Below are 230,686 nucleotides of genomic sequence, written 5' to 3'. Positions count from 1 at the left end.
CTGGTGTTTGGTATCCGGACAAAACACGTGTCGGCTGGTGGAAGATCGGCTATCCTGAATATTTCGGTAAAGTGATCAACGCCACGAACTTTATCCCCGTAACGATCCAAGTCGACGGACACAAAGTCGACCTGGCCGTAGATGACGTGAAAGAGTACCGTTTGGAACTGGATATGAAAGAGGGTGTTCTGAACCGTTCTTTCGTCTGGTCAAAAGACGACACAGAGATCGCCTTCACCTTTGCCCGCTTCGTGAGTGTAGCGACGAAAGAACTGGCGGTCATCCATATCGAAGCAAACGTTTTGAAAGGCAGTCCTGTCATCGAAATGACACCTCACCTGGACGGGGATGTCGAGAATGAAGACAGCAATTACGATGAACAGTTCTGGATCGAGCGTGACCGCGGGTTGACGCCGTATCCTTACTTAACGAGCAAAACAGTGGAAAACAATTTTGGTACCGACCGCTTTACTGTGACGACGATGATGAACAGCGACGTTTCTGGCCTTGCTAAAGCAGACAGCAGCGAATCCGACATGCTGGTCGCTGAAAACTATAAAGGCACCGTTTCAGAAGGCGAGACCGTCAGTTTGACTAAACTGGTCTCGGTCATCACCAGTCGTGACGTCGAAGAAGCCGATCAGGTCAAAGCGGCAGAAGCTATTTTAACTGAAGCAAATGAAGCTTCATTTGCTGAACTGAAAACGGCGCATGTGAGCGAATGGGAAAACCGCTGGAACAATGCCGACGTCGTGATCGAAGGCGACGAAGCCAGCCAGCAGGGTGTCCGCTTCAATATTTTCCAGCTCTTTTCAACCTATTACGGCGAAGATCCGCGTTTGAATGTCGGACCGAAAGGCTTCACTGGAGAGAAATACGGCGGTGCGACTTACTGGGATACCGAATCCTGCATCCTGCCGATGTATCTGTCGATCACTGACGAAGAAGTGTCCAAGCAGCTTTTAGTCTACCGTCATAACCAGCTGGAAGAAGCGCATGTCAATGCATCCAAGCAGGGACTGGAAGGCGCACTGTATCCAATGGTGACCTTCACCGGGATCGAGTGCCATAATGAATGGGAAATCACGTTTGAAGAGATCCACCGTAACGGCGCGATCGCTCATGCGATCTTCAACTACTCGACTTATTTCGGAGACGAATCCTATCTCTTGGACAAGGGGATCGAAGTCCTGACTGGTATTTCCCGCTTCTGGGCCGACCGCGTGCATTACTCAAAACGTAATGAAAAATACATGATCCACGGCGTAACGGGTCCGAACGAGTATGAAAACAACATCAACAACAACTGGTACACCAACACGATGGCCGCCTGGACCCTGCGCTATACTTTGGAATCTCTTGAAAAAGTATCTGACGAGAAAAAAGCGAGCTTAAATATTGGATCCGAAGAACTAGACAAATGGAAAGACATCGTAGAAAATATGTACTTCCCTAAAGATGACGAGTTGGATGTCTTCGTTCAGCACGACACTTTCCTGGACAAGGATCTGCGTCCAGTGACTGCTTTAAGACCAGAAGAACGTCCAATCAATCAGAACTGGTCATGGGACAAGATCCTGCGATCACCATTCATCAAACAGGCAGATGTCCTCCAAGGGCTTTACTTCCTGAATCACGAATATAGTCTTAGTGAGAAAGAACGCAACTTTGACTTCTATGAACCGATGACGGTGCACGAGTCCTCGCTTTCACCTTTAGTCCATTCGATCCTGGCTTCAGAACTAGGGAAAAAGGAGAAAGCGTTCGAAATGTACGAACGGACAGCACGTCTGGACCTGGACAACTACAACAACGATACGGAAGACGGTCTGCACATCACCTCGATGAGTGGCGGCTGGCTGTCCATCGTTCACGGCTTTGCCGGTATGCGCACGCTGACCGGTGAACTGTCTTTTGAACCATACTGTCCTGAAAAATGGGACGGTTATGAGTTCAAGCTGAAGTACCGCGGCCGACTCATCAAGGTCATCGTTGACAAAGAAAACGTCGAATTTGCACTGCAGGAAGGCGACGCTTTAGACTTCAACCTTTACGGGGAATCAGTGACGCTTACAGACAGCGTCAAGCAAGCCATCCGAAAATAAAAGAGGGCGAGATCATCCGCGGATGATCTCTTCCTTCTTGAATGGCTTTGGTTTGGTGTTCGCTGGGGAAAGGGTATGGGATCGAGTGAACAGTTTGTGGTCTGAAATGTCGCACTGGGGAGGTGCTGACTCGCTGAGTGAACAATTTTTGGGCCGAGATGTCGCACTGATGATATACCGGCCTAATGAGTGAACAGTTTGTGGTCTGAAATGTCGCACTCGCGGAGCACCGATCTGGTGAGTGAACAGTTTGTGGGCCAGAATGTCGTGCTCATGAAGCACCGCCCCAGTGAGTGGACAATTATCGAACACTGATGTCGTACTCGCAAAGCACTGACCCCGCGAGTGAACATCTTACCTACCCGAGCGCTTAACACCAACCAGAAAGCGCTAAAAATTTAAAACCCCTAAAAGCAGTGATAAAATAAGGAAGAGAGATGACCATCTCTCTTTTTTCATTATGAAGCGAGCACACATTCTAAGGAGGACATTATGATTAAAGGATTAATATTTGATTTAGACGGCGTAATCACGGATACAGCGGAGTATCACTACCTGGCTTGGAAAAGTCTGGCGGAAAAGCTGGATATCGCCATCGACAGAGAATTCAACGAACAGCTGAAAGGCATCAGTCGTATGGAATCGCTGGACCTCATCCTGAAGCACGGCAATAAAGAGAATGACTACACGGAAGAAGAAAAACTGGAACTGGCTACTCAGAAAAATGATGAGTACAAAGAATACATCAAGCAGATCACACCGAAGGATCTCCTTCCAGGTATCGATCAGCTCCTTAAAGACGCTAAAGCTAAAGGACTGGGCATGGCGCTGGCTTCTGCAAGTAAAAACGGCCCGGAGATCATGAAGCGTCTTGAGATCGAAGACCTGTTCGACGGTATCGTGGATCCGGCATCTCTACATGCGGGCAAGCCGGATCCTGAGATTTTCGTCAAGGGAGCAGAGATACTTGGTCTCGATACGTCTGAGTGTGTCGGACTGGAAGACGCGGAAGCAGGCGTTGAAGCGATCAATGCGGCTAATATGTTCTCTGTCGGTGTCGGCTCGGAAGCGGCGATGCACAAAGCGGACTATATCGTTAAAGACACGAAAGAACTGACTTTAGAAAAAATCCTGGAAGAAGCAGGGAAATAAATCAGTAACCAGCGAGAGGAGTATGCTATGAAGTGGTGGCAGAACGCGGTCATTTATCAGATCTATCCGCGAAGTTTCAAGGACAGCAATGGTGACGGAATTGGAGATATCCTAGGGATCATCAGCCGTCTGGATTATTTAGAAGAGCTCGGGATCGACGCCATTTGGCTGAGCCCAGTGTACGCGTCCCCGAATGACGATAACGGCTATGATATCAGCGATTACCAGGCCATTCATCCGGATTTCGGTACGATGGCCGATATGGACCGGCTGATCGAAGAAGCAAAAAGCCGCGATATTCGTATCGTTATGGATCTTGTCGTCAATCACACCAGTGACGAGCACCAGTGGTTCGTTGAAGCGAAGAAAAGTAAAGATAACGCGTACCGCGACTATTATGTCTGGCGCGACCCGGTAAAAGGCGGTCCGCCGAACGACTTGACGTCGACCTTCAGTGGTTCGGCCTGGGAATACGATGAAAAAACAAAACAGTACTATCTTCACCTGTTCAGTAAAAAACAGCCCGATTTGAACTGGGAAAATGAAGCGGTCCGCCAGGCCGTTTACGACATGATGAATTTCTGGCTGGATAAAGGTATCGGCGGTTTCCGTATGGACGTGATCGACCTGATCGGGAAGATCCCTGATGAAGGAGTAACCGGGAACGGGCCGAAACTGCATGAGTATCTCAAGGAAATGCATCAGGAAACGCTCAAAGGCAGAGACGTCATGACAGTCGGTGAAACCTGGGGGGCCACGCCTGAAACAGCGAAACTTTATTCTGATCCGGAGCGCGAAGAGCTGTCTATGGTTTTCCAGTTTGAGCACATGCAGCTGGATGAACAGCCGGGCGGTATGAAATGGGATCTCAAAGAACTGGATCTGACCGAACTGAAAAAAGTCCTGTCAAAATGGCAGGTCGAACTGAAAGACAGCGGCTGGAACAGTCTGTTCTGGAACAACCATGATCTGCCGCGTATCGTTTCCCGTTTCGGCAATGATACGACCTACCGAGTCGAAAGTGCCAAACTGTTCGCGATCCTGCTCCACCTGATGAAAGGCACCCCTTATATTTATCAAGGCGAAGAGATCGGGATGACGAACCGAAAGATCGAATCCATCGATGAAGTGGATGACATTGAAAGCATCAATATGTACACTGAGCGACTGGAAAAAGGCTACTCGAAAGACGAACTGATCCATGCGATCAATACAAAAGGTCGAGACAACGCAAGGACACCGATGCAGTGGAGCGGTGAAGACCAGGCCGGCTTTACGACAGGTACGCCCTGGCTGCCTGTCCAGTCCAACTATAAAGATATTAACGTCGAAGCGGCGCTCTCAAATAAGGATTCTATTTTTTATATGTATAAAAAACTGATCCAGCTGCGTAAGGATGATCCGCTTATCGTCTGGGGCGATTATGAACTGCTTTTACCTGGACATTCGTCCATCTTCGCTTATAAGCGCAGTTATCAAGGGCGAACATGGCTCGTGGCAGCGAACATGAGTGAACAGGAAGAAAGATTAGAACTCGATGAGGACGAAAAAACAGCCAAAGTGATCGCTTCCAATTACGAAAAAGAAGAAATCGACTTAGAAAGGGCTATACTTCAACCTTTTGAAGCGTTCGCTGTCGAATTGTCGAAATAGTTAAAATATAAACAAAATCAGAAGTCTAATCCTGATACCGGTAACATTGAAGAAACAATTGAAACCGTTATTAAAACCTATTATAGTTAGAATGTAATCACTTACACCATCTTTTCTAAACGAACGGGAATTTAGAAAGCCTTTTCCTGCTGTTTGAAAAGCTGAGGTAAGGAACGAGCAACAAATATAAAAAAATAGGAGGCAACAAAATGTTAAATAAGAAATTATTGTACAAAGGAATGCTACTGCTTTCAACTGCTGGATTACTTGCAGCATGTGGAACAGAAGACAACACAGATTCAGAAGATACTTCAGGCGATACAACTGAAGAAACGACTGAAGAAGTAACAACAGAAGAGGGAACGTCAGAAGAAACAGCTGAAGACGCTCCTGAAAAACCTGAATCGCTACTTATTTGGGTTAACGATGAAGAAGCGCAATTAAATGCTTACGATGAAATCACTGCGAACTTTACAGAAGAATACGGTATCGACGTAGAAATCACACCGTACAACATGCTTGAACAAACGGAAGGTATGAGCTTGGATGCACCAAGTGGACAAGGTCCAGACCTGTTCTTCCAGCCGCATGACCGTATGGGTGATATCTACCTGCAAGGTTTAGCTGCAGAATTAAACTTGACAGAAGATCAGCTGAGCCGTTTAGGTGAGTACAACGAAGAAGCTGTCAATGCATTCAGCTACGAAGGCGCACAGTACGGTATTCCAGCTGTTGTTGAAACTTACGGCCTGTTCATCAATACAGACCTAGTTTCTGAAGCACCTGAAACGATGGAAGACCTGACAGAAACGGCAGCTGAACTGACTGAAGGCGAACAATACGGCTTCATGATGAATGCCGCAGACTTGTACTTCACTTACCCGTTCATCACTGCTGACGGCGGCTACATCTTTGCACAGAACGAAGACGGTTCTTATGACACATCAGACATCGGCTTGAACACACCTGAAGCTGTTTCTGCTGTAGAAAGAATCCAAGGCTGGTACGAAGATGGACTTATGCCTCAAGGTACTGACCTTGAAGTAGCTAACAGCTTATTCCAGGACGGTCAACTCGGCATGATCATCAACGGCCCTTGGGCAATTCCAGACTATAAGGAATCTCTTGGAGACAGCTTGGTGGCTGCAGAACTGCCAACGCAGGACGGCGAACCATTGAACTCATTCTCAGGAAACAAAGGCTGGTTAGTCAACTACTACACTGAAAATGAATACTGGGCAACTGAGCTAGCCTTGTTCATGACAAATGCAGAAAGTTCAGAAACTTACTATGAAGTAGCCGGTGAACTGCCTGCACATACTGCTGTTGAAATCGAAGATGAATTGATGGCACCGATCTTTGCACAGACTCAAAATGCACATCCAATGCCAAACATTCCAGAAATGTCTCAAGTTTGGGAACCAATTAATGACGCATTAACATTCATCCAGCAAGGTGACGATGTACAGGAAGTATTAGACGAAGCTGTTTCAACGATCGAATCAGAAATTTCACTGATGGGTCAATAATAAGAATCACAGTTTGACGTCAAGCTAATTTGAAAAGGGAGATTGAGCAATAACAGACTCAATCTCCTTCTTCATCTTAGTTATTTATGTGTATAGAGCTGATTCAGTCAACTCTTTAGACATAAGTGACTGCTATAGGGAGAGTAGAAGGAGAGAGATTATGGCTAGTAACGAGAATCAAAATAAACCGTCTCAGACTCGGGTGAAGAATCTGGACCACAGCCCCAAAAAGGCGATGCTGTTGTCGATCATTCCGGGTATGGGTCAAATATATAATAAACGAAAACTGAAAGGGATCGCGTTGTTCATACTGTTTGCCGCATTCGCATTCGTGATGTTTGATTTTGTCGCATCCGGACTGCAGGGGCTCATCACTCTGGGAACAGAGGCACGTGTGGATGATTCACGTGTGTTCATGATCGAAGGGATCCTGGCACTGCTCTTCACTGTTTTCTATGCGGCACTCTACTGGGTCAATATTCAGGATGCAAAAAATGAAGCACAGAAAATCAGAGACGGCTGGACTCCCGGAGGGGTGATGGAAAACTTCCGCAATTCCTGGGATACCGCTTTTCCGTATGTCCTGATCGGTCCCGGATTTGCCCTCCTAGTGTTTGTCGTCATCCTGCCGCTTTTATTTATGGGTTTTTTAGCTTTTACCAACTATAACTTATACAATGCACCACCGCGCAGCCTGCTTCAGTGGGTCGGCTTTGAAAACTTTATTCGTCTTGTTACGTTATCAGAATGGCGTGATACCTTTCTCAGTGTTCTGACCTGGACGATTACCTGGACATTCGTTGCAACCACACTGCAGATCGCTCTGGCGATGTTCCTGGCTATCCTGACCAACGATAAGCGGATAAAATTCAAGAAACTGATCCGTACCGTACTGATCCTGCCGTGGGCTGTGCCCGGCTTTGTTACGATCATCATTTTCTCTGCCTTGTTCAATGACAACTTTGGTGCGATCAACACAGACATCATTCAGCCCTTATTCAATACGACGATACCCTGGATGACAGAAGTCATGTGGAGTCGGATCGCCATCATCATGATCCAGGTCTGGCTCGGGTTCCCGTATGTTTATGCGTTGTTCTCCGGAGTCCTTCAAGGAATATCCGATGACTGGTATGAAGCGGCAGAGATGGATGGTGCATCGCGCTGGCAGAAATTTACAAACATCACGTTCCCGCATCTGATGTTTGCGACAGGTCCGCTGCTCTTGACGCAGTATACCTTCAACTTCAATAACTTCAATATTATTTACCTGTTCAACGAAGGGGGACCAGCTGTCCGCGGACAGAATGCCGGCGGAACAGATATTCTGATCTCCTGGGTCTATAATTTGACCTTTACTAACTCGCAGTTTAGTATGGCTGCTGCCATTTCGCTGATCCTGGGTATTATCGTCGCGACCTTCGCATTCTTCCAGTTCAGACGCTCACGTTCATTCAAAGAGGAGGGTAACATGTAATGAAAAAACTTTTCACTAAAATGCGCGACAGACAATACAGCCGCAAAGAAAAAAGCCGCTTTGAAGTTGCTCTCATCTACTTCATCTTGGCGATCATGTTTGTCATCATCGCTTACCCGCTTTACTGGGCTTTTGCGATGTCGATGAATACGACAAGCAATCTTTACACAGCGTCGCTCTCTCCGGAGACCTGGTCGCTGGACAATTTCAGATGGCTGTTCACTAATCCGCGGAGTGATTATTTACTCTGGTACAGAAACACCTTATTCGTATCGACTGTCGTGACAGTCGTGACCACACTGACAGTCAGTTTTGTCGCTTATGCTTTTTCCCGTTACCGGTTCAAAGGACGCAAGAACGGTTTGTATGCCTTCCTGCTCCTGCAGATGTTCCCGGTACTGATGGCTATGGTGGCTTTGTACATCCTGCTTAATATCGTAGGACTGTTAGATAACTTATGGGGTCTGATCCTCATTTATATCGGCGGAGGGATCCCGATGAATGCCTTCCTTGTTAAAGGCTACTTTGATACCTTGCCGAAATCACTGGATGAATCAGCCAAGATGGACGGGGCCGGTCACTTCAGGATCTTTTTCCAGATCCTTCTGCCGCTGGCTAAACCGATTTTATCCGTGGTTGCCTTATTCAACTTCATGACACCGTTCATGGACTTTATCCTGCCGCGGATCGTTCTGAGAAGTCCAGAGAACTTTACCTTAGCGCTGGGTCTTTACAACTTCGTTAATGCGCAGTTCTCAAACAACTTCAGCCGTTTTGCCGCCGGTGCCGTACTGATCGCTGTACCGATCGCTACGGTCTACCTGATGCTGCAGAAATATCTTATTTCTGGACTGGCATCGGGTGCAACAAAAGGGTAACACTTATAACACAATTCCATACTCTCCTTACGTTTGTTTGTGGGGAGAGTTTCTTTTTGCCGAAAATGAGAGCGTTAACACTAAAACTATAGGGGAGAATCACATGAACAGAAAAACGAAACCTGCTTTATCCGCATTCTTTGCGGTCGTTCTGCTTTTCCAGACGTTAGCTAATGTCTTTCCATTTGTCACGCTGGTCCAGGCTGAAGAAAGCCGGACGGTCCGGATACATATGGAAACAGAATCCATCGCCAACGACTTGTCTCTGTGGCTGTGGGGAGATGTCGTTACCCCATCGGACGCTAACGGCAACACTTGGCCGAACGGCTCGCTGTTCTCTGAAGAACTGACCACTGATTTCGGCTACTATCAGGATGTAGAGATCATCGACGAGGCCCAGGAGATCGGTTTTGTGGCTGTTTACGGCGACGGGACCAAGTACATCGAAGCGGACCTGACTGCAGAGATCCATGCCCAGGTCGACGAGATCTGGGTCAGTTCAGACGGATCGATCTCGTATTTTGAACCCGTCGATTTTGAGACACCGACCCTTCGCGTGCATTACTTGAACGATTCGGTAAATTATGACGACCTCGGTGTCTGGTTCTGGGGCGATGCCCCCGATCTGCCGCAGGACTGGCCGACAGATGCGGTACCTTTCTCAGCCGATCAGGTCGGTAAGCATGGAGCTTATGTTGATATTCCCGTCAATGCAGATGCGGGAAGCCTGGGCTTTCTGATCGTTGACCGTACGCAGGACGATGTAAAACTGACGGGCGATCTGTCTTTTGACGCCTTCGACACACAGAATCAGGTCTTTGTCACCGATGAAAAACCTGACCAGGCTTTTACGAATCCTTTTTATCTCTCTGAAACAACAGAAGAAGAGACTCCTGAAGAATCAGAAGGCACAGCTGACATCACTTTAGAAGCTGCTGTCGACCGCTCATTCGATTACAACGAACACGGACTTCTTGATGTCACGATAACGAACAACTCAGATCTGGCTATCGACCGTATCGAGGCGGATGCCTCAGCGATCGGCGGTCCAAGCGACCTGGCTATCTCGCCTGAACTCAACCGAGTCACTTTGTCAGCTGACCATACCGTTCAGCCGGGGACCTATACGATCCCTGTCAGTGTCTGGGACGAGAACAACGGACGCTACAGCACACAAGCAGACGTGACGATCGAAGCCAGAAACAAGGCTGAAGGCGAGCGCGACTGGGATGAAGAGATCATTTACTTCATGCTGACAGACCGCTTTGCAGACGGCGACAAATCGAACAATGATCCGTACGGTCTGGATTACGCAAACGCAGATAATCCGCGCGGTGCATACCAGGGCGGGGACTTCAAAGGGGTCACCGAAAATCTGGACTATCTGGATGACTTAGGCGTATCAACGATCTGGGTGACACCGATCGTCGAAAACGTTGCACATGACGTCAATACGGATGTCCCAGAAGGCGCTTATTATGCCTACCACGGCTACTGGGCGCAGGATTTTGAAGAGTTGAATCCGCACCTGGGTACCCTTGACGAGTTTCATACCCTGATCGATGAAGCGGCAGCCCGCGACATCAGCATTATGGTCGACGTGGTGCTGAATCACGCAGGATACGGCATGCATCCATCCGACACTATGGAAAATGCTCCGGAAGGGTTCCCGACAGATGAAGACCGTCAAGTCTTTGACGGCATGCTGAGAGAGACTTCCGGCGGCGGGGATCTGAAAATGGAATTATCCGGTCTGCCTGATTTTGAAACAGAACGTCAGGAAGTCCGTGAGCAATTGGTTGAATGGCAGTCTTCCTGGATCGAAAAATCAACGACGGCACAGGGCAATGCTATTTCAGGCTACCGCGTTGATACCGTCAAGAACGTCGACGATACGACCTGGCAGTACTTTAAAAATGAATTAGTCGAAAAAGACCCGTCCTTCAAACTGATCGGGGAAGCATGGGGCGCGAACTACATCAGCGACCAAGGCTACCTTGAGACAGGCATGATGGACAGTCTGCTTGACTTTGGCTTCAAGAATGTGGCAGCTGCTTTCGCCGGAGGGAATCTGGAAACAGCCAACGATACGCTGATCAAGCGTAACGCCAGCCTTTCAAGCAATGCAACCCTGGGACAGTTTTTAGGCAGTCACGACGAAGACGGCTTCCTGTATTCTCAAGGCAACGATGAAGGGAAACTGAAACTAGCCGCATCCCTGCAGATGACAGCTAAAGGTCAGCCCGTCATTTACTACGGGGAAGAACTGGGTCAAAGCGGTGCCAACAACTGGCCGGAATATGACAACCGCTATAATCTTGACTGGGACCAAGTCGAAAACAACGGGGTTCTGGACCACTATCAGAAGCTGCTATCATTCAGAAACGATAACAGTGAACTGCTGGCACGCGGGGACCGTGAAACCTTCTTGGGCTCAAATGATGACGAATGGCTGATGGTGGAACGTTCACTTGAAGATGAATCTGTCTACATGGCCTTCAATGTCTCGGAAGAACCGCAGACCATCACAGTGGAAACGACTACAGCTGAAGCTCAGCTGACCGATCACTATTCACTTGAAACCATGCAGGCAATGGAAGAGGACGGGACTTACAGCCTGACCTTTACGATCCCAGCCCTTTCAGACGGCGGGACGGCGCTTTTGACTATCGAAAACGGCGAACTGGTCTCTGAAGAAGTCAGTGTACCGGGAGAAGATGGACAGACAGAAGAAAAGGAAGTGGCGGACGGCTTTTTTCGTCTCCATTTTGAAAGCCTTCCGTCAACTGATCCGGAAACTCTGGGTCTTTGGATTTGGGAAGATGTAGCGGCTCCTTCAGAAAACTGGCCGACAGGCGCCTTGTCATTCGGTGATGCTGTTGAAACAGACTACGGCTATTACCTGGACATCGAACTGGCAGAGAATCCTGAACTGATCGGCTTTTTGATAAATGATACAACAGGTGCCAATCTGACAGAGGAGATGAGCGTCCGTCTCCTGACTCCTAATATGAATGAAGCCTGGGTAGATGCGGACTATGCAATCTATCCCTACGAACCTCTGGCTGACGATGTTTTACGAGTCAATTACAGTCGTCAAAACGAAGATTATGACGGCTGGGCACTTTGGACATGGGAAGATGTCCTTGAACCAACGACTGACTGGCCAACTGGCGCGCATGATCTCGATACATTCGGCGACGACGGCGCTTATTTCGATGTGCCGCTTTCTGAAGATGCTGGTTCTGTCGGCTTCCTGTTCTTGAACAAAGAATCAGGTGAACAGTCCGGGAATTACATGTTTACAGAAGCAGCCGAACACACACAAGTCTTTATTAGAGAAGGTGACGAAACGATTTATACGAATCCGTACTATGCCAGCCAGGCGGGCATGGACAGAGCCGAACTGATTTCTGAAACAGAAACCCTCGTCTTCTTCCATACGGTCGAAGGGCTAACAGAAGAGACAATCAGAGAAAAACTGGCACTGACAGACGGCAATAATGAAGCAGTGACGATCGATGCGATCAGTATCGATGCAGAAAAAAATGCAGTCACTTTGACCGGTGATTTTTCAGTAGCGAACGCTCCTTATACCGTCAGCTTTGACGAGAAATCAGTCGACGCACTGATGGGCTGGCGACTGAAAGATGCCCTGTATGCCTATGACGGCGAGTTGGGACTTGATTTGAGAGAAGACGGAACAGCTACACTCAAAGTCTGGTCGCCAAGTGCGGATGACGTCCGTGTCGTCCTTTATGACAAAGACGATCAAGATACTGTCGTTAGTGACGATATCCGAATGACTGCAAAAGATTCCGGTGTCTGGGAAGTTGAACTTAATGCCGACACGACGGGGATCGACGATCTCACAGGCTATTACTACCACTTTGCGATCGAGCGCGACGGCGAGACCGTGCTGGCACTAGACCCTTATGCCCGTTCGATGGCCGCCTGGAACAGCAGTGATCCGGACAGCACGATCGGCAAAGCGGCGATTGTGAATCCGAGCCAACTTGGACCGGAACTGGATTACGCCAATATCAACGGTTATGAAAAACGCGAAGATGCGATCATTTATGAGATCAATGTCAGAGACTTTACGTCTGACCCCGAGATCGCTGATGAACTAAACAGTCAGTTCGGTACGTTCAGCGCCTTTGTGGAGAAACTGGACTACATCGAAAGTCTGGGCGTGACCCATGTCCAGCTGCTGCCAGTGATGAGCTACTTCTTCGCCAATGAATTTGAAAACGGCGAAAGACTGCTGGACTATGCCTCAACAGACACAAACTATAACTGGGGCTATGACCCGCAGAGCTACTTCTCCCTGACAGGGATGTATTCGGAAAATCCGGAAGATCCTGAAAAACGCATTGAAGAATTCAAGAATTTGATCGCTGAGATCCACGAGCGCGATATGGGTGTCATCCTAGACGTGGTTTACAACCATACGGCACGCACAAGTATTTTCGAGGATCTTGAACCGAATTACTACTACTTCATGGATGCAGACGGCACGTCACGCGAAAACTTTGGCGGCGGACGTCTGGGAACGACCCATGCGATGTCCCGCCGGATCCTCGTCGATTCGATCACATACTGGGTGGAGGAATTCAAAGTCGATGGCTTCCGCTTCGACATGATGGGCGACCATGACGCAGAAAGTATCCAGATGGCTTACGATGAAGCGAAAGCATTGAATCCGAACATCCTGATGATCGGTGAAGGCTGGCGCACGTTTGCCGGTGACGAAGGTTACGAAGATGTTATGCCGGCTGACCAGGATTGGATGCAGCACACGGACGGCGTCGCTTCCTTCTCAGACGACATGCGAAACGAACTGAAATCCGGCTTCGGCAGTGAAGGCGAACCGCGCTTCCTGACAGGTGGAGCCCGTTCAGTCCAGCGTATTTTTGATAACTTGACCGCAAATCCTGAGAACTTCACAGCTGATGATCCGGGCGACGTTGTTCCTTATATTGCCGCTCATGACAATCTGACGCTGCATGACGTGATCGCTCAGTCGATCCAGAAAGACCCGGCTCTGCATGAAGAAGAGATCCACGAACGTATCCGTTTAGGCAACCTGATGGTCCTGACGGCACAAGGTACACCGTTCATTCATGCCGGTCAGGAATACGGCCGCACCAAGCAGTTCCGTGATCCCGACTTCATTGAACCCGTGTCTAGCGATTTGGTCCCTTACAAGTCGACCTTCATGACTGATTCTGACGGCGAACCGTTCGAGTATCCGTACTTCATTCATGATTCCTACGACTCAACGGATATCATCAACCGCTTTGACTGGAATAAGGTGACGGATGAAGATACCTATCCGGTCCACACCCAGACGAAAGACTATACTGCCGGACTGATCGCACTGCGTCGCAGCACGGATGCCTTCAGTAAAGGAACGATGGAAGAGATCGCTGAAATGGTGACCTTAGTCGACGTACCTGAAGTGGCAGACAATGATCTGGTCATCGTCTACCGTGCCGAAGATTCAAACGGCGACAGCTACCTTGTCATGGTCAATGCAGATGATAAAGAACGTACACTGACCCTGGATACGGACTTGACTGACGGGTATATCCTGGTTGACGGCAAAGAAGCCGGCACACGTCCGGTCAGCGATCCGGAAGGTGTCGAAATTTCTGAAAACACGGTCACACTGGATGCTTTGACTGCTTCAGTCGTCTTGTTTACAGAAAGAGACCTGACTGAAGAACCTGAACATCCTAGTGATTCAGCACCTGGAAAACAGAGCGGTCACCCACGTGAATACGCGCCTGGCCAGCAAGACGGTCACCCGCGAGAATACGCACCGGGAAGACAGACCAAACCTGAGAAAGATGATCCGAGCAGCAAAGCGCCGGGTCAAAATAAGTAAATAAATTTCGATGACGAAAGCTCTGGCTGATGCCAGAGCTTTTTTCTATGATCAGGGCTTCTAAGAAGGATAATAGTCGTCCCTGGACGACTATTGACACTTTTATAGGGCAAAAAGTTAGTATAACTGGAACTCGTGGGGAAATTGTTGATGAGTTCCCGGTAGTGGAGCCGATAACCGTAACTCGGCAGGCGATAGTGATCTGAGTACCTGAAATAGAGGCGTATAGCCTGAACTGGAACGATAAACCTCAAGCGAGTTCCTGGTATAAGCGCTGATAACCGTAACTCGGCAGCCAATAGTGATCTGAGTACCTGAAATAGAGGCGTATAGCCTGAACTGGAACGATAAACCTCAAGCGAGTTCCTATTATAAACGCCGATAACCGGAACTTGCTTGGGGAATGGTCCATGAGTTCCGCAAATAAGCGTGGGGAGGCTCAGGAACAGCTGCCTTTCAAAGGCGTTCACTTACAGGACTGATAACGATAACAGGTATATTAATGTTGAATGAATCGCTTTCAGGCTATAATATAAGTTAAGGTATAATAAATGTTGGTTATCTGGAAAAGCTTAACCAGATAGAAGGATAATAGTGATCACATAGGGGAGAGAAAAAGAGAAATGAATGAAAAATGGTGGAAAGAAGCCGTCGCTTATCAGATCTACCCGCGCAGTTTTTATGATTCCAATGGGGATGGGATCGGTGATCTGCAGGGGATCATTCAAAAACTTGATTATTTACAAGACTTGGGAATTGACGTTATATGGATCAATCCGGTCTATCAGTCGCCTAATGATGATAACGGCTATGATATCAGTGATTTTTACGCGATCATGGATGAATTCGGCACCATGACAGACTTTGATGAGCTGCTTGAAGAGGTACATAAGCGCGGAATGAAAATCATCCTGGATCTGGTGATAAATCATACATCAGACGAACACGAATGGTTTATAGAGTCCCGTTCATCCAAAGATAACCCATACCGCGATTTTTATATCTGGCACCCGGGCAGGCCGGATGGTTCTCTGATCAACAACTGGGAATCGTTTTTTGGCGGATCTGTCTGGGAGTATGACGAACAGACGAAGGAATACTACATGCATATCTTTTCGAAAAAACAGCCTGATTTAAACTGGGAAAATCCTCAGGTACGAGAGCACCTGTATGAAATGGTCAACTGGTGGCTCGATAAAGGCATCGATGGCTTTCGCGTCGATGCGATCACACATATTAAAAAGAGAGAAGGCTTTCCTGATCTGCCAAACCCGCTCAATAAAATGTACGTCCCTTCAAATGCCGGACATGCCAATCAGCCTGGAATTGATACGTTTTTGTCCGAACTTGTTGAAAGGACAGTTAAAAACTATGATGTCTTGACAGTCGGAGAAGCCGGCGGTGCTGGATTTGAAGACGCGAGACACTGGGTAGGGGAAGAAGACGGTTATTTTAATATGATCTTTCAATTCGATCATCTTGGATTGTGGAAAGCTAAAGACGGCAAACTGGATATGGAAGCGTTGAAGAGAGCCATGACGAAATGGCAGAAAGGGCTTGAGGGGCAAGGCTGGAATGCGCTCTATATAGAGAATCACGATCAGCCCAGAAGTGTCTCGACCTGGGGCGATGATACGGATATGAGAAAAACGTCCGCAAAAGCCTTCGCAACCTTCTATTTCTTTATGCAGGGGACTCCCTTCATCTATCAGGGTCAGGAAATCGGCATGACGAATGTGCGTTTTGACTCTATTGAAAAGTACAATGATACCGGCCTGAAAAATATGTATGACTATGAAACGAAGAATGGAATGTCTCATGAGGAAATGATGACGTATATCTGGATAAATGGGCGGGACAATGCACGAACGCCGATGCAATGGTCTAATGAACCCAACGCCGGCTTTACGACCGGGACGCCATGGTTTAGTGTAAACCCCAATTATCCGGATATCAATGTCGAAGAAGCGGTAAATAATCCGGATTCGATAGTTAATTACTATAAAAAAATGATTGAACTGAGAAAAAGTACGCCGGCCCTTATTTATGGGGCATACGAACTGATCGCAGAAAACCACCCGCACGTTTTTGCGTATCTCAGACTATATAAGGATAAGCGTTATGCTGTGATCGTTAATCTGTTCAATGAACCCGCTGAAATCAGTCTGGATGATGATCTGATGATCGAAGAGCTCCTGTTGTCGAATTACTCTTCTATGGATCCATTGAATAATACTATGCAGCTGGAACCCTATGAAGCACGCCTGTATAGGCTGTCGAATCAATAAGCATCATAGAAACTGTCGAAGAAAAAGCGGAGTAACTGGTGTTGAGATAACAGAGAAAGCTCGGTTATCATCACCTCTGATAGAAGGATGATAACTGTAAAGAATAATCAGCAAGTTGAGAAAGGTTCCTGCCAAAGGCGGGAACCTTTTTGCGTTATATAAATATAAAATCCTTTTGTCATAGGCGATGTCCAGATGGTTAGAAGACTAAAGGTGAACGTCGATCAGCTATCAGTAAGTGATGGTCGTTCACCCATAGACCAAGTGAACCGTTCAGTCCAGAATTCGTCTATGTTTCATTTATACAACCTGATACCGTTAACAACGGAATAAGTATTGAACGTATCTCAGCCAGACTATAAGATAGGTGATGTTGCAGAAAAAATCACGGAGATCTAGACAAGTTAAACTGAACAGAAAAATAGTAACGTTTACATAGGAGAGTGAAGAATGAGATGAAGAAACAATGGTGGAAAAAAGCCGTGGCGTACCAGATATATCCGCGCAGTTTTTTTGATTCCAATGGCGATGGGGTCGGTGACCTTCGCGGGATCATAGAAAAGCTTGATTACATAAAGGACCTGGGCATCGATGTGATCTGGGTCAGCCCGATCTATCAGTCGCCCAATGATGATAACGGATACGACATCAGTGACTACCATGCGATCATGGATGAATTCGGTACCATGAGAGACTTTGACGAGCTGCTGGAAGAGACCCATAAGCGCGGCATGCGTATCATTATGGATCTCGTCATCAATCACACGTCGGATGAACACGACTGGTTCGTCGAAGCCCGGTCATCAAAAGACAGCCCATATAGAGACTATTATATCTGGCATCCGGGGACACCCGATGGTTCCGATATCAACAACTGGGAATCGATCTTCGGCGGTTCGGTCTGGGAGTATGACGAGCAGTCCAAAGAGTACTATATGCACGTCTTTTCAAAAAAACAGCCGGATCTGAACTGGGAAAATGCGGAAGTCCGCGAGAAATTGTATGAAATGGTGAACTGGTGGTTGGACAAAGGGATCGACGGCTTCCGTATCGATGCAATATCGCACATCAAGAAGAAAAACGGCTTTCCGAATATGCCGAATCCTTTGAATAAAAAATACGTGCCATCTTTTGATGGACACATGAACCAGTCCGGGATCGATCTGTTTTTATCAGAATTTGCTGAACGGACGCTGAAAAACTATGATGTCATGACGGTCGGTGAAGCGAATGGTGTAACGATAAAGGATGCAGACCGATGGGTAGGCGAAGAAAGCGGATACTTCAACATGATCTTCCAGTTCGAACATCTGGGGCTCTGGGGATCGAATGGTGACGGTCTGGATATCCATGAACTGAAAGAAGTGATGACCCGCTGGCAGCGCGGTCTGGACGGTCGCGGTTGGAATGCCTTGTTTATCGAAAACCACGATCTGGCCCGTTCTGTATCGACCTGGGGCAATGACAGCGACCTGAGAAAGACATCGGCCAAAGCACTGGCCACCTTCTACTTCTTCATGCAGGGCACGCCTTTTATTTATCAGGGACAGGAGATCGGCATGACGAATGTCCAGTTCGATTCGATCGAGGACTATGATGATGTCGGCATGAAAAACATGTATGCGATAGAAACGGAGAATGGACAAACGCATGACGAGATCATGGCCTACATCTGGAAAAACGGGCGCGATAATTCGCGGACACCGATGCAGTGGTCCAATGAACCAGAAGCCGGTTTCACGACAGGCACGCCGTGGTTTGGTATAAATCCAAATTATCCCGATATCAATGTCGAACAGGCGCTGAACGATCCGGATTCCATTTACTACTACTATAAAAAGATGATCCAGATGCGTCGAACCACACCCACGCTGATCTACGGGCACTATGAACTGATCGCCAAAGAACATGATCATGTCTATGCCTATTTGAGATCGTTTGACGGCGTGGAATATGCTGTCATCGTGAACCTTTTCAATCAGTCAACATCGCTTGACCTGACGGAAGAACTGGAACTTGGTGAGATGAAACTGAGTAATTATAAAGTGAGAGATGAATTAAATACGCGCATGGTATTACGTCCTTATGAAGCACGGGTATATAAAGTAGCCAAACAGAAAGTCTGGCACGATCCAAACTACTATACTCTGGACAACAAATAATTATAGAATAGAGGAGAAGCATCATGAAAAAGATTATGAATTTTGAATTCTGGCAGAAATTCGGCAAGGCCCTGATGGGTGTTATCGCCGTTATGCCGGCAGCGGGACTGATGATCAGTATCGGTGGGTCGATCCCGCTGATAGATCCGGATCTGCAAGCACTTGTCGCTGTAGGAAGTGTCATTGAAAATATCGGCTGGGCCATTATCGGGAACCTGCACATCCTCTTCGCTTTGGCGATCGGAGGAAGCTGGGCGAAAGACCGTGCCGGCGGGGCCTTTGCGGCCGGAATCAGTTTTATCCTGATCAACCGCATCACGGGAGCAATCTTCGGTGTCACCGGGGACATGCTGGCCGATGAATCAGCAGTTACACAGACCCTGTTCGGCACAGAGATCCCTGTAGACGGCTACTTTGTCAGTGTGCTGGAAGCCCCGGCTCTGAACATGGGTGTCTTCGTCGGGATCATTGCCGGTTTTATGGGAGCTATGGCGTTCAATAAGTACTACAACTTCAGAAAACTGCCGGATGCCTTGTCTTTCTTTAACGGCAAACGCTTCGTCCCTTTTGTTGTGATCCTCTGGTCACTGATTGCGGCCATTGTTCTGTCCTTTGTCTGGCCTGTGATCCAAGGCGGCATCAACAGTTTTGGTGTCTGGATCGCTGAGTCCCAAGACACTGCACCTGTGCTGGCGCCATTTTTATTCGGGACATTGGAAAGACTGCTCCTGCCGTTCGGTCTGCACCACATGCTGACCATTCCGATCAACTATACCCCGCTTGGCGGAACGTATGAAATTTTGAGTGGCGCGCAGGAAGGTGCGCTTGTATTTGGACAAGATCCGCTGTGGCTTGCGTGGGCTAGAGACTTAGTCAACCTGGATCAGATCGGCGACACCAGCACCTATCAGTATGCCATGGAGAACTTTATCCCGGCACGATTCAAAGTCGGCCAGATGATCGGCTCTTCAGGAACTTTGATGGGACTGGCATATGCCATGTACAAAAACGTGGATGCCGACAAGCGCAAGGCGTATAAATCCATGTACCTTTCAGCTGCATTGGCTGTCTTCCTGACGGGTGTCACAGAACCGCTGGAATTCATGTTCATGTTTGCCGCCATGCCGCTTTATGGTGTCTATGCCCTGGTTCAGGGACTGGCATTTGCCATGGCAGATATCGTACCGCTGCGTATCCACGCCTTTGGTAACATCGAACTGCTGACCCGAACCCCTCTGGCTCTTCGGGCCGGACTGGGCTGGGACCTGATCAACTTTATCTGGGTCACCCTGCTGTTCGCTGTGGTCATGTACTTCATCGCAGACTTTTTGATCAGGAAGTTCAAGTATGCGACGCCCGGCCGTAAAGGGAATTATGAAAACAACGGGCAAGGCGAAGCTTCGGGAGAAAAAGTAGATGCGTCTCAGCAGGTCTATGATGTCATTCACCTGCTCGGCGGGAAAGAAAACATCTCTGACGTCGATGCCTGCATGACTCGCCTGCGTGTCACAGTCAGAGATACCGCTAAAGTCGGTCCTGAAGCCAGCTGGAAGAAAGCCGGCGCAATGGGGCTGGTCCATAAAGATACCGGCGTTCAGGCCATTTACGGACCCAAAGCCGATGTGCTGAAATCTGATATCTTGGATGTTCTGGAGTCTAATGCAGTGATACCGGCATCGTCGATCGGTTTAGACGCGTCTTCAGAAAAACCGGCTCATACGGATAAAAAAGAAGCCAAGTCTAGTGTTGAAACCAGCACACAAACCATTTATTCTGTAGCTAACGGTCGCGTCCTTCCTATTACAGAGGTCAATGATCAGGTCTTTTCTCAGAAAATGATGGGTGACGGCTTTGCGGTCGTTCCTTCCGACAACGATGTCGTTTCACCGGTTTCAGGTACAGTGAGCAGCATCTTCCCGACAAAACATGCCATCGGACTGGAAACAGCTGAAGGCCTTGAAGTGCTGGTCCACATGGGGATCGACACGGTGGAACTTGAAGGGGCTGCCTTTGATGTGAAGGTCGAAGCAGACCAGACCGTTGAAGCCGGCCAGTCCCTGGCGACCATGTACCGCAGTAAAGTAGAAGAGGCAGATAAAGACACCTCTATTATGGTCGTCTTCACGAACCTTAAAGAAAATCAGTCGTTCGAACTGACTGCTGACAATGATGTGAAAGCCACAGACCGTATCGGTCGCGTGAACTAATTTAGTCAAGGAGAGTGTGAAATGAAGGTCCTGACTCTGAATACCCATGCATGGATGGAAGAGGATCCTTATGATAAAATCAAAAAAATCGTCGACAGAATTCAGGCGCAAGCCTATCGTTTCGTCGCGCTTCAGGAAATCAACCAGTCACTGGATGCAGAAGTGACAGCGGATCCCGGCTTCATCAAAGCGGGAGGCGATGACCCGAGTGTGCCTGTCAAAGCCGACAACTTTGCCCTGCTGATCGTTGAAGGATTGAGGGCGAGAGGTCTGGATTATTACTGGAGCTGGACGGCCAATCATATCGGGTATGACATATATGATGAAGGTGTCGCGATCCTCTCTCAGCTGCCATTTGAAGCAGAAAGCCTTCTTGTATCAGACTGCCAGGATTACGCGCATCATTATACGCGTCGTGTCCTGAAGGCTTCGGTCAAAGAAGTGCCTGACAAATGGACGGTCCTTTCCTGCCACTATTCCTGGTGGAAAGACGGGGAAGGCCGTGAATTGTTTAAGAACGAATGGACTAAAACGCTGAGCCTGCTTGAAGCCGATGAAGAAACCTCACTCTTAGTCATGGGTGACTTCAATAATGAAGCATCGATACGAGAAGAAGGTTATGAGTTGGTCAACGTGACGGCCCCATTCTTGTTGGACAGTTATACTGAAGCGATGGAAAAAAACGGAGACGCGACAGTGATCAGCGCCATCGACGGCTGGAATGATCATCCGGACGAAAAGCGGATCGATTACATCTTTACAGATAACAGAAAAAGGGTCGACCGCTACCGGGTGGTCTTTGATGGTCGGAACGGTCCAGTCGTCAGCGATCATTTCGGCATCGAAGCAGAAATTACTGAAAACAACTAAATAAAAGCTGAAACCTGCAGCGACTTAGCAAAGTCATCCTGCAGGTTTTTTTGCCGCAATAAAATGGTCTGGGGATAGTCCAAGTGATATACTAAATGTATGAAATCGTTCGATGAAAAATTTAGAAACAAAAACACTGGGCGGTAATGCCTGTGCCCTCACGACCGAGAAGATGACTGGAACTCAGCCCGGATCAGGAGGCTTGATCTTTCATTCTTAGTTATCGGGCGGATGTGCGCCGTCACGGAATGCCAACTCAGGAGAGTCTATCTATGGACTGGCCATGTATCATAAGAGAGAACATATGCTGCGTGCCGTTCTTGAAGGCATCAATATGAATTTATATACAGTCTTTAGAGCTCTTGAAGAAGTCATCGGCCGGCCCACCAAAATACATGCCACCGGCGGCTTCGTCAAATCAGACACTGGCTGATGTCTTTGACCAGGAGGTGCATTTTTCGGAAACAGTTGAAAACGTCTGTCTGGAGCTGCTGTTCTTGGCTGGTATGTTTAGGAGAGATCAAGGACTTATCTGAAGTGGAAAGATGGTCGATACCAGGACAATCACTGAACCGTATCCTGACAGTTTAGCTGCGTATCAGGACCTATTGCTCATTTAAGTAAGACTTAGCCGTCTGTTTGAAGTGGAATATGACAGTCTCACTTCCTTTCGGGAAAATACAAGTAAGTGAAAAGGAGAGAAGAAGGGAACCCTTCGACTAATATGCCGGATAAACAAACGTATGCCAACGGACAGAAAGTTTATGAACTGAACGGAGACACCCTGACGTATTACTTCATCGATGGTACAGTTAAATCCAAAGGAACCTATAATGATGAGCAGATGGAGGGGGAATGGGTCTTTTACCGCAAGACCGGGGAACTGTGGCAGGTCGGTCAGTTTAAAGGCGGTCAGAAACATGGACGCTGGATCCGTTACTCTAGAGACGGAGAAATCGAATACGATGAAGAATTCAGAGCAGGAAAACAAATCAAATAATAAAAAACGGAAAAGGAATGAGCTCAGACTCATTCTTTTTTTTGCATGTTTATTTAATTTTATACATTAAAAATACATATAAAGTATGAAAACGTTATTAATTATTCTTTTTTAACTTATATATTGCATATTTATATCGACGATGGTATGATTCTTTCTAAGTTGCTCAACGAAAGACAACAAAGGGGAGAATAAGAATGAAAAAAAGTGTATATGTCGTACTTACTTTATTGCTTGTTCTGACAGGTCTGTTTATACCGTCAGAAGAAGTTGCAGCAGAAGATGGCGCCGCTCTGAAACGTGTTCAGGACGAAGGCGTACTGGTCGTGGGGACCAGCGCGGACTTTCCACCGTTTGAATTTTATGCGGAGGTAGACGGGGAGCGTCAAGTCGTGGGGATGGACATGATGATCGCCCAGAAGATCGCAGACGATTTGGGTGTTGAACTGGAGATCCAGGATATCGGCTTTGACAGTCTTTTGCCTGCTCTGGAAGCACGAAATGTCGATATCGTCATTGCGGGGATGACGCCGACAGCAGAGCGCCGTAAGAGTGTCGACTTTTCAGAAATATACTTCAAGACATTTCAGAATATAATGGTGAGAGCTGAAGATGAGGAAGTTTATACTTCTCTGGAATCGCTCAAAGGATTGCCTATCGGTGTTCAGTCCGGCTCGCTTCAGGAAGGCTTGGCGGAACAGATAGAAGATGCTGAACTCATGAGCTTGACTAGCCTGAGCGATTTGCTGCTGGCTTTGAAAACAAATCGTATCGAGGCCATGGTCATGCAGGGGCCTAATGCGGAAGCACATGCCGGTAATGATGAGGATTTATTTACCTTTGTCGGCGAGTTTGAAATGGAAGACGACGATGCAGGGTCAGCTGTCGCTTTCAGACAAGGCGAGGATTCACTGGTCACTGCAGTCAATGAAAGCCTGGCTGAAATCGCAGAACAGAACCTGACAGACGACTACCTGGTAGTGGCCGGCGAATATATGGCTCAATCTGAGGATGCCGAAGAAGCAGATTCGAGTTTTCTTTCAGAATACTGGGGATATTTCTGGGATGGGACAAAAATCACGCTTTTGATTTCTTCAGCTGCGGTCTTTTTCGGACTTATATTAGGGATAGTTTTATCTCTGATGCGTTTATCTAAAAATGTCGTGCTGAAATCTTTAGCTGTTGCCTATATTGAATTCGTCCGTGGGACACCTTTGCTGATCCAAGTCATGTTCATCTACTTTGCCTCAGGATTATTTGTGAATCTGCCGGCACTGGCTGCAGGGATCATCGCTGTTTCACTCAACTCGGGAGCCTATATTGCTGAAATCATTCGTGGGGGATTGAATTCAGTGAATAAAGGACAGGAAGAAGCGGCGAGAAGTCTGGGGATGAGCAAAAACGATTCACTGCGTCATATCATTTTCCCTCAGGCCATCAAAAATATCTGGCCGGCTCTGGGAAATGAATTTATCACGATCATCAAAGAATCATCCATCGTTTCCGTCATTGGTGTAGGGGAACTGATCTTTCAGACACGTGTCGTCCGTTCGATCTCCTTCCAGGGGATCCTACCTCTCTTCATAACGATGATGGTCTACTTTGTCTTGACCTTTAGCCTGACTAAACTACTGAACTTCTATGAGGGGAGAATGAACCATGATTAAAGTGAATCACCTAAAGAAATCATTTGGAAAGAATGTTGTCCTGAAAGATATCAATGAGGAATTCAATCAGGGGGAAGTCGTCGTGGTCATCGGGCCATCGGGTTCGGGGAAATCAACGTTTCTGCGCTGCCTGAATCTGCTTGAAGAACCGACTGATGGGGAAGTCGTGTTTGAAGGAACGTCCTTGACTGGACTGAAGGAAAAGGAATTGAACGAGCTGCGTCAGAAGATGGGCATGGTTTTCCAGCAGTTCAATCTGTTTCCGCATAAAACGGCACAGGAGAACCTGACGATCGCTCCCGTCAAGTCAAAAGGGATCTCACAGGCTTCTGCTGAAAGGAAAGCAGTGGATCTGTTGAACCAGGTGGGACTGGGCGATAAAGTCGCAGCCTATCCAGCGAGTCTTTCCGGCGGTCAGCAGCAGCGTGTCGCAATCGCCCGTGCTTTGGCGATGGATCCGGATGTGATGCTGTTTGACGAACCGACTTCGGCTCTCGATCCGGAGATGGTTGGTGAAGTATTGAAGGTCATGAAGGATCTGGCCCAGTCGGGGATGACGATGGTCGTCGTGACTCATGAAATGGGCTTTGCAAGGGAAGTGGCAGACCGCGTCCTGTTCATGAATGACGGCTATATCGTGGAGCAGGGAACGCCTGAACACATTTTCACGCAGCCGACGCATGAACGTACCCAGGATTTCCTGGCAAAAGTATTATAATTCTGATGGAGCACAAGGTCTTTTATGGACTTTGTGCTTTTTTTGAATAAGGTAGTGCTTACTGGGAATAGGTATCTTAGATTGAGTAAGTTTGTCTGCTTATAGGGAACGAACAGGCCGAAGGTGAGCCTGTTCGGTCATTAGACGTTTCTTGACGCTATTGACCGGCCGAAGTTGGCCCCGGTTCTGCAGCTAGGAGATGCAGGACTGAACAAACATGTCGAAGACGCTCATCTTCGGTAAGTAGAGCTGGTTATTCTTTGTGTATCAGCTGAAGTGACCGAAAGTTCGGTCGATACAAAATAAATTGAACAGCGAACGAGCCGAAGAAGCCCAAGTTCGGTGTGTACAAAAGCGCGCCGCTTTTCTAGGGACCGAAGTCGAGTGATGTTCGGCTTCGTGATCACACAATATGAGGCGTACGCGCTGAATCGGTGGATCTTCGGCTTATCCCAGGCCCATTTCTTGATGAACGAGCCGAACCAGTTCCAAGACCCCAGCATGATCTTTATCTGTCCACTAGGAAAATAGTTTCTTAAGCATAAGAAAAGCACTTTTGCCTGAACCGATTCCGGTCCGAAACAAAAGCGCTTGTGTAGTCAGTTTGTTAAAACGTTATTCTTCGGGATCGAAGCCGATTCGCTTCTGTGCAGAGAAATAATGAGGAAGCGTCCATTTATAGTAGACAGAGGCAACTCGAAGCGCGATGAGAGCAACGAAGAGGACCGTTACGACGTAGGGCCCGCTGATCCAGCCAAGTCCAATAAACAGACCAGCAAAGGCGGCCCACAAAGCATAGATTTCTGAATAGAAGATCATGGGTTTGCGTCCGGCGAGCAAATCCCGCACCATTCCTCCGCCGGAACCGGTCAAAACAGCGGCAGTCACGACGGCAACTAATGGCGCATCGATCGAGACGGCATAATTGGCACCCTGAATAGCAAACGCAGCCAGTCCTACGGCATCGAAAAAGACGGCAGTGTGTGTGAAGTGTGATTTCCATTTATGCGGGAAGAAAAAGGCAAAGGTAATTGAAACAAAAGCGATGATAAATAAGTTTCTTTGTATCCATATCCCTTCGACAGAAGCTCCTAAGAGCAAGTTCCTTATCGTCCCGCCGCCAAAAGCTGTGGTGAACCCAAGGATATAGGCTCCCAGCAAGTCATAGTTTTCTTCTGAAGCAACCAGCGTCCCGCTTATCCCAAACGCGATGGCACCCAATATATCCAGTACAGCCCAATTCACTTGACCACTCCTTAATCCTTGATTATTTAAACTTATTCGCAGCAGCGCAGTTATTCATGAGTCAAAATAAATCATAACTTAAGTCACGCTCTAACTATTCTAGCCCTTTACGTTGAGAAAGTCTAATAGGAAGCAGTCGAAGGAGCGATAAAGAAATGCCGAGCTTTCAGTTATGAGGTCATGAAAGATAGTCCTTAAGACTGATTTATTCTATCTATGGTTGATGTATACTAATACTGTACAAAAAATACCTAGGATGCTGGTAACCAATAACTAGCCAACTGACGCGTATCACTACGCATGAAAGGATGCTGAATGATGAAACTTCACAAAAAACAGAACAAAACACCAATGAAAAAAATTAAATCATTAGCTATGTCTCTTTTTGATGCCAAAGTCGAAACGAAAAAGAAAGTGATGGTCGCAGGGATCATTCTATATATCCTGAGTCCTGTCGATATCATTCCAGACTTCATTCCAATGGTGGGGTATGCAGATGACATCATCCTGCCTATCCTACTGCTGGTCGCAGAAAGAATGCTTTCCGGAGACAGCGAGCCTGAACCGGTCACCGTCCGGAAAGAAGCTGAAAAAGTCGACTGATCATTAAAATGTGAAAAAGCCCCTTCTACTTAGTAAACTGGACCCCATGTCAAGGACAGTTTGATAAAAACCCCTTATAATTTATTATCGCTCCTTCTATGATAACGTCATAGGAGGAGCGATAATACGTTTAAGCCTGGATCAATACTTAGATTTTGGGTGGGGATTATCCAACAAAAAAATGAATAAGAAGGATTTTAATAGCCTAGAAACCCTTGGTTTCTCAATCTTTAGAGACATGCATACAGAACGCGTTTATCCAAACTGGATGTTACGTTATTTTGAAACATTGACTGAAAGCGAACAGAGGGTGTACTTCCACTCCTTTCGCCAGGTGACTGATCAAATGTATTCCGAAGATTATTTGATTGATCGGTTGAAATGGATTTTAAAATATCCAGCTATCGAAATGGAATACGACCTCTATGTTCATGCAAAACTGGATTTAGATTTTTATTATCCTGCTGTTTTCAAACCCGAAAAATGGACACAATTAGAGGAAAAATATTTTGATCGCTTTAATGAGGATATTCTATCGGTACTTGAATCTCAGGAAAATCAGGCGTTTTCACCAAATGACTCAGGGGATACACACCCGTTTTAAAATAATCATAATATTGATTAGGAGATAATTTCGCCAGTTTCCACTGATAGCGTTCTGTATTATGATAATCCATATAGTCATCAATAATGGGGTGAAGGTCTGAGAACGCCTCAACATCACCAAGATAAGCTATTTCGTCTTTCATGTGTCCAAAGAAGGATTCTTGGGGAGCGTTATCCCAACAGTTTCCTCTTCGTGACATAGATTGACGCAGTTCTTTATCCGCGAGTAATTTTTGAAATTTTATACTTGTATAGTGAATGCCCTGGTCGGAATGGATCAGGGTTTTCTGTTGTTTTGAAATGTCATGGTTGATCAAAAGGTCTTCAATCATCTCTAAAACAAAATCAATACTTAAGGATTCACTTAATTGATACGCTAAGACCTGGTTCGTGAATGCATCAATCACGGCAGATAAATAAGCTTTCCTTCCTCGCCCGTAAAAGAGATAGGTGATATCTGTTAAGAGGATCGTTCGTGGACCGTAGGCTCTAAATTCTCTGTTAACGAGATTAGGTTTTAACGCATGTTCCTGGCGTACTTTTGCCATGCGCTTATACGGATTCGGTTTTCTTATAGGGCAGAACAGTCCAAACTTTCTCATTAAGCGCTGGATTTTCTTCCGGTTCATGAGTATCTCCATGTGTAACAGTCGCATATGGATCCCTCTGGATCCTTTATCATAGCCGCGATGTGTATAGGCTTCAAGTATCAAATTAAAATCGTGCTGATCTTGTTCTTCTTTTTTCTTTCGACTCTCTTCAGATTTCAACCAGTTGTAATACCCCGAACGTGAAACTAAAGCAATCTCACATAGCCATGATATATTTAACAAATTATGATCTCGTTTTGTTAGGTCTTTAATGAGTTGGAATTTTTCTTGTGTGAAGCCCTCTTGGCCTTCCGATGGATAAAATTTGTTTTTTTTAGGGCATCTATCTGTTGTTTTTGAAGGGCGACTTTATGTTTCAAGTGTGCGATTTCTTCTTCTTGAGTTCTTTCTTTAGTACGGGGTCTTCCACTGGATTCACTACGTAAATCCATAAATCCTTCTGGGCGATGGCTCATATTTTTAATTCGTCTGGAAAAAGTCTTTATACGGTCTTTCCTTAACGCTATCACATCAAAGTCTGCGTCTCTAAAAATTTGCGTAGGTCCTTTTCCGAGAGCTTTTTCTTTAGCGAAATGGTCTTTGAATGCCTCTGAGTAAGTTACTGCTTTAGTTGATGCTTTCTCTACAAAAGGATTTTCTTCAAGTTCTCTTCGCTCTTCCTCTGTAAAATAATTTCTTCCCATGTCAACGCTCTCCTTTGAACTCATATAGTTGGGTTCATTATACAATAAAGAACCCTATAAAATAGAGAACGAATAAGGGTTTTTTATCCGTGTCTATTCTATAGGGTCCAGTTTATAGCTAGAAGGGGCTTTTTTGAATGAATGGCTCGTTATCTATAGGACTTGAGCTGATATTGAAGAAAACTCCTTAAGATCCACCTTAATCTTAAGAAGCAGCAGTCAAAACGGTACTGTCGACTTTATTTCATTCAGCTATTATATGTCCCGTACAGACAAGAAAAATAAATCACCTGAGGAAATGGGTCAGGGAAATCTTATCGGAGGCGTTAAAAATCCATTCCTTGAAGCGAGTGACTGGGGCTGGGAAATCGATCCGGTCGGTCTACGTATCTCCTTGAACGAATTATATGGACGTTACCAGAAACCGCTGATGATCGTTGAAAATGGTCTGGGTGCTTATGATAAAGTCGAAGAAGACGGATCCATTCAGGATGACTATCGTATTGATTATCTGAGTGAACACATTGCAGAAATGAAAGAGGCGGTCAAAGACGGCGTGGACGTTATCGGTTATACGAGCTGGGGCTGTATCGACCTGGTCAGTGCCTCGACCGGTGAATACGCCAAGCGTTACGGTTTCATCTACGTCGACAAGCACGATGACGGATCCGGAACGATGGAACGAAAGAAGAAAAAATCATTTGACTGGTATAAACAAGTCATTGAGTCAAATGGTGAAAATCTGAAATAAATAGTATGACCTTAGCACTGACAAAAAAGACTATATAGTCGGTTTTGTCAGTGCTTTTTCAGAAAGAGCATACGCGCTGCTTTGCGCGTATGACCCCCTTGTATCGAATCAGAGTCAGCAGTCTGAAACGTCAGAAGTGAGACCGAATAAGTCGTTTACTTCTGAAGATTCAGGCCGAACTTCAGGAGTCTGGAGAATATATAGTGAAACTCCTGAAGTTCAGATATTATCTTAAGGAGTTTCAGAAGGAACAGCCGTCACTTCTTAAAATAACGGTTAGGGATAAGAAAATCTGACACTTATCTTAAAAAAGACCAGAGTTTTAGTTGACTTAAACCCAACTTTAAGTGGTAAAGTTAACATATCAAATCAAAGGAGAGTGCGATACATGAAAACGGTAAAATTCGGCAATACAGGAATGGATGTCACCCCCATTTGTCTAGGTGCGATGAGTTTCGGGGATCCGGAAAACTGGATCCACGACTGGGTCTTGAAAGAAGAAGACAGCCGCAAGATCATCAAGCACGCTTTAGATTTAGGCATCAACTTTTTTGATACGGCTAATGTCTATTCCAAAGGAGAAAGTGAACGTATCTTAGGCAAGGCCCTAAATGACTTTGCTGAGCGTGAGGATATCGTTGTGGCGACCAAAGTCCACGGATCGATGCGGGACAAGCCTAATGGCGGCGGTCTCTCACGCAAGAACATCATGCATGAGATCGACCAGTCGCTCGAGCGTCTGGGAATGGATTACGTGGATCTCTACATCATTCACCGCTGGGATTACGACACACCGATCGAAGAAACGATGGAAGCTCTTCATGATGTGGTAAAATCAGGAAAAGCCCGATACATAGGGGCTTCAGCCATGTTTGCCTGGCAGTTCCAGAAAGCTCAGTATGTCGCTGAGAAGAATGGCTGGACGAAATTCGTGTCGATGCAGAACCACTATAACCTCTTGTACCGTGAAGAGGAACGCGAGATGAATCCGCTTTGTGAGGATCAGAAAGTTGCTCTGACGCCATACAGCCCGCTGGCATCTGGACGTCTGGCGCGTGACTGGTCAGTGGAAACGGAGCGGTCAAAAACAGATAAAATTCAGGAGATGAAATACGGCAGTACCGAAGAACAGGACAAGCGCATTGCGGATCGCGTTGGCGAATTAGCCGAGAAAAAAGGCGTGCCCCGTGCTCAAGTCGCTTTAGCCTGGCTTTTGCATCAGCCGCAGGTCGTTTCACCGGTCATCGGTGCGACCAAAGCAAAATATATCGATGATGCCGTCGCCGCTTTAGATATCTCATTGACTAAAGAGGAAATGGACTATCTGGAAGAACTGTATGTGCCGCATCATGTGGTGGGTGCTAAGCCTTATCCGAATAACTGAAATCAACTGTAAGAAAATCCGAGGAGGAAAAGAATAATGGAAACAATCAAACTGAACAATGGACTGGAAATGCCTTTACTTGGCTTTGGGGTCTTTCAAATCCCTGATGAAAACGAATGTGAACAGGCAGTACTTGATGCACTGGAAACAGGGTATCGTCTAATCGACACGGCGCGTTCATACACGAATGAAGAAGCGGTAGGCAGAGCGATCAGAAAGAGTGGCGTACCAAGAGAAGAGATTTTCCTGACAACCAAACTCTGGATCGAAGATGCCGGATACGAAAGTACCCTGGCTGCGGTCGACGAAGCCCTGGAACGCCTGCAGATCGATTATATCGATCTCTATCTCATTCATCAGCCATACGGCGACGTTTATGGCTCATGGAGAGCGATGGAAGAACTGAATAAAGAAGGCAAACTTAAAGCGATCGGCGTAAGCAATTTCCATTCAGACCGCTTAGTTGATCTGATCCTGCATAATGACGTGACACCGGCAGTCAATCAAATCGAAACCCACCCATTCTATCAGCGTAAAGAAGATCACGCTGTCATGGAAGAATACGGTGTCGTGCATGAATCATGGGCCCCTTTTGCAGAAGGAAAAGATGATATCTTCAATAATAAAACACTCGTCGAGATCGGTAAGAAGTACGATAAAACAGCAGCTCAGGTCATCCTGCGCTGGCTGACTCAGAATAATATCGTTGCGATACCAAAATCTGTACACAAAGACAGAATCGAACAGAACTTCAACAGTCAGGACTTTACCTTGTCTGAAGAGGACATGAACAGGATTTCTGAACTGAACGAAGGACAGTCTCTCTTCTTTGATCACCGTGATCCTGAAATGGTCAAGCGGTTATCAGGCGTATCGATCGCAGACCGTGAACAGCAGAAAAAATAGAACGTCTAGACGCTGCGCTTAAGTGATAGACTTAAAGCGAATGTTAAGGAGGAACGATATATGAATATATCCACGGTCGCTAAAGAAATGAGTTTAAGTCCGTCAACCATTCGCTATTATGAAAGCATCAACCTGCTTCCGCCTATCAAAAGGAACGAAGCGGGCATCCGGACCTTCAGCGAAGACGACCTGAAGTGGATCGATTTCATTGCCTGCATGAGAACTGCGGGACTGTCGCTGGATGTGCTGAAGCGCTATACGGACCTTGTTCGTGAAGGCGACGATACCCTTTTAGAACGCAAAGAGATCCTAATAGAAGAAAGAGAACAGCTTTTGAAGAAAAAAGAGGAAATGGAAAAAGTCCTCGACCGTCTGGATTACAAGATCGAAGACTACGAAGGCAAACTGCTGATTAAAGAGCAGAAGATGGTTTAAAAGATAAGTAATAGCAAGTGAAAGAACTCAGTTCATATGGATAATCTATCGGTTAGATGTGGAATCTAACAGGAAAAAGATTATTTGTGATCTGAGTTTTTTTATTTACAATGAATAAAAAATAAAAGAAAAGTTAAAATGGTTATTAAAAACCATTTACTTATTTTATTATATGGTTTATAATAACCATATAATAAAAATTGGAGGCGTTAATTTTGGATAAAACATATTTTGAAGAATTGAAGAACCAAACAGAATACGAAAAAGCTGCAGATTTCTTTTTAGATTTAGTAAGAGGGCAAATCAGAAAAGAAGAATATTTAGATATTGTTATTTCGGCTTCTACTTTGGCAATAGCTTTAAAAGAGCAGAATGATGTTTCCCCTGTTGAAGAAATTAATAAAGTATTAAAAGATGAAACGGTTTTACGAAGTTTGAAAGCAACATGGGAAAGATTTTCGAGAGAAATTAAAGAATATTCAGAGAAATATACTATCGATGATTTGAGAGGTGTCGTTCTGTTTACAGAACCACGTTTGTACTCTGAAATAAATGTAAGCCAAACACCTGAAGGCATCGTGAATCTGGCTATTAAATTGTTGGATATATCGAAAAGTGATAAAGTACTGGACCTGGGATCAGGAGGCTCTTCTTTCTTAATGCAAGCTACATTGGAAAGTAAGACTAAAAATAATTATGGCGTGGAATTAAATCAATCAAATATAGTTATCAGTAAGTTACGACAGTATGTTACCCAGCTTCCAATTGAGATCATATCAGGTAATATGATTAGTAAAGATTATAGTCACTTAGAAGCAAATAAAGTGTTTTCGGATTTTCCTTTCGGGATGAGATATAGACAATTAGAAGAATACATGAAACATAATAAGAAATTAAAAAGTTATTTTGAGGAATCAGGGCGAACTGTCTCTGGAGATTGGGTTTACGCTATGGCCGCTTACTTAAATACTAAGCAACCAGGACGAACTGTCTTTTTAATGAGTAATGGTGGAACATTTAATTCTGGGGACACAGAGTTTAGACGTCACTTGATTGAGCAAAAAGTTATAGAAGGAATCATCCAACTTCCTGCCAACTTGTTATCATCAACGGCAATTCCAATCACAATGGTCGTTTTGAGTGAGAACAATACAGACGTAAAAATGGTTGATGCCTCTGAAATTTATACATCAGAGCGTAGAAAGAATGTACTAAAAGAGAAAGATATTCAAATGATATTAGATGCGTATGATAAGAAAAGTGAAATTAGTAGAGCAGTAACACATGAAGAAATCAAAAATAAGGATTATATTCTATATAATCCTCACTATATTGGGTTAGAAGATATAGTCCATGGAATAGAGTTAGATGAAATCACTTCGAACATCAGTAGGGGCTCAATGATTAAATCAAGTGAATTGGATGAATTAATAAGCGATCAGGAAACTAATTATCGTTACTTGATGCTTCAGAATATTCAAGACGGTAGAATAGATTCAAATCTCCCCCCATTAGAGAGAATTGATGACAAGCATGAGAGATATTGTATCAATGATAAAAATCTGATTATTTCAAAAAATGCACCTTTTAAAATCGCTCTTGCTCATGTAGAAGAGGATGAAAAAATACTAGCTAACGGAAATCTTTATTTCCTAGAATTGGATGAAGAGAAAATAAATCCTACATTCGCTCTTGCCTATTTACAAAGTGAGAAAGGTCAATCTCAACTCAACCGATTATCTAAGGGATCAGTCATGAAAAATATCAGCATTAAAGATTTGAAAAAAGTACAAATACCTAACTTGGATAAGAAAAAACAAGATGAAATTGCTGCCGAGTACAATGAACTAAACGAACGATTAATTATGCTTGAGAAGCAAATAGAACTTGTTCGAGAAAAGAGAAAGAATCTTGTGGAGGAGGGAATATAATGGTTGTGACGAGTGATATCTTGCTCGATATTATTACAGAGGCCTCATATCGTTTCCAAAAAGAAATTAAGAAAGCTAATGATAATAATCGAATACAAGAGTATTTAACTGGTTTAGGTATGGAAGATTTAATGCCGGAAGTAGACCCAGAACCAATATATGATACATTTCCAGATGGTAAGATCTTAATAATCGGTGATTCCAAAATTGGTGAGAATATAATAAAGGGTTGCTTAAAAGACTTAGGCATAGATAAGGGGCGAGTAGAGTGTTATTTGGATTACTCGAAAGCAACCAATAAAGACTTTACATCTATTCAATACAACCCTAATTATCGTTTAGTTTTATTCGGACCGCTCCCTCATTCCATGAAGGGTAAGGGAACGAACTCCAGTCTTATCACACACATGGAAAATACAGACGGTTATCCAAAAACAATTCAGCTCAGAAGTAATGATAAGTTGAAAATTACTAAAACAAACATCAAAGAAGCAGTGACTGATGAGATATACAAAGGATATTTATATATTAGTTAAACGTTTGATTAACAATATTTTAATAATAGAATTGAATAAGACTGTGAACACACGTACAATAAGGATAACTATACTTATATTAAGTACACTAAAAATTTGAATAGATTGATGGAGGAGAAAATAATGGTAGAGCAAACAGGTAACATTGGTTTTGAGGAAACACTTTGGAAAGCGGCAGATAAGTTACGTGGCAGTATGGATGCATCAGATTACAAGTATGTTGTACTGGGACTACTATTCTTAAAATATATCTCAGATAAATTTGAGACCAAGCACGATGAACTAGTTGAGGAAGGTATGGGATTTGAAGAAGACCGAGATGAATACGCGGCAGAAAACATATTCTGGGTACCAAAAGAAGCACGTTGGTCGTATATTCGTGATAATGCCAAAGATGAGAAAATCGGACAGTATATTGATGATGCCCTCATTTTAATCGAAAAAGAGAACCCTTCTTTAAAAGGTGTCCTGGATAAACGTTATGCCCGTCCAGAATTGGATAAGCGACGTTTAGGTGAGCTGATCGATTTAATTTCTACAATCAAGCTACATAAAAACGGCGAACAGGATTTACTTGGACGTGTCTATGAATACTTCCTAGGCCAGTTTGCTTCAGCTGAGGGGAAGGGCGGCGGAGAGTTCTACACGCCGGCCAGCGTAGTTAAAACCCTTGTAGAAATGATTGAACCATACCGTGGCCGAGTATATGACCCATGCTGTGGATCGGGCGGCATGTTTGTTCAAAGTGAAAAATTTGTAGAAGATCATCAAGGACGCGTAGAGGATCTATCTGTTTACGGGCAAGAGTATAACCCTACAACTTGGAAGCTCTGCAAGATGAATATGGCTATCAGAGGTCTCGAAGCAAATTTAGGAGACCACTATGCAGACACCTTTCATAATGACTTACACAAAACATTGAAAAGTGATTTTATTTTAGCAAACCCGCCTTTTAATATCAGTGACTGGGGCGGAGAGCATTTAGTTGATGATGTACGCTGGAAGTTTGGAATTCCTCCAAAAGGGAATGCCAACTATGCATGGCTTCAACACATCCTTTATCACTTAGCGCCAAATGGAACAGCCGGCGTGGTCTTAGCTAATGGATCGTTAAGTTCGAATACTTCTAATGAAGGTGAAATCAGAAAGAACTTACTTGAAGCCGATATGGTGGATGCAATTGTTTCATTGCCTAGTCAGCTATTCTATTCTACACCCATTCCAGTTTCTCTATGGATACTAAGAAAAAACAAAAATGAAACTGGAGCTCAAAGAGAAAGAAATAAGGGAGTATTATTTATAGATGCTAGACAGGTTGGTAATCTTGTAGATCGTACTCATCGGGAATTGACAAGCGAAGATATTGAAAATATAGCAGGAACATACCATGATTGGCGTAGTAAAGAGGGTGAATATGTTGATGTCCAAGGATTCAATAAAGCAGCAACTCTTGAGGAAATTAGAAAACATGAATATGTATTGACTCCAGGACGTTACGTCGGCATTGAAGAAGTAGAAGATGACGGTATTCCGTTTGAAGTTAAAATGGATGATATGACTGCGGAATTAGCAGAACTATTTGCAAAATCACACCACCTAGAAGAAGAAATCAGAAAGAATCTAGGAGGAATAGGATATGACTTTTAATAATTGGGAAAAAGCACTATTGAAAGATGTAATGATATTTAATCCTAGAGAATCGATCAAAAAAGGAACGATGGCTAAAAAAATTGGAATGAGTAGACTAAACGAATTCAATAGAACAATTGATGGATATGAAGTAACTGAATTTAAAAGTGGTACAAAATTCAGAAATGGGGATACACTATTAGCAAGAATTACCCCTTGTTTAGAAAATGGAAAAACTGCACAAGTAAGTGTATTGGATGATGGGGAAGTAGGTTTCGGATCCACTGAATTTATTGTATTAAGAGAAAAAGAAGGATTAACTGATAAGGATTTCATATACTATTTAGCAATTTCTGATAACTTAAGACAAGTAGCAATAAAATCAATGACAGGAACGACTGGAAGACAAAGAGCACAAAAAGATGTTTTAGAAAACACTAGTATATCTTTACCATCACTTCAAGAACAAAAAGCCATAGCAAACGTTCTCTCCACTCTTGATGAAAAGATTGAAGTAAACAATCAAATCAATGAAACGCTAGAGAATATGGCACAAGCCTTATTTAAGCAATGGTTTGTTGACTTTGAATTTCCGAATGAAAATGGTGAACCTTATAAGTCTAGTGGTGGAGAGATGGTTGAAAGTGAAATAGGATTGATTCCAGAAACATGGGAAATAGGAAACCTATCGAAATTTGTTGATAACATAATTGGTGGCGACTGGGGAAAAAACACACCACAAAAAAATTATAAGGAAAAAGTCTATTGTATTCGTGGAGCGGATATTAATGAACTTAATAAGGGAAACAGCGGAAAAGTTCCTATTAGATTTATATTGGAAAAGAATTTAAACAAAAAAGAACTTCAAGATGGAAATTTAATAGTAGAAATTTCGGGAGGAAGTCCCACACAATCTACTGGAAGAATTGGCTATGTATCTAAGGAATTGTTAGATAGATTTGATGCTCCAGTAGTGTGTACAAATTTCTGTAGATCTATTAAATTAAGAAATGATATATATCAAGAGTTTTTTTATTATTTTTGGAAATTTTTATATGATCAAAAAATATTCTTTAACTTTGAAAATGGGACTACAGGGATAAAGAATTTAGACTTGAGTTCTTTATTAAATAATTATAATGTAGTTATTCCCGAATTACATTACATTAAAAAGTTCAGTTTTATTGCAAAGGAAATAAACAAAAATATAAAAGTGACTGGATTGCAGAATAAAAAGCTTCGTGAAATAAGAGACACCCTTCTCCCTAAACTCATGTCTGGAGAGATCCGTGTACCTTTAGATGAACTGGAAGAGAGTATGACTCAATAGAAAGGAGGTTATTTCATGAGTTTGTTCGAGCACTTTACAGAAGATTTTTTAGAAGAAGCAGCGATTGAGATTTTAGGTAACTTAGGTTATGAGTATCTGTCAGGCGTAGACATTTCTCCTGGCGGGAGCCAGGAGGAACGCCATGACTTTAAAGAGGTTTTGCTTTCTATTCGAGTCAAAGAAGCCTTGAGACGGATCAACCCTGAATTACCACAAGAAGCATTGGATGAGGCTTATAGACAGCTGATCACCTTTAACAGTCCACTGCTTGAAGAAAACAATCGCTATTTCCATCGTCTACTGACGGACGGGATGGAAGTCAGCTTCAAGAGTAATGGAGAAATACGGACAAAGCGAGCCTATATTGTTGACTTTGAACATATGTCAAACAATGAATTTTTAGCGGTCAATCAGTTTACAATCGTAGAAAAAGAAGAACGACGTCCGGATATAATTCTGTTTGTTAACGGACTACCGCTTGTGGTCATAGAACTGAAATCGGCCAGCGATGAGCAGGTAGGTATTGAAAATGCCTATAATCAAATACAAACATATAAACGGGAAATACCATCGCTCTTTTACTACAACGCGTTTAATATCATTTCAGACGGAACGAACGCTAAAGCTGGCACCATTACATCCAGTGAGGAATGGTTCATGAACTGGCGAACCATCGATGGTGAAACGATCGAACCACTATCTAATCCTCAATATGAAGTGTTGTTCAACGGCATGCTGCAAAAAGAACGTCTGTTGGATATCATTCGCCACTTTATCGTCTTTCAGGAATCCTCTGAGATTGAAAAAGACGACAACGGCAAACGGATTGGTGACAAGAAATCAGTCGTAAAGATCCTGGCTGCCTATCATCAATATTTTGCAGTGAAAAAGGCCTTAACGAAAACGAAAATCGCCACACAAGAAGAGGGGGACCGTCAAATCGGTGTCATCTGGCATACACAAGGATCTGGGAAAAGTTTTTCCATGGTCTTCTATACTGGCGGCCTTGTCAGACAGCTGAATAACCCGACGATTGTAGTCATTACCGATAGAAACGACTTGGATGACCAGCTGTTTGCGACTTTTTCTAAATCAAAAGATTTACTTAGACAAACACCTAAACAGGCACACGTTAGAAAACTGTCAAATGCAGAGAAGACAAGTTCGTCGTCAAATTCGACTGAAAAAAATGGATTGTATGATCTACTTAACGAACGTCAGTCGGGCGGGATCATATTCACGACAATTCAGAAATTCAAACCGGATAACGAAGATATGCCTGTTCTGACAGACCGTAAAAATGTCATCATCATAGCGGATGAAGCCCACCGAAGTCAGTATGGACTGGAAGCTAAAACGGATACTAAAACAGGTGAAGTGACGTATGGCTATGCCAAGTACTTAAGAGATGCTCTTCCTAATGCTTCTTTTATTGGCTTTACAGGTACACCGATCGATTTGGAAGACCGCTCGACAGTCGCAGTCTTTGGACACACCATCGATACCTACGATATGACACAAGCCGTAGAGGACGAAGCGACCGTTCGTATATATTACGAGAATCGTATCATTAAGTTAGAGAGTAACGAAGAAGAACTGAAAAAAATCGATGATGAATTCGAAGAGGTCATGGAAGGTCAGGAAGACACTGAACGGGATAAAAACAAAGCGAAATGGTCCCGCATGGAAGCCATTGTCGGCTCGCCTAACCGTGTGAAAAAAATGGCAGAGGATATCGTCCAGCACTTTGAAGCCAAAGAGCAGGCGATGGACGGGAAAGGTATGATCGTCTGTATGAGTCGAAAAATTTGTGTGGACTTATACGATGAAATCACTCGTATCCGACCTGGATGGCATGACGATGATGTCAACAAAGGCAAGATTAAAGTTGTGATGACCGGGAGTGCAGCCGACAGCGAGCGTCTTCAGAAACACGTCGGAGGCAAGCAGCGCCGAGATACGTTAGCTAAGCGCATGAAAGACAACTCAGACGAACTGAAGCTCGTTATCGTCAGAGACATGTGGCTGACAGGTTTTGACGTACCGTCGATGCATACGATGTATATCGATAAGCCGATGAAAGGTCATAATTTAATGCAGGCGATTGCGCGTGTTAACCGTGTCTTCAAGGAGAAATCCGGCGGGGTTGTTGTTGATTACATCGGTATACTTGAAAGTTTGAAACAGGCATTGAACCAGTACACGACAAGTGATCGTAAAAATACCGGGATCGATACTGAAGTAGCCATTAATATTATGGAAGAGAAACTGGAGATTGCTCAAGACATGATGCATGGCTATGATTATTCAAACTATATGGGTGATTCAAAGGTTGAACGCATGCGTGCCATAGCTGGTGGAATGAACTTTATCCTTGGAAAGCCTGAAGATGAGCAGAAAGAATTCAAACAGATAGCGTTAGAACTAGGCAAAGCTCATTCACTATGTGCAGCAACAGATGTCGGAAAAAATCGTGCGCTAGAAGTGAGTTACTTCAAAGCTGTCAGAGCAAGTTTAATCAAGATAAAAGAGACAGGAAAGTCACCATTATCCAAAAGAGAAATGGATGCTCGAATCAGACAGATGCTTGAGCGCTCGATTATTTCAGAAGAAGTTATTGACGTCTATGATGCATTGGGAATGAAACGACCAGAAATGTCAATTTTGTCTGAAGAATTCCTTGATGAAGTTAGAGAAATGAAAGAAAAGAATCTGGCTGTGGAAATGCTCAAGAAACTGCTTGAAGGAAATATTAAATCCATAGAAAAACGGAATGTCGTCAAGTCGGAGAAGTTTTCTGAACGGTTGACTAAAACACTAAATCGCTACCGCAATCAGGCGATAACCAATGCAGAGGTAATGGAAGAACTCATCAAGATGGCTCATGACATTAAGAAAATGCATGATGAGGAAAAAGACTTAGGATTAAGTGACGATGAAATAGCCTTTTATGATGCTTTAACTTCGGATGATATTGTCAAGAAGATGATGGAAGATGAAACACTCAAAAAGATTGCTCATGAACTGACTCAGGCCATACGCAAAAACATTACTATTGACTGGAGTGTCAGAAAGAGCGCACGGGCAAACATGCGCGTAACAATCAAACGACTACTCAAGAAATATGATTACCCACCAAAACAAGCAGAAAGTGCCATATTCATTGTCATGAAACAGGTAGAAAAAATGGCAAGTAATATGTACAAAGAAAAAGTCTGGATGGATAGAGTGGCAGAAGACGATCAAGTGGATTATTAATTTAGATTAGAGGGGTGCTGATGCATGTACCTCTCTATATACATACTATTTTCTGGAGGTGAATGGGTTGGCATTTCCTGAACACTTAAGATACTTAGAACTTCTTATAGAGGAAGGTATTGAAAAAGAAGGGGACGAGTTCCTAATAGGAGCTCTGAATTTAAGTGACGTTCAATATTTTGATGTACTCGATTTTGCGCGTGCTTTGATAAAGAAAGAAAAATTATTATATAAAGTTGAAGCAAATATGATTATCTCTGTGGCCTTAGTCTTTTTTGCCATTAATGATTATAGAGGTAAACAATTCTGGGAAGAATTCTCCAAAAGAATTGATGCAGATGAATTATATGTACAGAAAATCTGTAAAGAAGCAATAGAAAGCTTTTGTGAATCACGTCAATTGTACTTTCATATTGGGCATATGAATAAAGGTTACGTCACTACTATTTTAACTCATGCTATTATCACTGAATCTAGTGTTGATAAGTTTCTGGAATTTCTAGAGGATATCTATTTCAAAGATTTGGAAGAAACCTATGATGAAGAAGAGGTTCAGCAATTAGTCGAATACATGCATAAACTTTTCTCGAGATATATTGAGGATGAAGATATTCATATTGATTTTCAGGGATCTAAAATGACAATTGCCAGACAACAGCTTCCCAAATCTTTCAGGATTGCCTTTGTACGAGCTGCTGGTCTCGTGGCGCCAGTTATAGAGAAATATTTGTATTATATTAATGAATTAAATTATAGTCAGAAGATTGTATATAATTTTATGCCGAGATTCGACTATTATTTCATGAAATATGAAAAACTGCGTCCTAAAATCACCTTTAATACTGATCAAAAGCGAGAAGAGAAGAAAGAGTACATTAAACGGTTCAGCGTGGCGCACATGAGTCTGAACGATGGAAAACTTTGTCTTGAAGTCCCCAAGCAAATTATAGATAGTGATTATGTAAGCGATTCAATCTATCTCGAGGTATACTCGAATGAATCACTTCTTGCAAGAAAAGAACTGTCATTAATAAAGAATCGGTTGTTCTTCAAGACGGATTCCGAGAAAATCGAATTATCAAGCTTCCATGCTGATCTCAGATATGAAATAACAACTCGATCACGGAAGATATACGATTCACGTGATTTGTTAACCAGAGAATTCCTCATCTTTAATATAGAAGGAGTAGAGGTCAGTCCTAGCAGAATTCAAGACAAGGATTATAGAATTGTAACTAGAACAAATACTAAACTCGAAGTAGAAAATGGTGAAACGACATCTCGTCTAAACTCTGAATACAAAATCCATACAGTTTATTTAAAAAGTGATTCATTGTTAAAAATCGATCAGTGGATGATAAAGCCGAATGCGCAAGACTTTAAAACCGAAGTAAGCATACAAAATAAATACCCCAATATTCGCATGAAGTTAGAAGATGAATATTCTCTATACTCTCAGATACCAACAATAAGATTAGTCATACCACCTGAGAAAAAATTATCAGATTACGCTTTTTCAGTCAATGAAAATAACTATTCTTTAGAAAGTTGCTGTAAAGCATCTTATTCTAATATCTTGAATGGATCGAATGCGCTTATGGCTGTTGTCACTATATCAACTGAATTACTCAGAGAAGCAACACCCTACTCGATAATGATCAGAGAGAAAGGTAATTATAAACCGATTATTTCAGAGAAATTGGTTGTCATTCCAGGCATTGAATATGCTTTTGATCAAACCTATTATTATAAGAAAGAAGAAGCTCTTCTCAAAGAATTTAAGACAGGTAATCATTTGGAAATCAAGGAAAAGTTACCTATTAAAATTAAGCTCAAACATAACGCAATAGCCAGCTTAACTCTGGTGAATAATATTGGAGAGAAAATGAAGATAACTATTGATCTTCCATATTTAGAATGGGACTTAAGTGGCTACCATTCTAGCCATCACGTAACTGATATTTGGTATAACAAGGTCTCTGATCAGAATTTAAAGGTGTCTTACTACAAACCGATTACCCAACTGCGTTTACTGGATAGTAAGAGTCACTACAAGGTAAATGGTAGAGTCGATAATCAGACAACGTTATTTGATTTGCATGATTATACCTATGTAAAAAGAGATGAGCCATTGACTTTGGGCGTTATTGTAGAGGGTAAGAAAGAAAAGATAGCAACAATACATTATCATCCAAAAATAAAGAACTTTGCAGCAAGTTATTATCCACCTAAAAATGGAATAAGTGGATTATTCGTGGAAGGTTATTTTATTGGAGAAGGCGACTTAAAAGTAGTTCTGAAAAATAAGCAAACATCAAAAGTATTAAGAAAATACGAGCTGAGAGATGAATTAAGTGTAGTAGATCATGAGCTTGAACTAGACTATGGGTTATACACTATTGAAGTTTATTTGATTGAAGAAGATGATTTCTTTGGCCAAGGATCTACTGAGCAGCTTTTAGCTAAAAAAGAACTCCTTGTCGGGGACCCCTTGTTGGTAGTAACAAAGAATAAAGTTGCTAAAGTAAATAAATGCAAAACATATCATGGGAATTATACGCTAGATAATTTTCACCTTCAAAATTTCCGGTTTTCTAAAAGGGAAGGCTATTACGAGGCAGATGGATTTTATTATATTAAAGATTGGGATACAAAAGAATTGAGAAAGTGGTATTTTTCTAGGTACAATCCTTTCTTAATTAAGGTTGCTGAAGCGACTTCTTCAATGTTCGAACTGGAGATTGAGGACAAAGAGGGTGATGGATTATATTATGATATAAAATCCAAGCATGTTAACCCGAAACATCACGAAAAAGAAGAATATATAAGAGTTATTGATACCATTACAGTAGAAATCAGTGAGGTGTTATAAATGAGTTTAGATCCTATCGTAGCATCTAAAAATATCGTAGACAAGTATCTGAGATATATGGAAACAACTTTTTTTATAAATGACAAGGATTATATGGACCAATTTACTAAACAAATCAACAAACCTAAGCACTTTGCTAAAGGCCCTTATTTGGATTTTTCTGATTCCTTTGAATTTGGTACAAGTATTAGTTCGATGATAGACGAAGGTATATTAAGCAACGAGTTCAAAAAAATGTATGGCAACCAGAAAAATCAAGGCTTGCTCAGTAGAAAACTGTATAAACATCAAGAGCTTGCTATTAGAAAACTAAATGAAGATAAAAATATTGTTGTAACAACAGGAACAGGATCGGGTAAAACAGAAGCTTTTTTGCTTCCCATAATCAATCATTTAATGAGAGAAAAAGAGCAAGGTTCGTTAACGGATGGCGTGAGAGCATTAATCGTTTATCCAATGAATGCTTTGGCAAATGATCAGATGAAAAGAATGCGTGAAATGCTTAATGACTATCCGGATATTTCTTTTGGTGCGTACACAGGAGAAACAGAAAAAGAGGATACAGCAGCTTATCATAAATATCTATCATTAAATGATAATCAGAAGCCTTTAAGTAATGAACGCATATCCAGGAATCAGATGAAAGAACGTCCGCCACACATATTTATTACTAACTATGCAATGCTCGAGTATCTTCTGTTACGTCCAGATGATAATGTGTTTTTCCATGGAGAGAAATCAAAGTCATGGAAATATATAGTACTTGATGAGGCACATACCTATACTGGTGCTACCGGAATTGAAGTGTCTATGCTTATGAGAAGGTTGATTAATACTCTGCAGACCACTAAAGAAATTAGATTCATTTTGACCAGTGCGACACTGGGAGATGAAGGAGACAATGAAAATATTAAGCAGTTTGCTTCTGCACTTTGTGCCGGCCAGCTCTTTAACACTGATAGCATAGTCAGAGCTATACGATTCTCAGATTTTAAATCATCAGAAGGCTATAGATATCCTTCACATATCTATAAAGAATTATTGGAAGTAACTAATCATCCTGGTGGAATGAACACTCTCATCAATAATATCCAAAGTTACAATCCTAACTTTAATACGAAGTCAAAAGAAATGAATGAAATTATTTATGATTTTATTCTAAGTGATGCACTCTATTATGAAATGCGCAATATTCTAAATAAAGATCCAGTTACTATCAATAAAATCAGTGAGACATTGGGAATTAATGAATTAGATATTGTGTCTTTTGTCTCTCTTGCTAGGAAAGCTGGAAAAAACAATATATCACTATTAGATGCACGCTATCATATGTTTGTACGTTCGTTAGAAGGTGCATTCATTACAGTTGGAAAACATAAAGACTTGACGATAATACCTAGAGATAAGACTTTTATTAACGGTGAAGAGTTTGTAAGTTATAAAATTACAGTGTGTAAACATTGTGGGGAGATCTATATTCCAGGAACTATTGAGAACGATTATTTAAAACAAAGTAAATCTGAAGATATGGCTAAAGAATACTATCTAGTCGCAAACACTAACAAACTAGACGTGGATGAAAGTGATATTAATGAAGATCAATATTATACATTGTGCGGGCAATGTGGAAAAATCGAAAAGAAAAACTTGGTGAATAGTGTAGGCTGTAGCTGTCATGAAGAAAACTTAGTGGATGTTATCCAAGTAGAGACTAATAAAAATATGCTGCATAAATGCGTAGCCTGTAATACCAGTAGTACTCGCGGTCCGATCGTTAGGGGCTTTTACATTGGGCAGGAAGCTGCCGCTAGTGTCATAGGGTCAAGTTTATATGAAGAAATCCCATCAAAAATAGAAGAAATTAAAGATGAAGAAGAATTATTGGACAATGATTTTTTTGGATTTGAAAGTGTTGAAGAAACGAGAAAATCAACAGTTAATACTTTCGCTCAAAATAAACAACTTTTAGTCTTTTCAGATAGTCGTCAAGAGGCTGCCTACTTTGCCAGTTATTTTGATTTTACGTACAACAACATCCTCCGCCGACGTTTACTTGTCGAAGCGTTAACTGTATTAGGAGAAGCCGCTCCAGAGAGTGGTATCGAAATAATAAAACTTGTTAATAAACTGGCAGCTTTATTTGAGCATCAGAATGTTTTAGAACAGGATCAGGATTCATTGAAAGAAGCATGGAAAACAGTTTTATATGAGATTTCAAGCAGCGATAGAAATAGTTTAGAGAATTTAGGACTAGTATCTTTCCAATTTAAAGATATGAACCTACCGCAACTTGGAGAAGTCATAGGAGAAGATGCAGATACCTTATTAAGAGTTCTCGCAAATAGCTTCAAGCGAGACTGTAAGATTGAATTTCCGTACTCTAAAGAAATGCTGAAAGCAGATAAAGAATATTATCTGTACAATGGTCTCGAATCTACCATGTCTTTATCTGTTGATCCTAAGGATAGAAAACATTCTTGGAGAAAGTCTTGGATCTCGGCTAAATATATGAACTCTAGAATGGAGTTCTTATCTAAAGTTTTGGATACAGATGATAGAGAAAAAATTAATAACTATTTGGAAAAGATTTGGCAGTTGCTAGTGAATAAAGAAATAATAGCTGCAAAACGATCAAACGAGTATGTTATGAATGTTGAAAACTTAGTAGCTAAACCGTCCAATTCTTTTGATGTGAAGTGGTATACGTGTGATAAGTGCGGGAAGCTCACCGTCAACAATATCGATAACCATTGCTCAACATATAGATGCTATGGAAAACTTAGAGAATGTAATGTGGAAAAAATGTTTGAAACTAATCATTATCGTAAACAGTATCTAAACCTAGATATTTATCCTTTGAGAATTAAAGAACATACTGCTCAGTTAAGCTCTGAGAAAGCTAAACGTTATCAGGAAATGTTTATTAAGAATGAGATCAACGTTTTAAGCTGTTCAACTACTTTTGAAATGGGAGTTGATGTTGGAGACTTGGAAACGGTATTCATGAAAAATATGCCCCCGTCACCCTCTAATTATGCTCAGCGAGCAGGTCGAGCGGGTCGAAGAAAAGAATCAGCTGCTTATTCATTAACATTTTCAAGACTATCTTCTCACGATTTAAATTTTTATAGGAAACCAGAATTGATGATTAAAGGGAAAATCCGGCCTCCAAAATTTAAAGTAGAGAATGAAAAGATAGTTAAACGGCATATGAATGCAGCTGTTATTTCAGCCTACTGGAAAAAGTATCCTGAGCGATACAAAAATGTAGAACTGTTTTTCGATGAAGATAACTTCAGAGATTTAATCACCTTTATTAATCAGTTACCGTTGGATGTTGAAAGATATATTAGAGATTCTTTACCAGACTCTTTAAAAAACAAAACAGAAAACTGGTTAACACAACTACAGTCTTCAGAAGGAATATTATTCAGAGAATATAATGAATTTAAGAATGAAATAATAGAGATAGAAGATTTAAGACTAGCAGCGATTGAGAAAATGAAAGGTGAATTTAAAAGAAATTATGATGTGAATAACTTAACTCACTACGCTGACAAGTTAAAAAGCGAAAACATAACATCCTTTTTATCTAAAAAGAATATTATTCCTAAATATGGATTCCCAGTTGACACAGTTGAACTAGTGACTTCACTGGACTCAAATGCGATTAAAAATTATAGTAAATCCAATAATTTAAGATTGCAGAGGGATTTAATGATGGCTATATCAGAGTATGCTCCAGGTTCTGAAGTAATCGCGGATGGAAATTTGTATAAAAGTCAATATATAAAGAAACCCTCCGGACAGAACAAAGTCTGGGATTTATATGACTTTGGCATTTGCACTAATCCTATGTGCGGACATGTGAATATTAAAAAACATTATACAAGCACTTACGGTGATGAATTAGGAAACTGTGAAATTTGTGATACAGTTGTGTACAAAGAAAATACTTTTATTATCCCAGAATATGGATTTATAATCAGTCCTCAAGTAACCAAATCGACGATTAAAAAACCGGAGAAGACTTATAAGAGTGAAATATATTATGTGGGGGACAAACAAGAGATCACAGAAAATGACTCATCCTACTTTAAGTTTAATAATAACGATATTAAGATTAAATCAACTTCCAATGATGAGCTTGTAGTTATTAATAAATCGAATTTTTTTGTTTGCGATTCTTGCGGGTATGCAACAAAAAATGATGAAATGCACCATGAACACTTTTTCGATGAAAAGAAACCGCACAAAACCCCATTTGGAAGAGAATGTTCGAATACAAAGTTATATAGACGTACCTTGGGACATAAGTTTAAAACAGATGTAGCTAATATCTCCTTTGGGCAATTTATAGATTTTAAAGAGGCATTATCTATTCTATATGCATTACTGGAGGGTGTGAGCAAGCAGCTAGGAATTGAACGCAATGATATATCTGGAACGGTACACTACGATAAAATCAAAACTGGTGAATGGGATACTAGCTTTATTTTGTTTGATGTTGTTCCCGGCGGAGCAGGTCATGTTAGAAGGTTAGGCAAAGCGAATGAAGAACACTTTAGAGAAGTTCTGAATAAATCATTTGAGGTTGTTAATCAGTGTGATTGTGGTGAAGGTTCAAATGGTGAAGCAGCCTGTTATAGCTGTTTGTGTAATTACTATAATCAAAAGCATCATGATATACTAAAGAGAAAATATGCGATTGATTTCTTCAACGATATATTGGTTAATTCCTCTATTTCTATAGTTTAAACTTTATTTTCCATTCATCATCATTCCCGGTATACTATATGAAGAATAGAGCTAGTATGCATGAAGCATATCAGGAAGGTGCTGAAAGAACGAATAATAATGACCGATTAGTGCGGCTGCGGTACGCGCTGGATTTAAAGGATTCAGAAATGGTAGAGGTCTTCAATCTGGGGGAGGCGGATGTTTCTCTTGGGGATGTAAGATACCTGCTGTCCAAACAGGATGAGCGGGATGAGGAAGAGGACGATTTTACAGAAAATGTGTACCGAAAAGAATGTACCAATCGTTTGTTTGAATCCTTTCTCAACGGACTGATCGTCTACAAGAGAGGCCGTCAGACTTCAAAAACAGGTGAGCCTGTAAAAATGACGTATGCCTTGAAGTATGATAAGGATGTCAATAATATCTTGCTGAAGAAAGTGAAAGTGGCCATGAAACTTACGAATGAAGATATCCTCGATATTTTGGATGAGACCGGTGTTCATATCTCTAAAAGTGAATTAAGTGCTGTCTTGAGAAAAGAGGATCACCGCAATTATCAGGAATGCGGCGACCGGTATGCACGGAATTTTCTTAAGGGGCTTGCACTCTCATACAGAGGCTGATCTGGGGTAATTGAGCCAGTAGATTTCTGAAGGATAGTTAACAAATACAAGTAAACTCTAGTATCAGCTGGATCGCACTAAATGACTGCATCATTTAGCGTGATCCTTTTTTTGCAGTAGATGCGATAGAGGATAAACACCAAGACTTTGAAAGACGAAAGAAAAAAGTATGGTCAGAAAAGCGACTGATATCAAGAACGTATTCTGACCAACGCTCGTATTTTCTGTCCAGAGGAGAAGGACGATGGACATTGCCCCTTTTATACCTGACCAGGCAAGAAGGAAAAGTACCGAGAAAAAATGAAGAAACTTTTTCTTCCATTTAGGTACAAACATAAGCGTACTGCCTAAAACTAAAAAGCGTGCCAGAATAGAAAGTGTGAAAAAGATAAAAGCCGATAACCATAGTATGGGATTCCATATTTGAATATACGGGACAGATTGGATGCCAATAAAAAGAAACAGGACGGAAGTCAGTAAAGGATCGATTACGTTCCAGAAACCTCCCAAAGCTTTCCGGAAGTTATCTTCTTTCTTGTCATTTTTCGAAAAAGTAAATGATAAGAGTATGCCGGCTACCACGGTTGCCAGAACACCGGATGCATCTACCAGTTCTGCCAGTGCAAATCCGCCATAGGCAATCAGAATACTCAACATGACATGATATTCATGATGAGACGTAATGTGGATCGCCTGACTGAGTACCCAGCCAAAAACCAGGCCAACGCCTATCCCACCAAAAGATACATAGGTAAAATTTTCAAAAAACTGAAGAGGTGAAAATGACTGACCGGATTGGACCATTGAAAGAAGAATAGTGAAAATAACAATACTGGTCCCGTCATTTATCAATGATTCTCCTTCGACTATATTAGCAATCTCCTCGGCTCCTGAACTTTTTTTAAAATAGAGACGACCGAAACAGGGTCAGTAGGAACAAGGATCGCTGCAAGAAGAAGGGAAACATTCCATGCTAAAGGTTCAAAAAAAGAAGAAATCCAGTAAATGCCTGTTGCCAGCAGGAATAGTGTTGCAAGCATTCCTGCGGTGCTGAAAGTTAAAATCAGCCCAGCATTTTGCTTTAATGCATGTATGGAAAACTTGTAGGCCGAGACGAATAAAAGTCCTGGAATAAATATTTCATACAATAGGTCTCGTGAGACAGAAAAATGAGAGAATAGCGGCAGGAAAGAAAGCCCCATACCTACGAGGACTAACACTACCGGTACAGGAAAAAATTTTATTGACATCAATAGTATAAACAACCACACTGACGAGTAGTAGTACTAGAATCTGCTGAAGAACAACCATAATAAATACACCTTGCTTTCATAGGAATATATGTTCCTTTAATGTATAGAATAGCAAAGAAAACAGCAGAATCATAGAGAAGAGTCTTTTGCAGTCTTACGGATTTTCCCTGTACAGAACCATAAAGAGAAAAAAACTGTCCACCTTAATTTGATACTGCTCATTAAACAACGTTCTTGTCCGTTTCAAATCAGTTCAGTCAAAGTTTAAAAAGAAAAAGCGAAGGAACCAGTTTAAAGGTTCCTTCGCTTTTTAAACATTATTTATGGCTGGTATTTTTTGTGTTGAAAGCTTAAAAGGTGCCTGATCAGTCTTGATACACATGACTACGACGGTTAAGCCATGAATAGGTCAGACCTATAACGAGGCCTCCACCAACGAAATTTCCTAAGCCGGTAAGTAAAAAGTTCATCCCGACAGTATAAACATTCATACCGGTAACTGCTCCAGCTGCTGCAAAATAAGCAAGAGGGAATGAAGAAAAATTAGCGATAAGGTGCTCAAATCCTAAGAAGGCGAAAATGAAGATGATGAAGATCATGGCAATGACCTTACCGGCATCGTCTTTCATTCTAATCGTACTGAATACAGCTGTATTCACAATGATGTTTGCAAATATACCTTCAGTGAATATTTGTAAAGGGGTTTTAGCTAATTTACCTTCTATTGCCTTGAATAAGAAGTGATCAGCAGGCAAGTCCTGAAAAATAGAAGTTAGAGAAACCAGGTAACTTGATATGATCCCACCAATAAAATTAAACAGCAGACAGGTGAACAAAAGAATAAGTGCATTTTTAACTGTTAAGTATTTTCTGTGTACCGCCACAGTTGTATACATCATATTAGATGTACCCAGTTCTGCATTCATATAAATAATCATGACCAGAGACCAGCTGAACATAAATGAATATAAAAATTTTCCGGAACCCGGAATTGCTTTTTCAGCATATTGAGCTGTAATGACAGCGATAGCAGTGCCTAATGTTAAAAATAGTGTGGCAAGCATAGCACGGGCACCATACCCTAGTTTACTGACCTCAAACAACTGTTTTTTCTTTTCAATACTCTTTTCAATACTGTAAAAGAGACCTTGATAATTTGCATCCATGAACATTCCATCCTTTTTGTTAGGTTTTACACAATATTTACATCATACACCTTTCAGTTCATTTTGAAAATGAAAATCAGTATTATTTTCAAAAAAAATTATGACAAAAAAGACACATATGAGCTATCTTTTAATTGGTTCCGTTTTCCTCTATAAAAGGATAGATAACTTCTTTAGATTACAGCCCGTTACCGGTATACTAGACGAAGAAATGACTAATTAACTGGTACAGATCAGAAAGGTGTAAAAATCATGAATAATAACGACCGACTGGTGCGGCTGAGGTATGCACTGGATTTAAAAGATGCAGAATTGGTAGAGATTTTCAAGCTTGGAGAAAAGGAACTCTCTCTAGGAGATGTAAGGTATCTGCTTTCGAAACAAGAAGAGAAAGATTCTCCCGAAGATGAAGAAAACAGTTTTTCAGAGAATCTATATCGAAAGGAATGTACCAATCGGACATTTGAAGCATTCCTGAATGGACTGATCGTTTATAAAAGAGGCCGACAGCTGTCCAAAACAGGTGAACCTGTCAAAATGACGTACACCTTGAAACACGATAAAGACGTCAATAATATCTTGCTTAAGAAAGTGAAAGTAGCTTTGAAGCTGACAAATGAAGATGTTTTGGATATCCTTGAAGATGCCGATGTCTTTATTTCTAAAAGTGAGTTGAGTGCCGTTTTGAGAAAAGAAGACCACCGTAACTATCAGGAATGTGGCGACCGGTATGCGCGTAATTTCCTGAAAGGTTTGGCATTGAGAGAAAGATTGGACTAAACAGTAAAACACCCCTTTATTTCAGACAGAGATAAAGGGGTGTTTTACTGTTTAGTTGATTCCTTCTTTTAATAAGAAAGAGAGTGAAACGGGTCTTGCTGATCGAATAGAAAGACCTTACTGGCAGCAATGATTGATTCTAGAGGAAAGACAGTGAGATATAAGCAATGATTTATGTCAAAAAATAGTAACTCGTGCTTATCTTCCTGGGCGCTTGAAATGCGACAGAAAAAACGAAGAAGTGATGACTACTGAAAAACATTCCTGCCGTATGAGCTGTGGATCTTTGCGGCAAGACAGTTTAATATCTATTATACGTAATCTGTTATAAACTGAATATATGCTTTGAGCGTGCTTAATGAATGAAGGACTGTTTCACATGATTGGAGGGGAACCTGTTGATAGAGGCATATCGTACAAATGATCAAGGGAAAGTTGTTGAAGTAAACGAAGCCGGGACCAGACCGCCGGAGTGGTTGCATATTACTAAAGCAGATAGAGAAGAAATGAAAGGAATTGCGCAGAAGTATGCATTCCCGCTTGATTATTTGACAAGCGCATTTGATCCAGACGAAGTATCCAGGTCTGAAAATCTTGAAAAATCTGATAAGGATCGTCCAAGTTTACTGGTTTTACTTTATCCGATCAGAATAGAGAATAAAGATGAACTGGAATTTGTGACGCGGGCGCTATCTATCATTCTGACAGACAAACTGCTGATCACTGCTAGTGAAAAGACCCCACCAGTTATTGAAGAAATCATCAGGAACAAGCGCCAGCATCCTGTTAGAATTAAGAACCACACGGATTTTGTTCTGACAGTATCTGAATATATTGCCAGAGAATATATTCAGTGCCTAAAAGAAATCAATCGTGAGACAAGTAAACTGGAAGCCAATATAAAAAAATCCAGCAAGTCAGACAGTCTTTTCAAACTGATGAAACTGCAGAAAAGTATTGTATATTTCGATATCGCAATCGAAACGAATCATACTATATTTGAAGAACTGCGAGGAGCTGAACGTTATATAAAGATGGAAGAAAACAATGAAACGTTGCGGAATGTCAGTGTAGAAATGAATCAGGCCAAAAAAATGATCCGGCAAACGCATGAGCTTCTGGAAGACATCAGTGATACCTTCTCATCACTTATTTCTAATAATTTAAACAGGACCGTGCAGTTTCTGACGACGATTACGATTATTCTGACTATCCCGACCATTATTAGCTCGATGTGGGGAATGAATGTCCCTGTTCCATTTGAAAAGGTGAGCGACGGCTTCTGGATCATGTCGGCTATTATCCTGCTTCTTACCGGTCTGATAGCATATGGTTTGAAGAAGAGAGATTTCTTTTAAAGAAACCTTTGAACGGTAGAAAAAATAGAAGATCAATCGCTATAAATGAAAGCGCTTCATACTTTTAGGTGAATGCAGTTTAAAATAATAATCATTATCAAGAAGATAGACAGGACCTGTGAGAAGAACCCTGCTTAATCCAATGACAAGGGCAGCGGTTACTAGCCAAATTTTTTTAACTTGAAGATATTGTCTATGGAAGTAATCATAAGGTGAAAATCAGTAGTAATAATATGAGAAAGGTAGAGTTCTTCTGCAGGCGATTTTCTGTGGATATGTTATAGTCCGTTCATGCATTATCACTAAACTGATTTTGATTGTTTGATATAATACGTTTCACTGAAACGGATGGAACGTGTTAATCTTGTCTAAAATTTGTCTAAAATCAAGTGTAATATAACTGTAATCCACTATAGATTCTATAATTTCGGTAGGAGTGTTACTATAGGTCTACGTTAAAAATTAAAAAATTACTTTTATAGAGCTTATCGAATCGCAAAAGACAAAGACATAATGGAGGAAATCACTTGAAGAAGAAATTGATCGTGGGACTTGTTTCCTCAATGCTGTTGACGACCGCTGCACCGATGTTAGACAGTGTTGTTCAAGCAGAGGAATCCTTAGAAGAATTACAAAAAGAAAAAGAAAAGATCGAAAATCGTTCAGAAGAGTTAGGTTCAGTGATTGAAGAAACTGAATCAGAAATGAACAGTTTGGAACTGGAAAGACAAGAATTGGAAGCAAACATCCAGTCTCTTCAGATAACGATCCAGGAATTGACAGAAGATGTTGAAAAACAGGAAGGTCTCCTGTCAGAAAAAAATAAAGAGATCGACAAATTAAATGAAGAAATCGCAAACCTAACTGAAGCGATCGAACTGCGTAATGAAAAACTAATGACTCAAGCACGTGCGACACAGACTAAATGGAACCCGACGAATATCATACATATGATTATTTCGGCTGAAGACATTTCAGATTTAATTAGTCGAATGGGTGTTATCACTACATTAGTATCAGCAAATCAGACAGTGATCGAAGATCAGCGTCGCGACCAGGAAGCCCTTGTGGAAGCTGAATCAAAAGTACAGCTGGAGAAAGAACAAGCTGAAATATTATTAGCTGAAGTTAAAGCAAATCGTGAAGAACTGACGGTTCAGCAGGCTGAACTTGATGATGAAATCATGTATGTGGCTGAACGCTACCAGATGAATTCTGCTGAAAAAGACCAGTTCGTCAGTGAACAATTTGAACTCGCTCAGGAAACGATGGCCCTGAACGCCGATATCAAAGCAGAAGAAGAGCGTATCGCTGAAGAAAAACGTTTAGAAGAAGAACGTATTGCTGAAGAGAAGCGTCAGGAAGCATTGCGTATCGCTGAAGAGAAACGTCTGGAAGAAGAACGTATTGCAAGAGAAAAACGCGAAGAGGAAGAGCGCATCGCAAGAGAAGAACGTCTTGCTGAAGAAAAAGCCAAAGAAGAAGCAGCAGCTAAGGCAGCAGCAGCAGAAGAAGCCGCTGTACTGGCTGCTCAAAAACGTAAAGAAGAAGCAGCACAAAAAGATCAGGCAGAAAAAGAGGCATCAGAACGCGCAGCAGCTGAACGACGTCGTGAAGAACAGCGTCAGGAAGAAGAAGCTGCAGCTCAAGCACGAGCAGAAGAAAAGGCACGTGCTGAAGAAAGAGCAAGAGAAAAAGCGAGAGCCGAGGAGAGAGCAAGAGAAAAAGCAAGAGCCGAAGCTCAAGCCGAAGCTGAACGTAAAGCCGAAGCGGAACGTAAAGCAGCTGCAGCGGCAAAAGCTCAGCAAGAAAAAGAACAGGCTCAAGCATCAACCTCTTCAAACAGCGGATGGCTGCGACCTGCAAGTGGATATTTCAGTTCCAGCTATGGCTACCGTACTCACCCAGTGACCGGGGCTCGCGGATCATTCCATAATGGTCTTGATATTGCCGGTGGCGGACCGATCAGAGCAACACGTGCAGGTACGGTTGCAGCCGCTTCGTACTCAGGTACCTATGGCTATAGAGTGATCATCGACCATGGTGATGGATACAGAACATTGTATGCACACATGCAGCCCGGTTTGAATGTCTCTGTAGGACAAAGAGTCTCTCAAGGACAGCAACTAGGAATTATGGGCACGACTGGTCGTTCAACAGGTGTTCACTTACACTTTATTGTTTATAAAAATGGTAGAACTGTGAATCCGATAGATTACATTAGATAAGTAGAATATAGACTAAGAAAGAGGGTAGGACTTTTTGTCCCACCCTCTTTCCTGCGTTTAATCAAGTTAAAGCATTCTTCCAGCGGTATTATGACCAGTTGGTGCCGCAGTTTCTCAGGAAGTGGCTGCAAAAACTGTTTAGTGACAAGTTTAGGCTGAGATTTTACAGGAAGTAGTCTCAAAAGCTGTTTAGTGACAAGTTTAGGCTGAGATTTTACAGGAAGTAGTCTCAAAAGCTGTTTAGTGACAAGTTTATGCAGTGATTCTTCAGGAAGTGGTCACAAAAGCCGTTTAGTGACAAGTTTATGCTGTGATTTTACAGGAAGTAGTCTCAATCCCCTTATAGTGACAAGTTGATGCAGGATTCCACTAGGAAGTGGTGTCATGCAGCGAAATCATTCATTTGAATGTCCTCATTCTCGAACAGTTTTAAAAGAGCAAAAAAGGGCGGGAGTTTTTGTCCCGCCCTCCTTTCCGATCAGTTCCGATCAGTTTTGGAAACATGTTCTAAAAATTAGATCCGCCAATTATTTTATCAGAGCTGCTATGTCTTTGATCATTTATAGTTATGTTAACGCGTAACTTGCCCCAGTAGGATGCAAAGTGGCTGGGATCAATCTAGTGCATAGTCACTCCAATTGTCTTTACCGATACGGGCTGAAAATGTCTTGCCCCATTGCTTTTTCGTACGTGTGATTTCTGACTACACATATCAACTGTCTGCTAAGGAAGGTAACGCTTGTCTCTTTTATTAAAGGCTCGGCTGGAGAAGATTTGAAATAGCCCACTATTAAGAGATAGTCCTAAAGCGATGGCCCCCGATACTAAAAAGGTCTCTGTGCCGAATCTCAATGCTGCCTCTGAATTCCCTTCGATAAACGCGCGCATCATGTTATAAGCAGATCCGCCGGGAACGAGAGGGATGATTGCAGGAACAGTAAAAACAATGACAGGCATTCTATAGCGCCTGGCAAACCATTGACTCAGAAAGGCAATGAGAAACGAGGCTGCTCCGGCTCCAATAAAGAGAACTAGCTCAAACTGGAAAGCGATGATATAGTAAACGAGCCATCCAACGGCACCAGAAATACTGGAAGCGAACAGCGTACGGGTCGGAACGTTGTACATGACCCCAAATCCAAATGCAGCGATAAAAGCAGCTAAAAGATACGTGAGATAAGTTAAAGTCACAGTAGTCTGACTCCTTTCTTTTTATAAGAATGCGAGAACGATCGCTATACCGATCCCGATCGCACCGGCCGTGATCAATGCCTTAGCAAGGACGGCCACACCGGCAAGTAAATGACCAGCCATCAGATCTCTGAAACTGTTTGTAATAGCCATGCCGGGGACAAGCGACATTACACTGCCAATAATAATGACATTGAGATCCTGGCCAAATCCAAGAGTGATAAACAAGACTGCTAGAAGACCAATGAAAAATGAAGCGATCATTTCAGCAAAGAAGCTGACATTGGTCCAGTTGTTCACAACTTCATATAAGTAATGTCCTAATCCGCCGGCAATAAAAGCCGGGAGGACCTCCATGAAGGACCCGCCGAATAAAAGAGTAAAGCCGCCGCAGGCTAGAGCCATGGCTCCATTTCTCTGCAGACGAGTAAAATTCGTAGGGGTGTTTTTGATATTCGTCAGTTTATCTCTGACCTTTTTTGGAGGGAGATTTTTTTTAGCCAACTGTCTTGAGAGATCATTGACCATGGAAACTTTTTCCAGATTGGTATTTCTGTCATTCATACGCAGTAATTCGGTATGATCCAATCCGTCATTACCCTGAACTGTAATAATCAGAGCGGTAGGAACAACAAAGACGTTAATATTCTCAAGATGATAACTTTTAGCTATGCGGTAGAGTGTGTCCTCCACGCGGTAGGTTTCTGCGCCGTTTTCCAGCATGACTCTTCCAGCTTCAACACAGATATCCATAATTTCTGCTACAGGGTACTGCTGCATTCCTATCACTCCTCAAGAAACGTTCAATACGCTTAGTATAACGATTATTTCAGCCAATTGCTAATGGATTATTAGTCGACAAGCAACCTCTTTATCTGAAAGATCAGACGATATGGTAAACTGGAAGTAGTATCAAGAAAGAAACTGAACTGGGGGAGAGCCATCATGTACAAATTGAAAACACAGCCGACTGATGAAAGTGTGGTCGCCTTTATCGAATCAGTTGAAAATCCTAAAAAGCGTGAGGATGCCTTTCAACTGCTGGATATTTTTTCGGAAACAACTGGGATGGAACCTAAGATGTGGGGAGAAAGCATCATCGGTTATGGGGCTTATCATTATAAATACGAATCCGGACATGAAGGGGACGCAATGCTGGTCGGATTTTCACCGCGGAAAGTACGGTTTAGTCTGTATTTTGCAACAGGTAACGAAAAGCGTCAGGAACTGTTAAGGGATTTCGGCAAGCATAAAACCGGTAAAGCCTGTGTGTATGTCAATAAACTGGATGACATCGATACGGATGTTTTGAAGAAACTGATCAATCAGTCCATCAGCTATTTAACAGAAGTATACGGCGAAGAAAATATCACCAGGAAGTGAATTTTTAGAACAAAGATGCTAAAGATTATCTTCTGATTAGAAGGCCCTTTCATTCATTTTTCTGCTTTGTTTAGTATGCTATAATGATAACGCTGAACAGGAGATAGAAGTCGATCAAATAAAGAAAGGGAGACAGTGATGACAGATAAAAACATAGTTGAAATGATTGAACAGACACCCTTATTGAAGAATATAAAAAAAGGGGAAGAGGTTTTCTGGAAGAATACCATGGCGCTGCCGGCAGAAGAAGCGACAGCTCAAACCAAGTACTCCAAAGCTGATATCCTTGATGCGGAAGCGCGTCTGCAGCGTTTCGCCGCTTTTATCCGAGTGGCTTTTCCGGAGACAGAAGAAACAGCCGGCATTATTGAATCGCCTTTATCAGAGATAACGGAAATGAAAAACTATCTGGATGAAGCAATGGATGAAGACTTAGACGGACGTCTCTGGTTGAAACGCGATGATCTGCTTCCGATTTCAGGTACCATTAAAGCCAGAGGAGCGATTTATGAAGTACTCAAACATGCGGAAACATTGGCATTGGAGCATGGGCTGCTTAAGAATACGGATGAGGATTATGCAGTTTTCGCGAGTGACGAATTCAAATCCTTTTTCTCAAAACATAATATTACTGTAGGAACCACAGGAAATCTGGGTATCAGTGTCGGGACGATGGGACGTAAGTTAGGTTTTGAAGTCACCGTGCATATGTCAGTCGAAGCCAAACGCTGGAAAAAGGAATACTTAAGAAATATCGGTGTGGAAGTGATCGAACATGATACCGACTTCTCCAAAGCTGTTGAAAATGGTCGTGCGCAATCTGAAGCAGATCCGAACAGCTACTTTGTGGATGATGAGCATTCTGTAGAACTGTTTTTGGGTTACACGGCGGGCGGCTTACGCATGAAAGTACAGTTGGATATAGCAGGTATCCAGGTCGATGAAGATCATCCGCTGTTCGTCTATCTTCCCTGCGGTATCGGCGGCTCACCCGGCGGCATCACATTCGGACTCAAGCAAGCCTTTGGTGATCATGTCCACTGTTTCTTCGCTGAACCGACAAAAATGCCAAGCATGATGGTCGGTTTACTGAGTCAGAAATTCGATGAAGTCTCTGTCTTTGATTTAGGTTTAGGTGGTTTGACCGTCGCGGACGGACTGGCTGTTCCAAGAACGTCCGGTTTAGTGGCTAAGCTGATGCGCACTTTCTTTAGTGGTGGCTACACGGTGGATGATGACGTCTTTAAAGCTCTGTTATCAAGATTATACGGAATAGAAGGCATCTTCCTTGAACCGGCTGCAGTTGCCGGGATCGTTGGTCCGTATCGTCTGATGCAGTCCGAAGACGGTCAGGCTTACCTTCGTGAAAAAGGACTGACCGACAAAATGGATCAGGCGACACATATTGCCTGGGCGACCGGCGGCTCCATGGTCCCTGCGAAAGACCGCGAAGAGTTTCTCTTCGACGCAAAATCTTACACATTATAAAAAGAAACACGGAAAGAATAGTCATGACTGCCATGGCTATTCTTTTTTTTAGGAGATCGGCACTCGCGATCGTTTGGTTTACTTTGGAAAAACAGCCGAAACAGGACGCTGCATCTTATAGGGAATACTCAAGCAGGTGTTGTGGTGAGTACGCTGAATGAAGGGCACAATGGACGCGCTCAAATGTATTTTTCTGTGAGTACGTCCAATGAACGGATCAAAGGCATTACTCAAGCCAATGACATGGTGAGTACGCTGAATGAAGCTCACAATGGACGTGCTCAAATGTATTTATCTATGAGTACGTCCAATGAACGGATCAAAGGCACTGCTCAAGCCCATTATGGGGTGAGTACGCTGAATGAAGCTCACAATGAACGCGCTCAAATGGATTTCTCTGTGAGTACGTCGAATGAACGGATCAAAGGCATTACTCAAGCAAATGACAAGGTGAGTACGCTGAATGAAGCTCACAATGGCCGTGCGCAAATGTATTTTTCTGTGAGTACGTCCAATGAACGGATCAAAGGTATTACTCAAGCAAATGACAAGGTGAGTACGGTGAATGAAGCTCACAATGGCCGTGTGCAAATGGATTTCTCTGTGAGTACGTCGAATGAACGCTTAAGATACTTATGTTAAGCGCAATCTCCGTTATTTGATTGATTAAAAGCCAGGAAAGACTTTTATCCCCCTTCCTTTGCCATTGAAAAGGGAACAAGCGGCAATGGAAAAACTATTTTGAATTCAATTGCAACGATTTAGTTGATGAATAGTGGTAAAAAACGGTATGATAATACTAACAAAGCTTACGCGATTTTTGAGTTTATTTGAGAAGGAGATTAGTATACGTATGAAAAAATACAAACGTTTACCTAAACATATTGGTGTTATCCCAGACGGCAATAGACGCTGGGCGGTCACAAAAGGCTTAAAGAAGCATGACGGATACGATCACGGTATTGGACCTGGCATGAAACTGTATGAAGCTTGTCTGGAACTCGGTGTGGAAGAAATGACTTACTATGGTTTCACGATGGACAATGTCAAGCGCCCGTCCCTTCAAACCAAAGCCTTTCAGAAAGCCTGTGTCGATTCAGTCAATGCCTTGAAGGAAAAAGATGCCGATCTTCTAGTCCTGGGCAATACAGATTCCAAAGTGTTTCCAAAAGAGCTTCTGCCTTATGCCAACAAGCGTACAAAATTCGGTGAAGGCAAAATGAAAGTCAACTTTTTGGTCAATTACGGCTGGAACTGGGATCTGAACTATGCATTAAAAGAGAATGGGGATAACCCGTCAACGGATATCACAGAAACAATGGCCTCTCGAGATGTGTCCCGTATGGATCTGATTTTAAGATGGGGTGGACGTCGCCGGTTGAGTGGGTTCTTACCTGTCCAGTCTATTTATTCGGATATTTATGTCTTTGATGATTTATGGCCGGATTATAAAGAAGACCACCTGCACAAAGCCCTTTCGTGGTATCAGGAAACGGATGTCACTTTAGGCGGTTAAAATCAAGTGAAAGACGAACGATGGTTTTTATACAAAGGAACTACAAATTAGTGATAAAGAAAGCAGGGGAGTTATGAGCGGAAAACGGATCATTGTACTCGTAGGTCCAAGCGGCAGCGGGAAAACGACGTTAGGGGAAGAACTTTCCAAAAAGGGCTATCCCAAACTTGTCACGACGACTACGCGTAAACCACGCCATGGTGAAACGGATGGTATCGATTATTATTTCAGAAGTGCAGAAGACTTGGATCCGGATGATTTTGTGGAACAGACGGTCTATAATGACAGGCTCTACGGTTTGACTAAAGCGGAAGTTCGTGAAGCGTTGATCCATCACCCGCTTGTCCACGTGTCTCTGGATAGAAACGGCGCAAAAGCCATGAAGGCTGTGTATCCCGAAGAAACGTTCGTGGTCTTTGTCTATGTTTCCGAAGAAGAAATGGAAAAAAGGATGAAGGCGCGAGGGGACAAGGAGAATAAAATAGCTGAGCGGATAAGGTTCAGTCAGTCTACCGATGAACTGAAGCCGCCTGAAGAAGCCGATCTCGTTATTGAAAACAAGACAGTTGAAGACAGTGTGGAAAGAATAGTGAACGCTGTTGCCGAAATCAATCAAAAGACTGAGTGAGAAGGGTAGACTATGGATATTGATCCGAAAACGATCGTTACAGTCCCGTTTTTTACGCTAGTCATTTATCTGCTCTTGAGTCTCGTTATCGATATGCCGTTTTGGACGATCTTTATTGCGTTATTTATTGCATTCTTGTATATCATCATCGTTATTATCGTTGAGCTGTTTAAAAAATAAAAAAACACGATCTCCCGTTTAGACGAGAGATCGTGTTTTCTATATAATCAGTTAACCGTTAAAGTTACTTGAAGCAAAACTGTCGGGGACATCGATGCCGCTCGCATTATAATTATCACCGTTCATGATGGAATTTTTGACGATAACGTAGTCCACTTTTCTCAATGCTTCGATATCATTACCGCCGGCATAAGAAATAGAAGACTGAAGATCCTGCTGCATTTCAAGCAGGGTGTCTGAAATATCGCCTTTATATTCCGTCAGCATTTTTTTGCCTTCAACATTTTTTCGTTCGCCTTTTTGGTGAGAAGACGCGCTGCCGAAGTATTCTTTGTAGACAGTCCCGTTGACTTCGATCATTTTACCCGGAGACTGTTCATGCCCGGCTAGCATTGATCCGATCATAACCATGGTCGCGCCGAAACGGATGGATTTTGCAATGTCGCCGTGTGTACGGATACCGCCATCTGCGATCAGCGGTTTTCTTGCCGCTTTAGAACAGGACGAAAGTGCCGCCAGCTGCCATCCACCGGTACCAAAGCCGGTTTTGAGTTTGGTTGTACATACTTTTCCGGGACCGATGCCTACTTTTGTCGCGTCAGCTCCGGCATTTTCCAGTTCACGCACAGCTTCCGGCGTACCGACGTTTCCGGCGATCAGGAAGGTCTGTGGCATATATTTTTTCACATGTTTGATCATATCGATGACCTGGTCTGAATGACCGTGGGCCACATCGATCGTTATATAATCAGGAACAAGGTTTTCCTCGTCCAATTCTCTTACAAAATCGTATTCATAGTCCTTCACACCTAAACTGATTGAGGTGATCAGCTGTTTTTCTTTCATTTTTTTAATGAAACCTTTTCTGTCATCTTCTTCAAAACGGTGCATGATGTAAAAATAATTATTTTCAGCTAACCAGACGGCAAGCTCATCATCGATGACCGTCTGCATATTCGCCGGTACGACAGGCAGCGCAAAGGTATGTTTGCCAAGCGTTACCCGGGTGTCACACTCCGAACGACTGCGGACGATAGATTTGGCTGGGATCAGTTGTATATCTTCATAATCAAATACTTTCATTTCATACTCCTCTATTTTACTGTCTTTAATGACATATTTTGGGAGAAAATGGTTCTCTGATGTTAGAGTTTCCCTGTCTTACTTTACAGAATTCGTTTCTGTAAGTCAAAGGGAGAAACGTGAAATCAATGCATATGATTTGATATTTTTATGAAAAATAGGGAAGATTACAGTAACGACATATCTGAGGAGATTAGATTATGGATGATATAAAAGAATTTTTAATTAAACACTTTGGCAGACCGAGACGACTTTTTATGCTGGGACTGGTCATGACGATCCCGTTTATTTTACTGGCATGGATGAGTTTCTATGACTGGGGGTTTGTGGGCACACTCGATGAGATGATCGGGGCTGAATTCTATGATGAAAGAGAGTCACTTCTGAATACTTTCTTTATTTTCATTACTCGGCTTGGTGACGGCTGGTTCATTGCCCTCCTGACTCTGGCAGTTTCAGGTTATACTGGTTTTTATAAGAAAAATAAGCAGATTGCCTGGTGGTATTTCATCACGGTCAGTGTCGGAGCCGGCGTGATGAATCAGGTCGTTAAATATATTTTCCAGCGTGAACGACCGACTGATTTTGAACCGCTGATCGAACAGGGCGGCTATTCTTTCCCAAGCGGCCATGCGATGGGATCGATGATCGCCTACGGTGCGCTGCTCTTTCTGATTATCCGAACGTACTCGAAATGGAAAGTGATTTTGCCTTCTATCATTGTCATCATTCCGCTGATTGCTTTGATCGGAATCAGCCGTATCTATCTGGGCGTACATTATCCGTCTGATATCATCGGCGGCTATTCACTGGGGCTTGCGGTCCTTTCCGTCAGTCTGGGTATCTACAGCCTCTACCTGACGAAGAAGGAAATAAGGAATCCAGTCGACACAACAGGCCAGGAATAAGGCAATCCCTTGCAGAGAGATAGAAATTCTCTCCGCAAGGGATTTTTGTGTCCTATTTTTATATGATAGCTATGAGCATGTCAATGTACTGAAAATGATGGCTGCCCAGTTCAGTCTTTTTTCAGTGGTTAAAACGAATCAAACTTAAATGAACCGTACGATACCTAAAGAAAGCCCCCAAAAGAAGCCGCCTATAAGTGATAGAACCATGACAACTCACCCAATGACTGTACCCGCATGAGTTGACTTTAATATATAGTGCTTCGGGGGCTGCTCTTTCTCAAATTATGCCGTATATCCTTGCCTGGACAAATCGTTGTTTCATCGGACTAGTCCTGTTTCTTGATGTACTTACCGATAGGATAATCCTCTAGCGATAGAAGGGGTTCTTTATGCAGGATGAGGTCAGCTAGACACTTACCGACTAAGGGGCCGGCTGTCAGACCAGTGGAACCTAGACCGCTTGCGGCAACGACATTCGGCAGCTCCGGGACTTTCCCCATAAAGGGTGAGAAATCAGACGTATACGCCCGTGTCCCCGACCGGTAGGAAGTGATAGAGGAGGTGCTGAAATAATGAGAAAAGGTTTCTGATGCTTCTTTGATCATGGAAGTCAAGGCTGTTCTTTCTATTTCCAAATCAAAACCCTTATCATTTTCATGGGTGGCACCGATAACGACTGTCCCATTTTCAAAAGGCGTGATGTCTTTTTCACCTTCAGGCATGACGACTGGCCAGTTCTGCGTATCGTATCCGTCGAAGGTCACTTCCACCAGCTGGCCTTTCTGCGGACGAATATCTATATCATATCCTAAAGGTTCTAAAAGTTCAGGCAGCCAGGCTGCGACGGCCAGGATGACAGCATCCACGTGCTCTGTTTCGCTTTCTGAAACAACAGCGTACATTTTCCTATCCTGTTCGACTGAGACGCGCTCACGCTTCAAAACAGCCCCGTTACTGACGGCTTTACTTAAAAGCAGCTCCACCAGTTTTTCACCGTCTACACGTGCGCCGCCTGAAGCATACAGGGCGGACTTGTTTTTAGTATAAATGGGAATCATCTCTTTGATTTTTTGTGGAGGCAGAATGGTCAGTTCTCCGATCTCAGGCGCGTCTTCCCGCCGTTTCAGCCCGATTTCAAGCAGCTCCTCAAGCTGTTTATCTTTCTGCTTGAAGAGAAGGGTCCCGACGCGTTTGTATACGCTTGATGGTACGGGTTCGCCGTCCATGACTTCTGAAAGAAAATCAGGATAGAAAGCGGCGCCCGCTTTCACCATGTTGTACCACTTTTTGTTGCGGCGTTTGGACAGCCAGGGACTGATGATCCCGGCTGCGGCCGATGTCCCCTGACCTATGCCTTCGTCGTAGATAGTCAGGTCGATATCTGTTTCTTTACTCAGTATATAGGCAGCTGAGGCTCCGACCACGCCGGCACCGATAACTGCTACTTTCTTTCTCTTCATAATTTCTGCACCTCTTTTTTCAGTTATCTACTATTTTAACACGGATCGGAGGGGAATGATTAAATGAATGATTGACAGGATGAAATCTTTTACCTAAAGTTAGAGTAACAACTGAAGGGAGAAACCTTCTGAAGGAGAGTGAACCGTGGCTATTTTAACCCCTTTTGTCATCTTGTTTTCATTAGGTATCATCGTCCTGCAGGTCTTGGGCATTGTAAAGGCAGCTCAAAAAAACTATGCTTCGACTTTTGTAACGATGTACCGGGGACTCAACGTCGCCGCTTTACTGAAGGGAAAAGAACCGGAAGATGAGCGGATAAAGAGTCTTATCATACTAAACAGCAGTGTGAATATGTTACTGATTTTGGCACTGGTCTATCTGTATTTCTCTCAAGGTGTGACTGGTGACCATGTACTGGTCATCGCCCTGGGAACCTTGCTGATCAATTTCCTGACACAAAAGCTGGTCGACTGGCGCATCACGAAAATCATTAAATAGTCGGCGGGATTTTAGGCGCTGCAAAACGAGCGGTATACTTTTTTTAAAAAAGTTGAGAAATAATCCTTGACGAACGATAAATGGCCGTGTAGTATGAGAATCACATTAGAAAACAACGAAGGAGAGGTTCGCATGTATACACAATCTGTTAGCTCAGTACAACTGAATAATGCTTGGCAAAGCTGGCGCAGATCGTTGTATAGATGATAGGATCTTTTTCTTTCATGGATACAACGTTTAGATCAATCTAAATTTTGTATCTATGCCGGCTTGTTTCTGATGCTTTATTTGAATTTACGCCACATAGATGACAACACCATCTGTGTGGCTTTTTGCTGTTTTATAGGCGATTTCCACGACTAGAGTTTTATATTCGTGGGGATCGCCTTTTTGTTTACCCGATTTTCTATATAAGCGGTAAATTAAGCGGCGGAATACATTACTGTTTTACATAAGAAGGGATTGATGCAGATGACATCTGACTGGGAATGGTTAAATAAAAAACGATAAAAAGACAAACAAATTCAGAGAGGACTGTTCAAAAATGAAAAATAAAAAACTATTGGTTATGTTAGGTGCACTTGTGGTATTACTGGTCGGGGTGTTTGCTTTTTCTTTAGCTGACTCAAGCGAAGGCGAAACGCAGGAAGAGGTTCCAGCCACTTCGGAAGGCACAGATACGTCAGAAGTTTCAGAGGAAACAGATGAAGACGAGACCTTTGTTGTCGGCATCCTGCAGACAACGAGTCACCCGGCACTGGATGCCATTACTAAAGGGGCTATCGACGGGCTGGCAGAAAACGGCTACGTCGACGGCGAGAATACCGAAGTCCTCTTCCAGAATGGCCAGGGCGACCAGAATTTGATGAACACGATGGCCCAGTCACTGGTTGAAGACGGCGCGGATATTTTGATAGGTATCGGAACACCGGCGAGTCAGGCCTTTGCCAATGCGACAGACGAGATCCCGATCATTATGGGAGCTGTTAGTGATCCTGTAGGTGCCGGCTTAGTTGATTCGGAAGAAACACCGGGAAAAAATATTACGGGTGTCAAAGACGAAGCCCCAGTTCAGGCTCAGCTTGATATGATGCTGGAATTGCTGCCCGAAGCATCGGATATTGGTGTATTGTACAGCTCAGGTGAGGACAATGCGCGCGCCGAAGCGGAACGTGCGATTACAGCGATCGAAGACATGGGACTGAATCCCGTTGAGTATACTGTTTCAAGCACGAACGAGATCCAGCAGACCGTCGCAACGATGAGTCAGGAAGTGGATGCGATCTACTTGCCGACAGACAACACGATCGCCAGTGCTTTTGATACCGTGGTGAGTGAAGCAAACCGCTATGACGTCCCGCTTATCCCGACAGTGGATTCCATGATCGCCCAAGGTGGTCTGGCAACAGTGGGTATCAATCAGACCGATACTGGCTTTGAGAGTGGCCGAATGGCTGCAGAAGTCTTAGACGGTACTGACCCAAGCGACTTCCCCGTTTACGTTTTAAATGAAGGCGACAAACTGGTCAACCTGGAACAAGCTGAACTGCTTGGCATCGACATCCCTCAATCCGTACTGGATGAGGCAACTGTCATCGAATCAGACGAATAAGAAAGGAAATCAGAACATGCTTATATCCGCAATCGCACAAGGCTTTTTGTGGGCCATCTTAGGGATCGGTATTTACACCACTTACCGTATTTTAAACTTTCCGGATCTGACGGCGGAAGGCTCGTTTCCACTGGGGGCAGCGGTTGCCGTCACCGGCATCGTTTCAGGGATTCATCCGGTAGTTGCTACACTTGTGGCTGTTTTCGCAGGCATGGGGGCGGGACTGGTGACGGGGTTACTGTTCACCAAAGGGAAAGTGCCCGTGATCTTGTCCGGAATCCTCGTGATGTCGGGCCTGCATTCGGTCATGCTGTTTGTTATGCAGCGTCCGAACCTGAGTCTTTTGAATCATCCAAGACTTTACGATGCATTCGCCGGCTTGCCGAATTACTTTGATGTGGTGATCGTGGGTATAGGGATGCTCATTTTAGTAGTGAGCGGCTTACTGTTCTTCTTTTATACCAGTAAAGGCCAGGCTTACATTGCGACAGGTGACAATGAATCGATGGCGCGGTCGCTCGGGATCCAGACGGACAATATGAAAATCCTTGGACTCGTTGTTTCAAACGGCATCATTGCCTTGTCTGGTGCGCTGATTGCGCAGAGTAACGGCTACGCTGATGTCAACGGCGGCATAGGCATTATCGTCATCGGTCTGGCTTCGATCATCATTGCCGAAGTGGTATTCAAAGAAGTGACTCTGGGTGAGAGACTCGTGACGATCGTTATCGGAAGTGTGTTGTATCAGCTATTGCTTTTAGCCGTGATACGGTTCGGCTTCGATACGACCTATATTCGACTTTTCAGTTCGTCGATACTGGCCGTTTTCCTGATGACACCGCAGCTTCACAAAGGACTGAAACTGGATAGGCTTACTGGAAAGGAAGAGCGCGCATGAACGGACTACTGGAATTGAAGCAGGTCACAAAAATCATACAGAACGAATCAGATACGAACAACATGATTTTGGATCATGTCGATCTGACGATCCGCGAAGGAGATTTTATTACAGTGCTGGGCGGTAATGGAGCCGGGAAGTCGACGTTGTTCAACAGCATCACGGGTTCTCAGCCCGTGACCAGCGGACGGATCGCGTTTAATGGAAAGCCGGTAACGAACTGGCCGGAAGAAAAGCGCGCACGTTTTATCGGTCGCGTGTTTCAGGATCCTAAAATGGGGACCGCGCCCCGCATGACGGTGGAAGAGAATCTTCTGCTGGCCTTGAAACGTGGTCAGAAACGTCACTTTTTTCCGAGAAGACTGAAAGAGAATCGTGAAGACTTTAAACAGTTGTGTGCGTCAGTCGGTAACGGACTGGATAATCATCTTGATACACCGACCGGTCATTTGTCCGGGGGGCAGCGCCAGTCCTTGAGTTTATTGATGACGACACTGACCCAGCCGGATCTGCTGCTTCTAGACGAACATACCGCAGCTCTGGATCCCAAAACCTCCAAACGTCTGATGACCCTGACGAATCAGATGATCCAGCAAAAAGAACTGACCTGTTTAATGATCACGCACCGTATGGAAGATGCTCTGACATACGGTAACCGATTGATTCTGATGGAAAACGGGAAAGTGAAATTGGATCTGAATCAGGAAGAGAAAGACAAGCTCACACTTGAAGATCTCTTTGTTCTTTTTGAAAAAGAAGATGCTCTGGAGACGGTATAAGCTGAACGTAAATGGTGACAGGTGAAACACGAAAGTGAAATTTCAAAAGGAGAGTGGAAAACATGATGACAGCTGAAAAAGGATTTTTCGGCGACTTTGGCGGAAGTTTCGTGCCTGAGAATCTGCAGAAAGCCCTGGATAAAATAGAAGAGGCGTTTGAAACGTATAAAGATGACCCTGAATTCGTAAAGGAATATAAAGATGTTCTGAAAGAGTACGTCGGAAGAGATAACCCCCTGACCTATGCGGAACGTCTGACTAAAATTTACGGCGGTCCTAAGATCTATCTGAAACGGGAAGACTTGAATCATACCGGCGCCCATAAAATCAATAATGTGATCGGGCAGATCCTGCTGGCCAAGCGCATGGGGACGCACCGGATCATAGCTGAGACTGGAGCCGGTCAGCATGGTGTCGCGACAGCAACAGCCTGTGCGATGTTCGGCATGGACTGCACGATCTATATGGGGAAACTGGACACCGAACGACAGGCACTGAATGTTTTCCGTATGGAACTGCTTGGCGCAGAAGTCGTTGCGGTTTCTCAGGGTCAAGGCAGACTGAAAGATGCTGTGGACGTTGCACTGGGGGATCTGGTGGAAAATTACGCCAACACCTTTTATCTGCTAGGTTCAGCAGTCGGTCCGCATCCATATCCGTCGATCGTCAAGTACTTCCAGTCAGTGATCAGTGAAGAATCGAAACGTCAGATTTTAGAAAAAGAAGGGAAACTTCCAGCTGCCGTCTTCGCGGTCACAGGTGGCGGCAGCAATGCCATAGGTTCCTTTGCGCATTATATCGAAGAAGAAGGTGTCCGGCTGATCGGATCGGAACCCGAAGAAGCCGCAACGATGAGTAAAGGGACCGCGACTGAACTCCATGGGTTCAAAACACTTGTCTTACAGGACGAGAACGGTAACCCGGCTCCGACTTATTCTATTGCAGCAGGTCTTGACTATCCAGGGATCGGACCGGAACATAGTTATTTAAAAGAGAGCGGACGAGCTGAGTATTATACGGTGTCGAAAAAAGAAGTAATGGATGCCTTTAAAGAGCTTTCTTCCACAGAAGGCATCATCCCGGCCCTGGAAAGTGCGCACGCTGTAGCGTTAGTGAAGAAAATGTCTCCAGAATTCTCTTCCGGCGAATCTGTTATCGTGACGATTTCGGGACGCGGAGATAAAGATGTGGCACACGTTCATGACCTGCTCCAGAATGATGCGGTATTTCAATGATTGCAGTGTTTTGTGAGGCTTTATTGCCTGAGAGATGATGAATGAGTGCATCATTGGTAAGCTGAAATGGAAATTTTTGTGAGCTGTGCTATAAAGGGCCTACATCGGTAAACCCAGGAGAAAATCCTTGTGAGCTGTGCTATATAGGGCCTACATCGGCAGACCCAGGCGGAAATTCTTTTGAGCTGTACTATATAGGGCCTACGTCGGCAGACCCAGGCGAAAATCCTTTTGAGCTGTGCTATATAGGGTCTACATCGGCAGACCCAGGAGAAAATCCTTTTGAGTTGTACTATATAGGACCAACATCGGCAAACCCAGACCAGAATTCACCTGAGTTGTGCGATGTAACTTCTACATCGGCAAGCTCAAGCGAAAAAACATTTGAGTAATGCTAAGTGAAGTCAATATCGGCTAGCCCAAATAGATCAAGACTTTGAGCAGCACTAAGCGATATTCCTTATCCACAAGCTGAAAAGAAAACGCGCTCCAGGTGCTCTTGTAAGGTCTCGAATAGGCAGGCATGCCTATTCGTTCATTCTTAAAAAGCTCTAAAAAAGTTTTGACTAAAAAAATCATTTTTTCGCTAATTAGACAATAGTATTAGTGAGGTGAAGAAATGATAGTCATTAAAAAGAGAGAAAAATCAAAATTACTCATTGGTTTGAATTACTTGGACAAGCGAACGAAGTTGAATGATGCAGATAAACGGTACTTGATCAGTCTGGAAAAAGGCTTTGAAGGAGAGGAATATTTTGACGCACTCGTCAAAACACATCTGAACGGGGAGGCACGTGCATTAAACGATTTGCTGATTGAGAATAAAGGGAATACTTTTCAGATAGATGCACTGATCATCACGGCTGATACGATTTATCTTTATGAGATAAAAAATTATAAAGGTGATTTTCAAATGAACTCGGGACAGCTGTCTTACACAAGCGGACAAGAGATAACAAATCCATTGATTCAGCTCAAACGAACGAAAGAACTACTGCGTCAATTGCTTAAGGATTGGGGGATGTCTTATAGAATCGAAGCACATGTTGTATTTATCAACGATGCCTTCACCCTTTATAACGCCAGACTGGAAGACCCGATTATTTTTCCTACACAAATCAAGGAACACTTAGTTGGTTTAAATGCTAAATGCAAGAATCTGACAAAACAGTCTATTTATTTATCGGATAAACTGATCGATAGACACAAAACAGACTCTTTGTTTCAAAGGAAGCTGCCTTCATATGATTTCGAAGAGTTCAAAACGGGCGTATCCTGTTCCTGTGGATCATTTGAACTGATTATTACGCAACGCTCCTGCTGCTGTAAAACATGTTTTAAGCAAATATCGATAGAAGAATTAATTTTAGAGAGTGTAGAGGAATTTAAGTTTCTGTTTCCGGATCAAAAAATAACCACCTCCATGATAGATGATTGGTGTGGGAATACTGTAAACTACAGAAAGATACGGAATGTCCTCCAAACTCATTTAGTTTCTTCCGGTACAAATAGCGGTACGTACTATGAATGATCGTACTTAATCAAATTCCAAAAGCAGTAAGCAAGCTGAAAACTTATAATTACTGCTTTATATTGATTACTAAACAAAAACAGACCGTCCAGTCACTTAAGACTGAACGGTCTGTTTTGCATTAGTTAACTCTTATTCGCCTGGCTCGAAAGCAGGTCTCAAATGACCGTTCTCAGCCAATTCGTCTAAGAAATCGTACACTTCCTGACTTGTCATGGCGTCAACGAGTGCCTGGATCTCTTCTGAATCCTGGTTGTCTTCACGGGCAACGAGTGTTATCGCAAAGCGGTTTTGTTCGTCTGCCTGCAGGATCACAGCGTCTTCCGGAGTTAAATCAACAGCTGCAATATACGTTGGAAGGTTGAATACTAGTTCCACGCCGTCTTCATAGGACGCTGTCAGGTTTAATAGATCCACGTGTGTAAAGGTGAAGTTGTAGGGATTATCAACCACATCAGTATCCGTTACTTCAGCTTTGCTGACTTCCGGATCCAGTTTAATCAAGTCATGCTCTTCAAGCGTAATCAAGGCACGTGCTTCGTTGGTCGGATCACTTGGGATGGCAACTTCCGCACCGTCTTCGATGTCTTCGACAGAATCATAAACGGGTGAATAGAAGCCGACGATGGCATTATATATCGGCTGCAGGGTAACTAAGTTTCCATCGCGTTCTTCGTTGAACATTTCCATGAACGGTTCGTGCTGGGCAAAGTTGGCATCCACTTCTTCGTTCAGCAACGCTTCATTGTACTGGATGTTGTCAGATACTTCGACAAGCTCCACTTCATAACCGTCTTCGATCACGTCTCCGGCGATCTCAACGATGTCAGTCATTGGTGGCAGGTGAGAGGCGACGCGAATGGTCACTGTTTCTTCAGTGGTTTCTTCTGTTCCTTCATTTGCCGTATCTTCCGTCGTTTCATCCGCCGCACCGCAGGCTGATAAAAGTAAAGCCGTGGTTCCCAGTAATAATCCTTTTTTAAACATAATAATGATCTCCCTCTATAGTAAGTAATTTTATCGTTTATCTAACTTTTTAGCCAGTTTGAGTCCGAGCCACTGGAAAATCTCGACCAGGATGATGATCAGGACAATGGCCGTGTACATAATATCGGTCTCATAGCGCTGATAGCCGTAGCGGATGGCAAAGTCACCGATCCCGCCGCCGCCAACCACGCCCATGATGGTGGAGTAGGAAACGAAACTGATGACGGCCGTAGTAAAGCCGATGACCAGACTGCTCCGTGCTTCCACGTAAAGGAATTTCCAGACCAGCTGCCAGGTCGTCGCACCCATGGACTGTGCCGTTTCGATGATCCCTTTAGGAATCTCGTTCAGCGACTGTTCCACAAAGCGTGCGTACAAGGCGATCGCAATAACGATCATCGGAAAGGAAGCCGCTATCGGATCCCCGGTCGCCCGGCCGTAGACTTGTCTGATAAAAGGCTGCATGGCCACGACTAGAAGTAAAAACGGAAACGACCGGATGATATTGACGAGCGCATTGATGATGCGATTGAGCAGCCGGTGTTCAGTCGGCTGGCCGGAGCTTGTCAGATAAAGCAGGGTGCCCACTGGAATTCCCATCAGAATTGCTGCCAGCATGGCAAAGAACAGCATGATCCCCGTTTCTCCTAAACTTTCCAGCATGCGCGGCAGATAGTCAATGACGCGTTCGATGTACAAGCCTATCTCTTCAGTCATTACTCAACACCTCGATCGCCCGTTCGTGATAGGGTTTTACATTGACTTGTTCGGCTGACCGCTTGACGTCAATGATGTCTCTGACTTCTCCCTGATCCATGATCGCGGCCCGCTGACACAATTCTTTGATGACGGGCAGTTCATGGGTCACTACGATGATCGTCATTTTGAATTCTTTATGTGCTTTCTTCAGGACCTCGACGATTTCTTCTGTGGTGTTCTGATCCAGAGCCGACGTCGGTTCGTCACACAGTAAAATGTCAGGACGTGTGATCAGAGCACGGGCAATCCCCACCCGCTGTTTCTGGCCGCCGCTCAGCTGTGAAGGGTAACTGTCTTTCTTGTCTTCCAGACCGACGAATCTCAAGACTTCCTCCGTCGTCAAAGCAGCAGAGTAATCATGCAGTTCCAAAGGCAGATGGACATTTTCTGCAACGGTCTTATTGTTCAGCAGATTGAACTGCTGGAAAATCATGCCGATGCGTTTCTGGATATCCCGTAAGTCTGCTTTTGATAAGTTGGAAACCTCAACGCCGTCAATGGTGACTGAACCGCGGGTAGGTTTTTCTAATGCGTTGATCAGTCGGAGCAGCGTCGACTTTCCCGCACCGCTCTCCCCTATGACACCGAAGGCTTCTCCTTCATGAATGGAGAGCGAAATGTCTGACAAGGCAGCGAATGAACGGTCGTTTTCTTTAAATGTTTTAGTGATGTGATCAAATTCAATCATCTGTGTTCTCCTTTCTCACAGTATTTACCGGTAAAATGTGAGACTCAAAAGCAACATGACTAATTATAGAAAGCCTGATTGAAAAGCTCAAGGCGAAAGCGATTACAACTGGATTTACGTATTTTATAAATTTAACTCAATGCAGTCATTTTGAATAAAAAAGCTGGTATGAAGGGGTTTGTGAGGGGGATGAGAAGCAGGACAACCTCGAAATTAAGTACAATATTGTTTTTTAATCTCCTCTATATAATTGAAGACAAACAAAAAACCACTAACTGCCAGGCAGCTAGTGGTAAAAAAAGGAGTGGTCAGTCCGCGCTTGGAGGAGCGCAGCTGCCAAAAATAAGTTGGTTGTTGTGGGTATGAATCAAGTATAGAAAATAAATTTGAATTATTTATGATGAATGTATGATGAAATTTAGTTTTTTGTTATGTCCTGTACCTAATTATCACGACAAAAGACATTTTAAGAACATAAAAAACCATCTTTTCCTCTAGAAAAGATGGTTTTGGGGATAAGACTTAACGTCTAATATATGTCATTTGAGAAAAACCATTCAATCCGGGGAGAATGAACAATGGTCTCAAACAAGTTTTCTTTTCACAGATAGACAGACGTTTCGGGGGATTCCTCTGCTTTATCTGTTTGGGGAGAAAAGAAACGTGTACTTATTTTCCACATTGTAAGTGTACCAAATCGTGTGATTTGAATCCTTAAAAACATCTAAGGATTCGCCACATAAAAATTATAATTTACTCACTTAACGCGTCGATGATCGCTTTATTGAAAGCGGGCAAGTCATCCGGTGTACGACTGGAGATCAGACCGGATTTATCTTTGACGACTTCTTTGTCCAGGAAGTTCGCACCGGCATTTTTCAGATCGATCGCGACCTGGCTGACGGACGTAATGTCTTTCCCTTTCACCACTTCGGCATTGATCAGTAACTGTGGGGCGTGACAAATGGAAAAGATAGGCTTATTGTCTGCGAAGGCACGCGCGAAGTTCAGGAAACGCTCGTCTTTGCGCAGTTTATCGGGTGAATAGCCGCCTGGAATAAGCAGGGCGTCATAGTCGTCCGGCGATACCTCGTCGATACTTTTATCGATCGTTACTGAGGCATTGCCTTTTTTGCCTTCTACTGTTTCACCTGCTTCGAACCCTATCGTTTCCACGGTATGTCCGGCTTTCTCCAGTTCTTCTTTCGGCGAGGTGAATTCGACATCTTCAAATAAATGGGTTAGTACAGCTGCTACTTTCTTGCTCATAATCAAAATTCCTCCTTTAATCAATCTATTATCAGTCTATCGCTCAGGATTTTTTTAGACAAGTAAAACGATTGTTCAAGACTCATTATAGTTAGTGCGCTAAATGTATTTTCCTTTAAATATTATGTTATAGTGAGGGTACAATGATTTACAGTTCTTACTTATGGGGGAGATCAAGCATGAACATAGCACTGATAGCGCACGATAAAAAGAAAGATGATATTGTTAAAATCGCCGAGGCGTATAAGCTGATTTTAAGCAAGCATGATCTGTATGCCACGGGGACCACAGGAAAACGGATCATGGATGAAACGGGACTGGATATCCACCGCTTTAAATCCGGTCCGCTTGGAGGCGACCAGCAGATCGGAGCCTACATTTCTGATAATAAAATGGATCTGGTGATTTTCATCCGTGATCCACTGACCTCGCAGGCACATGAACCGGATATCTCCGCGTTGCTTCGCTTATGCGACGTTTACGAAATCCCATTGGCTACAAATATGGGATCGGCTGAAGTACTGCTCCGTGGACTGGATGCCGGCTTCTATAGCTGGCGTGACATGACGAGAGGGACAGACCGTGATGCATTACATTTTTAAAAATCGTTTAACCAATTTATCTAGTCAAAGGAGATAAGCATGCTGATCGTTATCGGAATAGCTTTAATCGTATATGGATATTTTTCATTCAAATATTCTGACAGGTGGGCAAAAAACGCTCAAAAGCGGGCGGCACACACACAGTTTCCTGAATGGTTCCCTTTAATGATCCGGGTAGGGGGCATCCTGTTCATAATAACCGGGATACTTTTGATGTTGTCTTATGCACTACTATAAAAAATATTAAACAGAGAGGATTTTACACTTATGATCATTGGACTACCGAAAGAGATAAAGAATAATGAGTTTCGAATAGCCTTGACACCATTCAATGTCAAGCGACTTGTCGACAGCGGGCACGAGGTCCTGGTCGAAAAAGATGCTGGAGAAGGCAGTGGCTTTACAGATAATGAGTATCGTGAAAGTGGAGCTCGACTTATCGATTCAGCTGAAGAAGTATGGAACAGCGCAGAGATGGTCATGAAGGTGAAAGAACCTTTGAAAGAAGAATATAAATATTTCCGCAAAGGATTGGTCTTATTCACATACCTCCACCTGTCTGCCGCGCCTGAGCTGACAAAAGCACTCGCAGACACTGAAGTGACGGCTATCGGCTATGAAACAGTCACTAAAAACGGTACACTGCCTCTCTTGACACCGATGAGTGAAGTGGCCGGACGTATGGCAGTTCAGCTGGGAGCCCATCATCTTGAGAAAAAACAGGGCGGTAAAGGTTTGCTGCTCGGGGGCGTACCCGGAGTAGAAAAAGGGACAGTCACGATCATCGGCGGCGGTGTGGTTGGCGAGAACGCTGCACGTATGGCTATCGGGATGCGCGCCAATGTCAACATCCTGGAACTGAATCCAGAGCGTATGCGTGAACTGATCCATCTGTTCGGGAATGATGTTCAAACGCTGGCCTCGACACCTTCGAATATTGCCAAAGCGGTCAAGAAATCTGACCTGGTCATCGGATCCGTCCTGATTCCAGGACATAAGGCGCCTAAGTTAGTGACGGAGGACATGGTCAAATCGATGGAAAAAGGATCGGTTATCGTTGATATCGCGATCGATCAGGGCGGTAATTTTGAGACACTTGACGAACCAACCACTCATGATAAACCGACCTTCGTGAAACATGGTGTGGTTCACTATGGCGTGGCCAATATACCGGGAGCGGTTCCTCGAACGGCTACACTGGCATTAACGAATGATACGATCCAGTATGCCCTTCAACTGGCGAATAAAGGTGTGGTTGAAGCGATGCAGGCGAATGAAGGTTTAGCTGCCGGGATGAACGTGTATAAAGGAAAAGTGACGAACGAAGCAGTAGCCAATGACCTGGATCTTGACTATACTGAATTATCTTCACTTCTTTAAAGAGGGTAAACAAAAAGACAGGCTGCAGAAAATTCTGCTCCTGTCTTTTTCAGATCCTGTTACCTGTCTTTTAATCGACTTCCGCCTCTTGGGGTGAAAGAGTAGTATTTAAAGCACCATAAGGCACTCAGTCCAATTAAAATATAAACAATGCGCACGCCCCATTGATCGACTTCGCCGAGTAATGTTTCGACTAGATTAAATCCGAACAAGCCGATAAGTAAAAGATGTATGCCACCAATGATGAGTAGAGTCAGCGCTGTGCGGTCTATGATTTTCACGATAGGTCCTCCTTCATTCACTTCTATACTTATCATACGAAATTTAAGCAAAAATGTCGATTGTTTCTTATCGAAATTCTTGAATGAGATAAAGTTCAGTCTGTCTATTGAAGTATTGTTCAGATTTATGAGAAGTATAGAAGGTATATTATCGATCCGTAGACAACGTGTGGATGGCTTGCTCCGTGAACTATATATTAGCCGTACTCAGACCAGATCGCCTTTGAGCACTGCCAATGTTACCTTGATTGAACGCGCTCAGGGAATCTTTCTTTTGAGCACTGCCAATGCGGCTCTCATTGAGCGTACTCGAAAGCAAATAGCGGTGAGTACGCCCAATACTGCCATCATTAGGTGTACTCAGACCAGGTCGCCTTTGGGTACTGCCAATGCGGCTCTCATTGAACGTACTCGAAAGCAAATAGCGGTGAGTACGTCCATTATTGCCATCATTAGGTGTACCCAGAAGAAAATTTCTTTGAGCACTGCTAATACGGCATTCATTGAACGCGCTCAGGAGATCTTTCTTTTGAGCACAGCCAATATAGATCTCATTGAATATAATTAGTCAAATCGGACAAACCTGATCAAACAGAAATCTTAATAGATTTTAATTGGCGGATGCTTATCCTGTGTTATACTGAAAACAGGTTAAATACAAGCGTTGTATACCCTTACATTTCTTCAGAAGGGCATGCAGGGTTATCAAACAGGTTCCAACTATAAGGAGGAGTAAACATGGTGAAAAGTGATATCGAAATAGCACAGTCAACAGAAATGCTTCCAATAGAAGAAATCGCACAAAAATTGTCGATCGACAAAGAGGATCTGGATCATTACGGAAAATACAAGGCCAAAGTGGATTTCAGTGCCCTACATAATAAAGAAACAAATAATGGAAAACTGATTTTAGTCACGGCTATCAATCCGACTCCGGCCGGTGAAGGAAAAACGACGATTTCTGTCGGTCTAGGAGATGCCTTGCAGAAAATCGGTAAAAAGTCTGCCATTGCTTTACGCGAACCTTCTTTAGGACCTGTATTTGGAGTGAAAGGCGGTGCGGCAGGAGGGGGATTTGCTCAAGTCATCCCGATGGAAGACATCAACCTGCACTTCACCGGAGATATCCATGCGATCGGTGCGGCAAATAATCTGGTTTCTGCCATGATCGATAACCATATTTACCATGGGAATGAGTTGGATATCGATCCAAGACGCATCACCTGGCGACGTGCCATGGACATGAACGACCGTCAGCTGCGTTCGATCGTCAGCGGGATCGGGGCACGCACGAACGGCATGCCAAGAGAAGGCGGCTTCGATATCACCGTGGCTTCTGAGATCATGGCGGTTTTATGCCTGTCTCATTCCTTAGATGAAATGAAAGAAAAATTAAGCGACTGCCTGATCGGGTACACCTTTAATAATGAACCGGTCAAACTGGGCGATCTGAATGCGCAGGGGGCTGTCGCAGCACTTTTGAAAGATGCTTTGAAACCTAACCTGGTCCAGACCCTTGAACATACCCCGGTATTTATTCACGGCGGACCGTTCGCCAATATCGCCCATGGCTGTAACAGTCTTCTGGCAACTAAAATGGCGCTGGCTCATGCTGATTACGTGGTGACAGAGGCCGGTTTCGGTGCTGATCTGGGTGCTGAGAAGTTCATCGACATCAAATGCCGTATTGGTGATGTCAAACCGGATGCCGTTGTTATTGTCGCAACGATCCGGGCATTGAAGATGCATGGTGGTGTCAAAAAGACCGATCTGGCTGAAGAAAATACAGAAGCCCTGAAAGCTGGTCTGCCGAACCTTTTAAAACATATCGAAAACATTCAAACGACCTTTAATCTTCCTGCCGTGGTCGCCATCAACGCCTTCCCTGGAGACACTCAGGAAGAGCTGGATGTCCTGAAAGAAGCGATCGAAGCCACCGGAAGTAAAGTCGTTCAGTCGAATGTCTGGGCTGAAGGCGGAGCCGGCGGTGTGGAATTGGCTGAAGAAGTGGTCAAACTGTGTGAACAGGATTCTGAAATGACCTTTGCCTATGAGCTGGGCGATACCATCGAAACGAAAGTCGACAAGATCGTTCAGTCTGTCTACGGTGGTAAAGGGACCGAATGGAGCGTGGCTGCCAAACGCACAGCCAGACGTCTGACGAAACTGGGTTACAGTGACCTGCCGATCTGTATGGCAAAAACACAGTATTCATTATCGGACGATGCCAAAGCCCTGGGCAGACCGACTGACTTTGAAGTGAACATTCGTGATTTGTCCGTTTCTGCCGGCGCCGGCTTTATCGTCGTCCTGACAGGTAACATCATGCGTATGCCGGGTTTGCCTAAAGTGCCTTCTGCCGAACAGGTGGATGTGAATGCGGAAGGAAAAATCACCGGATTATTTTAAGGAGGGATTCTAATGAAGGATGAAACATTTTCTGCTTATTTGACAGAATTAGGATCCAAAGACGGCGTGTCGGGGGGCGGAAGTGCCGCAGCGTATATTGGAGCCATGAGTGCCTCACTGGTGCGTATGGTCGCCGATATCCAGAAAGACAAGAAAACCTACGCTGAAAAGAAGGATGAATTAAATTTTCTATTAAACGAAGCGGAGCGAATCAGAGAAGCTTTTGAAGAGCTGGCCAAAGCAGATGCGGTGGCTTTTGAACCGGTACTGGATGCCTACAAGCTGTCTAAAGGAACACAAGAGGAAAAGAAGGCCCGACAGAAAGCCGTTGAAGCGGCACTGAAAGGAGCCGTGGAGCCTCCACGCCTGATGCTGGAGGAAGGACAGAACCTTATTCAAGTTTTGAAAGAACTGACGGCTTTTCGTATGAAAGGGACCATTGTGAATGATTTGATGGTCGCGACTTTGTTTATGGGAAGTGTGCTGGAAACGGCCGTCCTGAATGTGACGATCAATACGAAGCTGATGAAAGACAAGGAGCTGAAAGAGCAGCTGGAGAAAGAAGCTGAACGCCGTCTGGCACACGGTAAGCTGGAACTCACTAAATTGTCGGAGTCGATCCGCTATTTCCTTGAACATAATGAGTGGCCGGAACTTTTGACCGAGGAGGAATGACATGACGACTGAATTAAAAGGAAAACCTGTCGCGCGGCAGTTGCTTGATCGTGCATTAAAGACAGTGGAAGACTTAAAGAAAATCGATTGTTTTCCGACTTTAGCTATTGTAAGAGTGGGACACGAACAGGCTTCCGTTTCTTATGAAAATGCCGCGATCAAAGCGATGGAGCGTGTCGGGATCGCTGTTGAATCTGTCGTTTTTGAAGAGACAGTAAGTTCCCAGGCGTTTTTAGAGTCCCTGCGCGGATTGAATCATAACCAAAGGGTTCATGGGATCCTTGTCATGCAGCCTTTGCCCGGGACCTTATCCAGAAATGATGTGGCCCGCTGTGTGGATCCGGCCAAGGATATCGACGGTCTGACACCTGAAAATCTAGGACTGGTCGTTGAGAACGAAAAAAATGCACTGGTGCCAAGTACGCCTAAAGCCGTTATGGCGCTTTTGGATCATTACGATATAGAGCTGGAAGGGAAAGACGTCTGTGTGATCGGAAGCAGTCCGGTGGTGGGTAAACCGCTGACGCTGATGCTGTTGAATGCTGAGGCGACTGTGAGCAATCTGCATATCAAGACGAAAGACACGAAACGCTATACTCAAAAAGCAGACATCGTCATTTCCGCAACAGGTGTAGTGGAATTGCTGAAAGCGGACGATATCAAAGACGGTGCCGTCGTTATCGATGTCGGCTTCGGCTATAAAGACGGCAAACCGGTGGGAGATGTCAAGTATGATGAAGTGGCAGCGAAAGCTTCCGCTGTCACGCCTGTTCCCGGTGGAGTCGGGTCGATCACAACAGCTGTCCTGGCGGAACAAGTGACTCAGGCAGCCTGGCGTCAGTGTTCAGAGTAATTTAGAGAGTGAGGTGAGGGATATGGGAAAAAATGAACTGCGTAAAGGAATGATTATCGCTCTGGAGCAGATCGGACTGATCGAAAGAAAGAAAGCCGAAAAAGCCATGCACACGCATTTGTTTGAATCTGCTTTATGGAAGCAGGCTGACAGTATTGGCGTGACACTTTCGACAACAAAAGAGTGGGACACCAAAGCCATTGTTGAACAGGCGTGGCTGGACGGTAAAAAAGTGTGTGTACCCAAGTCGATCCACAATACCCGTGAACTCCACTTTTACGAAATCACGTCTTTCCGGCAAGTTGAAAAAGGGTATTATGATCTGATCGAACCGATCGTCAGTGAAACCGAACGGGTGGACGATACTGCAATCGACTTGATGATCGTGCCTGGCCTGATTTTCACACGAGAAGGCTACCGCATCGGTTTTGGTGGAGGTTATTACGACCGCTTCCTGAAGGATTTTAAAAATACCACAGTTTCACTTCTGCATTCAAACCAGCTGGTGGATTCCTTCCCAGTCGAATCGTTTGATATCCCGGTACAGTATCTGATCACAGAAGAGGGTTTGATGAGGGCCGAGAGGAGCTGATCTGATTTTTCTTGTAACAGTCATGCAGGACCCTTATAATGATCATGGAAGAAAGAGTAAGAGAAATACGTTAAGTGCTAGTGGATGGGATGTTGCTACTAGACGAAAAAACTTTGGTTTTGCGATTTTTCTCTGCATCCGCTTTAAAACTGAATAGTTTTTTGGCGAGGACTCTTTAATTTGACTGACTTTGTATTCACATGGACAGTCCGATTAACTTTTTCAGTAAATTTTTCTGCTGGGAAAGTATAGAAATTAAAGGAGATCTTCGAATATGAATGAAACACCGAACAGGCCAGTCGGACATAATACGAAATGGGATTATGCTTTGATTGGTATCATCGCACCACTTTTATTATCCATCGTTATTCCTTTTATGCGTTCAGGCAATGGAACAAGCGGTGCACATTTCTTTGCCGACCAGTATGAAAACTGGGAAATGGTTTTGGCGGATAGTGTCTATCTCTTTGTTTTTACAGGGATACTTTTCTCCTTAGGGATATATGTCTACAGACGTCTGCAGCGGGAAAGTGTACTGATCAGCCTGCTGATCGGCTTCCTGCTGACTGGAGCAGCTTATTTTCTGTTTTTGCAGAATGAGATCCTTGGTTTAGAAGGCATGTTTTCCGGTAGTGGTATCATTTATGGTATCGTCTTCTTGTTTTACGGCTGGATGCTGTTGTATCGCGCTTTGAGCCTATCCAAGTGGGACTTGGATACGCGAGGCATAGCGATCGTCGGGATTCTGATGGCCATGTCGATCGCGCTGGGACGTGTAGGGATCACCACACCTATCGTTCGGATAACCTTTTCGTTTCTGCCCACTGCCCTGATCGGTATACTATTTGGTCCGTGGGTCGCGGGAGTTGCCGCGGCACTTGGGGACCTCCTGGGCTTTATTATCGGTGGAGGCGTTGGTGGGTTTTTCCCCGGCTTTACGCTTTCTGCCTTTTTAGGTGGCGTATCGTACGGTGTGTTTTTACACAAAAAGAAAGTCACGAAGAAACGTGTGCTGATGGCTGTGGCATTCAATACACTCTTCGTTAACTTGACGCTGAATACGCTTTGGCTCTATATCCTGACGCAGAATCCGATCGCGGTTCTTTTACCGCCACGCCTGCTTCAAAATGCAGTCATGTCAGTCGTGCGTTTCCTGAGTATCTGGTTTATCGCCAGCAACAAACAGCTCCGTCGCGTGTATATGAAGTATTCGACTGCAAAATCTTAATGATTATAATTGGAAAGAGGGTGGACAGCTGTCCACCCTCTTCATTTTTAGGGTTCAAGTGGAAGGATTAGGCAAGTCTGCCTAATCAAGACCGTATTAAAGAGGTGATTGGTATCGCTGAAAGAGTAATGTCAAGTGAGTACGTTTAATCGGGGGGAAATATATCTCCTTGGGGCCGCCATGTCGGTGAACTCACAGGACTTTACGTCTGGGTCTGCTGATAAAGATGCCACGTCGGTGAACTCACAGCATTTTGCGTTTGAGCCTGCCGATATGGGCGCTACATCGGTAAACTCACAGCATTTTGTGTTTGAGCCTGCCGATAAAGGCACTACGTCGGTAAACTCACAGTATTTTCCGCCTGGGTCTGCCGATATAGATGCCACGTCAGTTAACTCACAGGATTTTGTGTTTGGGCTTGCCGATATGGGCGCTACATCGGTGAACTCACAGGATTTTGTGTTTGAGCTTGCCGATAAAGGCACTACGTCGGCGAGCTCGCAGGATTTTGTTTCTGGGTCTGCCGATATAGGAGCCACGTCGGTGAACTCACAGCGTTTTGCGTCTGGGTCTGCTGATAAAGATGCCACGTCGGTGAACTCCCAGTATTTTCCGCCTGAGCATGCCGATATGGGCGTTGCATAGGTTCACTCGCCGGATTTATCTTATGAGCTCGTTGATATCAAAGCTGCACATAAAAAAGTCGCTCATTGAGCGACTTTTTTCATGTCTTAAGAGCTAAAAGGAGGGATCAGGCGACTAAGCCTGCTCCCATCAGCTTAATCCGCTTTAAATCGACACGTTCTGTCGAGTATATTTTTCAAACCAGTCTGAGGCGTTGAGCCAGTCGATGTGGCGGATGTCTTCCAGGACGATGCGCTTTAGGGTGCGGTCGCGCTGCCTGATAAAAACAGCATCGCCTTTGACCCCGACGACAAAGCCTTCGATGTCGGGTAGATACTGTCCTTCGTTAATAATATCCAGCTGGACAGCGAGGGGGTTTTTATTCGTATAACTACGGTATAGACAGCCGCTGATGTCTTCCATCGACTGTCTGGGTTTGGGTGAAATCAATATATCGCGTGCCCCTTGTTTCTGTTTTTTCAATGCTTCTGCATGGTCGGACAGCATCAGTCCGATCCATTTCATTTTTCCTCTGTCTTTATAGCCTAATGCATCAGGAGAAAGTCTAACGATATCTTGTTTCATCTGCTTTTCCTCCTTCGAATTTATGTATGATTCCTGAACTTACCTATCGTCTTTTCCTGAACGGTGTCCGCCTAAAAGTTTGGCCCGCTGGATGGCCATGCCGCCCCGGGACAAGCTGCTGGCGTGAAGCAGAGACGTGTAACCGTATTTTTTTCGGATGGCATCGATCGTCTGGTCCAGGTCTTCCTGACTGATGAGCGTTTCAGCTGCTTCAAATAAGGAGAGCTGCAGGGCCGACTTAGCTTCGATTTTTCCAAAGGTCACGTTCACCACGCGAACCGGGAAATGTCCGTAGTGGCGGTTGAAGATGAGCAGCAGGCCTTCGATGATTTTTCTGGATGAATCCGTCTGTTCGATCAGCAGCTGATGGCTGAAGCCGCGCGCGACCACATCTTTGGAATAGCCGATACTGAGTTTGACCAGACCCGCAGTCAGGTGGTGCTTGCGCAGACGCATGGCGTTTTCTTCCGCCATCTCGCGGATCACGATCTCCACTTCATGTTTTTCCACGTAATCTCTGTTCAGTATCTGATTCTTGCTGAAGGATGTTTCCTTGGGCGTAAAGGTCTCCGACAGCAGCGTCCGGTCGATACCGTGCGCATGAAAAAAGAGCTGTTCCCCGATGACCCCGAACCGTTTTTTCAGTTTTTTAACGTCGGCCTGTGAAAGGTCGTGGATCGAATGGATACCGAGCCGCTGAAGGTGCTGTTCCGTTTTCGAGCCGATGCCCCAGAAGTCTTTCATCGGTGCGATCTTCCAGACCGTATCCGGCACATCTGCGTAATGCCAGGCAGCGATATAATTGCTGTCGGGATTCCGCTTGGCGTCATGGTCCAGTGCCAGTTTTGCCAGCAGGGGATTGTCGCCGATGCCGACTGTGACGACCAGCTTCATTTTTTTCCAGATCAGATACTGGATCTTCCTGGCGATGTCTTCCGTTGTGCCGAACAGACCGTGCGAATGGGTGACGTCCAGAAAGGATTCATCGATACTGTAGACATGGAGATCAGAGTCTGTGACGAACTGTTTGAAGAGATTTACGATCTCCAAGTTCTTTTCAACATAAAGGGCCATCCGCGGCTCGACGATCTCTATGGCTGCATTTTTAGGGATCTCATAGACACGCGTACCCGTTTTGACGCCGTAAAGTTTTTTCACTAAAGGCGAGGCAGCCAGTACCAGACCGCCGTTGTTGTCGGGTTTACTGACGACGGCTATCCGGGCTTCAAGGGGATGCTGCTTTCTTTCCACTGCTTCAACGGAAGCAAAGAAGGACTTCACATCGATACATAAAATATCTCGATACGGTTCATTAGAGTAGTCCATCATCTGTATCATGTTCAGCCCTCCTTAAGGGAATGTATGTTTGTTTTAATTATAAGAACGTTTGTTCGAATCGTCAAGGGGAACACTTCGGCCAAACAACTCTGAACAAAAAAAATCACCCACTATCCTAATGACAGCAGGCGATTTTTCTAATTATTTTATTTTAGATTATTATTTTCCTTCGACAAAAGGAACGGCTTTGACGTCGACGTCGATATTGCCCATCGTTGCTTTAGAATACGGGCAGTAGGTGTGAGCCTTGTCGGCAAGTTTTTTCGTTTTTTCTTCCGAAAAGTCTTTGATACCGACTTCGATCTCGACACTTAACTTGAATCCACCGTCTGACGGATCATTGTGCAGATGGACTGTCAGTGTGACCTGAGACTCGTTGTCGATGTTCTCTTCTTTTTTATAATGGTCTAAGGCCGCATGATAGCAGGCACTGTAACCCATGGCGAAGAGCTGTTCCGGGTTCGTACCGTTACCATCTCCACCCATTTTTTCGGGCACATCGATGTTGACTTCATATGAACGGTCGGGAGAATGACTTTCCCCTGCACGTGCACCTGTGTTGACTGCAGCGGTCGTATAAACGATTTTTTCTGACATATTGAATCTCGCTCCTTTTCGTTAGTCTACACTAAGTATAACAAGAGGCGAGAGAATACCGAAATTAAAGCCATCAATCCAGAGCGTATTTGTAGATTGCCTGCGCCACGCCGTGTTCGTTATTGGACATGGTGACAACATTCGCCACCGCTTTGACTTCGTCTGTGGCATTTTCCATCGCGACACCGACACCGGCAAAGTCGACCAGATCCACATCGTTCCCGCTGTCTCCGATAGCCATGACGTCTTCCTGGTCGATCCCCAGATGTTCGGCCAGTGCTTTCACGGCTTTCCCTTTGCTGGCGTTTTTATTCAGGATCTCCAGATAAAACGGTTCGCTGCGCAGAATCGTGTAGTTATCCCAAATCTCTTGCGGGAGACGGGAAACGGCTGCTTCTAGAATCTCGAACTCGTCGATCATCATCATTTTATTGTATTTTACCTTTGGATCCATCTCTTCCCGCGTACGGTAGAATAGCGGTATATCGATGATAAAAGATTCCTGAACCGAGTACTTGCTGATGTCCCGGTTGGGCGTGAAGATTCCTTCGTTGTGGATCGCATGGAAGTGCGACCCGGCTTCTTCGGCCGCTTTTTCTAAAGTCAGATAATCGTCATGCGTCATCATATAGTCGATGATGCTTTCTTTTGTGTGGGTGTTTTGAACCAGGGCCCCGTTATACGTAATCACGTAATCGTCGGTTTTGTCCAGTCCCAGCTCTTCGATCAGCGGAACGACTCCCGGGAAGGGGCGTCCGGTGCAGAGGACCACGCGTATGCCGGCTTCCTTGGCGGCATGGATGGCCTCATTCACTTCTGTTGTCACTTTTCTGTCGGTGTTCAATAGTGTGCCGTCGATATCGATGGCAATCAGTTTTACTGTCATGCTTTTCCTCCATCTAATCATTTCAATCAGTCTTTCGGATGCGTAATCGCTCCATTTTTAATGTAGTGCTGAAAGGCATCGTACTCTTCCTGAAACATATTTATATTTGCCTTATCCCGCTCTAAAAATTCCTTAGGTACGAACAGACGGTGATCCCCGTGCAGGATCCCGCTCAGTGATTTAACGATCGCGCTTACGGTACTGATTTCAACTAAGGTACCATCAGAATGCATGAGCTGGATAGGCGTTTTGCTTTTGAGCTTATAGTCGTAAGGCAGATCGGAACTGCTGTTAGTCAGTGTGTACAATTCTTTATCATAACTCAATTTGCCGACGATGTCTCTAAGTATTTCCACGATTTCTTCATCTTTGCCTTTTTCAAAGGTGACTGACTTGAGCGGCTTCCGGTTCAGGAACATGCTGGACAGTTCGCTCAAGAAAGCATCGTCGCTGTCCGTCCAGAGAATAATGGCGGTCTGCAGGACCCCGTCATCCAGCTTCAAGTAATCGTCCAGTGTGGCTTCTTCCTTGAAAAAGGGATCGAGAAGGGGGAACAGGGGATAAAGGGTTCCATCGTGATAAAGCTGCTTGGCCCGGTACAAGAGACGGTCCAAAGTGACTTCCATCCCGCGTGAAGCCGGGTGAAAATAGACCTGCATGTACATCTGGAAACGGCTGACGATATAGTCCTCGACCGCATGAAGCCCCTGATACTGGAAGGCGATGCCGTCTTTATAAGGACGGATCACGCGCAGGATTCTGGACAGATCAAAAGCCCCATAAGTTGCGCCTGTAAAGAATGCGTCGCGCTGAAGATAATCCATCCGGTCGGCGTCGATCTGGCTGGAAATCAGCTGGATGACCTGCGGGTTGCTGTGTTCTTTGGTGATGACGCTGGCGACCTGGTTCGGGAAGTCTAGGGACACCCGTTTCAAAATAGCATTGACTTCTGTTTCTTCGGACAAAATAATATCCGTCGTGATGGCTTCGTGATCAGTTTCAAATATCTTTTCAAAGGTATGTGAAAAAGGACCGTGCCCGACATCGTGAAGCAAAGCCGCACAAAGCGTGACCAAGCGCATGCTGGGATCCCAGTCGTCAGGATAGTTCCGTTCGAACATATCGACGATGCGGCGTGTGAGTTCATAAACACCCAGGGAATGGGAGAAGCGGGAGTGCTCAGCCCCGTGGAAAGTGAACTGAGACGTCCCCAGCTGTTTGATGCGGCGCAACCGCTGGACTTCTCGCGTATCGATCAAGTCCAAAATCAGCTGGTGACGCACATGGACATAGTCATGTACCGGATCTTTAAAGACCTTTTCATTGGCAAGACGATCTGATTTTTCAAATGTTTGGACACACATAGCGTTCTCTTATTGCTTCGGCTTCCAAACAGCGTGTTTGAGAAGGTGCCTGTGAAGCAACAAGAACTCCTTTCTTTAACCTTCAGCACTGGAGGTCGATTGCGGCAGCATTTTTTCATTGCGTTTGATCATTTTTTCAAGGCCTTCCGCGTATGAAGACTGAATAGAAGGCGGGAAGGGACCGTCGGCTAACGCGACAGAAGCGTCTATGAAAACGGACGCGAGCCGGTCTTTCACGTCATCAACGGTAAAAGTATGCGACAAAGCCTCTTCCAGCGTCGTCATCACGTCAGGATGGACGGCCGGGAAGTTCCATTTGGTTTCTTTTTCTTTAAGGCCGATGTCATAAAAAGTCCGGATCATCTCGGCGCGCTTTTGCTGGTCACCGGAAACACTCAAGTAAATCATGATGGCGATACCGCCTTTCAGACGCCGCTGGGCGATCCCGGCAATTTTTTTGCCGTCGATACTCAAGTCGTAGTCACCCGGACAGTAAGAATCAGGGATCTCGTAGGCATCGATATGTTCGCTGAAATCTTTAAAAGCAGTTTTTATGATGTGGTGCATGCGTTCGTAGCCTTCGTTGATCGGCATGCGCTTGTCTCCTTCAGGGAAAATAAGGGAGAAGTTGAGCACCCCTTCATCGCTGACCACAGCTAAGCCGCCGGAATTCCTTACGAGATGAGGATAGCCGTAGGATGAAAAAATCCGCAGCGCATCTGTTAGAAAAGGCAGTTTCGTATCCATCATCCCTAATATAACATAGGGTCTGGTCGTCCAGAAATGCAGGATCGGCTGCTTTTTCTCGCCGGACTCTTTGATCAGGGCATCCGTCAAGGCAAAAGGCGCGAACCGGTGGCTACTGTAGTCGTCTGGAACATTGTCATAGACCAGAAAGTTCGGTAAAGTAGTTAAAAAATTTAGAGAATCTGTCATTCATATTCCGTCCTTGTCAGTTGTATTCGTTCATTCTTTATTCAAGTATACCAAAAAGTTAAGGTACGTGTGGCGATTAGCGACGAATTACAGATAGGATGTTACGACACATTTATGCTAAACTAATAGAGAAGGTTTTGTTATAATAGATAAAGAGACAAAAAAAGAAATAATGAAGGGACGCCCTGTCCGTGCGTCCCAACTGAAACAGAAACACCGTCACGAGTATGTAAGCAACTAAAAAGTTAATGGATAAAGAGAAAGGAAGGAATCAAACGTATGCCTTCAAATGAATTGAAAAACGGCTTGCCAGCCGAAATCAAAATGGAAACCACATATGTTCAAAATGGAGAGACGCACCATCATTCGTTCGAAGAGAACGGACGCGTGGTCTACATGAACAGCAGTTATTACATCCGCTTTGAAGAAGCCCATGAGCTAGGATCTGTACCGGTCACGATAAAAATCAATCCGGACGGCGTGGTCCAGCTGATCAGACGCGGTGAACAGACGACACGCTTTGTCTTTGACAGCGACCAGAAAACAGAATCCAACTACCGCACGCCAGCAGGGATCATTCCGTTGACCGTCACGACCGACGACATACGGGTGAGTTATTACGACAGGCCCTTCGCCGGACGTATCTGGGTGGACTATACCTTGTCAGCGAACCATCAGAAAATCGGAGACTATCATATTCGATTGCGTTTCACCACATAATCATGTAATATAAGTGGGTTGAAACAAATTAATTAAAAAATTTAAAGTTAAATGATCAAAACGAATGAGGGGACGTGTAAGTCGTGGAATTAAACCAATTCAAAGGGCAAGACAAAGCAGAACTAGCAATGGTCGATGTTGCACACGCGATACTGCAGACAACAGGGGAAGTTAAGGACTTTAACGATTTATTATCAGAAGTGGCGGGCTACCTGGGACTATCCGATGCACAATTGGAAGAAGATATGGTTCAGTTCTATACAGATCTGAACGTTGACGGCCGCTTTATCTCACTTGGAGATAACCGCTGGGGCCTGCGCAGCTGGTATCCTATCGATGCCATCGACGAAGAAATCACACATGACAACGATGAAGAAGACGAAAAACCCCGTCGCAGAAAGAAACGTCACGGCTTCGATGATGAAGATTATGATGACGAAGATCTGGACGATGAAGAGCTTGAAGACGACGAAGAGGAAGAAGAAGACGATGACGAACCGATCGAATACGGTGACCGCGTTGCCGTCGATGAACATGGCGTCATGGTCGACGATGAAGACGACGAAGACTTAGGCGAATACAAAGATGACCTTGAAGATCTGGACGATGTCGAAGACGACGAAGACCTGAAAGGACTCAACATTGTCGATGACGAAGAAGTCCTAGATGATGATGAGGAAGAAGACGAAGAGTAATTTTTCGTTCGAGCCTTTTAATTTAATATAGTAAAAAGGAGAGTTATTCCTGGAGGTTTCAAACCTCAGGATGACTCTCTTTTTTTTAGTGTATAGGAAGTATAAAATTTTCTGCCTGCGATAATGTTGTCTAGCAGAACGAGCCTAACCCCGTGCGAAAAAAGATGACTGTACCCAGCTACGCAAGAGCACCACGCATACGATGCTTGTAAGCAGCTAAAGCCGCAACAATCAATCGCAATTGCGCGCAAGCTGCTCATTTGCTGAGGCTCTAGAAATTTATTTCGTAGAGCCTTAGTACAAAGCGACTGTAAAAGAGCTTTGTTACCGATTAGAGGAAACCACGGTTGCTATGCTTCCCTAATACTGTTCAACTAAGCCGGAACCGTGCTAGTTGAACAGCAATTTTTCGCAGGGGTCAAGGCGGACTCGTCCTGCTTTTCTTATGCTTTTCTACCAAACGCTTTCTGTAGTTGATCATATTCTGGTAATGGTCCTCTTCATCCATCTGTTCGTATATTCTTATATGTGAAAGCGTCTCTTCTTTTGAAGCAGAAGGAAGATCAGATAATTCTCCCGCAAGGGCAAGTTGAAAAGAAGCCATTGTTTTCCAGTATATGTTTTCATAACTGGACAGTTCAAAGAGATCTTCTTTGAGCTGTTCGATCAATTCGAAATGACCATACTCCAGACAATAGGAACTCATATTCAATAAGAAACTCCCGTATAGCTCTTTCTTTTCTTCAACAGAAGTCTTGTCGTTCTTTTCTAACCGTTTTTTGATTAACCGGATAAAGTCAAGATCAAAGTACCAGATCGAGTTACTGAAAACTGCGAACTCAAAATGACCCCAGTTTTTCACTTTATTTAAGTATTTCTTTATAGTAGTAATATCACGTTTATGCGCTTGATTGAACTTTTCATAAGTGAAAGAATCAGTCAATTGAGAAATAACTCGTTCTGTATGGGGATAAAGATTGAACCAGTAAAAGTCACGAGTCGATGTATACAGAGTAAAATAGTCCTGTTTCTTTTGCTGGAGTTCTTCTATATCTTCTGCGCTAACACTTTTCTTGAATGCAGAAAATTCTGCAGTCTTACTGTTGGGATCTTCTGAGATCAGACTGAAATAAGTATCGATGTGAATATTTAATCGATCCAAGAGTTTTGAGCATAACTCTACAGAAAGATGACTGCCCTCATTCTCAAAGGTGGCCAGTGTACTTCTGGCACAAATGCCTTCCGTCAGTTTCCTCTGACTCACGCCCCGTTCCTCACGCAGATTCTTGAAAACTTTGCCACTTCTCAAAATAACACCTTCAAAAAATAAATGGTCGGATTACACTACCATTTTAACACTTTTGATATTTTTTGGTATACAATAATAGTAGATAAAAATTAAATCAGTAAGAGAAATGATGTGAGACACATGTTCTTTTCAATTTTATCACTAATTCATTACCTTAAGTAATGGATTCTTGGAAGTAAAGAGGAAATCAAGAAAAGAGGTGAGTATAATTTGTCTTGGGTGATTTTAAAAAGAGTGTACTTTGCGATTTTTTTTATACTTATAGTATTCTTTATATACCAATGGCGGGCTTACGATGGAGAGCTTACATTACTCTCGATAATATTTATCTTTTGTTCCATAGTATCTTATTACGGAACAAAAAAATTAATGAAAAACAAATACAATGATACAGATAATTAAAAGGGTGGATTTTTTTGAAAAAATTTATAACAGCTGCATTAACCGGAGTACTATTGTCAACCGCTATGTTACCTTCAGGCATATCTGTTTCTGCGCAGACTGAAACTGCTACTCTAACTGAAACTATAGAAATTAAAAATTATAAGTTTAATATTGAAGTTACAGATGATGGTTACACTGTTAAAAATGATGAAACCGGAGAAACCTCAAACCTTAGATATATTGATAAATTTAATGCGGTAGTAACAGATAGTGATGGGAATGAAGTTTCTGTTATAAAAGATAATTATGGCAGAACATATAAAGACGGAGAGCTAATTGGAGAATATGAGACCTATTATGATGAAGAGAGAGCAAAAATGCACAAAAAAACCGAAGATGATAGTATTTCCACCTTTGCTGTAGAGTATTATGATGATGATCCACTAAATGGGCATGAACACTACAATTACTATAACACTACTAGAGGAAGTACCGAATTGGAAGAAGACGTGGAAAGTGTTGTTTATGCTCTAGCTAGTCTTTTACCATATATCGGACCTGCATTCACTGTGATCGGAGTATTAAACTCTATGCAAAATTCCGGGGCTTCTACTGTTTATACTATTCAGGATCAGTTCCATTCGGATGGATATAGATATTACAGATATTTCACAACCTATCACGAAGAATCAGATTACTCAGACTTACAAGGCAGCTCAAATCAGTATGCTAGAATGTGGTGAGGACTATCTATAATAAAATCTACGTATATAGTAATGACATAATAATACGGGAGCAGAGTTTATATTTTGAATTAGATTAGAATTAAAATAAAGAAAACTTTGTTATTAGTACAAAGCTAACTGGATTTCTTGTTTAATTCTTGGATTATTTTCTTATTGGATATGCTAGCAAGTTTTTCATTACGGAGGAAAAGGCCATTAACCGCTTACAAACAAAAAAGAAAAAAGGTTTCTAGAGATAAAAACTATCTCTAGGATGGCTCTCCTTTTTTGTGTTTTTCTATCAGACGCTTTCTATAGTTAATCATATTCTGGTAATGATCCTCTTCCCCCATCTGCTCGTAAATCTTTATATGTGAAAGAGTATCTGCTTTTGAAGACGAAGGCGGGTCCGACAATTCTTCCGCAAGAGAAAGCTGATAGGAAGATGATACTTTCCAGTGAATGTTTGTATAGTTTGAAAGTTCAAAAAGTTCTTCTTGTAGCTGTCCGATCAGTTCGAAGTGACCATACTCCAGACAATAGAAACCCATATTCAATAAAAAACTTCCGTATAATTCTTTTTTATGTTTAACAGAAGTCATGTAGTTTTTTTTCAATCGATCTTTGACTAACAGGATAAAGTCAAGATCAAAGTACCAGAGCGAATTGCCCAAAACTGCAAACTCAAAATGACTCCAGGTTTCAATTTTATTTAAGTACTTTTTTAGTAAATCGATATCCTTTTTATGCGTTTCTTTGAATCGTTCGTATGTGAATCTGGTTTCAGACTGACAAAGAAATTCTTCAGAGAGAAAATAAAGATGAAACCAGTAAAAGTCACGGGTCGATGCATACCGAGCTAAATAGTTTTGTTTATGTTTCTCTATTGCTTCCGTATCTTCTGTAACGATGCTTCTTTTCAGTTCTGAAAACTCTTCTCTTTTTTGATCGAAATCTTCCGAGATCAAACTGAAATAAGTGTCTATGCGAATATTCAATCGGTCCAAGAGCTTTGAGCATAACTCTACAGACAAATGACTTCCTTCATTCTCAAATGTGGCCAGTGTACTTCTGGCACAGATTCCTTCCGTCAGTTTCCTTTGACTTACTCCCCGTTCCTCACGCAGCTGTTTAAAACCTTCGCCACTTCTCAAAATAAAACCTCCAAAAATTAAATGGTCGGATTACACTACCATTTTAACACTTCTCATATCTATTGGTATACACTAAGTATAGATAAAAAATAAATTCAGTAAGAGAAGGATGTGAGACAGATGTTCGTTTCGATTTTATCACTAATCATCCCTTTAGGAGGTGATTTTTGATAGATCTAATTGAGCCATAACGGGTTTAACTGCAATACAGTAAAGAGTTGATTGGAAGCTAAATGTATAACCTGAACTCGCTGCATTGCAAGATGTATCAGGTATTAAAACATCGTGACATGTACCTATTAGAGAAAAATATAATCACCATGATGCAATCTGATACAGAGGTATTAAGGTGATTAAAATTAATGATTCACATATTGATGGACCTTATATTTTTGTAGTATATAAATAAAAATTAAAATTCCAAAAATGGAAAGGATAATGTTACTTATGAAAAGACAGCAAAGAATATTCGCTAAAATTGCAACTATAGGTATGCTAGGAGGAGTGATTTCTACTAATACTGCCCCTTTAATAGCTAATGCTCAGAAAAATCCTCAGTTTTCACACAATAGATTAGAAAAGTCTATAACTGATAGTCAATCTGATTTTAAATCCGCATATATTAATGAAGAACTTTCTCAATAAGATAAAGATTTCATGAAAAAACTAAGTACAATATACTCTATGCTAGAGTTGAATAAAAACAATCACTTGATTCTAAATGTTTCTGATTCTGAACTAAAAGAAGATTATGATTTTAGTGTTCAAGAAATCGAAAAAGTTCATGCTACTATTGCTTTTCAAATACAAAATACAGCCACCCAAATTACAGATACAACTCAAGTTAACGATGGTATAGTGTCGCCCATGTTACACGTGTCGGATTGGAAAGTATACTTCACTAATTATGATGTGAGGATGTACTTTTCATCAGCAATTCAGGCAGGAGCTCCCGCAGTAGTAGCGACTTTAGCTGCATTGGGTTCTACAGTTGCTACTCCGGGAGTGGGGACAGTTTTAGGCGTAGTTGTGGGATTATTTAGCGCGGGTGCCATCACGTATCAAGTTACTCAAGCTATGGTTAATGACCAAGGATTTTATATTGGTGTAGATTGGAATGGAGCATTCCCCAACCCTGCTATGGGAACTTGGTAGATACATTTTATAATTTAGAAGGAGATAGTCTGATAAAATGCTGAATGAATCAGATCCACTAGTGTATAAGAAGATTTTATTTCCATTATTTTTTTCCCTGACTTGGGCAATGCTAATTTATGCATTTAATATAAATGAGGGCTTACCACTTACATTAGTAGCTATCGTGACAGTCGTAACTTTCATGTACTCATTATTAAATTTATGGAAATTACCTGAAAATAAAGACAAAGTAAAGATATTAATATATATATCGGTTTTTGCTGTTGTTTTTCATAGTACTACAGGAGTCATCAATTATTATTTTCAAGGTATAATTGCTACGGGATATGGATTGTCTTTGCTGGTAGTTTTTTGGAAAATGCTCACAAAGAAAAAGTGAACGAAGTCTGAATACTCATTTCTACCAGAAAGAAACAATTTCCAAATAGATAATGAGGCAAGGGCTAAAGGGGCCCATACTAATCTGAAATAATATAAAAGCTGCGTCATTCTGTAGATATACAATGACGCAGCTTTTTCTATTTTGTTCCGCTCTAATTGCTTACTTTCATTATATTTTCTCAAATTGTTTGCCATGAAAACGAGGTTCGTTTCACTTTCTAACTTCGAATGCTCACGGACGGAAAATCGAGTAAAACCTAAACAAGCCTTTACCTGTCTTAAAGTGCATTTGATATCTTCTTCCGATTGTAATAGAGTATTTTCTTTTGATGGATGCTTTTTCACACTTGCATGGTAAGACTAAGTTATGCGACTAAATAATCCACCATAACTACCCTCGTTCTCAAATGTAGCCAGTGTACTTCTGGCGCAGATCCCTTCCGTCAGTTTCCTCTGACTTACTCCCCGTTCCTCACGCAGCTTTTTAAAACCTTCACCACTTCTCAAACGAACACCTCCAAAAATTAAATGGTCGGATTACGCTACCATTTTAACACTTCTAGTATTTATTGGTATACATTAAGTATAGATAAAAAATAAATTCAGTAAGAGAAAGGATGTGAGATGTATGTTATTTTCGATTTTATCACTAATCATCCCTTTAGGTGGTGATTTTTTGACAGATTTAATTGAGCCGTAGCAGTTTTATCTATAAAACATTAAAGGAGTTGGTCAATAGCCTAATATATTGCTAAAGTGCTCAATTATTCAGTTGAAGGAACAAGTTTATATTAGAATTGTAGAAACTGCCATGAACTTCTAAATGTAAGTACGGAAGAAGAAATAAGTGGAGGTTCTTTTTTCATCACTTGGCAGGTGAAATTATTTTTTTTTGATTTATCTTGCTGTTAGTCGATTTCTAGATTGTAAAAGGGAAAGTATGGATTATTCAGGTAAGGTTATATTAGTTCAAAAAGAAAGGGATGGTTTTTTATGAAAAGTACAAAAGTGAAGTTGTTTAAGTTTGCCGCTATAGTATCAACACTAACAATGGGAATTGCTCCAAGTACTAATGTCTTTGCTAGTGAAGTTACTCCGATTGAAACTGAGCCTCAAAGTGAAATAGAGTTTAATGAGAATCAGCTCAAAGAGATTCAGCAATATGTGACAGTTGACAACCAAGGTCATTTAGCATTAGAAGAAAGTGTGCCGTTGAATATTTATGAACAATATGAGTTAGATAAATTAGAACATCATTTTTCTACAGTTAACAGTCAAGTTGACAAAGGAACAATCGTTGTTAATGACGATTTAACAATAAGAGAGCAAGCTACTAACGATCATATGTTTAGCATTATGGCTTCTCCTGGAGAAGGTGTGACTCACCATCAGACATGGTATGGTGGTAATTCAATATACACTAATGCTGCAACTATACGTGCCGTAAATGCTTTTACTACCATAGCATGGACGACAACAATTGGTGGAGGACTAGCAAATAGTTGGTTCCCCCCGTTTGCTGCAGGAGTAGTAGTAAGTGGTGGCTATATGGGTTTATTAGGGCATAGGATGGATGTAAATAATAATGGCAATGGTGTAGAAGTTAGAATGACATATGCCTTAGTTTACAATGTAGTTTCAAGATAATCAGAAGGTAGGTAGACATCTATGGGATATATTTCAATATTTATGATGTTGGCAGGCACCTTATATTTATACGTTATCAGTAAATATAAGAGTGAGCCAAACGAATTGAAGAAATATAGTTATATATTTGGAGTATCAATGTTCATATGTGCTATAATCCTTTGGTTTATATAAATGTAGAAGAAAACAGCGATTTAAACTAGAAAAAATGGGAGGGGAAAAGCAAACTACTAACAACTTTAATATTAGCAATAGTAAAGGGGTTCGTACCATTAAGAAGACTATTCTATTAATAAATAGGAAAGCAGGAAATAACATGACAAAATTCAAGAAAATCGTTTTCATTTGTTTAGCTGTTATGGGAATTGCTACAGTGTTCAATAATCCAGAAAAGGCAAGTGCATATACTTATAGTCAAGGTGGGATGACAGTAGTATTGACGGCCGGTCAAAGTAATACAGTAGTAAATTGGAACACTAAATTAAACGGACAGCCATGCTATATAGTAGGTATGCTTGATTACCAATATAATGGCAGCGTAGTAGGAGAAAGCTATATCTCTGGCTCTGGTGGAACTGTAAACCTTCCATATTTGAAAAACGTGCCTAGAGGTGCTCGAATAAGGGTTAGACTTTCAGGAGCCGGTAGTTCTTCATCTGGCTTTGGTATCGTAAGGACAGCGATGTATGGTATGTCTATGCTTTACAGATCATCCGGAGGAACAACACCCATACAATCATTAGTTGATATTACTGAGCAGCAGAATGTAGACATCGACGAAATTATTTATGATAATGAAGGGGTTTTGGTTAATGAGTAACCTCGCAAACTTCGCGCAGAAAGCTTTAACGGTGGAGCAGAGAATGTTCGAAGAACATTTCTCGAATGAAACTCGCATCAGTTTTGATGAATACAAAAACAATGAAAAAAACAGGAAAGAAATAATCGGTATTTCTACTGAATTTTCTGCTTTTGTAAATAAAAACTATGAAGTAAAGTATTTTGTTTTAAATCAGTATAGTGATTTTGAAGCCAATCTAGAATCAATCGTCCCTTTTGCAAGAGCGTCTATTAAAATAGAAGATTTAATTGAAATTGCTGATGAATATCACGAGAATAATGATTTCCCAGTATTTATCACATGTTTACCAAAAGGTGATGGTGTTATTTTCGTCAATGTGCAAGAGTCCCTTGGGGAGATATCATCAATTGTTGATTATATAAAAGAAAATGAAGCGTGAATTGTAAAGCCAGATGCAACATTTTCGTTGTACTTAGCAGTCTTGCTCCTCCATTCACCACTTCTCAAAATAACACCTCCAAAAAATAATTGGTCGGATTACACTACCATTTTCACACTTTTCAGATTGGGTGGTATACAATAAAAGTAGATAAGGTATAAATCAGTGCAAGAAATGGTCTATGATATAGAGTAATTTGTTTGAAAATTCCTGGTAGTCTCCGAATTTATTTAGATTAAGTAATAAAAAGGACAGCATGATCGTTGATTCTTGTTCTGATGGGAAATTCATGGATAAACGATCATTTTTCTAAGTGATAGGATATGGATAGTTAAAAAATTGAAAGTATTCAATGTACTAGAGAATCATGGTTAAAATGTTTATCTGTAATACATAGAGTCGGTCGATTCAGATATAAAGAGAGGTGAAGATATGCTTAAAACAATAACACGTTTACAGGGGAAGTCGGTCGTGGTGGAGCTGCCCTCAAATAATGGGATAAAGCTTGATCCTGATCAGGAATATATCGTTGTTTACACACAAGATGGAACGATCATCCTTGTACCGGCGAATGAAGACCCCTTTTTGGAGATGGGGACAGCGAAAGTCACGACACAAAAGGCCTCGATTTAGATTTTGTCGTGTAACACGTTAAAAAAATGCTCATTACTTAAATATCAAAAAAACTTTTAATGTGAATATGATAATTTTGATTACCTTCGAGTTCACTCATTAGCGACTCTTATAGCTACAGTAATTTCAGATAAATATCTTATATTAACAATTGTTTAGGAGGAATAAATATGTTCAACCAAAAAAGAATGATTATAGGCGCGACTGCTTTAATGCTGAGCCCTGTATTATTGCCAACCATAGTAAGCACACAACAGGTATATGCTGCAGAAAACAATAAAACGCAACAACAATACTCAGAAAATATAGATGATCAGAGCCTAAACAAGATCACAAAGAATGATTTGTTTATTGAATTTGAAAATGAGCTTGAGACAATAAACTCATCAGATAATGATATTTCTAAAGAACAGCTTTTTGATTTAGTAACAAAATATGAAGGAGCAGAGATTACATATTCAAACGAAGGCCAGGTTTCTTTACTTAGAGCCAGTTCTGGTATTACACATAGCTTTGTTCAGGGCGGCGTGAACTCATATGCAATAAGTGGGCCTTCTATACGAGAGTTAGCTCGCACTTTTCAAAACAATGCGAATATAATAACAACAGGAGGAATATTAGCTTCAATCCCACTCGCATTCTTTGGGACCTTTTTTACTGGTATTTCTACTACAGTTTTAGCCACTAAGTTTTATAATGCAGCAGGAATCATGAGACAGTGGAGCGCAACTGATAGATATGGAGCAGGTGTTCGTATCACTTTAACTTCTGAATACCCGATTGAGAGTCGAAACAGTGTGCGAAAAGCTACTATCAGATGATCTGGAAAAGAGGAATTATATGAGTTTAATATTATTATTTAGTTTAAATCTCTTGGCGAGTGGTATTTATCTTTTTGCTGAAATTTCTTTCTCTAAAACAGTTGTTGGGCTAGCTATATTATTGTTAGTAATACTATTTTTATATACATCACAGAAGATAAGAGACTTGAATAATGGAAATCCTTACTTGAAAAGTAGACTCATTATATCCGGTACTAGTATATTACTCATGATTACTGTTTTTAGTCAGCCTACAGAATCTATTTCATATAAAGTGATTTTAATATGTATTACTTTGGGCACGGAGTTTTATGAAATTTTTTTAAAAAAAATTTACTAAACTTCATCTAAATAGTATTAATATGAGAGTTATAGATATCTTTCAACTAGGACTATAGAATTATATTTAATTCTATTTTGACAGTTCATATAATTAGAAAGAATGTATCAATAAGATGTAAATAAATATTTATAAATTACAAATAGTAAAAGGATTCAAACGCAAAACCCACGCTTATCAGACTCAACTGATAAGCGTGGGTTTTAATATAAGCTATTATCTTCCCAGTAAATAGCCGACGAGATACGCAACGATCGCCGCCAGGCCACCCACTAAGAGCATTTCCAGTCCGGATCTGAACCAGTTTGACTGGGTGACGCGGGATTTCAGTGCGCCTAAAATGAACAGCGTAATCCCGGTCAGGATGGAAGCGAGCAGGAAGGCATTCTCCATCATGAATGGGCTGAATGAAGAAAAGACATAAGCCAGAAGGGGGATGAGGCCGAAAATAAAGAAGGAAAAGAACGTGACTGTGGCATTCTTGATCGGGTTCTCGACACCACTGTCGCTGCCATACTTCTGATTGACAATCTGGCTGACAAAAGGTTCGTCGTATTTTGCCAGCGTCGTGGAGATGCACTCAGCATCTTCTTCGGAAAGTCCTTTTTTCTGGTAGGACTGGGACATGCGGTCTACAGCATCTGAATAATTTTCCACTACTTCCCGTTCGGTCTGGTCTTCGACACCAGCGCGGTATTCTTTTTCCGATTTACTGGAAAGGTAGTCACCGACAGCCATCGAAAAGCCATCTGCCAAAAGATTTGAAAACCCCAGGATGATGACGACACGAACCGCCAGTGTCGCACCTGCCACACCGGAAACGACGGCAAAGGTGGTGATGATGCCATCTAGCCCGCCGTACACCATGCTTTTGATATATTCTCCGCCTTCGAACCGTTTTGTTTTGCCTGCCATGTCGTGGCCCTCCTTTTAAATGTCAACCATCTTCCTTACTGGTATTTATCGTTGGGATATCTGTAGCGAGGGTTCAAATTAAATAATAGTCATAAGTAATGAATCAGTCGTTTTTATTCAAAAAAGCAATCAGTTCTGATTCGTGGATGAAGCTTTCATTGTAACCTAAAGCGTGAGCGATCTGCGTGACATAGGGCTGCTCCAGATACGCTTTTTCAAGGACGTTCTTCTTTGAAAAAACATCCCGCGTCTGGCCGTCTAGAATGATCTCACCCTGGTTCATGACGACCGTGCGTTCAAAGACTTCTGCCGCAAAATCCATGTCGTGCAAAATACATAAGACGAGTTTTCCTTCAGTATGCAGTTCTTCAATGATCGCCTTGATTTTTTCCTTGCCGGCAAAATCCTGGCCCATCGTTGGTTCATCAAAAATCACCATCTCGGTATCCATAGCCAAAATTGAAGCCAGGGCGATCAGTTTTCGTTCGGACAGGCTCAAGTCGTAAGGGTTGTCTTCCACTTTAGATTCCAAATCGACTTTCTGCAAGGCTTCCCGGGCTGCCTTTTCGGCTTCACTTCGAGACATGCCGATGTTCAGCGGGCCGAACATCACTTCTTCCAGGACGTTCGTTTTAAAGATCTGATCATTCGGATTCTGAAATACCAGGCCGACCCGCCTGGACAACTGCGCAGCGGTCTGTTTATCGATCGATTCACCGTCGATCAAAAGCGTTCCTTTAGACGGTTTCAACAAGCCTTTCATAAGCTTGACGAGCGTCGTTTTGCCCGCACCGTTCTGACCGACGATCGCTGTGGTCCGTGAATCAAACGTTAAATCAAGGCCATCAAAAATCTGAATATCCGGAGAATAGGAAAAGGCGACAGCTTTCAGTTCAAATGTGTTCATTTCGCTTCCTCCAATCGTTTGAATGCTTCGATGGTCACAGGATAAAGGTCAGTGTCAGGATAGCGGACGTTCAGTGCTTTTGCTATATTCGTCACCACAGGCGGCGTGACCCCGAAGTCTTTCAGATCTGGACGGGAGAAGATTTTCTCCGGCGTGTCCAGAGCCACTTGTCTGCCTTGATGCAAAAGCAGGACACGGTCGGCGTACTGGGCGATCTGTTCCATTTTATGCTCGACCAGGATGATCGTCATGCCTTTTTCGGTGAGCTGCTCGATGACTTCAAAGACTTCACGGGACCCTTGGGGATCGAGTTGGGACGTCGGTTCGTCAAGGATCAGCACATCCGGTTCCATGGCTAAAACACTGGCAATGGCCACGCGCTGCATCTGACCTCCGGACAAGTCAAAGGGATACTTGTCTTTTACACCAAAGACATCCATCAGTTTCAAGTACTGTTCGATCCTTCTGTGCATTTCTTTGCGGTCTAAACCTAAATTCTCAAGACCGAAGGCCACTTCCTCATAAACGGTTTTCTTCGCCCCGGTCATCTGAGAGAAAGGATTCTCAAACACCAGTCCGATGTTCTCAACGATGTCGGCAATTTCATGTTCCCGGACGACCAGACCGTTGACGGTCACTTTGCCGCCGTAAGCCCCTTTGTAAAAATGCGGGATGAGCCCGGCCAAAGCGTAGCAGAGGGTTGATTTTCCGGCGGTGTTTTCGCCCACGATTCCCAGGCATTCCCCTTTTTCAACCGAGAAGGACAGATCGTCCAGCACGAGGTCAGTGGTATCGGGATACCGGTATTTCAACTGTTCTACTTCAATGATACTCATGCCATGACCCTCCAGACGATCCCTAGAATAACGATAGCGATGATGATACCGGCCAGCAGTTTATTATAAGGATACTGCTTTTCTTCATTTAAAAACGTTTTTTTCGTCGACGAGCCAAAGCCGCGCATCTCCAGAGCAATGGACCGTTCTTTGGTTTCGTTCAGCGAATTCAGTACCACCGGTCCCATCAAAGGAAAGAAGGCTTTGATTCGTGTAAGCATGCTGCCTTCCGTTTCCATCCCACGTGAACGCTGTGCGTCGGTGATCTTACTGGTTGTGGCGCGCATTTGCGGGATCAGCTGGAGAACGGACAGGATCACGTGTCCGATCCGTGGAGACATGCCTTTTTTGATCAGCCGTTCCACCATTTCATCAGGTGACGTGGTCAGAATGAGGACGCTGAACGAGCCGATCATGACCAAAACGCGCAGGACCAGTACGAGCGCGACATACAGGCCTTCTTCGTAAAAGACCAGCGGACCTATGGAAAACAGTTCGGTCACATTATCAGGATGGAAAAAGCCCTGCACGATAACGAGTGAAAAAATCAGGAACATACTCAATGTCAAAATAGGCAGGCTGTTGCGGAACACTTTGCCAACGACCAGCAGAAGCAGCGTGACAAAGAGGACCCCTGCAATAAACAAGGGTTCCGGCAGGATGTAAGTCAACGCAATGGATGCGAAGACATACAACAGCTTCACCAGCGGATCGAGGCGATGAACGGGACTGTCTTTTTCAACATATAATGTCATGGTATTCATAGAATCATCCTTTTACAGCTCTTCGATTTCGGAATCTTGACGGTAAATGTTCGTGAGCGATTTTGGCAGGCCTTTGAAAATAAAGTAACTGATCAGCACGGTCACGACTTTATCCGGCACGTCAACGACGATACTGTCGCCGAAGGATGCCAGCCACTGAGGGACGTCATTGGAAATCAGGAAGGTATAGAAGGCGTCGCCCCAAATGTTGCCTGTCTGACCGCCCCAGAAGATCATGTTGAGCGGTGTGGACACAATGGCGGCGACCAGTCCGGTGACCAGACCGACAATGGTCGCTTTTTTAACGTTGGCGATCCAGCCTTTGTAAGCCATGACCCCGACAGTGATACCGATGGCTCCGCTCGTGATGGCGTAGACGGTCGATACGGGACTGACGGTGATGCCGTAAATAATGTTGTTGATGATACCGGCTGCCGCACCAATGACCGGGCCGGCAAGCATGGCGGCTAACACGGTCCCGATCGAATCCAGCCACAGCGGCAGGCGCAGCAGGCTGGCGAACAATTTTCCAATATAATTGATACCGATAGCTGCCGGGATGAGGACGATGGCAGCGGTGGATAATTTCAGTGACCACATGCTTTTTTTGTTGTTGTTCATGAAAACACTCCTTATGATGTCTTAGTTTGTTTCTTGCTGAGTGATGCAATGGTTTCCAGAGCCAGCCTGATTTCATTATGTTCCCCTGTTTTAGTCAGAGACTCGCCGGACTGAAGCTGGTTGATCCCGGCCTGCAGGTCGCCTGAGTATGGAACGACCACATTTAATATAGAAGCCGCACGCAGGCCGCGTAGTCGAGCTAAGGTAAACAGTGCGGCGGTCTCCATGTCTGAACCGATGAGACCCTGCTTGGACCAGTAGGCATCGATCGCTTCTTCATTATCTGTGTAAAAGGAATCATGGCTGCGGACCAGTCCCACATGATGCGGGATTTTAAGTTGTTCGGCGTGTGATTTAAGTTCTGAAAGAATAGTATGATTGCTGACTGCCGGGTAACTGGCATAGATATACGCCTTGGACGTGCCTTCGTCTCTGACGGCACCTTCGCAGAGAATCAAGTCGCCGACTTTGATCTCGGGCTGAAGGGCACCGCTGCTTCCGATACGGATAAGGGTGTGAACGCCGATCTGCCTCAGTTCTTCAAGCGCGATGGCTGCTGACGGACCGCCGATACCAGTTGAAACGACAAGGACGTCTGTGCCTTTATACGTGCCTTTTACGCTGCGGTATTCCCGGTTGTAAGCGAGTTCTATTGGATCGTCCAGAAATGCTTTCACTCGGGACACACGCTCGGGATCTCCGGGGAGCAGGGCATAACCGGCACCGTCTGCCTTTGTGAGGTGGATATGAGCCTGTTTTTCCACTATTTGCCTCCTTTCTGAAATTTATGTATTCGCTTAACCTCCGGGCTGATTGCCTTTTAAAAAGATGAAGCGCGTTGTGAATTCATTTTATCACTTAACGGGTGTCTTTACACCTTATTCGCGGCAGAAAACTGGAATAGTTGAACACGTCCAAAAAATTATGGCTGCGGGCTTGACTATCCTGCGGAAAATCTTTAATATATTTTGTGGGCACTCTACAAATAAATGGGTCAAAAAACGATTTATTTCAGGTGCAGACAATAAGCATAATTCAGGCTCCCTATTCTTAATTGAGTAGGGAGTTTTTCGTATTTTGTGGCCGATTTTACTCCCTAGACATTTTTAGGAGGAAATGATTATGACAAAGTATATTTTTGTAACAGGTGGCGTTGTCTCGTCTATCGGGAAGGGTATTGCGGCAGCTTCATTAGGGCGCCTTTTGAAGAACAGAGGCTTGAATGTGACGATCCAGAAATTCGATCCTTATATCAATGTCGATCCCGGGACGATGAGTCCGTATCAGCACGGGGAAGTATTCGTGACGGAAGACGGAGCGGAAACGGACCTGGACCTAGGCCACTACGAGCGGTTCATCGATATCAACTTGAATCAGTATTCGAATGTCACGACCGGTAAAGTATATTCCGAAGTGTTGAACAAAGAACGTCGCGGGGATTATCTGGGCGCAACGGTCCAGGTCATTCCGCACATTACAGATGAAATAAAAAACAAGATCATGCGTGCCGCGGAGACCACAGATGCAGATGTTGTCATCACTGAAGTCGGGGGTACGGTCGGAGACATCGAATCACTTCCGTTCCTGGAAGCATTGCGTCAGATGAAACGGGATGTGGGACCTGATAATGTGATGTATATCCACACGACACTGATTCCTTATCTGAAAGCGGCCGGGGAAATGAAAACCAAACCGACCCAGCACAGCGTGAAAGAACTGCGCAGTTTAGGGATCCAGCCGAATGTCCTGATCGTCCGCTCGGAATATCCGGTCGGCCAGCATTTAAAAGATAAACTGGCCTTGTTCACGGACGTGGATGCCAGTGCGGTAATCGAATCATTGGATGTCGAAACACTGTACACGATCCCGTTGAACCTGCAGAAGCAGGGGCTGGATCAGATCGTTGTGGACCACTTGAAGCTGGATGTCAAAGAAGCGGACATGACCGAATGGAAAGCGCTGGAAGAGAAAGTGCTGAACTTGAAGAATCAAACCCGTATCGCGATCGTCGGGAAATATGTCGAACTGCCGGATGCCTATTTGTCCGTCGTCGAAGCGCTGAAACATGCCGGCTATGCGGTGGATTCAGACATCGACATCAAGTGGGTGAATGCCGAACAGCTATCTCTAGAAGAAGTGGTGCAGGAACTTCAGGACGTGGATGGTATTTTAGTTCCCGGCGGCTTCGGCGAGCGCGGTCTGGAAGGTAAGATGCTGGCCATCCGTTATGCCCGGGAAAATGACGTGCCGTTTTTTGGGATATGTCTTGGGATGCAGCTGGCGGCGATCGAATTTGCCCGCAATGTCGCAGGAATCGAAGGTGCCGGATCAGCTGAAGTGAAGCCTGACATCGAACACAACATCATCGACCTGATGCCTGACCAGAAAGATGTGGTCGATATGGGCGGCACGCTGCGTCTGGGGTCTTATCCATGTGAACTGAAAAAAGGGTCAGTGACAGCGGAAGCTTATGCAAATGCAGAGGTGATCGATGAACGCCATCGTCACCGCTATGAATTCAACAATCATTATAGAACTGACTTGGAAGAAGCGGGTCTCATCTTCTCAGGCGTGTCTCCGGACAACCGCCTTGTTGAGATCATTGAAGTCGAGCAGCATCCGTATTTTGTCGGCTGTCAGTTCCATCCAGAATTCAAGTCAAGACCGAACCGTCCGCATCCACTGTTCGTTTCTTTTGTAAAAAAAGCACTGGATCTGAAAAAATGAGAGCCTAATGAGAAAAAATTTAACAGATAAAGAGTCGATATAGACATTTTCACTAGTTTTATTGTGAAGTTTTGTTTATAATGAATAGTGAAGCCGAGCGCGTATCTCGGTTTAAAAAGTGCGCAAAAATTTTAGGAGGCTATATATATGAGTCGTTTAGTAAGTATGACAGAAATGTTGAACAAAGCTTTAGACGGAAAATATGCTGTCGGTCAATTCAACATCAACAACTTGGAATGGACACAAGCCATTTTACAAGCAGCACAAGAAGAAAAATCTCCAGTTATTTTAGGTGTTTCTGAAGGAGCAGCTAAATACATGGGCGGATTCAAAGTGGTTACTGCTATGGTCAATGCTTTGATGGAAACAATGGATATCACAGTTCCTGTTGCCGTTCACTTGGACCACGGTTCTTCATTAGAAACATGTACAGCAGCGATCGAAGCTGGATTCACATCAGTCATGATCGACAACTCAAAATTCCCGATCGAAGAGAACATTCAAGCAACGAAAAAAGTTGTAGAATTTGCTCATTCAAAAGGCGTTTCAGTTGAAGCTGAAGTTGGAACTGTTGGTGGTACTGAAGACGGTATTACTGGTGGCGTCATGTATGCTGACCCTGAAGAATGTAAACGTATGGTTGAAGAAGCTAAAATCGATGCATTGGCAGCGGCTTTAGGTTCTGTTCACGGTGACTACGAAGGCGAACCAAAACTTGGCTTTGACGAAATGAAAGAAATTTCTGAATTGACAGGTGCACCTTTAGTCTTACACGGTGGATCAGGAATCCCTACTCACCAAATCGAAAAAGCTATCGAATTTGGTCATACTAAAATCAACGTAAACACTGAGTTGCAGCAAGTATGGGCTAAACGTACACGTGAAGTTATTGCCAACGACGACAAAGTTTACGATCCTCGTAAAATCGTTGGACCTGGTAAAGAAAACATCACAGCTACAACTAAAGCTAAAATGAAAGAATTCGGTTCTTCAAACCAAGCTTAATCAGACAATCAAATAATAGAGAGGTCAGGAAGTCGTGTGAACGACTTCCCTCTGACTGATCTGCAAAGCACTTCCTGAAACGATGAAACAGTCGTATTGGGAAGTGCTTTTTTCGTATGAAAAAAGTGAGGAATGAAACTGTTTGGGTTCTACGTCAACTAACGTTGGTGAAGAATAATAGCTAAATATTTTTAAGTTATCGGAGAGTACATCTCAGCTACCTAGGCAGCTGATGTGTGCTCTTCATTTTTTTTGACAGATTCCTGTTCTATTTGTTGATTAAGCTTGAAGTGCAATATGATTCTATTCTTGTAATTGGCAAAGTTGCGGTAGCCGTAGGCTACTCGGTTCAGGACCTTTATTTTATTATTGATTCCCTCGATCCGTCCGTTGTTGTACGGATAAATAAAGGTATGGCGTATCGCACTTAGATGTTTTCTCAACGTCCGCAGGCTTGTCTTCATCTGAGGGGACACATCCGGAGAACAAGGCTGATTCAATATAGCCGACAATCGTTCAAAGTCGTTTGCTTCAACGGCCGCAATGATAGACTGATACAAATCGTAGGTGGCCTTTAACGTTGGATCATAGGCAAGTATTTCCGATAGAATGGCTGCTTCAGTTCGTTGACCGAACAGGCGGTAGAAGGTATAGGTCGTATAAGTGATATTTTTTTCTTTCTTAAGTAACTTTTTCCAGTAGCGTTTTAACCGTCGATACTTTTTCTGATCTTCGCCATTTGAGTTGTTCAGTTGGTTCATTATTGTCACCCGTGTTTTATTCATTGAGCGATTAATAAGTTGGATGATGTGGAAACGATCAATGATAATATGAGCGTTAGGAAATAGCGTGGGTATGAAGCTCATATAACTGGCGTTCATGTCTATCGTTATGGTCTTCACTTCGCTTCTTTGCTTGAGGCTGTATCGAGACAAGAAATGTTGAGTGACATAACGACTGTCTTTAGCTGGTAAGATATCCAAAATATCGCCCGTTTCTGCATCAATGTATTCAAAAGCCATGCGCCCACTGGCGTATTTAAATTCGTCAAAAGACAAGTTTTCTGGTAGTGAATGATAATGTGGACGGTAACATTCACCTTCTGATGTAAGGACACGCTGAACACTCGCTTCTGAGACATTGGTGTGCTTGGCTATATCTTTTACCGATCGGGTTTCACCGGATTGAGTCAAGATTTGTGCTTTTATGTAGTTAGAGATGAAGCAGTTACGTTCAACGACGGGGGTTCGGGCAGTGAAACTTTTACCACAGCACTTACACATAAAGCGCTGTTTTCTGATACGTAAGTATGTTGGCAAAATTCCTGCCATGGGAAAGGTTACCCGAGAGGTCTGAGTTCCATTTTTATAAATACTAAACCCTACATTGGGCGCCTCGCAGTGCGCACATTCTTTAGGTACATAGGACAATGTGCAGTCAATGAACTTACATTTCTTGCCCTTAAAGTCACCTTTGGTGACGCAATCATCGGAAAAAGTGAGATGTTTATCTTGAATATCTAGAACGTTTCGCATATTATTTGAAGTAGACAAGTGGGGTCCTCCTTAGGTGATGTTTTCGTCGACTATTATTCTACAGGAGAACTCACTTGTTTTCTAATATAAACAAAAGGACGTTAGTGAGATTCTCTCTCACCAACGTCCTTTATTGTACAACCACTGTTTGGACAATATAGTAAGTAGGGAGATGAACCTTACGCGTTTAACGAATAGGAGCAAAGGGATGGAAACAGTCAAATCACGCACTCAACCGGAATTACTCACGATTTTAAAATGTCTGGATAAGCGGATGCCGCTGGCGGTAAAGAACAAGCGGCACATCATCAGTATGGAAAAAGGTTTCGAAGGAGAAATACACTTTGATTCGCTGCTCGAGAAGTCGGTGCAGGCAGAGGTCCTTGTACTGAATGATTTGTTACTTTCAATTAGTGACCAGTCCGTACAGATCGATTCGCTGGTCATCACACCGGAAACAGCTTACCTTTATGAGATCAAAAACTACAGAGGGGATTACCAGATGAAAGACCGGCAGTTGCTGACTCTATCGGGGAAGGAAATCGGGAATCCCTTGACCCAGCTGACTCGGACGACGTCGCTACTTCGGCAGTTGTTCCACCAGTGGCATGCTGACATCGGGGTCGAAGGGGCAGTCATCTATGTTAATCCAACGTTTACGCTGTACCATGCCAGCCCCAAAGACCCGCTTATTTTACCGAACCAGATTCAGGCCCACTTTTCAAAGCTGGACAGTCAGCGCGTGGCATTGAACAGGAATCACCGCTATCTCGCGGACCGCCTGCTGTCTAAACATCGAACCGATGCGAACTTCCATCAGTTGATTCCTGATTACGATTATCATTGTCTGAAAAAAGGGATCACATGCGTAGTGTGCGGTTCGTTTGATATGGAGTTTACTCAACGGATGGGGACATGCAAATCTTGTCATAGTAAAAGAGCAAAAGAAGAGACCGTCGTTCAAAATATCGAGGAATTCAGACTACTTTTTCCAGAACTGAAAATATCAAGAAACATTATCCACGAATGGTGCGGTGAAAAAGTCTCGAAAGAAAGAATAAGTTTCATCCTTTCTAAAAAATATACTAAAAAAAACCACACTACAGGAGCTTATTACGAATGGAAGGAATCGTCACTGGACGATTCTTTAACTAATAAAAGATTTTAAAGATGAAAATTCTCGTCGATCGACGAGAATTCACTTAATAGACGGTGATTGACTGATAAAAAGTGACTTATCTGCTTATTAATGGGAACTCAAAAATAATTTATATGTGAGTTACTGTTATAGATGCTATTAGTAGGAGCTCAGAAATTAAGAAACGGATGAGCTGATAATATAAAGAGTTATAATAAGAACTCGTAAGATAATATCTATATAGGTTGCCATTATCTAGGTTCATAATAGGAACTCATGCAGAAATAATGTATTGAGTTGCTGCTATAGAGCGGTATAATAGCAACTCGGGACCATAGTTTCTATTGAATTCCTATTATAGTTTCGCTTAATAGCAACTCGGGAGAAAAAAAGGGAATGAGTTCCGGGAATTAATCAGTTTCCCAAAATCTCTTCAATTAATATAAGGAAAGCGGTCGACCGCTCGACCGCTACCTTCTAATTAAAAGAAGAAATACTTACTATTAGTTAGCTCGTGCTGTATACTTAAACTTTGAAACGTAAACTATCGTTTCATAAACGATGATTATAAATGTAAAATAAGGATTAAACTAAATGAAAAGAGTGATAATGTGAGTTTTCAAGACTACCGTATAAATGAGAAGAATAGACTGGAATTCGGTTTGTACACGTTAGGAGATCATCTGGAGAATCCGCTTGAAGGCAAACGAATTTCTGCCCAGCAGCGACTGCAGGAACTGATTGAAATGGCCAAGCTGGCTGAACAGGCCGGACTGGATGTCATCAGTGTGGGAGAAAGTCATCAGGACTACTTTACGACACAGGCCCACACGGTCGTCCTGTCCGCCATGGCTCAGGCGACTGAAAAAATAAAGCTCAGCAGCTCATCAACGATCATCAGCACGCTCGATCCGGTGCGCGTGTTCGAGGACTTTGCAACGATCGATCTGATATCCAATGGCCGGGCTGAAATCGTGGCGGGACGTGCCTCACGTGTCGGCTTGTTCGACCTCTTAGGGTATGACCTTCGCGATTATGAAGAATTATTTGAAGAAAAGTTTGAATTACTCCTACAGATAAATAACGAAGAAACGGTCACATGGCAGGGTGAATTCCGGCCGGCACTCAAAAATGCACACATCCTGCCGCGTCCCTTGAACGGCAAGCTGCCGATCTGGCGTGCCGTCGGCGGTGCACCGGCCAGCGCAATGAAGGCCGGCTACCAGGGTGTGCCGATGACGCTGGCCATGCTCGGAGGACCGGCGTCGATATTCAAGCGTTCGATCGATGCCTACAGAGAAACGCTGGACGCCTCCGGTTATGATGCAAAAGAATTCCCAGTTGCCACGGCTGGTTTCTTCTATGCTGCCGAAACCACCCAGCAGGCGCAGAGAGAATATTACCCGCATATCAATGAAGGCATGAAACGCACGAACGGTCAGGGCTTCCCCAAGCAGCAGTTTGCTCAAGGCGCTCATCCGAAAAACATCATGAACGTCGGTAGCCCACAGGAAATCATCGAGAAGATCCTTTATCAGCATGAAACGTTCGGCCACCAGCGTTACATGGCCCAGCTGGATTTTGGCGGCGTGCCTTTTGATAAAATCATGAAGAACATCGAACTGATCGGTAACGAGATCCTGCCGGCAGTGAAAAAATATACAGCAAAAGATTAAGGAGGATGCAGAATGTCTATCGTTGTCTTATCGGGTTCCACTATGGGATCCAAAACAAGAACCGCTATGAATGCCGTTTATGACCAAATAAAAAACCAGCATCCAGATGAAACCGTGACGCTGATCGATCTGGCTGATCACGAACTGGTCTTCAGTGATGGCAGAAATTATCTGGAATATACCGGAGACACTCAATACGTTACTCAAAAGTTAATGGATGCCGATGCGATTTTTATCGGCACGCCTATTTTTCAAGCGTCTATACCCGGGTCACTCAAGAACATCTTTGACCTGCTTCCCCAAAATGGCCTTCGCGATAAAACGGTCAGCCTTTTAGTGACGGCGGGTTCTGCCAAGCACTATCTCATTGCAGAAACTCAGCTCAAACCGATCCTGGCCTATATGAAAGCTCAAATCGTCCAGACCTTTGTCTTTATGGAAGAAAGAGACTTTCACCGCAAAGAAATCGTGAACGAAGATGCCTTATTCAGGATCGAACGGCTGGTGGAAGATACGTTTATCCTGATGAATACCTATCAGTCAGTCAAGCAGGCTAAAGAAGAAGAGTACGGTTTTTAAACGGATGACAGTTGATCAGGCGTAATGACAGCTCTACATCGCAAAACTTTCCCTGGTGTATAAAAGTGACCCTGAAATGTAAAGTAAATAACAACTGTCTTTCAATTCACCCAACGCATTGTATTTAATGAATGAATTGTTTATACTGTTGATAGATTGTGCTAAATAGAAAAAAGAGATAGAGGTTTCACTTTGTTTAAAAAAATAACCACAAAAGACTTAACTCAAATTGCCTTATCAACAACACTCCTCGCTGTCGCATCATTAGTTATTATACCCATCGGATTGGTCCCTATTACCCTGCAGGTCGTCTTGTTTCTTCTGAACCCTGCAATTCTGGGACCGGCAAAGAGCATGATGGCCATTGGTCTCTATATGCTTGCCGGACTGATCGGACTGCCAGTCTTTGCCGGCGGGGCCGGCGGGATCGGCCAGTTATTATCTCCTTCGTTTGGGTATATCCTGGGCGCGATACCGGTAGGCTGGTTTGTTGGGAAAGGTATAAACCGCAAGACAACAAATATCCATAATGGGCTTGTCATGATGGCGGGTGTGCTTATCCTTTACACGATAGGTATCGCCTATCAGTATGCCTTGCTGAATGGGGTCCTGGATACACCTGTTCAACTGTCTGCCATACTGACGACTAATCTGACCATCTTTTTACCTATCGATACTCTGAAGGTACTTGCGGCAGCGGTTGTTTATGAAAGACTGAAGAAACTATCATTCTATAAGCGGATCGATCGCTATTAAACTAAGGATTTTTCAAAAAGAGAGGATTAAACATGACTCAGAAGTTAATTGTTAACGGAGGAAAAGAACTGACCGGTGAAGTAACGATCTCTGGTGCCAAGAACAGTACGGTGGCTTTGATACCGGCAGCGATCCTGGCTGATTCACCCGTTACGCTAGAAGGCGTACCGAATATTTCAGACGTCTATTCACTTATTTCGATTCTAAATGAAATGAACGTAAAAACATCATTTGAAGGAACGACACTCACCATTGATCCGACCGACATGGTCTCTGTTCCGATGCCGACAGGTAAAATCAAAAGCCTGCGCGCATCCTATTACTTTATGGGAGCGCTGCTGACGAAGTTCGGTCAAGGCGTCGTTGGACTTCCGGGCGGTTGTTTCTTAGGCCCGCGTCCGATCGACCAGCATTTGAAAGGATTCCGTGCACTAGGCGCAACAGTCGAAAACGAACTGGGTGCGATGTATCTGAAGACAGACGAAGATGGACTGCAGGCAGCGCGTATCTACTTTGACGTGGTCTCCATCGGTGCAACGATCAATGTGATGCTGGCAGCGGTGAAAGCCAAAGGCCGTACGATCATCGAGAATGCTGCACGTGAACCAGAAATCATTGACGTAGCGACCTTGCTGAACAACATGGGCGCTAAAGTTCGCGGAGCCGGAACTGACATTATCCGGATCGACGGTGTTGAGGAGATGCATGGCTGTCGTCATACGGTAATTCCTGACCGTATCGAAGCGGGAACCTATCTGATCATGGCCGCTGCTAAAGGTAAAGACGTAAAAATCAACAACATCATCGTTGAACACTTGGAAGGACTTATTGCAAAAATGGAAGAGATGGGTGTGCCTCTGGAAATCGGAGAAGATTACGTCCGCGTGACTGCTCCGGACGGTCCACTTAAAGGCATATCGATCAAGACACTGCCTTACCCAGGCTTTGCTACAGACTTGCAGCAGCCATTCACACCACTTTTAATGACGGCTAAAGGCGAATCGATGATCGTGGATACGATTTATCCTAAACGAATCAAACACATACCTGAACTCAACAGAATGGGCGCGAACGCCCGAGTGGAAAGTGATGTGATCCTTATCGAAGGCGGACATCAACTGGAAGGCGCAGAAGTCATGGCTACGGACCTGCGTGCCGGCGCCTGTCTGGTCGTTGCCGGATTGCTTGCCGAAGGCGAAACAGTTATCGGCGGTGTCGAACACATCCTTCGAGGCTATGACAATATCGTTGAGAAACTGACTGCACTCGGCGCAGATCTGCATATGGAAGACCGGGAAGACTAACGAATAGGGGACTTGAAAGTGGCAAAGTTTATAACGTACAGCGAATTACAGGAAAAAACATTAAAAGAAATTTACGAACTGGCAAAAGAGCTGAAAGTTCCTTCATATAGTCAGATGAACAAAAAAGAACTGTCGATGGCCGTCATTCGCGCTGAAGAGGAAAAACAGGGGTTTTTCGGAGTCAGCGGTGTACTGGATAAAATCAGCCATCAGGATTTCGGCTTTCTGCGTCCGATCAATTATTCACACAGCAATGAAGATGTCTACATTTCTGCTTCTCAAATGACCCGTTTCGGTCTGCGTAATGGGGACAAAATCACGGGGACAGCTCGTCCGCCGAAAGCCGGGGAACGTTATTACGGACTCATGAACGTCCAACTCGTCAACGGAAAGGACCCGGAAGAAGCCAGAGAGCGTCCGCATTTCCCGGCACTGACCCCTTTATATCCGGATAGACGCATCAATCTGGAATCTTCATCCAATGAAATGTCCGCCCGCATGATCGACCTGATCGCACCGATCGGGTTCGGTCAGCGTGGACTGATCGTTTCGCCTCCTAAAGTAGGTAAAACGACTTTACTTAAAGAAATTGCCAATGGGATCAAAGCCAATCATCCTGACGTGGAACTCATTGTTCTGCTGATAGACGAACGGCCGGAAGAAGTGACAGATCTGGAACGCAGCATTGACGGAGAAGTGGTGCATTCGACCTTTGACCAGCAGCCACAGAATCATGTGAAAGTCAGCGAGCTGGTGCTGGAACGCGCACGCCGTTTAGTGGAAGACAAGCAGGATGTCGTCATCCTTATGGACAGTATCACCCGACTGGCTCGTGCTTATAACCTGGTGGAACAGCCAAGCGGACGTACGCTGAGCGGAGGGATCGACCCGGCTGCTTTATACCGTCCGAAGCGCTTCTTCGGTTCTGCACGTAATGTGGAAGAAGGCGGCAGCATGACGATCGTGGCGACGGCTCTGGTCGACACCGGCAGTCGCATGGATGATGTGATCTATGAAGAGTTCAAAGGAACGGGTAACATGGAAGTCCATCTGTCCCGCGAACTGGCAGAACGCCGTATATATCCGGCCATCGATATCAGAAAATCAAGCACGCGTAAAGAAGAAATGCTGTTGTCTAAAGAAGAATACGAAGCCGTGTATAAACTGCGTCGTGGCATGGGGAATAATTCGCTGGAGTATACGGATCAGTTCATCAAAAACCTGAAACGCTACAAAAAGAATGACGGCTTTGTTAAAAAAGTGCTGAAATAGTAAAAAAATAGGATTTCAGAGATTTTTTTCAAGCAAAAGATTGCATGAGCAGGCAAAACATGCTAAGATATGTAGTGTTGCATACAAAAGAAATAAGATGAAACGTTAAGCAAACGAAATATCGTCTGCTGGCTGTTTGTCTTGACTATTGAATGAAGATAACTATGGATTCGCAAAGAGTTCATGGCAGTTAAGGAGTGAAAAAGAATGAAACAAGGAATTCATCCAGAATATCGTGATGTAGTGTTTATGGATACAACGACAGGATTCAAATTCATGTCAGGTTCTACAAAAACATCAAGTGAAACAGTAGAATGGGAAGATGGAAACAGCTACCCATTGATCCGTGTTGAGATTTCTTCAGATTCTCATCCGTTCTACACAGGACGTCAGAAATTTGCTCAGGCAGATGGACGTATCGACCGTTTCAACAAAAAATACGGTTTGGAAGAAGCGTAATAAGACAAAAAAGTTCTGGGTATCCAGAGCTTTTTTTTTACCCTGATTTCCGTCAGCTCCCGGCGGTTTTTTACACAATGACAAAGACCATACAGCCCTCTGTTAAAGAACGGATTCGTGTCTTTAGCCGCTTTAAAATGTTATAATTATTTTGCTTGTTGCACCAAGTAAATATGCTAAACTATAGATATAAATCCGCAAGCGCTGAGCTTGTGACTGCATCAGCGAGAAACAGGAGGAAAAACAATGAAGCTTTATGTGATATATGGCGGTAAAAATGCAGAACACGAAGTCTCTGTCAAATCCGCTTTTTCGATCCTGCAACATATTTATTACGACTATTATACTGTTATCCCTGTTTATATAACACGAGAGGGAAGCTGGTTCAGAGGAACAGAAGTAGAAAGCAGAGACAGCATCCAGTCAAAGGCTGAACTCGTCGATCTGAAGCAGAAACAACCGTTCTCTTTCAATGAATTGCTGGAAGGAGAATCCGTGGCCTTCCCGGTTCTTCACGGACCAAACGGCGAAGACGGAACGGTCCAGGGTCTATTTGAAACGCTGGATATCCCTTACGTTGGTTCCGGCGTGCTGGCAAGTGCCATTGGTATGGACAAGCTGATAAGCAAAAGTGTGTTTAAAGAAGCGGGACTGTCCGTGCTGCCTTACAAAGAAGTCAAATTGAGAGACTGGAAAGTCAGCCAGCAGGATGTCTGCGAAGCGCTTGAAACCTATCTGGACTATCCTATGTATGTCAAGCCTGTGAATCAGGGTTCCAGTGTCGGTATCACGCGGGCGCTGAACTCAGAGGAATTGACCGAAGCCATCGAACTGGCCTTTAATTATGATTACCGGATCGTTGTGGAAAAAGGCGTGTCCGTACGCGAAATCGAAGTGGCTATCCTTGGAAACGAAGACGTACATACGTCTGTACCAGGAGAACTGGTGAAACAGAAACCTTTTTATGCCTACGAAGATAAATACTTGAATCAGAAAGTGGTCCGCGAGATACCCGCCAAGATATCCGCTGAACTGACGAAGAAAATGAGAAAAATGGCAGCAGACGCATTTGAAGCGATCAATGGGTCAGGTATTTCCCGTGCCGATTTCTTTTTGACCGAAGATGGAGAGGTCTACATCAATGAGGTCAACACCATCCCGGGATTCACGTCGAACAGCATGTACCCCAAAGTGTGGGCGAAGACGGGCATCCCTTACGCTGACCTGATCGAAGAAGTCATTCAGCTGGGTCTGCGCAGACACAAAGATAAATATAAATTAAGCACAGAAGTCACGACAGAAGATGACAGTATAGAAATGGAGAGTATCAATGCCGAACTGGACACTAAATGAGATCGCCCAGGCAGTGGGGGGCAAAGTATTCAACAGTGATAAAACAGATCTGGTGGCGGGTGTATCCTTTGATACCCGGACGCTGACTGAAGGGAACTTATTCATCCCATTGACAGCCGACCGCAACGGCCATGACTTTATAGGGTCTGCCATGGAAAAAGGAGCATCAGCTACGTTGTGGAGCGATCCGATCGAGAATGCACCGAAAGAGATCGCAGTCATCCAAGTGGAAGATACACTGAAAGCTTTCCAGTCTTTTGCCAAGCACTACTTAAACGAAGTATCGCCCAAGGTTATCGGTATCACCGGGAGTAACGGAAAAACGACCACGAAAGATATGGTGGCGGCAGTGGCTTCCGCTAAATACAAGACCCATAAAACCGGCGGAAATTTCAACAACCATTTAGGTCTCCCTTTGACCATTTTAGAGATGGACAGAGACACTGAAGTCGTCGTGCTTGAAATGGGGATGAGTGAAAAAGGTGAGATCCACATCTTATCTGAAATCGCTGAACCGGATATCGCCGTCATCACCATGATCGGTGAATCCCATATCGAATTTCTGGGGTCAAGAGAAGCTATTTCTGAAGCCAAGCTGGAAATCGTTGAAGGGATGGAACAGGGGACCCTTATTTACCCTGGAGAAGAACCGCTTTTACAAACCCGGATCGCTGACGGCTGGGTCGATGAAAAAGTGAAAACGGTCAAAACGTTTGGAAAAAACAGCGGGGTCGACCTCTACTCAACGGAAATCGAAACGGAAATGAAGCAGACACGCTTCAAAACGAATCAGGAACCAGAAGTGGCGTGCGTCCTACCTATCCCGGGCGAATATAACGTACAGAATGCCTTAGCCGCCATACTAGTGGGAGAAACGCTGGGTATCGAAAAAGAAGCGATTTACGAGCAGTTATCCAGTTTCCAGCTGACCAAGAACCGTCTGGAATGGCTGGATGGCGTTAACGGATCAGTCCTTTTGAATGATGCGTATAATGCGAGCCCGTCCTCGGTCAGAGCTGTACTCAGCTACTTTAAAGGGATCGACGTGCCGGGACGCAAAATCGTGGTGCTGGGTGACATCCTGGAACTCGGCGAGCAGGCAGAAGCCATGCACCGTGAGCTTCACCAGGCGATCGACACAGACAGCATCGATGAGCTGGTGCTTTATGGCGACTTCATGAAAGCTTTGCATGAGGAAATGTCCGGTAAAGTGAAAAAAAATCAGCTACATCACTTTACCGGTGAAAAAGACAAAGTCATCGCTTATCTAAAAGATACTTTGCAGCCTGAGGACACGGTCTTATTCAAATCCAGCTTCAGTACAGGTATGCTGGAAGTTGTGTCCAAGTTAAGTCAGGACGAAAAACAATAAAACGTATTCATTTTTCTGCCTTATGAAAATAAGTTGAAAACGTACGGGGTACGTGATAAGATAACATCTGTAAGACAGACAGCTATTCGTTTAATAGATAGAAATGTCTATCGTATAAAATTAAAATTAAATAATAAATACTGAGTCAAGTTAAATGTCATACCCTGGTGTACCGCATCGAACGATGAGATACGTACACTAGGGTCTTTATATGAACAGAATCACGGAACGTTCTGTTTTCAAGAAATGATTTTTCTCTATGCATGGGTAAAACCATTCTTGGCTCTTAAACGAATGCCTGCTAAGGAAAACAATAGGAGGAAACATTTTTTGAAATTTAATGAACTAGATTTACTACCAGAACTACTGAAATCCGTGAAGGACATGGGGTTCGAAGAAACAACGCCCATCCAGGAACAGACGATTCCACTTGCTTTAGAAGGTAAAGACGTTATCGGACAGGCTCAAACGGGTACAGGTAAAACGGCTGCGTTTGGTCTTCCGATGCTGCAGAAAATCGATACGTCAAAACATGTCGTGCAGGGATTAGTCGTTGCACCGACACGTGAACTGGCTATCCAGACTCAGGAAGAGATCTTCCGTTTGAGCAAAGATAAACGCGTTAAAGTAACGTGTGTCTATGGTGGCGCAGATATCAGACGTCAAATCAAGCAGATCAAAGGCGGCGCACAGATCGTTGTGGGTACACCAGGTCGTATGCTTGACCATATTCGTCGTAAAACTCTGCGTTTAGACCAAGTGGAAACGCTGGTATTAGACGAAGCTGACGAAATGCTTAACATGGGCTTCATCGACGACATCGAAGCCATCATTAAAGAAACGCCAAAAGAGCGTCAGACTTTACTGTTCTCTGCTACGATGCCTGATGCCATCAAACGTATCGGTGTCCGTTTCATGGAAGACCCTGAAACAGTCCGTATCAAAACGAAAACATTATCTGCGTCGACGATCGACCAGTTTTATACCAAAGCTAGAGATAATGAAAAATTTGACATTCTTACACGCCTGATCGACGTACAGAACCCTAAATCAGCACTGATTTTCGGCCGTACCAAAAAACGTGTGGATGAACTGTCTAAAGGTCTGGAAATGCGCGGCTATACGGCCGAAGGTATCCACGGCGACCTGTCTCAAAGCAAACGTATGAGTGTCTTGAAAGACTTTAAAAAAGGTAAAATCGATATCTTAGTAGCGACCGATGTGGCTGCCCGTGGCTTGGATGTTACCGGCTTGACGCATGTCTATAACTATGACATCCCACAGGATCCTGAGAGCTATGTCCACCGTATCGGCCGTACAGGTCGTGCCGGTGAAGAAGGTGTAGCTGTTACATTCGTGACACCTCATGAAATGAGCTACCTGCATACGATCGAAAAACTGACGAAACAGTCTATGACAGCTCTGCGTCCGCCTACCAGCGACGAAGCTTTAGAAAGCCAGCTGCAGTCAGCTATGGATGATATCCAGAAATCCATAAACGACAATGGTCTGGAGAAGTATGAAACAGCGGCTGAAAAACTGCTTTCTTCATACTCAGCTGAAGATCTGGCGGCGGCTTTAGTTAAAGCCATGGTCAAGGATCCGACTGATGTCCCTGTTAAAATTTCTCCTCAGCGCCCGCTTCCTAACAAGGATAAAGGTCGAAGAGGCGGAAAAGGCAAGGGTAAAGGCGGAAACCGTGGCGGTAACCGCAACTATAAAGGGAAACGTCGTTCAGGCGGCGACAACAAAGGCAAGCGAAGCAGCAATAACCGTCCGAAAAGAAAATAACAGGACGCTATAACTGATAAGGAAGCCGGTAAGGGAGAACCTCCTGCCGGCTTTTATTCTGTTAAAAATCGTTTATAAATGACATTTTGATGTGAATCTGTTAACATAATAGAAGTAACAAGAGTATGATGGGTTAGAAGAATAGAGGAAAAAGATGATTGTTGGTATTGGTTTAGACGTTGTGGAGATAGACAGGATCAGAAAAGCGTACATAAAACGGGAAACATTTGCCCAGAGAGTGCTGACAGAAAAAGAATTAGAAATTTTTCATGATCTTAAAGGCAAACGGAAAGTCGAATTTCTAGCCGGACGTTTTTCTGTAAAAGAAGCATTCTCAAAAGCACTCGGAACGGGAATAGGCAAGGTCGGCTTTTTAGATGTAGAAATATTGCCCGATCAGTCAGGAAAACCCGTGGTCACTCAGAGCCCGTTTTCAGGGAATGTCTGGATTTCCATCACGCACACAGACGCCATTGCAGCGGCACAAGTCATTTTAGAAAAAAATTAAAATCTCTTCCTTCATAGAATTGTCACAAAGAAGGATTCAAAAGCTCGCCCGTTCATGATAAACTTACAGTTAAGGAATAGGGATAGATTATTTCCTGTGGGGCTATTTATTCTACCGTCTCTTTTGGTATAATAAGAGACAAGGGTATCGAGCAATAATCTTTTTGGAGGGCATTATTCATGGAAGAGTACAATAAAAAAATGACGATTGAATTGGAACAGTCTGTGTATGAAGAAATAGAAGAATATTGTCAGGATGCAAATATTGAAGAATCTGAATTAATGAATAAGATGCTTCAATGTTTTATCAAAGATACCATGAATAAAATGGATGCCATGAGGAAAGGATATGCGGAGATGGGCAAAATTAATTTAGAAATATGCTCAGAATTCGATGGTTGTGAAAATGAAAGTCACGCCCATATCTGAAGGGAAAGATGTCTTGTTAAGTGAAAGAGTGAATCCCTTTATCCAAAAGGCGCCTTCGAGGAGGAAAGCCTGTGGTTAAACGCGGAGATATTTATTATGCGGATTTATCACCAGTAATCGGATCTGAGCAAGGTGGCATGCGACCGGTCTTGATTATACAGAATAATGTTGGTAACAAATATAGCCCGACAGTCATTGTTGCAGCTATAACAACGAAGATCGAAAAAGGTAAAATGCCGACGCACGTCGAAGTCGGAGCCGATAAAGGACTGGAAAAGAATTCAGTCGTTTTGCTTGAACAGATAAGAACGATCGACAAACAACGTTTAAGAGATCAAGTCACGCAGCTGGACAACAAGACTATGACTATGGTCGATGATGCTTTAGCGATCAGTGTTGGTCTGTCTAATCAGTACAAACATATTTAACATCATCTTTAATACTTAGAAAAAGCAGTCTTGACTTTAATGTCAGGCTGTTTTTTGTTTTGGAGGAATGGTGACGGCCAGTGACTTTCTTAATAGGTAATGATCCCTTCCATGTGCTATAGTGAGACTAAAGACTATGTCAACTGCTGAAGCAACAGCTGATGTGAACCGAACCAGGTGGCAGTTGATGGATCGGGGAAGGATGATATCTGAAATGACTGATTTGAAAGCTGAAAAAGAACAGTGGATGACTCTGCAGCGTGTACAGAAGGAACAGATCGACTTGGATTTGAAGATGGCTTATCTGAACCGGATAGACAGGCTGGACCGCTTGAAAGAACTGATCGAAAACCATGAATCTGAATGGTTTGAGGCCTTGTATTCGGATCTGGGAAAGTCTGAAATGGAGAGTTATACGTCGGAAATCACTACGGCCCTAAATGAGATCGCATATATGAAAGATCACTTAAAAAGCTGGATGGAAAAAGAGACTCAGCTCAATCGGAAGGCCATAGGAAAATCCGAACAGTCGATTCTAAGAAAACCTTACGGCTCCGTGCTGATCATAAGCCCGTGGAACTACCCGCTTCAGCTGACCCTGGTTCCGCTGATCGGTGCAGTTGCGGCAGGGAATCGCTGCTTTGTCAAACCTTCCGAAAAATCCCAAGCCGTTAGTCACCTGCTCAATAAAACACTGTCACACTATTTTGAACCCGAAGAGATTTTTGTGGTGGAAGGCGAGGCGGATACGGCTCAAGCTTTACTGGAGATGAACTGGGATCACATCTTTTTTACTGGCAGCTCTGAGGTGGGAAGGAACGTTTATGAAGCCGCCGCCAGAACGCTGACACCTGTCACGCTTGAACTGGGCGGAAAGAATCCATGTATCGTAGATGGGTCGCTCTGTACAAGAGAAACAGTAAGGAAAATCGTCTGGGGAAAGTTTCTGAATGCAGGGCAGACCTGTATCGCCCCGGACACTGTGTATGTCCATGCTTCCGTTAAGGAGCAGTTTACCAGGCTGGCCGTGGAGACCATTCGAGAATTTTACAGTCGCGAGCCTGAAAAGAGTAAAGACTATGGCCGAATGATCGATGAGAAACACTTTGATAAAATCAAAAGTTACCTGACTCAAGGCGATATCGTTTATGGGGGAAGCGGCAGGAGAGAAACGTTGTTCATTGAACCAACAGTGATGGACAACATAGAAACCGATGCGCCTCTGGCAAAAGAAGAAATATTTGGTCCTGTTCTGCCGGTCGTGAGCTATGAATCGCTCCACGATCTTCTGGAGATGCTGAAACGGCAGGACGCACCTTTAGTCACGTACTTGTTTACAGACAAATCGAGTCACATTGATGAAGTAGAGCAGGCGATAAAAACGGGTACCCTCATGGTCGGTCAGGTCATCTTTCATGGCGCAGATCCAAAAATACCTTTTGGTGGTGTAGGGAACAGCGGTATGGGGAGGTATCATGGCCGTGCCAGCTACGAAACCTTCACTTATGAAAAAGTGCTGTATCACCAGAAGAAAGACTATGCGAATAAAATGATCTTCCCGCCATACAAGTCCGGAGCATTAAACACCCTGAGAAAAGTCCGGAAATGGTTCGGCTGATTGACTTGGATTTACATGTTCACTTTATAAAAAAGGAGAGCCAGTCTGTGTATTCACAGACTGGCTTCTTTTTGGTCCAGTCATGTACCGGTCCGGTATGGCTGAATCAGGGCAGCTGGAGTCGAAACTGACCGGTCCTGAGTTTACCTGAATGGAGAATCAGGCTAAACCGTAATTGAAAACTTTCAGGATACATGATACACTACTCTCGTTGTCTTTTTTGACGACCGTGGTTCGAAAGCGCCAACCCACGAGATAAAAACTAGGAGGAATAATATGAAATTAAAACAATGGATGATCAATGCGATCATCGCAGCCTTGTATACAGGGATTACTATACTTATAGCACCCTTTGCGTTCGGAGTTATTCAGTTGAGGCTGTCTGAAATGCTCAACCATTTGGTTGTGTTCGATAAGAAGTATGTTTACGGTGTAACAGCAGGTGTCTTTTTGACCAACCTCATACTGTCACCCTTCGGTATTTACGATTGGACTCTTGGAGTGGGTCACACTATAGTTTCTTTTGCTGTCTACTTTTTACTAAGCAAAAAAGTTCAGTCCCCTGTGAAAAAAATGATTCTCAATTCAGCCATATTCTCTGTATTCAGTTTCATGATTGCTCTGTTATTACTACTGATCGGTGAGATAGAAGTCTTCTGGATTAATTATCTCTTTGTCTTTTTAGGACAGCTGATAACAATGGGTATCGGAATCCCGGTCATGCTGACGCTTGACAAGAAACTGGATTTCAAAAAAAGAATGCAAGCTTAAAAAAATCGAAAAAACATGGCGCAGTATAAAAAGACGCTCGATCAAATCCCATCGGCATGAGGGGAGTAATCGAGCGTCTTTTTGTATAGGGTTCAATATTACTTAATCGTTATGCAGATCTTCGGCTTGAACGACCTTGAATCCTTTGCGGTCCAATTGTTTTTTGATCTCGTCCAGCGTCTTTTTAGAAACATCAGGTTCAAGAGTCATGATCGTACGTCTGACCATATTCTCACGCTGAACGTCAAGGGTGATGCAGCTCATGATAGAACAGTGACGGTTGATGATTTTAGCAATGTTGGCCAAGTCACCTTTCTGTCCAGGAGAAGCAATAGTCAAAACGTAGCTACCTGAATCGATACTCCATGACTGCTGAAGCAGATCGATCAATGTGCTATGCGTCAGTATACCGAAGAAATGATTATTTTCGTCTAGTACAGTGATATAAGGAAGATCTTTTATCATAAAAAAGATCTTGAAAAAGGAAGAGTTGATATGCACATATTTCGTTGCATTTTTCAAGAGATGGGTAACAGGCAGGGACATATCTCCCCCGTTAGCCTTGTGTCTATAGATGTGCATTTTATAAATGTTTCCCCTGAATATTTTACCACTTTGATCCAAGACAGGGACACATCTGTACCCAGTATCTTCAAGTAATGCGATGGCTTCTTCAAGTGTTGCATCTTCTGAAATTGTTGACACGATATTTTTAGGTACAGTCAATTGTTTGATCAGCATATAAGAATCTGCTCCTTCTCATCTATTTTTTTCTGTTTTCGCATTTTCATTATAACAGATTGACCCTTGGTTACCTAGGTAAATCAGTGTAAAATGAAGAAAATAAAGTGTTAGAAGGAGCCGGTATGAAAAAACGAAATGAAATGATGGACAGACCTGTTATAGACAATGATGTCAGAGAATATTTAAGAACAGCGCAAAAGCAGTTGGATGGAGAGATAGGCAATATTGAAAAATGGGCGAACGATAAACGGGTTCCGATCATTCCTCATGAGACCGTCACCTTCTTCAATTGGCTGTTGCCTCTCCTACAGCCAAAAGAAATCCTGGAAATCGGAACAGCTATCGGTTTTTCTGCCGGCCTCATGATCCAGGCATCGTCTCCGGAATGTCACGTGACGACCATTGAACGTAATCCTGATATGATCGAAAAAGCCAAAGTGAATTTCAAAAAAATGAATATTGAAAGTAATGTTACTCTGCTGGAAGGCCAGGCGAGCGACTGGCTGGAGAAACTAAAAGAAGAGTCTGTCGATTTTATATTCATGGATAGTGCAAAAGCCAAGTACTATGATTTCTTTCCGCATTGTTATCGCCTGTTAAAACAAGGGGGAGTATTGGCCATTGATGATGTGCTCCAGGGAGGGACGATCCTGGATGATGATGAAGATGTGCCAAGGAGAAGACGGAAAATCCACAAAAAACTGAATGCTTTTTTAGATATCGTTATGGATCATCCGGCGTTTGACTCTTCCGTTGTTCCATTGGGTGATGGCCTGTTGCTCATTACAAAAAGAGAGTCCTTCGATTTCAGTTTTATGCTGCCGGAAAAAACTGATCAATAGTGGAAAGGCTGCTCTTAAGGGATTATTAAAAAAAGATCGTATAAATTGCAAAAAAGAGGTTGACGAAAAAGGAAAAGACTGGTAAAGTAATATACGTTGCTGATTTACGGCGACTCAGCGCTTTTCTTTTTGTCAAACCGCTCTGAAAAACGAGTTGAAAAAAACTTTAAAAAGTTGTTGACAATCTAAACGAAAGCCTGTAATATTATATGAGTTGACACGAAACGTCGTCAACGTCTGAACGAATGAGATCTTTGAAAACTGAACAAAGTAAAACAACCAAATGTGCAGGGGTCTTCGATCCGATTTATCGGATCAGGACAACACAAACGAGTTAACATGTTTAACTCACACTATTTAAATTGAGCTATTTCAAACTACCAAAATGAGAGTTTGATCCTGGCTCAGGACGAACGCTGGCGGCATGCCTAATACATGCAAGTCGAACGATGAAGCACTCTGCTTGCAGAGTGCGGAAGAGTGGCGAACGGGTGAGTAACACGTGGGGAACCTGCCCATAAGAGGGGGATAACATCCGGAAACGGGTGCTAATACCGCATAGGTGATCATAGCGCATGCTTAGATCATTAAAGATGGCTTCGGCTATCGCTTATGGATGGCCCCGCGGCGTATTAGCTAGTTGGTAAGGTAATGGCTTACCAAGGCAGTGATACGTAGCCGACCTGAGAGGGTGATCGGCCACACTGGGACTGAGACACGGCCCAGACTCCTACGGGAGGCAGCAGTAGGGAATCTTCCACAATGGGCGAAAGCCTGATGGAGCAATGCCGCGTGAGTGAAGAAGGTCTTCGGATCGTAAAGCTCTGTTGTTAGAGAAGAACAAGAGGTGTAGTAACTGGCACCTCCTTGACGGTATCTAACCAGAAAGTCACGGCTAACTACGTGCCAGCAGCCGCGGTAATACGTAGGTGACAAGCGTTGTCCGGATTTATTGGGCGTAAAGCGAGCGCAGGCGGTCTTTTAAGTCTGATGTGAAAGCCCACGGCTCAACCGTGGATGGTCATTGGAAACTGGAAGACTTGAATGCAGAAGAGGAAAGTGGAATTCCATGTGTAGCGGTGAAATGCGTAGATATATGGAGGAACACCAGTGGCGAAGGCGACTTTCTGGTCTGTAATTGACGCTGAGGCTCGAAAGCGTGGGGAGCGAACAGGATTAGATACCCTGGTAGTCCACGCCGTAAACGATGAGTGCTAAGTGTTGGAGGGTTTCCGCCCTTCAGTGCTGGAGCTAACGCATTAAGCACTCCGCCTGGGGAGTACGGCCGCAAGGCTGAAACTCAAAGGAATTGACGGGGACCCGCACAAGCGGTGGAGCATGTGGTTTAATTCGAAGCAACGCGAAGAACCTTACCAGATCTTGACATCCTCTGACCACCCAGGAAACTGGGCTTTCCCTTCGGGGACAGAGTGACAGGTGGTGCATGGTTGTCGTCAGCTCGTGTCGTGAGATGTTGGGTTAAGTCCCGTAACGAGCGCAACCCTTATTGTTAGTTGCCAGCATTCAGTTGGGCACTCTAGCGAGACTGCCGGTGATAAACCGGAGGAAGGCGGGGATGACGTCAAATCATCATGCCCCTTATGATCTGGGCTACACACGTGCTACAATGGATGGTACAACGAGTTGCGAGACCGCGAGGTTTAGCTAATCTCCTAAAGCCATTCTCAGTTCGGATTGCAGGCTGCAACTCGCCTGCATGAAGCTGGAATCGCTAGTAATCGCGAATCAGAACGTCGCGGTGAATACGTTCCCGGGTCTTGTACACACCGCCCGTCACACCACGAGAGTTTGTAACACCCGAAGTCGGTAGGGTAACCCTTTATTGGGAGCCAGCCGCCGAAGGTGGGATGGATGATTGGGGTGAAGTCGTAACAAGGTAGCCGTATCGGAAGGTGCGGCTGGATCACCTCCTTTCTAAGGATATTGCCATTAGGGCAAACGGAACCTTGCACAGGTTGCTTTTACTTTGTTTAGTTTTGAGAGATTTTTTTTGTTCTCTCATTTTAATATGATGGGGCCTTAGCTCAGCTGGGAGAGCGCCTGCTTTGCACGCAGGAGGTCAGCGGTTCGATCCCGCTAGGCTCCATTTGCAATTCTTTTTTAGAGTTGCGCTTTGTTCTTTGAAAACTAGATAGTTGATTTTATAACAAACACAAATGTTAAGAAACAACACCGAGAAATAGAAAATTGAGAACAGTTTTGTTTTAAGACGAAACTCTCATCGCTATAATTACCCTTAACCGTCAGGTTAAGTGAATAAGGGCGCACGGTGGATGCCTTGGCACTAGGAGCCGATGAAGGACGGGACGAACACCGATATGCTTCGGGGAGCTGTAAGTAAGCTTTGATCCGGAGATTTCCGAATGGGGGAACCCATCACTTTTCATCAAGTGATATATCCATAGTGAATACATAGCTATGGATAAGGTAGACGTGGGGAACTGAAACATCTCAGTACCTGCAGGAAGAGAAAGCAAAATGCGATTCCCTGAGTAGCGGCGAGCGAAACGGGAAGAGGCCAAACCAGAAGGCTTGCCTTCTGGGGTTGTAGGACTGGCGACATGGACAAGCGAGAATAGCAGAAATAACTGGAAAGTTATGCGAGACAGGGTGAAAGCCCCGTATGCGACATTCAACCTTGCCTAGCCGGGATCCTGAGTACGGCGGAACACGAGAAATTCCGTCGGAATCCGGGAGGACCATCTCCCAAGCCTAAATACTCCCTAGTGACCGATAGTGAACCAGTACCGTGAGGGAAAGGTGAAAAGAACCCCGGAAGGGGAGTGAAACAGCACCTGAAACCGTGTGCTTACAAGTAGTCAGAGCCCGTTAATGGGTGATGGCGTACCTTTTGTAGAATGGACCGGCGAGTGACGATGTCATGCAAGGTTAAACCGAAGAGGTGGAGCCGCAGCGAAAGCGAGTCTGAATAGGGCGTAGAGTATGCCGTCGTCGACCCGAAACCAAGTGACCTACCCATGTCCAGGGTGAAGGTGCAGTGAAATGCACTGGAGGCCCGAACCCAAGTATGTTGAAAAATGCTGGGATGAGGTGTGGGTAGCGGAGAAATTCCAATCGAACTTGGAGATAGCTGGTTCTCTCCGAAATAGCTTTAGGGCTAGCCTCGGATAATATGCATCGTGGAGGTAGAGCGACTGTTTGGACTAGGGGCCCTTATCGGGTTACCGAATCCTGATAAACTCCGAATGCCACAGATGTAGATCCGGGAGTCACACTGCGAGTGATAAGATCCGTAGTGGAAAGGGAAACAGCCCAGACCGTCGGCTAAGGTCCCCAAATTCTTGTTAAGTGGAAAAGGATGTGGGGCTGCTTAGACAACTAGGATGTTGGCTTAGAAGCAGCCATCATTTAAAGAGTGCGTAATAGCTCACTAGTCGAGTGGCCCTGCGCCGAAAATGTACCGGGGCTAAACAAGATACCGAAGCCACGGATAGAACCAATGGTTCTATGGTAGGAGAGCGTTCTAAGGGCGTTGAAGCAAGATCGTGAGGACTTGTGGAGCGCTTAGAAGTGAGAATGCCGGTATGAGTAGCGAAAGACGGGTGAGAATCCCGTCCACCGAATGACTAAGGTTTCCTGGGGAAGGCTCGTCCGCCCAGGGTTAGTCGGGACCTAAGCTGAGGCCGAAAGGCGTAGGCGATGGACAACAGGTTGATATTCCTGTACCAGTCTGCTTTGTTTGAGCAATGGAGGGACGCAGGAGGCTAAGATGTGCACGCTGCTGGAATAGCGTGTCCAAGCAACAAGTCTGAGAAAGAGTCAAATGCTTTTTCTCTTAAGGACAAGTTGTGATGGGGAGGGAAATTAAGTACCGAAGTATCCGATGTCACACTGCCGAGAAAAGCTTCTAGTGAGAAGTAGGCTGCCCGTACCGCAAACCGACACAGGTAGTCGAGGAGAGAATCCTAAGGTGATCGAGAGAACTCTCGTTAAGGAACTCGGCAAAATGACCCCGTAACTTCGGGAGAAGGGGTGCTGACCAATTGGTCAGCCGCAGTGAATAGGCCCAAGCGACTGTTTACCAAAAACACAGGTCTCTGCTAATTCGTAAGAAGATGTATAGGGGCTGACACCTGCCCGGTGCTGGAAGGTTAAGAGGAAGGGTTAGCTTCGGCGAAGCTCTGAATTGAAGCCCCAGTAAACGGCGGCCGTAACTATAACGGTCCTAAGGTAGCGAAATTCCTTGTCGGGTAAGTTCCGACCCGCACGAAAGGTGTAACGATTTGGGCACTGTCTCAACGAGAGACTCGGTGAAATTATAGTACCTGTGAAAATGCAGGTTACCCGCGACAGGACGGAAAGACCCCATGGAGCTTTACTGTAGTTTGATATTGAGTGTCTGTACAGCTTGTACAGGATAGGTAGGAGCCTATGAAGCCAGGACGCCAGTCTTGGTGGAGGCGTTGGTGGGATACTACCCTCGCTGTATGGCCACTCTAACCCACGACCGTTAACCGGTCGGGAGACAGTGTCAGATGGGCAGTTTGACTGGGGCGGTCGCCTCCCAAAATGTAACGGAGGCGCCCAAAGGTTCCCTCAGAATGGTTGGAAATCATTCGTAGAGTGTAAAGGCAGAAGGGAGCTTGACTGCGAGACCTACAAGTCGAGCAGGGACGAAAGTCGGGCTTAGTGATCCGGTGGTACCATATGGAAGGGCCATCGCTCAACGGATAAAAGCTACCCTGGGGATAACAGGCTTATCTCCCCCAAGAGTTCACATCGACGGGGAGGTTTGGCACCTCGATGTCGGCTCATCGCATCCTGGGGCTGTAGTCGGTCCCAAGGGTTGGGCTGTTCGCCCATTAAAGCGGTACGCGAGCTGGGTTCAGAACGTCGTGAGACAGTTCGGTCCCTATCCGTCGCGGGCGTTGGAGATTTGAGAAGAGCTATCCTTAGTACGAGAGGACCGGGATGGACACACCGCTGGTGTACCAGTTGTCAAGCCATTGGCATCGCTGGGTAGCTATGTGTGGACGGGATAAACGCTGAAAGCATCTAAGCGTGAAGCCCCCTTCAAGATGAGATCTCCCATTCCTTTAAGGAAGTAAGACCCCTGAAAGATGATCAGGTAGATAGGCTGGAAGTGGAAGCATAGTGATATGTGGAGCGGACCAGTACTAATCGGTCGAGGACTTAACCACCAAAGGTGGTTTAAGGGTAAGATGCGGTGTTGTAGAAAACTTTGTGTGTACGTAAAATCAACTGTCTAGTTTTGAGAGAACAGAGTTCTCAAAAAAATAAAAAGAAGAGTCACTGTGCGGTGACGATGGCGGGAAGGACCCACCTGTTCCCATTCCGAACACAGCCGTTAAGCTTCCCAGCGCCGAGGATAGTGAAGGGTTTCCCTTTGTGAAAGCAGGACGTTGCCGTGCAGCTCTTTTTTTGATATAATGATTATATAATTATTCCGCAATAGCTCAGCTGGTAGAGCGCATGACTGTTAATCATGATGTCGCAGGTTCGAGCCCTGCTTGCGGAGTTATTTTTTTTGAAAATAATTAGCCGCTTTAGCTCAGCAGGTAGAGCGCATCCATGGTAAGGATGAGGTCGCCGGTTCAAACCCGGCAAGTGGCTTAAGATGGACGAGATCCCTGGATCTCGTCTTTTTATATTTACTAAAATAAATTAGAGAGTTTTATTGGAGTCATATCCTGCAAAGATCTGATCCAAGTATTATCCCTTGTAATAAATTTTTTATAGTATAAAATGAAAAAAAGTGTAACTATATAAATATGGTCAATCTTGAATGGCAACATAAGCTAGTTTTTTATAATGTAGATACTTATTTGGCTCTTCTGCTGATCGATCTTCGTGATTTTGTGAGAGATTGGGGGTCAAGACTTGATGCCATTCATTTAGTAGAAGAAAGGGAAAGTATTGCTATCATACGATTTCTACATAGAGATACTATAAGTCAGAAAGGAGTCTCTCCCATGTCTGTCATTATAAAAAGAAAAGCAATGATCTTTAGAGGCTTTACTAGATTAGAGATGAAACTGAATGGAAAAGCTATCGGCACTATAAGTAACGGCGAAAAAAGAGAGATAGATGTCCCGTATAAAAATTCATGCTTGCAGGTGACTCAGTTTGGCGGAAAAAGTAATGAACTGTCTGTAAGTGACGGAGATATGGTGCTTATCAGTACTGCGGCGTGGACGGGATGGGGACTTTTTCTCATTGCGATCATTGTTCCGATGATGGTCAACAGTTTGGACGGATTACCTCAAGTCAGTAGTGTCATGCTGACCTTTGTGATGTATCTTTCTGCATTTTGGCTGGTATATTCTTTTAAACTGACTAAGCTGACCGCTGTTAATGAACTAAAGAAGAGGTAGATCTTTAAGAATGAAGACTTACCTCTATTTCAGTATGATTAAGAGGAACCACGAAAATCATATAAGCTGTTTTTGAGCCACTAGAGTTGATTACTGCTCTATGGTTTTTTTATTATCTGATGGATAGATTGGTGTTTCTAGTAATCTCCCGATTCAACCTTAAACAGCTCGAAGGCGTATTATGTGGTGGGAAAGTTCAACTGTCCATGAAACCCTATCTTATTGAGTAACCTCATCCATTTAAATCAATTTAAGATGTCTAAATGCATTATACAGGCCATCATTAGCGACATCATCCGTCACGTGATCCGCCATTTCCTTGATTTCTCGGCTGCCATTTCCCATGGCAATACCAGTACCACAAACTTCCAGCATAGGGATATCGACGGCAGCATCACCAAATGCAATCGTATTTTTTTCAGATTCTCCCAGGTAATCCAAAAGTTCTGTGATTGCTGTTCGTTTATCGATATTATTTAAGGCAATGTCGCCAAAAAGAGCTGTTTCTCCCGCACCACCCCACGTTCCTACTTTAAATTCGCTGAAGAGGTGTTTTGCTTTCAAATAATCTTCATAAGAGTTCAAGATGAAGCTGATTTTATTGATGTCATCACGATAGGGAAGTTCTCCGAAAATCATATCTGGGAAGACATCTTTAACCTTGAGATGATCAGTCTGCTCTTGCCCTTTTTTTGCTGAATATAGCTGTATAGGTCTTTCAGCTTCCTCTTCCAACCTCTCACTGGCGAACAGTCCGGCGTTACTTTCAAGATAAAATTCCAGATTATTTTCATATAGCCAGTCTACGATCATTCGAGTATCTTTGGCCGACAGTTTTTTTTCAGCTATGACATTGTTATTACTTTCGATATAACTTCCATTTCCACCAATGTATCCATTGAATCCTATATCCAGGATTTTTTTATACATTTCAGCTTTACTTCTTCCTGTAACAGTGAAGACTTTATGACCGTTGGCTTGTGCGGCTTTAATCGCTCTGATGGCTGATTCAGGCAGTTCATTAGTGTAAGTCACTAATGTTCCGTCTACGTCTAAAAAAATATAGTGTGATTCCATAATTAATCTCCTTATATATCTGTTTATAGGTTTGTCACCTTACTATAATTAGCTCTGGTCAGACCAGTTGACATTCCATGAGCCACTGGTCACTTGATCCAAGTCAGCGATGAATTGGTCAAAATAGAAAAACCTGAATCAATAATTGTCTGACAAAAGAAACTGTCAAAACAACTACTGATTCAGGTTTTGCCTAGTCGAGCTAGTAACAATCCAGATGATTTATGTGAGTCTATAGTATCATATATCCTTATGAATAGATATGCATTCTTACTCTCATTTTTTTTCAGTATCATTATGATGGATTTTAGGTGCGTTCAGCAGAGGATACTTTATGATCGATTTTAGAAAAAACTCCTTCTGATACTTTCAGGTATTATCTATGCTAAACTAGTATTGAGATATCTTATATAGAAAGGGAACGGTAAGTATATGACGATTTTTGACGATATCAAGGAAGAAATCATGGCAGATCCAATGAATACCGGCTACACAGAACGAGGTGTCGAGCCGCTGTTTAAAGCTTCGAGAGATGCCAAAATAGCTATCGTCGGACAGGCGCCGGGCAGGAAAGCGGAAGAGACCCAGATGTTCTGGAATGATCCGAGTGGCGACCGTCTTAGAGAGTGGATGGGTATCTCAAGAGAGGTTTTTTATGATACGCATATCGTAGCCCATCTGCCTATGGATTTTTATTATCCGGGAAAAGCAAAGTCTGGTGATGTTCCTCCGCGCAAGGGATTTGCTGAAAAGTGGCACCCGATGATCCTTGAAAAAATGCCCCACATAGAGACGATCATCCTGGTTGGCAGTTATGCCCAGAAGCACTATTTAGGTAAGCTGAGAGAACGCAATCTAACTGAAACAGTGAAGAATTATAAGCAGTATCTGCCTAGCTATCTGCCCCTGGTGCATCCCTCACCGCTGAATCATGGCTGGTTGAAGCGTCACCCCTGGTTTGAAGAAGAAGTTGTACCTGTCCTTCAAAGAATCGTACACGAACACTTATAAAGTATTTGTATAGCAGCGTCAATAAAGAAAACATGCGGAGGAATAGAATCCCCCGCATGTTTTCTTTCTACGTATTGATTTATTGACCCATTATTTTTTAGGATCTCCTGATTTTTCTGCTTTTTTCTCTCTAACTGACTTCATCGCTTCAGCCCAGTAAGTCAACTGATAAAGCATCGTTTCTACAGCATCTTTTTGTGCATCACTTGGATTCAGACCCTCGTCATTCCAGTCATAAAATAATGAAAGAGCTGGGTGCGTGCGCACGTGGGCAACCTGGAATTCTGATAGTACTGTACGAAGCTGTTCTGCTGAACGTACGCCACCTGCCGAGCCATAGCTTACGATACCGGCTGCTTTATCGTTTAATTCGTTGTAAACGAAATCCAGGCCATTTTTTAAGGCTGAAGACATCCCGTGGTTGTATTCAGGGGTGACAAAAATATAGCCGTCTAAGCTGTCCAGTTTTTCTGACCAGGGGCGCTGCTTTTCTTTCTCTACGAGGTCATCAGTATAAGCAGGAGAGGCTGGTTCGGCAAAAACCGGCAGATCATATTTTTTCAGGTCCACTAACTCGAATTCCAGTTCCTGAGTATAATTTTCTGCTGTTTTTTTGACCCATTTTGCCACATCCTCATTCACACGGCCTTCACGAATACTTCCTAATATTATCCCTATTTTCATTTGATCATTCCTCCTCAGAATTTGTGTGACGATAGAATCGTCCTCTATTCAAGCATATCATATTTAACTATTTAGTCGAATGCGAAGCACTATTAGATGAGGATCTCTGCCGTGAAGTGACTGTCACACTATTTTCCTGCAGACAGGTTAATGAAACAAGATAAAGATCTGTGGCACTCATCATTTACTTGGTTCAAGAACTTAAAGTAAATTTAAATGTTTATTTTCAGTCCACGTGGTACACTTATATTAAATATACAAGGAGTGAATCTAATGGAATTTACAAAAGGGGACAATCGTTTCTATAAGGAGAAAGACGATAAACTGGTTGCAGAAATCACTTATATTCCAAGAGGCAACGATGTCGATGTCAATCATACATTCGTTGATCCGTCGCTCAGAGGCCAAGGTATAGCAGAGAAACTTGTCGATCGTGTCGTTGAAGAAATGGAAAAGGAAGGAAAGAAGATCATACCTTCTTGTCCATATGTGGGGAAATTGTTTGAACGCAAGCCTGAAAAGTATGGTCACATCCATGCGAAATGAGTTTTTTTTAATATAAAAACTTTTTTTTCTGAATAATATTGACAATTTGTTCTTTTCATTATAGAATATATCTTGTGCTTAAAAAGTACAAGATGTTTCGGCCCCTTGGTCAAGCGGTTAAGACACCGCCCTTTCACGGCGGTAACACGGGTTCGAATCCCGTAGGGGTCATAGCACTTTATTAGTAAAGTGTAATAGTGCCGGCTTAGCTCAGTAGGTAGAGCAACTGAATCGTAATCAGTGGGTCGAGGGTTCAATTCCTTTAGCCGGCATTGTTTATTTAATAGCGGAGGGATAGCGAAGTGGCCAAACGCAGCGGACTGTAAATCCGTTCCTTCGGGTTCGTAGGTTCAAATCCTACTCCCTCCATTTATTGGGCTATAGCCAAGCGGTAAGGCAGCAGGTTTTGATCCTGTCATTCCTAGGTTCGAATCCTAGTAGCCCAGTATATTGAAAAACTGTGCGGCAATCTGCTGCACAGTTTTTTTGTATAGTTTAAAAGGGCAGACAGTGATTGATGTGAATGAAAATGTCGGAAATCAATCGAATTCACTTCTTTATGCCGACTGTTTGTATGGTATACTTACACCGTATATGTTTAGATTTTGGAGGTGGCATAATGCCCATAGAATTTCTTAGAACGTTCGACTGGTCACGCCTACTGGCCTGGCGGACAGGAATCAATATTATCGATATTTTGATTGTTGCTTTCTTTATGTACCAGCTTATGAGAATAGTAAAAGGCACACGTGCTGTAGAACTTTTAAAAGGAATCGGAGTCATTTTACTGCTGAAATTAGTCAGTGTCCTGTTTCAGCTGAATACAACAGAATTTGTTGTCGACTTTGTCATTCAATGGTCTGCCCTGGCACTGATCATCATCTTTCAGCCTGAACTGAGACGTGGACTGGAACATCTTGGTAGAGGTTCGGTCTTTGGAAGAAAGAGAAAATCCAATCCGAGTGAACAGGTCGTGGATCATCTATCCCATGCGCTTCAATATATGGGGAAAAGACGTATTGGTGCCTTGATCTCAATTGAAATGGAAACGGGTCTGGATGAATACATTGAAACGGGTATCCCGATCAATGCAGACCTGTCCTCAGAATTGCTGATTAATATCTTTATACCGAACACGCCTTTGCACGACGGCGCTGTTATCATTAAAGACTTTAAGGTGGCTACAGCAGCAAGTTATCTACCGCTGTCAGAAAGTCCGGCTATTCCTAAGAAATTGGGGACACGACATCGTGCGGCAATCGGGCTGTCTGAGGTTTCCGATGCGATAACCCTGATCGTTTCAGAAGAAACGGGAGACATAAGCATTTCCCGCAGAGGGAACTTGATCAATGACATGACTCAGGAAGAAGTTGTTGATTACTTGAACAGAGAAATCGTTGAAACGGAGAAAGAAAAAGAAACAAAAGGACCTTTACAGCAATTTATAGAAGCTGTCAGAAAAGGGGTGTGGGGTAAATGAAAATGAATGTTGAAAATCCTTGGATTTCAAAACTCATTGCTTTATTCTTCGCCATCGTCCTGTTCTCATTTGTCGCGTATGAGAATGAATCGCGTAATCTTTCAACAAACCCGACAGATGGAGCCAGCATCACAAGTTCTGAAGTCATAACCAATTTACCTATAGATATCAACGTCGATCGTGATACTTATTTTGTTTCAGGTATTCCCGAAACAGCTACGATACGTTTAGAGGGGCCACAAGCCATTTTAACTCAGACCCTGGCCACACAGAACTTTACTGTTGAAACGCCTGATCTCGATGAATTGGGTCCGGGCAGTCATACGATCGAACTGGAAGTCGAAGGACTAAGCAATCAGCTGGAATATAGTGTGATGCCGGCAGAGGTCATGCTGGAGATCGAAGAGAAACGAGTAGAAGAATATGAAGTGAGAGTCGAGTTCAATGAATCAGCTCACTTGGAAGATGGCTATAGAGCTGAAGATCCGATATTGTCTACTGAAACAGTAACAATTTCAGGGGCATTGTCCACAATGGAGGAAATCAGTGATGTCATGGTCGTTGTCATGCCTGAAGGCGGCAGCATCACCGAGGATATCGAAACGACATTGAATGTCCTTGCACTCGATGAGACAGGTGATCCATTGAATGTCAACATTTCACCTCAGCAGATCGATGTTACGATTCCCGTGAGAGGGACGCAGCGGACCCTGCCGATCGTTCTTGAAGAGTCAGGCGTGCCGAATGAAGATTATGAGTATGCATTAGAAATAGCTCAGGGAGAACCTGAGAACGTGACGATTACTGGAGAATCTGATACTATAGAAGAGTTGAATAACTTTGTGATAGAAGTGGATGTATCAGGTGTAACAGAATCAACTATACGTACGATACCTTTGAATCTGCCTGAAGGGATCACAGAAACAGAACCTGAAGAATTAGACGTTCTGATTCGCGTGAATAAAGTAGAACCAGCAGAAACAGATAATGGAACAGAATAAATCAAACAGATGAATAACAATAATGTGAGGAGTTAATTTTACTATGGGAAAATATTTTGGAACCGATGGTGTACGAGGAGTAGCTAATAAAGAACTGACACCGGAAATAGCATTTAAACTGGGACGTTTTGGAGGATATGTCTTGTCACAACACTCAGATTCTGACAGACCGCGTGTTTTAGTAGGTAAAGATACACGCATTTCGGGTAAAATGCTGGAATACGCACTAATATCCGGTCTTTTATCTGTAGGTGTCGAAGTGCTGCGTCTAGGGGTCATCACGACACCGGGTGTCTCTTTCCTGACACGTCAGCAGGATGCTACGGCAGGAATCATGATTTCGGCCTCGCACAATCCTGTACAGGATAATGGCATAAAATTCTTCGGTTCGGACGGTTTCAAACTTTCTGATGAACAGGAAGCTGAAATCGAAGCTTATCTTGATGGAGATAGTGATGACCTGCCTCGTCCAAGTGCGGATGATTTAGGTACATCTGACGAGTACAAAGAAGGCCTTCAGAAATATATCCAATTCCTGACACAGACGATTTCTGGTGACTTATCCGGGATACATGTGGCTCTGGATGGCGCAAACGGTGCAGCCAGTCCATTATTGAACCGCTTGTTTGCCGATCTGGATACGGATTTTGATGTGATGGGCAATACGCCTAACGGCTTGAATATCAATGAAGGAGTCGGAAGTACTCATCCGGAATATTTATCTCAATTCGTAAAAGAAAAAGGTGCTGATGTCGGTCTGGCATTTGATGGCGACGGTGACCGCCTGATTGCTGTAGATGAGTTAGGTAATATCGTCGATGGCGATAAGATCATGTACATCTGCGGCAAATTCATGCATGAAGAAGGACGTTTGAAAAAGAATACGATCGTTTCAACTGTGATGAGCAACATTGGGTTCTATAAAGCACTGGAAACACATGATCTGGAATCGGTGAAAACAAAAGTGGGTGACCGCTTTGTTATGGAAGAAATGGTTAAAAACGGCTATAACTTAGGTGGCGAGCAGTCCGGACATGTTATTTTCCTGGACTATCATACAACAGGGGATGGCTTGCTGACTGGTGTGCAGCTGTTGCATGTGATGAAAGAAACAGGGAAAAAACTATCAGAACTGGCGGAGGAAGTGACGTCTTACCCTCAAAAACTGGTCAACATACCTGTCACGGATAAACATAATGTGATGTCGAATCCGGCAATCAGTAACGTGATCGATGAAGTTGAAAAGGAAATGGCCGGAAATGGTCGTGTCCTTGTTCGTCCGAGCGGGACTGAATCTTTACTCCGAGTGATGGCAGAAGCTCCAACACAGGAGGCCGTTTCTGAATATGTTGAACGCATCGCTAAAGTGGTAAGAGAAGAGTTAGGAACTAACGAAGCTTAATCATGAAAAAACTACAAACCCCGTCTAAAGGTGGTTTGTAGTTTTTTATGTGGGTTGTTTATCAGGTGTGGCTAGAACCAGACAAGTAAAAAGAACCAGCTGATCATAATGAATTGAATGAGGCCTTCTGCCACTTTCCCGCTCAGAAAACCGATGAGTGTACCGACAGCGGCGCGAAAAGCAGCGGATAGATCTTTATGCTGCCAATACTCGACGATGATGACGGCGATGAACGGAAGAGCCAGGATGCCGAATGGTGGATAGATAAAAGTACCGATGATCACGGAAACAGCTGCGACTCGTTCACCAAGTTTACTGCCGCCGAATCGTTTCACAGCCGCCGAATTGGTAAAGACATCGGCCAGCACAAGCACGGCAGTTAGGACAGCCATGGATATCCAAAAAAATGTCGTGAGCTCTGTGGAATTGATGAAGAAGTGATAAATTAGAAAACCTCCCCATACGGCAAAGACAGAGGGCAGGACCGGGAAAATCAGTCCGATAAAACTGACTATGAATAATGCCAAGACTAATATCCATAAAAGTATATTCAAAATGTAAGACTCCTTCTGATTGATTAAGATATATCCAGTATACTGGATAAACCAGTATTTGAAAAAAGTTTGAGCTGACATGTATGCGTCAAGTTTTTATCGGTAACCTTTAACTAATAGAATTAACAGAAATAATGTTGTGTTAATATTTTTAGGAAAATGCCCGGCCTAATTTCCCAATGAAGCTACTCACAGGGCCAAAGTTGGATATTTTCCCAGTTTGAACAGTGTGTGTGGTTGAACGAGGCTTTTTCAAAGCCTGACGGACTGCTCCCTTAAGATCTTCACCTAACGGTTCAACGATAGAATCAACTTCTGTGGTCAAAGCTTCTTCCAGAAGACTGTTTTGTTCTGCTGTTAGTAATGCTACGACATTAGCTACACCTGCTTTTGTCCAACTACGTCCCTGCCTTTTCGTCCGGTAACTATACACACGATGTCCAGTTTCACAAACGCCAGTCCCATCGGACAGGGGGAGGTCACGTTGTTTAAAGCTTTTGATGTATTCCCAATTTCTATACAAATATTTTTTTAATTTTTCAATTTGATCTTTACGTATTGCTTTGCTTTCTTCTGGTATGTCTATCAATCTGCTTTCAGCTGTTGCACAAACGGATTCCACTAATGACCAATCAAATTTTTTTACAGCTTTTATCATTAATCCTTCCATTTTTTTATCGAAAGATAAACGTTCTTTTACTTTTCGATGTACGTGGTAGGTATCTCTAAAATGTTCATGCCGATGACAATAGCCAACGATAGTGTCAAATTTATCTTTTTCATACCCGCTACCTCCATCGCTGTTTGTGATGACAAGTGTCTCTTTCAAGTCATAGACTTGATTTAAATAATGAGCAGCTTGCTTAAAAGCATCTTTACTAGAATCTAAACTTGAAAATGCCATCTTGTTTATAAGCGTATGTCTCTGCTTCTTTTTATCAATGCCTTCATGTACGATGACGCGATGAATGGTTGGAGAGTCGCCTTGCCTTCCTTTAACAAGCAAACCATCACCTTCAATATATAATGCTTTTACCTTCTTTCGCTTAGTCTTAGGAAGGTCTGATTTATAGTAATATTTAGACAGGTAGTGTTGAACCTTTTCTCCAACCTCTTGCGTTACACGGTGAATGGTAGAATGGCTAGCTGTCACAGAACTACTTATCAGAAGAGACTTTTTGGCCTGTCTATAAGGCATATTAGCCCCCAATTGAGCCATCACCTTTTGAGTGTTAGGAGAGTAGCGCTTATACTTTTGTAAGCCTAAGGCTTCATCCAAAGCGATGAAAGATAGTCTCCCTTCCTTTTTTAGTCGTCTCCGATAGTAAGTAATCTTACCAAATACAAATTGAACAGTTCGAGGTTCAATATTGTCTACATGCCAGCCTTTATGTTTATACTGCTGATAAAGTTCTTTATCTATTCTCTCTATGGCATGCTGCATTAACCATTCATTCCAACCTTGAAACCAAAGGTTTAAATTGTTTTCTATATCGATAACAGATTCTTCATTCTTCCAGAGTTCAACTATTTGTGATATTATATGATTCATAACGAGGCCTCTTTTCTACTGGTATGGTAACTACTAGATTAAAGGTCTCGTTTCTTTTTGTCTAGAAAACGAAATGATATCACTAACCGAGAACTATTTTACACTAACAGCTGACATCGATCCGCGTTCCTGTTTGATCGCTGTACCAGTTGAAGCCAGAAACTGATTGATTGAATAAAAAAGTTATTATAGAGATAATATGATATGATGTAAGTTCTAAAATGCATACTTAGATAGAAATAATACAACACTCGCAACTTATGGTCATGAGAAAATAGGTAAAGGAGTTACTATGGGATTATTTAAAAAGTTTATTACCACCTACAAAAGGAACGATCCTTCAGCCAGATCGACTCTTGAAATTGTATTGACCTATCCTGGTTTCTGGGCGATCATTTATTATCGTATTGCCCACTATCTACATCGGAAAAATCTGAAACTGATTGCCCGTATGGTTTCTTCTTTCAGCCGTTGGGTCACTGGGGTGGAGATTCACCCAGGAGCGCAGATCGGCCGCTGTTTCTTCATCGACCACGGGATGGGGATCGTTATCGGAGAAACTGCCGTTATCGGGAATGATGTGAAAGTTTTCCATGGTGTGACGTTAGGTGGACGAGGAGACGAATCCGGCAAGCGCCATCCTACGATCGAAGATGGCGTGATGCTGTCCGCGCATGTTCAGGTCATCGGAAATGTGACCGTTGGTAAAAATGCGAAAATCGGTGCAGGCGCTGTGGTGCTGAGTGATATCCCTGAAGGCGTAACGGCTGTGGGTATTCCGGCTGAGGTGGTCAAATCCAAGATCCAGAATCTGGAAGAACACAGTGAATGCAGACTTGATTAAAGTGAACAAAAGGAGAAAACTATAATGACCGATGAAAAAATGAACGTGGAAAGTTTCAACCTGGACCATACAAAAGTTAAAGCGCCTTACGTGCGTGTGGCAGACAGAAAAATGGGAGCCGATGGAGATATTATCGTTAAGTACGATGTAAGGTTTACTCAGCCGAATAAAGCACATATGGATATGATGGCTGTTCATTCGCTGGAGCACTTGACTGCCGAACTGATCCGCAATCATGCTGATTATGTGATCGACTTTGGACCGATGGGCTGCCAGACAGGCTTTTATTTAACAGTACTCAACCATGAAGATTATGATGACGTACTGAATGTTTTGGAAAAGACTATGCTGGATGTTCTGGAAGCCGATGCTGTGCCGGCAAGCAATGAGAAACAGTGCGGATGGGCGGCGAGTCATACATTGGCAGGAGCCAAGTCTGTTGCAAAGACCTTTTTAGAAAAACGTCAGGAATGGTCTACTGTATTTGCGAAAAATATTTAATTTGAATCGAATCCTAAAAACTGATTTCCTTTATTAGGGATATCAGTTTTTTTGTCTCATGTGATGAGTAACTATACTGAGAAATTCAAAACGAAATATAAATAGCTGTTTTTCATTAATCAGAAAGAAGTGTCGGTCTGGGGCGTGCCCTTCAGAGCGAAACAAGAGGTGCGAAGGTCACGCAAAGAGGCAGGGCGAGCCCTTCAGCGAGAAACAAGAGGTGCGAAGGTCACGCAAAGAGATGGAGCGTGCCCTTCAGAGCGAAACAAGAGGTGCGAAGGTCACGCAGAGAGATGGAGCGTGCCCTTCAGAGCGAAACAAGAGGTGCGAAGGTCACGCAAAGAGATGGAGCGTGTCCTTCAGAGCGAAACAAGAGGTGCGAAGGTCACGCAAAGAGATGGAGCGTGCCCTTCAGAGCGAATTCGAAGGCGTGAACGTCACGCTCCACTTTCAAGAACGTCCTAATTCAACTGAAGTGGATACAAAAAAGGATGAAACGGGAGAACTGCTCCTGTTTCATCCTTTTTTATTCTATTTATTGTTAATGGCGGCGACGGCCTCCAAAAATCAGGAAGAGACGCATCACACTCAAGAATGAAGCGATGGCTGCAGCAATATACGTCAGCGCAGCGGCATTCAGAACTTTCTTCGCTTGAGGGATCTCTTCTCTGGTTAGTAAGCTCTGTTCTTCCAGGATACGAATGGCTCGTTTGGACGCATCAAATTCAACCGGTAACGTAACGAGCTGAAATAGCAGTGTCAAAGAGAAGAGCAGTATCCCGATAGTGATCAGCATATCGCCACCTTCACCCAGGAACATTCCTAAAATAAGAATCGGAAAGGCAGCTGTCTGACCGAAGTTTGTTACAGGAACGAGTGCGGCACGCAGACGCAAGGGTCCGTAATTGTCGCGATCCTGCAGGGCATGACCGGCTTCGTGAGCGGCCACACCAATGGCTGCAACAGATGTTGAAGTGCGGGTCGCGTCGGATAGACGCAGGACATTTTCCTGTGCGTTATAATGGTCGGTCAAATTTCCGCGTATGCCTTCCAGACGGACATTCTGCAGATTTGAAGCGTCTAAAATCTGACGACAGACGTCAGAGGCCGTATAACCGCGTTGACTTTTTACTTCGCTGAATTTTGAGTAAGTGGACTGCACATACGTGCTGGCCGCTCCGGAAATAATCAAACCGATAATGATCAGTATCATTGTTGGATCCCAAAATAGTGGGAAATACATAATAAGAACCTCCAGTATTATTTAAACTAAGTTGATTTCAATAGAATGAATCTCCCTTAATTATACCATATCTCAAGGGAAGTTATCGATCCAGGATTATGATTAATGCGTGAAATTTTATATTTTGAAATATTAAAAGCAATTTTTAGTAAATTTACTTGTATAGTTTTACTAAAGGGGTTACAATAATAGTGACTAACTAAAAGGAGCGTGAATTGAATGGAACGCAAACAGTTGATGCAGGACTTTAAAGAACAATTTGGCCATAAAGCCGACCGTGTTTTCTTTTCGCCGGGACGGATCAATTTAATTGGGGAACATACAGATTACAATGGTGGAAAGGTTTTCCCCTGTGCGATCACGATGGGTACTTACGGTGTCGTCAAAAAGCGGGAAGATAAAGAAGTCCATGCCTTTTCCGGCAATTTTCCGGAAGTTGGCGAAATCACTTTTAATATACAGGACCTGTCGTTTAAAAAAGAAGATAACTGGACCAACTATGTCAAAGGCATGATCAGGTATATGCAAGAGAAAGTGGGAGAGCTGCCTCATGGCTTTGATCTCTATATCTATGGAACGATCCCAAACGGTGCTTCTCTTTCCTCATCCGCTTCACTGGAGCTTTTGACGGGTGTGATTGTCCGTGACATGTATCAGCTCGATATCCCGCAGCTGGACTTGGTGAAGCTGGGTATGCGTACGGAAAATGAATTTCTGGGACTCAATTCAGGTATTTTGGATCAGTTTGCTGTCGGTATGGCTAAAAAAGGTTATGCAATGCTCCTGGATACTAATACGCTTGAGTATGAACAGGTGCCGGTGGAACTGCCGGATCACAAAATAGTGATCATGAATTCCATGACGCGACGTGAACTGGTCGATTCCGAGTACAATACACGTCGGGAACAGTGTGAACAAGCTTTAGAACAGCTTCAGGAAGTCGTCGATGTAAAATCGCTTGGTGAGCTGTCGGTCGAGGCATTCGAGGAGCATAAACATGTCATTAATGACGATGTCCTGATGCGTCGTGCCCGTCATGCCGTGTACGAAAACGTTCGTACGGATCGCGCAGCTGAAGCATTGAAAGCCGGGGAATTAAACACGTTTGGTCAATATATGAACGAGTCGCATAAGTCTCTGGATGAAGATTATGAAGTAACGATCAAAGCGACAGACTATCTTGCCCGAGCAGCCTGGAAAGAAGCAGGTGTAGCAGGTGCCCGTATGACTGGTGGCGGCTTTGGTGGCTGCTGTATAGCCATCGTTGAGAATGAAGACGTCGACACATTCATTGACCATGTAGGGCGTGGATTTAAAGAAGAAATCGGCCATGATGCTGAGTTTTATATTGCAGAAACGGCAGATGGTACAAAGGAATGGGTCGCTCATGAATAAAACCGTATCAGAAGAGACCATCGATCAGATCATCACCGACTTTCTTGAGTATTATATCCAAACGGGCAAGGTGGATGCTCTTGACCGCATTTATCTGACGAACCGGCTGCTCGATCTGCTGGGTAAAAAAGAATTCAGGCAGATCGAACCTTCAGGGGAAATTAAACAGCCACTTGAACTGCTTGATGCTATGGTCGTCTATGCTGTTGAATCAGAAGCGATCGAGGATCTGTCTTCAAGCAAGGATGTCTTTGGAGCTAAAGTGATGGATCTGGTGACGCCTCGCCCTTCAGAAGTAAATCAGCTGTTCTGGGAGCATTATGAAAAAGGACCTAAGGAAGCCACGGATGTCTTCTTTGATCTGAGCAGACAGAACAACTATATCAAGACGAGAGAAATAGCCAAAAATATCGAGTACACCCATGCGACTGAATATGGGGACCTTGAGATAACGATCAATTTATCGAAACCGGAGAAAGACCCAAAAGAGATCGCCTTGGCCGGTAAGAGTGAGACGAATTATCCTGAATGCAAGCTATGCATGGGAAATGAGGGGTATGAAGGTCATCTGACTCATCCGGGAAGAGCGAACCACCGTATCGTCAGAATGGATGTCAATGGCGAAGAATGGGGCTTCCAGTATTCTCCTTATGCCTACTATAACGAACATTCTATCTTCCTGTCGCGTGTCCACCGGAAAATGGATGTAGGCGTGCAGGCGATAAGAAATCTTTTGGATATCCTGACCACACTGCCGCACTATTTTGTCGGCTCGAATGCGGGACTGCCTATCGTAGGAGGATCGATCCTCTCTCATGATCATTATCAGGGTGGACGCCACACTTTTCCACTGGAACGGGCTGAAGCTGACTATTCTTTTGAGATGAGTGGTTCATCCGGAGTTGAGACGAGTGTCATCAAGTGGCCGATGTCAGTGATCCGCTTGTCGGGTACTGACAAAGAAGCAGTCGTAGAAAAAGCAGATAGGATCATGCAGTACTGGGAAACGTATTCTGATGAATCGGTCGGTATTTATGCAGAAACAGACGGGACACCTCATAATGCGGTCACACCGATCGCTCGCCGTGACGGAGAAAAGTATGAGCTGGATCTGGTCCTTAGAAATAACCGGACATCAGAAAACTATCCAGATGGGATTTTCCATCCCCATCCACCGGTCCAGCATATCAAGAAGGAGAATATCGGCTTGATCGAAGTGATGGGACTGGCTATTTTGCCGCCGCGTCTAAAAGATGAATTGCAGACTGTGCGAGAATATCTTACCGGTAAGCAGACAGCGGTCGATCCGATCCATCAGGAATGGGCAGATGAATTAAAAAAGCAGTATGAAATCACAGAAGAAAATGTTGAAGAGATCGTGGATGAAGCGGTCGGTGACATCTTTCTGCAGGTACTGAAAGATGCCGGCGTCTTTAAACGGGATAAAGAAGGCAAAGCAGCCTTGAAACGGTTTATTGACGACTTGATAAAAGCTTAATATAAAAGAGAAAGTGGAGGAATGACTATGGAACTGACAACAAAAGTGTTTGGCCGATTTGAAAACCAGGATGTGTATGAATACACATTGACAAACAAGAACGGCGTATCGATCAGTGCGACCCCATTTGGTGCGACCCTTACTAAACTCGTTACCCCGGATAAAGAGGGCAAGCGTGAAAATATCACGCTGAACGTGGAGAACCTGGAAGATTTCGCCACTAACCGCCCGTTTTACGGCGCCACGATCGGACGCGTGGCCGGGCGCATAACTAAAGGCAAGTTCACTTTAGACGGGAAAGACTACCAGGTCGACGTCAACGAAGGGGGAAATATGCTGCATGGCGGCCCCAATGGTCTGGATACTAAGCTTTGGGATATCGTAGTCGATGAATCAGCTGGCAGACTTGTCTTTACCTATGAAAGTCCGGCGGGTGAAAATAATTTTCCAGGCACGATGCAGATCAGAGTCACTTACACACTGACCGAAGAGAACGACTGGGTCATCGATTATGAAGCAACGACCGATGAAGCGACCCTGTTCAATCCGATGAACCATGTGTATTTTAATCTGACCGGTGATATCAAAAAGCCGATCCTTGACCATGAACTGGAGCTGGCTAGTCCAAAGTATGTCCCGCTGGCTGAAGAAAACCTGCCGAGCGAAGAGAAAGCAAGTGTAGAAGGGACGCCTTTCGACTTTCAGACTGCAAAACCGGTCAAAGAGGCTGTTCTTTCTGATCATGAACAGATCAAGCCGCTGAACGGTCTGGATCATCCTTTCGTCCTTGATCAGGGCAAAGAGGTCAAAGGCACTCTGTATGATCCTGAAAGCGGACGTGAAGTAACGTTTTACACCGACTGTAACAGTGTGGTCGTCTTTACACATAATGGAGAAGTGGCTGACTATACGATCGAAGGTGAACCTGCCAGACAGTATGCGGGCATCACACTGGAGACTCAGACACTACCAGATGCGATCAACAAGAAAGGTTTTGGCAACATTGTTTTAAGGCCGGGAGAAACCTTCCAGTCACGCACCACCTATCATTTTGGAACGAGAGACTGATCAGGTTTTATATAGATCAAGTAAGGACTAAGGAGAGTAGTGATGGCAACTTTAAAAGATATTGCAAATAGAGCAGGTGTATCCACATCGACAGTTTCTCGGGTACTGAATTACGATGCGTCACTCTCTGTCGGAGAAGAGACGAAGAAAAAAATATTCGAAGTTGCTGAAGAGCTGGAATATAAATCAAAAAAACGGCTGACTAAAAAAGCAAAAGGCAAACTGGCCATCGTCAACTGGTATTCTGAAGCAGAAGAACTTCAGGATGTCTATTACATGTCGATCCGTCTGGGTGCAGAGAAACGGGCAAAAGCATTAGGCTATTCCTATAACCGTGTTTACAAACAAAGTGACTTTATAGAGGAAGCTGATCTGGCTGGGATCCTGGCGATAGGTAAATTCAGTCATAAACAAGTGAAACAGCTTATGCGTCATAATGTCCCCCTGTGTTTTGTGGATCATCTTCCCCAGGAAGAAGTCGACAGTGTGGTCGTGAATTTTAAAAAAGCGATGCGCAGGAATATCGATTATCTGCTTGAAAAGGGTCATACGAAGATCGGTTTCATTGGCGGAGAAGAATCTTTCAGTGATGGGACTGGCCAATGGGTCGATCCGCGCGAAAAATATGTGAGAGAATATCTCAAGCGCAAGAAACTTTATAAAGAAGCCTACTTTTTCAAAGGCGCGTTTCGGGTAGAGGACGGCAAGCGCAATATGCTCGATGCTCTGGAGACGCTTGAAGGAGACCAGCGTCCCACTGCCTTTATTGCGGCAAATGATGCGATCGCTATCGGCTGTCTAAAAGCTTTGTACGAGAAGAATGTCAAGGTGCCGGAAGAGGTCAGCATCATCGGCTTCAACGATATCTCCACGGCAAAGTACATCACTCCGGCATTGACCACTGTGAAGGTCTACACCGAAGAGATGGGCATAAGCGGGATCGATCTACTGCAGGAACGGATCGAAGAGGATCGTGATGTGACCAAAACCGTTATTATGTCTACAAAACACATCGAACGGGAAAGCACATAGAAAAAACGTCGGCTCATTTGAGCTGACGTTTTTTTACTGGTGCGCCCGGCATGGGCGACAACTTGGTGGTGAAAGTCCACTACAAACCTTCGAATGAATACATAACGAAATGCTAAGATACTTTAAACAACAGAAAGAAACGCAAGCGGCAAAGAAATATAATGAATCATCAGGCAGCCTTGCCTGATCAGGACCGCATTAAAGCTGATCTCTGCTCGATGAAGGAGAAACTTCTCTGAACTTGATAGAAAAAGAGATCGAGTTTATATTACCAGGTCGTAGTTCTATGAACTCAATTTCTTATAAAAGAAGAGTTGATAGAAAAGAGAGCATCTTTTATCAACTCTTTCTGTTTTCATGCGGGAGTTATGAAAAGAAGGGCTATCTTCTAGTAACTAAAATGCCAATATGCTCTGGGTTGCTAAAAGAAGGGAGCTCTTTTAGTAACTCACACCGGATTCTCAAAAAAGTTATTAAAAGAAGAGGCATCTTTTAGCAGCTCGGGTCTTTCAAAAAGAGCCAGTTACTAAAACACGGCCTATTTTTTAGGAAGTCATTCAAACAATAGGCATGAGTTAACAAAAGAAATCATCTGTTCTCAAAAATTCGTACAAAGTGTGAGGTTAGTTTATAGAACTCTGGATACCTTCTAAAATAAAGCAATCAAGTAGGAGGTAAATAAATTAATCATTTACCTCCTACTTGATTGATCAGTATTATAACTTATTCAGCTTTTCAAAGGCGTTGTCCTGCGGTTCATAGCCCAGTTTCACTTTGGCAGAATGTATGTCCAGACGAGGGAAGGTATTATTTGAAATACCATTGACCAGCAGATACGGTTCAAGAAGCTCTGCCTCCAGACAACGGTCGATCAGGTGATTCATATCCCTGGCTGAGAAATACATAGCCATGCCGTTAAAGTCGCTGTCAGGATCCAGCTCTGAATCATCTGATTTATAATCCCCGATGCGGATACCGATGGACTCGATACCTTTATTGAAGGCATAGTAGCTTGCCAGGGCCTCGATATACACTTTTGAAACACCGTATAAATCATCCGGTCGTGGCTGGTCTGTTGTCTTGACCTGGACGTTATCCGGATAGGCATCGCTGGCGTGGATGGAGCTGGCAAAAATGATCCGTTTCAAGTTGGATGCTTCCAATGCCTTTTTATAAAGGTTCTGCGGCAGCACATAGTTCAAACCAACCAGTTCGTCGTAAAAATCAGCGTCTGGATCCGGATTAGCGGCAAGTTGAATGACATACTCGACATCATCAAGCAACCCATCCCAGGCCTCCAACTCAATGAGATCGTCTTTAATGATCTCAACACCCTGTTTCAAGTCTTCCGGAAAGGATGAAAAATCGATATCGACAAGCACCAAATCGTGTTTTCCTTTCAAGTGTCTGGTCAGATTGGTACCGATCGTGCCCGTCGCCCCCGTTATTAAAATTCTGCTCATGTCGATCCTCCTTGGATACTTTATGGAAATAAGGACTCCATCCTTAGACAGTTAAGGATGGAGAGTAGTTGAAACCTATCTACGGTTTTTGTCATCTTCTTTGGCTTCGCCAACAGCTTCATGTGCGTGACCTTCAGCTTTCTGGGCCTTGCCTTCAGCTTGCTTTCCTAAGTCATCGGTTGCGCCACCGTAAGCGTCTTTGGCTGCTCCGACTGCCTTGTCTTTGGCACCTTCTGCTTTATGCTTCAAACTTTCTTTGTTTTCATCAGTCATATACACTCGCTCCTTCTTCGTCGAATTTTGTTCACTTTTATTGTATGATGCGAAATAAATTTTTGCAAAAGATATGGCTGTATCCCGTCGGAATCGTTTCTCAAAGGCGTCAGATTGTGCTAAACTTAATCTAAATAGATTGATGACCAGAGGAGTCTAAGAATGAGAATATTGGCTATAGATACATCTAACCAGTTAATGTCTGTCGCTTTGCTCGATGATGACCGATTGATCATCGAACGGACAGTCAACGTGAAACGTAATCACAGTATTCAGCTGATGCCGGCGATCGAGGAAATGATGAAAGAAGCGGAATGGAGACCCAAAGATCTGACACGCATCGTCGTGGCTAAAGGTCCGGGATCTTATACCGGCGTCCGTATCGGAGTTACGGTCGCCAAGACTCTTGCCTTTAGTCTGGATATCGAACTTGTCGGCGTGTCCAGCCTGGAAGTCCTGGCCGCAAACGGAGCTCAGATAGAAGGTTCGTATTGTATACCGCTGTTTGATGCACGACGCGGCAATATATATACAGGCCTGTATCAGTATCAGGACAATACGCTTGTCCAGGTGGAAAAAGACACCCACATCTCAGCAGAGCAGTGGGCGAAATACTTAAAACAGCTGGATGGTCCCCTTCAGCTGCTGGGTGAAGACAGACTCAAACATATGGAGTTATTCGAGGAAGAATGTGGAGAAAGACTGATCGAACTGCCTTCCAGCCGACATTTTGCTCGCGCAAGCGTCCTGGCAGAACGCGGGAAAAACCGTGAACCTGAAAACAAACATGTATTTGAACCGGAATATCTGAAGCTGGCAGAGGCAGAACAGAACTGGATGGAGGCACATCCTGACTTTAAACAAGGAGGCGGGTGGATTGAAAAACTTTAAGGAATGGATATCTGAAAGAGTAGCCAAGTCAACGACTAAATCGTTTTTACCCATTTCAACCCGAGTAAAACTTCACCAGCCTTTTTATGGTCTCTCTGACGAGCATTTTTTAAAAGCAAAGATAGCAGATGAGGGAGACGTCGATGGTATCCTTCAGATCGAACGCCTTTGTTATAATGGCCTGACGCCCTGGAATCGTACAGCCGTTTTGCATGAAATCCGCTATAATAAAAATGCTTTCTATATCGTCATATATGACGATGACAAACCGGTCGCCTTCGTAGGTGCCTGGTTCGTGACACAGGAAGCTCATATCACCAATATAGCTACGATTCCTGCCTATGAGAAAAAAGGCATAGCAACGTACTTACTGAAAGAAATTATTCGACTCGCACAGGAAGAGGGTATTGAAAAAGTGACACTGGAAGTGAGAGTATCCAACGATACTGCTCAGAGTCTGTATCGTACCCTTGGCTTTGAAGAAGGCCGAGTGAAAAAAGGATATTATGCAAGAGACCATGAAGATGCACTCGAAATGGTCCGTCCGCTCGCTGATCCCACTGAAGAGTCGATCTATGAAGAATGATCAGGACAGGAAGAAAATACAGCCGATCATACGGCGGTATGATTTCAATGAAGAAAATTACGAGCGATTCTACGACATTGCCGATCAGTCCTTCCGATACGGTGCACCGTGGACGTACAAGCAGTATAAGGAAACCTTAGGCAGAGAGGATCTGGTGTTTTTCGTCGCGGAAGTGGATGGACAGCTTGTCGGTTACATTGGCGGCAAACTGCTTCTGGATGAAGCTGAAATATATACGATCGTGGTATCTAAAAAATTTCAGAAGAAGAAAATCGCCCGTGCTTTACTTAAGCGGTTCAAAGAAGAATGCCGGATAAAAGGGGTCGAAGCGATCTTTCTGGAGGTCAGAAAGTCCAATAAAAAGGCACGGACCTTTTACAGGAAGAATCACTTCGATGTGATTTCGTCTAGAACAGGCTATTATACTGAGCCGGGGGAAGATGCGCTCGTTATGAAATGCAGAATGAGAAAGAAGGAAGAGAATGGAAAAGAAGCTGATATTAGCGATAGAGACAAGTTGTGATGAAACAAGTGCGGCCGTTATCGAAAACGGACAGACGATTCTATCAAATATTGTCGCTTCGCAGATCAAAAGTCACCAGCGGTTCGGCGGCGTCGTCCCGGAAATCGCCAGCCGGCACCATGTCGAGCAGATCACGCTGATCATTGAAGAAGCACTGGAAAAGGCCGAAGTCTCTTATGAGGATCTCGATGCTGTAGCGGTCACTGAAGGTCCCGGCTTAGTCGGCGCTCTTTTGATCGGTGTGAATGCGGCGAAAGCTATTGCGTTTGCTCACGATCTGCCGCTGATCGCCGTGAATCATATCAAAGGCCACATTTTTGCAAACCAGTTAGTCACGCCTCTTGAATTCCCGCTGCTGTCCTTAGTCGTCAGTGGAGGGCATACGGAGCTTCTCTATATGGCGTCTGAAGATTCTTATGAGATCGTCGGAGAAACACGTGATGATGCCGCCGGTGAAGCATACGATAAGATCGGGCGCGTGCTGGGTGTGCCTTACCCAGGCGGTAAACATATCGATCAGATGGCTCATGAAGGGAAAGATACGTATGAATTTCCGCGAGCAATGATCCAGGATGATAATTTCGATTTCAGTTTCAGTGGATTGAAAAGTTCGTTCATCAATACCGTCCATAATGCGAAGCAGAAAAATGAGGAAATCAACGCCAATGATCTGGCCGCAAGTTTTCAGGCTGCTGTGATCGATGTACTTGTCGACAAGACGATACGGGCAGCCAAGGAGAAAAATGTCAGACAGCTGATCCTGGCTGGGGGAGTGGCTGCCAATAAAGGCCTGCGCACCGCTTTGGAGAAAGCAGTGTCTGAAGAACTGACCGATGTGGAACTGCTTATCCCGCCGCTCGAATTGTGCGGAGATAATGCCGCAATGATCGGCGCTGCTGCATATGTTCAGCTTAAAAACAATAATTACGCCGATTTTTCACTAAACGGCAGACCAGGATTATCAGTATAAGGTAGATTATCTATATTAACTGATTTTCAGCAGCGATGTATCAGCTATTTTCTGATACATCGCTGTCTTTTTATATTTATCGACGATTGCGTGCCCTTCGTGAAGAGTGAGGAGCAGTGGAGGTCACGGAAAAGACAATTGCGTGCCCTTCGTGAAGAGTGAGAAGCAGCGGAGGTAACGCAAAAGTGAATCGCGTGCCCTTCGTGAAGAGTGAGGAGCAGTGGAGGTAACGCAAAAGGAAAATGCGTGCCCTTCGAGAAGTTTAGGAAGCGGTGAAAGTCACGGAAAAGTGAATTGCGTGCCCTTCACGAGATTTAGGAAGCAGTGGAGGTCACGGAAAAGACAATTGCGTGCCCTTCACGAGATTTACGAAGTAATAAAGGTCACACAAATGACCAGAGAGTGACCTTTAAGGAGATTGCGGAGCTGTGAAGGGCACTCTCTAAACATAAAAACCAATAAAAGATCAGAAAATAATGAAAGCAGCAGATCAGGAGATGTTACATCCTGATCTGCTGCTTTTTCAATTAATTCAAATCGTCCAAGGCGAGCTGTTTTTCTTCCCATTCCTCAAGCAAGGTTTCTTGCTTGGACTGCAGTTCCTGATTTTTTTTGGCGAGACGTTCGAGCTCTTCAAAATCATTGGATATCTCCGGTTCACTCAAGGCTTCCTGGACAGACTGTATCTTTTCTTCCAGTTCTTCGAGTTCATCTTCGATAGCTTGAACAGCACGTTCAAGCTTCCGCTGATTCTTCTGATTCTCTTTCTGTGCTTCAAACGATTGTTTCGTGGTTGAAGGAGAAGAATCACTCTGTCCGTCTTCCTCTTCTTTTTCAGAAGACGTCAGTTGTTCCAGGGCTTCGAGCTCGGCTTTCTTTTGAAGGTAATAATCGTAGTCCCCAAGATAGACATCAGCGCCATTCTCGTTCAACTCAATGACTTTTGTGGCCAGACGGTTAATAAAGTAACGGTCATGAGAGACGAACAGCAAAGTGCCTGTATAATCGATAAGGGCGTTTTCAAGGACTTCTTTTGAATCGATGTCCAGATGGTTGGTTGGTTCGTCTAAAAGCAGGAAATTATTCTTTTCCAAGGACAGTTTGGCTAAAGCCACACGCGCTTTTTCGCCACCACTTAAAGAGGCGATGGATTTTTCGACATCATCACCGCTGAAGAGAAAAGAACCTAACAATGTTCGTATCGTCTGTTCCGGGAGACTAGGATGGTCGTCCCACACTTCATTCAATACCGTTTTCTTATTATTCAACAGATTCTGTTCCTGATCATAATATCCCAGATCGACTTTTGCTCCGTATGAAACATTACCGCCAAGAGCGGGGATCATCTGATTGACCGTTTTCAGCAGTGTCGTTTTTCCGATCCCATTGGGTCCGACGACAGCAATCGACTCCTCTTTTCGGATGTCCAGATCGATATGACTCGAGAGAGCAGTGGTTTCATATCCGATGGTCAAATCGTCAGTCTGCAGAACGATCTGTCCCGATTCTCTACCTGTCTGGAACTGGAAATGGGCGCTTTTTTCGTCATTTTGCGGCTTGGATAAAGGGTCCATTTTCTCCAGCTGTTTTCGGCGAGCCTGTGCCCGTTTTGTGGTTGAGGCACGTACGATATTTTTGTCGACAAAATCTTCGAGTTTAGCGATTTTTTTCTGCTGTTTCTCAAAGACCTTCCATTCACGTTTGATTTTTTCTGCTTTTAATTTCAGATAATTCGTATAGTTGCCCGGGAAATAATCCACGGACCCTCTGCTCACTTCGTAAACCTCGTTGATCACCTTGTCTAAAAAGTACCGGTCGTGAGAAACGATCAGGAGGGCTTTGGAATAGTTCTGCAGATACGTTTCCAGCCAGGAAAGCGTATCGATATCCAGATGGTTGGTCGGTTCATCCAGAATCAGCAAATCTTTTTTCTCTAAAAGCAGCTGGGCAAGGGCTAGGCGTGTTTTCTGTCCGCCTGACAGATTTTGTATTGGCGTGTCATAGTCTTCTTCATAAAACCTGAAGCCATGAAGGACGGAACGGATCTCGCTCTCGATCCCATAGCCGTTTTTTTCATGAAAAGTCAATTGCAGGGTATCGTAGCGTTTAAGCAGTTCGTCATAGTCACGGCCCGATTTTTCAAGGGCTGGATCGCTCAGCTGCGATTCGATGTCGCGCATCTGTTGTTCCATATCAAGCAGTGGTTCGGCGATTTTCATCATTTCATCCCAAATCGTCAGCGAGGAGTCGAGTCCTGTGTACTGATCAAGGTAACCGATGGTGATATCCTTTTTCTTGTGGATATTTCCGGAATCCGGTTCTTCCCGACCGGATAATATTTCAAGCAGGGTCGTTTTGCCGGCACCGTTCCTTCCGACCAGACCGATACGTGCGTTGTCTTTGATTTCAATGGAGACATTATCGAACAGTTTATCTGCACCGAAATAACGCGAAATTTTTTCAGTTTGTAAAAGTATCATGTTAGTATCCTCATTTTCATAAAAATTACCTTAATTCATCTCTTAATAGTTTAGCATACATACAGCAGATAACAATACAGGAGTCCAGTGATATAAGATTATATTGTGAATCACATTCTCAATTAAGAATCAGCTATTATCATGTACGATTGCTCACTAATCGTTTTAACGTTCATATATATACAATTTAGATGTACTCCAAAGTTTATGAATATTCTTAGAATTCAGGCTATTTTACTTTTATTTAGTAAGATTAATGCTATAATAGAAAGTGGCATATTACTTATAGTTTGTGAATGCACAAAGACTGAATAAACAGTAATTTATAATGATTAAACTAAAGTTAATTTAAAATCGGATAAGGAGAATGAATGATGGTTGAAAAGAAAATACCTAAAGCGACAGCGAGACGTTTGCCGCTGTACTATCGCTATTTGAGGTTTTTATATGAAGCAGGCAAGGAACGCATCTCATCTGCCAAGTTAAGTGAAGCCGTAAAAGTGGACAGCGCAACGATCCGACGCGACTTTTCATATTTCGGTGCTCTAGGTAAAAGAGGTTATGGTTATGATGTTGAAGCGTTAATGAACTTTTTCAGTAAAACGCTGAATCAGGATAGACTGACCAACGTTGCCCTGATCGGTGTAGGTAATTTGGGACAGGCGTTACTGAACTATAATTTCCGTCGCAATAATAATATCCGCATCAGTGCCGGATTTGATGTCAAAGATGAACTGATCGGAACGATCCATCAAGGTGTGCCGATCTACTCCATAGATGAAATGGTAGAACAGCTCGACCTGCAGCAAATCGATGTGGCCATCATAACAGTCCCTTCAGAAATCGCTCAGGATATGGCCAACCAGCTGGTTGAAGGTGGAGTTAAAGGTATCATGAATTTCACGCCGATCCGTGTGACGGTGCCTAAACATATCCGCGTCCATAATGTTGATTTGACAAATGAGCTGCAGACACTGATCTACTTTATCAATTACTATCAGGATCTGGAAAATTCAGATGACCCGGATGAACCGTTGAATGATTTTATTATCTAAATTGAAATTAAAAAAGCGTACCCGCTTGATTAGAGCGGGTACGCTTTTAGTTATCTCTTACTTTTTTTGATGTTGTAATAGGCTTGCGCCAAACGTGTCCCGTTCACAAAGTCCTTTGTTGCAAAAAGGGCAAACAGATAGGAAAAGAACCCCCACCCATTTGATGAAACCGAGTCAATGGTGAAGAAGAGGAAAAGTGCAAAGAATACATATTTAAAAACGATTTGTAGTTTAAGCTGTTTTTCTGTCATAGTGGATCCTTTCTACGTGGGAAAATTAGTCATGATCAGAGGAAATATAGGTTCGCAATTACGGCCAGGGTATTCATCAGACAATGCGCAATGATCGGTGTCCAGATATTCTTGGTTTTGAAGTAAAGCCAGGAGAATACAAACCCCATGGATGAATAGACAAGTAGCAGACCGTCAAAATGGACGAAAGCAAACAATAGTGAACTGATGACCGCTGCACCGATACCGCCAGTTTTTTCAATGAGCATCCCAAAAATCGCTTTTCGAAATACGAATTCTTCCATGACCGGCCCGGCCACTCCTATGAGAAGGATGAAGACAGGGTAGTTTCTGACCACTTCGACAAGCATTTGTGTATTCTGAGACTCCATCGGTGATCCCAGCAACTGGACCTCGACGATGCTCGCCAGGTTCTGTGCAAAGAGGGCGATAAAGATACCGGCGATCCCCCATAGCAGAACGTCTTTCTTCTGCTTGTTTAGAGGTTTTTCAAATGGAAAATGCATATGAAATCTTTTTTCGATCGCTATCATACCGACCGCACCTAGAGTGAAGAGGACGAGTGACGGTGTCAAAAATCCTATCGTTCCTAATGATTCAGGTAGAAAGACAGGAATGACCCCTGCCAGGACTTGAACAAGCAGGAAAAGTATGATGATACGTGTTGCCGCTTTTTTATTTAAAGTGATTTGATCCATTAAAGTCATCCTTTGTTTGTTATATACAATACTAGTAATTTAACACAAATAGAGGTCCGTTTCCACACAAGGAAAAATGAATGTTTTTTTAAGATAGGGCTTGCAAGATCATTCTGTTTTGAATATACTTAGAATTGGAGTTAGCACTCGACTGGTTAGAGTGCTAAAACTCACTTATTCACTAGCTGATAGTGAAAAAAATAAGACAAAACAAACAATTTACTTATGGAGGGATTACATTATGTTGAAACCTTTAGGAAATCGCGTACTTCTTGAAGTGAAAAAAGAAGAAGAAAAAACTGCAAGCGGCTTGGTCCTGCCGGATTCTGCCAAAGAAAAACCACAGACAGCCGTAGTAGTCGCTGCAGGAGAAGGTAGACTGCTTGATAATGGTAACTATTCCAAACCAGCCGTTTCAGTTGGCGACAAAGTTATCTTTGAAAAATATGCCGGATCTGAGATCAAATATCAGGGGACCGAATATTTAGTTGTCAAAGATACAGACATCATTGCGATCGTCGAATAATTCATTCGTTTTAACGATTTCATTTTCAATATAATCAACGAAGGAGAGAATTAAAACATGGCTAAAGATATTAAATTTTCTGAAGATGCCCGTGCAGCAATGCTGCGCGGAGTAGATAAACTGGCAAATACAGTTAAAGTAACATTAGGTCCAAAAGGCCGAAACGTCATTTTAGATAAATCATTCGGTGCTCCTCAAATCACTAATGACGGAGTCACGATCGCAAAAGAAATCGAACTGGAAGATAAATTTGAAAACATGGGTGCCCAGCTGGTCGTTGAAGTGGCAAGCAAAACCAACGATATTGCCGGCGACGGTACAACTACAGCAACTGTATTAGCTCAAGCTATCGTCAACGAAGGTATGAAAAATGTGACAGCTGGTGCTAACCCGGTCGGTATCCGTCGTGGAATCGAAATGGCAACGAAGAAAGCTGTTGAGTCACTTCGCGAGATTTCAACACAAGTTGCTGACAAAGAATCTATTGCACAGATCGCAGCAATCTCTTCCGGAGACGAGGAAATCGGTCACTTGCTTGCAGACGCTATGGAAAGAGTCGGCAGTGACGGCGTAATCACGATAGAAGAGTCTCAAGGTATCGAAACAGAACTGGATGTCGTTGAAGGGATGCAGTTTGACCGTGGATACTTATCTCAGTACATGGTGACAGACAACGAGAAGATGGAAGCTAGTCTTGATAATCCGTATGTCCTGATCACAGACAAGAAAATCTCATCTGTTCAGGAGATTTTACCCGTCCTTGAAAATATCATGCAGCAGAATCGTCCGCTGCTGATCATTGCTGATGATATCGAAGGCGAAGCTCTTCCTACATTAGTCCTGAACAAGATCCGTGGCACATTGAATGTTGTTGCCGTTAAAGCACCTGGCTTCGGTGATCGCCGTAAAGGTATGCTTGAGGATATCGCTACACTGACGAACGGAACTGTCGTTACAAGTGACTTAGGTCTGGATCTTAAAGATATGACCATCGACCAGCTAGGTACGGCAGGTAAAGTCGTTGTGACGAAAGATGATACAACGATCGTTGAAGGTGCCGGTGATGCAGCATCCATCGAACAGCGTGTCGGCATGCTGCGTTCTCAAGCTGAAGAAACCACCTCTGAGTTTGACCGTGAAAAACTTCAGGAACGTATCGCCAAGTTAGCCGGCGGTGTGGCTGTGATCAAAGTGGGTGCAGCAACTGAAACGGAAATCAAAGAACGTAAACTGCGTATTGAAGATGCATTGAATGCTGCACGTGCGGCCGTTGAAGAAGGCGTGATTGCCGGCGGAGGGACTGCATATATCAATATCTTAAATAAACTGGAAGAAATCGACGCTGAAGGCGACGAAGAGACCGGCGTGAAGATCGTCCTGCGTGCTTTGGAAGAACCTGTCCGTCAGATCGCTCAAAATGCTGGACTTGACGGCAGTGTCATCGTTGAACGTCTGAAACATGTTGAGCCAGGAATTGGCTTTAACGCCGCAACTGGGGAAATGGTCAATATGGTTGAAGCGGGTATCATCGATCCAACTAAAGTTACCCGTTCAGCTCTTCAGAATGCTGCATCTGTATCAGCCCTACTTCTTACAACAGAAGCAGCTGTCGCAGAAATCCCTGAAGAAAATGACAATCAGGCTGGCGGAATGAATCCCGGCGGCATGGGCGGCATGATGTAATAACGAGATTTATTTCCTGAACAATATAGATATTTTAGATGAAAAGAGGGTAGGACTTTTGTCCTACCCTCTTTGGTGATGTGCGCCCGGCATGGGCGACAACTTGGTGGTGAAAGTCCACTACAGACTTGGCAGTAGGAACTGTTAGCGAAAGACAAGGGTGTCCGCCGTGAGGCGGAATCTGAAGGAAGTCGGACGCAAATGCTTGCACTGACGAACAGAAACTTCATACCAAGGCTTAATAGAACGGATGAGCTTGCATCACAAAGTGAAGTCCGATACTGCCCGAATTCTATTGAGTAAATGAAGCAGTGACGTGAGCAGAAGGTTGTCGTTCTTACCCGGGGAGGTCTCGTCAGCGCTTAGTAGTAACAACGAATGGCGAGAAGTCAGCCGAGGTCATAGTAGGGAAAATGTACCGAAGGACCGAACAATATCAATACTTTGAAGATTGGAGGTTAGGCATTATGACAAACGCAGAAAACGACCCACGGGTTGGCAAACTACAAAGGGATAAGCTGGAAGCGAAAGAGTATGTAGATGTGCGGAGTAATCGCCTAGGTGAATGTAAAGACAAGTATGGTGAGTCTCTCATGAGGCTCGTTGTAAGTGAGAAGAATCTATTTGAAGCGGCTAAAATTGTTAAACGCAATAAAGGAGCTGCTGGAGTAGATGGTATGACAGTTAATGAGATAGAATCACATATCATGGAAATGAGTCCGTATTTAAAAAAGAAACTGTTAGACGGCACCTATAAACCACAACCGGTCAGACGGGTGGAAATTCCCAAAGCGAATGGGGGTATCCGAAAACTGGGCATTCCAGTGGTACGGGACCGAGTGGTCCAGCAAGCCATCAGGCAAGTGATAGAACCTATCATTGATAAACATTTCCTCCCACACAGTCATGGGTTCCGTAAAGGGAAAAGCAATCATACAGCTCTGAAAGAGTGTGTCGACTATTATCAGCAAGGCTACAAAGTGGCCGTCGATTGTGACCTGAAACAGTGCTTTGACACACTCAATCATGATAAGCTGATGTACTATCTCGAACAGTATATACAGGACAAAATGATTCTGAAAATTATCCGTAAGTTCTTACAGAGCGGTGTCATAGATCTGTCTGGCGAATTCGTAGAAAGTAACACAGGCGCACCACAAGGTGGCGTGATTTCGCCCCTACTCAGTAACGTATACTTACATGAACTGGATAAAGAAATGAAGCAGAGAGGACATCGTTTCGTTCGGTTCGCTGATGACTTCGTCATCTTTGTGAAGTCAAAACGAGCCGGTGAACGTGTGCTCCAAAGCATCACTCGCTTCATTGAAAAAGACCTGAAACTAACTGTCAACCAAGAGAAAAGTAAAGTGGGTTCACCAACGCGTTTAAAGTTCTTGGGTTGTCTGATAACCACAGTGAATGGGGTCTGTCGCTACAGACCTTCGAACGAAGCCAAAGCGAAATTCATTCGCACCTTGAAACGCTTGACCAAACGTAAGCGAGCAGGGAAGTTTGATGAGATTGTCAAAGAGATAAACAGCCGAACAAGAGGCTGGATAAATTATTTTGGCACAGGCTTCATCAAAACCTTCGTAACTAAAGTGGAGCAATGGCTCCATCACCGAATCAGGCAGCTAATTTTAAAGAGATGGAAAAATCCACGTACTAAGATTAGCAGATTAATGCGCTTAGGTCTAGATATAGATAGTGCCAAACGCATAGGCTATTCCAGAAAGAAATACTGGAGACTGTCAAAAACACCTGAAGTTCATTGGGTGCTTACAACGAAAAGACTCTACCGGTGGAACGTAGTTTCACTACGAGACCTGGCAGAGTCTGCTTACTTAAGATATTGAACCGCCGTATACGGAACCGTACGTACGGTGGTGTGAGAGGACGATAAATGAATTAATCATTTATCTCCTACTCGATTCCGAATCATTTGTTATAAACGTGTTCCAATAAACAGCCCCGCCGATAACTCCTTCAGCAGTTATCGGCGGGGCTGCGTTAGAAGCTACAGGGCTAAACGCTTTTTGTCCCGTCCTCTTAAATTCTTTGATCGATCAGAGACTCATGCCGGAATGATGATCTTGGGCCGACGTTAGAGCGCTGATAAATATTCTTGAAATTTATACAAAAAATAAGCTGAGAGCCAGCAGGCCGACTTCTACACTGCTGAAAAGGACTACATTTTTGATAGCTACCACAAACGTTTCCGTTTTTATCTGTTTTTGGTTGTAGGCATTCAAGTTCTTTTTGATCAAGGGGAAAGTAATGAAAACAGCGAGCATTAAAGGATGAAGGTACCCCAGGACAACAGATAAAGCGATGATCACATAACTGAGATACATCAACAGATTAAAAAGTAAAACAGCTCTTTCTTTCCCGATATAAAAGGGGAGAGTAAACCGGTTATTGACGATATCCTCTTCAAGGTCACACGTGTTGTTAGCTAGCATGATATTTGAAATCAGAAATACAGTCGGCAATGATACTAAAAAGACTGAAAAGATAGCCTGCAGATTACCGGTCAGTAAAAATTCAGGTCCCTCAAAAGCTAAACGGATCAGACTGCCATCTGAATCATTGATCAGCACTGCAATAAAGAAAATGCCAAAGCCCATAGTCAGTCCGGAAAGTATTTCTCCCAATGGCGTTCTAGAGATAGGTATTGGTCCGAACGTATAAAAGATCCCTATAGCAAAACAAACAACCCCGATAGCCAAAAGTAAAAATGTTGTCCGATAGACTAGTATTAAACCCAGTACTATGGAAAGTCCAAGCATAATAAAAATCAGACGAATCACTTTCTTTTCTGATAAACCGGTACGTCCGATAATATTGACGTTCTGCTGATATGTTTTATCTTTTGCTTTTTGAAAATCCATTAGATTATTAATGGCTGTTGTCGTCATATCAAACAAAATCATGGCGACAAAAAAGAGAAGCGTGTTCCAAAAGTTGAATTCGGAAAAGTAGTAAGCCGAAAACAACACGCCGAGGAGGAACGGGAATAAACTGGCGATTTTAGTTTGTATTTCCACTAATTTCATGAATACAGATACTTTCATTTTGATCTTCCTTCTTTTTCTATTTTGATTCTTTGCAACTAGCATGACATTACTGCTTCTAAAATACTCTGCTATAGAGTATAACATAAAACTACAGGAGGAAATATGAGATTTTATCTTCTGACATTTTATATTAGTGAGAGAAATAAGGATAAAAAAAACAAGGACGTAGTCGGAAAGACGGTGTGAGACAATAATTGTCACATAAAATTAATATTCTCTCGAGTTATTGAAATTTGTCTCATATTAACTAGACAAAATTTTTCTTCTAATGTATAATTAATCCTGTTGCATGTGAAAGTTTAAACATTGTCTGCTGTTCTATTTTCAGACGCAATCTGCCTTTTAGGGTTTATAAATAAGTATTATCATAATCTTGTAAGAAAAGTTTGTTTAAACTGTTGTGTAAAAAATATTAAGGAGTGGGAAGAATGTCCCAAAAAAACATAGTCGTCGTCGGTGCGGGATTTGCCGGAGTTGCGGCAACTAAAAGACTCGCTAAACGATTCAAGAAAAATGAAGATGTTACGATTACATTGATCGATCGTCATCCTTATCAAACATATATGACTGAACTTCATGAAGTTGCTGGTGGGCGTGTAGAACCTGATGCGATTCAGTTTGATCTGCAGCGTCTGTTCAGCCGTAAGAAGAACGTGAAGTTGGTGACTGACAATGTACTTGATATCGATCATGATAAAAACATAGTCAAGACTGAGAATGATTCTTATTCATTCGATTATCTGATTTTAGGTATGGGTGGAGAACCCAACGACTTTGGCACTCCTGGTGTTAAAGACCATGCCTTCACACTGTGGTCTATGGAAGATGCAATCAAGATTCGTGAACACATTGAGAGCACAGTTGCCGAAGCCTCAACTGTACGTGACGATGCCAAGCGTAAAGCCATGCTGACATTCACTGTCTGCGGCTCCGGTTTTACAGGGATCGAAATGGTCGGTGAACTCGCAGACTGGAAAGACCGTCTTGCAAAAGATCATAAAGTCGATCCAGATGAAATCTCACTGATCGTTGTTGAAGCTATTCCGACTATTTTAAATATGATATCACGTAAAAATGCTGAAAAAGCAGAACGTTATATGGAAAAAAGAGGAATCAAAATCCTCAAAAGTTCTCCTATTGTAAAAGTGGCACCTGATCATATCGAACTGAAATCTGGAGAAAAAATACCGACACATACTCTTATCTGGACAGCCGGTGTTAAAGCCAACTCTGATACAGAAGATTTCGGACTGGAAAAAGCACGTGCCAATCGTTTAGTGGCTAATGAGTACATGGAAGCTGAAGGTTATGATGATGTTTATGTTATCGGTGACCTGGTTTACTATGTAGAGGAAGATGGGGCTCCAACTCCTCAAATCGTTCAGGCTGCTGAACAGACCGGACATACAGCTGCCGAAAACATTGCCGCTGCTATTGAAGGTACTGAAAAGCACAAACATGAAAGTAATTATCAGGGCTTCATGGTTTCCATCGGATCGACATATGGTGTAGCTGAATTGATGGGCAAGTATAATCTCTCTGGCTTCTTTGCTATTTTAGTTAAACACTTGGTCAATCTTCTTTACTTCTTTGAAATCCGTTCTGGATACTATGCCGTTCAATATGTTTTCCATGAGTTCTTCCATATTAGAGATAAACGGAATATTTTCCGCGGACATCTTTCCCGATATGGCAATGTGCTGTGGAGTGTTCCACTGAGGGTATTCTTCGGTAGTATGTGGCTCGTTGAAGGACTGAAAAAAGCTTTTGGTTTATTCGGTTCAGAAAGCTGGTTCACTGATAGAGTGGCTTTACCATTCTCATGGCTCCAGGATGCAACTTCCGGTGCTTCACCTGCTGCCGAAACAGCAGCGGCTGATCCGGTATTTGGACTAAGTTATGTATATGGTGAAGAACCTATGATGATTTTAAAGGAAGCACCAGGCTGGTTTGAAGCGATCATGGAGTTTATGATTCCAAATACCGACATTGCTCTTATTTTCCAGAAAGTTATGACACTTGTTGAAATTGGTGTAGGTCTGGCGCTTATTTTCGGATTGTTCACTTGGCTTGTTAGTGCTTTAACTATTGCTCTGGTAGCCAGCTTTACTTTATCCGGTATGTTCTATTGGGTGAATATCTGGTTCGTCTTTGTAGCTCTTTCATTAATGAATGGTTCCGGCCGTGCATTCGGTTTAGATTACTACGCTATTCCATGGATACAGAAGGTTGCTGGAAATTGGTGGTATGGAAAAACAAAGCCAGTATATAAACAGAAATAACTTTTTCAATTAAATAACTAAAAAAGAGTGAAGGATGAATGATGCTCTCCTTCATTCTTTTTTATCGTTTTAAAATATTTTAATTCAATGGTCTGTTCTGATCGTAGAATAATGGTAAACTAAAAGAGACTGCTAAAGTGAAAAATAGAATGGTATCCAGGAGGCCAATGCCGAGAGTATATTTATTGGCTGCTGTGTTAGTGTTGGTTGTACCAACGCCCTCCCTGCGAAAACTGTGTCAAAAAAAGGAAAGAGGAATCAAGATGGAGATACATCCAATGTGGGACGCCTATCCTGAAGTAAAGTCTGAACTAAAAGAGACGCTTACGATGATCGATAAGGAGATATTCCTTCGAAATAAGGAAGTTGAAGCGGCTATCTTAGATATGCTTCATTCAGGCGGGAAACTTTTGCGTCCAGCCTACACTCTGTTATTTTCAAGTTTTGGTGAAGAGCATTCGCCTGAAAGAGCACGTAGTCTAGCTGCGGCCATAGAGCTGCTGCATACAGCTACCTTAATTCATGATGATATTATAGATGAAGCTTCAACAAGACGAAGCAAGCAGACGATTCAAGATAAATACGGGAAAGATGTTGCAGTATATGCCGGGGACTATCTGTTTACTGTCTTTTTCCGTATTCTAGCCAAACATGCTGAATCAATGGAGAATTTGACGATCAGTACGGATGGTATGGAGCGTATTTTAATGGGGGAATTGAATCAGATGCATTTACGCTATAAAAAAGATATGAGCATCCGTGAATATCTGACCCAGATTTCAGGAAAAACAGCTCAGCTCTTTGCTTTATCTTGTTATGCAGGAGCAATGGAGAGTGGCAATTCAAAGTCATTTTCTCGCTACTGTTATTATATCGGAAGTCATATCGGTATGGCTTTCCAGATTATGGATGATGTCCTGGATTATACTCAGTTATCTGAAGATTTTGGTAAGCCTGTTCTGGAAGATGTTAGACAGGGTATCTATACTGCTCCTCTGATTTTTGCTTTAAGAAAGAACAAGAAAGATCTGCTGCCGTTGTTATCGAAAGGTGAGAGAACAACGAAAGAAGAGGCAAGAAAAATACAGCTGCTCGTGACTGAAGCAGATGGAGTGAATGAGGCAAAAAAACTGGCTGAGAAATATACCAAAAAAGCCATGAAGCGTATTGCCGGTCTTCCAGAATCAAAAGAAAAACAAGTGATTGAGGAAATCACACTGAAAATGCTCAATCGTGAAATGTAGAACCAATCAAAAAAGGTTCTATAATAAATCGTGTTGGTGAGTTCTAACGAACTCGCTGGCACGGTTTTTTGTATATCAATAGAAAAAGGCCAGTAGATTCCCTTATAATTAAGTCGACGAAAACCAAACAAAGGAGAATCTACATGACCTACTCTCATATTATACGAAATTCATTAAATATTAAAGATGAAAATATTATTTTTGATATCAATGACTATCTTTGCCCAGAAGAAACTATTAAAGATACAAACTATATTGTTTACCAAGGAACTCTTACATACAAGCCGAAGGCCTGTCATCACTGCGGGGCTGTAAACCAAGATTATTCCATCACTAAGCATGGTACAAAAATATCTACAATAAAATTAGGGAACATCCTCTTTAAACCTGCCTTGTTAAGGTTAAGAAAGCAACGCTATATGTGTCACGAATGTGGGCGAACTTTTATGGCAAAAACATCTCTGGTGAATAAATACTGTTTCATTTCTAACCCTATCAAGAATGTTGTTTCTTATGAATTATCCGAAACACAAAGTATGAAAACTATTGCTAAACGTGTTTCAGTATCATCATCTACAGTTATAAGACTGCTGGAAAGTACTGGAGAAACCCTCGAACCTTCAAGGTTCGAACTACCTGAACACCTTTCTTTTGATGAGTTTAAATCAGTGAAGGAAGCTGCTGGTTCTATGAGTTTTATTTTTACTAATTCTCAAACCCATGACATTATAGATATCGTTGAAAATAGGCAGCAGAAAGAACTCATTGCTTATTTCCAACGTTATCCCTATGACCTACGAAAAAAAGTCAAGACAGTAACGTTGGATATGTATAGCCCCTATTTAAAAGTTATACATGACTGTTTCCCGAATGCCGAACTAATTATTGATCGATTCCACATTGTCCAACATATGAATAGAGCCTTAAATCGTTTACGTATAGAGATTATGAAAACTGTTAAATATACTCGCCCTCGGGATTATTCTAAACTAAAGAAACAATGGAAAATCATTTTAAAGAATGTCTGGAGTGTTGATTTTGAACACTACTTTACTCATCGACTTTACGATGGCCAGGTCACAGAAAAAATGATGGTCAATTATCTCTTGTCAATCGATGACCAATTCCAGTGGATTTATGATTTAATCAATGACTTGAAATGGCACCTCTCTACCGGTAACTATGAGGAATTCGTCAATCAGCTTGAACGAAGTAAGGAAAGATCTATCAAAAGATATGTTAGGACTACCTTCCAGACACTAGAAAAATACTTAGATTCAATAGAAAATTCTTGCACTTATACCTTGTCCAACGGACATTTAGAAGGCATTAACAATAAAATTAAAACATTGAAACGAAGCGGCTATGGTTACCATAATTTCAGACATTTGAGAGCCCGTATTCTCATCAGCTTTAAGTTAACAGAAAAAACTGAAAAATCAAACAGACCTTTAACATTTGAAGAAGAAAAGGAAATAGAAAAACAAAGAAACTTAAAAGTCGTATAAAAAGAGGTAGAAACATTTAAGTTTCTACCTCCGGGAATTCTGACCAACACGATTTGACAAAGAACCTCAAAAAAGCTCCCCTGAGGGAGCTTTTTTTGTGCCATATTATATGTACTTCATATATGAAGTGATGCTGAGCTTTCATGGTTTGATATTTTTCTGAATGATCCAGAATTTCATTACATTATAAACTGTTAAGTTTAGCCAATGATCATTGTTACTGGTAAAATGAAGAAAATAAATCAGAGGAGAGATAGAATGAGAGTAGCAGTTGTGCAGCCTGATTTAGCTTTTAAGGAACCAGCGAAGAATTTCAGAAAAATATCTGAACTTATCCGGACAGCGGTCGAGAGAAAAAAACCAGATGTGATCGTACTTCCAGAAATGTGGAATGTCTCTTTCTTCCCGAAGGATCTGGAAGGATGTGCAGATGTTAAAGGTGAAGAGACAAAACGTCTGTTAAGTGATCTGTCAAAGAAATATATGATCAATATCGTCGGAGGTTCGGTGGCAGTTCAGTCTGACGGGAAATTTTACAACACAAGTTATGTTTTCAATCGTAAGGGGGAAGTGGTGCATGTCTATAATAAAGTGCATCTCTTTTCGCCAACACAGGAGCATCAGATTTTTAAAGCTGGAAATCAGATGGGCATTTTTGATATTGATGGTGTAAAAGCGGGAATCGCAATCTGTTACGATCTGCGTTTTCCAGAATGGATCCGTAAAATGGCTCTGGAGGGGATCCAAGTCTTATTTGTTCCAGCTGCTTGGCCGCACCCCCGTATGCGCGCCTGGGAAACCTTGCTATGCGCGCGGGCCATTGAAAATCAATTTTTTGTTGTGGGGGTAAATAGTGTTGGTACAACGGATAAATTGAATTTTTGTGGTCATTCAAGTATTTTCGGACCATCCGGCGAGAGTCTGGCTGCAGCACGAGAAGAAGAAATGGTGTTATGGGCTGATCTGGACCTTACTAGTATCCCGGATATCCGTCGGGAGATCGCTGTTTACAACGACCGGCGCAGGGAATTGTACTAAAGCAAACATGTCCCGGTTTTTCTGATTGCAGAACGAAAGGGATATGCACTGGCATAAAGAGTGCTTCAGTGTGCTGTCTTTTCTAAAGTAAAGCAACTGTTTAGCAGGATGGCTGATTATTTTAAGGAGGCAACAGCATGATAACAGAGTATGACTTTAATGACTTTGAGAACCCGTATAGTCAGTTCAAGACAAAGGAACTGGGGGAACGGCTTTCTCGGGCGCAGCGTTTAATAGGTAATCTTGATATTCCCGTACTTATCATAATAGATGGTTGGGAATCCTCCGGTAAAGGATATGTCATAAAAGATTTAGTGAAGGAATTGAATCCCAAGCATTTCAAGGTAAGCGTCTTTGAAACACCAACGGAAGAAGAACGGACGCGGCCTTTTTTATGCCGCTTCTGGAATAAAACGCCGCGCTATGGAGACATCGCTATTTATGATCGGAGCTTTTATTTTAAGCTGTTCAACGATTTGTCGATTGAACAGGAAGAACTGGAGCAGAATATAGAGGATATCAGTTCGATAGAAAAACAGCTGTTGGATGACAATGCGATCATTATCAAGTTTTTCCTGCACCAGAAAGAAGACACACTGCAAAAGCGGATCGATGAGCTGAAAGGTGACGAATACCGTTCATTTATGATCAGCGAACGTGATGAGGATCAGTATGATCACTATCATGACTATCTTGAACATTTTGATAAAATATTGGAAAAGTCAGACTTCACCTTCAGTAAGTGGCATGTCGTCTCTTCTGAAGATAAAAAAGAGGCCTCAGATAAAGTGCTCGGAATGTCGATCGATCTGATCCATGAAGGTATCGACCGGATCATGGGGATGAAAAATGGGGGCCTTCGCAGACAGATGAGAGATTATGAGCCTATGGAAAAGCCGCTGAACAAATTGAATTTGAATTTGAAGCTGGATGATGATGAATACGATGAATTAAAAGACGAACTGCAGATGGAAGCTCAAGAACTAGCTTTTGAGTTGTACACAAAAGGTATACCGACCATACTGGTCTTTGAGGGTGTAGACGCAGCGGGTAAAGGCGGGGCCATCGAACGTCTGACAAGGGAAATGGACCCTCGGGGTTATGAAGTCGTGACGACGTCGGCGCCATCGCAGCTCGAACGGGAACACCATTACTTATGGCGGTTCTACAAGGATTTTCCAAAAGAAGGCGACATGAAGATTTTTGACCGGAGCTGGTATGGCCGTGTGATGGTCGAGCGTGTGGAAGGTCTGGCTGACATGGAAGAATGGAATCGTGCGTATAAAGAAATCAATCAGATGGAAAAACATCTTTATAATGCCGGTACGCTTATATTGAAATTCTTTATCTATATCGATAAGAATGAACAACTGGATCGGTTCAAAGACCGAGAGACTGAACCGGACAAAGTTTATAAGCTCACTGATGAAGACTGGCGCAATCGTGAAAAATGGAATGAGCACATCGAAGCCATGAATGAGATGCTGGTTCGGACTGATACGGATCATGCGCCCTGGGTCATCGTCGAAGGACAGCAGAAAAAATATGCCAGAATCAAAGTGCTCAAAACATTCATCGAACAGGCCAAAAGGAAGATAGAACAGTGGGATGCATAACTAAAGAACGATCATTTCTTATGGTAGGGGCTTTTTCTGTATGTTATCTGAAAAGCTATGACGTGAGAAACAGCTAGATTCCGGTATAATATAACTGAAGAGAATATCATGCCCGTGTTGATAAAAGTCAGGAGAGGGTAGAATATGGATCAGGAATCCACAGAACATGTGAATAACTTGTTAAACAAGGTCGCAGACTTGAGAGATAGCATCTATGAAGAAGGGACAAAAGCATTCAAAAAATGGGAGAATGAAATCAGCCGTGATGCCTTCGAATTAAGTGCACAGAATCTGGCCTATTATCTTGCGCTCCGAAGACGTGATGTACGAGACATTCAAAGTGAACTCACACCGTGGGGCTTGTCTTCTTTGGGCAGACTAGAGTCCCGTACACTTAATAACATCGATGCTGTCCTGGCCAGTTTATCGGCGATAGCTGGAAAAGACAGTCGATGGTCTTACCCATCCCAATCATCATATATTACTGGTCAGGAACAGTTGAGTAAAAATGCGATTGAACAGTTCGGGAAGCAGCCTCAGAACCGGCATACGCGTATCATGGTCACTTTGCCGTCAGAGGCATCAACAGACAGCAAGTTTCTCAGAGAACTGATCGCTTGCGGTATGAATGTCGCCCGGATCAACTGTGCCCATGATAATACCGAGACTTGGAAAAAAATGGTCGACAAAGTTAGAAAAGCAGCAAAAGACGAACAGACTGAAGTGAAAATACTGATGGATATTGCGGGGCCTAAAATAAGAACAGACTGGGTCTTTACGACTCTGAAAAAGCCCAAAGTCAGTCCTGGGGACAGATGGTATCTGACGAAGGATAATCAGACATTACCTCTAGATTTTGAATCAAAAGTAACTGCCGGATGCAGTATCCCGGAAATATTTGAAACCCTTAAAAAAGGGGACCCGGTCTTATACGATGATGGAACGATTGAATCGGTAGTGGATGAAGTAACGGAAAATGGAGCGGTCCTTAAAGTGAAACGGACCCGTACCGGAAAAAGCGTCCGTGTGAAAGCCGAAAAAGGTCTGAACTTCCCGAAAAGTCAGTTCGATCTTGAAATGCTGACAGCTAAGGACAAGGATGATTTGGGATTTGCTGTTGAACATGCCGATATCCTTGGCTTGTCTTTTGTTAAAGATGCGGACGACATCAAAAAAGTCCAGAAAGAACTTATCCATCAGACAAATAAACAGCGTGCAGCTGAAATCCCTTTGATGGCAAAGATAGAAACGGTTCAGGCTGTGGAAAATCTGCCTGCCATTATCATGACGGCTGCCAGCAGGAATCCATTCAGCGTCATGATCGCTAGAGGAGACTTGGCCGTGGAAACTGGATACAGCCGATTAGCCGAACTTCAGCAGGAAATCATGTGGATCTCTGAAGCGGCTGATATCCCAGTTGTATGGGGGACGGAAGTACTGGATAATATGGTTTCAAGTGGTGTCCCGACAAGAGCCGAAGTGACAGATGCAGCAGAGAGTGGACGGGCAGAATGTGTCATGCTCAACAAAGGCGATCATCTTCCGGAGGGTGTGGCCTTTTTAAGTGAGATACTGGAAAAGATGCAGGAACATCAATACAAAAAGACATCACTTTTGAGAGCGCTAAGTATTGCTGAAGATAAATAGAAGATCTTCAAAACAAAAAAAGCAGAAGCGGGCTGATCATCAACTCGCTTCTGCTTTAAAAATGTAAACTAAGGACAGCCACTGATCTGGCTGTATGGCTGTTCAGTATAAAGGCGTACCAAAAATCTGAGTGGCATAGAGGAATTCACCATCGTAATGAACGCCTACACCGATTTCTTCATATTCCGGTTTGATCATGTTTTCGTAGTGACCTTCACTTTCGACCCAGCCATTGAACAGCAGTTCAGCCATGTCTTCTTCATTCATGTAATAGGTCGCCATCCCCAGGTTTTCGCCCACGACCTTATACGGATAGGATATCCCTTCTTCTTCAAAGACGGTAAAAGGACCTGAGCCACTGGGCCGGGTATGGGAGAAGCTTTCTTCCGTTTCCACAGCACGGATGATAGCAGCGGCTTTCAGCATGTCGTTGGAGGCTAGTGTGTTGAGATTTTGTTCTTCCCTTAATTCATTCACCAATGTCAGTATTGTCTCTTCAACAACATCATAGTCGACGTCTGCATGGGTATTTGATTCCAGTATCGTATTGTTTTTTGATTTCTGACCTTCCTGATCTTGTGTAAAAGAGGTATCTTGAATAAGAGGGAAAGTGTCAAATGAAGACCTTAACTGCTGCAGCTCCATTCGCGTAGGGAAATAATCCACGGCTGTATTCATCCAGCTGCCGGCACGCGTACCGTTCAGCAGGCCGCTTGCCCCGAGCCAGAAGCCTATAGTGAGGACTAATAGTAATGTGATTATTTTTCTTAGAAGTTTCATCATTCTCATGCCTTTCTGTTATTGAATCAGTTTACCAGAAAGTGATTCAAGGAAAAAGTTAAACAGATTATTTTTCATTCTATTTCAATTAGGGCCATTCACTTCAATTCGGGATGCTGCTTTTGTATACTAAAAGAAGTTACGATTAGACGATACATATTTCTAGGAGATAGTGACATGAAAAATATGAATTCAAAAAAGCTCGGCACGATGCCGATGAATAGACTCATTTTAACTCTTTCGGTACCAATGATGATTTCGATGTTCATCCAGTCCCTTTACAATGTGGTCGACAGCATGTTCGTCGCTCAAATCAGCGAAGATGCCTTGGCAGCTCTGTCACTCGTTTTTCCGATTCAGATGCTCATGGTTGCTATCGGTATCGGGACCGGTGTCGGAATGAATGCAGAGTTATCCAAGCGATTAGGAGAAGACGACAGAAAACTGGCGAGTGCTGCGGCCAATAATGGCGTATTCCTGACGCTCTTCCATTATGGGATATTCCTTGTCTTTGGCTTGTTCTTTGTTCGACCATTTTTTGAGATGCAGACGGATAACAGTGAAATTATTCGATACGGAATGGAGTATACGGTACTTATTACGACCCTGTCGATAGGTAAATTGATGCAGTTCACTTATGAACGTATTCTGCAGGCGACCGGCCGGACGTACTATACGATGATCACTCAGGGGACCGGGGCTATCTTGAACATCATCCTTGACCCGATCCTTATCTTCGGATGGTTCGGTGTCCCGGCGCTGGGAGTATATGGTGCTGCTATTGCCACGGTCATCGCACAGATGACATCTGCTACATTAGCCTTTGTCATAAACAGTAAAGTCAACGATGACCTGGATATGCATATTTTCGGAAATAAGCCGGATCTGAAAGTGATCAAGCGTATTTATTCGGTAGGTATCCCGTCGATGGTCATGACCTCTATCACGTCATTAGTGACGCTGATTTTCAATAATATCCTGCTGCAGTTCACACCCACAGCTATAGCGGTATATGGGGTCTATATAAAACTTCAGGGCTTTGCATTCATGCCAGTATTCGGTCTGAATAACGGCATGATCCCTATCGTGTCTTATAACTTCGGAGCCAGAAATAAAGAGCGGATGGTCAACGCGATCAAACTGTCTCTCATGTACGGCGGATTGATCATGTTGACAGGGACCCTCCTGTTTCAAATCTTCCCAGTCCAGTTTTTGAACCTGTTCAGTGCTTCGGATGAAATGCTGAGGATCGGGGTCCCAGCATTGAGAACCATCAGCCTGAGTTTCTTCTTTGCAGGCATAAGCATCATGCTAGGGACTGTTTTTCAGGCTATCGGCAATGCCGTGATCAGTTTATGGATCCAAGTCATCCGGCAACTGCTCGTGCTCGTGCCGGTTGCCTGCGCTTTATCCCTGACTGGAGATGTCAATATGGTCTGGTGGTCCAAGCTGATCTCTGAAAGTGTGACTGTTGTCTTTGCAGTCATGGCTATGCGTTTTATATACAAGAAGAAAATCGAACCATTGAAATAAACAACAGAAGAGAGCCTGGGACAAAGGTGTATCTTAAATCTAAATGGAAATATAAAGCAGAAATAATTTGCTCGATCTACAAAATATTTCTGCTTAGTTGTGTTTAAAAAAGTCCTGGATAAAAATCTTTATGATTTTTTGTTCAGGACTTTTCTGTTTTTAACTGGGATTTCGACTGTGATTTTTATTATAAGCGTGTTCGACAAGTAGGATATCATTTAGGAATCTAACCTGTCGAAGTTGACTATGTTCGGTAAGTAGCTGACGAAGCCGATAAGCTACATACCGAATTAACCCTCTATTCGACACTTTGATAAGCGATTTGACGTGCTACTTACCGAATAAGCGCTTCTTCGGTAAGTAGGTTTCCTTTATCGATTTCTATCGACCGAACATCACCTAGATTCGACAATTAGGAAGAAATAAGGAGAGTATACTTACCGAACTTCGCTACATTCAGCACTTAAGAGAGTGTTAACTGATCCTAATCGTCTAACCTACATCTGATAAGGAAAGCGGTCGACGCATCGACCGCTACCTTTAAATAATCAGAGTATGAAATTTTATTACGCATTTAGATACAAGAATCTATGAAATCAGGATCACTCATCCATCAGTTCTTCCAGTTGGCCGAAACCGCCTTTGATATTCACGATATGAGTATAGCCCCGTTTTTCGAGTGCTCCCAGGGCTATACCGGAACGGACCCCCGACTGGCAGTGAACAAAGACTGGTTCATTTTTGTCAAAAGGAAGATCATCGGTCAGCAGATCCCCGAACAGGACCCGACTGGCTCCTTCCAGATGGTTCTCTTCCCACTCAGACTTACTTCGTACGTCTAAGATATTCAGATCCTGATTTTTCTGCTCATACATCGTCATAAATTGTTCTGATTCGATAGTCAGAGAAACGGTATCCAGGTCTAAACTATCCGGACTGATGTAACCTTTTACTTTATCGTAGCCGATGAGCTGCAACTGTTTAGCTGCTTCGTCGGCATCATTTTTGCTGCCAATGAAGGTCAGATTTTTGTCGTAATCAAGGAACCACCCGGCGTAACTGAGAAAACTCTCGTTCATAGGAATATTAAGTGTTCCGTGCTTATGTCCGGACTGATAAACCTCTTTTGGACGAAGATCGATCGTCAACTCAGTCAGCTCGTTTGTCGAAACGGGATAGGTCCGTGTATCCGCAGCCAGAGGGATATCGATCTTGTTGATTTTTTTCATTTGGGCAAAGTAATGCGGCGGTTCCGGCTGATCTTCTACGAGTTCTTTTTTGAATTCTTTTTCATCAGTATACTGGAATGCCCAGTTATTTTCTTTTTCATAACCGAGGGTACTCATCGGCACTGCGCCCAGTGACTTTCCGCAGGCACTTCCTGCACCATGTCCTGGCCAGATTTGAAGATGGTCCGGCAATTCTTTGGCTTTCTGCACAGATCCATACATTTCTTCAGCTCCAGATTCAGTCGTACCTTCCAGTTTAGCAGCTGTTTCAAGCAGATCTGGACGGCCGACATCACCGACGAAAAGGAAATCGCCCGAGAAGATACCCATCGGGATGGAAGAACCGCCGCCTTTGTCTGTCAGTAAGAAGGATAGGCTTTCTGGTGTATGCCCTGGGGTATGCATCACATCGAGGATGATGTTGCCGATTTCAATGGTATCACCTTCTGCCAGGAATACAGTATTGTCAGGCATGTTCTGGTATTTCCAATCCTCACCACCCATGTCAGAAACGTAGGGAACGGCGTCCAGTTTACGGCTGACATCTCGCAGTCCAGACGCGAAGTCGGCATGGATATGAGTTTCCGCTGTTTTTGTGATTCTTAATCCTTCTGCTTCGGCAGTCTCGATATAGTCTTCGATATCCCGAAGAGGGTCTATGATGATGGCTTCGCCAGTCTGCTGACAGCCGACAAGATAAGCCATTTGTGCGAGTTGTTTATCAAAAAAAGATTTAAAATACATGTAATCAGCTCCTTGAATGAATAAAAGATTCTTATTGACTATAGTTTAACATGATAAATGTTATCCTTTTATCATAATGCTTGAGCAGTGTTCAAGTCTTTATGATCGATTTTTATGATTATAATTTGTTAAACTGGGAGTAGTACTTAGAAGGAGAGATGGTTATGATACCTAAAATTATCCATTATGCCTGGTTCGGAGGCAACGAACTCGGACCATTAGAAGAAAAGTGTCTGGAAAGCTGGAAAAAATACTGTCCTGACTGGGAGATCATGCGCTGGGACGAGTCAAATTTCGATCCCAAAGAACATGGGACCTATGTGGAACAAGCCTATGAAAGAGAAGACTGGGCTTTTGTATCGGATGTGGCCCGACTATATGCATTGAATGAATACGGTGGCGTGTACTGCGATACTGATATGGAACTTATCAAGCCGATCGACAAGTTCCGAAAATTCCCGGCTTTTTTCAGCTTTGAAATCGAAACTGAAATATCCACTGGAATCATTGGCGCAGAACCGCATCATCCCTTTATCGAAGAACTGTACAATGACTATGAAGGCAGAGAATTCATTTTGCCCGACGGTTCAAGAGATGATAAGACAAACGTCATAAGGATCACTGAAATAATGATCGAAAGAGGCCTCAAACCAAATAATACACGTCAGGAGATAGAAGGCTGCACGATTTTTCCGCGTGAATATTTTTCTCCGAAAGATTACTGGACCCGGGAAGTGGATGCGACAGAAAATACACATGGGATCCACCAGTTCACGGGCAGCTGGTTATAGACTTTGTCATTACCGTTTAGAAGCAAGTCAGAACATTACAGTTCTGGCTTTTTTTCATAGGATACGGTGCATACAGACAGGTTTAACGTTATAATGTGAAAGAGTGTGAGTACATGAAAGGGTGATTGGATGAAAGTATTTATAAATGGAAAAATATACCTTGAACGCGATTCCTTTGCAGAAGCGATGATCGTAGAAGGTAATCGAATAATCAAAGTTGGAACGAACGATGCCTGCCTGCAGGGCCTTACAGAAGCAGCACGGGAATCAGTGACAGACTTAAAAGGAAAAACAGTCTTGCCGGGGCTTAATGATTCGCATCTGCATTTTTTAATGACTGCAGAGTATCTAAGTTTGCTGCCAATCACAGATGTGACCTCAATGAACGAACTCATAAAAAGATGTCGGGACTACATAAAGAAGAATAAATTGACGGCAGATGATGTTTTATATACTGAAGGATGGAACCATACGACCTTTACAGATGAAAAAAGGATGCCGGACCGTTCGGATCTTGATCAGGCTTCAACGGAGGTCCCTATCGTATTGGTGCGGGTGGACAGACACGTTATGAGCCTGAATACCGCAGCTTTAGATCATTTTAATATAACAGTTGAGACCCGTCCTTCTACAGGCGGAGAAATAAAGAAAGATGATGCCGGTCAGCTGACGGGGATCTTGACAGAAGGAGCTGTTGATCTCGTTAAGGCAAAATTGCCGAAGAAATCCCGTGAAGAGAAAAAAGAATTGCTCGTGGATACGATGGCACTGGCCAATAAAAAAGGACTGACATCGATGCACACGAATGATGCTAAAGATGAAACGATCGAAGAAACCCTCTCACTGTATAAAGAACTGGAAGATGAAGACCGGTTGTCGATCCGTTTTTATCAGCAGGTCTGGTTCAATAACGGCAAGTATTTATCCGACTTCTTCAATAGTGACTATACATTCCAACAAGGCTCAGCCTGGAATAAAATCGGTCCGGTCAAATTCTTTATCGACGGGACACTGGGAGCGCGGACTGCGGCCTTGAGAAAGCCTTATACGGATGACCCGGCTGCTTTTGGGATAGTGACCAAGACTCAGGAAAAGCTGACAGAAGAAGTGACACTTGCAGTAGAGAATGGCTATCAGGTGATCATTCACGGCATAGGAGACCGCGGTATCGAAATGATTCTGAACGCTTATGACAACACCCTGAATGGTCAGCCGAATACGCTCCGACTCGGCATCAATCATATGCAGATCACCGGACACGACCTTATCGACCGGGTGGCAGAAAAGGATTATCTTACTTACGTCCAGCCGATCTTTCTTGATGACGACATCCCGATCATAAGAGAGTGCGTGGGAAATGAGCGGGCAGAAACCTCTTATTTGTTTAAGACGATGCATGACAAAGGGATCCATCAGTCATTCAGTAGTGATGCACCTGTTGTTTCTTTTGATCCTTTTTATAACATTCAATGTGCAGTAACACGAAACCGTCTAGAAAGTACCGGAAAGGACCCTTATCTTCCTGAAGAAGCTATGGATATCTGTGCAGCGATCGATGCCTATACCTATGAAAGTGCCTATGCATCATTTGAAGAAACTGAAAAAGGGCGGATCAGAGAGGGATATCTGGCTGATTTTATCGTTCTGGACAAAGATATTTTCACTTGTGATCTGGACGATATAAAGACGACTAATGTTCTGGCGACCTTTGTTGACGGGAAATGTGTCTACAAGACCGGTGAAGCAAATGAAAAATAATGTGATAACTCAAGCTCGTGTGAAAAACATTATACTCATCGTCATCGGTTCACTTCTTTATGCCATAAGTGTGAATGTGTTTACCGTGCCGAATGGTTTGGCTGAAGGCGGATTGACGGGTTTTTCTCTGATCCTGTTTTATCTTTTTGGGCTTCCGCCTTCTTATACCATCTTCATTATAAATATATTTATTCTTGCCATCGGTTATAAGTTCCTGGATAAAAAAACCTTATATTATACGCTGATAGCCAACGGTATCATCTCTGTCCTTTTATTGGTCGTCACACAGTGGGCCTTCATTCCTGAAACCACTCTGCTGGCGCCTATAGGTTCTGGCGTATTCATGGGAGCAGGGATCGGACTGATCATGCTGGGACACGGAACGACAGCTGGCAGTGATATCATCGCCAAGCTCCTTCACAAATACGCGGGCATCAATGTCCCAACAGCCTTACTTTTGATCGACGTCTTTATCGTTGTTCCGAGTGCTTTTATTATCGGTGCGGAAAATGCCTTCTTGACCCTGATCAATTTATACATCCAGAGTAAAGTGATAGACTTTATACTTGAGGGTCTGAATCCCAGGAAATCCTTCTTCATCATTTCTGCTAAGTATGTGGAGATAGCCGAAGCGATCGAGCAGCAGCTGGGCCGGGGCATCACGATTTTAGACGGCAAAGGGTATTATACCAAAGAAAAGAAAGAGATTCTGTACATCATAATCAGCCGTAGAGAAGTCCTTCGGATCAAACGGATCGTTGAGGCGATCGATCCCAATGCATTCATGACGATCTCTCATGTTCAGGAAGTAACGGGAGAAGGGTTTTCTTACTTATCAGAGGAAGTACAGGCACAACGGATAACCGAGGCTGAAGAAGAGTGGAATGATTAAACAAGAATGGTTGTAATTTGATTTGTTTAGTTTATAATTATTGTAAAGTGTAAAAAAAGAGGAGTAATGACATGACAGATAATATCATAGAGGTCAATAACATAAGTTTTAACGTTGGCCATGAAAAAATATTAAGTGGCGTGGATTTTTCCATTGTCAAAGGAGAGCGTGTGACGATCACTGGTCCTTCGGGGGGAGGCAAGAGCACCCTGCTGAAAATCATAGCCAGTATTCTGACGCCCACAAAAGGAAACATCGTTTATAAAGGTAAAGACGTCTCTGAAATCGATCCGATCGATTACCGTAAAGAAGTGTCCTATTTCTTTCAGAATGCGACCTTGTTCGATCAGACGGTCAGAGATAATTTAGCATTTCCTTATGAGATCCGCGACGAAGAATTCAATGAAACAAAAAGCGTGACCATGCTGGAAAGATTGAAATTGAACCGCTCATACCTGGACAAAGAAGTGAAGGATCTTTCAGGGGGAGAAAAACAGCGTGTCGCCCTTGTAAGAAATCTGCTGTATAAACCTGAAGTCATCTTGCTGGATGAAGTGACGAGTTCACTGGATGCTGAAAATAAAGATATTATCTACAGTATACTAGACGAATTGAATGAAGAAGATAACATGACGATTCTTTCAGTCACCCATGATGAGAGAGAAATTAATAAGGCTGATCGGATCATACGAATCCTAGATGGAAAGGTGGCTGAACAATAATGGGTGCAAACTTAGAAATCGGAAATTTTTCGTTACTGTTATCTACAGGGTTGCTGTTTATTGCCATATTTGTAGATTATAAAGAAAAACTGGATCTAGGTAACGATATTTTCATCGCCGGTGTCAGAGCGGTCGTGCAGCTGTTCGCCATCGGTTATGTCCTGAAGTATATCATTCAAGTCGACAACTTCTTTATTACGCTCGCAATGGTCCTGTTCATCGTCTTTAATGCGGGTTTCAATGCCCACAAGCGCAGCGAAGGAATATCGAATTCCTTATTTATCTCACTCACAGCGATCGGAGTGGGGACTGCAATCACGTTGGGCGTCATGCTTGTTTCAGGAGCCATTATATGGGTCCCGTCACAGATCGTACCGATCACAGGGATGATCGCCAGTAATGCCATGGTCGCCATCGGATTGACTTACCGAGCATTGAACAGCAAGTTTACTGATCAGAGACAACAAGTCCTGGAAAAACTTGCTTTAGGTGCTAATGAGAAACAGGCATCCATGAGCATCATAAGAGAAAGTGTGAAGACAGGCATGAGTCCGTCGATCGACCGGACGAAAACGGTAGGTCTAGTGAGTCTGCCGGGAATGATGTCTGGCTTGATCTTTGCGGGTGTTGATCCTACAGATGCTATTAGATACCAGATCGTTGTTATGTTCATGCTTATTGCCGTTACAAGTATTGCAAGCTTCATTGCAAGCTATCTAGCCTACAGAGAATACTATAATGACCGGAACCAGCTGATGATATAAAAAATCATACGAGCAAGACCACTCTGTCCATAGTTGATCAGGGTGGTCTTTTTATATTACACTGTTACAAAATATCTCGATACTGAAATAGTTTTGAGATATTAGTTCATGAATAATACAAACTAACTAAAAGGAAGTGACAAAGGTCCTAAACCCCTTTTCTTTTAAATATAGCATGGTAAGATACAGTCAGTTGTTCAGGAAAACCAGATGAACGAACACTGTCTAATTAACCTTACCGATCGAACTATATGAAAAGGGGAATAAATTAATGACTATTCAAAAAATTACATGGCTTAAAGCAGGCTTGACATTATCCGCAGCTGGATTGATGCTGCTGACAAATGATACAGAAGCAAGTGCCAATTCAAACTGGGCACCGCGTACGGTTCTGGAAATCGAAGAAGATATCAATGAAGCTAAAGCAGATTATGATGAAGACAAAACACTGGAATATACTTTCCAATGGGGAGATACACTATGGGGCGTTTCTCAAGCCACTGATATCTCGGTTGAAAAACTGGCAACAGTGAATGATATTGATAACCGCAGCCTGATTCAGGTAGGGACGACTATTTATTTAAGTAATGATCTATCCGTCATTTCTGTAGAAAATGAAGAAGAGGTCGTCAGTTACGATGTATCTGAAGATGAAGTGAAAGAAACAGAAACACCTAAAGAAGTAGAAGAAGCTAAAGAAGAGAAAAAAGAAGTGAAAGATAACCAGGCAGCGGCTGAAAAAGCAGCGGCCGAAAAAGCAGCAGCCGAAAAAGCAGCAGCCGAAAAAGCGGCGGCTGAAAAAGCGGCGGCTGAAAAAGCGGCAGCCGAAAAAGCGGCAGCTGAAAAAGCAGCAGCCGAAAAAGCGGCAACAGAACAAGCAGCGTCAACTTCTTCTAACAATACAGCATCACAGGAAGAATCTGGCCGTTGGATATCAGTTGAAGCCACAGCGTATTCTAGAAATCAGGCAAGCTTAAGTAACTTTACCTTTATGGGTATTGATTTAAGAGAGAATTCTCGCGTTATTGCTGTAGATCCGAATGTCATTCCACTGGGTTCTAAAGTATTCGTACCTGGATATGGTGAATACATTGCCGGAGATACTGGTGGTGCCATTAAAGGTAATCGAATCGATGTCCACATGGAAGATTTAGATGCGGCATGGTCATTTGGACGTCGTCAAATCGACATCAAAATATTAGACTAATAGAAAAGTCAGTAAAAAAGTACAGAGTAACTATACTCTGTACTTTTTTTTTGATGTGCGCCCGGCATGGGCGACAACTTGGTGGTGAAAGTCCACTACAGACTTGGCAGTAGGAACTGTTAGCGAAAGACAAGGGTGTCCGCCGTGAGGCGGAATCTGAAGGAAGTCGGACGCAAATGCTTGCACTGACGAACAGAAACTTCATACCAAGGCTTAATAGAACGGATGAGCTTGCATCACAAAGTGAAGTCCGATACTGCCCGAATTCTATTGAGTAAATGAAGCAGTGACGTGAGCAGAAGGTTGTCGTTCTTACCCGGGGAGGTCTCGTCAGCGCTTAGTAGTAACAACGAATGGCGAGAAGTCAGCCGAGGTCATAGTAGGGAAAATGTACCGAAGGACCGAACAATATCAATACTTTGAAGATTGGAGGTTAGGCATTATGACAAACGCAGAAAACGACCCACGGGTTGGCAAACTACAAAGGGATAAGCTGGAAGCGAAAGAGTATGTAGATGTGCGGAGTAATCGCCTAGGTGAATGTAAAGACAAGTATGGTGAGTCTCTCATGAGGCTCGTTGTAAGTGAGAAGAATCTATTTGAAGCGGCTAAAATTGTTAAACGCAATAAAGGAGCTGCTGGAGTAGATGGTATGACAGTTAATGAGATAGAATCACATATCATGGAAATGAGTCCGTATTTAAAAAAGAAACTGTTAGACGGCACCTATAAACCACAACCGGTCAGACGGGTGGAAATTCCCAAAGCGAATGGGGGTATCCGAAAACTGGGCATTCCAGTGGTACGGGACCGAGTGGTCCAGCAAGCCATCAGGCAAGTGATAGAACCTATCATTGATAAACATTTCCTCCCACACAGTCATGGGTTCCGTAAAGGGAAAAGCAATCATACAGCTCTGAAAGAGTGTGTCGACTATTATCAGCAAGGCTACAAAGTGGCCGTCGATTGTGACCTGAAACAGTGCTTTGACACACTCAATCATGATAAGCTGATGTACTATCTCGAACAGTATATACAGGACAAAATGATTCTGAAAATTATCCGTAAGTTCTTACAGAGCGGTGTCATAGATCTGTCTGGCGAATTCGTAGAAAGTAACACAGGCGCACCACAAGGTGGCGTGATTTCGCCCCTACTCAGTAACGTATACTTACATGAACTGGATAAAGAAATGAAGCAGAGAGGACATCGTTTCGTTCGGTTCGCTGATGACTTCGTCATCTTTGTGAAGTCAAAACGAGCCGGTGAACGTGTGCTCCAAAGCATCACTCGCTTCATTGAAAAAGACCTGAAACTAACTGTCAACCAAGAGAAAAGTAAAGTGGGTTCACCAACGCGTTTAAAGTTCTTGGGTTGTCTGATAACCACAGTGAATGGGGTCTGTCGCTACAGACCTTCGAACGAAGCCAAAGCGAAATTCATTCGCACCTTGAAACGCTTGACCAAACGTAAGCGAGCAGGGAAGTTTGATGAGATTGTCAAAGAGATAAACAGCCGAACAAGAGGCTGGATAAATTATTTTGGCACAGGCTTCATCAAAACCTTCGTAACTAAAGTGGAGCAATGGCTCCATCACCGAATCAGGCAGCTAATTTTAAAGAGATGGAAAAATCCACGTACTAAGATTAGCAGATTAATGCGCTTAGGTCTAGATATAGATAGTGCCAAACGCATAGGCTATTCCAGAAAGAAATACTGGAGACTGTCAAAAACACCTGAAGTTCATTGGGTGCTTACAACGAAAAGACTCTACCGGTGGAACGTAGTTTCACTACGAGACCTGGCAGAGTCTGCTTACTTAAGATATTGAACCGCCGTATACGGAACCGTACGTACGGTGGTGTGAGAGGACGATAAATGAATTAATCATTTATCTCCTACTCGATGAAAATCGATCCTTTGTAATATTAATAATACTAAATACAAACGAGTAACCAAATTGTTAAAGCGTTATCTTTTTAAAAAAATGCTATTAATGATAGGGTATAAGTAGATAGGATCTTGGAAACATTAGTACGTTCATTCGTTCGTCAGTGTTTGATATGTCATATAAAAGTGATAACAGTAAAATGAGTCGACGTGCTATCACTTTTAAAAATAACCTTATTCTGATAGGTTATTTATAGATAATACACAAAAGGAGAGATGCTATGAACGAAGAGTTTTCTAGCATAGCAGAACCGGCCGTCCCATAATTCGAAGTGGCATGGTTAACGATACGTTGACGAACTGGATACTGACACCGTAGACGACATATACGGATAAAACAGATAACTGCAGAATTATTGAAAGGAGAATATATATTGAAGAAACTGACAAAGTTACTTGCTCTGATAATGACCGGTGGTATGCTCATGGTCGGTTGTGGAGAAGTTGACGAAGAGCTGCCTGATGTAGAAGAAACAGAAGAAAATATAGATGAAGGACTTAACGATGTAGAAGAAGGGGTAGAGGATACGGGGAACGAAATTGATGAAGAGTTAGACGAAGAAACGGAATAACAGGCTGATTCACCTAAAAAGGAATGAGTATTATGAAAAAACTGACAAAACTTATTGCCCTTACCCTGACTGGTGGTTTGCTTTTAGTCGGGTGTGGAGAAACAGATGATATGGAAAATGATTTGCCTGATGTAGAAGAAACAGAAGACGATTTAATGAATGATGACTTGGGTGATGAAATGGAAGACGACGCTGAATGATATTCTGGTCAAACATTATAAATTACTAAAACTCTAATGAAAAAAGCGGATCAACCTGCTTGCTCTGATGATGACTAACGGCATAGTCATAGTTACAAGCGGAGACAGCGATCAATGAAGAGTTAGCTGATGTGAAAGAGCCCTCAGATTCTCTCGTCCGTTTGTTGGGTTAGAATAGTGAGAAAGTACAGACGAATAACAAACGTTCAATCTCAGAATATGTATATTAAAAAGGCACACACCTTATTGAAGGCGTGTGCCTTTTTTACTAGTCCAAAAGTGAATTATGTTTTGCTTCAATGGATTCATTTTTATAATATACACGAGGGACCCTTTTACCAATACCGCAGAGAATCTCATAATGAAAACTGTCAGTCAGGTCTGCCATTTTATATATACTGGGATGACCTTTTTTTGGATCGCCTATAAACACAAGCTCAGTATCTTCATTGAAACCCGGGATATCACTTACGTCGACCATCAGCTGATCCATACATATTCGTCCCACGATAGGCGCTTTATGATCATCTGTAGTCAGATACCAGCGGTTGGATAATTCTCTAGGGATCCCATCGGCATATCCCAGTAAGATCGTTGCTATAGTTTTTTCTTCCGCTGCTGTAAAAGTTCTTCCGTATCCGATCGTTGTTCCTTCTTCGACCTTTTTTACATAAGCCGCATGAGTAGATAATCTCATTACCGGCTGCAGATCTATTTTATCTTCAAGAGACTTGTCCGGGTGATATCCGAACAAAGAAATTCCTGTACGGATCATATCCAGGTGATATTCAGGGTATAAAAGAGTTGCTGCAGTATTACTGCAGTGGGTCAGGTCAAAGTATATCCCCTGGTCTTTGAGGTCATTAACGATATCCATAAAAAAATCAAATTGGTGTTTTGTATAAGTTGGATCTTCGGTATTTTCGGCTTCGGCAAAGTGAGTGAAAATACCTTCGAACTCTACCCATTCGGAAGTCATGGTTCGACTTAATCTTGCTGCTTCTTCACGTGAACGTACACCGATCCTGGCCATACCCGAATCGACCTTTAAATGGATCTTTGCCTTTTTCTGAAGACTTTCGGCGGAATGTTTAACCTTACCGGCAATTTCATCAGAGAAAACTGTAATGGAAATGTCATTCTTGATTGCTGTTGGAATCGTATCCGGTTCAATTGGACTCAACAGAAGAATGGGACTTTTCACTCCTGCTTCCCTCAATTCCATGGCTTCATCCAAGACAGCTACAGCTAGAAAATCGATGTTCTGACTTTCGAGATGCCTGCCGATCTCTACAGCGCCATGGCCATAGGCATCTGCTTTGATCACACCCATGAATTTGGTTTTAGGGGATAATAATTCCTTCATACGAATATAATTATCAGTCAGTTTATCTAAGTCGATCGTTGCACGAGTATAGCGATAACTACCATAATGCATAATCAGTACTCCTTTCAGTTACACTTTATTTTAACATGAAAAAGGGGAATTAATGAAGCAGCGATGTGGGATTTCATAGACTTTAAACACGAATAAATAGTTAGGGATGGAATGGGAACGAGAAAAAAATGACAGCTTGTCATCATTCCTGTTTTTGTATAAAATAGAGATAGTGATTAAAGGGAGATGTAAATATGATGAAAATTACCAAAGAATCATTAGCAAATTACAAAGATAGATATAACGGAAATGCTACCAATAAAGTGGTACAGAATGCGATCGCCAAAGTAGGAATAAACAAATCCTCTGTCGATAATAACATGACCAGACGACATAATTTCGTGTTCTCTCATGAAACAGAAAAAGGCGACATCACGAATCAGAAGTCCAGTGGGCGCTGCTGGATGTTTGCCGCATTAAATACTGCTCGCGTAGATACAATGGAGAAACTGAATGTGAAGACATTTGAATTTTCGCAGAATTATACCCTTTTCTGGGATAAGTTGGAAAAATCAAATTATTTCCTCGACAGTATAATTGAAACGGTGGATGAACCCCTCAACTCACGTCTGGTTCAGCACCTGCTGCAGGACCCCGTTCAAGATGGTGGACAGTGGGATATGTTTTCTGGGATCCTTGAAAAATACGGGGCTGTTCCCAAATCAGCCATGCCGGAAACCTATCATTCTTCTAATACACGAGAACTCAACCAGCTTCTGACTGCCAAACTGAGAGACTTTGCCGCGAAGATTCGAGAAAATCATAAGAGTGGAAAAACAAAGGATGAGCTTGTTGAACTGAAAGAGGACTACCTCTATTTTGTCTATGCCTTGTTAGTGAAGACATTGGGTGAGGTTCCGGAATCATTTACGTATGAATATCGCGATAAGGACGAAGAATTCCACCGTATTCATGAGATAACTCCACGTGAGTTCTTTGAAAAATATGTTGCATGGGATTTGGAGGAACGCATTAGTTTGATCAATGCGCCCACTGATGATAAGCCGTTTGGTAAAGCATATACTGTTAAATATCTGGGAACGATCAAAGAAGCACAACCGATCAGATATGTTAATGCACCTATTGATGCATTGAAAAAAGCAGCGGTCCAGTCGATCAAAGATGGTGAACCGGTATGGTTTGGCTGCGATGTCGGAAAAATGCTTGACCGTGAAGCAGGGATCATGGATGATAAAGCGTATGATTACGAAGCAACCTTGGGAGAGTCTGTTGAACTGACTAAAGGCCAGCGCCTCGATTATGGTGAAAGTTTACTGACCCATGCGATGGTTTTTGTTGGAGTTGACCTCGATGATGAAGGCAACCCGATCAAGTGGAAAGTCGAAAACAGCTGGGGCGACAAGAGCGGAGATAAAGGTGTCTATTCGATGACTGATAAATGGTTTAACGAATATAACTATCAAGTGGCCGTTAAACGTAAATACATTGATGAAAAATGGCTGAAAGCTCTAGACGAACCAGTTGTTGAACTGGAACCGTGGGATCCTATGGGTGCTCTGGCCATGGTCAAATAAACCTTCAGGCATTCTAACTTGCTGAAGGGAGACGTCTATCATCATTAGTCACCTGGACTAACGATGCGGTGCGTACAGCTATTCTTGATCTCATTAGGCGCACCCAGCAAGGAGACAAATTGAGTACGCTGAATGAGCTACGCAAAGGACGTACCCGGCGAGAATAAAGCTTGAGTACGCCGAATGAGCTACGCAAAGGACGTACCCAGCGAGAATAAAGCGTGAGTACGCTGAATGAGCTGCGCAAAGGACGTACCCGGCGAGAATAAAAGGTGAGTACGCTGAATGAGCCGGACAAAGGACGTACCCGGTGAGAATAAAAGGTGAGTACGCTGAATGAGCCGGACAAAGAACGTACCCGGCGAGAATAATACGTGAGTACGCCGAATGAGCTACGCAATGGGCGTACCCGGCGAGAATAAAGCATGAGTACGCTGAATGAGCCGGACAAAGGACGTACCCATCGAGAATAAAGCATGAGTACGTCGATTCAGCACATTCAGCACTGTAGTCTTAAAAATATCGCAGAAATCATAAACAAAAATCAATAGTATAGAAAAGACTGGGCACGGGCCCAGTCTTTTTTCATTATATCTATTGCAATTGTCTCATCTCTAGTGCTAAAAGGATGGAAGAGCTTAATACACCGCCGATGAGAAAGTACATCATCATCTGGACAAAAGGGAACCATACAACCTCTTCATCAGAATCATCCTCTGATTGCATCGAGGAGTAAATAAAGTAACTGATCCCCACCCCTATGGCCAAAACCGGCAATAGGTCCTGCATGTGTGAGGGCCTGAAATAGCCAAATATCAAACCAGTAATGAAGCCGATGGACTGAAGTGTTCGACGCATCGTTTTTGGGGACATATCGATCCTCCTCGTATTATATGAAAGGATGATAACTTTCGAAAAAAGACATGTTCCAGTTAAGAGAACATGTCTTTGATCATATTTATATTATAGAGTAATTTGTGCGCCAGGACCTAATGGTAAGCCTAAGACAAACCATATGATCAATAATAGAGTCCAGGTGATCAGGAAGGCAATACTGTATGAAAGCATTGTTGAAATGATCGTACCTAATCCGCTCTTTTCATCGTATCGTTTAGCAAACACAAGGATCATTGCGAAGTAACTCATTAATGGAGAAATGATATTTGTTGATGAGTCAGCAATACGGTAAGCCATCAATGTCATTTCTGGAGCAATGTTAACTTCATATAACATTGGCGCAAATACTGGTGCCATGATAGCCCATTTTGCTGAAGCTGATCCAATGAACAAGTTAATGAACGCTGTTACTATGATAAAGGCCAGGATCAGTGGAAGACCGACAAATCCAATTGCCTCCAGGAATTCTGCTCCGCTTACGGCTAGGATCAAACCTAAATTAGTGTAAGAGAAGTAGTTGATAAATTGAGCGGCGAAGAAAGCTAAAACTAAATAGCCACCCATGGAAGCCATGGATTCTGACATTCCTTTGACCAAGTCGTGAGAGGTTTGAATTTTACCTGTTGTTTTTCCGTAGAAGTAACCCGGAACAGCAAACAGCAGTAAAATCATGAAGAGCAGACCGTTTCTCAAGAAGTTGTCGAGTGTCATAACCCCTTCATCATTAAGTGCTCTTAATGCACCGTTTTCCGGAACCATCAATATGGCCATGATACCAAGGAAAACAAGTAATGCGATCAGAGCATTACGCATACCTTTATTTTCGATATCTGTAATTGGGTCGTCATTTGGTTTGTAGTTTCCGTCGTATTCACCGAGCCGTGGTTCAACGACTTTTTCGGTGACCAACGCACCTACAACAGTCAATACAAATGTAGAAACGATCATAAAGTACCAGTTCGCAGTAACTGCGACATCGTATTCGATACCACCTGAAGTCAATGCTTCGTTAGTGATACCAACCAGTAAGGCATCAGTAGGACCGAAGATAAGGTTAGCGGAGAATCCGGCAGAAACTCCGGCAAATGCTGCGGCCAGACCGGCGATCGGATGACGACCGGCACCTGCAAAGATAATAGCACCTAAAGGAATAACAACAACATATCCGGCATCGGATGCGATATTAGAAATAATACCGGCAAATACCACGGATGCAGTTAAGAGACTTGTTGGAACATTTCTCAATAATTTTTTAAGCGCACTTGAAATCAAACCTGACCATTCAGCAACACCTACACCAAGCATAGCTACAAGTACTGTACCTAAAGGTGCGAATCCTGTAAAGTTATCTACTGCGCTGTTAAAGATATGAGCCAGACCGTCACCTGTCATCAGTGACACTGCCTCGACGCTTACGAAATCACCTTCGCTTGCGTTAAAATATTCTACTGGCGCTCCAAATCGAGCGGCTAATTCGGATATCACGATAATAGCGAGAGCTAATATAATAAATATAATAACTGGATGCGGTAATGCATTACCTACACGTTCGATAAAACCAAGAAATCCTTTATTCGTGTTCTTTTCAGAATCACTCATATAATTTCCTCCTTAAAATTTTTAAATAGAATCAAATTCTAATCTTACAAATGATATAAATGAGGGAATCATAAGTAAGATTAAAATTTAGCTCCATTTCTCATTGTACCACAGACTCTATTCTAATACAAAACACACCATAATTTCAACATAATATAACTAATTATTCTTTTAAAAATCGAATTTTTTTGATAAATCATTTTAAAAATAAGAACGATAGAGGTTTATATGAGAACCACTGATATTTAATCAGTAAAAAATTGTAAAAGCTGTCTATTCCTTTTATAATTTAAATAATGAAATAAGAGGAGAAATCAATATGAATCAATCGTATAAACAAAATCAGGTAATATCTTACTATATGTGTGACCGAAATCAGCAGTTGACCTTATCTATGCTGGTGAATCTTCTTATGGAAGTGTCGGAGAATCATTCGGCTGGATTAGGCAGGGAAGAATCCTTTATGAGGGAGCGAGGAATAAGCTGGATCATCTTAAGATATGAATTTAATATCACTCGAATGCCTACTTATAAGGAAGAAGTTGAAATAGAAACCTTTGCGACTGAGTATAACAAGCTTTTTACATATCGGGAGTTTATTGTCAAAGACAAGAACAATAGGCAGCTGATCCAGGTCAAGGCGACCTTTGCATTGATGAATAATGCCACCAGAAAAATGAATAGGATCTCCAGCGAAGTCGTTGAACCTTATGGAGCAGAATTTTCGAAACGAATCCGGCGGAGTACTAAGCCGCAGGACGTCAATTCAAATCAGGCGGAAGAGAAAGGCTACACTGTGAGATATTTCGATATCGATGCCAATCAGCATGTAAATAATTCGAAATATATCGAATGGCTGTTAGACAGCTTAAGTCCTGCTTTTTTATCTGCACATGAAATTCAGCATGGCATTATAACCTTTGATAAAGAAGTAAAAGAAGGGGATACGGTGAAAAGTATCGTAAGCAAGCGTATTAAAGACGAGCTGTATTCCGATCATCGTATAGCTGTAGAAGGCACGATACATGCATCAGCGACCTTCAAATGGATCGAAAAATCTGGAATGGAGTTGAATGATGGTAACGATCAATGATATTGCAAAAGAAGCAGGGGTAGCCAAAAGTACTGTTTCGCGTTATTTGAATAACGGATCCGTAAGTCCAAAAACAAAAAAGAAAATAGATGAGATCGTTCAAAAAAGAGGCTATCAGCCCAATGCCTTTGCCAGAAGTCTAAAGGCTCAGAAAACAAAGATGATCGGTGTGATAATACCAAGGCTCAATTCATCCTCTACTAATGAAGTGCTGGAAGGCATCGATGAGATGTCACGAAAGTTAGGATACAAGCTCATCATTACTAACTCTGACCAGAATAATGAGAGAGAATATGAAAACATTCAAACGTTAACTAAACAAAAAGTAGAAGGGGTTATTATGTTTGCAAGAGAAATAACGCCTGAACACGTCGATCTTGTTAAAAATTCAGGAACGCCTTTTCTTTTTATTGGTCAAAAAGTGGATGGAATCAACAGCATTATTCATCAGGATTATCAGGCTGGAGCGAAGATCGGGAAATTTTCACTTGAGTTGGGGCATGAACATTTTCTCTATATCGGTGTACCAGAAACAGATAAAGCAGTCGGTATAGAAAGAAGACAAGGATTTCTGGATGTTGTAAAGGCAAGAAAAGGGACCATCGTGGAAACGATCGAGAGTGATTTCTCACGTACAGCAGCATATCAGAAAGCTTTAACTTTTTTGAAAGATTTGGAAGCGACGTACATTGTCTGTGCAACAGATAATATCGCTGTAGCGGTGTTAAAGGCAGCAACTGAGTTGGGCTACAATGTCCCTGAAGATTTTTCATTATCTGGATTTGGGGGCTATGAAACGACGGCCTACACTTCTCCGACTATCACCACAGTTAGTTATCCGTATAGAAAAATGGGAATAAAAGCCGTTGAAAAATTAGTGGCGCTGATCAATCAGGAGGAGATCCTCGAAGTTATAGAAATGTCTAACGAACTCGTTATAAATCAGTCTACAAAAAATAAAAAGAAAGTTTGAGTAAGTGCTTTCTTTTTGCTTGCATTTAGAACCGGTTCCTGTTAATCTATATTAGAACCGGTTCCAATCAAGGGAACGGAAATAAAATGAAAACGGTTAAAGAAAGGATGGCAATTATGAAATTTCAAGAATCACTCAACGCTCTATTTGAGGCCGTCGGCGGAAAAGAGAACATTAAAAACTATGAGCATTGTGCTACGCGATTGCGCATAATACTTAAGGACGACGATAAGTTAGATAAAGAGAAAGCGGAGAGCATACCTGAATCAAGAGGATATTTCTTCAATACCGGACAACATCAGTTTATTTTTGGTACCGGAAAAGTAAATAAAGTTTATGCAGAGCTGCAGGAAGAGATGGGAGAAGCTGGGGGTAAAGAAAAATCCGGTGATTTCAAAGATGATGTTTATCAGAACCTGAATCCTGCTCAACGCGTCGTACGTGTTCTAGCTGATATCTTAGTTCCTTTGATTCCTGTTCTTGTTACTACGGGTCTCCTTATGGGAGTTCGTGGATTATTACTTGAATTAGGTTTGGAAATGGATGAAAACTGGTTAGCTATTTTTGCAATGCTGACAGACACAGCGTTTGCTTTCTTACCTGTACTGATCACATTTAGTGCGACCCGTAAATTCGGCGGCAATCCAAGTATCGGTATCGTCGTTGGTTTGATGATGGTGGCGCCGCAGTTACCTAATGCATGGGCTGTAGCCAGTGGAGATGCTGAACCGATGCAGCTGTTAGGACTTGAAATAGTGGGATATCAGGGATCGATCATTCCAGCTATAGTCGCAGGGTATCTCATTGCTAGACTGGAAAAAGGTTTGAGAAAATTCGTGCCGGATATGATCGACTTGATCGTAACACCTTTCGTGACATTATCTGTGACGATATTTACAATGCTGCTTGTTTTAGGGCCGATTTTACAGGCAATCGAAACGGGTGTGCTTGATAGCATTGTATGGTTAGTAGAAGCACCTCTAGGTATAGGGTATGTCATTTATTCAGCATTCCAGCAGGTCATTGTTATTACCGGTCTACATCATTCACTCAGTATTGTAGAATTAGGATTGCTCAGTGATACTGGACGAAATGTATTGAATACGCTGGGAACAGCATCAATGGCTGGTCAGTTCGGAGCGGCAGTCGCAACGGCTTACCTCATGAAAAGCAAGATCGGTAAAGCAAATGCTTTATCCTCATCAGTTTCTACATTGTTTGGAATTACTGAACCGTTATTATTTGGTGTAAACTTAAGAGTGTTGCGAGTTTTCTTATCAGGAATGATCGGTGGAGCTGCCGGAGGATTCATGGTTTCGATCTTTGGTTTAGCGGCTTCTGGAGTGGGTATTACCTTTATCCCGGGTATTTTACTATACACATATAGTGTTGCCGCTCTTATTCAGTATATCGTTGTCATTGCTGTAGCGTTTGCTGTAGCCTTTTTGATGGTTCGTTTACAGAGTAAACAGATCAGTGCAGAATTGAATGCGGGTGTCTAGAAAAGGGTGTTGTAAATGAGTGAATTAACAAATGAGTACTGGAAACAGTTGACTGAAACTCAAAAAGAGTTAAAACTAAAAATAAAAAACGATCCGTGGCGGTTAGCTTTTCATCAAATGCCGGAAACGGGATGGATGAATGATCCAAATGGTGCAGTTCAGTTTAAAGGTGTTTATCATTTGTATCATCAATATGTACCTGATGACGCGACTGGTGGTCTCGTCCATTGGGGACACAAAACGTCTACGGATATGGTACATTTTAAAGAAGAGAAAATTTTCTTGTCACCTGACAAGCCTTTCAATAAAGATGGTGTCTATTCAGGAAGTGCTTTGGTCAAAGATGATGAGATACATTTCTTTTATACAGGTAATGTAAAAAATCCTGGAGATCATGATTATACCTATAGCGGGCGTGAGCAGAATACTGTCCATATTGTTAGTAAAGATGGCTTCTCTATTGAGTATGAAGAAGTGGTCATTGCACATGAAGACTATCCTGAAGGGTTTACGGATCATATTAGAGATCCGAAAGTGTTCGAAAAAAATGGGTCATACTATATGGTTTTAGGGTCAAGGGCGTTAAATCACCGTGGGAAAATACTGTTATATACTTCCAGCGATTTATTTGAATGGGAATATAAAGGCGTTTTCCTGGAAGGTGAGAAAGAAATGGGCTATATGTGGGAGTGTCCCGATTATTTTGAAACTGCTGAAAAAGATGTTCTGATTTTTTCTCCACAAGGATTAAAGCCCACGAGTTATGAATTTGAGAATATCCATAATGCCGGTTATTATTTAGGTGAAGTGGACTGGGAGTCTGCGCGGTTCAGACCGCAATCCGTATTTAAAGAACTGGATAGAGGCTTTGATTTTTATGCGCCACAGACGTTCGAAGACGAATCCGGCAGACGTATTCTCTGGGGCTGGATGGGACTTGGCGATACGGGGCCGGAATATACTAATCCAACCACTGCCAGAGGATGGCAGCATGCGATGACACTTCCAAGAGAATTGACCGTTGAAAAGGGTGAACTGAAACAGCGTCCCCTTAAAGAATATCAGTCATTGAGAACAAATAAGATAGAAAAATCGTTAAACATTGAGACTTCATTTGAATTCAATGCCGAAAATCAGGAAACGTTCGAAATGCTTATCAATGTGAAAGAAGTTAAAGAAAAAGTGAGTATTCATTTGAAAGAAGATACCATTCTGTCTTACGATAATCAGATATTTACTTTGGCTCACGGTCCATCAGGTTATGGGCGATCAGAGCGACAGATCGAAGTGGATGGTTTGGACTTGATCCATGTGATCGCAGATACTTCGTCGATAGAAATTTTTCTGAATGATGGAGAATATGTGATGAGTTCAAGGGTGTATCCCAAGAAAGAAAAAGAAACGATTCTTATCGAAGGAACCTCCAGATTAGACATCATTAAATGGGATTTGATTATATAAACAAAAGCAGCCGGTGATATGGATGATTTTCCATGTCACCGGCTGCTCTGTTTATTTCTGAAAGATTTTATTTATTTCATCTGAAGTTAAGTTTTGTTCCAGAAGGACCTGTAGTTTGATACGCGCTTTTATGCCAGTCAATCCGGGGGCAAAAATTGCACCCAGTTCTTTCAAGTGCTTGCCGCCTCCTTTGTAAGCATAAATATCCTGAGCGATACCATTGAATGCCCGGGAAGTTATAACGATAGCGACTTTCTTATCCAGCAGCCTTTTAATGCCGGGAAGTGTGGCTGGAGGCATATTACCTGCGCCTAAAGCTTCGATAACCAGTCCGTCTATTTCTGTAGAAGCAAGAGCTTCGAACAACGTACTGTCCATATCCGCATAAGCTTTGAGTAAATATACTTTCTTCGTTATGTTCTGGATCGGATAATTTTCGTCAAAGACCAGTTTCTGAAAAAAACGGACTTCATGTTTTGACACGATCCCGATAGGACCGAATGTCGGTGTTCTGAAGGTAGCGACATTCGTCGTGTGTGTCTTAGTCACGTAACGGGCTGTATGGATCTCTTCATTCATGACGACGAGAACCCCTTTATCACTTGAACCAGGAGCAAGGGCTGTCCAGATGGCATTCTGAAGGTTACTGACCCCATCCGAACCGATTTCATCAGTGGGTCGCATGGCTCCGGTCAACACGATAGGAAAGGGTGCATCGAGAGTTAAATCCAGAAAATAAGCTGTTTCTTCCAATGTATCTGTTCCATGCGTGATCACTGCACCATCGATACGGTCTTCTTCGATCGCTTCAGCCAGTCTTTTCTGTATATCCAGCATATGCTGCAGCGTGACGTGGGGAGAGGGCAACTGAAAAATATCTTCTTCAACGATTTCTATATTTTCTTCAAATAAGTGACTGTATTTGTGGAGCGGGTGTTCATCACTCGGTTTAACAGCACCCGTACGCTGATCCGTGCTCATGGATATCGTCCCGCCAGTATGCAAAAGTAAAATGCGCTTCATTCTATTTCTCCTTTCTCTTTCTGAAATAAGGATTCGTCCGTATTTCATACGCAACTGTTGTTGACTTGAGGTGACCTGGATAAACCGTATAGTCATCTGGGAGAGTCAAAAGTTTTTCTTCAACAGCTGGAATAAGTTTTTCGGGTTCACTGCCGGGAAGGTCCGTCCGTCCCACGCTGCCTTTGAATAAGGCATCACCTGAAAAAACACATTTGCCTTCTTCAAAAATGAAACTGACTCCTCCAGGTGAATGGCCCGGTGTCTCGACGACTTTGAATGAAAAAGGACCGATCGTTATAAATTCTGATGGCTTAAACGTAAATTCAGCGGGCCTGGCAGTGATTTCGTGAGTACCGTAAATAGAAAGATTCAGTTGCGGATCACCCAGCCACTCCTGTTCTTTTGGACTGACGTAGACCGGGATCTCATAATCGACACGCATATCCTCCAGGGCGCCAATGTGGTCATAGTGAGTATGTGTCAATAAAATAGCCAGAGGCGTGACCCCCAGCAGTTCCAGTTCGTTTTTAATTTTACTGGTTTCGTCACCCGGATCGATGATCAGGGCATCTGAACCTTTATAAATGATATAACAGTTTTCCTGAATAACACCTGTTTCGATTTGTTTAACTTGAACCATGAAAATGACCTCCTTCGTTCTTCATTTAGTATAACTAAATAATTATCTTCTGTCGATTCAAGCATAATAGTTGAGTATGTGAAAGATTTGGCTTAGTCTATGCATAGAAGGAAAAAATATTAATAGGAGGAATAAGTATGTCAACAAACGAAGTAAAAGAATGTTTAAATAATCTGGTCGCTACACAAGGTCTATTCTACACAAAACTTCATCAGGCACACTGGTACATCAGAGGACATCATTTCTTTGATCTCCATGTCAAGCTGGAAGATTATTACGATGAAATAACAGTACACATGGATGATACGGCAGAAAGACTCCTGCAGCTCGGTGGGGAACCTTATTCAACGCTCCAGGAATTTATCGATCATTCAGCCATTGAAGAATCGCTTGATAATAAATATATTCCTGAAGAACCTTTTGTCAAAGCGGTCATCAAGGACTTTGAAAAGCTTAGAGATGAACTGGCTAAAGGCATCGATTTAGTAGATGAAAACAACGATGATGTAACTGTCGATATGCTGATCGAACAGAAAGCGTATATCGATAAAGTGATTTGGATGCTATGGGCCTATTCAGGTAAAAATGCCTTAGGTAAATAAAAGATAACAATCAATATGGGGAGCCGGTATTCATCCGGCTCTCTTTTTATTATGGAGAAGCGTGACTTAGTCTTTGTATTAGAACGATTCGGATATGACGATCAGCCCGTATATCAAAAATGAAAGATATGTGCCCTTCAGCATACATCAAAGCAGACGGAGGGCACAAAAGTAACGGATATGTGCCCTTCAGTATGGAACAAAGTAGACGGAGGGCACAAAAGTAGTGGATATGTGCCCTTCAGTATGGAACAAAGCAGACGAAGGGCACAAAAGTAGTGGATATGTGCCCTTCAGCATGCATCAAAGCAGACGGAGGGCACAAAAGTAGTGGATATGTGCCCTTCAGTATGGAACAAAGTAGACGAAGGGCACAAAAGTAGTGGATATGTGCCCTTCAGCATGCATCAAAGCAGACGGAGGGCACAAAAGTAGTGGATATGTGCCCTTCAGCATGCATCAAAGCAGACGGAGGGCACAAAAGTAGTGGATATGTGCCCTTCAGCATACATCAAAGTAGACAAAGGGCACAAAAGTAGTGGATATGTGCCCTTCAGTATGGAACAAAGTAGATGAAGGGCACAAAAGTGACGGATATGTGCCCTTCATCATGGAACAAAGCAGACGAAAGGCACAAAAATTTCATTAAGATAATCTCATCTAAATATCGGACAAATATATGAAATACCGGCAACAGATCATTCTTTAAAAGTATGTTTTTCTTAAAAAATGTGATAGGATTATGATTAGTTAAGAGTAAAGAAGGGTTACTATGAAAATAATCACAGAAAATGAACAGGAAACAAAAAATATTGCTGAAAAAATTGCTGGTCAACTGGAACCGGGTATGACTATACTACTGGAAGGTCAGCTGGGAGCAGGAAAGACGACTTTCACAAAGGGGATCGCTGAGGGACTTGGTATAGAGAGGATCATTAAAAGTCCGACATATACCCTGATCAAAGAATACATGGATGGCAGATTACCGTTGTACCATATGGATTTGTACCGCCTTGAAGATGCTGAAGACGAGGATCTTGGCCTGGAGGAATACTTTTATGGTGATGGTGTGACCATCGTTGAGTGGGGCTCGTATATGCAGGATGAACTGCCCGACAAATACCTGATGATCCAGATCAGTGTTCTGCCTGGGTCAGATAAACGTGAGCTGATCGTCACAGCACAGGGAGAAAAATATCAGCAGATAATGGAGCGATTAGAGAATGAGTGAAGCCATCGACTGTATTATACGCGAAGCCATTCCGGGCGATGCAGAACAGATACTGGAATTACTGAATAAAACGGCGACCCAGACTGGTTTCATGACGCAAGGGACAGAAGGCGTTGGGATAACTGTGGAAGAGGAAGCAAAACAGCTTGCAAAGATTTATGATTCATTTAACAATAGCGTGTTCGTTGCTTTGGTGGATGACGAAATCATCGGTATAGCCTCCATACACGGCTCAGACAAGCCAAAAATCGAGCACATAGGGGACATTGGGATCGTCATAGACAAAGCCTATTGGGGCTATGGTTTAGGGACATTGATGATGGAGGAACTGCTGCTCTGGGCCGATGCTTCTCCTGTGTTGAGTCGACTTCAGCTGCAGGTCCAGGAACGGAATGCCCGTGCACGTTATATTTATGAAAAATTAGGCTTCAAGCTCGAAGCGATCATTGAACGCGGGGTCAAAGATGATGGGCAGTTGCTGAATGTCTGCCTTATGAGTAAGTTGATATAAATAGATAAATAAAAAGAAGTCAGGCGATCTTTACGCCTGACTTCTTTTTATTTTATGAAACGGTTCAGTGATGAAGGACCAAATTCTTTTTCCTGGTTGATCAGAATGGTGGCACTTGCTCGCGCATCATCAAGGGCATGGTGATGATTTAAAGGGATACCATAATAATCGGCCACTGTATTGAGTTTATGATTCGGCAGTTCCCGCAGCAAGGCACGGGAAGACTGGACCGTACATAACGTTTTAAACATAGGTGCGCTTACACCATAGTACCCTAGTGTGCCCGTCAAAATCCGTTTGTCAAAAGGCATGTTGTGAGCCACGACCAGCTGGTCAGGTGTGAAAAATTGTTTCATGTCGTTCCAGACATCAGGAAACTTGGGTGCATCATACACATCTGATTCCTGTATGCCGTGTATACGAGTATTCATCCGGTCAAACCACGTTTCCGGCTGAATCAGGGTGTAATACTCGTCAACGATCTTGCTGTCTCTAACAATAGTCAACGCAACAGAACAGGCACTGTGTGACTGACGGTTGGCTGTTTCAAAATCTATAGCTGTAAAGTTCATATATAACCCTCTTTTAAAGTCATTCTGTTTAGTCTTTACAGTATAGCATGATTACCTGAACTTTCAAGACGAACAAAGGCTTAATGGGGAAATGACAAACTTTTGTTGCATTCAGGAATAAAAAACATGCGCGCATCCATTCTCAGGATACGCGCATGAAGAAATGATTATTTAGTCCAGCTTGTAAGGCAGGACGACTTTTCTTAATTCCATAATGATCGTTGTAGCAAACGCCAGTCCGGCAGCTATAGCCCATTCTGTTAAGCCGAATGCGGCAGGAATAGCGAAGATACTTCTGACGGCCGGCAGTAAAGTGATACCGTAAAGTCCCAGACAGACGACAAAGGCCAGGATCACGAATTTGTTCCTGAAGAATCCTGCACCGATGCTTGTTTCTACATTGGAACGAGCCGGGAATACCTGCAGCGTACGTGACAAAATGAGTGTCGTAAAGGCCATGGCCACACTCATTTCATCAGAAGTCTGAAGTCCGATATACTGAGAAATAATGACCGCAATAGCAATCAGCGCACCACGGAAAGCAACGATTCTGAAGGTGTTGCCTGAGAAAATAGACTCATTAGGATCTCGCGGTTTCTCTTCCATCACGTTCGGTTCTGCAGGCTCAAGTCCAAGTGCAATAGCTGGCAATGAGTCATTGACCAGATTGATAAATAGGAGCTGCAGGGCAGTGAACGGGCTCACCCAGTTCACGATCAAAGCAAAGATGATCGCGATGACGGCGCCTAAGTTTCCTGAGAAAAGATAAGCAATAGATTTCTTGATATTACTGTAAATGGTACGGCCGACGGAAATAGCTTTAACGATAGATACAAAGTTGTCATCCGTCAAGATCATAGCAGAGGCATCTTTAGCCACATCGGTTCCGCTGCCCATCGCAATTCCGATATCGGCCTGTTTCAAGGCAGGGGCATCATTGACACCATCACCTGTCATCGCCGTGATCTGGTTTTTGTTCTCCCAGGCCGTAACGATCCGGATTTTATTTTCAGGTGTTACTCGGGCATAAACCGTGATATCTTCCAGCTGATCCATCAGCTCTTCTTCGGATAAGGCATCCAGTTCCTGTCCGGTATAAGCCAAGTCGCCTTCTTTGAAGATGTTCAAATCACGACCGATCGCACGAGCTGTTGTTTTATGGTCCCCTGTGATCATGACTGTGCGTACTCCAGCGTTGGCAGCGTCTTCTACTGCATGATAGACGGCTTCGCGTGGCGGATCGATCATGGCAAGAAGACCAATGAAAATCAGGTCGTCTTCATCTTCGATACTGACTTCTGTCGAATCGATCGGTTTATACGCAAAGGCAAGAACACGCATCGCCTGATCAGAAAATTCTTCATTTTTCTGTTTCAATTCTTCTAAACGTTCTTCGGTGAGTTCAACGATTTCACCGTTTAGTTTGATTCGTGAACAGAGTTCGAACAAGACATCGGGTCCACCTTTAGTCAACAGGCGTTTTTCCCCGTCGATTTCATGGACAGTCGACATGCGTTTACGGCTCGAGTCAAAAGGCAGTTCGGCAAGTCTTGGATATTCATCTCTAACTGAACCGTAAGGAAGCTCTTGTTTATTACTGTAGGCTATCAGGGCAACCTCAGTTGGATCACCACTGGATTCATCCTTTTCATTGATCGTTGAATCGTTTGTCAATACAGCGATCTGCATCAGGATCTTCTCTGATTCTGACCAGGAACTACTGTCTCCTGAGAAGAGGTGAGATTCACCGTTTGGAATATACTCATCTACAACAGTCATCTTATTCTGTGTCAAGGTCCCTGTTTTATCTGTACAGATGACACTCGTTGAACCGAGCGTCTCAACAGCCGGCAGTTGTCTGATGATTGCATGCTGTTTAGCCATTTTATTCGTACCAACGGATAAGACGATCGTCACAATAGACTGCAGGGCTTCCGGAATGGCTGCAACAGCAACAGCAGCAGCAAACATGAAAGCGTTAAGCAATGGGACAGTGACGTCCTGTGTGTCTCCAAGGAAAATTCGAGCTGCTTGGATACCGAAAATAAGAATAGATAAGAGCAGGATAGCGATACCCAGTTTTTTACTGAAATCTGCCAGTCTTCTCTGTAGAGGTGTTTGTTTGGCAGAAGCGCTTTGCACGAGTTCGGCAACTTTCCCCATCTCTGTCTCTTCACCTGTTGAAGTGACGACCATGACTCCACGTCCGGCAGTGACCATCGTACTGCTGTAAACCATGTTGATTCGGTCAGCAAGCGGTGTATCTTCCTTAAGTGGATCAACTGTTTTTTCAGAAGGCATAGACTCACCGGTCAGTGCGCCTTCTTCGACCTGCAGAGACTCCGCTTCGATCAGTCGTCCGTCAGCAGGGATGTTATCGCCAGCTTCTAGGATGACAACATCACCAACCGCCAGATTTCTGGCTTCGATCTGCTTCGGATTGCCATCTCGGTAAACATTGGCGGTCGGTGCAGACATCTTCTCCAGAGATTCAAGAGAATCTTCGGCTTTTTTCGTCTGAACTACACTTAGAATCGCATTCAATATCAACACAATGAAAATAATGAGTGATTCGATCCATTCTCCAATAGCTACTTGCACGATCGCTACGATCAATAAGACAATGACCATTGGATCTTTAAACGATTCGATGAACATGGAGAAAATCGATTTCTTCTCTTTACGGCTTATCTCGTTGTATCCATTTTCCTCCAGTCGTTTCTCCGCCTCCGACTGGCTGAGACCTTGACGAGAAGTATCGATGGATTCGAGTACCTTGTCTTTTGATTCTTGATAATAATTCATTTTTTTATCCTTTCTATGTTGAAGTAAGTAAAAAAGACGCATACGGAATGAGTGATGGCTGTTCCGTATACGTCTCACTATTTAATACAGCACCAGCAGATAATCAGTCTGCGAATGGTGGCACTGCAACAGAATTGATCTGCAAGTTACTCCCGCATATATATTATTTAAATGTCAAATTAATTATAGTTAAGTCCAGGTCAAAAAGCAAGTCAGATGTTTTAAAGAAAGGAGCTTACTTTGTAAAAACAGAAAACTTGACGCACGGAATAATAGGGTACTAAAAACATCACGTGTCGATTAAGTGACAAATAACAGATAATTCTACACAATTGCATGTAATAGTGTTAAACTAAACGTGATTATTTAATGATGTTACAATGATAATGAAATTACTCAATTATCTATACGAGAGGAATCACTGAATCCATGACTATACAAGACTTGATGAATGCATTTCCCGATGCGAATATAAAAAAAGATGAGCCTTTGTCCAAGTATACATATACCAAGACAGGCGGACCTGCAGATGCTCTGATCTTTCCAAAGAGCAAGGAAGAGGTTCAGGCCCTGGTCCAATGGTTGAATGAAAATGACTGGCCGCTGACCATTTTAGGCAATGCCAGTAACCTGATTGTTAAAGATGGTGGTATTCGCGGAGCGACCATTATTCTGACCGATATGAACAAAATATCGATTCAGGACAACAGTATTCGAGTGTTTACCGGTGCGCCTTTAATAGAAGTCAGCAAACGTGCCTATGAAGCCGGACTGACAGGTCTCGAATTTGCCTGCGGTATCCCCGGAAGTGTCGGGGGTGCGGTTTACATGAATGCCGGTGCGTATGGCGGCGAAGTAAAAGAAGTGATCAGAAAAGTCACCATCCTGACGCGTGAAGGTGAAATGAAAGAAATGGCCAACGAGGATATGGACTTCGATTATCGTCACAGTTTACTGCAGGAATCCGATGATATTGCATTGGAAGTATTATTTGAGCTTGAACCTGGTGATAAGGAAGAGATAAAAGAAAAAATGGATGAATTGACTTATTTGAGAACATCCAAGCAGCCGCTGGAATACCCTTCCTGCGGATCAGTCTTCAAGCGTCCGACAGGGTACTTCACTGGAAAGCTCATCCAGGATGCGGATCTACAGGGCTATACATGGGGAGGCGCTCAAGTATCGACTAAACATGCCGGCTTTATCGTGAACATCGATAATGCGACAGCAACGGATTATATCGAATTGATTGAACACATCAAGGAAGTCATTCTTGAAAAAGATGGCGTGACTCTGGAAACGGAAGTCAAAATCATTGGGGATGATCTCGTGCCTGAAGAAAATACCGGGCGTATTCTGATCAACAAAGCCAAAACGTCACTGAAGTCAAAATTCAGCAAGACCCCGTTAATGGACGAAGGTATTAAATAAAATATAGAACAGGACTACACATTCTTGCCTAAAGCAGAGTGTGTAGTTTTTTTATGAATAAAGTGTCAAAACCTTCATCTCGTGTTATGCTGAATATATTAAAGATAAACGGAGGATCACAATATGAAAATAGGCGTTATCGGACTGGGTAGTATAGCGAAAAAAGCTTACTTGCCTGTATATACCACACAATTCCCGGAGCACGAATGGTACTTTTCTACACGTACTGAAAAAACACTGAGAGACACAGGGCTTACATATGGAGTGCCGGAAGATCATCAATTCACAGACTGGCATGACTTGCTGGACCTAGTGGACGCCGCCTTTATCCATACACCTACAGACACGCATGAAGAAGTCTGCCGCGCATTTCTTGAGAAAGGCATACCTGTTTTCGTGGATAAGCCCCTGACTGAAAACAGCAGAGAAACTAAAGCCTTACTGGATTATGCGGAGGAACAGGATACGCTGCTCATGACAGGGTTCAACAGACGGTTTGCGCCCATGGTTCAGGAAATGAAGCAGATGACGAATAAGAATCATCTGATCCTGCAGAAAAACCAGGTCAATAAAACAGACTTTGAAGTCAGGTACCGCATCTATGACCTGATGATTCATCCACTGGATACGGCGCTTTACCTGATGGATGAACCGGCTGAAGTCATCCATGCTGAAGTCGTTGTTGAAGGCGACCAGTTTAAACGGGCCTCGGTGCTTTTGAAGACTTCGCAATCCACAGCGTATGTAGCTGTAAATAATGAATCAGGGACCAAACTTGAAAAGTATGAAGTACAGAGTCAGGCAGAGACCGTTGTACTGGAAAACCTGACCGATAAAACAACATATACAGAAAAAGGCGAAACGCTTATTAAAGCGGGTGACTGGGTACCGACTCTGGAAAAAAGAGGATTCGTCCCAATGATCAAAGCCTTTATAGAAGCCGTAGAAACAGGCAGCCCAAACCCTGTCTCCCTAAAAAGTGCACAGCTCAGTCATGAGATCTGCGAAACGATCATACAGAAGTATAAGAATCACGGGTCGTAATCATGGATTATGTTCAAGGTTTAAGAGAGAAGATCGGACACGATACTGTTATTTTGAACGGTTCGGTCGCTTTTATTTTGAATCACGATGGTGAAGTCCTGCTGCAGCAGCGTCCGGACAAGTCATGGGGGCTGCCGGGCGGACTCATGGAACTGGGGGAGAGTTTTGAAGAGACGCTGATCCGTGAAGTGAAAGAAGAAACGAACCTGACTGTCAAAGCCTATCATTTCGTAGACATTTTATCCGGAAAAGACTTTTTCGTCAGCTTGGCCAACGGAGATGAATACTACTCAGTGACCGCACTGTACCATGTCACTGACTTTGAAGGAATTCTTAATGCCGACTCTCAGGAATCAATGCAGCTGCAGTATTTTTCAATGAAAAACATCCCAGAAAACATTAACGTTCGGTGGCGCCAATTTTTGAACACATTTATCGAATATTATTCTAATAAAAAGTAAATATATATTGCTTTTCACCCCTTGCCGGCTATAATAAAAAGGTTCGATAAAATCGGTTATAAAGGGGTGTTTTTTGTTGACGGAAGAAATCATTGTTTCCTTCAAGCAAGTCGAAAAAAAATATGAAGAAGAAAGTGTATTGAAAGATATTACGTTTGAATTAGAAAAAGGGAAATTTTATACATTATTAGGCCCTTCAGGCTGTGGTAAATCGACGATCCTTAACATCATCGCTGGATTTACGGAACCTTCTGAGGGGCTCGTTAACTTGAATGGAGAGAATGCAGCAAAGACACCTTCCGAGAAACGAAAAGTTAACACAGTTTTTCAGGATTATGCCTTGTTCCCGCATATGAATGTTTTCGATAATGTGGCTTTCGGGCTGAAAATGAAAAAGATAAACAAAAAAGAAACAGTAGAAAAAGTGAAAACAGCACTGCGCCTGGTTCGTCTTACAGGATACGAAAAACGAGAGATCAGTGAAATGTCCGGCGGGCAGAAACAGCGTGTCGCGATCGCCCGCGCCATCGTTAATGAACCCGATGTCCTCCTGCTTGACGAGCCGCTTTCAGCACTTGATTTAAAGCTGCGAACAGAGATGCAGTATGAGCTAAGAGAACTTCAGCGTCGTTTGGGTATTACGTTCTTATTTGTGACGCATGATCAGGAAGAAGCTTTGGCAATGAGTGATGAGATCATGGTCATGAAAGACGGTGAGATCATTCAGACAGGGACGCCAATCGACATATACGACGAACCGATCAATCGCTATGTAGCTGATTTTATAGGGGAAAGCAATATCGTTGAAGGGCGGATGGTCTCTGATTACCAGGTCTCCTTTGCCGGGAAAAGCTTTGCCTGCGTGGATGGCGGGATGAATCCGAATGAAAAAGTCGACGTTGTTATTCGGCCGGAGGACTTGACGCTGACTGACGCTACTTTAGGCCAGATCCAGATAACGGTAGAGACGCAGCTCTTTCGCGGGGTACATTACGAGATCGTCGGTCACGACCTGGACGCCAATGAATGGATGATCCATTCGACCAGGAAGTCAGAACCCGGTAAAGTCGTCGGCCTGCAGTTCCATCCTGAGGATATCCATATCATGCGCTTAGGCGAAACGGAAGAAGCCTTTGACGAGCGTATCGAACAGTATGCCTCGGTTGCGGACGCTGTGGAAAAAGGGGGCGGTGTCGATGGTTAGACAGAGGAAGCTCTTATCTGTGCCTTATTATTTATGGATGGGACTTTTTGTCATCGTTCCTGTCCTGCTGCTGCTCTTTCAGTCCTTTAGAGGGATGGACGGTAGCTTTACCCTATTAAATATTACAAGCTACTTCACGTCGCCTGTATATTTGACAATGACCGGTCAGAGTTTTCTCTATGCCTTTCTGATCACTGTCATGACCCTTCTCATCAGCTATCCGGCTGCTTATTTCCTGACAAGGACAGAGCACAAGCATTTATGGCTATTAGTTATGATCCTGCCGACCTGGATGAATATCCTGCTCAAAGCATACGCCTTTATTGGAATTTTAAGCCAGTCCGGTATGGTCAATCAGCTGCTGGCGTTTATGGGCATCGGCGCACAGCCCCTGCTTTTCACCCGACTGAGTTTTCTGATCGTTGCCACCTATATCGAGATTCCGTTTATGCTGCTGCCGGTGTTCAACGCCATCGACGATATCGATGAATCGCTGACATTAGCCAGCCGGGATCTAGGGGCAAATGAATGGCAGACGTTCCGCTCGGTTATTTATCCCTTGTCTTTATCTGGGGTAAGAAGCGGGATACAAGCCGTATTCATCCCCTCCCTGTCTCTGTTCATGCTGACGCGGCTTATCGCCGGTAACCGAGTCATGACCTTAGGTACAGCTATAGAACAGCACTTTTTAGTCACGCAGAACTGGGGGATGGGCTCTACGATGGGGATCGTTCTCATCGTCATTATGTTTGCCGTGATGGCCCTGACCAAAAAGCGTCAAAGAGGAGGCACACGCTGATGGTGAAGAATACAAAGCTTTCTTCAGTTTATTTATTTGTGGTATTCGTCTTGCTGTACCTGCCTATTTTTTACCTGATTTATTATTCATTCAATGCAGCAGGAACGATGAATCAGTTCGACGGTTTTACTTTAGAACATTACACCGCGCTTGCAGAGGATACGAGACTATTGACGATCGCTCTGGATACTGTGCGCGTAGCCTTGATCTCATCTCTGGCTGCCACAGTGATCGGAACGATGGGAGCTATCGGTATTTATTTTTCTAGGAAAAGGCGCACGCAGGGCCTGCTGATGAGTTTAAATAATATCATGCTGGTCTCGCCGGATGTCATCATCGGAGCAAGCTTTCTCCTGCTGTTCACGTTGGTCGGTTTCAGATTAGGTTTTTATTCTGTACTCTTTTCTCATATCGCTTTCAGCATTCCTATCGTCGTGCTGATGGTGCTGCCGAGGCTTGAAGAGATGAACCCGCACATGATAACGGCCGCCAGAGATCTAGGGGCAAGCCAGTGGCAGGTTTTGAAAGAAATCATCCTGCCAAGCATCAGCTCGGGTATTCTGGCAGGTTTCTTCATGGCCTTTACCTATTCGATCGATGATTTTGCTGTCACCTTTTTCGTTACAGGAAACGGCTTCGCCACACTGTCCGTAGAAATCTACTCGCGGGCACGTCAGGGTGTAAGTCTGGAGATCAATGCACTGAGCACGGTCCTCTTTTTAGTAGCCATGGCCATCGTCGTCGGGTATTACTTTATACAAAAGCAGCAGCGTACCCGGAAGAAGATATTGGCTGTGGATCCAACAAATCATGAGAAGGCGGTGATGCCATAATGAAAAAGCTGACTTTATTTTCATTCCTGATCATAGCACTGGCGAGCGGGCTGTACTTCAGCAAAACACTGATCGAGCATGCAGAAGGCACGAGCGGATCGGAGATCTTTCATCTATACAACTGGGGCGACTATATCGATCCTGAACTGCTGGATCGTTTTGAAGAGGAGACGGGGTATCAAGTCGTTTACGAAACATTCGATTCGAACGAGGCCATGTATACGAAAGTACAGCAGGGCGGGACAGGCTATGATCTGATCGTTCCAAGCGAATATATGATCGAGCGCATGATGGAGGAAAACCTCGTCATACCGCTTGATCATTCCCGAATCGAAGGACTTGAGCATATCGATGAAGACTTTCTGGATCTGAACTTTGATCCGGGCAACCAGTACTCGATCCCTTATTTCTGGGGGACACTAGGGATCGCCTACAATGCAGATCTTTTAGAAGACCCTCCTGCAAGCTGGGAAGAGCTATATGATCCCAAATATGAAGACCGTATTCTGATGATTGACGGAGCAAGAGAAGTCATCGGTATCGGGCTGCAGACGCTGGGGTACTCTTTGAATTCTAAGGATGCACAAGAACTCGATGCAGCTGCTGAAAAACTGGTCGACTTGGTACCTAATATGAAAGCCCTCGTTGCTGACGAGATCAAAATGTACATGATCCAGGAAGAAGCAGCTTTGGCGGTGACCTATTCTGGTGAAGCGGCGGATATGATGTGGGAAAATGAAGCCATCTCGTACATCCTGCCTGAGGAAGGCTCTAACTTATGGTTTGATAATATGGTGATCCCTCACACGGTTCAAAATGAGGAAGCGGCATATGCCTTTATCAATTTTATGCTGGAACCTGAAGTAGCTGCTCAGAATGCCGATTACATCGGCTACAGTACGCCGAACAAATCAGCGATGGAGCACCTTCCAGAAGAAACGATCGAAGATAAACAGTTTTATCCCAGCCAGGACATGATCGATGATCTTGAAGTGTATGAAGATCTTGGTCCGGAATATACGGGTCTTTACAACGAGCTGTTCCTGGAATTCAAGATGTTCAAATAATCGTTTAGGGTAAGTGAGGATCCAGACCGGATCCTCACTTTTTCTATTCTGTGCTATAATTGAATCAAGACTAAATAAAGGAGTTAATGCATATGAATTTAAAAGAAATGGTTGGGAATAAAGCGGCAGAATTTGTTAAAGATGGTATGGTCGTTGGCTTGGGCACAGGATCAACGGCTTACTACATGGTGGAAGCAGTGGGGAAGCGTGTGAAAGAAGACGGTTTGTCAATAACCGGAGTCACCACGTCTCACAGAACAGCTGATCATGCGAAAGAATTGGGTATTCCTTTAAAGGACATCAATGATGTGGAAAAAATAGACGTCACGATTGATGGTGCAGACGAGATCTCTGATGATTATCAGGGGATCAAAGGAGGCGGGGGAGCCCACTTGTTTGAAAAAATGGTGGCGAACCAGTCCGATGAAGTAATCTGGATAGTGGACGACAGCAAGCTTGTTCATAAACTCGGTGCGTTTCCACTGCCGGTCGAAGTCGTCAAATTCGGCTGCCAGCAGGTTTTCCGTTTATTCAAAGAAAAAGACATGAAACCAAGCTTCAGAAAAGATGACAATGATGAGTTATACTTGACGGATTCTGGGAACTATATCATTGACCTGCATTTGGAACAGATCGATAACCCGCACGAACTGGCTAAATGGCTGGATTCACTGACTGGTGTTGTGGAACACGGTTTATTCTTAGATTGTGTCACAAAAGTCATTGTAGGCACCGAAGACGGTCCTGAAGTAAAAGAAGTCAAACGTTAAGTATAATGAGGACAAAGGTGTAATGAGGGGAAAACCTCATTGCACCTTTTACCTTCGAATGAAAACAGTTTGTGCTGTCTGAGTATGTGATAATAGGAACTCATTGCGTTTCGGTTTGCCGAGCAACTATTATCCAGCGATATAGCAGGAACTCCAGTAAATAGAAAGTATCGAGTTCCTATTATAAGGCGCTATAGCCGTATCTCAAGATAGAAAACTAGAACGAGTTCCTATTATAAGGCGCTATAGCCGTATCTCAAGATAGAAAACTAGAACGAGTTCCTATTATAAGGTACTATAGCCGTATCTCAAGATAGAAAACTAGAACGAGTTCCTATTATAAGGTACTATAGCCGTATCTCAAGATAGAAAATTAGAACGAGTTCCTGTTATAAGGCTCAATTACTGAAACTCAACAGGGCTAGTCACTCTTAGTTCCTGCAATAAACAACTACTTCCTGAAATTCATAACGAAAGAAGGCGGCATCAGGCCGCCTTCTACATCTTAATAAACAAAAAGACTGTTTTTACCTGCCGAGATATACTCAAGCAGGAAAAACAGTCTTTCTGATTAAAGTTCTTTTTTCTTCAGTTGTTCCAGCATGTCTGCTGTCATTTTTTCTAAATCATATTTTGGAGAAAAACCCCATTGTTCTTGAGCGGCCGACGTATCGATGGCGTTCGGCCATGATTCTGCGATGCCTTGTCTGACAGGATCCACATCATAGGTCAGTTCGAAGTCAGGGATATGTTTCTTGATTTCGCGCTCAATGTCCTCAGGTGCGATGCTCATGGCACTCACGTTGTAGGCATTGCGGTTTTTTAGCTGGTCACTTGGCGCTTCCATCAGCTGAATGATGAGATCGACGGCATCAGACATATACATCATGTCCATATACGTCCCTTCAGCAATGAAAGAAGTATAAGTGTTGTTTTTTAATGCTTCGTAATAGATATCAACAGCGTAATCGGTCGTTCCACCGCCTGGCAATGTCGCATGGGAGATCAGTCCCGGGAAGCGGACACTGCGCGTATCTACGCCGAATTTCTGGTAGTAGTAATCACCTAGCAGCTCGCCGCTGACTTTTGTGACGCCATACATGGTCGTGGGACGCTGGATCGTTACTTGCGGTGTCTGGTCTTTTGGTGTCTCTGGACCAAAAGCACCAATGGAACTTGGGGTGAAGAATTTCAGATTATGTTCACGGGACACTTCCAATGCGTTAAGTAATCCACCCATGTTCAGATCCCAGGCAAGTTTTGGTTTAGCCTCGGCCACGGCAGAGAGTAAAGCAGCCAAATGGATAAGCGTATCCACATCATATTTTTCAACCAGTTCGTTCATGCGGTCTGCATCGGTCACGTCGAGCTTTTCGAAAATACCTTCTGAAACGACTTTTGAATCTTCTGGTGCTTTGATATCCGTTGCGACGACATTATCCATACCATAGGATTCTCTTAGTTTTAACGTAAGCTCGGATCCGATTTGACCTAGAGCACCTGTAATTAAAATTTTCTTCACAAAAAAACCTCCGACAATTATTTTTTAAAACACGAGAAGAAAGAGAAAGAACAGCTCCGTTCGTTTCTCTTTCGCTCAGTTCTATTCGTTTATTTTATGACGTCCAGTTCTTTACCGACTTTTTTATAAGTGGCCAGAACCTGGTCCAGCATGTCTTTTGTATGAGCGGCACTTGGCATGTTTCTGACACGACCTGTCCCGCGTGGAACGGTTGGGAAGACGATAGACTTAGCATAAACGCCTTCTTCAGTCAGACGTTTGGAGAAAGTCTGTGTCAACTTCTCTTCACCGAGGATACATGGTGTGATCGGTGTTTCTGAATTGCCGATGTTGAAGCCTAAGTTTTTCAATCCTTCTTTAAGATAACGGCCATTTTCCCAAAGGCGTTCGTTTTCTTCAGTAGAGTTTGACATGATGTCGATGGCTTCGATACACGCAGCAGAAGCACCCGGAGTGAGTGATGTTGAAAACAGGAACGGACGTGCACGGACTTTCAGCCAGTCGATCAGGTTTTGAGTTCCGGCAACGTACCCGCCGACAACGCCGACAGCTTTAGACAGTGTGCCCATCTGGAAGTCGATTTTATCCTGAAGACCGAAGTGCTTGACTGTTCCGGCTCCTTTACCCATAACGCCTGATCCGTGAGCATCGTCGACATAAGTGATCAAGTCGAATTCTTCAGCGACTTCAACGATTTCCGGAAGTTTAGCCACGTCGCCGTCCATAGAAAAGACGCCGTCAGTGATGTACATGATTTTCTCGTACTGACCGCTTTCCACCGCTTCTTTTGCTTTAGCTCTCAGGTCATCCATGTCCTGGTGTTTGACTCGGATAACTTTGGCACCCGACAGGCGGCAGCCATCGATGATGGACGCATGGTTCAGTTCGTCTGACAGAATGGCATCATTTTTGTTCATGACTGCTGAAATGGCACCCATGTTACAGTTGAAGCCGGACTGGAAAGCAACGGCTGCTTCAGTATGCTTGAATGCGGCGATTTTATCTTCAAGTTCTTCATGGATAGCCTGGGTGCCGTTGATGGTACGTACAGCACCTGCACCGACGCCATAAATGTCTGTTGCTTCATTGGCTTTAGCTTTTAAACGCTCATCATTTGCAAAACCTAAATAATTGTTTGATGACATATTGATCAGTTTTTTTCCGTTTATACTGATTTCCGCACCGTTTGGACCGTCCAGCACGTCGATCTCATTATACAGACCATTATCTTTAAGGTCCTGCAGATTTTCTTCTAAAAAGGTGTTCAATTTTTGACTAGTCATGAAATCTCTCCCTTTATGATTGGTTTGACCTTCATTCTTGATTTTACCACTCTTTTATATAATCGTGTAGTCATGATAGGGATTATTGGAATATTCTTATCAATACTTAGTCAAATTACCTTATTCTTTCGCGATTGTATGATAAACTATAAACTATAAGTAAATGATTAGGAGTGAACAACGTATGCGAATGATCGACTTGATTGAGAAGAAACAGCACAACCAGACGTTAACTGAAGATGAAATCAAATGGATGATCGAACACTATACATCCGAAGATATCCCTGATTATCAGATGAGTGCGATGGCCATGGCCATTTATTTCAACGGTATGAATAATGACGAACGCAGTGCATTGACTATGGCAATGGTAGAATCCGGCGACCAGATCGATCTGTCACCGATTGAAGGCGTTAAAGTAGACAAACACTCAACAGGTGGTGTAGGCGATACAACAACACTGGTTCTAGCACCTTTAGTGGCAAGTGTAGGTGTACCGGTAGCTAAAATGAGTGGTCGCGGACTGGGTCACACAGGTGGAACGATCGATAAACTGGAAGCGGTACCTGGTTTTGACGTGGAAGTCTCTCAGGAGAGATTCGTTGAATTAGTGAATCAGAACAAAGTGGCAGTAGTCGGTCAGTCAGGCAATCTGACGCCTGCGGATAAAAAATTGTATGCTTTGCGTGATGTGACAAGCACAGTCGAATCGATCCCGCTGATCGCAAGTTCCATCATGAGCAAGAAAATCGCGGCAGGAGCCGATGCCATCGTTTTAGATGTCAAAACAGGTGCCGGTGCCTTCATGAAGAGTGTCGAACAGGCGAAAGAACTGGCTGAAACCATGGTCAATATCGGAGAAGCTGTCGGCAGAAACACGATGGCAGTCATCTCTGACATGAGCCAGCCTTTGGGTAACGCGATCGGCAATGGTTTGGAAGTGAAAGAAGCGATCGACACACTGAAAGGTCACGGACCTGAAGATTTAACAGAACTCTGTCTTGTTTTAGGCAGTCAGATGGCTTATTTAGGCGGCGTCGGTTCTTCGCTGGATGAAGCACGCGAGGCTCTTGAAGAGAACCTGCATAACGGCAAAGCACTGGATGCATTCAGAACATTTATTGCGGCTCAGGGCGGTGATGCATCGGTTGCCGATGATCCGGACGGCATCCTCCCTAAAGCGAAGTATTCTCAAGATGTCACAGCTGAAGAATCAGGGAAAGTTTCTGAAATCGTTGCGGACCAGATCGGTATTACTGCAATGATGCTGGGAGCTGGCCGTGAAACTAAAGAAAGCCAGATCGATTTAGCCGCTGGACTATATATGCACAAGAAAATCGGGGATTCAGTAGAAAATGGTGAGGCATTAGTGACTCTTTATTCCAACAAAGAAATCTCTGAAGATGTCATCAGTAAAGTCAGAGAAAACATCAAGATTTCTGAAGAAGCGACAGCGCCAACACTGATCCACGAAATCATCCAGTAACACACCGTGTGTAGTATAAATACGTAATGAGAGACTTACCGTGATGCGTTTATTCATCACGGCAAGTCTCTTTTTTGTACCCAATCGAACTAAGATAACGCCTGTCACGAAACGTATTGATTTAAAAAATAGACGGGACATGATAATCTGATAATACAGTTAGTTTCAAGAACCGACAATGTGGAAGGAGGATAAACTGTGGAGGACAAAGAAAACACTAAATCGTCGGAAGTTGCTGGCAATGATCACACCCAGTCATCAGGAAATCAGAATCAGGCGAAAAAGAATATCAGCATCGTTTTCTTTATCAACCTTGCTTTTTCAATCGTTGAGTTTGTTTTCGGTTTTATTTTCAACAGTATCGCTATCATGTCTGATGCTCTTCATGATTTGGGCGATGCAATATCTACAGGTTTTGCCTGGTTTTTCCAGAAATATTCAGAAAAAGAGAGAAACAACACGTATACCTTCGGCTACAGCCGTTTTTCTTTACTTGGGGCGCTGATCACAGCGGTTGTGTTACTTAGTGGATCAGTCTTCATTATATATAGAAGTGTTCCCCGCCTTATAGACCCTCAACCAGTCGATGTCACCGGAATGATCTGGCTTTCTCTTGTGGCCATCCTTTTGAATGGCTACGCTACTGTCCTTTTACGCCAAGGTTCTTCTAAAAACGAAAGTGTATTGAGTCTCCATATGCTTGAAGATGTCTTAGGGTGGGTGGGGGTACTCGTCGTCAGTATCGTCATGCGTTATACAGATTTATATCGATTGGATCCTATATTATCCATAGTCATCGCCTTGTACATTTTTTACCTGACAGTACCACAATTCTTGAATACGATGAAAATATTGCTGAATAGAGTGCCTGAAGAGGCTGATGTTAAAGTTATTGTAGAAACCATAGAAAAGATAACGGATGTAAAAGCTATATCGGACTTCCATATTTGGTCAATAGATGGAGAAGAGAATGCCCTCGTTGTCACGGTGTTAATGGAGTCTACAGATATAAAAAAGAGACAGAAGGTTAAAGAAATTATCAGGAAACTTGCTCGTGAAAACAATGTGAAAGAGCATGTTACCATTGAAATAATAACGGATAAGGAAGAACTTGACAGAAAAGGTCTTTCCCAGAATTAGAGACCACATAGCCTCAAGGGGAAAATATAATTAAGTGATCAGAAAGGTAGAGAGGAACTAAAGGAGGAACTAAAGTGATGATGATCAGAACAAATGATTTACCCTATGTTATTGAAGTGGAAATCGATGGAGAAGTCACTGAAGAGGATATTAAGGATTTTGAAGCCTATTTCAAGCAGAAAAAAGAAAATCTGATCAATAAGGATAAACTGAATCTTTTGATGGAAATCAGAAGTCTGAATTACACCATAGATGGGTTGATCAAAGACATAAAATTTGACACGTCTCATTTAGATGACTTTGATAAAGTTGCGATGGTAAGTGACAAGAAGTGGGCGGAAATAGGCGAAAAACTTGTGAAGTATATGCCTCAAGTAGAGGTCAGACAGTTTGATCCTGAAGAAAAAGAGCAAGCCAAAGTGTGGGTAAGTTGACAACAGATAAAGAAAACGACTGAATGAATACCGCTTATGACCAGTCGTATGACAGCTTCTTAAGTATAGCATTAAGAGGAGAGAGGTATGGCAGAATACATTAAGTATTCGTCGTATCTCTTTTATCGTTAATAGAAAGGAAAGGATATGCTATACTGATATAACATTTATTCAAATGAACACAAGAAAGGGGAAAGGTAGATGAAAAACGATACGGTGTTGAGTGGAATGAAAGCAGGGCTGCCGATCATGGCCAGTTACCTTGCGTTAGGCATTGCCTGTGGTATCGTTTTATATGATGCAGGCTTCAGTGTGCTGGCTATCTTCCTCATGAGTGCCCTCGTTTATGCGGGCGCCGCTCAATTTTTAGCCGGGAGCATGGTGGCCTTCGGGGCAGCCGTCCCATCCATTATCCTCATGGTCTTTTTTCTCAATTTAAGACATATATTGATGTCAGCGAGCATTTCGAAATACGTTAAAAACAAACCTATGAGTTTTCTGGGGCTTTTCGGTCATACGCTGTCTGACGAGTCCTTCGGCATCAATTATTCCCGGTTCCAGGGAGACGACTGGACAGCAAATGAAGCGTTGATAACCAATTTATTCAACTATTCTGCATGGAGTTTGAGTACTGTATTAGGCGGCATCATCGGCAGTCAGTTCACGATCAACACACTGATCATGAATTATGCACTGATCGCTATGTTTATCTGCATGATGGTCATGCAGTTTGTTTCAAAAGCACACATTATTGCCGGGATCGTTTCGGTCGTGTTGTCCGTCGTGTTTACCGCAGTACTTAAACATAACATTGCTTTAGTCATTGCCACAGTTCTGGCATCGTTTATAGGTTATTATCTGGAAAATAATGCAGTAGAAGGAGGAGTGAAGGCAAATGAGTAGTGAATCACTGGTGCTGATACTAGGAATGGCCATCGTTACATTTATTCCACGATTTTTCCCACTGCTGCTTTTGAGTAAGAAAGAGATATCCCCGTCATTCAGTCGCTGGATGTCCTTTATTCCTGTATCGATTTTTGCAGCTTTAGTCGCTTCAGACGTCTTTTTCTGGGAAAGTTCTTTTTCCCTGCACCCCTTCCGTAATATAAAGCTGATTCCTTCTATACTAGTATTTGTAGTGGCATACAAGACAAAAAGTCTGTTGTGGTCAATGGTTACAGGCGTTCTCTTAATGACTGTGTTTTACATACTCTTTTAAGAGGAGAAGAACAAGGAACTATTACATTATTTCACTGTGGAAGACCGCTCTGTTACAGGTCAATTTATGCTCTTGGGATACCGAGTAATACGGGGGGCTAAGTGGTCAGAAAGCGGCTGTACAGGAAAAGGAAAAAGAGCAGATGTTCAAAAAGAAAAGAAGGCTGGGGAAACAATCTCCCAGCCTTCTTACTTTTCTTAAGAACTGTTCCAGAAAAACCATTCTGCTGACTGCATGTGCTTTACAAAAGCAACTGGCTTGGAGGATTGCTTTAACTGGTTTCTGAACTGCTGTTGGGACCAGTTCCTGAGAAATCCCAGCCTAAACTAGTCACTAAACGGTTATTGAGACCAGTTCCTGTGAAATCCCGTCGTAAACTGGTCACTAAACGGTTATTGAGACCAGTTCCTGAGAAATCCCAGCCTAAAACTAGTCACTAAACGGTTATTGCAACCAGTTCCTGAAGAAACCCGTCGTAAACTGGTCACTAAACGGTTATTGAGACCAGTTCCTGAGAAATCCCAGCCTAAACTGGTCACTAAACGGTTATTGAGAATACTTCTGAAGACTGGACGTCATCGAACTGGTCACAATAACGCTGGAAGACTACGTTGCCTTGGCTAAACACAGGAAAGAGGGTGGGCAAAAAGTCCCCCCTCTTTCCTGTGTCCTAATGTTTTTTCGTAAACGTGCTCCAAAAGGCATCTGCGATTATCTTGTGCTGATTCGCTACCGTAGCCGCGAACTGATGCTTCAGCAGTTATCGACTAAGGTATGAGTTAGAAAATAGGGGGGCTCAGCACTCTTTGTTCCACTTATGTTTTTGCATTAATGTGTAATCGACGGTTCCTTTAAAATCCACTCGCCAAGTCTATTTGCCCAAGCTTCTGTCCAGCAGAAAGAATAAGGCACACCGTAAATCTTGCGAAGATCCCTGTATCGTTTCGTACGGGCCCAGGACCAGGAGACGGTCCCTATGATAAGAAGGTATAAAGGACCGAGGATCAACGACTGATAGGTATGACCGTATTCATGGACCGATATCCGGTCACACTGGTCTTTAAGCAACGATCTGCTGTTTTTCTTCCGCTTAAGTAAGTCCGAGTCTTCCTCATTGGGCGTAAAGATAAACAGGCCGAGAGAAATGCCGTTAAATGAGGACCATTTTGTGCGGATACTTCCATGAAAAAAGTCGTGAGGCGAACGAAGATGAAAAAGAAACAGAACCAGACCTGCCAGAGACTGAAAGCCTCCCCATGTCAGCTGAAGAAGGACGTAGAGAGGCAGCCAGAAATATTTAAATAGATGCGTTGTGTTTGTAGGATTATTCATGATCAGCCTTCTTTATGTGCATGCTGTGTAGTCGCTGAGTACAGTCATCTGCTGTTTGATCGGAATGCATAATGGCGTTTATCTATATTCCGGGCGTCGCACCATTCCGCTGTCTCTCCGCCAATGATCAGATCAGTCTTTTGTAGATCACTGACAGATGTGGCACCAAGCAAAGTCATGATACGTTTTATTTCATCTTTCCATTGAGTCAAAGTCAAAATAGTTTCGTCAACATCATCCAAAGCCATATGCATGATCTGACTGGATAGGCCACTGACAGATGCACCAAGTGCCAAAGCTTTGACGATTTCCATTGGACGTCTGATCCCGCCGGATGCGATGATGGAAGCTTGACTGACACTTTCCTGTGCTTCAAGCAGAGATACCGCAGTCGACTGTCCCCACGCTTCTAAGTCGTCCAGTTTGAAATCTTTTCTACGGTAATTTTCTATCTGAGCAAAATTCGTCCCGCCTTTTCCACTGATGTCGATCAGGCTTACACCGATCGATTCCAGCAATTCGACAGTTTCTCTGGACATGCCAAAGCCGACTTCCTTCACAATAACGGGTACCCCTAACCCCTCAACGATAGACTGTACATTGTCTATCCACTCTGAAAATTCACGGTCACCTTCAGGCATGACGATTTCCTGCGGAGCATTTAAATGAATTTGAAGAGCATTGGCATCAAGCAGATCAACGGCTCGTTTGGCATTTTCCAGACCGTGTCCAGCACCTAGATTGGCAAATACCAGCCCATTAGGATTTGTCTTACGGACGATTCGGAAGGTATCAGCTTGAGACGGATCTTTGAGTGCTGCACTGACTGATCCCGTAGCCATCGCAAGGTCCGTTTCTCTCGCGATCAAAGCGAGCTTTTCATTGACTTTTCCAGTCCACGCACTGCCACCAGACATTGCATTGATGAAAAAGGGAGAGGAAAAATGCAGACCCTCTAAAGTAACGTTCAGAGAGATATCTTTCACATCACATTGAGGGAAAGAATGGTGAACGAAGGAGACATCTTTAAAAGAGGAATCTCCTTTGTCATAAAATTTTTCGGATAACGAGACATGTTCATTTTTTCGGTTATTGGTTTTCGGCATAAGGCACACTCCAGACTTTGTCAATTATGTTTATCATACACGGTAAGAGACAGCGGTTCAATATGACTCGCCCGCCACTCTGAAAAGATGTGCTTTTTCTGCTGGGGGGTCCCAACTAAGGCGATACCACAGTCCCCACCACCGGCTCCAGATGTTTTAGCAGCTGCTCCATTTTTTTCTGCAATACGATTGAGGCGGGCGAGCAGCGATGTTTCTAGAACGATCTCTTTTGCTTGGCTCATCTTAAGCAGGAGCTCACGGTTGTGACGCACAGCATCTTTTATCTGATCACTTTCATCCGTTTTGATTCCTTTTATCAGATCTGCCACGCAGGCCTTACTTTCATTTAAAAAAGCCTGGTAACTTATCTTCTCACGCTCCTGATGGACCGAAGTGACATAGGATTCTGTGGAGGCGGGATGGCCGGTCCAGCCAACGAGAAGCTGAAGAGATGACGGGGCAGGCAAGCGCTCGATCCTAAGTTCCGGCCATGGCTGTCCGATCAGAGCAGAGAGGTTGACCTGATCCAGCTGCCTCTTTATCCAGTGCTTATCCGGACTGGAGTAGGCGATCCAGCCTGTGTAAGCCGCTGCCGCTAGATCTCCCAGTGAACCTCTGCTTTTTAAGGAGACATGAACGGCAGCAGCGAGTTTAAATACTTTTTCATCACTGAGCGTAATGCCAGCAGACTCCAGTAACGCTTTTGCTGCGGCGACTGTCACTGCACCGCTGGACCCCAGCCCGTATTTCCTGCCGTCCGGGCTGTCCAAAGTGCTTTCTATGACCAAGTCATAATAAGGGAGAGCACAACTTTGCTCTATTAAGTATCGTTCGGTCATTTCCATTGTTTTTAAAAGGATATCAGCTTTTTCATTCGCCCCTTCAAGCAGTATCCGCTGACCGTTGCGCCGCCACTGCAGTGTTTCGTCAGATAGAGTCGGGGAAGTGATCGTTCCGGACGGCCCATTGGAAGGGGAGACCGAAACAGTAATGAACCGGTCAACAGCGACGATGACAGCGGGATATCCGGGCTCGACAACGGCATATTCACCGGCAATAAAAAGTTTTCCTGGTGCTTTGTTTTGTGTCTGCTTCATTTCGTCACCTTTCCCTTGTGATTAAAGCTCAGGGCCCGTCACTACGTGAAGCCCGGGGCCGGGTCTCGCTGCAATAAGCTGCGATTCAGTAAAGTTACTAAGTAAATGTGTCCTTATTTCGTCAAGCTGGGACTGTCTGCAGATCAGTTTGACATTTGGCCCGGCATCCATAGTGAAATATACGGAATAACCTTGTTCCCGCAGTGCTCTAACTGAATCCATTGCTTTCACGCTGTCAGGAGACCAGTAGGTAAAGGGCGGTTTTGCCCCCAATGTCGTGGCGTGCATTTTTAAGGCATTCTGTTCTGCGATGACGCCGACTTTATCAATGTCCTGTTTCTTGATAGCCTGTTTCATAGCGTTCAAATCTTCCTCCAGGGAATCCAGCCAGCCCTGATAAAAAGGAGACGTCCGGACAGTCCGTGACATACCTTCGCGGCTCGACACGTCTTTTTTCTTGTCGCTCACCACAATGAACAGCATGCCTATGTCCCAGTCTGCATCGTCTACCGGCACAGCAAAGGAGGTCTCGTCGCTTGACCCTTTCTGCCATTCAGCAAAGCCGCCGTATATGCTCCGTGAGGCCGATCCTGAACCTCTGCGGGCCAGTCTGGAAAGTTCGACTGAAGACAGTTCCAGACCAGCCGCCAGACTGGCTGCACCGGCCAGTGCGGCCAGTCCTGAGGCTGAAGAGGCCAGACCGGCAGCTGTCGGTACGTGATTATAGCTTTCAACTTTCGCTTTTGACCTGATTCCTGCTTTTTCTCTCACTAGATCCAGAACAGTTTTTACTTTTTTCAGCGCTGTAAAATCCTGCAGCATGTCATCCAGATACAGTTCATCGGCTGTCAGTGCATCATCGAATGTGACGCGTGTATCGGTATAGAAAGCGTCCAGTGTTAAAGAAAGCGAATTGTTCATAGGGATGATCAGCTCTTCATCTTTTTTGCCCCAGTATTTGATTAAAGCGATATTTGTGTGTGCGCGTACCCAGTTACTCATTGTTATCTTCTCCTAACGCATGGATCCAGGTATTGACAGCTCCCTGTTCCAAAAGTTTGTCTGCGATGATTTTTGCCTTTTGTTCTGATTGAGCCAAGGCGATCATACAGCCGCCCCGGCCTCCCCCGGTCAACTTAGCGCCTAATGCGCCAGACTGGATGGCCGTCTCGACAAGATGATCCAGTGTGTCGTCACTTACTGTTAACTTCTGCAGCATGCTATGTGCCTGAGTCAGCAGCCTGCCTAAATGTTCCAGAGCATTATGGGCAAGAGCATCTTTTGCCTGCAGGGTAAGCTGACCGATGGTTCTGATCGTCTCCATCGTCTGTTCTGGACGTTCTTCAACGCACCGTGCCACGTCAGCGACCGCTTCACCTGTCCGACCTTTGACCCCAGTGTCTGCAGCAATCAGATAACCGGACAAATGAATAGAAAGGGCTTCAAACGTGCTGCCTTTTTTATAGAAGACAGGGAACTCACTGCCTGTCACTCGGGCATCTATACCGCTGGGATTCCCATGTGCGATTTTCTCGGAAATATCGACATAATAAAGAAGTCGCTCTTTATCCAGTGGCGTATTGAAATAATTGAAAAGTGCTCGAACGAATGCATTTGCAACGGCTGCACTCGAACCCATACCTCTCTCAGCTGGGATACAACTGGTTATGGTGATGGATAAATTTTCCACAGGCTGATCTAAGTCATGGCCGATCGTTTCAAGTAATAGTTTTATATTTGCGAGCACGTCGGGGGCTTCGTTCAAGGGTCCCGAGTAATAACTCGATGCAATCATGGTAAGTGTTTCTGTTTTATTTATTTTTACCTTTACAGGCGCAGCTTTAAAAGGAAAAGCGATCGCCGGCTCACCATAAACAACGGCATGTTCACCGATCAGAATGATTTTACCGTGTGCTTTTCCTGTGGCGCTTTTGTTTAAAGTCTTCATAGAGTCACCTCGAGATGTATAGTTTATATGTATGGTCAAACGGTTAATTTAGAAAACGGCTATTCATAATAAGGACAGAATCATCCTGTTTTCTATTTTATCATAACAGGGGCACTTAAAGATTCGTTAAAGATTAATCCTCCAAGTTTGTCAATGAGTATTGTGAAAGCGGATAGAGATTTGGTAAACTGTGTAAGATAAATACGACGAGAGCGGAGGTAACCGCATGAAAGAATCTGATTCCTTTTATATAATCAACCGCGAAGAGTGGAAAGAGTTAAATAAAAACAAAAAAATGATGCTGACAGACACGGAAGTGGAAGCATTGCGTTCTTTAAACGACAACGTTTCTGTTATGGATGTGAAAGAAATTTATCTGCCTATCCTTGAGATCCTGAATAAATATATCAAGCACTACCATGAAAGACAAGATGAAATAAAACGCTTTTTAAGCAAGCCGCACAAGAAAGATCCCTACATCATCGGGATAGCCGGAAGTGTGGCTGTGGGAAAAAGCACTCTGGCCCGTTTTCTCCAGGCAATGATGGCACGTGCCTATCCAGATCAGAAAGTCAGTCTCATCACGACGGACGGTTTCCTTTATCCCAATGAAGTCTTGAAAGAACGTGGCATCCTGAACCGTAAAGGCTTTCCTGAAAGTTATGACATGCACCGTCTCATCAGTTTCATGGGTGACGTCAAAAGCGGCAGAAGGAACATCGAAGTGCCGCTCTATTCCCACCGTCTATACAATATCGTTCCAGATAAATTTGAAATCATCGACCAGCCTGATATTCTGATCGTTGAAGGGATCAATGTGCTGCAGCTACCGACCAATGAAAAAATCTTTGTCAGCGATTTTTTCGATTTCAGCTTTTATGTGGATGCAGAACCAGCCAAGATCGAGAACTGGTATCTTGAGCGGTTCGGGCTGCTGCTGAAAACGGCCTTCACGGATCCTTCGAACTATTACTATCCATATGCCATTGGAGATAAGAAAGAAGCTTTCGAGATGGCACGCGGTGTATGGAAAAAAGTCAACCTGAAGAATCTGGAAGAATTCATCCTGCCAACCCGTTTTCGGGCGGATATGATCCTGCACAAAACCACCGATCACTTTATCGATCAGCTGCTGCTGAAAAAACATTGATCAGTTTGAGGGGGATTAAAATGAAAAGAGTCTTAACTGCTTTTATCCTGTTGTTCCTGTTCCTTCTTGCCGGCTGTCAGTCTGGAGAGACCTTTGAAGGCACCGTTATCCGTATCGATGATCAGAGTGTTGTTATTGAACCTGCTGAAGGTGAAGACATCAGACGTTCAGGAACCGAAGTGAGCATTTCTGTTGAAGAAGACATGGACCTCGAAATAGGGGATCGGGTAAGGGTCAGGCATGAAGGACCAGTTATGGAAAGCTTCCCTCTACAGATAAATCTTATTGAAATCGAACGCATAGACTGATCAAACCGTCATAAGAGTGTATCGTCCCGGAAAGTATGACGATTTTGTGACTATTGTCATCATAAATAAAAAAGCTTTGGATACAGGATATAAAACACGAGTCACCTGTATTATACTTAAGAAAAAGGAGACGAGGAGATGGCGGATATGGATCAGCAGAGAGAAATCGAACGCTTGAAAAATGAGTTGGAAGCTGTAAAGCGATTGAATAAAGAGCTCCTCAAACTGCAGCAGGATCAGGATTCACTGGAATTTTCCTGGATCGGAAATTTAGGGCATTGGTTCTGGGATTTTAAAGAGAACAAAGTGACCTTCAATCCGAAGAAAGCAGAAGCACTGGGCTTCAAAAAAGAAGAACTTCCGGAGTTTGTGGACTTTCAGTTCTTTACCGATCGTCTGCATCCGGAAGACTACGATTTTGTCATGCAGATGATGCAGAATCATCTGGCAGGAAAAATTCCGGTCTGGGAAGTAAAATATCGTATACAAGCAAAAGACGGGTCTTACAAAACGTATTATGACCGTGGGACAGTCACACAGCGTTCTGAAAGCGGCGAACCTTTGTTTCTGGCCGGTATCGTCTTTGATGTGACAAATTACGAAGCGGAAAAACAGGAACTGATGAAAGAAAACAAAGAATGGGCCCAGCTGTCAAAACAGGATAAACTGACGGGCTTATTCAACCGTTCCAATATCCTTGTGAGGCTGGGGCAAGTCATATCCGACGTCAATAAGCAGAACAAGAAGACCGTATCTATGATCATCCTGGATATCGACAATCTTGAACACCAGAATGCCTTGTTTGGCCCCTTATTTGGAGATGAAGTCATAAAAGAAGCGGCCGGAGTCATAAAAGAAACGCTTCAGCCGGATCAGTTTGCCGGGACGTTCGAGGGCGGAAAATTTCTGATCGTCTTGCCGGATGTCAAAAAGAGAGAAGCGCTTGAAATGGCAGAAGAGATCCGCGTGAAATTTAATGAGCGTGAGTTCAGTGAACCTGCTGAAGTGACGAGCAGTTCGGGGGTAGCTGAATATATGGGGAACGAAACGGTAAGCCAGCTCTTTAACCGTGCAGACAGACTACTATATAAAGTCAAGCAAAATGGAAAAAATGATGTGTTATCCGATTAAAAGAAACATATGATGAGATAACAGGTCATTCCTTATCACTGATCAACCTGTAATAGAAAGCCAGTAGAATGGATGAACGAATAATGAATAGCAAAGTGACGATTCTGGGTATTCCCTTTGATAATATGACACGTAAAGAATTTCTGAAAGCACTATATGAACGACTGAACACAGGACAGAAAACGTTTTTAGTGACCGCCAATCCTGAGATAGTGATGTATGCACGAGACAATCCAGATTACTATCAATTGCTGATGCAGGCAGATTTCATTGCTCCAGACGGTATTGGCATCGTAAAAGCTTCTCATGCGCTGGGTACGCCGATCAAAGAGCGGGTACCGGGATTTGAACTGATGCTGGGTCTTCTGGAAATCGCTGATCTGGAAAAAAAGAACGTCTACTTTATAGGCGCAGAAGAAGAAATCATTGAACTGACGATCTCAGAAGTAAAGAAAAAATGGCCTGACATTAAGATTGCCGGCTATCACCATGGCTATTTCAATCATGCCGATCCTGAAATGATCAAAAAAGTCAAGAAGACCGAGCCTGACATGATATTCGTCGCCTTCGGGTTTCCAAGGCAGGAGAAATGGATCAGTAACTATCTCAGTCAAGTTGACCATGGTATCGCTGTGGGTGTAGGGGGGAGTTTTGATGTCCTGTCGGGCAAAACGAAACGGGCCCCTAAACTCGTGCAGTACTTTCATGTTGAGTGGCTTTATAGACTCATCAAACAGCCATCAAGGTACAAACGCATGTCCGTTCTGCCAAAATTCCTTCAGGAAATCTATAGACAGAAGAAAAAGGATAAAGTTCAATGAAAATTGCACATATCAATGCAGGAAATGAATTTGGCGGCGGGCTCGTACACATCGTTTCGCTGCTTGAGAAGCTGAAAGCTGAACAGATCGATTTGATCGTTTTTGAAGAAGGACCGGTTGCTCAGGCGGCGCGCGAAGCGGGGGTCAGCGTCTACGTTTTTGAACAGAAGAACCGGTTTGATTTGTCTGTCCTGTACCAATTGAGAAGGTTCATCTTGAAACAGGACTATACGATCCTTCATACACATGGACCGCGTGCCAACAGCCTTATGGCATTCCTTTCTCCTTTTTTGACTGTCAAGTGGGTAATAACTGTGCACAGTCACCCTCTGCTTGATTTCAAAGACCGTGGATCCATGGGCAAGATGTTTGAACTCATCCATTTGAAGACATTTAAGCGAGCAGATGGCATTATCACTGTTTCGCATGAAATCAGCACATTTTTAAAGTCACAGGGCATACCAGCCTG

General features: G+C 43.4%; 199 protein-coding genes, 7 tRNA genes, 3 rRNA genes, 4 pseudogenes and 1 riboswitch (2 of these 214 only partly in view). Of the genes and pseudogenes, 155 read left to right on the top strand and 58 right to left on the bottom strand.

What is annotated here, in order from left to right:
• The 15 genes and pseudogenes from AB4027_RS10935 to AB4027_RS10865 form a co-directional block, all read left to right on the top strand.
• Window positions 1–2,105, top strand: partial view of a glycoside hydrolase family 65 protein gene (locus AB4027_RS10935; RefSeq protein WP_368645358.1) — the 3' portion only. 172 nt of this gene lie to the left of the window's left edge; the window shows 2,105 of its 2,277 coding nt (coding positions 173–2,277); its start codon lies off the left edge, out of view; its stop codon occupies window positions 2,103–2,105.
• Between the two features lie 492 nt (window positions 2,106–2,597).
• Complete coding sequence (pgmB, locus tag AB4027_RS10930; protein ID WP_368645357.1) at window positions 2,598–3,257, top strand: beta-phosphoglucomutase; 660 nt, start codon at window positions 2,598–2,600, stop codon at window positions 3,255–3,257.
• Window positions 3,258–3,284: 27 nt separating this feature from the next.
• Entirely contained in the window at window positions 3,285–4,910 is a 1,626-nt protein-coding gene (locus AB4027_RS10925) for an alpha-glucosidase (RefSeq protein ID WP_368645356.1), read from the top strand.
• A 209-nt stretch (window positions 4,911–5,119) separates the two neighbouring features.
• The gene (locus AB4027_RS10920; protein WP_368645355.1) at window positions 5,120–6,439 is read left to right on the top strand and encodes an extracellular solute-binding protein; all 1,320 of its coding nucleotides are present in this window, start codon (window positions 5,120–5,122) and stop codon (window positions 6,437–6,439) included.
• A 160-nt stretch (window positions 6,440–6,599) separates the two neighbouring features.
• Window positions 6,600–7,916: an ABC transporter permease subunit gene (locus AB4027_RS10915; RefSeq protein WP_368645354.1), complete on the top strand. Its 1,317-nt coding sequence runs from the start codon at window positions 6,600–6,602 to the stop codon at window positions 7,914–7,916.
• Window positions 7,916–8,794, top strand: a complete 879-nt coding sequence (locus tag AB4027_RS10910; protein ID WP_245751919.1) for a sugar ABC transporter permease — start codon at window positions 7,916–7,918, stop codon at window positions 8,792–8,794. The genes AB4027_RS10915 and AB4027_RS10910 overlap by 1 nt, the downstream gene beginning before the upstream one ends.
• Window positions 8,795–8,897: 103 nt before the next feature.
• Window positions 8,898–14,687 carry a pullulanase gene (locus AB4027_RS10905; RefSeq protein WP_368645353.1) on the top strand — a complete coding sequence of 1,930 codons (5,790 nt, stop codon included), beginning with the start codon at window positions 8,898–8,900 and terminating at the stop codon, window positions 14,685–14,687.
• Window positions 14,688–15,310: 623 nt separating this feature from the next.
• Window positions 15,311–16,975 carry an alpha-glucosidase gene (locus AB4027_RS10900; RefSeq protein ID WP_368645352.1) on the top strand — a complete coding sequence of 555 codons (1,665 nt, stop codon included), beginning with the start codon at window positions 15,311–15,313 and terminating at the stop codon, window positions 16,973–16,975.
• A gap of 455 nt (window positions 16,976–17,430) precedes the next feature.
• On the top strand, window positions 17,431–19,137 hold the full coding sequence (locus AB4027_RS10895; protein ID WP_368645351.1) for an alpha-glucosidase: 1,707 nt from the start codon (window positions 17,431–17,433) through the stop codon (window positions 19,135–19,137).
• 23 nt (window positions 19,138–19,160) lie between these two features.
• A complete protein-coding gene (locus AB4027_RS10890) occupies window positions 19,161–21,344 on the top strand; it encodes a PTS transporter subunit IIBC (protein ID WP_368645350.1) in 2,184 nt (727 codons plus the stop codon).
• Between the two features lie 21 nt (window positions 21,345–21,365).
• Window positions 21,366–22,214: an endonuclease/exonuclease/phosphatase family protein gene (locus AB4027_RS10885; RefSeq protein WP_368645349.1), complete on the top strand. Its 849-nt coding sequence runs from the start codon at window positions 21,366–21,368 to the stop codon at window positions 22,212–22,214.
• A 235-nt stretch (window positions 22,215–22,449) separates the two neighbouring features.
• A pseudogene (locus AB4027_RS10880) lies at window positions 22,450–22,647 on the top strand (FGGY-family carbohydrate kinase); the annotation flags it as partial.
• A gap of 255 nt (window positions 22,648–22,902) precedes the next feature.
• Window positions 22,903–23,214: a toxin-antitoxin system YwqK family antitoxin gene (locus AB4027_RS10875; protein ID WP_143058693.1), complete on the top strand. Its 312-nt coding sequence runs from the start codon at window positions 22,903–22,905 to the stop codon at window positions 23,212–23,214.
• Window positions 23,215–23,411: 197 nt separating this feature from the next.
• Window positions 23,412–24,881 (top strand): ABC transporter substrate-binding protein/permease, encoded by a 1,470-nt coding sequence (locus tag AB4027_RS10870; RefSeq protein WP_368645348.1) that lies wholly within the window; start codon window positions 23,412–23,414, stop codon window positions 24,879–24,881.
• Entirely contained in the window at window positions 24,874–25,599 is a 726-nt protein-coding gene (locus AB4027_RS10865) for an amino acid ABC transporter ATP-binding protein (protein WP_368645347.1), read from the top strand. Before AB4027_RS10870 ends, AB4027_RS10865 begins: the two co-directional genes overlap by 8 nt.
• A gap of 615 nt (window positions 25,600–26,214) precedes the next feature.
• Here the strand turns inward: AB4027_RS10865 and AB4027_RS10860 are convergent.
• The gene (locus tag AB4027_RS10860; RefSeq protein ID WP_368645346.1) at window positions 26,215–26,844 is read right to left on the bottom strand and encodes a trimeric intracellular cation channel family protein; all 630 of its coding nucleotides are present in this window, start codon (window positions 26,842–26,844) and stop codon (window positions 26,215–26,217) included.
• Window positions 26,845–27,162: 318 nt separating this feature from the next.
• On the opposite strand from AB4027_RS10860, the gene AB4027_RS10855 reads away from it, so the two are divergent.
• Together AB4027_RS10855 and AB4027_RS10850 are read left to right on the top strand one after the other, a co-directional pair.
• Window positions 27,163–27,447, top strand: coding sequence for a YkvA family protein (locus tag AB4027_RS10855; RefSeq protein ID WP_368645345.1), 285 nt, complete (start codon window positions 27,163–27,165; stop codon window positions 27,445–27,447).
• Window positions 27,448–27,628: 181 nt separating this feature from the next.
• A complete protein-coding gene (locus AB4027_RS10850) occupies window positions 27,629–28,051 on the top strand; it encodes a hypothetical protein (protein WP_143059437.1) in 423 nt (140 codons plus the stop codon).
• On the opposite strand, the gene AB4027_RS10845 is transcribed toward AB4027_RS10850, so the two are convergent.
• Window positions 27,966–28,886: an IS3 family transposase gene (locus tag AB4027_RS10845; protein ID WP_091482215.1), complete on the bottom strand. Its 921-nt coding sequence runs from the start codon at window positions 28,884–28,886 to the stop codon at window positions 27,966–27,968. The two genes, AB4027_RS10850 and AB4027_RS10845, sit on opposite strands and share 86 nt — an antisense overlap.
• Window positions 28,887–28,903: 17 nt before the next feature.
• The gene (locus AB4027_RS10840) at window positions 28,904–29,347 is read right to left on the bottom strand and encodes an HTH domain-containing protein (protein WP_368644674.1); all 444 of its coding nucleotides are present in this window, start codon (window positions 29,345–29,347) and stop codon (window positions 28,904–28,906) included.
• Window positions 29,348–29,576: 229 nt separating this feature from the next.
• Here AB4027_RS10840 and AB4027_RS10835 point away from each other — a divergent pair.
• From AB4027_RS10835 to AB4027_RS10780, 12 genes and pseudogenes are all read left to right on the top strand, one after another.
• Window positions 29,577–30,098 (top strand): annotated as a pseudogene (locus AB4027_RS10835) (family 1 glycosylhydrolase); the annotation flags it as partial.
• 388 nt (window positions 30,099–30,486) lie between these two features.
• Window positions 30,487–31,482 (top strand): aldo/keto reductase, encoded by a 996-nt coding sequence (locus tag AB4027_RS10830; RefSeq protein ID WP_368645344.1) that lies wholly within the window; start codon window positions 30,487–30,489, stop codon window positions 31,480–31,482.
• Between the two features lie 36 nt (window positions 31,483–31,518).
• Window positions 31,519–32,388 (top strand): aldo/keto reductase, encoded by an 870-nt coding sequence (locus tag AB4027_RS10825; protein WP_368645343.1) that lies wholly within the window; start codon window positions 31,519–31,521, stop codon window positions 32,386–32,388.
• A 60-nt stretch (window positions 32,389–32,448) separates the two neighbouring features.
• On the top strand, window positions 32,449–32,823 hold the full coding sequence (locus AB4027_RS10820; RefSeq protein ID WP_368645342.1) for a MerR family transcriptional regulator: 375 nt from the start codon (window positions 32,449–32,451) through the stop codon (window positions 32,821–32,823).
• 215 nt (window positions 32,824–33,038) lie between these two features.
• Window positions 33,039–34,754: an N-6 DNA methylase gene (locus AB4027_RS10815; protein WP_368645341.1), complete on the top strand. Its 1,716-nt coding sequence runs from the start codon at window positions 33,039–33,041 to the stop codon at window positions 34,752–34,754.
• The gene (locus tag AB4027_RS10810) at window positions 34,754–35,290 is read left to right on the top strand and encodes a hypothetical protein (RefSeq protein ID WP_368645340.1); all 537 of its coding nucleotides are present in this window, start codon (window positions 34,754–34,756) and stop codon (window positions 35,288–35,290) included. The genes AB4027_RS10815 and AB4027_RS10810 overlap by 1 nt, the downstream gene beginning before the upstream one ends.
• A gap of 123 nt (window positions 35,291–35,413) precedes the next feature.
• Window positions 35,414–36,937, top strand: coding sequence for a type I restriction-modification system subunit M (locus tag AB4027_RS10805; RefSeq protein ID WP_368645339.1), 1,524 nt, complete (start codon window positions 35,414–35,416; stop codon window positions 36,935–36,937).
• On the top strand, window positions 36,927–38,249 hold the full coding sequence (locus AB4027_RS10800) for a restriction endonuclease subunit S (RefSeq protein ID WP_368645338.1): 1,323 nt from the start codon (window positions 36,927–36,929) through the stop codon (window positions 38,247–38,249). Before AB4027_RS10805 ends, AB4027_RS10800 begins: the two co-directional genes overlap by 11 nt.
• Window positions 38,250–38,264: 15 nt before the next feature.
• Entirely contained in the window at window positions 38,265–41,507 is a 3,243-nt protein-coding gene (locus tag AB4027_RS10795) for a type I restriction endonuclease subunit R (RefSeq protein ID WP_368645337.1), read from the top strand.
• Between the two features lie 67 nt (window positions 41,508–41,574).
• Window positions 41,575–44,379 carry a hypothetical protein gene (locus AB4027_RS10790; protein WP_368645336.1) on the top strand — a complete coding sequence of 935 codons (2,805 nt, stop codon included), beginning with the start codon at window positions 41,575–41,577 and terminating at the stop codon, window positions 44,377–44,379.
• Entirely contained in the window at window positions 44,380–49,137 is a 4,758-nt protein-coding gene (locus tag AB4027_RS10785) for a DEAD/DEAH box helicase (RefSeq protein WP_368645335.1), read from the top strand.
• Between the two features lie 56 nt (window positions 49,138–49,193).
• Window positions 49,194–49,742, top strand: coding sequence for a DUF1456 family protein (locus AB4027_RS10780; RefSeq protein WP_368645334.1), 549 nt, complete (start codon window positions 49,194–49,196; stop codon window positions 49,740–49,742).
• 90 nt (window positions 49,743–49,832) lie between these two features.
• Here AB4027_RS10780 and AB4027_RS10775 read toward each other — a convergent pair.
• Both AB4027_RS10775 and AB4027_RS10770 read right to left on the bottom strand, forming a co-directional pair.
• Window positions 49,833–50,944: pseudogene (locus AB4027_RS10775) on the bottom strand (cation:proton antiporter).
• A gap of 416 nt (window positions 50,945–51,360) precedes the next feature.
• Window positions 51,361–52,161, bottom strand: coding sequence for a formate/nitrite transporter family protein (locus AB4027_RS10770; protein WP_368645333.1), 801 nt, complete (start codon window positions 52,159–52,161; stop codon window positions 51,361–51,363).
• A gap of 252 nt (window positions 52,162–52,413) precedes the next feature.
• Here AB4027_RS10770 and AB4027_RS10765 point away from each other — a divergent pair, with 252 nt between their 5' ends.
• From AB4027_RS10765 to AB4027_RS10755, 3 genes are all read left to right on the top strand, one after another.
• Window positions 52,414–52,941, top strand: a complete 528-nt coding sequence (locus AB4027_RS10765) for a DUF1456 family protein (RefSeq protein ID WP_368645332.1) — start codon at window positions 52,414–52,416, stop codon at window positions 52,939–52,941.
• Between the two features lie 398 nt (window positions 52,942–53,339).
• Window positions 53,340–54,299, top strand: a complete 960-nt coding sequence (locus tag AB4027_RS10760) for a magnesium transporter CorA family protein (RefSeq protein WP_368645331.1) — start codon at window positions 53,340–53,342, stop codon at window positions 54,297–54,299.
• Between the two features lie 527 nt (window positions 54,300–54,826).
• Complete coding sequence (locus AB4027_RS10755; RefSeq protein ID WP_368645330.1) at window positions 54,827–56,527, top strand: peptidoglycan DD-metalloendopeptidase family protein; 1,701 nt, start codon at window positions 54,827–54,829, stop codon at window positions 56,525–56,527.
• 723 nt (window positions 56,528–57,250) lie between these two features.
• On the opposite strand, the gene AB4027_RS10750 is transcribed toward AB4027_RS10755, so the two are convergent.
• Entirely contained in the window at window positions 57,251–57,718 is a 468-nt protein-coding gene (locus AB4027_RS10750) for a threonine/serine exporter family protein (protein WP_368645329.1), read from the bottom strand.
• Between the two features lie 21 nt (window positions 57,719–57,739).
• Window positions 57,740–58,498, bottom strand: coding sequence for a threonine/serine exporter family protein (locus tag AB4027_RS10745; RefSeq protein WP_091490336.1), 759 nt, complete (start codon window positions 58,496–58,498; stop codon window positions 57,740–57,742).
• Between the two features lie 165 nt (window positions 58,499–58,663).
• Between AB4027_RS10745 and AB4027_RS10740 the strand changes: the two genes are divergently transcribed.
• From AB4027_RS10740 to AB4027_RS10715, 6 genes are all read left to right on the top strand, one after another.
• Window positions 58,664–59,101, top strand: a complete 438-nt coding sequence (locus AB4027_RS10740) for a DUF1801 domain-containing protein (RefSeq protein WP_368645328.1) — start codon at window positions 58,664–58,666, stop codon at window positions 59,099–59,101.
• 138 nt (window positions 59,102–59,239) lie between these two features.
• Window positions 59,240–60,589 carry a D-serine ammonia-lyase gene (locus AB4027_RS10735; RefSeq protein WP_368645327.1) on the top strand — a complete coding sequence of 450 codons (1,350 nt, stop codon included), beginning with the start codon at window positions 59,240–59,242 and terminating at the stop codon, window positions 60,587–60,589.
• Between the two features lie 144 nt (window positions 60,590–60,733).
• Window positions 60,734–61,231: a hypothetical protein gene (locus AB4027_RS10730; RefSeq protein WP_368645326.1), complete on the top strand. Its 498-nt coding sequence runs from the start codon at window positions 60,734–60,736 to the stop codon at window positions 61,229–61,231.
• A 211-nt stretch (window positions 61,232–61,442) separates the two neighbouring features.
• Entirely contained in the window at window positions 61,443–62,105 is a 663-nt protein-coding gene (locus tag AB4027_RS10725) for an undecaprenyl diphosphate synthase family protein (RefSeq protein ID WP_368645325.1), read from the top strand.
• A gap of 73 nt (window positions 62,106–62,178) precedes the next feature.
• Window positions 62,179–62,733, top strand: a complete 555-nt coding sequence (locus AB4027_RS10720; protein WP_368645324.1) for a guanylate kinase — start codon at window positions 62,179–62,181, stop codon at window positions 62,731–62,733.
• A 12-nt stretch (window positions 62,734–62,745) separates the two neighbouring features.
• A complete protein-coding gene (locus AB4027_RS10715; protein WP_177165560.1) occupies window positions 62,746–62,913 on the top strand; it encodes a hypothetical protein in 168 nt (55 codons plus the stop codon).
• A 51-nt stretch (window positions 62,914–62,964) separates the two neighbouring features.
• On the opposite strand, the gene guaC is transcribed toward AB4027_RS10715, so the two are convergent.
• Window positions 62,965–63,996 (bottom strand): GMP reductase, encoded by a 1,032-nt coding sequence (guaC, locus tag AB4027_RS10710; RefSeq protein WP_091489886.1) that lies wholly within the window; start codon window positions 63,994–63,996, stop codon window positions 62,965–62,967.
• 200 nt (window positions 63,997–64,196) lie between these two features.
• On the opposite strand from guaC, the gene AB4027_RS10705 reads away from it, so the two are divergent.
• Window positions 64,197–64,904: a phosphatase PAP2 family protein gene (locus AB4027_RS10705; protein ID WP_368645323.1), complete on the top strand. Its 708-nt coding sequence runs from the start codon at window positions 64,197–64,199 to the stop codon at window positions 64,902–64,904.
• Window positions 64,905–65,233: 329 nt separating this feature from the next.
• On the opposite strand, the gene AB4027_RS10700 is transcribed toward AB4027_RS10705, so the two are convergent.
• Entirely contained in the window at window positions 65,234–66,367 is a 1,134-nt protein-coding gene (locus tag AB4027_RS10700; RefSeq protein WP_368645322.1) for an NAD(P)/FAD-dependent oxidoreductase, read from the bottom strand.
• 145 nt (window positions 66,368–66,512) lie between these two features.
• Between AB4027_RS10700 and AB4027_RS10695 the strand changes: the two genes are divergently transcribed.
• The 6 genes from AB4027_RS10695 to AB4027_RS10670 all read left to right on the top strand — a co-directional run bounded on the left by AB4027_RS10695 (window position 66,513) and on the right by AB4027_RS10670 (window position 72,921).
• Window positions 66,513–66,866: a hypothetical protein gene (locus AB4027_RS10695; protein ID WP_368645321.1), complete on the top strand. Its 354-nt coding sequence runs from the start codon at window positions 66,513–66,515 to the stop codon at window positions 66,864–66,866.
• 544 nt (window positions 66,867–67,410) lie between these two features.
• The gene (gene trpX / locus AB4027_RS10690) at window positions 67,411–68,478 is read left to right on the top strand and encodes a tryptophan ABC transporter substrate-binding protein (protein ID WP_091489896.1); all 1,068 of its coding nucleotides are present in this window, start codon (window positions 67,411–67,413) and stop codon (window positions 68,476–68,478) included.
• A 16-nt stretch (window positions 68,479–68,494) separates the two neighbouring features.
• The gene (locus AB4027_RS10685) at window positions 68,495–69,376 is read left to right on the top strand and encodes an ABC transporter permease (protein ID WP_368645320.1); all 882 of its coding nucleotides are present in this window, start codon (window positions 68,495–68,497) and stop codon (window positions 69,374–69,376) included.
• A complete protein-coding gene (locus AB4027_RS10680; protein WP_368645319.1) occupies window positions 69,373–70,155 on the top strand; it encodes an ABC transporter ATP-binding protein in 783 nt (260 codons plus the stop codon). Before AB4027_RS10685 ends, AB4027_RS10680 begins: the two co-directional genes overlap by 4 nt.
• 65 nt (window positions 70,156–70,220) lie before the next feature.
• On the top strand, window positions 70,221–71,390 hold the full coding sequence (trpB, locus tag AB4027_RS10675) for a tryptophan synthase subunit beta (protein WP_368646430.1): 1,170 nt from the start codon (window positions 70,221–70,223) through the stop codon (window positions 71,388–71,390).
• 619 nt (window positions 71,391–72,009) lie between these two features.
• Window positions 72,010–72,921, top strand: coding sequence for a nuclease-related domain-containing protein (locus AB4027_RS10670; RefSeq protein WP_368645318.1), 912 nt, complete (start codon window positions 72,010–72,012; stop codon window positions 72,919–72,921).
• A gap of 132 nt (window positions 72,922–73,053) precedes the next feature.
• Here the strand turns inward: AB4027_RS10670 and AB4027_RS10665 are convergent, their stop codons facing one another.
• The 4 genes from AB4027_RS10665 to AB4027_RS10650 form a co-directional block, all read right to left on the bottom strand.
• Window positions 73,054–73,908 carry a MetQ/NlpA family ABC transporter substrate-binding protein gene (locus AB4027_RS10665; protein ID WP_368645317.1) on the bottom strand — a complete coding sequence of 285 codons (855 nt, stop codon included), beginning with the start codon at window positions 73,906–73,908 and terminating at the stop codon, window positions 73,054–73,056.
• A gap of 30 nt (window positions 73,909–73,938) precedes the next feature.
• Window positions 73,939–74,625, bottom strand: a complete 687-nt coding sequence (locus AB4027_RS10660) for a methionine ABC transporter permease (RefSeq protein WP_091489911.1) — start codon at window positions 74,623–74,625, stop codon at window positions 73,939–73,941.
• Entirely contained in the window at window positions 74,618–75,355 is a 738-nt protein-coding gene (locus tag AB4027_RS10655) for a methionine ABC transporter ATP-binding protein (protein WP_368645316.1), read from the bottom strand. Before AB4027_RS10655 ends, AB4027_RS10660 begins: the two co-directional genes overlap by 8 nt.
• 753 nt (window positions 75,356–76,108) lie before the next feature.
• The gene (locus tag AB4027_RS10650) at window positions 76,109–76,624 is read right to left on the bottom strand and encodes a type 1 glutamine amidotransferase domain-containing protein (protein WP_368645315.1); all 516 of its coding nucleotides are present in this window, start codon (window positions 76,622–76,624) and stop codon (window positions 76,109–76,111) included.
• A gap of 179 nt (window positions 76,625–76,803) precedes the next feature.
• Here AB4027_RS10650 and mgsA point away from each other — a divergent pair, with 179 nt between their 5' ends.
• Together mgsA and ald are read left to right on the top strand one after the other, a co-directional pair.
• Window positions 76,804–77,226: a methylglyoxal synthase gene (mgsA, locus tag AB4027_RS10645; RefSeq protein WP_091489919.1), complete on the top strand. Its 423-nt coding sequence runs from the start codon at window positions 76,804–76,806 to the stop codon at window positions 77,224–77,226.
• A 267-nt stretch (window positions 77,227–77,493) separates the two neighbouring features.
• Complete coding sequence (gene ald / locus AB4027_RS10640) at window positions 77,494–78,606, top strand: alanine dehydrogenase (RefSeq protein WP_368645314.1); 1,113 nt, start codon at window positions 77,494–77,496, stop codon at window positions 78,604–78,606.
• Window positions 78,607–78,665: 59 nt separating this feature from the next.
• On the opposite strand, the gene AB4027_RS10635 is transcribed toward ald, so the two are convergent.
• Window positions 78,666–78,887, bottom strand: a complete 222-nt coding sequence (locus AB4027_RS10635) for a DUF378 domain-containing protein (protein WP_368645313.1) — start codon at window positions 78,885–78,887, stop codon at window positions 78,666–78,668.
• Between the two features lie 738 nt (window positions 78,888–79,625).
• Here AB4027_RS10635 and AB4027_RS10630 point away from each other — a divergent pair.
• From AB4027_RS10630 to AB4027_RS10605, 6 genes are all read left to right on the top strand, one after another.
• Window positions 79,626–81,296 carry a formate--tetrahydrofolate ligase gene (locus AB4027_RS10630; protein ID WP_368645312.1) on the top strand — a complete coding sequence of 557 codons (1,671 nt, stop codon included), beginning with the start codon at window positions 79,626–79,628 and terminating at the stop codon, window positions 81,294–81,296.
• Between the two features lie 12 nt (window positions 81,297–81,308).
• The gene (locus AB4027_RS10625; RefSeq protein WP_368645311.1) at window positions 81,309–81,971 is read left to right on the top strand and encodes a cyclodeaminase/cyclohydrolase family protein; all 663 of its coding nucleotides are present in this window, start codon (window positions 81,309–81,311) and stop codon (window positions 81,969–81,971) included.
• A 1-nt stretch (window position 81,972) separates the two neighbouring features.
• A complete protein-coding gene (locus AB4027_RS10620; RefSeq protein ID WP_368645310.1) occupies window positions 81,973–82,824 on the top strand; it encodes a bifunctional 5,10-methylenetetrahydrofolate dehydrogenase/5,10-methenyltetrahydrofolate cyclohydrolase in 852 nt (283 codons plus the stop codon).
• A 22-nt stretch (window positions 82,825–82,846) separates the two neighbouring features.
• Window positions 82,847–83,416, top strand: coding sequence for a 5-formyltetrahydrofolate cyclo-ligase (locus AB4027_RS10615; RefSeq protein WP_368645309.1), 570 nt, complete (start codon window positions 82,847–82,849; stop codon window positions 83,414–83,416).
• 50 nt (window positions 83,417–83,466) lie between these two features.
• Window positions 83,467–83,562: riboswitch (THF riboswitch) on the top strand.
• 128 nt (window positions 83,563–83,690) lie between these two features.
• Complete coding sequence (locus AB4027_RS10610) at window positions 83,691–84,644, top strand: folate family ECF transporter S component (protein ID WP_368645308.1); 954 nt, start codon at window positions 83,691–83,693, stop codon at window positions 84,642–84,644.
• Window positions 84,645–84,779: 135 nt separating this feature from the next.
• Window positions 84,780–85,289 (top strand): hypothetical protein, encoded by a 510-nt coding sequence (locus AB4027_RS10605; RefSeq protein WP_368645307.1) that lies wholly within the window; start codon window positions 84,780–84,782, stop codon window positions 85,287–85,289.
• 144 nt (window positions 85,290–85,433) lie between these two features.
• Here the strand turns inward: AB4027_RS10605 and AB4027_RS10600 are convergent, their stop codons facing one another.
• From AB4027_RS10600 to AB4027_RS10575, 6 genes are all read right to left on the bottom strand, one after another.
• Window positions 85,434–85,853: a hypothetical protein gene (locus AB4027_RS10600; protein WP_368645306.1), complete on the bottom strand. Its 420-nt coding sequence runs from the start codon at window positions 85,851–85,853 to the stop codon at window positions 85,434–85,436.
• Window positions 85,854–85,892: 39 nt separating this feature from the next.
• Window positions 85,893–87,191 (bottom strand): Y-family DNA polymerase, encoded by a 1,299-nt coding sequence (locus AB4027_RS10595; RefSeq protein ID WP_368645305.1) that lies wholly within the window; start codon window positions 87,189–87,191, stop codon window positions 85,893–85,895.
• Window positions 87,192–87,350: 159 nt separating this feature from the next.
• A complete protein-coding gene (locus AB4027_RS10590; protein WP_368645304.1) occupies window positions 87,351–87,788 on the bottom strand; it encodes an organic hydroperoxide resistance protein in 438 nt (145 codons plus the stop codon).
• Between the two features lie 73 nt (window positions 87,789–87,861).
• A complete protein-coding gene (gene yidA / locus AB4027_RS10585) occupies window positions 87,862–88,674 on the bottom strand; it encodes a sugar-phosphatase (protein ID WP_368645303.1) in 813 nt (270 codons plus the stop codon).
• 26 nt (window positions 88,675–88,700) lie between these two features.
• Window positions 88,701–90,038: an HD domain-containing protein gene (locus AB4027_RS10580; RefSeq protein ID WP_368645302.1), complete on the bottom strand. Its 1,338-nt coding sequence runs from the start codon at window positions 90,036–90,038 to the stop codon at window positions 88,701–88,703.
• Window positions 90,039–90,113: 75 nt separating this feature from the next.
• Window positions 90,114–90,974 (bottom strand): biotin/lipoate A/B protein ligase family protein, encoded by an 861-nt coding sequence (locus AB4027_RS10575; protein ID WP_368645301.1) that lies wholly within the window; start codon window positions 90,972–90,974, stop codon window positions 90,114–90,116.
• Between the two features lie 279 nt (window positions 90,975–91,253).
• Here AB4027_RS10575 and AB4027_RS10570 point away from each other — a divergent pair, with 279 nt between their 5' ends.
• A complete protein-coding gene (locus AB4027_RS10570) occupies window positions 91,254–91,694 on the top strand; it encodes a DUF1934 domain-containing protein (RefSeq protein ID WP_368645300.1) in 441 nt (146 codons plus the stop codon).
• Window positions 91,695–91,777: 83 nt separating this feature from the next.
• Window positions 91,778–92,389, top strand: a complete 612-nt coding sequence (rpoE, locus tag AB4027_RS10565; protein ID WP_368645299.1) for a DNA-directed RNA polymerase subunit delta — start codon at window positions 91,778–91,780, stop codon at window positions 92,387–92,389.
• Between the two features lie 418 nt (window positions 92,390–92,807).
• Here the strand turns inward: rpoE and AB4027_RS10560 are convergent, their stop codons facing one another.
• Window positions 92,808–93,698, bottom strand: a complete 891-nt coding sequence (locus AB4027_RS10560; protein WP_368645298.1) for a helix-turn-helix domain-containing protein — start codon at window positions 93,696–93,698, stop codon at window positions 92,808–92,810.
• 416 nt (window positions 93,699–94,114) lie between these two features.
• Here AB4027_RS10560 and AB4027_RS10555 point away from each other — a divergent pair, with 416 nt between their 5' ends.
• Complete coding sequence (locus tag AB4027_RS10555) at window positions 94,115–94,825, top strand: hypothetical protein (protein ID WP_368645297.1); 711 nt, start codon at window positions 94,115–94,117, stop codon at window positions 94,823–94,825.
• Window positions 94,826–95,076: 251 nt separating this feature from the next.
• Here the strand turns inward: AB4027_RS10555 and AB4027_RS10550 are convergent, their stop codons facing one another.
• Window positions 95,077–95,961: a helix-turn-helix domain-containing protein gene (locus AB4027_RS10550; protein ID WP_368645296.1), complete on the bottom strand. Its 885-nt coding sequence runs from the start codon at window positions 95,959–95,961 to the stop codon at window positions 95,077–95,079.
• Between the two features lie 447 nt (window positions 95,962–96,408).
• Between AB4027_RS10550 and AB4027_RS10545 the strand changes: the two genes are divergently transcribed.
• Genes AB4027_RS10545 through AB4027_RS10535 form a run of 3 tightly spaced genes read left to right on the top strand, consistent with a single transcriptional unit; the run spans window position 96,409 to window position 97,498 of the window.
• Window positions 96,409–96,606 (top strand): hypothetical protein, encoded by a 198-nt coding sequence (locus tag AB4027_RS10545; protein ID WP_368645295.1) that lies wholly within the window; start codon window positions 96,409–96,411, stop codon window positions 96,604–96,606.
• Window positions 96,607–96,618: 12 nt separating this feature from the next.
• On the top strand, window positions 96,619–97,116 hold the full coding sequence (locus tag AB4027_RS10540) for a hypothetical protein (protein ID WP_368645294.1): 498 nt from the start codon (window positions 96,619–96,621) through the stop codon (window positions 97,114–97,116).
• Between the two features lie 37 nt (window positions 97,117–97,153).
• On the top strand, window positions 97,154–97,498 hold the full coding sequence (locus AB4027_RS10535) for a hypothetical protein (protein ID WP_368645293.1): 345 nt from the start codon (window positions 97,154–97,156) through the stop codon (window positions 97,496–97,498).
• Between the two features lie 362 nt (window positions 97,499–97,860).
• Here the strand turns inward: AB4027_RS10535 and AB4027_RS10530 are convergent, their stop codons facing one another.
• A complete protein-coding gene (locus tag AB4027_RS10530; RefSeq protein ID WP_368645292.1) occupies window positions 97,861–98,007 on the bottom strand; it encodes a hypothetical protein in 147 nt (48 codons plus the stop codon).
• Between the two features lie 486 nt (window positions 98,008–98,493).
• Here AB4027_RS10530 and AB4027_RS10525 point away from each other — a divergent pair, with 486 nt between their 5' ends.
• From AB4027_RS10525 to AB4027_RS10500, 6 genes are all read left to right on the top strand, one after another.
• The gene (locus tag AB4027_RS10525; protein ID WP_368645291.1) at window positions 98,494–99,147 is read left to right on the top strand and encodes a hypothetical protein; all 654 of its coding nucleotides are present in this window, start codon (window positions 98,494–98,496) and stop codon (window positions 99,145–99,147) included.
• Window positions 99,148–99,463: 316 nt separating this feature from the next.
• Window positions 99,464–99,967: a hypothetical protein gene (locus tag AB4027_RS10520; RefSeq protein WP_368645290.1), complete on the top strand. Its 504-nt coding sequence runs from the start codon at window positions 99,464–99,466 to the stop codon at window positions 99,965–99,967.
• A complete protein-coding gene (locus tag AB4027_RS10515; RefSeq protein WP_091489594.1) occupies window positions 99,960–100,388 on the top strand; it encodes a hypothetical protein in 429 nt (142 codons plus the stop codon). Before AB4027_RS10520 ends, AB4027_RS10515 begins: the two co-directional genes overlap by 8 nt.
• Before the next feature lie 432 nt (window positions 100,389–100,820).
• Window positions 100,821–101,021 carry a hypothetical protein gene (locus tag AB4027_RS10510; RefSeq protein ID WP_091489592.1) on the top strand — a complete coding sequence of 67 codons (201 nt, stop codon included), beginning with the start codon at window positions 100,821–100,823 and terminating at the stop codon, window positions 101,019–101,021.
• Window positions 101,022–101,191: 170 nt separating this feature from the next.
• Window positions 101,192–101,842 carry a hypothetical protein gene (locus AB4027_RS10505; RefSeq protein ID WP_368645289.1) on the top strand — a complete coding sequence of 217 codons (651 nt, stop codon included), beginning with the start codon at window positions 101,192–101,194 and terminating at the stop codon, window positions 101,840–101,842.
• 19 nt (window positions 101,843–101,861) lie between these two features.
• On the top strand, window positions 101,862–102,182 hold the full coding sequence (locus AB4027_RS10500; RefSeq protein WP_368645288.1) for a hypothetical protein: 321 nt from the start codon (window positions 101,862–101,864) through the stop codon (window positions 102,180–102,182).
• Between the two features lie 216 nt (window positions 102,183–102,398).
• Here the strand turns inward: AB4027_RS10500 and AB4027_RS10495 are convergent, their stop codons facing one another.
• From AB4027_RS10495 to AB4027_RS10470, 6 genes are all read right to left on the bottom strand, one after another.
• Window positions 102,399–103,097, bottom strand: a complete 699-nt coding sequence (locus tag AB4027_RS10495) for a VIT1/CCC1 transporter family protein (RefSeq protein WP_091489588.1) — start codon at window positions 103,095–103,097, stop codon at window positions 102,399–102,401.
• 103 nt (window positions 103,098–103,200) lie between these two features.
• On the bottom strand, window positions 103,201–104,004 hold the full coding sequence (locus AB4027_RS10490) for an energy-coupling factor ABC transporter ATP-binding protein (protein WP_368645287.1): 804 nt from the start codon (window positions 104,002–104,004) through the stop codon (window positions 103,201–103,203).
• Window positions 104,001–104,840 (bottom strand): energy-coupling factor ABC transporter ATP-binding protein, encoded by an 840-nt coding sequence (locus tag AB4027_RS10485; RefSeq protein WP_368645286.1) that lies wholly within the window; start codon window positions 104,838–104,840, stop codon window positions 104,001–104,003. Before AB4027_RS10485 ends, AB4027_RS10490 begins: the two co-directional genes overlap by 4 nt.
• The gene (locus tag AB4027_RS10480; RefSeq protein WP_368645285.1) at window positions 104,837–105,604 is read right to left on the bottom strand and encodes an energy-coupling factor transporter transmembrane protein EcfT; all 768 of its coding nucleotides are present in this window, start codon (window positions 105,602–105,604) and stop codon (window positions 104,837–104,839) included. The genes AB4027_RS10485 and AB4027_RS10480 overlap by 4 nt, the downstream gene beginning before the upstream one ends.
• A gap of 12 nt (window positions 105,605–105,616) precedes the next feature.
• Entirely contained in the window at window positions 105,617–106,225 is a 609-nt protein-coding gene (locus AB4027_RS10475; protein ID WP_091489582.1) for an ECF transporter S component, read from the bottom strand.
• Between the two features lie 11 nt (window positions 106,226–106,236).
• Window positions 106,237–106,989, bottom strand: a complete 753-nt coding sequence (locus AB4027_RS10470; RefSeq protein ID WP_368645284.1) for a nucleoside phosphorylase — start codon at window positions 106,987–106,989, stop codon at window positions 106,237–106,239.
• A gap of 358 nt (window positions 106,990–107,347) precedes the next feature.
• Between AB4027_RS10470 and AB4027_RS10465 the strand changes: the two genes are divergently transcribed.
• Together AB4027_RS10465 and fba are read left to right on the top strand one after the other, a co-directional pair.
• On the top strand, window positions 107,348–108,952 hold the full coding sequence (locus tag AB4027_RS10465) for a CTP synthase (RefSeq protein ID WP_368645283.1): 1,605 nt from the start codon (window positions 107,348–107,350) through the stop codon (window positions 108,950–108,952).
• A 147-nt stretch (window positions 108,953–109,099) separates the two neighbouring features.
• Window positions 109,100–109,957: a class II fructose-1,6-bisphosphate aldolase gene (gene fba, locus AB4027_RS10460; RefSeq protein ID WP_091489514.1), complete on the top strand. Its 858-nt coding sequence runs from the start codon at window positions 109,100–109,102 to the stop codon at window positions 109,955–109,957.
• A 221-nt stretch (window positions 109,958–110,178) separates the two neighbouring features.
• Here fba and AB4027_RS10455 read toward each other — a convergent pair whose 3' ends face one another.
• Window positions 110,179–111,492 carry an ISL3 family transposase gene (locus AB4027_RS10455; RefSeq protein WP_368646429.1) on the bottom strand — a complete coding sequence of 438 codons (1,314 nt, stop codon included), beginning with the start codon at window positions 111,490–111,492 and terminating at the stop codon, window positions 110,179–110,181.
• Between the two features lie 208 nt (window positions 111,493–111,700).
• Between AB4027_RS10455 and AB4027_RS10450 the strand changes: the two genes are divergently transcribed.
• The 15 genes from AB4027_RS10450 to AB4027_RS10380 all read left to right on the top strand — a co-directional run bounded on the left by AB4027_RS10450 (window position 111,701) and on the right by AB4027_RS10380 (window position 126,945).
• The gene (locus tag AB4027_RS10450; RefSeq protein WP_368645282.1) at window positions 111,701–112,660 is read left to right on the top strand and encodes a nuclease-related domain-containing protein; all 960 of its coding nucleotides are present in this window, start codon (window positions 111,701–111,703) and stop codon (window positions 112,658–112,660) included.
• Between the two features lie 581 nt (window positions 112,661–113,241).
• A complete protein-coding gene (locus tag AB4027_RS10445) occupies window positions 113,242–114,306 on the top strand; it encodes an LLM class flavin-dependent oxidoreductase (RefSeq protein WP_368645281.1) in 1,065 nt (354 codons plus the stop codon).
• Window positions 114,307–114,318: 12 nt separating this feature from the next.
• Complete coding sequence (locus tag AB4027_RS10440) at window positions 114,319–114,885, top strand: NADPH-dependent FMN reductase (RefSeq protein WP_368645280.1); 567 nt, start codon at window positions 114,319–114,321, stop codon at window positions 114,883–114,885.
• A gap of 192 nt (window positions 114,886–115,077) precedes the next feature.
• The gene (locus AB4027_RS10435; RefSeq protein ID WP_368645279.1) at window positions 115,078–115,641 is read left to right on the top strand and encodes a biotin transporter BioY; all 564 of its coding nucleotides are present in this window, start codon (window positions 115,078–115,080) and stop codon (window positions 115,639–115,641) included.
• Window positions 115,642–115,673: 32 nt separating this feature from the next.
• A complete protein-coding gene (locus AB4027_RS10430) occupies window positions 115,674–116,945 on the top strand; it encodes a UDP-N-acetylglucosamine 1-carboxyvinyltransferase (RefSeq protein ID WP_368645278.1) in 1,272 nt (423 codons plus the stop codon).
• Between the two features lie 18 nt (window positions 116,946–116,963).
• Window positions 116,964–118,217, top strand: coding sequence for a transcription termination factor Rho (rho, locus tag AB4027_RS10425; protein ID WP_368645277.1), 1,254 nt, complete (start codon window positions 116,964–116,966; stop codon window positions 118,215–118,217).
• Window positions 118,218–118,424: 207 nt separating this feature from the next.
• Window positions 118,425–118,676: a type B 50S ribosomal protein L31 gene (locus AB4027_RS10420; RefSeq protein ID WP_091489526.1), complete on the top strand. Its 252-nt coding sequence runs from the start codon at window positions 118,425–118,427 to the stop codon at window positions 118,674–118,676.
• A 246-nt stretch (window positions 118,677–118,922) separates the two neighbouring features.
• On the top strand, window positions 118,923–120,029 hold the full coding sequence (locus tag AB4027_RS10415) for a D-alanine--D-alanine ligase family protein (protein WP_368645276.1): 1,107 nt from the start codon (window positions 118,923–118,925) through the stop codon (window positions 120,027–120,029).
• The gene (gene murF, locus AB4027_RS10410; protein ID WP_368645275.1) at window positions 120,007–121,401 is read left to right on the top strand and encodes a UDP-N-acetylmuramoyl-tripeptide--D-alanyl-D-alanine ligase; all 1,395 of its coding nucleotides are present in this window, start codon (window positions 120,007–120,009) and stop codon (window positions 121,399–121,401) included. Before AB4027_RS10415 ends, murF begins: the two co-directional genes overlap by 23 nt.
• 330 nt (window positions 121,402–121,731) lie before the next feature.
• Window positions 121,732–123,192, top strand: a complete 1,461-nt coding sequence (locus AB4027_RS10405; protein WP_368645274.1) for a DEAD/DEAH box helicase — start codon at window positions 121,732–121,734, stop codon at window positions 123,190–123,192.
• A 154-nt stretch (window positions 123,193–123,346) separates the two neighbouring features.
• A complete protein-coding gene (gene acpS / locus AB4027_RS10400) occupies window positions 123,347–123,700 on the top strand; it encodes a holo-ACP synthase (protein WP_368645273.1) in 354 nt (117 codons plus the stop codon).
• A gap of 179 nt (window positions 123,701–123,879) precedes the next feature.
• The gene (locus AB4027_RS10395; protein ID WP_091489535.1) at window positions 123,880–124,128 is read left to right on the top strand and encodes a hypothetical protein; all 249 of its coding nucleotides are present in this window, start codon (window positions 123,880–123,882) and stop codon (window positions 124,126–124,128) included.
• Window positions 124,129–124,199: 71 nt separating this feature from the next.
• Window positions 124,200–124,556: a type II toxin-antitoxin system PemK/MazF family toxin gene (locus AB4027_RS10390; protein WP_091489536.1), complete on the top strand. Its 357-nt coding sequence runs from the start codon at window positions 124,200–124,202 to the stop codon at window positions 124,554–124,556.
• A gap of 136 nt (window positions 124,557–124,692) precedes the next feature.
• Window positions 124,693–126,174, top strand: coding sequence for an aldehyde dehydrogenase family protein (locus tag AB4027_RS10385; RefSeq protein ID WP_368645272.1), 1,482 nt, complete (start codon window positions 124,693–124,695; stop codon window positions 126,172–126,174).
• Window positions 126,175–126,450: 276 nt separating this feature from the next.
• Window positions 126,451–126,945, top strand: a complete 495-nt coding sequence (locus tag AB4027_RS10380) for a QueT transporter family protein (RefSeq protein WP_091489540.1) — start codon at window positions 126,451–126,453, stop codon at window positions 126,943–126,945.
• A gap of 102 nt (window positions 126,946–127,047) precedes the next feature.
• On the opposite strand, the gene cbpA is transcribed toward AB4027_RS10380, so the two are convergent.
• Entirely contained in the window at window positions 127,048–127,686 is a 639-nt protein-coding gene (gene cbpA, locus AB4027_RS10375; protein ID WP_368645271.1) for a cyclic di-AMP binding protein CbpA, read from the bottom strand.
• Window positions 127,687–127,811: 125 nt separating this feature from the next.
• Here cbpA and AB4027_RS10370 point away from each other — a divergent pair, with 125 nt between their 5' ends.
• From AB4027_RS10370 to AB4027_RS10335, 8 genes are all read left to right on the top strand, one after another.
• Window positions 127,812–128,531: an O-methyltransferase gene (locus AB4027_RS10370; protein ID WP_368645270.1), complete on the top strand. Its 720-nt coding sequence runs from the start codon at window positions 127,812–127,814 to the stop codon at window positions 128,529–128,531.
• A 381-nt stretch (window positions 128,532–128,912) separates the two neighbouring features.
• Window positions 128,913–130,466: ribosomal RNA gene (locus tag AB4027_RS10365) — 16S ribosomal RNA — on the top strand.
• 99 nt (window positions 130,467–130,565) lie between these two features.
• Window positions 130,566–130,638: transfer RNA gene (locus AB4027_RS10360), tRNA-Ala, on the top strand.
• A gap of 160 nt (window positions 130,639–130,798) precedes the next feature.
• Window positions 130,799–133,714: ribosomal RNA gene (locus AB4027_RS10355) — 23S ribosomal RNA — on the top strand.
• 115 nt (window positions 133,715–133,829) lie between these two features.
• A 5S ribosomal RNA gene (gene rrf, locus AB4027_RS10350) occupies window positions 133,830–133,945 on the top strand.
• Together the 16S, 23S and 5S rRNA genes with 3 tRNA genes alongside form the textbook arrangement of a ribosomal RNA operon.
• Before the next feature lie 34 nt (window positions 133,946–133,979).
• A tRNA-Asn gene (locus tag AB4027_RS10345) sits at window positions 133,980–134,052 on the top strand.
• Window positions 134,053–134,074: 22 nt separating this feature from the next.
• Window positions 134,075–134,147: transfer RNA gene (locus AB4027_RS10340), tRNA-Thr, on the top strand.
• 359 nt (window positions 134,148–134,506) lie between these two features.
• Window positions 134,507–134,908, top strand: coding sequence for a hypothetical protein (locus AB4027_RS10335; protein ID WP_368645269.1), 402 nt, complete (start codon window positions 134,507–134,509; stop codon window positions 134,906–134,908).
• 240 nt (window positions 134,909–135,148) lie between these two features.
• Here the strand turns inward: AB4027_RS10335 and AB4027_RS10330 are convergent, their stop codons facing one another.
• Entirely contained in the window at window positions 135,149–135,985 is an 837-nt protein-coding gene (locus AB4027_RS10330) for a Cof-type HAD-IIB family hydrolase (protein ID WP_368645268.1), read from the bottom strand.
• Window positions 135,986–136,417: 432 nt separating this feature from the next.
• On the opposite strand from AB4027_RS10330, the gene AB4027_RS10325 reads away from it, so the two are divergent.
• On the top strand, window positions 136,418–136,996 hold the full coding sequence (locus tag AB4027_RS10325) for a uracil-DNA glycosylase family protein (protein ID WP_368645267.1): 579 nt from the start codon (window positions 136,418–136,420) through the stop codon (window positions 136,994–136,996).
• Between the two features lie 90 nt (window positions 136,997–137,086).
• On the opposite strand, the gene AB4027_RS10320 is transcribed toward AB4027_RS10325, so the two are convergent.
• On the bottom strand, window positions 137,087–137,680 hold the full coding sequence (locus AB4027_RS10320) for an NADPH-dependent FMN reductase (protein ID WP_368645266.1): 594 nt from the start codon (window positions 137,678–137,680) through the stop codon (window positions 137,087–137,089).
• A 273-nt stretch (window positions 137,681–137,953) separates the two neighbouring features.
• Between AB4027_RS10320 and AB4027_RS10315 the strand changes: the two genes are divergently transcribed.
• The 8 genes from AB4027_RS10315 to glmM all read left to right on the top strand — a co-directional run bounded on the left by AB4027_RS10315 (window position 137,954) and on the right by glmM (window position 142,109).
• Window positions 137,954–138,226 (top strand): GNAT family N-acetyltransferase, encoded by a 273-nt coding sequence (locus AB4027_RS10315; RefSeq protein ID WP_368645265.1) that lies wholly within the window; start codon window positions 137,954–137,956, stop codon window positions 138,224–138,226.
• Window positions 138,227–138,325: 99 nt separating this feature from the next.
• Window positions 138,326–138,397 (top strand) — tRNA-Glu (locus tag AB4027_RS10310).
• Window positions 138,398–138,425: 28 nt separating this feature from the next.
• Window positions 138,426–138,498: transfer RNA gene (locus AB4027_RS10305), tRNA-Thr, on the top strand.
• Window positions 138,499–138,514: 16 nt separating this feature from the next.
• A tRNA-Tyr gene (locus AB4027_RS10300) sits at window positions 138,515–138,595 on the top strand.
• 5 nt (window positions 138,596–138,600) lie between these two features.
• A tRNA-Gln gene (locus AB4027_RS10295) sits at window positions 138,601–138,672 on the top strand.
• Between the two features lie 173 nt (window positions 138,673–138,845).
• Window positions 138,846–139,706, top strand: coding sequence for a diadenylate cyclase CdaA (cdaA, locus tag AB4027_RS10290; RefSeq protein ID WP_091488586.1), 861 nt, complete (start codon window positions 138,846–138,848; stop codon window positions 139,704–139,706).
• Entirely contained in the window at window positions 139,703–140,707 is a 1,005-nt protein-coding gene (locus AB4027_RS10285) for a YbbR-like domain-containing protein (RefSeq protein ID WP_368645264.1), read from the top strand. The genes cdaA and AB4027_RS10285 overlap by 4 nt, the downstream gene beginning before the upstream one ends.
• 43 nt (window positions 140,708–140,750) lie before the next feature.
• The gene (gene glmM, locus AB4027_RS10280) at window positions 140,751–142,109 is read left to right on the top strand and encodes a phosphoglucosamine mutase (RefSeq protein WP_368645263.1); all 1,359 of its coding nucleotides are present in this window, start codon (window positions 140,751–140,753) and stop codon (window positions 142,107–142,109) included.
• Window positions 142,110–142,180: 71 nt separating this feature from the next.
• Here glmM and AB4027_RS10275 read toward each other — a convergent pair whose 3' ends face one another.
• On the bottom strand, window positions 142,181–142,663 hold the full coding sequence (locus AB4027_RS10275) for a DUF456 domain-containing protein (RefSeq protein WP_218142355.1): 483 nt from the start codon (window positions 142,661–142,663) through the stop codon (window positions 142,181–142,183).
• A 151-nt stretch (window positions 142,664–142,814) separates the two neighbouring features.
• The gene (locus AB4027_RS10270; protein WP_368645262.1) at window positions 142,815–144,215 is read right to left on the bottom strand and encodes an ISLre2 family transposase; all 1,401 of its coding nucleotides are present in this window, start codon (window positions 144,213–144,215) and stop codon (window positions 142,815–142,817) included.
• 292 nt (window positions 144,216–144,507) lie between these two features.
• Here AB4027_RS10270 and epsC point away from each other — a divergent pair, with 292 nt between their 5' ends.
• Entirely contained in the window at window positions 144,508–145,059 is a 552-nt protein-coding gene (gene epsC, locus AB4027_RS10265; protein WP_368645261.1) for a serine O-acetyltransferase EpsC, read from the top strand.
• Between the two features lie 24 nt (window positions 145,060–145,083).
• Window positions 145,084–145,560, top strand: coding sequence for an S-ribosylhomocysteine lyase (locus AB4027_RS10260; protein WP_368645260.1), 477 nt, complete (start codon window positions 145,084–145,086; stop codon window positions 145,558–145,560).
• Window positions 145,561–146,101: 541 nt separating this feature from the next.
• Here AB4027_RS10260 and AB4027_RS10255 read toward each other — a convergent pair.
• Entirely contained in the window at window positions 146,102–146,803 is a 702-nt protein-coding gene (locus AB4027_RS10255; RefSeq protein WP_368645259.1) for a zinc metallopeptidase, read from the bottom strand.
• Window positions 146,804–147,022: 219 nt separating this feature from the next.
• On the opposite strand from AB4027_RS10255, the gene AB4027_RS10250 reads away from it, so the two are divergent.
• From AB4027_RS10250 to AB4027_RS10235, 4 genes are read left to right on the top strand one after another with little or no spacing between them, the layout of a single operon-like run.
• Window positions 147,023–148,198: a galactokinase gene (locus AB4027_RS10250; protein ID WP_368645258.1), complete on the top strand. Its 1,176-nt coding sequence runs from the start codon at window positions 147,023–147,025 to the stop codon at window positions 148,196–148,198.
• Window positions 148,191–149,696 (top strand): UDP-glucose--hexose-1-phosphate uridylyltransferase, encoded by a 1,506-nt coding sequence (gene galT / locus AB4027_RS10245; protein WP_368645257.1) that lies wholly within the window; start codon window positions 148,191–148,193, stop codon window positions 149,694–149,696. Before AB4027_RS10250 ends, galT begins: the two co-directional genes overlap by 8 nt.
• A gap of 27 nt (window positions 149,697–149,723) precedes the next feature.
• Complete coding sequence (locus tag AB4027_RS10240) at window positions 149,724–150,764, top strand: aldose epimerase family protein (RefSeq protein ID WP_368645256.1); 1,041 nt, start codon at window positions 149,724–149,726, stop codon at window positions 150,762–150,764.
• A gap of 42 nt (window positions 150,765–150,806) precedes the next feature.
• Complete coding sequence (locus AB4027_RS10235) at window positions 150,807–151,796, top strand: LacI family DNA-binding transcriptional regulator (RefSeq protein ID WP_091488602.1); 990 nt, start codon at window positions 150,807–150,809, stop codon at window positions 151,794–151,796.
• Window positions 151,797–152,512: 716 nt separating this feature from the next.
• On the opposite strand, the gene AB4027_RS10230 is transcribed toward AB4027_RS10235, so the two are convergent.
• Both AB4027_RS10230 and AB4027_RS10225 read right to left on the bottom strand, forming a co-directional pair.
• The gene (locus tag AB4027_RS10230) at window positions 152,513–153,259 is read right to left on the bottom strand and encodes an NAD-dependent epimerase/dehydratase family protein (RefSeq protein ID WP_368645255.1); all 747 of its coding nucleotides are present in this window, start codon (window positions 153,257–153,259) and stop codon (window positions 152,513–152,515) included.
• 75 nt (window positions 153,260–153,334) lie between these two features.
• On the bottom strand, window positions 153,335–153,532 hold the full coding sequence (locus AB4027_RS10225; protein ID WP_091488605.1) for a CsbD family protein: 198 nt from the start codon (window positions 153,530–153,532) through the stop codon (window positions 153,335–153,337).
• A 162-nt stretch (window positions 153,533–153,694) separates the two neighbouring features.
• Here AB4027_RS10225 and tsaB point away from each other — a divergent pair, with 162 nt between their 5' ends.
• From tsaB to tsaD, 4 genes are read left to right on the top strand one after another with little or no spacing between them, the layout of a single operon-like run.
• Window positions 153,695–154,423 carry a tRNA (adenosine(37)-N6)-threonylcarbamoyltransferase complex dimerization subunit type 1 TsaB gene (gene tsaB / locus AB4027_RS10220; RefSeq protein WP_091488607.1) on the top strand — a complete coding sequence of 243 codons (729 nt, stop codon included), beginning with the start codon at window positions 153,695–153,697 and terminating at the stop codon, window positions 154,421–154,423.
• Window positions 154,410–155,009 (top strand): ribosomal protein S18-alanine N-acetyltransferase, encoded by a 600-nt coding sequence (rimI, locus tag AB4027_RS10215; protein ID WP_177165504.1) that lies wholly within the window; start codon window positions 154,410–154,412, stop codon window positions 155,007–155,009. Before tsaB ends, rimI (AB4027_RS10215) begins: the two co-directional genes overlap by 14 nt.
• The gene (gene rimI, locus AB4027_RS10210) at window positions 154,999–155,532 is read left to right on the top strand and encodes a ribosomal protein S18-alanine N-acetyltransferase (protein WP_368645254.1); all 534 of its coding nucleotides are present in this window, start codon (window positions 154,999–155,001) and stop codon (window positions 155,530–155,532) included. The genes rimI (AB4027_RS10215) and rimI (AB4027_RS10210) overlap by 11 nt, the downstream gene beginning before the upstream one ends.
• Window positions 155,492–156,502 carry a tRNA (adenosine(37)-N6)-threonylcarbamoyltransferase complex transferase subunit TsaD gene (tsaD, locus tag AB4027_RS10205; RefSeq protein ID WP_368645253.1) on the top strand — a complete coding sequence of 337 codons (1,011 nt, stop codon included), beginning with the start codon at window positions 155,492–155,494 and terminating at the stop codon, window positions 156,500–156,502. Before rimI (AB4027_RS10210) ends, tsaD begins: the two co-directional genes overlap by 41 nt.
• Before the next feature lie 527 nt (window positions 156,503–157,029).
• Here the strand turns inward: tsaD and AB4027_RS10200 are convergent.
• The gene (locus AB4027_RS10200) at window positions 157,030–158,982 is read right to left on the bottom strand and encodes an ABC-F family ATP-binding cassette domain-containing protein (protein ID WP_368645252.1); all 1,953 of its coding nucleotides are present in this window, start codon (window positions 158,980–158,982) and stop codon (window positions 157,030–157,032) included.
• Between the two features lie 374 nt (window positions 158,983–159,356).
• Here AB4027_RS10200 and AB4027_RS10195 point away from each other — a divergent pair, with 374 nt between their 5' ends.
• Window positions 159,357–160,037, top strand: coding sequence for a redox-sensing transcriptional repressor Rex (locus AB4027_RS10195; protein ID WP_368645251.1), 681 nt, complete (start codon window positions 159,357–159,359; stop codon window positions 160,035–160,037).
• A 50-nt stretch (window positions 160,038–160,087) separates the two neighbouring features.
• On the opposite strand, the gene AB4027_RS10190 is transcribed toward AB4027_RS10195, so the two are convergent.
• Together AB4027_RS10190 and AB4027_RS10185 are read right to left on the bottom strand one after the other, a co-directional pair.
• Window positions 160,088–160,288 (bottom strand): YdiK family protein, encoded by a 201-nt coding sequence (locus AB4027_RS10190; RefSeq protein WP_091488617.1) that lies wholly within the window; start codon window positions 160,286–160,288, stop codon window positions 160,088–160,090.
• A gap of 35 nt (window positions 160,289–160,323) precedes the next feature.
• Window positions 160,324–160,986, bottom strand: coding sequence for a lysostaphin resistance A-like protein (locus AB4027_RS10185; protein WP_368645250.1), 663 nt, complete (start codon window positions 160,984–160,986; stop codon window positions 160,324–160,326).
• A gap of 241 nt (window positions 160,987–161,227) precedes the next feature.
• Between AB4027_RS10185 and groES the strand changes: the two genes are divergently transcribed.
• From groES to ltrA (AB4027_RS10170), 3 genes are all read left to right on the top strand, one after another.
• The gene (groES, locus tag AB4027_RS10180) at window positions 161,228–161,512 is read left to right on the top strand and encodes a co-chaperone GroES (protein ID WP_091488620.1); all 285 of its coding nucleotides are present in this window, start codon (window positions 161,228–161,230) and stop codon (window positions 161,510–161,512) included.
• Window positions 161,513–161,569: 57 nt separating this feature from the next.
• Entirely contained in the window at window positions 161,570–163,195 is a 1,626-nt protein-coding gene (groL, locus tag AB4027_RS10175; protein WP_091488622.1) for a chaperonin GroEL, read from the top strand.
• A gap of 467 nt (window positions 163,196–163,662) precedes the next feature.
• Window positions 163,663–165,051, top strand: coding sequence for a group II intron reverse transcriptase/maturase (gene ltrA / locus AB4027_RS10170; RefSeq protein WP_368645238.1), 1,389 nt, complete (start codon window positions 163,663–163,665; stop codon window positions 165,049–165,051).
• Between the two features lie 276 nt (window positions 165,052–165,327).
• Here the strand turns inward: ltrA (AB4027_RS10170) and menA are convergent, their stop codons facing one another.
• Complete coding sequence (menA, locus tag AB4027_RS10165; protein WP_368645249.1) at window positions 165,328–166,269, bottom strand: 1,4-dihydroxy-2-naphthoate polyprenyltransferase; 942 nt, start codon at window positions 166,267–166,269, stop codon at window positions 165,328–165,330.
• Between the two features lie 431 nt (window positions 166,270–166,700).
• Here menA and AB4027_RS10160 point away from each other — a divergent pair, with 431 nt between their 5' ends.
• From AB4027_RS10160 to AB4027_RS10135, 6 genes are all read left to right on the top strand, one after another.
• Complete coding sequence (locus AB4027_RS10160) at window positions 166,701–168,554, top strand: FAD-dependent oxidoreductase (protein ID WP_368645248.1); 1,854 nt, start codon at window positions 166,701–166,703, stop codon at window positions 168,552–168,554.
• A 263-nt stretch (window positions 168,555–168,817) separates the two neighbouring features.
• Window positions 168,818–169,798, top strand: coding sequence for a polyprenyl synthetase family protein (locus tag AB4027_RS10155; protein ID WP_091488627.1), 981 nt, complete (start codon window positions 168,818–168,820; stop codon window positions 169,796–169,798).
• Window positions 169,799–169,941: 143 nt separating this feature from the next.
• Window positions 169,942–171,306, top strand: coding sequence for an ISL3 family transposase (locus tag AB4027_RS10150; protein ID WP_368644794.1), 1,365 nt, complete (start codon window positions 169,942–169,944; stop codon window positions 171,304–171,306).
• Window positions 171,307–171,564: 258 nt separating this feature from the next.
• On the top strand, window positions 171,565–172,344 hold the full coding sequence (locus tag AB4027_RS10145; protein ID WP_368645247.1) for a carbon-nitrogen family hydrolase: 780 nt from the start codon (window positions 171,565–171,567) through the stop codon (window positions 172,342–172,344).
• Between the two features lie 137 nt (window positions 172,345–172,481).
• Entirely contained in the window at window positions 172,482–173,960 is a 1,479-nt protein-coding gene (locus tag AB4027_RS10140) for a phosphate:AMP phosphotransferase (protein WP_368645246.1), read from the top strand.
• Between the two features lie 144 nt (window positions 173,961–174,104).
• Window positions 174,105–175,607 carry a pyruvate kinase gene (locus AB4027_RS10135; RefSeq protein ID WP_368645245.1) on the top strand — a complete coding sequence of 501 codons (1,503 nt, stop codon included), beginning with the start codon at window positions 174,105–174,107 and terminating at the stop codon, window positions 175,605–175,607.
• 102 nt (window positions 175,608–175,709) lie between these two features.
• Here the strand turns inward: AB4027_RS10135 and AB4027_RS10130 are convergent, their stop codons facing one another.
• Window positions 175,710–176,390 (bottom strand): CAP domain-containing protein, encoded by a 681-nt coding sequence (locus AB4027_RS10130; RefSeq protein WP_368645244.1) that lies wholly within the window; start codon window positions 176,388–176,390, stop codon window positions 175,710–175,712.
• A 174-nt stretch (window positions 176,391–176,564) separates the two neighbouring features.
• On the opposite strand from AB4027_RS10130, the gene AB4027_RS10125 reads away from it, so the two are divergent.
• Window positions 176,565–177,920, top strand: a complete 1,356-nt coding sequence (locus AB4027_RS10125) for an MATE family efflux transporter (RefSeq protein ID WP_368645243.1) — start codon at window positions 176,565–176,567, stop codon at window positions 177,918–177,920.
• A 602-nt stretch (window positions 177,921–178,522) separates the two neighbouring features.
• Here the strand turns inward: AB4027_RS10125 and AB4027_RS10120 are convergent.
• Window positions 178,523–179,893 (bottom strand): rhodanese-like domain-containing protein, encoded by a 1,371-nt coding sequence (locus AB4027_RS10120; protein ID WP_368645242.1) that lies wholly within the window; start codon window positions 179,891–179,893, stop codon window positions 178,523–178,525.
• A gap of 164 nt (window positions 179,894–180,057) precedes the next feature.
• On the opposite strand from AB4027_RS10120, the gene AB4027_RS10115 reads away from it, so the two are divergent.
• The 9 genes from AB4027_RS10115 (at window position 180,058) to AB4027_RS10075 (ending at window position 188,749) form a co-directional block, all read left to right on the top strand.
• Window positions 180,058–180,684: a glycosyltransferase family 32 protein gene (locus AB4027_RS10115; protein WP_368645241.1), complete on the top strand. Its 627-nt coding sequence runs from the start codon at window positions 180,058–180,060 to the stop codon at window positions 180,682–180,684.
• A 129-nt stretch (window positions 180,685–180,813) separates the two neighbouring features.
• Window positions 180,814–182,442 (top strand): amidohydrolase, encoded by a 1,629-nt coding sequence (locus tag AB4027_RS10110; protein WP_368645240.1) that lies wholly within the window; start codon window positions 180,814–180,816, stop codon window positions 182,440–182,442.
• Window positions 182,432–183,334 carry a YitT family protein gene (locus AB4027_RS10105; RefSeq protein ID WP_177165509.1) on the top strand — a complete coding sequence of 301 codons (903 nt, stop codon included), beginning with the start codon at window positions 182,432–182,434 and terminating at the stop codon, window positions 183,332–183,334. Before AB4027_RS10110 ends, AB4027_RS10105 begins: the two co-directional genes overlap by 11 nt.
• Window positions 183,335–183,405: 71 nt before the next feature.
• Complete coding sequence (locus tag AB4027_RS10100; protein ID WP_091488646.1) at window positions 183,406–184,056, top strand: ATP-binding cassette domain-containing protein; 651 nt, start codon at window positions 183,406–183,408, stop codon at window positions 184,054–184,056.
• Window positions 184,056–184,820 (top strand): iron export ABC transporter permease subunit FetB, encoded by a 765-nt coding sequence (fetB, locus tag AB4027_RS10095; protein WP_091488648.1) that lies wholly within the window; start codon window positions 184,056–184,058, stop codon window positions 184,818–184,820. Before AB4027_RS10100 ends, fetB begins: the two co-directional genes overlap by 1 nt.
• Window positions 184,821–185,091: 271 nt before the next feature.
• Window positions 185,092–186,027 carry a 3D domain-containing protein gene (locus AB4027_RS10090; RefSeq protein WP_368645239.1) on the top strand — a complete coding sequence of 312 codons (936 nt, stop codon included), beginning with the start codon at window positions 185,092–185,094 and terminating at the stop codon, window positions 186,025–186,027.
• Between the two features lie 442 nt (window positions 186,028–186,469).
• Window positions 186,470–187,858, top strand: coding sequence for a group II intron reverse transcriptase/maturase (gene ltrA, locus AB4027_RS10085; RefSeq protein WP_368645238.1), 1,389 nt, complete (start codon window positions 186,470–186,472; stop codon window positions 187,856–187,858).
• Window positions 187,859–188,351: 493 nt separating this feature from the next.
• Window positions 188,352–188,549: a hypothetical protein gene (locus tag AB4027_RS10080; RefSeq protein ID WP_368645237.1), complete on the top strand. Its 198-nt coding sequence runs from the start codon at window positions 188,352–188,354 to the stop codon at window positions 188,547–188,549.
• A 32-nt stretch (window positions 188,550–188,581) separates the two neighbouring features.
• Window positions 188,582–188,749: a hypothetical protein gene (locus AB4027_RS10075; protein WP_177165510.1), complete on the top strand. Its 168-nt coding sequence runs from the start codon at window positions 188,582–188,584 to the stop codon at window positions 188,747–188,749.
• 268 nt (window positions 188,750–189,017) lie between these two features.
• Here the strand turns inward: AB4027_RS10075 and alr are convergent, their stop codons facing one another.
• Window positions 189,018–190,187: an alanine racemase gene (alr, locus tag AB4027_RS10070; protein WP_368645236.1), complete on the bottom strand. Its 1,170-nt coding sequence runs from the start codon at window positions 190,185–190,187 to the stop codon at window positions 189,018–189,020.
• A 197-nt stretch (window positions 190,188–190,384) separates the two neighbouring features.
• Here alr and AB4027_RS10065 point away from each other — a divergent pair, with 197 nt between their 5' ends.
• Entirely contained in the window at window positions 190,385–191,722 is a 1,338-nt protein-coding gene (locus AB4027_RS10065; protein WP_368646428.1) for an aminopeptidase C, read from the top strand.
• 594 nt (window positions 191,723–192,316) lie between these two features.
• Here AB4027_RS10065 and AB4027_RS10060 read toward each other — a convergent pair.
• On the bottom strand, window positions 192,317–192,595 hold the full coding sequence (locus AB4027_RS10060; RefSeq protein ID WP_368645235.1) for a hypothetical protein: 279 nt from the start codon (window positions 192,593–192,595) through the stop codon (window positions 192,317–192,319).
• Between the two features lie 90 nt (window positions 192,596–192,685).
• Entirely contained in the window at window positions 192,686–194,218 is a 1,533-nt protein-coding gene (locus AB4027_RS10055; protein ID WP_368645234.1) for an AbgT family transporter, read from the bottom strand.
• A gap of 319 nt (window positions 194,219–194,537) precedes the next feature.
• On the opposite strand from AB4027_RS10055, the gene AB4027_RS10050 reads away from it, so the two are divergent.
• The 4 genes from AB4027_RS10050 (at window position 194,538) to AB4027_RS10035 (ending at window position 199,247) form a co-directional block, all read left to right on the top strand.
• Window positions 194,538–195,311: an acyl-[acyl-carrier-protein] thioesterase gene (locus tag AB4027_RS10050; protein WP_368645233.1), complete on the top strand. Its 774-nt coding sequence runs from the start codon at window positions 194,538–194,540 to the stop codon at window positions 195,309–195,311.
• Complete coding sequence (locus AB4027_RS10045; protein ID WP_368645232.1) at window positions 195,295–196,284, top strand: LacI family DNA-binding transcriptional regulator; 990 nt, start codon at window positions 195,295–195,297, stop codon at window positions 196,282–196,284. Before AB4027_RS10050 ends, AB4027_RS10045 begins: the two co-directional genes overlap by 17 nt.
• A gap of 116 nt (window positions 196,285–196,400) precedes the next feature.
• On the top strand, window positions 196,401–197,786 hold the full coding sequence (locus AB4027_RS10040) for a PTS transporter subunit EIIC (protein ID WP_368645231.1): 1,386 nt from the start codon (window positions 196,401–196,403) through the stop codon (window positions 197,784–197,786).
• Window positions 197,787–197,801: 15 nt separating this feature from the next.
• Complete coding sequence (locus AB4027_RS10035) at window positions 197,802–199,247, top strand: glycoside hydrolase family 32 protein (protein ID WP_368645230.1); 1,446 nt, start codon at window positions 197,802–197,804, stop codon at window positions 199,245–199,247.
• Window positions 199,248–199,298: 51 nt separating this feature from the next.
• Here the strand turns inward: AB4027_RS10035 and AB4027_RS10030 are convergent, their stop codons facing one another.
• The gene (locus AB4027_RS10030; protein ID WP_368645229.1) at window positions 199,299–200,270 is read right to left on the bottom strand and encodes an asparaginase; all 972 of its coding nucleotides are present in this window, start codon (window positions 200,268–200,270) and stop codon (window positions 199,299–199,301) included.
• Between the two features lies 1 nt (window position 200,271).
• Window positions 200,272–200,910: an MBL fold metallo-hydrolase gene (locus AB4027_RS10025; RefSeq protein WP_091490113.1), complete on the bottom strand. Its 639-nt coding sequence runs from the start codon at window positions 200,908–200,910 to the stop codon at window positions 200,272–200,274.
• Between the two features lie 137 nt (window positions 200,911–201,047).
• Between AB4027_RS10025 and AB4027_RS10020 the strand changes: the two genes are divergently transcribed.
• The 3 genes from AB4027_RS10020 (at window position 201,048) to AB4027_RS10010 (ending at window position 203,254) form a co-directional block, all read left to right on the top strand.
• The gene (locus AB4027_RS10020; RefSeq protein WP_091490110.1) at window positions 201,048–201,512 is read left to right on the top strand and encodes a Dps family protein; all 465 of its coding nucleotides are present in this window, start codon (window positions 201,048–201,050) and stop codon (window positions 201,510–201,512) included.
• A 772-nt stretch (window positions 201,513–202,284) separates the two neighbouring features.
• Window positions 202,285–202,743, top strand: a complete 459-nt coding sequence (tsaE, locus tag AB4027_RS10015) for a tRNA (adenosine(37)-N6)-threonylcarbamoyltransferase complex ATPase subunit type 1 TsaE (protein ID WP_368645228.1) — start codon at window positions 202,285–202,287, stop codon at window positions 202,741–202,743.
• The gene (locus AB4027_RS10010) at window positions 202,736–203,254 is read left to right on the top strand and encodes an N-acetyltransferase family protein (protein ID WP_368645227.1); all 519 of its coding nucleotides are present in this window, start codon (window positions 202,736–202,738) and stop codon (window positions 203,252–203,254) included. The genes tsaE and AB4027_RS10010 overlap by 8 nt, the downstream gene beginning before the upstream one ends.
• 47 nt (window positions 203,255–203,301) lie before the next feature.
• Here AB4027_RS10010 and AB4027_RS10005 read toward each other — a convergent pair whose 3' ends face one another.
• Both AB4027_RS10005 and AB4027_RS10000 read right to left on the bottom strand, forming a co-directional pair.
• Window positions 203,302–203,826 (bottom strand): 3'-5' exonuclease, encoded by a 525-nt coding sequence (locus AB4027_RS10005; protein WP_368645226.1) that lies wholly within the window; start codon window positions 203,824–203,826, stop codon window positions 203,302–203,304.
• 171 nt (window positions 203,827–203,997) lie between these two features.
• A complete protein-coding gene (locus tag AB4027_RS10000; RefSeq protein ID WP_368645225.1) occupies window positions 203,998–206,631 on the bottom strand; it encodes a cation-translocating P-type ATPase in 2,634 nt (877 codons plus the stop codon).
• 429 nt (window positions 206,632–207,060) lie between these two features.
• On the opposite strand from AB4027_RS10000, the pseudogene murB reads away from it, so the two are divergent.
• From murB to rpiA, 8 genes and pseudogenes are all read left to right on the top strand, one after another.
• Window positions 207,061–207,957 (top strand): annotated as a pseudogene (murB, locus tag AB4027_RS09995) (UDP-N-acetylmuramate dehydrogenase); the annotation flags it as partial.
• A 228-nt stretch (window positions 207,958–208,185) separates the two neighbouring features.
• Complete coding sequence (locus tag AB4027_RS09990) at window positions 208,186–209,106, top strand: Gfo/Idh/MocA family protein (RefSeq protein ID WP_368645224.1); 921 nt, start codon at window positions 208,186–208,188, stop codon at window positions 209,104–209,106.
• Window positions 209,107–209,108: 2 nt separating this feature from the next.
• Window positions 209,109–209,567, top strand: coding sequence for an NUDIX hydrolase (locus AB4027_RS09985; RefSeq protein ID WP_368645223.1), 459 nt, complete (start codon window positions 209,109–209,111; stop codon window positions 209,565–209,567).
• Window positions 209,568–209,643: 76 nt separating this feature from the next.
• A complete protein-coding gene (locus AB4027_RS09980) occupies window positions 209,644–210,771 on the top strand; it encodes an ABC transporter ATP-binding protein (protein WP_368645222.1) in 1,128 nt (375 codons plus the stop codon).
• Window positions 210,764–211,570, top strand: a complete 807-nt coding sequence (locus AB4027_RS09975; protein ID WP_091489564.1) for an ABC transporter permease — start codon at window positions 210,764–210,766, stop codon at window positions 211,568–211,570. The genes AB4027_RS09980 and AB4027_RS09975 overlap by 8 nt, the downstream gene beginning before the upstream one ends.
• 2 nt (window positions 211,571–211,572) lie before the next feature.
• Complete coding sequence (locus tag AB4027_RS09970) at window positions 211,573–212,403, top strand: ABC transporter permease (protein ID WP_368646427.1); 831 nt, start codon at window positions 211,573–211,575, stop codon at window positions 212,401–212,403.
• Window positions 212,403–213,470, top strand: coding sequence for a PotD/PotF family extracellular solute-binding protein (locus tag AB4027_RS09965; protein ID WP_368645221.1), 1,068 nt, complete (start codon window positions 212,403–212,405; stop codon window positions 213,468–213,470). Before AB4027_RS09970 ends, AB4027_RS09965 begins: the two co-directional genes overlap by 1 nt.
• Before the next feature lie 92 nt (window positions 213,471–213,562).
• On the top strand, window positions 213,563–214,240 hold the full coding sequence (gene rpiA / locus AB4027_RS09960) for a ribose-5-phosphate isomerase RpiA (protein ID WP_368645220.1): 678 nt from the start codon (window positions 213,563–213,565) through the stop codon (window positions 214,238–214,240).
• Window positions 214,241–214,811: 571 nt separating this feature from the next.
• Here rpiA and AB4027_RS09955 read toward each other — a convergent pair.
• The gene (locus AB4027_RS09955; protein ID WP_368645219.1) at window positions 214,812–215,762 is read right to left on the bottom strand and encodes an L-threonine 3-dehydrogenase; all 951 of its coding nucleotides are present in this window, start codon (window positions 215,760–215,762) and stop codon (window positions 214,812–214,814) included.
• Between the two features lie 89 nt (window positions 215,763–215,851).
• Window positions 215,852–217,045, bottom strand: coding sequence for a glycine C-acetyltransferase (locus AB4027_RS09950; RefSeq protein ID WP_091489556.1), 1,194 nt, complete (start codon window positions 217,043–217,045; stop codon window positions 215,852–215,854).
• 184 nt (window positions 217,046–217,229) lie between these two features.
• Here AB4027_RS09950 and AB4027_RS09945 point away from each other — a divergent pair, with 184 nt between their 5' ends.
• From AB4027_RS09945 to AB4027_RS09925, 5 genes are all read left to right on the top strand, one after another.
• Window positions 217,230–218,531 (top strand): pyrimidine-nucleoside phosphorylase, encoded by a 1,302-nt coding sequence (locus tag AB4027_RS09945; RefSeq protein ID WP_368645218.1) that lies wholly within the window; start codon window positions 217,230–217,232, stop codon window positions 218,529–218,531.
• A 198-nt stretch (window positions 218,532–218,729) separates the two neighbouring features.
• The gene (locus AB4027_RS09940; protein ID WP_368645217.1) at window positions 218,730–219,671 is read left to right on the top strand and encodes a cation diffusion facilitator family transporter; all 942 of its coding nucleotides are present in this window, start codon (window positions 218,730–218,732) and stop codon (window positions 219,669–219,671) included.
• 77 nt (window positions 219,672–219,748) lie between these two features.
• Window positions 219,749–220,105 (top strand): STAS/SEC14 domain-containing protein, encoded by a 357-nt coding sequence (locus tag AB4027_RS09935; protein WP_368645216.1) that lies wholly within the window; start codon window positions 219,749–219,751, stop codon window positions 220,103–220,105.
• A gap of 201 nt (window positions 220,106–220,306) precedes the next feature.
• On the top strand, window positions 220,307–221,008 hold the full coding sequence (locus AB4027_RS09930; RefSeq protein WP_368645215.1) for an AzlC family ABC transporter permease: 702 nt from the start codon (window positions 220,307–220,309) through the stop codon (window positions 221,006–221,008).
• On the top strand, window positions 221,001–221,324 hold the full coding sequence (locus AB4027_RS09925; RefSeq protein ID WP_368645214.1) for an AzlD domain-containing protein: 324 nt from the start codon (window positions 221,001–221,003) through the stop codon (window positions 221,322–221,324). The genes AB4027_RS09930 and AB4027_RS09925 overlap by 8 nt, the downstream gene beginning before the upstream one ends.
• An 828-nt stretch (window positions 221,325–222,152) precedes the next feature.
• On the opposite strand, the gene AB4027_RS09920 is transcribed toward AB4027_RS09925, so the two are convergent.
• Genes AB4027_RS09920 through mvk form a run of 5 tightly spaced genes read right to left on the bottom strand, consistent with a single transcriptional unit; the run spans window position 222,153 to window position 226,807 of the window.
• Window positions 222,153–222,656 carry a hypothetical protein gene (locus AB4027_RS09920; protein WP_368645213.1) on the bottom strand — a complete coding sequence of 168 codons (504 nt, stop codon included), beginning with the start codon at window positions 222,654–222,656 and terminating at the stop codon, window positions 222,153–222,155.
• 44 nt (window positions 222,657–222,700) lie between these two features.
• Window positions 222,701–223,762, bottom strand: a complete 1,062-nt coding sequence (fni, locus tag AB4027_RS09915) for a type 2 isopentenyl-diphosphate Delta-isomerase (RefSeq protein ID WP_368645212.1) — start codon at window positions 223,760–223,762, stop codon at window positions 222,701–222,703.
• A 20-nt stretch (window positions 223,763–223,782) separates the two neighbouring features.
• Window positions 223,783–224,859 (bottom strand): phosphomevalonate kinase, encoded by a 1,077-nt coding sequence (locus tag AB4027_RS09910; protein WP_368645211.1) that lies wholly within the window; start codon window positions 224,857–224,859, stop codon window positions 223,783–223,785.
• A 21-nt stretch (window positions 224,860–224,880) separates the two neighbouring features.
• Window positions 224,881–225,861 (bottom strand): diphosphomevalonate decarboxylase, encoded by a 981-nt coding sequence (gene mvaD, locus AB4027_RS09905; RefSeq protein WP_368645210.1) that lies wholly within the window; start codon window positions 225,859–225,861, stop codon window positions 224,881–224,883.
• Window positions 225,854–226,807 carry a mevalonate kinase gene (mvk, locus tag AB4027_RS09900; protein WP_368645209.1) on the bottom strand — a complete coding sequence of 318 codons (954 nt, stop codon included), beginning with the start codon at window positions 226,805–226,807 and terminating at the stop codon, window positions 225,854–225,856. Before mvk ends, mvaD begins: the two co-directional genes overlap by 8 nt.
• 226 nt (window positions 226,808–227,033) lie before the next feature.
• Between mvk and coaA the strand changes: the two genes are divergently transcribed.
• The 5 genes from coaA to AB4027_RS09875 all read left to right on the top strand — a co-directional run.
• Window positions 227,034–227,957 carry a type I pantothenate kinase gene (gene coaA / locus AB4027_RS09895; protein ID WP_091488269.1) on the top strand — a complete coding sequence of 308 codons (924 nt, stop codon included), beginning with the start codon at window positions 227,034–227,036 and terminating at the stop codon, window positions 227,955–227,957.
• Window positions 227,958–227,977: 20 nt separating this feature from the next.
• Window positions 227,978–228,265, top strand: coding sequence for a DUF3221 domain-containing protein (locus AB4027_RS09890; RefSeq protein ID WP_368645208.1), 288 nt, complete (start codon window positions 227,978–227,980; stop codon window positions 228,263–228,265).
• Window positions 228,266–228,403: 138 nt separating this feature from the next.
• Window positions 228,404–229,396 carry a diguanylate cyclase gene (locus tag AB4027_RS09885; RefSeq protein ID WP_368645207.1) on the top strand — a complete coding sequence of 331 codons (993 nt, stop codon included), beginning with the start codon at window positions 228,404–228,406 and terminating at the stop codon, window positions 229,394–229,396.
• 83 nt (window positions 229,397–229,479) lie between these two features.
• On the top strand, window positions 229,480–230,217 hold the full coding sequence (locus tag AB4027_RS09880) for a WecB/TagA/CpsF family glycosyltransferase (protein WP_091488274.1): 738 nt from the start codon (window positions 229,480–229,482) through the stop codon (window positions 230,215–230,217).
• A protein-coding gene (locus AB4027_RS09875) for a glycosyltransferase family 4 protein (protein ID WP_091488275.1) crosses the window boundary here: on the top strand, window positions 230,214–230,686 show its 5' end (the start). 625 nt of this gene lie beyond the right edge of the window; only the first 473 of its 1,098 coding nucleotides appear in the window; the start codon lies at window positions 230,214–230,216; the stop codon falls past the right edge of the window. The genes AB4027_RS09880 and AB4027_RS09875 overlap by 4 nt, the downstream gene beginning before the upstream one ends.

The sequence above is a fragment of the Alkalibacterium putridalgicola genome (assembly GCF_040959045.1).
GTDB classification, from domain to species: Bacteria; Bacillota; Bacilli; order Lactobacillales; family Carnobacteriaceae_A; genus Alkalibacterium; species Alkalibacterium putridalgicola.
The sequence above is the reverse complement of the archived record's forward strand: the minus strand, read 5'-3'. Positions and strand labels throughout refer to the sequence as shown.

Bases quoted from the DNA above. Each gene is read 5' to 3' on its own strand.
- pgmB (WP_368645357.1), top strand. From the start codon at position 2,598: ATGATTAAAGGATTAATATTTGATTTAGACGGCGTAATCACGGATACA.
- AB4027_RS10925 (WP_368645356.1), top strand. From the start codon at position 3,285: ATGAAGTGGTGGCAGAACGCGGTCATTTATCAGATCTATCCGCGAAGT.
- AB4027_RS10920 (WP_368645355.1), top strand. From the start codon at position 5,120: ATGTTAAATAAGAAATTATTGTACAAAGGAATGCTACTGCTTTCAACT.
- AB4027_RS10915 (WP_368645354.1), top strand. From the start codon at position 6,600: ATGGCTAGTAACGAGAATCAAAATAAACCGTCTCAGACTCGGGTGAAG.
- AB4027_RS10910 (WP_245751919.1), top strand. From the start codon at position 7,916: ATGAAAAAACTTTTCACTAAAATGCGCGACAGACAATACAGCCGCAAA.
- AB4027_RS10905 (WP_368645353.1), top strand. From the start codon at position 8,898: ATGAACAGAAAAACGAAACCTGCTTTATCCGCATTCTTTGCGGTCGTT.
- AB4027_RS10900 (WP_368645352.1), top strand. From the start codon at position 15,311: ATGAATGAAAAATGGTGGAAAGAAGCCGTCGCTTATCAGATCTACCCG.
- AB4027_RS10895 (WP_368645351.1), top strand. From the start codon at position 17,431: ATGAAGAAACAATGGTGGAAAAAAGCCGTGGCGTACCAGATATATCCG.
- AB4027_RS10890 (WP_368645350.1), top strand. From the start codon at position 19,161: ATGAAAAAGATTATGAATTTTGAATTCTGGCAGAAATTCGGCAAGGCC.
- AB4027_RS10885 (WP_368645349.1), top strand. From the start codon at position 21,366: ATGAAGGTCCTGACTCTGAATACCCATGCATGGATGGAAGAGGATCCT.
- AB4027_RS10870 (WP_368645348.1), top strand. From the start codon at position 23,412: ATGAAAAAAAGTGTATATGTCGTACTTACTTTATTGCTTGTTCTGACA.
- AB4027_RS10865 (WP_368645347.1), top strand. From the start codon at position 24,874: ATGATTAAAGTGAATCACCTAAAGAAATCATTTGGAAAGAATGTTGTC.
- AB4027_RS10855 (WP_368645345.1), top strand. From the start codon at position 27,163: ATGAAACTTCACAAAAAACAGAACAAAACACCAATGAAAAAAATTAAA.
- AB4027_RS10850 (WP_143059437.1), top strand. From the start codon at position 27,629: ATGAATAAGAAGGATTTTAATAGCCTAGAAACCCTTGGTTTCTCAATC.
- AB4027_RS10840 (WP_368644674.1), bottom strand. From the start codon at position 29,347: ATGGGAAGAAATTATTTTACAGAGGAAGAGCGAAGAGAACTTGAAGAA.
- AB4027_RS10830 (WP_368645344.1), top strand. From the start codon at position 30,487: ATGAAAACGGTAAAATTCGGCAATACAGGAATGGATGTCACCCCCATT.
- AB4027_RS10825 (WP_368645343.1), top strand. From the start codon at position 31,519: ATGGAAACAATCAAACTGAACAATGGACTGGAAATGCCTTTACTTGGC.
- AB4027_RS10820 (WP_368645342.1), top strand. From the start codon at position 32,449: ATGAATATATCCACGGTCGCTAAAGAAATGAGTTTAAGTCCGTCAACC.
- AB4027_RS10810 (WP_368645340.1), top strand. From the start codon at position 34,754: ATGGTTGTGACGAGTGATATCTTGCTCGATATTATTACAGAGGCCTCA.
- AB4027_RS10805 (WP_368645339.1), top strand. From the start codon at position 35,414: ATGGTAGAGCAAACAGGTAACATTGGTTTTGAGGAAACACTTTGGAAA.
- AB4027_RS10800 (WP_368645338.1), top strand. From the start codon at position 36,927: ATGACTTTTAATAATTGGGAAAAAGCACTATTGAAAGATGTAATGATA.
- AB4027_RS10795 (WP_368645337.1), top strand. From the start codon at position 38,265: ATGAGTTTGTTCGAGCACTTTACAGAAGATTTTTTAGAAGAAGCAGCG.
- AB4027_RS10785 (WP_368645335.1), top strand. From the start codon at position 44,380: ATGAGTTTAGATCCTATCGTAGCATCTAAAAATATCGTAGACAAGTAT.
- AB4027_RS10780 (WP_368645334.1), top strand. From the start codon at position 49,194: ATGCATGAAGCATATCAGGAAGGTGCTGAAAGAACGAATAATAATGAC.
- AB4027_RS10770 (WP_368645333.1), bottom strand. From the start codon at position 52,161: ATGGATGCAAATTATCAAGGTCTCTTTTACAGTATTGAAAAGAGTATT.
- AB4027_RS10765 (WP_368645332.1), top strand. From the start codon at position 52,414: ATGAATAATAACGACCGACTGGTGCGGCTGAGGTATGCACTGGATTTA.
- AB4027_RS10745 (WP_091490336.1), bottom strand. From the start codon at position 58,498: ATGCAGCAGTACCCTGTAGCAGAAATTATGGATATCTGTGTTGAAGCT.
- AB4027_RS10740 (WP_368645328.1), top strand. From the start codon at position 58,664: ATGTACAAATTGAAAACACAGCCGACTGATGAAAGTGTGGTCGCCTTT.
- AB4027_RS10735 (WP_368645327.1), top strand. From the start codon at position 59,240: ATGACAGATAAAAACATAGTTGAAATGATTGAACAGACACCCTTATTG.
- AB4027_RS10725 (WP_368645325.1), top strand. From the start codon at position 61,443: ATGAAAAAATACAAACGTTTACCTAAACATATTGGTGTTATCCCAGAC.
- AB4027_RS10720 (WP_368645324.1), top strand. From the start codon at position 62,179: ATGAGCGGAAAACGGATCATTGTACTCGTAGGTCCAAGCGGCAGCGGG.
- AB4027_RS10715 (WP_177165560.1), top strand. From the start codon at position 62,746: ATGGATATTGATCCGAAAACGATCGTTACAGTCCCGTTTTTTACGCTA.
- guaC (WP_091489886.1), bottom strand. From the start codon at position 63,996: ATGAAAGTATTTGATTATGAAGATATACAACTGATCCCAGCCAAATCT.
- AB4027_RS10705 (WP_368645323.1), top strand. From the start codon at position 64,197: ATGGATGATATAAAAGAATTTTTAATTAAACACTTTGGCAGACCGAGA.
- AB4027_RS10700 (WP_368645322.1), bottom strand. From the start codon at position 66,367: ATGAAGAGAAAGAAAGTAGCAGTTATCGGTGCCGGCGTGGTCGGAGCC.
- trpX (WP_091489896.1), top strand. From the start codon at position 67,411: ATGAAAAATAAAAAACTATTGGTTATGTTAGGTGCACTTGTGGTATTA.
- AB4027_RS10685 (WP_368645320.1), top strand. From the start codon at position 68,495: ATGCTTATATCCGCAATCGCACAAGGCTTTTTGTGGGCCATCTTAGGG.
- AB4027_RS10680 (WP_368645319.1), top strand. From the start codon at position 69,373: ATGAACGGACTACTGGAATTGAAGCAGGTCACAAAAATCATACAGAAC.
- trpB (WP_368646430.1), top strand. From the start codon at position 70,221: ATGACAGCTGAAAAAGGATTTTTCGGCGACTTTGGCGGAAGTTTCGTG.
- AB4027_RS10670 (WP_368645318.1), top strand. From the start codon at position 72,010: ATGATAGTCATTAAAAAGAGAGAAAAATCAAAATTACTCATTGGTTTG.
- AB4027_RS10665 (WP_368645317.1), bottom strand. From the start codon at position 73,908: ATGTTTAAAAAAGGATTATTACTGGGAACCACGGCTTTACTTTTATCA.
- AB4027_RS10660 (WP_091489911.1), bottom strand. From the start codon at position 74,625: ATGACTGAAGAGATAGGCTTGTACATCGAACGCGTCATTGACTATCTG.
- AB4027_RS10655 (WP_368645316.1), bottom strand. From the start codon at position 75,355: ATGATTGAATTTGATCACATCACTAAAACATTTAAAGAAAACGACCGT.
- AB4027_RS10650 (WP_368645315.1), bottom strand. From the start codon at position 76,624: ATGAGCAAGAAAGTAGCAGCTGTACTAACCCATTTATTTGAAGATGTC.
- mgsA (WP_091489919.1), top strand. From the start codon at position 76,804: ATGAACATAGCACTGATAGCGCACGATAAAAAGAAAGATGATATTGTT.
- ald (WP_368645314.1), top strand. From the start codon at position 77,494: ATGATCATTGGACTACCGAAAGAGATAAAGAATAATGAGTTTCGAATA.
- AB4027_RS10630 (WP_368645312.1), top strand. From the start codon at position 79,626: ATGGTGAAAAGTGATATCGAAATAGCACAGTCAACAGAAATGCTTCCA.
- AB4027_RS10625 (WP_368645311.1), top strand. From the start codon at position 81,309: ATGAAGGATGAAACATTTTCTGCTTATTTGACAGAATTAGGATCCAAA.
- AB4027_RS10620 (WP_368645310.1), top strand. From the start codon at position 81,973: ATGACGACTGAATTAAAAGGAAAACCTGTCGCGCGGCAGTTGCTTGAT.
- AB4027_RS10615 (WP_368645309.1), top strand. From the start codon at position 82,847: ATGGGAAAAAATGAACTGCGTAAAGGAATGATTATCGCTCTGGAGCAG.
- AB4027_RS10610 (WP_368645308.1), top strand. From the start codon at position 83,691: ATGAATGAAACACCGAACAGGCCAGTCGGACATAATACGAAATGGGAT.
- AB4027_RS10600 (WP_368645306.1), bottom strand. From the start codon at position 85,853: ATGAAACAAGATATCGTTAGACTTTCTCCTGATGCATTAGGCTATAAA.
- AB4027_RS10595 (WP_368645305.1), bottom strand. From the start codon at position 87,191: ATGATACAGATGATGGACTACTCTAATGAACCGTATCGAGATATTTTA.
- AB4027_RS10590 (WP_368645304.1), bottom strand. From the start codon at position 87,788: ATGTCAGAAAAAATCGTTTATACGACCGCTGCAGTCAACACAGGTGCA.
- yidA (WP_368645303.1), bottom strand. From the start codon at position 88,674: ATGACAGTAAAACTGATTGCCATCGATATCGACGGCACACTATTGAAC.
- AB4027_RS10580 (WP_368645302.1), bottom strand. From the start codon at position 90,038: ATGTGTGTCCAAACATTTGAAAAATCAGATCGTCTTGCCAATGAAAAG.
- AB4027_RS10575 (WP_368645301.1), bottom strand. From the start codon at position 90,974: ATGACAGATTCTCTAAATTTTTTAACTACTTTACCGAACTTTCTGGTC.
- AB4027_RS10570 (WP_368645300.1), top strand. From the start codon at position 91,254: ATGCCTTCAAATGAATTGAAAAACGGCTTGCCAGCCGAAATCAAAATG.
- AB4027_RS10545 (WP_368645295.1), top strand. From the start codon at position 96,409: ATGAAAAGACAGCAAAGAATATTCGCTAAAATTGCAACTATAGGTATG.
- AB4027_RS10540 (WP_368645294.1), top strand. From the start codon at position 96,619: ATGAAAAAACTAAGTACAATATACTCTATGCTAGAGTTGAATAAAAAC.
- AB4027_RS10535 (WP_368645293.1), top strand. From the start codon at position 97,154: ATGCTGAATGAATCAGATCCACTAGTGTATAAGAAGATTTTATTTCCA.
- AB4027_RS10525 (WP_368645291.1), top strand. From the start codon at position 98,494: ATGAAAAGTACAAAAGTGAAGTTGTTTAAGTTTGCCGCTATAGTATCA.
- AB4027_RS10520 (WP_368645290.1), top strand. From the start codon at position 99,464: ATGACAAAATTCAAGAAAATCGTTTTCATTTGTTTAGCTGTTATGGGA.
- AB4027_RS10515 (WP_091489594.1), top strand. From the start codon at position 99,960: ATGAGTAACCTCGCAAACTTCGCGCAGAAAGCTTTAACGGTGGAGCAG.
- AB4027_RS10510 (WP_091489592.1), top strand. From the start codon at position 100,821: ATGCTTAAAACAATAACACGTTTACAGGGGAAGTCGGTCGTGGTGGAG.
- AB4027_RS10505 (WP_368645289.1), top strand. From the start codon at position 101,192: ATGTTCAACCAAAAAAGAATGATTATAGGCGCGACTGCTTTAATGCTG.
- AB4027_RS10500 (WP_368645288.1), top strand. From the start codon at position 101,862: ATGAGTTTAATATTATTATTTAGTTTAAATCTCTTGGCGAGTGGTATT.
- AB4027_RS10495 (WP_091489588.1), bottom strand. From the start codon at position 103,097: ATGGCAGGCAAAACAAAACGGTTCGAAGGCGGAGAATATATCAAAAGC.
- AB4027_RS10490 (WP_368645287.1), bottom strand. From the start codon at position 104,004: ATGAACACATTTGAACTGAAAGCTGTCGCCTTTTCCTATTCTCCGGAT.
- AB4027_RS10485 (WP_368645286.1), bottom strand. From the start codon at position 104,840: ATGAGTATCATTGAAGTAGAACAGTTGAAATACCGGTATCCCGATACC.
- AB4027_RS10480 (WP_368645285.1), bottom strand. From the start codon at position 105,604: ATGAATACCATGACATTATATGTTGAAAAAGACAGTCCCGTTCATCGC.
- AB4027_RS10475 (WP_091489582.1), bottom strand. From the start codon at position 106,225: ATGAACAACAACAAAAAAAGCATGTGGTCACTGAAATTATCCACCGCT.
- AB4027_RS10465 (WP_368645283.1), top strand. From the start codon at position 107,348: ATGACAAAGTATATTTTTGTAACAGGTGGCGTTGTCTCGTCTATCGGG.
- fba (WP_091489514.1), top strand. From the start codon at position 109,100: ATGAGTCGTTTAGTAAGTATGACAGAAATGTTGAACAAAGCTTTAGAC.
- AB4027_RS10455 (WP_368646429.1), bottom strand. From the start codon at position 111,492: ATGCGAAACGTTCTAGATATTCAAGATAAACATCTCACTTTTTCCGAT.
- AB4027_RS10450 (WP_368645282.1), top strand. From the start codon at position 111,701: ATGGAAACAGTCAAATCACGCACTCAACCGGAATTACTCACGATTTTA.
- AB4027_RS10440 (WP_368645280.1), top strand. From the start codon at position 114,319: ATGTCTATCGTTGTCTTATCGGGTTCCACTATGGGATCCAAAACAAGA.
- AB4027_RS10430 (WP_368645278.1), top strand. From the start codon at position 115,674: ATGACTCAGAAGTTAATTGTTAACGGAGGAAAAGAACTGACCGGTGAA.
- AB4027_RS10420 (WP_091489526.1), top strand. From the start codon at position 118,425: ATGAAACAAGGAATTCATCCAGAATATCGTGATGTAGTGTTTATGGAT.
- AB4027_RS10415 (WP_368645276.1), top strand. From the start codon at position 118,923: ATGAAGCTTTATGTGATATATGGCGGTAAAAATGCAGAACACGAAGTC.
- murF (WP_368645275.1), top strand. From the start codon at position 120,007: ATGCCGAACTGGACACTAAATGAGATCGCCCAGGCAGTGGGGGGCAAA.
- acpS (WP_368645273.1), top strand. From the start codon at position 123,347: ATGATTGTTGGTATTGGTTTAGACGTTGTGGAGATAGACAGGATCAGA.
- AB4027_RS10395 (WP_091489535.1), top strand. From the start codon at position 123,880: ATGGAAGAGTACAATAAAAAAATGACGATTGAATTGGAACAGTCTGTG.
- AB4027_RS10385 (WP_368645272.1), top strand. From the start codon at position 124,693: ATGTCAACTGCTGAAGCAACAGCTGATGTGAACCGAACCAGGTGGCAG.
- AB4027_RS10380 (WP_091489540.1), top strand. From the start codon at position 126,451: ATGAAATTAAAACAATGGATGATCAATGCGATCATCGCAGCCTTGTAT.
- cbpA (WP_368645271.1), bottom strand. From the start codon at position 127,686: ATGCTGATCAAACAATTGACTGTACCTAAAAATATCGTGTCAACAATT.
- AB4027_RS10370 (WP_368645270.1), top strand. From the start codon at position 127,812: ATGAAAAAACGAAATGAAATGATGGACAGACCTGTTATAGACAATGAT.
- AB4027_RS10335 (WP_368645269.1), top strand. From the start codon at position 134,507: ATGTCTGTCATTATAAAAAGAAAAGCAATGATCTTTAGAGGCTTTACT.
- AB4027_RS10330 (WP_368645268.1), bottom strand. From the start codon at position 135,985: ATGGAATCACACTATATTTTTTTAGACGTAGACGGAACATTAGTGACT.
- AB4027_RS10325 (WP_368645267.1), top strand. From the start codon at position 136,418: ATGACGATTTTTGACGATATCAAGGAAGAAATCATGGCAGATCCAATG.
- AB4027_RS10320 (WP_368645266.1), bottom strand. From the start codon at position 137,680: ATGAAAATAGGGATAATATTAGGAAGTATTCGTGAAGGCCGTGTGAAT.
- AB4027_RS10315 (WP_368645265.1), top strand. From the start codon at position 137,954: ATGGAATTTACAAAAGGGGACAATCGTTTCTATAAGGAGAAAGACGAT.
- cdaA (WP_091488586.1), top strand. From the start codon at position 138,846: ATGCCCATAGAATTTCTTAGAACGTTCGACTGGTCACGCCTACTGGCC.
- AB4027_RS10285 (WP_368645264.1), top strand. From the start codon at position 139,703: ATGAAAATGAATGTTGAAAATCCTTGGATTTCAAAACTCATTGCTTTA.
- glmM (WP_368645263.1), top strand. From the start codon at position 140,751: ATGGGAAAATATTTTGGAACCGATGGTGTACGAGGAGTAGCTAATAAA.
- AB4027_RS10270 (WP_368645262.1), bottom strand. From the start codon at position 144,215: ATGAATCATATAATATCACAAATAGTTGAACTCTGGAAGAATGAAGAA.
- epsC (WP_368645261.1), top strand. From the start codon at position 144,508: ATGGGATTATTTAAAAAGTTTATTACCACCTACAAAAGGAACGATCCT.
- AB4027_RS10260 (WP_368645260.1), top strand. From the start codon at position 145,084: ATGACCGATGAAAAAATGAACGTGGAAAGTTTCAACCTGGACCATACA.
- AB4027_RS10255 (WP_368645259.1), bottom strand. From the start codon at position 146,803: ATGTATTTCCCACTATTTTGGGATCCAACAATGATACTGATCATTATC.
- AB4027_RS10250 (WP_368645258.1), top strand. From the start codon at position 147,023: ATGGAACGCAAACAGTTGATGCAGGACTTTAAAGAACAATTTGGCCAT.
- galT (WP_368645257.1), top strand. From the start codon at position 148,191: ATGAATAAAACCGTATCAGAAGAGACCATCGATCAGATCATCACCGAC.
- AB4027_RS10240 (WP_368645256.1), top strand. From the start codon at position 149,724: ATGGAACTGACAACAAAAGTGTTTGGCCGATTTGAAAACCAGGATGTG.
- AB4027_RS10235 (WP_091488602.1), top strand. From the start codon at position 150,807: ATGGCAACTTTAAAAGATATTGCAAATAGAGCAGGTGTATCCACATCG.
- AB4027_RS10230 (WP_368645255.1), bottom strand. From the start codon at position 153,259: ATGAGCAGAATTTTAATAACGGGGGCGACGGGCACGATCGGTACCAAT.
- AB4027_RS10225 (WP_091488605.1), bottom strand. From the start codon at position 153,532: ATGACTGATGAAAACAAAGAAAGTTTGAAGCATAAAGCAGAAGGTGCC.
- tsaB (WP_091488607.1), top strand. From the start codon at position 153,695: ATGAGAATATTGGCTATAGATACATCTAACCAGTTAATGTCTGTCGCT.
- rimI (WP_368645254.1), top strand. From the start codon at position 154,999: ATGAAGAATGATCAGGACAGGAAGAAAATACAGCCGATCATACGGCGG.
- tsaD (WP_368645253.1), top strand. From the start codon at position 155,492: ATGGAAAAGAAGCTGATATTAGCGATAGAGACAAGTTGTGATGAAACA.
- AB4027_RS10200 (WP_368645252.1), bottom strand. From the start codon at position 158,982: ATGATACTTTTACAAACTGAAAAAATTTCGCGTTATTTCGGTGCAGAT.
- AB4027_RS10195 (WP_368645251.1), top strand. From the start codon at position 159,357: ATGGTTGAAAAGAAAATACCTAAAGCGACAGCGAGACGTTTGCCGCTG.
- AB4027_RS10190 (WP_091488617.1), bottom strand. From the start codon at position 160,288: ATGACAGAAAAACAGCTTAAACTACAAATCGTTTTTAAATATGTATTC.
- AB4027_RS10185 (WP_368645250.1), bottom strand. From the start codon at position 160,986: ATGGATCAAATCACTTTAAATAAAAAAGCGGCAACACGTATCATCATA.
- groES (WP_091488620.1), top strand. From the start codon at position 161,228: ATGTTGAAACCTTTAGGAAATCGCGTACTTCTTGAAGTGAAAAAAGAA.
- groL (WP_091488622.1), top strand. From the start codon at position 161,570: ATGGCTAAAGATATTAAATTTTCTGAAGATGCCCGTGCAGCAATGCTG.
- ltrA (WP_368645238.1), top strand. From the start codon at position 163,663: ATGACAAACGCAGAAAACGACCCACGGGTTGGCAAACTACAAAGGGAT.
- menA (WP_368645249.1), bottom strand. From the start codon at position 166,269: ATGAAAGTATCTGTATTCATGAAATTAGTGGAAATACAAACTAAAATC.
- AB4027_RS10160 (WP_368645248.1), top strand. From the start codon at position 166,701: ATGTCCCAAAAAAACATAGTCGTCGTCGGTGCGGGATTTGCCGGAGTT.
- AB4027_RS10155 (WP_091488627.1), top strand. From the start codon at position 168,818: ATGGAGATACATCCAATGTGGGACGCCTATCCTGAAGTAAAGTCTGAA.
- AB4027_RS10150 (WP_368644794.1), top strand. From the start codon at position 169,942: ATGACCTACTCTCATATTATACGAAATTCATTAAATATTAAAGATGAA.
- AB4027_RS10145 (WP_368645247.1), top strand. From the start codon at position 171,565: ATGAGAGTAGCAGTTGTGCAGCCTGATTTAGCTTTTAAGGAACCAGCG.
- AB4027_RS10140 (WP_368645246.1), top strand. From the start codon at position 172,482: ATGATAACAGAGTATGACTTTAATGACTTTGAGAACCCGTATAGTCAG.
- AB4027_RS10135 (WP_368645245.1), top strand. From the start codon at position 174,105: ATGGATCAGGAATCCACAGAACATGTGAATAACTTGTTAAACAAGGTC.
- AB4027_RS10130 (WP_368645244.1), bottom strand. From the start codon at position 176,390: ATGATGAAACTTCTAAGAAAAATAATCACATTACTATTAGTCCTCACT.
- AB4027_RS10125 (WP_368645243.1), top strand. From the start codon at position 176,565: ATGAAAAATATGAATTCAAAAAAGCTCGGCACGATGCCGATGAATAGA.
- AB4027_RS10120 (WP_368645242.1), bottom strand. From the start codon at position 179,893: ATGTATTTTAAATCTTTTTTTGATAAACAACTCGCACAAATGGCTTAT.
- AB4027_RS10115 (WP_368645241.1), top strand. From the start codon at position 180,058: ATGATACCTAAAATTATCCATTATGCCTGGTTCGGAGGCAACGAACTC.
- AB4027_RS10110 (WP_368645240.1), top strand. From the start codon at position 180,814: ATGAAAGTATTTATAAATGGAAAAATATACCTTGAACGCGATTCCTTT.
- AB4027_RS10105 (WP_177165509.1), top strand. From the start codon at position 182,432: ATGAAAAATAATGTGATAACTCAAGCTCGTGTGAAAAACATTATACTC.
- AB4027_RS10100 (WP_091488646.1), top strand. From the start codon at position 183,406: ATGACAGATAATATCATAGAGGTCAATAACATAAGTTTTAACGTTGGC.
- fetB (WP_091488648.1), top strand. From the start codon at position 184,056: ATGGGTGCAAACTTAGAAATCGGAAATTTTTCGTTACTGTTATCTACA.
- AB4027_RS10090 (WP_368645239.1), top strand. From the start codon at position 185,092: ATGACTATTCAAAAAATTACATGGCTTAAAGCAGGCTTGACATTATCC.
- ltrA (WP_368645238.1), top strand. From the start codon at position 186,470: ATGACAAACGCAGAAAACGACCCACGGGTTGGCAAACTACAAAGGGAT.
- AB4027_RS10075 (WP_177165510.1), top strand. From the start codon at position 188,582: ATGAAAAAACTGACAAAACTTATTGCCCTTACCCTGACTGGTGGTTTG.
- alr (WP_368645236.1), bottom strand. From the start codon at position 190,187: ATGCATTATGGTAGTTATCGCTATACTCGTGCAACGATCGACTTAGAT.
- AB4027_RS10065 (WP_368646428.1), top strand. From the start codon at position 190,385: ATGAAAATTACCAAAGAATCATTAGCAAATTACAAAGATAGATATAAC.
- AB4027_RS10060 (WP_368645235.1), bottom strand. From the start codon at position 192,595: ATGTCCCCAAAAACGATGCGTCGAACACTTCAGTCCATCGGCTTCATT.
- AB4027_RS10055 (WP_368645234.1), bottom strand. From the start codon at position 194,218: ATGAGTGATTCTGAAAAGAACACGAATAAAGGATTTCTTGGTTTTATC.
- AB4027_RS10050 (WP_368645233.1), top strand. From the start codon at position 194,538: ATGAATCAATCGTATAAACAAAATCAGGTAATATCTTACTATATGTGT.
- AB4027_RS10045 (WP_368645232.1), top strand. From the start codon at position 195,295: ATGGTAACGATCAATGATATTGCAAAAGAAGCAGGGGTAGCCAAAAGT.
- AB4027_RS10040 (WP_368645231.1), top strand. From the start codon at position 196,401: ATGAAATTTCAAGAATCACTCAACGCTCTATTTGAGGCCGTCGGCGGA.
- AB4027_RS10035 (WP_368645230.1), top strand. From the start codon at position 197,802: ATGAGTGAATTAACAAATGAGTACTGGAAACAGTTGACTGAAACTCAA.
- AB4027_RS10030 (WP_368645229.1), bottom strand. From the start codon at position 200,270: ATGAAGCGCATTTTACTTTTGCATACTGGCGGGACGATATCCATGAGC.
- AB4027_RS10025 (WP_091490113.1), bottom strand. From the start codon at position 200,910: ATGGTTCAAGTTAAACAAATCGAAACAGGTGTTATTCAGGAAAACTGT.
- AB4027_RS10020 (WP_091490110.1), top strand. From the start codon at position 201,048: ATGTCAACAAACGAAGTAAAAGAATGTTTAAATAATCTGGTCGCTACA.
- tsaE (WP_368645228.1), top strand. From the start codon at position 202,285: ATGAAAATAATCACAGAAAATGAACAGGAAACAAAAAATATTGCTGAA.
- AB4027_RS10010 (WP_368645227.1), top strand. From the start codon at position 202,736: ATGAGTGAAGCCATCGACTGTATTATACGCGAAGCCATTCCGGGCGAT.
- AB4027_RS10005 (WP_368645226.1), bottom strand. From the start codon at position 203,826: ATGAACTTTACAGCTATAGATTTTGAAACAGCCAACCGTCAGTCACAC.
- AB4027_RS10000 (WP_368645225.1), bottom strand. From the start codon at position 206,631: ATGAATTATTATCAAGAATCAAAAGACAAGGTACTCGAATCCATCGAT.
- AB4027_RS09990 (WP_368645224.1), top strand. From the start codon at position 208,186: ATGAAAATAGGCGTTATCGGACTGGGTAGTATAGCGAAAAAAGCTTAC.
- AB4027_RS09985 (WP_368645223.1), top strand. From the start codon at position 209,109: ATGGATTATGTTCAAGGTTTAAGAGAGAAGATCGGACACGATACTGTT.
- AB4027_RS09975 (WP_091489564.1), top strand. From the start codon at position 210,764: ATGGTTAGACAGAGGAAGCTCTTATCTGTGCCTTATTATTTATGGATG.
- AB4027_RS09965 (WP_368645221.1), top strand. From the start codon at position 212,403: ATGAAAAAGCTGACTTTATTTTCATTCCTGATCATAGCACTGGCGAGC.
- rpiA (WP_368645220.1), top strand. From the start codon at position 213,563: ATGAATTTAAAAGAAATGGTTGGGAATAAAGCGGCAGAATTTGTTAAA.
- AB4027_RS09950 (WP_091489556.1), bottom strand. From the start codon at position 217,045: ATGACTAGTCAAAAATTGAACACCTTTTTAGAAGAAAATCTGCAGGAC.
- AB4027_RS09945 (WP_368645218.1), top strand. From the start codon at position 217,230: ATGCGAATGATCGACTTGATTGAGAAGAAACAGCACAACCAGACGTTA.
- AB4027_RS09935 (WP_368645216.1), top strand. From the start codon at position 219,749: ATGATGATCAGAACAAATGATTTACCCTATGTTATTGAAGTGGAAATC.
- AB4027_RS09930 (WP_368645215.1), top strand. From the start codon at position 220,307: ATGAAAAACGATACGGTGTTGAGTGGAATGAAAGCAGGGCTGCCGATC.
- AB4027_RS09925 (WP_368645214.1), top strand. From the start codon at position 221,001: ATGAGTAGTGAATCACTGGTGCTGATACTAGGAATGGCCATCGTTACA.
- AB4027_RS09920 (WP_368645213.1), bottom strand. From the start codon at position 222,656: ATGAATAATCCTACAAACACAACGCATCTATTTAAATATTTCTGGCTG.
- fni (WP_368645212.1), bottom strand. From the start codon at position 223,762: ATGCCGAAAACCAATAACCGAAAAAATGAACATGTCTCGTTATCCGAA.
- AB4027_RS09910 (WP_368645211.1), bottom strand. From the start codon at position 224,859: ATGAAGCAGACACAAAACAAAGCACCAGGAAAACTTTTTATTGCCGGT.
- mvaD (WP_368645210.1), bottom strand. From the start codon at position 225,861: ATGAGTAACTGGGTACGCGCACACACAAATATCGCTTTAATCAAATAC.
- mvk (WP_368645209.1), bottom strand. From the start codon at position 226,807: ATGAAGACTTTAAACAAAAGCGCCACAGGAAAAGCACACGGTAAAATC.
- coaA (WP_091488269.1), top strand. From the start codon at position 227,034: ATGAAAGAATCTGATTCCTTTTATATAATCAACCGCGAAGAGTGGAAA.
- AB4027_RS09890 (WP_368645208.1), top strand. From the start codon at position 227,978: ATGAAAAGAGTCTTAACTGCTTTTATCCTGTTGTTCCTGTTCCTTCTT.
- AB4027_RS09885 (WP_368645207.1), top strand. From the start codon at position 228,404: ATGGCGGATATGGATCAGCAGAGAGAAATCGAACGCTTGAAAAATGAG.
- AB4027_RS09880 (WP_091488274.1), top strand. From the start codon at position 229,480: ATGAATAGCAAAGTGACGATTCTGGGTATTCCCTTTGATAATATGACA.